Source organism: Pseudomonas sp. GL_093, assembly GCF_057837605.1.
Genome location: NZ_CM174448.1, coordinates 1,610,496 through 1,841,181, shown reverse-complemented (window position 1 = coordinate 1,841,181; position 230,686 = coordinate 1,610,496). Strand labels below are relative to the sequence as shown.

At 59.1% G+C, this 230,686-nt stretch carries 193 protein-coding genes, 1 tRNA gene, 4 pseudogenes and 1 riboswitch (2 of these 199 only partly in view); of the genes and pseudogenes, 89 read left to right on the top strand and 109 right to left on the bottom strand.

Annotated features, from left to right (window positions below; translation table 11 throughout):
• The 21 genes and pseudogenes from pseG to AC3IUE_RS08165 form a co-directional block, all read right to left on the bottom strand.
• Positions 1-953, bottom strand: a pseudogene (gene pseG / locus AC3IUE_RS08265) (UDP-2,4-diacetamido-2,4,6-trideoxy-beta-L-altropyranose hydrolase); its annotated part reaches 136 nt to the left of the window's first position; the annotation flags it as partial.
• Positions 950-1,645, bottom strand: a complete 696-nt coding sequence (gene pseF, locus AC3IUE_RS08260; protein WP_489268766.1) for a pseudaminic acid cytidylyltransferase — start codon at positions 1,643-1,645, stop codon at positions 950-952. The gene pseF and the pseudogene pseG, both read right to left, overlap by 4 nt.
• 4 nt (positions 1,646-1,649) lie before the next feature.
• A complete protein-coding gene (gene pseC, locus AC3IUE_RS08255) occupies positions 1,650-2,813 on the bottom strand; it encodes a UDP-4-amino-4,6-dideoxy-N-acetyl-beta-L-altrosamine transaminase (protein WP_489266688.1) in 1,164 nt (387 codons plus the stop codon).
• The gene (pseB, locus tag AC3IUE_RS08250) at positions 2,810-3,811 is read right to left on the bottom strand and encodes a UDP-N-acetylglucosamine 4,6-dehydratase (inverting) (protein ID WP_489266686.1); all 1,002 of its coding nucleotides are present in this window, start codon (positions 3,809-3,811) and stop codon (positions 2,810-2,812) included. The genes pseC and pseB overlap by 4 nt, the downstream gene beginning before the upstream one ends.
• 30 nt (positions 3,812-3,841) lie before the next feature.
• On the bottom strand, positions 3,842-6,775 hold the full coding sequence (locus AC3IUE_RS08245; protein ID WP_489266684.1) for a TIGR00180 family glycosyltransferase: 2,934 nt from the start codon (positions 6,773-6,775) through the stop codon (positions 3,842-3,844).
• A gap of 53 nt (positions 6,776-6,828) precedes the next feature.
• A complete protein-coding gene (locus AC3IUE_RS08240; protein ID WP_056742111.1) occupies positions 6,829-7,566 on the bottom strand; it encodes a cephalosporin hydroxylase family protein in 738 nt (245 codons plus the stop codon).
• A gap of 17 nt (positions 7,567-7,583) precedes the next feature.
• Entirely contained in the window at positions 7,584-8,654 is a 1,071-nt protein-coding gene (locus tag AC3IUE_RS08235; protein WP_489266681.1) for a class I SAM-dependent methyltransferase, read from the bottom strand.
• On the bottom strand, positions 8,644-9,501 hold the full coding sequence (locus AC3IUE_RS08230; RefSeq protein WP_489266679.1) for an NAD-dependent epimerase/dehydratase family protein: 858 nt from the start codon (positions 9,499-9,501) through the stop codon (positions 8,644-8,646). Before AC3IUE_RS08230 ends, AC3IUE_RS08235 begins: the two co-directional genes overlap by 11 nt.
• Positions 9,498-10,724 (bottom strand): methyltransferase domain-containing protein, encoded by a 1,227-nt coding sequence (locus AC3IUE_RS08225; protein ID WP_489266677.1) that lies wholly within the window; start codon positions 10,722-10,724, stop codon positions 9,498-9,500. The genes AC3IUE_RS08230 and AC3IUE_RS08225 overlap by 4 nt, the downstream gene beginning before the upstream one ends.
• Complete coding sequence (locus tag AC3IUE_RS08220; RefSeq protein WP_056742118.1) at positions 10,721-11,281, bottom strand: dTDP-4-dehydrorhamnose 3,5-epimerase family protein; 561 nt, start codon at positions 11,279-11,281, stop codon at positions 10,721-10,723. The genes AC3IUE_RS08225 and AC3IUE_RS08220 overlap by 4 nt, the downstream gene beginning before the upstream one ends.
• The gene (rfbG, locus tag AC3IUE_RS08215; protein ID WP_489266674.1) at positions 11,278-12,360 is read right to left on the bottom strand and encodes a CDP-glucose 4,6-dehydratase; all 1,083 of its coding nucleotides are present in this window, start codon (positions 12,358-12,360) and stop codon (positions 11,278-11,280) included. The genes AC3IUE_RS08220 and rfbG overlap by 4 nt, the downstream gene beginning before the upstream one ends.
• Positions 12,342-13,115 carry a glucose-1-phosphate cytidylyltransferase gene (gene rfbF, locus AC3IUE_RS08210; RefSeq protein ID WP_056742122.1) on the bottom strand — a complete coding sequence of 258 codons (774 nt, stop codon included), beginning with the start codon at positions 13,113-13,115 and terminating at the stop codon, positions 12,342-12,344. Before rfbF ends, rfbG begins: the two co-directional genes overlap by 19 nt.
• 552 nt (positions 13,116-13,667) lie before the next feature.
• Complete coding sequence (locus tag AC3IUE_RS08205; protein WP_489263402.1) at positions 13,668-14,690, bottom strand: IS110 family RNA-guided transposase; 1,023 nt, start codon at positions 14,688-14,690, stop codon at positions 13,668-13,670.
• A gap of 835 nt (positions 14,691-15,525) precedes the next feature.
• Complete coding sequence (locus AC3IUE_RS08200; protein WP_489266671.1) at positions 15,526-19,116, bottom strand: glycosyltransferase; 3,591 nt, start codon at positions 19,114-19,116, stop codon at positions 15,526-15,528.
• 124 nt (positions 19,117-19,240) lie between these two features.
• Complete coding sequence (locus AC3IUE_RS08195) at positions 19,241-20,809, bottom strand: flagellar hook-associated protein 3 (RefSeq protein ID WP_489266669.1); 1,569 nt, start codon at positions 20,807-20,809, stop codon at positions 19,241-19,243.
• A gap of 13 nt (positions 20,810-20,822) precedes the next feature.
• The gene (flgK, locus tag AC3IUE_RS08190) at positions 20,823-22,874 is read right to left on the bottom strand and encodes a flagellar hook-associated protein FlgK (protein WP_489266667.1); all 2,052 of its coding nucleotides are present in this window, start codon (positions 22,872-22,874) and stop codon (positions 20,823-20,825) included.
• A gap of 23 nt (positions 22,875-22,897) precedes the next feature.
• Entirely contained in the window at positions 22,898-24,199 is a 1,302-nt protein-coding gene (gene flgJ / locus AC3IUE_RS08185; protein WP_489266665.1) for a flagellar assembly peptidoglycan hydrolase FlgJ, read from the bottom strand.
• A gap of 11 nt (positions 24,200-24,210) precedes the next feature.
• Positions 24,211-25,299, bottom strand: a complete 1,089-nt coding sequence (locus AC3IUE_RS08180) for a flagellar basal body P-ring protein FlgI (RefSeq protein WP_056742131.1) — start codon at positions 25,297-25,299, stop codon at positions 24,211-24,213.
• A 27-nt stretch (positions 25,300-25,326) separates the two neighbouring features.
• Complete coding sequence (gene flgH / locus AC3IUE_RS08175; RefSeq protein WP_056742133.1) at positions 25,327-26,022, bottom strand: flagellar basal body L-ring protein FlgH; 696 nt, start codon at positions 26,020-26,022, stop codon at positions 25,327-25,329.
• Positions 26,023-26,074: 52 nt separating this feature from the next.
• The gene (gene flgG, locus AC3IUE_RS08170; protein ID WP_056742138.1) at positions 26,075-26,860 is read right to left on the bottom strand and encodes a flagellar basal-body rod protein FlgG; all 786 of its coding nucleotides are present in this window, start codon (positions 26,858-26,860) and stop codon (positions 26,075-26,077) included.
• A 45-nt stretch (positions 26,861-26,905) separates the two neighbouring features.
• The gene (locus AC3IUE_RS08165; protein WP_056742140.1) at positions 26,906-27,646 is read right to left on the bottom strand and encodes a flagellar basal body rod protein FlgF; all 741 of its coding nucleotides are present in this window, start codon (positions 27,644-27,646) and stop codon (positions 26,906-26,908) included.
• A 481-nt stretch (positions 27,647-28,127) separates the two neighbouring features.
• Between AC3IUE_RS08165 and AC3IUE_RS08160 the strand changes: the two genes are divergently transcribed.
• Entirely contained in the window at positions 28,128-29,246 is a 1,119-nt protein-coding gene (locus AC3IUE_RS08160; RefSeq protein ID WP_056742142.1) for a DegT/DnrJ/EryC1/StrS family aminotransferase, read from the top strand.
• The gene (locus AC3IUE_RS08155) at positions 29,243-30,001 is read left to right on the top strand and encodes a WbqC family protein (protein ID WP_056742144.1); all 759 of its coding nucleotides are present in this window, start codon (positions 29,243-29,245) and stop codon (positions 29,999-30,001) included. Before AC3IUE_RS08160 ends, AC3IUE_RS08155 begins: the two co-directional genes overlap by 4 nt.
• A gap of 272 nt (positions 30,002-30,273) precedes the next feature.
• On the opposite strand, the gene AC3IUE_RS08150 is transcribed toward AC3IUE_RS08155, so the two are convergent.
• Complete coding sequence (locus tag AC3IUE_RS08150) at positions 30,274-31,833, bottom strand: sigma-54-dependent transcriptional regulator (RefSeq protein ID WP_489266661.1); 1,560 nt, start codon at positions 31,831-31,833, stop codon at positions 30,274-30,276.
• Between the two features lie 280 nt (positions 31,834-32,113).
• Here AC3IUE_RS08150 and phhA point away from each other — a divergent pair, with 280 nt between their 5' ends.
• From phhA to AC3IUE_RS08120, 6 genes are all read left to right on the top strand, one after another.
• Positions 32,114-32,899 carry a phenylalanine 4-monooxygenase gene (phhA, locus tag AC3IUE_RS08145; RefSeq protein WP_489266659.1) on the top strand — a complete coding sequence of 262 codons (786 nt, stop codon included), beginning with the start codon at positions 32,114-32,116 and terminating at the stop codon, positions 32,897-32,899.
• A 103-nt stretch (positions 32,900-33,002) separates the two neighbouring features.
• A complete protein-coding gene (locus AC3IUE_RS08140; protein WP_008030478.1) occupies positions 33,003-33,359 on the top strand; it encodes a 4a-hydroxytetrahydrobiopterin dehydratase in 357 nt (118 codons plus the stop codon).
• Positions 33,359-34,552, top strand: coding sequence for an amino acid aminotransferase (locus AC3IUE_RS08135; protein ID WP_489266656.1), 1,194 nt, complete (start codon positions 33,359-33,361; stop codon positions 34,550-34,552). Before AC3IUE_RS08140 ends, AC3IUE_RS08135 begins: the two co-directional genes overlap by 1 nt.
• Before the next feature lie 212 nt (positions 34,553-34,764).
• Complete coding sequence (locus tag AC3IUE_RS08130; protein ID WP_008156098.1) at positions 34,765-34,896, top strand: hypothetical protein; 132 nt, start codon at positions 34,765-34,767, stop codon at positions 34,894-34,896.
• Positions 34,897-34,971: 75 nt separating this feature from the next.
• Complete coding sequence (locus AC3IUE_RS08125; protein ID WP_056742154.1) at positions 34,972-35,169, top strand: hypothetical protein; 198 nt, start codon at positions 34,972-34,974, stop codon at positions 35,167-35,169.
• 105 nt (positions 35,170-35,274) lie between these two features.
• Complete coding sequence (locus AC3IUE_RS08120) at positions 35,275-36,489, top strand: MFS transporter (RefSeq protein WP_489266653.1); 1,215 nt, start codon at positions 35,275-35,277, stop codon at positions 36,487-36,489.
• Here the strand turns inward: AC3IUE_RS08120 and arfB are convergent.
• Together arfB and AC3IUE_RS08110 are read right to left on the bottom strand one after the other, a co-directional pair.
• Positions 36,486-36,899: an alternative ribosome rescue aminoacyl-tRNA hydrolase ArfB gene (arfB, locus tag AC3IUE_RS08115; RefSeq protein ID WP_008010994.1), complete on the bottom strand. Its 414-nt coding sequence runs from the start codon at positions 36,897-36,899 to the stop codon at positions 36,486-36,488. The two genes, AC3IUE_RS08120 and arfB, sit on opposite strands and share 4 nt — an antisense overlap.
• Positions 36,900-37,121: 222 nt before the next feature.
• Complete coding sequence (locus tag AC3IUE_RS08110) at positions 37,122-38,543, bottom strand: amino acid permease (protein ID WP_489266651.1); 1,422 nt, start codon at positions 38,541-38,543, stop codon at positions 37,122-37,124.
• 930 nt (positions 38,544-39,473) lie between these two features.
• Between AC3IUE_RS08110 and AC3IUE_RS08105 the strand changes: the two genes are divergently transcribed.
• Both AC3IUE_RS08105 and AC3IUE_RS08100 read left to right on the top strand, forming a co-directional pair.
• Positions 39,474-39,611 (top strand): hypothetical protein, encoded by a 138-nt coding sequence (locus AC3IUE_RS08105; RefSeq protein WP_046046423.1) that lies wholly within the window; start codon positions 39,474-39,476, stop codon positions 39,609-39,611.
• A 69-nt stretch (positions 39,612-39,680) separates the two neighbouring features.
• Positions 39,681-40,646: a M29 family metallopeptidase gene (locus tag AC3IUE_RS08100; protein WP_056742160.1), complete on the top strand. Its 966-nt coding sequence runs from the start codon at positions 39,681-39,683 to the stop codon at positions 40,644-40,646.
• A 201-nt stretch (positions 40,647-40,847) separates the two neighbouring features.
• Here the strand turns inward: AC3IUE_RS08100 and rluB are convergent, their stop codons facing one another.
• The 3 genes from rluB to AC3IUE_RS08085 form a co-directional block, all read right to left on the bottom strand.
• Positions 40,848-42,146, bottom strand: coding sequence for a 23S rRNA pseudouridine(2605) synthase RluB (rluB, locus tag AC3IUE_RS08095; RefSeq protein ID WP_008156114.1), 1,299 nt, complete (start codon positions 42,144-42,146; stop codon positions 40,848-40,850).
• Positions 42,147-42,426: 280 nt separating this feature from the next.
• Positions 42,427-42,735, bottom strand: coding sequence for a cupredoxin domain-containing protein (locus tag AC3IUE_RS08090; protein WP_046046425.1), 309 nt, complete (start codon positions 42,733-42,735; stop codon positions 42,427-42,429).
• A gap of 13 nt (positions 42,736-42,748) precedes the next feature.
• Complete coding sequence (locus AC3IUE_RS08085; RefSeq protein WP_056742163.1) at positions 42,749-43,717, bottom strand: metallophosphoesterase family protein; 969 nt, start codon at positions 43,715-43,717, stop codon at positions 42,749-42,751.
• A gap of 154 nt (positions 43,718-43,871) precedes the next feature.
• Here AC3IUE_RS08085 and AC3IUE_RS08080 point away from each other — a divergent pair, with 154 nt between their 5' ends.
• Together AC3IUE_RS08080 and AC3IUE_RS08075 are read left to right on the top strand one after the other, a co-directional pair.
• Positions 43,872-44,384 carry a sigma-70 family RNA polymerase sigma factor gene (locus AC3IUE_RS08080; RefSeq protein ID WP_056742166.1) on the top strand — a complete coding sequence of 171 codons (513 nt, stop codon included), beginning with the start codon at positions 43,872-43,874 and terminating at the stop codon, positions 44,382-44,384.
• Positions 44,377-45,120 (top strand): anti-sigma factor family protein, encoded by a 744-nt coding sequence (locus AC3IUE_RS08075; RefSeq protein ID WP_461997392.1) that lies wholly within the window; start codon positions 44,377-44,379, stop codon positions 45,118-45,120. The genes AC3IUE_RS08080 and AC3IUE_RS08075 overlap by 8 nt, the downstream gene beginning before the upstream one ends.
• Before the next feature lie 46 nt (positions 45,121-45,166).
• Here the strand turns inward: AC3IUE_RS08075 and scpB are convergent, their stop codons facing one another.
• Genes scpB through AC3IUE_RS08055 form a run of 4 tightly spaced genes read right to left on the bottom strand, consistent with a single transcriptional unit; the run spans position 45,167 to position 48,499 of the window.
• Positions 45,167-46,159, bottom strand: a complete 993-nt coding sequence (gene scpB, locus AC3IUE_RS08070; RefSeq protein ID WP_489266646.1) for an SMC-Scp complex subunit ScpB — start codon at positions 46,157-46,159, stop codon at positions 45,167-45,169.
• An 11-nt stretch (positions 46,160-46,170) separates the two neighbouring features.
• Complete coding sequence (locus tag AC3IUE_RS08065) at positions 46,171-46,992, bottom strand: segregation and condensation protein A (RefSeq protein WP_008156118.1); 822 nt, start codon at positions 46,990-46,992, stop codon at positions 46,171-46,173.
• On the bottom strand, positions 46,993-47,622 hold the full coding sequence (locus AC3IUE_RS08060) for an L-threonylcarbamoyladenylate synthase (RefSeq protein WP_156400825.1): 630 nt from the start codon (positions 47,620-47,622) through the stop codon (positions 46,993-46,995). It lies immediately after the preceding gene.
• 13 nt (positions 47,623-47,635) lie between these two features.
• Positions 47,636-48,499: a PHP domain-containing protein gene (locus tag AC3IUE_RS08055; protein WP_046046431.1), complete on the bottom strand. Its 864-nt coding sequence runs from the start codon at positions 48,497-48,499 to the stop codon at positions 47,636-47,638.
• 87 nt (positions 48,500-48,586) lie between these two features.
• Here AC3IUE_RS08055 and AC3IUE_RS08050 point away from each other — a divergent pair, with 87 nt between their 5' ends.
• From AC3IUE_RS08050 to AC3IUE_RS08025, 6 genes are all read left to right on the top strand, one after another.
• Complete coding sequence (locus AC3IUE_RS08050; protein WP_046046432.1) at positions 48,587-49,183, top strand: septation protein A; 597 nt, start codon at positions 48,587-48,589, stop codon at positions 49,181-49,183.
• 1 nt (position 49,184) lies between these two features.
• The gene (locus AC3IUE_RS08045) at positions 49,185-49,484 is read left to right on the top strand and encodes a YciI family protein (protein ID WP_489266642.1); all 300 of its coding nucleotides are present in this window, start codon (positions 49,185-49,187) and stop codon (positions 49,482-49,484) included.
• Positions 49,485-49,594: 110 nt separating this feature from the next.
• Entirely contained in the window at positions 49,595-50,008 is a 414-nt protein-coding gene (locus tag AC3IUE_RS08040; RefSeq protein WP_489266640.1) for a translation initiation factor 2, read from the top strand.
• A 7-nt stretch (positions 50,009-50,015) separates the two neighbouring features.
• Positions 50,016-50,693 carry a response regulator transcription factor gene (locus AC3IUE_RS08035; RefSeq protein ID WP_027922300.1) on the top strand — a complete coding sequence of 226 codons (678 nt, stop codon included), beginning with the start codon at positions 50,016-50,018 and terminating at the stop codon, positions 50,691-50,693.
• Between the two features lie 321 nt (positions 50,694-51,014).
• A complete protein-coding gene (locus AC3IUE_RS08030; protein WP_056742175.1) occupies positions 51,015-51,464 on the top strand; it encodes an LTXXQ domain protein in 450 nt (149 codons plus the stop codon).
• A 174-nt stretch (positions 51,465-51,638) separates the two neighbouring features.
• On the top strand, positions 51,639-52,979 hold the full coding sequence (locus AC3IUE_RS08025; protein WP_489266637.1) for a sensor histidine kinase: 1,341 nt from the start codon (positions 51,639-51,641) through the stop codon (positions 52,977-52,979).
• A 108-nt stretch (positions 52,980-53,087) separates the two neighbouring features.
• Here the strand turns inward: AC3IUE_RS08025 and AC3IUE_RS08020 are convergent, their stop codons facing one another.
• Positions 53,088-53,654 carry an NAD(P)H nitroreductase gene (locus tag AC3IUE_RS08020; RefSeq protein ID WP_489266635.1) on the bottom strand — a complete coding sequence of 189 codons (567 nt, stop codon included), beginning with the start codon at positions 53,652-53,654 and terminating at the stop codon, positions 53,088-53,090.
• 122 nt (positions 53,655-53,776) lie between these two features.
• Between AC3IUE_RS08020 and AC3IUE_RS08015 the strand changes: the two genes are divergently transcribed.
• The gene (locus AC3IUE_RS08015; protein ID WP_056742180.1) at positions 53,777-55,231 is read left to right on the top strand and encodes a TrkH family potassium uptake protein; all 1,455 of its coding nucleotides are present in this window, start codon (positions 53,777-53,779) and stop codon (positions 55,229-55,231) included.
• On the opposite strand, the gene AC3IUE_RS08010 is transcribed toward AC3IUE_RS08015, so the two are convergent.
• Entirely contained in the window at positions 55,188-56,249 is a 1,062-nt protein-coding gene (locus AC3IUE_RS08010; RefSeq protein WP_489266632.1) for an AraC family transcriptional regulator, read from the bottom strand. The two genes, AC3IUE_RS08015 and AC3IUE_RS08010, sit on opposite strands and share 44 nt — an antisense overlap.
• Before the next feature lie 160 nt (positions 56,250-56,409).
• Here AC3IUE_RS08010 and AC3IUE_RS08005 point away from each other — a divergent pair, with 160 nt between their 5' ends.
• Together AC3IUE_RS08005 and AC3IUE_RS08000 are read left to right on the top strand one after the other, a co-directional pair.
• Positions 56,410-56,721 (top strand): Mpo1-like protein, encoded by a 312-nt coding sequence (locus AC3IUE_RS08005; protein WP_489266630.1) that lies wholly within the window; start codon positions 56,410-56,412, stop codon positions 56,719-56,721.
• A 27-nt stretch (positions 56,722-56,748) separates the two neighbouring features.
• Positions 56,749-57,339 carry an HD domain-containing protein gene (locus tag AC3IUE_RS08000; protein WP_489266628.1) on the top strand — a complete coding sequence of 197 codons (591 nt, stop codon included), beginning with the start codon at positions 56,749-56,751 and terminating at the stop codon, positions 57,337-57,339.
• Between the two features lie 128 nt (positions 57,340-57,467).
• Here the strand turns inward: AC3IUE_RS08000 and AC3IUE_RS07995 are convergent, their stop codons facing one another.
• The gene (locus AC3IUE_RS07995) at positions 57,468-58,283 is read right to left on the bottom strand and encodes a UDP-2,3-diacylglucosamine diphosphatase (protein ID WP_201201647.1); all 816 of its coding nucleotides are present in this window, start codon (positions 58,281-58,283) and stop codon (positions 57,468-57,470) included.
• A 136-nt stretch (positions 58,284-58,419) separates the two neighbouring features.
• Between AC3IUE_RS07995 and AC3IUE_RS07990 the strand changes: the two genes are divergently transcribed.
• The gene (locus tag AC3IUE_RS07990) at positions 58,420-59,184 is read left to right on the top strand and encodes a helix-turn-helix transcriptional regulator (RefSeq protein WP_489266626.1); all 765 of its coding nucleotides are present in this window, start codon (positions 58,420-58,422) and stop codon (positions 59,182-59,184) included.
• Positions 59,185-59,417: 233 nt separating this feature from the next.
• A complete protein-coding gene (locus AC3IUE_RS07985) occupies positions 59,418-60,311 on the top strand; it encodes a DMT family transporter (protein ID WP_056742190.1) in 894 nt (297 codons plus the stop codon).
• Here AC3IUE_RS07985 and AC3IUE_RS07980 read toward each other — a convergent pair.
• The 4 genes from AC3IUE_RS07980 to recQ form a co-directional block, all read right to left on the bottom strand.
• On the bottom strand, positions 60,305-60,592 hold the full coding sequence (locus AC3IUE_RS07980) for an Rdx family protein (protein WP_033055915.1): 288 nt from the start codon (positions 60,590-60,592) through the stop codon (positions 60,305-60,307). The genes AC3IUE_RS07985 and AC3IUE_RS07980 overlap by 7 nt on opposite strands.
• 31 nt (positions 60,593-60,623) lie before the next feature.
• Positions 60,624-62,414: a motility hub landmark protein FimV gene (locus AC3IUE_RS07975; RefSeq protein WP_489266623.1), complete on the bottom strand. Its 1,791-nt coding sequence runs from the start codon at positions 62,412-62,414 to the stop codon at positions 60,624-60,626.
• Between the two features lie 128 nt (positions 62,415-62,542).
• Positions 62,543-62,977: a MarR family transcriptional regulator gene (locus AC3IUE_RS07970; RefSeq protein WP_008156157.1), complete on the bottom strand. Its 435-nt coding sequence runs from the start codon at positions 62,975-62,977 to the stop codon at positions 62,543-62,545.
• 119 nt (positions 62,978-63,096) lie between these two features.
• On the bottom strand, positions 63,097-65,223 hold the full coding sequence (recQ, locus tag AC3IUE_RS07965; protein WP_415770716.1) for a DNA helicase RecQ: 2,127 nt from the start codon (positions 65,221-65,223) through the stop codon (positions 63,097-63,099).
• Between the two features lie 411 nt (positions 65,224-65,634).
• Here recQ and AC3IUE_RS07960 point away from each other — a divergent pair, with 411 nt between their 5' ends.
• The 6 genes from AC3IUE_RS07960 to AC3IUE_RS07935 all read left to right on the top strand — a co-directional run bounded on the left by AC3IUE_RS07960 (position 65,635) and on the right by AC3IUE_RS07935 (position 73,187).
• The gene (locus AC3IUE_RS07960; RefSeq protein WP_008156162.1) at positions 65,635-66,222 is read left to right on the top strand and encodes a UPF0149 family protein; all 588 of its coding nucleotides are present in this window, start codon (positions 65,635-65,637) and stop codon (positions 66,220-66,222) included.
• Positions 66,223-66,232: 10 nt separating this feature from the next.
• Positions 66,233-66,628 carry a YbaN family protein gene (locus AC3IUE_RS07955; protein WP_489266620.1) on the top strand — a complete coding sequence of 132 codons (396 nt, stop codon included), beginning with the start codon at positions 66,233-66,235 and terminating at the stop codon, positions 66,626-66,628.
• Between the two features lie 231 nt (positions 66,629-66,859).
• A complete protein-coding gene (lapG, locus tag AC3IUE_RS07950; protein ID WP_489266617.1) occupies positions 66,860-67,567 on the top strand; it encodes a cysteine protease LapG in 708 nt (235 codons plus the stop codon).
• A 22-nt stretch (positions 67,568-67,589) separates the two neighbouring features.
• A complete protein-coding gene (gene lapD, locus AC3IUE_RS07945; RefSeq protein ID WP_489266615.1) occupies positions 67,590-69,530 on the top strand; it encodes a cyclic di-GMP receptor LapD in 1,941 nt (646 codons plus the stop codon).
• Positions 69,531-69,649: 119 nt separating this feature from the next.
• Positions 69,650-71,890: an immunoglobulin-like domain-containing protein gene (locus AC3IUE_RS07940; RefSeq protein WP_489266613.1), complete on the top strand. Its 2,241-nt coding sequence runs from the start codon at positions 69,650-69,652 to the stop codon at positions 71,888-71,890.
• Positions 71,891-72,827: 937 nt separating this feature from the next.
• Entirely contained in the window at positions 72,828-73,187 is a 360-nt protein-coding gene (locus AC3IUE_RS07935; RefSeq protein WP_056742207.1) for a DUF6124 family protein, read from the top strand.
• 244 nt (positions 73,188-73,431) lie between these two features.
• Here the strand turns inward: AC3IUE_RS07935 and AC3IUE_RS07930 are convergent, their stop codons facing one another.
• Complete coding sequence (locus AC3IUE_RS07930; RefSeq protein WP_489266610.1) at positions 73,432-79,302, bottom strand: retention module-containing protein; 5,871 nt, start codon at positions 79,300-79,302, stop codon at positions 73,432-73,434.
• Positions 79,303-79,894: 592 nt separating this feature from the next.
• Here AC3IUE_RS07930 and AC3IUE_RS07925 point away from each other — a divergent pair.
• The 3 genes from AC3IUE_RS07925 to AC3IUE_RS07915 are packed head-to-tail and all read left to right on the top strand — an operon-like array spanning position 79,895 to position 84,820.
• Positions 79,895-81,253 carry a TolC family outer membrane protein gene (locus AC3IUE_RS07925; protein WP_056742702.1) on the top strand — a complete coding sequence of 453 codons (1,359 nt, stop codon included), beginning with the start codon at positions 79,895-79,897 and terminating at the stop codon, positions 81,251-81,253.
• 18 nt (positions 81,254-81,271) lie between these two features.
• Positions 81,272-83,431, top strand: coding sequence for a type I secretion system permease/ATPase (locus tag AC3IUE_RS07920; RefSeq protein ID WP_056742700.1), 2,160 nt, complete (start codon positions 81,272-81,274; stop codon positions 83,429-83,431).
• A gap of 9 nt (positions 83,432-83,440) precedes the next feature.
• Positions 83,441-84,820 carry an HlyD family type I secretion periplasmic adaptor subunit gene (locus tag AC3IUE_RS07915; protein ID WP_489266607.1) on the top strand — a complete coding sequence of 460 codons (1,380 nt, stop codon included), beginning with the start codon at positions 83,441-83,443 and terminating at the stop codon, positions 84,818-84,820.
• Between the two features lie 139 nt (positions 84,821-84,959).
• Here the strand turns inward: AC3IUE_RS07915 and AC3IUE_RS07910 are convergent, their stop codons facing one another.
• Positions 84,960-85,556 (bottom strand): tRNA-uridine aminocarboxypropyltransferase, encoded by a 597-nt coding sequence (locus AC3IUE_RS07910; RefSeq protein ID WP_489266605.1) that lies wholly within the window; start codon positions 85,554-85,556, stop codon positions 84,960-84,962.
• 4 nt (positions 85,557-85,560) lie between these two features.
• Complete coding sequence (locus AC3IUE_RS07905; protein ID WP_007945995.1) at positions 85,561-86,454, bottom strand: LysR family transcriptional regulator; 894 nt, start codon at positions 86,452-86,454, stop codon at positions 85,561-85,563.
• 364 nt (positions 86,455-86,818) lie between these two features.
• Between AC3IUE_RS07905 and speB the strand changes: the two genes are divergently transcribed.
• The 5 genes from speB to AC3IUE_RS07880 all read left to right on the top strand — a co-directional run bounded on the left by speB (position 86,819) and on the right by AC3IUE_RS07880 (position 92,118).
• On the top strand, positions 86,819-87,769 hold the full coding sequence (gene speB / locus AC3IUE_RS07900) for an agmatinase (RefSeq protein ID WP_008153224.1): 951 nt from the start codon (positions 86,819-86,821) through the stop codon (positions 87,767-87,769).
• Between the two features lie 9 nt (positions 87,770-87,778).
• Positions 87,779-88,186: a YybH family protein gene (locus tag AC3IUE_RS07895; RefSeq protein WP_008153222.1), complete on the top strand. Its 408-nt coding sequence runs from the start codon at positions 87,779-87,781 to the stop codon at positions 88,184-88,186.
• 54 nt (positions 88,187-88,240) lie between these two features.
• Complete coding sequence (locus AC3IUE_RS07890; protein WP_489266601.1) at positions 88,241-89,752, top strand: purine-cytosine permease family protein; 1,512 nt, start codon at positions 88,241-88,243, stop codon at positions 89,750-89,752.
• 174 nt (positions 89,753-89,926) lie between these two features.
• Complete coding sequence (locus AC3IUE_RS07885) at positions 89,927-91,306, top strand: sodium:solute symporter family protein (protein ID WP_150655037.1); 1,380 nt, start codon at positions 89,927-89,929, stop codon at positions 91,304-91,306.
• Positions 91,307-91,392: 86 nt separating this feature from the next.
• Entirely contained in the window at positions 91,393-92,118 is a 726-nt protein-coding gene (locus AC3IUE_RS07880; protein ID WP_489266598.1) for an MBL fold metallo-hydrolase, read from the top strand.
• 318 nt (positions 92,119-92,436) lie between these two features.
• Here AC3IUE_RS07880 and AC3IUE_RS07875 read toward each other — a convergent pair whose 3' ends face one another.
• Both AC3IUE_RS07875 and ptrR read right to left on the bottom strand, forming a co-directional pair.
• The gene (locus AC3IUE_RS07875; protein WP_007914492.1) at positions 92,437-92,565 is read right to left on the bottom strand and encodes a PA1414 family protein; all 129 of its coding nucleotides are present in this window, start codon (positions 92,563-92,565) and stop codon (positions 92,437-92,439) included.
• A gap of 139 nt (positions 92,566-92,704) precedes the next feature.
• Positions 92,705-93,598: a putrescine utilization regulator PtrR gene (ptrR, locus tag AC3IUE_RS07870; protein ID WP_461997367.1), complete on the bottom strand. Its 894-nt coding sequence runs from the start codon at positions 93,596-93,598 to the stop codon at positions 92,705-92,707.
• A 103-nt stretch (positions 93,599-93,701) separates the two neighbouring features.
• Between ptrR and AC3IUE_RS07865 the strand changes: the two genes are divergently transcribed.
• A complete protein-coding gene (locus tag AC3IUE_RS07865; protein WP_489266595.1) occupies positions 93,702-94,883 on the top strand; it encodes an MFS transporter in 1,182 nt (393 codons plus the stop codon).
• On the opposite strand, the gene AC3IUE_RS07860 is transcribed toward AC3IUE_RS07865, so the two are convergent.
• Both AC3IUE_RS07860 and AC3IUE_RS07855 read right to left on the bottom strand, forming a co-directional pair.
• Positions 94,828-95,760, bottom strand: coding sequence for a DMT family transporter (locus AC3IUE_RS07860; RefSeq protein WP_046048101.1), 933 nt, complete (start codon positions 95,758-95,760; stop codon positions 94,828-94,830). The genes AC3IUE_RS07865 and AC3IUE_RS07860 overlap by 56 nt on opposite strands.
• Before the next feature lie 129 nt (positions 95,761-95,889).
• A complete protein-coding gene (locus AC3IUE_RS07855) occupies positions 95,890-96,726 on the bottom strand; it encodes a CvfB family protein (protein ID WP_033056115.1) in 837 nt (278 codons plus the stop codon).
• Between the two features lie 351 nt (positions 96,727-97,077).
• Here AC3IUE_RS07855 and AC3IUE_RS07850 point away from each other — a divergent pair, with 351 nt between their 5' ends.
• The 3 genes from AC3IUE_RS07850 (at position 97,078) to AC3IUE_RS07840 (ending at position 99,153) form a co-directional block, all read left to right on the top strand.
• Positions 97,078-97,266 (top strand): hypothetical protein, encoded by a 189-nt coding sequence (locus tag AC3IUE_RS07850; protein WP_017337097.1) that lies wholly within the window; start codon positions 97,078-97,080, stop codon positions 97,264-97,266.
• Between the two features lie 220 nt (positions 97,267-97,486).
• Positions 97,487-98,203, top strand: coding sequence for a TorF family putative porin (locus AC3IUE_RS07845; protein ID WP_461997364.1), 717 nt, complete (start codon positions 97,487-97,489; stop codon positions 98,201-98,203).
• Positions 98,204-98,283: 80 nt separating this feature from the next.
• Positions 98,284-99,153 (top strand): DUF6279 family lipoprotein, encoded by an 870-nt coding sequence (locus tag AC3IUE_RS07840; RefSeq protein WP_056742681.1) that lies wholly within the window; start codon positions 98,284-98,286, stop codon positions 99,151-99,153.
• A 125-nt stretch (positions 99,154-99,278) separates the two neighbouring features.
• Here AC3IUE_RS07840 and AC3IUE_RS07835 read toward each other — a convergent pair whose 3' ends face one another.
• A complete protein-coding gene (locus AC3IUE_RS07835; protein ID WP_489266591.1) occupies positions 99,279-99,671 on the bottom strand; it encodes a transcriptional regulator in 393 nt (130 codons plus the stop codon).
• Positions 99,672-99,848: 177 nt separating this feature from the next.
• On the opposite strand from AC3IUE_RS07835, the gene AC3IUE_RS07830 reads away from it, so the two are divergent.
• Both AC3IUE_RS07830 and AC3IUE_RS07825 read left to right on the top strand, forming a co-directional pair.
• The gene (locus AC3IUE_RS07830) at positions 99,849-100,583 is read left to right on the top strand and encodes a DUF899 domain-containing protein (RefSeq protein WP_489266589.1); all 735 of its coding nucleotides are present in this window, start codon (positions 99,849-99,851) and stop codon (positions 100,581-100,583) included.
• Positions 100,584-101,061: 478 nt separating this feature from the next.
• The gene (locus AC3IUE_RS07825) at positions 101,062-101,334 is read left to right on the top strand and encodes a hypothetical protein (RefSeq protein WP_489266587.1); all 273 of its coding nucleotides are present in this window, start codon (positions 101,062-101,064) and stop codon (positions 101,332-101,334) included.
• Positions 101,335-101,731: 397 nt separating this feature from the next.
• Here the strand turns inward: AC3IUE_RS07825 and AC3IUE_RS07820 are convergent, their stop codons facing one another.
• Together AC3IUE_RS07820 and AC3IUE_RS07815 are read right to left on the bottom strand one after the other, a co-directional pair.
• Positions 101,732-102,313, bottom strand: a complete 582-nt coding sequence (locus AC3IUE_RS07820) for a hypothetical protein (protein ID WP_489266585.1) — start codon at positions 102,311-102,313, stop codon at positions 101,732-101,734.
• 228 nt (positions 102,314-102,541) lie between these two features.
• The gene (locus AC3IUE_RS07815) at positions 102,542-102,691 is read right to left on the bottom strand and encodes a DUF6911 family protein (protein WP_489268765.1); all 150 of its coding nucleotides are present in this window, start codon (positions 102,689-102,691) and stop codon (positions 102,542-102,544) included.
• A gap of 121 nt (positions 102,692-102,812) precedes the next feature.
• Here AC3IUE_RS07815 and AC3IUE_RS07810 point away from each other — a divergent pair, with 121 nt between their 5' ends.
• Positions 102,813-104,198 carry an IS4 family transposase gene (locus tag AC3IUE_RS07810; protein WP_489266583.1) on the top strand — a complete coding sequence of 462 codons (1,386 nt, stop codon included), beginning with the start codon at positions 102,813-102,815 and terminating at the stop codon, positions 104,196-104,198.
• A gap of 63 nt (positions 104,199-104,261) precedes the next feature.
• On the opposite strand, the gene AC3IUE_RS07805 is transcribed toward AC3IUE_RS07810, so the two are convergent.
• From AC3IUE_RS07805 to AC3IUE_RS07795, 3 genes and pseudogenes are all read right to left on the bottom strand, one after another.
• A complete protein-coding gene (locus AC3IUE_RS07805) occupies positions 104,262-104,597 on the bottom strand; it encodes a hypothetical protein (protein ID WP_489266581.1) in 336 nt (111 codons plus the stop codon).
• A 120-nt stretch (positions 104,598-104,717) separates the two neighbouring features.
• Complete coding sequence (locus AC3IUE_RS07800; protein WP_489266579.1) at positions 104,718-104,972, bottom strand: hypothetical protein; 255 nt, start codon at positions 104,970-104,972, stop codon at positions 104,718-104,720.
• A pseudogene (locus tag AC3IUE_RS07795) lies at positions 104,969-110,410 on the bottom strand (hemagglutinin repeat-containing protein); the annotation flags it as partial. The pseudogene AC3IUE_RS07795 and the gene AC3IUE_RS07800, both read right to left, overlap by 4 nt.
• 367 nt (positions 110,411-110,777) lie before the next feature.
• On the opposite strand from AC3IUE_RS07795, the gene AC3IUE_RS07790 reads away from it, so the two are divergent.
• Positions 110,778-111,050 carry a hypothetical protein gene (locus AC3IUE_RS07790; protein ID WP_489266577.1) on the top strand — a complete coding sequence of 91 codons (273 nt, stop codon included), beginning with the start codon at positions 110,778-110,780 and terminating at the stop codon, positions 111,048-111,050.
• Between the two features lie 123 nt (positions 111,051-111,173).
• Here the strand turns inward: AC3IUE_RS07790 and AC3IUE_RS07785 are convergent, their stop codons facing one another.
• The 5 genes from AC3IUE_RS07785 to AC3IUE_RS07765 all read right to left on the bottom strand — a co-directional run bounded on the left by AC3IUE_RS07785 (position 111,174) and on the right by AC3IUE_RS07765 (position 135,707).
• Positions 111,174-112,025 (bottom strand): PoNe immunity protein domain-containing protein, encoded by an 852-nt coding sequence (locus AC3IUE_RS07785; protein WP_218536434.1) that lies wholly within the window; start codon positions 112,023-112,025, stop codon positions 111,174-111,176.
• Positions 112,022-120,979 carry a two-partner secretion domain-containing protein gene (locus tag AC3IUE_RS07780; protein ID WP_489266574.1) on the bottom strand — a complete coding sequence of 2,986 codons (8,958 nt, stop codon included), beginning with the start codon at positions 120,977-120,979 and terminating at the stop codon, positions 112,022-112,024. The genes AC3IUE_RS07785 and AC3IUE_RS07780 overlap by 4 nt, the downstream gene beginning before the upstream one ends.
• A gap of 25 nt (positions 120,980-121,004) precedes the next feature.
• Positions 121,005-122,711 carry a ShlB/FhaC/HecB family hemolysin secretion/activation protein gene (locus AC3IUE_RS07775; RefSeq protein WP_489266572.1) on the bottom strand — a complete coding sequence of 569 codons (1,707 nt, stop codon included), beginning with the start codon at positions 122,709-122,711 and terminating at the stop codon, positions 121,005-121,007.
• Positions 122,712-123,231: 520 nt separating this feature from the next.
• Entirely contained in the window at positions 123,232-123,969 is a 738-nt protein-coding gene (locus AC3IUE_RS07770) for a hypothetical protein (RefSeq protein ID WP_489266570.1), read from the bottom strand.
• A complete protein-coding gene (locus AC3IUE_RS07765; RefSeq protein WP_489266568.1) occupies positions 123,966-135,707 on the bottom strand; it encodes a two-partner secretion domain-containing protein in 11,742 nt (3,913 codons plus the stop codon). The genes AC3IUE_RS07770 and AC3IUE_RS07765 overlap by 4 nt, the downstream gene beginning before the upstream one ends.
• Before the next feature lie 382 nt (positions 135,708-136,089).
• On the opposite strand from AC3IUE_RS07765, the gene AC3IUE_RS07760 reads away from it, so the two are divergent.
• Positions 136,090-136,368 carry a hypothetical protein gene (locus tag AC3IUE_RS07760; RefSeq protein ID WP_489266566.1) on the top strand — a complete coding sequence of 93 codons (279 nt, stop codon included), beginning with the start codon at positions 136,090-136,092 and terminating at the stop codon, positions 136,366-136,368.
• 70 nt (positions 136,369-136,438) lie between these two features.
• Here AC3IUE_RS07760 and AC3IUE_RS07755 read toward each other — a convergent pair whose 3' ends face one another.
• On the bottom strand, positions 136,439-137,785 hold the full coding sequence (locus AC3IUE_RS07755) for a DEAD/DEAH box helicase (RefSeq protein ID WP_008153197.1): 1,347 nt from the start codon (positions 137,783-137,785) through the stop codon (positions 136,439-136,441).
• 193 nt (positions 137,786-137,978) lie between these two features.
• Here AC3IUE_RS07755 and AC3IUE_RS07750 point away from each other — a divergent pair, with 193 nt between their 5' ends.
• Positions 137,979-139,277, top strand: a complete 1,299-nt coding sequence (locus tag AC3IUE_RS07750) for a mechanosensitive ion channel family protein (RefSeq protein WP_489266564.1) — start codon at positions 137,979-137,981, stop codon at positions 139,275-139,277.
• 10 nt (positions 139,278-139,287) lie between these two features.
• Here the strand turns inward: AC3IUE_RS07750 and AC3IUE_RS07745 are convergent, their stop codons facing one another.
• Entirely contained in the window at positions 139,288-140,136 is an 849-nt protein-coding gene (locus tag AC3IUE_RS07745; RefSeq protein WP_056742665.1) for a mechanosensitive ion channel family protein, read from the bottom strand.
• An 82-nt stretch (positions 140,137-140,218) separates the two neighbouring features.
• On the opposite strand from AC3IUE_RS07745, the pseudogene AC3IUE_RS07740 reads away from it, so the two are divergent.
• A pseudogene (locus AC3IUE_RS07740) lies at positions 140,219-140,287 on the top strand (hypothetical protein); the annotation flags it as partial.
• 70 nt (positions 140,288-140,357) lie between these two features.
• Here AC3IUE_RS07740 and AC3IUE_RS07735 read toward each other — a convergent pair.
• The 4 genes from AC3IUE_RS07735 to AC3IUE_RS07720 all read right to left on the bottom strand — a co-directional run bounded on the left by AC3IUE_RS07735 (position 140,358) and on the right by AC3IUE_RS07720 (position 143,241).
• The gene (locus tag AC3IUE_RS07735) at positions 140,358-140,858 is read right to left on the bottom strand and encodes a MepB family protein (protein WP_489266562.1); all 501 of its coding nucleotides are present in this window, start codon (positions 140,856-140,858) and stop codon (positions 140,358-140,360) included.
• The gene (locus AC3IUE_RS07730) at positions 140,855-141,733 is read right to left on the bottom strand and encodes a carboxylate/amino acid/amine transporter (protein ID WP_056742662.1); all 879 of its coding nucleotides are present in this window, start codon (positions 141,731-141,733) and stop codon (positions 140,855-140,857) included. Before AC3IUE_RS07730 ends, AC3IUE_RS07735 begins: the two co-directional genes overlap by 4 nt.
• Positions 141,734-142,097: 364 nt before the next feature.
• Positions 142,098-142,697, bottom strand: a complete 600-nt coding sequence (locus tag AC3IUE_RS07725) for an FMN-dependent NADH-azoreductase (RefSeq protein WP_489266559.1) — start codon at positions 142,695-142,697, stop codon at positions 142,098-142,100.
• A 229-nt stretch (positions 142,698-142,926) separates the two neighbouring features.
• Entirely contained in the window at positions 142,927-143,241 is a 315-nt protein-coding gene (locus tag AC3IUE_RS07720; protein WP_489266557.1) for a 3-phosphoglycerate kinase, read from the bottom strand.
• Between the two features lie 49 nt (positions 143,242-143,290).
• Here AC3IUE_RS07720 and AC3IUE_RS07715 point away from each other — a divergent pair, with 49 nt between their 5' ends.
• The 4 genes and pseudogenes from AC3IUE_RS07715 to AC3IUE_RS07700 all read left to right on the top strand — a co-directional run bounded on the left by AC3IUE_RS07715 (position 143,291) and on the right by AC3IUE_RS07700 (position 147,510).
• On the top strand, positions 143,291-144,214 hold the full coding sequence (locus AC3IUE_RS07715) for a PA3225 family LysR-type transcriptional regulator (protein ID WP_046048083.1): 924 nt from the start codon (positions 143,291-143,293) through the stop codon (positions 144,212-144,214).
• A 14-nt stretch (positions 144,215-144,228) separates the two neighbouring features.
• Positions 144,229-145,034: pseudogene (locus tag AC3IUE_RS07710) on the top strand (alpha/beta fold hydrolase).
• A 3-nt stretch (positions 145,035-145,037) separates the two neighbouring features.
• Complete coding sequence (locus tag AC3IUE_RS07705) at positions 145,038-145,595, top strand: peptidylprolyl isomerase (RefSeq protein ID WP_046048081.1); 558 nt, start codon at positions 145,038-145,040, stop codon at positions 145,593-145,595.
• Between the two features lie 82 nt (positions 145,596-145,677).
• Complete coding sequence (locus AC3IUE_RS07700; protein WP_056742655.1) at positions 145,678-147,510, top strand: ABC transporter ATP-binding protein; 1,833 nt, start codon at positions 145,678-145,680, stop codon at positions 147,508-147,510.
• A gap of 158 nt (positions 147,511-147,668) precedes the next feature.
• On the opposite strand, the gene AC3IUE_RS07695 is transcribed toward AC3IUE_RS07700, so the two are convergent.
• Positions 147,669-148,793: a GNAT family N-acetyltransferase gene (locus tag AC3IUE_RS07695; RefSeq protein ID WP_489266555.1), complete on the bottom strand. Its 1,125-nt coding sequence runs from the start codon at positions 148,791-148,793 to the stop codon at positions 147,669-147,671.
• Between the two features lie 283 nt (positions 148,794-149,076).
• Here AC3IUE_RS07695 and AC3IUE_RS07690 point away from each other — a divergent pair, with 283 nt between their 5' ends.
• Complete coding sequence (locus tag AC3IUE_RS07690; RefSeq protein WP_056742651.1) at positions 149,077-150,408, top strand: putative porin; 1,332 nt, start codon at positions 149,077-149,079, stop codon at positions 150,406-150,408.
• Between the two features lie 167 nt (positions 150,409-150,575).
• Here the strand turns inward: AC3IUE_RS07690 and AC3IUE_RS07685 are convergent, their stop codons facing one another.
• The 3 genes from AC3IUE_RS07685 to aceK all read right to left on the bottom strand — a co-directional run bounded on the left by AC3IUE_RS07685 (position 150,576) and on the right by aceK (position 157,752).
• A complete protein-coding gene (locus tag AC3IUE_RS07685) occupies positions 150,576-151,697 on the bottom strand; it encodes a beta-ketoacyl-ACP synthase III (protein WP_489266552.1) in 1,122 nt (373 codons plus the stop codon).
• A gap of 238 nt (positions 151,698-151,935) precedes the next feature.
• Complete coding sequence (hrpA, locus tag AC3IUE_RS07680) at positions 151,936-155,847, bottom strand: ATP-dependent RNA helicase HrpA (protein ID WP_489266550.1); 3,912 nt, start codon at positions 155,845-155,847, stop codon at positions 151,936-151,938.
• 186 nt (positions 155,848-156,033) lie between these two features.
• Complete coding sequence (gene aceK / locus AC3IUE_RS07675; protein WP_489266548.1) at positions 156,034-157,752, bottom strand: bifunctional isocitrate dehydrogenase kinase/phosphatase; 1,719 nt, start codon at positions 157,750-157,752, stop codon at positions 156,034-156,036.
• Between the two features lie 129 nt (positions 157,753-157,881).
• Between aceK and AC3IUE_RS07670 the strand changes: the two genes are divergently transcribed.
• The gene (locus AC3IUE_RS07670; RefSeq protein WP_056742635.1) at positions 157,882-158,790 is read left to right on the top strand and encodes a DMT family transporter; all 909 of its coding nucleotides are present in this window, start codon (positions 157,882-157,884) and stop codon (positions 158,788-158,790) included.
• A 75-nt stretch (positions 158,791-158,865) separates the two neighbouring features.
• Here AC3IUE_RS07670 and AC3IUE_RS07665 read toward each other — a convergent pair whose 3' ends face one another.
• Positions 158,866-159,729 (bottom strand): DMT family transporter, encoded by an 864-nt coding sequence (locus AC3IUE_RS07665; RefSeq protein WP_056742634.1) that lies wholly within the window; start codon positions 159,727-159,729, stop codon positions 158,866-158,868.
• 593 nt (positions 159,730-160,322) lie between these two features.
• Between AC3IUE_RS07665 and AC3IUE_RS07660 the strand changes: the two genes are divergently transcribed.
• A complete protein-coding gene (locus AC3IUE_RS07660) occupies positions 160,323-160,730 on the top strand; it encodes a hypothetical protein (protein WP_489266545.1) in 408 nt (135 codons plus the stop codon).
• A 266-nt stretch (positions 160,731-160,996) separates the two neighbouring features.
• Here AC3IUE_RS07660 and AC3IUE_RS07655 read toward each other — a convergent pair whose 3' ends face one another.
• Positions 160,997-161,935, bottom strand: coding sequence for an aspartyl/asparaginyl beta-hydroxylase domain-containing protein (locus AC3IUE_RS07655; RefSeq protein ID WP_056742630.1), 939 nt, complete (start codon positions 161,933-161,935; stop codon positions 160,997-160,999).
• Positions 161,936-162,146: 211 nt separating this feature from the next.
• Positions 162,147-163,121, bottom strand: coding sequence for a cysteine synthase A (cysK, locus tag AC3IUE_RS07650; RefSeq protein ID WP_489266544.1), 975 nt, complete (start codon positions 163,119-163,121; stop codon positions 162,147-162,149).
• Positions 163,122-163,217: 96 nt separating this feature from the next.
• Between cysK and AC3IUE_RS07645 the strand changes: the two genes are divergently transcribed.
• On the top strand, positions 163,218-164,324 hold the full coding sequence (locus tag AC3IUE_RS07645; RefSeq protein WP_489266543.1) for a DUF748 domain-containing protein: 1,107 nt from the start codon (positions 163,218-163,220) through the stop codon (positions 164,322-164,324).
• Here AC3IUE_RS07645 and AC3IUE_RS07640 read toward each other — a convergent pair.
• Positions 164,321-164,824: a DUF2442 domain-containing protein gene (locus AC3IUE_RS07640; RefSeq protein WP_489266542.1), complete on the bottom strand. Its 504-nt coding sequence runs from the start codon at positions 164,822-164,824 to the stop codon at positions 164,321-164,323. The genes AC3IUE_RS07645 and AC3IUE_RS07640 overlap by 4 nt on opposite strands.
• Positions 164,812-165,042 carry a DUF4160 domain-containing protein gene (locus AC3IUE_RS07635; protein WP_033047627.1) on the bottom strand — a complete coding sequence of 77 codons (231 nt, stop codon included), beginning with the start codon at positions 165,040-165,042 and terminating at the stop codon, positions 164,812-164,814. Before AC3IUE_RS07635 ends, AC3IUE_RS07640 begins: the two co-directional genes overlap by 13 nt.
• Before the next feature lie 202 nt (positions 165,043-165,244).
• On the opposite strand from AC3IUE_RS07635, the gene AC3IUE_RS07630 reads away from it, so the two are divergent.
• Both AC3IUE_RS07630 and AC3IUE_RS07625 read left to right on the top strand, forming a co-directional pair.
• Positions 165,245-166,090 (top strand): AAA family ATPase, encoded by an 846-nt coding sequence (locus tag AC3IUE_RS07630; RefSeq protein WP_008067574.1) that lies wholly within the window; start codon positions 165,245-165,247, stop codon positions 166,088-166,090.
• Positions 166,091-166,123: 33 nt separating this feature from the next.
• Complete coding sequence (locus tag AC3IUE_RS07625) at positions 166,124-167,302, top strand: vWA domain-containing protein (RefSeq protein WP_415770787.1); 1,179 nt, start codon at positions 166,124-166,126, stop codon at positions 167,300-167,302.
• Positions 167,303-167,393: 91 nt separating this feature from the next.
• Here AC3IUE_RS07625 and AC3IUE_RS07620 read toward each other — a convergent pair whose 3' ends face one another.
• The 4 genes from AC3IUE_RS07620 to AC3IUE_RS07605 form a co-directional block, all read right to left on the bottom strand.
• Positions 167,394-168,320: a 5-oxoprolinase subunit C family protein gene (locus tag AC3IUE_RS07620; protein WP_489266538.1), complete on the bottom strand. Its 927-nt coding sequence runs from the start codon at positions 168,318-168,320 to the stop codon at positions 167,394-167,396.
• A complete protein-coding gene (locus tag AC3IUE_RS07615; RefSeq protein ID WP_489266536.1) occupies positions 168,317-169,021 on the bottom strand; it encodes a 5-oxoprolinase subunit B family protein in 705 nt (234 codons plus the stop codon). The genes AC3IUE_RS07620 and AC3IUE_RS07615 overlap by 4 nt, the downstream gene beginning before the upstream one ends.
• Positions 169,018-169,770, bottom strand: coding sequence for a 5-oxoprolinase subunit PxpA (locus tag AC3IUE_RS07610; RefSeq protein ID WP_033056161.1), 753 nt, complete (start codon positions 169,768-169,770; stop codon positions 169,018-169,020). Before AC3IUE_RS07610 ends, AC3IUE_RS07615 begins: the two co-directional genes overlap by 4 nt.
• Positions 169,771-169,845: 75 nt before the next feature.
• Positions 169,846-171,132 carry an MFS transporter gene (locus AC3IUE_RS07605; RefSeq protein WP_056742617.1) on the bottom strand — a complete coding sequence of 429 codons (1,287 nt, stop codon included), beginning with the start codon at positions 171,130-171,132 and terminating at the stop codon, positions 169,846-169,848.
• A gap of 148 nt (positions 171,133-171,280) precedes the next feature.
• Here AC3IUE_RS07605 and AC3IUE_RS07600 point away from each other — a divergent pair, with 148 nt between their 5' ends.
• On the top strand, positions 171,281-172,195 hold the full coding sequence (locus AC3IUE_RS07600) for a LysR family transcriptional regulator (protein ID WP_489266533.1): 915 nt from the start codon (positions 171,281-171,283) through the stop codon (positions 172,193-172,195).
• Positions 172,196-172,311: 116 nt separating this feature from the next.
• Here the strand turns inward: AC3IUE_RS07600 and AC3IUE_RS07595 are convergent, their stop codons facing one another.
• The 3 genes from AC3IUE_RS07595 to AC3IUE_RS07585 are packed head-to-tail and all read right to left on the bottom strand — an operon-like array spanning position 172,312 to position 174,173.
• On the bottom strand, positions 172,312-172,854 hold the full coding sequence (locus tag AC3IUE_RS07595; RefSeq protein ID WP_123366761.1) for a DUF2937 family protein: 543 nt from the start codon (positions 172,852-172,854) through the stop codon (positions 172,312-172,314).
• 12 nt (positions 172,855-172,866) lie between these two features.
• Positions 172,867-173,643, bottom strand: coding sequence for a class II glutamine amidotransferase (locus tag AC3IUE_RS07590; protein WP_046046095.1), 777 nt, complete (start codon positions 173,641-173,643; stop codon positions 172,867-172,869).
• 32 nt (positions 173,644-173,675) lie between these two features.
• Positions 173,676-174,173, bottom strand: a complete 498-nt coding sequence (locus AC3IUE_RS07585) for a hypothetical protein (protein ID WP_056742515.1) — start codon at positions 174,171-174,173, stop codon at positions 173,676-173,678.
• A 100-nt stretch (positions 174,174-174,273) separates the two neighbouring features.
• Here AC3IUE_RS07585 and AC3IUE_RS07580 point away from each other — a divergent pair, with 100 nt between their 5' ends.
• Together AC3IUE_RS07580 and AC3IUE_RS07575 are read left to right on the top strand one after the other, a co-directional pair.
• Entirely contained in the window at positions 174,274-176,328 is a 2,055-nt protein-coding gene (locus AC3IUE_RS07580) for a S9 family peptidase (RefSeq protein WP_489266530.1), read from the top strand.
• Positions 176,329-176,580: 252 nt separating this feature from the next.
• Positions 176,581-177,054 carry a cyclic nucleotide-binding domain-containing protein gene (locus tag AC3IUE_RS07575; protein WP_076031549.1) on the top strand — a complete coding sequence of 158 codons (474 nt, stop codon included), beginning with the start codon at positions 176,581-176,583 and terminating at the stop codon, positions 177,052-177,054.
• On the opposite strand, the gene AC3IUE_RS07570 is transcribed toward AC3IUE_RS07575, so the two are convergent.
• A complete protein-coding gene (locus AC3IUE_RS07570; RefSeq protein ID WP_489266528.1) occupies positions 177,051-177,341 on the bottom strand; it encodes a hypothetical protein in 291 nt (96 codons plus the stop codon). The genes AC3IUE_RS07575 and AC3IUE_RS07570 overlap by 4 nt on opposite strands.
• Before the next feature lie 98 nt (positions 177,342-177,439).
• Here AC3IUE_RS07570 and AC3IUE_RS07565 point away from each other — a divergent pair, with 98 nt between their 5' ends.
• The 5 genes from AC3IUE_RS07565 (at position 177,440) to AC3IUE_RS07545 (ending at position 181,138) form a co-directional block, all read left to right on the top strand.
• Positions 177,440-178,126: a spermidine synthase gene (locus tag AC3IUE_RS07565; RefSeq protein WP_007898703.1), complete on the top strand. Its 687-nt coding sequence runs from the start codon at positions 177,440-177,442 to the stop codon at positions 178,124-178,126.
• A gap of 48 nt (positions 178,127-178,174) precedes the next feature.
• Positions 178,175-178,549: a YajD family HNH nuclease gene (locus tag AC3IUE_RS07560; RefSeq protein WP_046046100.1), complete on the top strand. Its 375-nt coding sequence runs from the start codon at positions 178,175-178,177 to the stop codon at positions 178,547-178,549.
• A 209-nt stretch (positions 178,550-178,758) separates the two neighbouring features.
• Positions 178,759-179,229, top strand: a complete 471-nt coding sequence (locus tag AC3IUE_RS07555; RefSeq protein WP_007944014.1) for an RNA methyltransferase — start codon at positions 178,759-178,761, stop codon at positions 179,227-179,229.
• Positions 179,230-179,334: 105 nt separating this feature from the next.
• Positions 179,335-179,712 (top strand): YgaP family membrane protein, encoded by a 378-nt coding sequence (locus AC3IUE_RS07550; protein ID WP_046046102.1) that lies wholly within the window; start codon positions 179,335-179,337, stop codon positions 179,710-179,712.
• A 166-nt stretch (positions 179,713-179,878) separates the two neighbouring features.
• The gene (locus tag AC3IUE_RS07545) at positions 179,879-181,138 is read left to right on the top strand and encodes an IS256 family transposase (protein ID WP_489263864.1); all 1,260 of its coding nucleotides are present in this window, start codon (positions 179,879-179,881) and stop codon (positions 181,136-181,138) included.
• A 71-nt stretch (positions 181,139-181,209) separates the two neighbouring features.
• Here the strand turns inward: AC3IUE_RS07545 and AC3IUE_RS07540 are convergent, their stop codons facing one another.
• Both AC3IUE_RS07540 and AC3IUE_RS07535 read right to left on the bottom strand, forming a co-directional pair.
• Positions 181,210-182,439 carry a hypothetical protein gene (locus tag AC3IUE_RS07540; protein ID WP_489266525.1) on the bottom strand — a complete coding sequence of 410 codons (1,230 nt, stop codon included), beginning with the start codon at positions 182,437-182,439 and terminating at the stop codon, positions 181,210-181,212.
• Between the two features lie 36 nt (positions 182,440-182,475).
• The gene (locus tag AC3IUE_RS07535) at positions 182,476-182,925 is read right to left on the bottom strand and encodes a YcgN family cysteine cluster protein (RefSeq protein WP_007898698.1); all 450 of its coding nucleotides are present in this window, start codon (positions 182,923-182,925) and stop codon (positions 182,476-182,478) included.
• Positions 182,926-183,089: 164 nt separating this feature from the next.
• On the opposite strand from AC3IUE_RS07535, the gene AC3IUE_RS07530 reads away from it, so the two are divergent.
• Positions 183,090-183,683 (top strand): nitroreductase family protein, encoded by a 594-nt coding sequence (locus tag AC3IUE_RS07530; protein WP_033054040.1) that lies wholly within the window; start codon positions 183,090-183,092, stop codon positions 183,681-183,683.
• A gap of 140 nt (positions 183,684-183,823) precedes the next feature.
• On the opposite strand, the gene AC3IUE_RS07525 is transcribed toward AC3IUE_RS07530, so the two are convergent.
• The 6 genes from AC3IUE_RS07525 to AC3IUE_RS07500 all read right to left on the bottom strand — a co-directional run bounded on the left by AC3IUE_RS07525 (position 183,824) and on the right by AC3IUE_RS07500 (position 190,370).
• Positions 183,824-184,756, bottom strand: a complete 933-nt coding sequence (locus AC3IUE_RS07525; RefSeq protein ID WP_056742527.1) for a D-2-hydroxyacid dehydrogenase — start codon at positions 184,754-184,756, stop codon at positions 183,824-183,826.
• Between the two features lie 120 nt (positions 184,757-184,876).
• Positions 184,877-185,170 (bottom strand): YcgL domain-containing protein, encoded by a 294-nt coding sequence (locus AC3IUE_RS07520; protein WP_007898694.1) that lies wholly within the window; start codon positions 185,168-185,170, stop codon positions 184,877-184,879.
• Entirely contained in the window at positions 185,167-186,300 is a 1,134-nt protein-coding gene (gene rnd / locus AC3IUE_RS07515) for a ribonuclease D (protein ID WP_489266522.1), read from the bottom strand. Before rnd ends, AC3IUE_RS07520 begins: the two co-directional genes overlap by 4 nt.
• A gap of 123 nt (positions 186,301-186,423) precedes the next feature.
• Positions 186,424-187,086, bottom strand: coding sequence for a class I SAM-dependent methyltransferase (locus tag AC3IUE_RS07510; protein WP_489266520.1), 663 nt, complete (start codon positions 187,084-187,086; stop codon positions 186,424-186,426).
• A gap of 72 nt (positions 187,087-187,158) precedes the next feature.
• Entirely contained in the window at positions 187,159-188,808 is a 1,650-nt protein-coding gene (locus AC3IUE_RS07505) for a phosphoethanolamine transferase (protein WP_489266518.1), read from the bottom strand.
• A 179-nt stretch (positions 188,809-188,987) separates the two neighbouring features.
• Positions 188,988-190,370 carry a glutamine synthetase family protein gene (locus AC3IUE_RS07500; protein ID WP_489266516.1) on the bottom strand — a complete coding sequence of 461 codons (1,383 nt, stop codon included), beginning with the start codon at positions 190,368-190,370 and terminating at the stop codon, positions 188,988-188,990.
• A 543-nt stretch (positions 190,371-190,913) separates the two neighbouring features.
• On the opposite strand from AC3IUE_RS07500, the gene AC3IUE_RS07495 reads away from it, so the two are divergent.
• From AC3IUE_RS07495 to AC3IUE_RS07485, 3 genes are all read left to right on the top strand, one after another.
• Positions 190,914-192,098: a cyanate transporter gene (locus AC3IUE_RS07495; RefSeq protein WP_056742537.1), complete on the top strand. Its 1,185-nt coding sequence runs from the start codon at positions 190,914-190,916 to the stop codon at positions 192,096-192,098.
• Positions 192,099-192,114: 16 nt separating this feature from the next.
• The gene (locus AC3IUE_RS07490) at positions 192,115-193,032 is read left to right on the top strand and encodes a DMT family transporter (RefSeq protein ID WP_489266513.1); all 918 of its coding nucleotides are present in this window, start codon (positions 192,115-192,117) and stop codon (positions 193,030-193,032) included.
• A gap of 132 nt (positions 193,033-193,164) precedes the next feature.
• On the top strand, positions 193,165-194,100 hold the full coding sequence (locus AC3IUE_RS07485) for a LysR family transcriptional regulator (RefSeq protein WP_489266511.1): 936 nt from the start codon (positions 193,165-193,167) through the stop codon (positions 194,098-194,100).
• Positions 194,101-194,103: 3 nt separating this feature from the next.
• Here the strand turns inward: AC3IUE_RS07485 and AC3IUE_RS07480 are convergent, their stop codons facing one another.
• From AC3IUE_RS07480 to AC3IUE_RS07465, 4 genes are all read right to left on the bottom strand, one after another.
• Positions 194,104-194,469, bottom strand: coding sequence for a 5-carboxymethyl-2-hydroxymuconate Delta-isomerase (locus AC3IUE_RS07480; RefSeq protein ID WP_489266509.1), 366 nt, complete (start codon positions 194,467-194,469; stop codon positions 194,104-194,106).
• A gap of 57 nt (positions 194,470-194,526) precedes the next feature.
• Positions 194,527-195,450 carry a LysR family transcriptional regulator gene (locus AC3IUE_RS07475; protein WP_056742543.1) on the bottom strand — a complete coding sequence of 308 codons (924 nt, stop codon included), beginning with the start codon at positions 195,448-195,450 and terminating at the stop codon, positions 194,527-194,529.
• A 170-nt stretch (positions 195,451-195,620) separates the two neighbouring features.
• The gene (locus tag AC3IUE_RS07470; protein ID WP_056742545.1) at positions 195,621-195,812 is read right to left on the bottom strand and encodes a YegP family protein; all 192 of its coding nucleotides are present in this window, start codon (positions 195,810-195,812) and stop codon (positions 195,621-195,623) included.
• A 290-nt stretch (positions 195,813-196,102) separates the two neighbouring features.
• On the bottom strand, positions 196,103-196,447 hold the full coding sequence (locus tag AC3IUE_RS07465; RefSeq protein ID WP_489266507.1) for a hypothetical protein: 345 nt from the start codon (positions 196,445-196,447) through the stop codon (positions 196,103-196,105).
• Between the two features lie 204 nt (positions 196,448-196,651).
• On the opposite strand from AC3IUE_RS07465, the gene AC3IUE_RS07460 reads away from it, so the two are divergent.
• Positions 196,652-197,899, top strand: a complete 1,248-nt coding sequence (locus tag AC3IUE_RS07460; RefSeq protein WP_489268763.1) for an MFS transporter — start codon at positions 196,652-196,654, stop codon at positions 197,897-197,899.
• 86 nt (positions 197,900-197,985) lie between these two features.
• Here AC3IUE_RS07460 and AC3IUE_RS07455 read toward each other — a convergent pair.
• The 5 genes from AC3IUE_RS07455 to dapA all read right to left on the bottom strand — a co-directional run bounded on the left by AC3IUE_RS07455 (position 197,986) and on the right by dapA (position 201,675).
• Positions 197,986-198,075, bottom strand: a tRNA-Ser gene (locus tag AC3IUE_RS07455).
• An 83-nt stretch (positions 198,076-198,158) separates the two neighbouring features.
• Positions 198,159-198,872 (bottom strand): phosphoribosylaminoimidazolesuccinocarboxamide synthase, encoded by a 714-nt coding sequence (purC, locus tag AC3IUE_RS07450; protein ID WP_008034929.1) that lies wholly within the window; start codon positions 198,870-198,872, stop codon positions 198,159-198,161.
• 28 nt (positions 198,873-198,900) lie between these two features.
• Positions 198,901-199,659, bottom strand: a complete 759-nt coding sequence (locus AC3IUE_RS07445) for an MBL fold metallo-hydrolase (protein ID WP_008034928.1) — start codon at positions 199,657-199,659, stop codon at positions 198,901-198,903.
• A gap of 4 nt (positions 199,660-199,663) precedes the next feature.
• Positions 199,664-200,779 (bottom strand): NlpB/DapX family lipoprotein, encoded by a 1,116-nt coding sequence (gene bamC / locus AC3IUE_RS07440; protein ID WP_056742549.1) that lies wholly within the window; start codon positions 200,777-200,779, stop codon positions 199,664-199,666.
• 17 nt (positions 200,780-200,796) lie between these two features.
• Entirely contained in the window at positions 200,797-201,675 is an 879-nt protein-coding gene (gene dapA / locus AC3IUE_RS07435; protein WP_046046122.1) for a 4-hydroxy-tetrahydrodipicolinate synthase, read from the bottom strand.
• A 329-nt stretch (positions 201,676-202,004) separates the two neighbouring features.
• Here dapA and AC3IUE_RS07430 point away from each other — a divergent pair, with 329 nt between their 5' ends.
• Both AC3IUE_RS07430 and AC3IUE_RS07425 read left to right on the top strand, forming a co-directional pair.
• Positions 202,005-202,565, top strand: a complete 561-nt coding sequence (locus tag AC3IUE_RS07430; RefSeq protein ID WP_008034925.1) for a glycine cleavage system transcriptional repressor — start codon at positions 202,005-202,007, stop codon at positions 202,563-202,565.
• Positions 202,566-202,575: 10 nt separating this feature from the next.
• A complete protein-coding gene (locus tag AC3IUE_RS07425; RefSeq protein ID WP_008153083.1) occupies positions 202,576-203,049 on the top strand; it encodes a peroxiredoxin in 474 nt (157 codons plus the stop codon).
• Positions 203,050-203,183: 134 nt separating this feature from the next.
• On the opposite strand, the gene AC3IUE_RS07420 is transcribed toward AC3IUE_RS07425, so the two are convergent.
• Entirely contained in the window at positions 203,184-204,254 is a 1,071-nt protein-coding gene (locus AC3IUE_RS07420; RefSeq protein WP_046046124.1) for an AI-2E family transporter, read from the bottom strand.
• Between the two features lie 31 nt (positions 204,255-204,285).
• Positions 204,286-204,525 (bottom strand): sulfurtransferase TusA family protein, encoded by a 240-nt coding sequence (locus AC3IUE_RS07415; RefSeq protein WP_020300476.1) that lies wholly within the window; start codon positions 204,523-204,525, stop codon positions 204,286-204,288.
• Between the two features lie 97 nt (positions 204,526-204,622).
• On the opposite strand from AC3IUE_RS07415, the gene AC3IUE_RS07410 reads away from it, so the two are divergent.
• On the top strand, positions 204,623-206,056 hold the full coding sequence (locus AC3IUE_RS07410; protein WP_056742551.1) for a M48 family metalloprotease: 1,434 nt from the start codon (positions 204,623-204,625) through the stop codon (positions 206,054-206,056).
• A gap of 75 nt (positions 206,057-206,131) precedes the next feature.
• On the opposite strand, the gene AC3IUE_RS07405 is transcribed toward AC3IUE_RS07410, so the two are convergent.
• From AC3IUE_RS07405 to rpoE, 4 genes are all read right to left on the bottom strand, one after another.
• On the bottom strand, positions 206,132-207,559 hold the full coding sequence (locus AC3IUE_RS07405; RefSeq protein ID WP_489266502.1) for a DegQ family serine endoprotease: 1,428 nt from the start codon (positions 207,557-207,559) through the stop codon (positions 206,132-206,134).
• A gap of 181 nt (positions 207,560-207,740) precedes the next feature.
• Positions 207,741-208,694, bottom strand: a complete 954-nt coding sequence (locus AC3IUE_RS07400) for a MucB/RseB C-terminal domain-containing protein (protein ID WP_056742555.1) — start codon at positions 208,692-208,694, stop codon at positions 207,741-207,743.
• 8 nt (positions 208,695-208,702) lie between these two features.
• On the bottom strand, positions 208,703-209,290 hold the full coding sequence (locus AC3IUE_RS07395) for a sigma-E factor negative regulatory protein (protein WP_033054066.1): 588 nt from the start codon (positions 209,288-209,290) through the stop codon (positions 208,703-208,705).
• A 30-nt stretch (positions 209,291-209,320) separates the two neighbouring features.
• A complete protein-coding gene (rpoE, locus tag AC3IUE_RS07390; RefSeq protein WP_007944079.1) occupies positions 209,321-209,902 on the bottom strand; it encodes an RNA polymerase sigma factor RpoE/AlgU in 582 nt (193 codons plus the stop codon).
• Positions 209,903-210,459: 557 nt separating this feature from the next.
• Between rpoE and nadB the strand changes: the two genes are divergently transcribed.
• Entirely contained in the window at positions 210,460-212,076 is a 1,617-nt protein-coding gene (gene nadB / locus AC3IUE_RS07385) for an L-aspartate oxidase (protein WP_046046129.1), read from the top strand.
• Here nadB and AC3IUE_RS07380 read toward each other — a convergent pair.
• Positions 212,045-212,497, bottom strand: coding sequence for a protein YgfX (locus AC3IUE_RS07380; RefSeq protein WP_082555836.1), 453 nt, complete (start codon positions 212,495-212,497; stop codon positions 212,045-212,047). The genes nadB and AC3IUE_RS07380 overlap by 32 nt on opposite strands.
• Complete coding sequence (locus tag AC3IUE_RS07375; protein WP_033054070.1) at positions 212,481-212,735, bottom strand: FAD assembly factor SdhE; 255 nt, start codon at positions 212,733-212,735, stop codon at positions 212,481-212,483. The genes AC3IUE_RS07380 and AC3IUE_RS07375 overlap by 17 nt, the downstream gene beginning before the upstream one ends.
• A 149-nt stretch (positions 212,736-212,884) precedes the next feature.
• Here AC3IUE_RS07375 and ygfZ point away from each other — a divergent pair, with 149 nt between their 5' ends.
• On the top strand, positions 212,885-213,826 hold the full coding sequence (gene ygfZ / locus AC3IUE_RS07370) for a CAF17-like 4Fe-4S cluster assembly/insertion protein YgfZ (RefSeq protein WP_489266498.1): 942 nt from the start codon (positions 212,885-212,887) through the stop codon (positions 213,824-213,826).
• Between the two features lie 34 nt (positions 213,827-213,860).
• Positions 213,861-214,682, top strand: coding sequence for an HDOD domain-containing protein (locus AC3IUE_RS07365; RefSeq protein ID WP_489266496.1), 822 nt, complete (start codon positions 213,861-213,863; stop codon positions 214,680-214,682).
• Between the two features lie 116 nt (positions 214,683-214,798).
• On the opposite strand, the gene AC3IUE_RS07360 is transcribed toward AC3IUE_RS07365, so the two are convergent.
• Together AC3IUE_RS07360 and AC3IUE_RS07355 are read right to left on the bottom strand one after the other, a co-directional pair.
• Complete coding sequence (locus AC3IUE_RS07360) at positions 214,799-216,187, bottom strand: sensor histidine kinase (protein ID WP_489266494.1); 1,389 nt, start codon at positions 216,185-216,187, stop codon at positions 214,799-214,801.
• The gene (locus tag AC3IUE_RS07355; RefSeq protein ID WP_008153060.1) at positions 216,180-216,851 is read right to left on the bottom strand and encodes a response regulator; all 672 of its coding nucleotides are present in this window, start codon (positions 216,849-216,851) and stop codon (positions 216,180-216,182) included. Before AC3IUE_RS07355 ends, AC3IUE_RS07360 begins: the two co-directional genes overlap by 8 nt.
• A 234-nt stretch (positions 216,852-217,085) precedes the next feature.
• Here AC3IUE_RS07355 and AC3IUE_RS07350 point away from each other — a divergent pair, with 234 nt between their 5' ends.
• From AC3IUE_RS07350 to AC3IUE_RS07330, 5 genes are read left to right on the top strand one after another with little or no spacing between them, the layout of a single operon-like run.
• Positions 217,086-218,378: an OprD family porin gene (locus AC3IUE_RS07350; RefSeq protein WP_489266492.1), complete on the top strand. Its 1,293-nt coding sequence runs from the start codon at positions 217,086-217,088 to the stop codon at positions 218,376-218,378.
• 39 nt (positions 218,379-218,417) lie between these two features.
• Complete coding sequence (locus AC3IUE_RS07345; RefSeq protein ID WP_489266490.1) at positions 218,418-219,395, top strand: Bug family tripartite tricarboxylate transporter substrate binding protein; 978 nt, start codon at positions 218,418-218,420, stop codon at positions 219,393-219,395.
• 59 nt (positions 219,396-219,454) lie between these two features.
• Positions 219,455-219,913 (top strand): tripartite tricarboxylate transporter TctB family protein, encoded by a 459-nt coding sequence (locus AC3IUE_RS07340; RefSeq protein WP_489266488.1) that lies wholly within the window; start codon positions 219,455-219,457, stop codon positions 219,911-219,913.
• A 1-nt stretch (position 219,914) separates the two neighbouring features.
• On the top strand, positions 219,915-221,429 hold the full coding sequence (locus AC3IUE_RS07335; RefSeq protein WP_489266486.1) for a tripartite tricarboxylate transporter permease: 1,515 nt from the start codon (positions 219,915-219,917) through the stop codon (positions 221,427-221,429).
• Positions 221,422-222,462 (top strand): AbrB family transcriptional regulator, encoded by a 1,041-nt coding sequence (locus AC3IUE_RS07330; protein WP_489266484.1) that lies wholly within the window; start codon positions 221,422-221,424, stop codon positions 222,460-222,462. The genes AC3IUE_RS07335 and AC3IUE_RS07330 overlap by 8 nt, the downstream gene beginning before the upstream one ends.
• Positions 222,463-222,563: 101 nt before the next feature.
• Here the strand turns inward: AC3IUE_RS07330 and ung are convergent, their stop codons facing one another.
• Positions 222,564-223,256, bottom strand: coding sequence for a uracil-DNA glycosylase (gene ung / locus AC3IUE_RS07325; protein ID WP_489266482.1), 693 nt, complete (start codon positions 223,254-223,256; stop codon positions 222,564-222,566).
• A gap of 132 nt (positions 223,257-223,388) precedes the next feature.
• Here ung and AC3IUE_RS07320 point away from each other — a divergent pair, with 132 nt between their 5' ends.
• Entirely contained in the window at positions 223,389-224,492 is a 1,104-nt protein-coding gene (locus AC3IUE_RS07320) for an enoyl-CoA hydratase/isomerase family protein (protein ID WP_056742572.1), read from the top strand.
• A 60-nt stretch (positions 224,493-224,552) separates the two neighbouring features.
• Here the strand turns inward: AC3IUE_RS07320 and AC3IUE_RS07315 are convergent, their stop codons facing one another.
• Together AC3IUE_RS07315 and AC3IUE_RS07310 are read right to left on the bottom strand one after the other, a co-directional pair.
• Complete coding sequence (locus AC3IUE_RS07315; protein ID WP_489266480.1) at positions 224,553-225,005, bottom strand: hypothetical protein; 453 nt, start codon at positions 225,003-225,005, stop codon at positions 224,553-224,555.
• A 167-nt stretch (positions 225,006-225,172) separates the two neighbouring features.
• Positions 225,173-225,415, bottom strand: coding sequence for a hypothetical protein (locus tag AC3IUE_RS07310; RefSeq protein ID WP_489266478.1), 243 nt, complete (start codon positions 225,413-225,415; stop codon positions 225,173-225,175).
• A gap of 277 nt (positions 225,416-225,692) precedes the next feature.
• A riboswitch (guanidine-I (ykkC/yxkD leader) is annotated at positions 225,693-225,793 on the top strand.
• A 62-nt stretch (positions 225,794-225,855) separates the two neighbouring features.
• Here AC3IUE_RS07310 and AC3IUE_RS07305 point away from each other — a divergent pair.
• From AC3IUE_RS07305 to uca, 6 genes are all read left to right on the top strand, one after another.
• On the top strand, positions 225,856-226,923 hold the full coding sequence (locus AC3IUE_RS07305; RefSeq protein WP_415759501.1) for a putative urea ABC transporter substrate-binding protein: 1,068 nt from the start codon (positions 225,856-225,858) through the stop codon (positions 226,921-226,923).
• A 16-nt stretch (positions 226,924-226,939) separates the two neighbouring features.
• Positions 226,940-227,755 carry an ABC transporter permease gene (locus tag AC3IUE_RS07300; RefSeq protein ID WP_046046146.1) on the top strand — a complete coding sequence of 272 codons (816 nt, stop codon included), beginning with the start codon at positions 226,940-226,942 and terminating at the stop codon, positions 227,753-227,755.
• Positions 227,752-228,540, top strand: coding sequence for an ABC transporter ATP-binding protein (locus AC3IUE_RS07295; RefSeq protein ID WP_489266475.1), 789 nt, complete (start codon positions 227,752-227,754; stop codon positions 228,538-228,540). Before AC3IUE_RS07300 ends, AC3IUE_RS07295 begins: the two co-directional genes overlap by 4 nt.
• A gap of 12 nt (positions 228,541-228,552) precedes the next feature.
• The gene (locus AC3IUE_RS07290; RefSeq protein ID WP_489266473.1) at positions 228,553-229,278 is read left to right on the top strand and encodes an urea amidolyase associated protein UAAP1; all 726 of its coding nucleotides are present in this window, start codon (positions 228,553-228,555) and stop codon (positions 229,276-229,278) included.
• A gap of 11 nt (positions 229,279-229,289) precedes the next feature.
• Positions 229,290-229,931 (top strand): urea amidolyase associated protein UAAP2, encoded by a 642-nt coding sequence (locus AC3IUE_RS07285; RefSeq protein WP_489266472.1) that lies wholly within the window; start codon positions 229,290-229,292, stop codon positions 229,929-229,931.
• A 306-nt stretch (positions 229,932-230,237) separates the two neighbouring features.
• On the top strand, positions 230,238-230,686 hold the beginning of the coding sequence (gene uca / locus AC3IUE_RS07280) for an urea carboxylase (protein WP_489266470.1). The gene runs 3,199 nt beyond the window's last position; only the first 449 of its 3,648 coding nucleotides appear in the window; its start codon is at positions 230,238-230,240; its stop codon lies beyond the right edge, outside the window.

Genomic DNA, 230,686 nt, shown 5'->3' with positions numbered 1-230,686 from the left:
AGAAAAGCGATGGCCTGACGCAACTGCTCGACACTGACGTGCTCGCGGTTGCCTAGATACACATGGGAACCCAAGGCCGCCATGATTTCACCGTTGGCTTGCTGATTGTTCGAGACCGCAATGCAGATCGTCGGCAACCCCATGGCCGCCCGCTCCCAACTGGTGCCGCCGCCGGCACCGACAAACAGGTCAGCCTCGGTCATCAAACGATAAAAGTCGCTGACAAAACGGTGTAATCGCCAGTTCGGACGACTGGCTGCAAGTGCCTGCATCTGCGTCCAGGCCGGGTTGTCGGCACCGGCGACGAAATCGACTTCCAGATCATGCAAATCCGCCAGCGCCAGCATCGCGTGGTGGGTCTGCATCGCCGCATCGAAGCCGCCAAAGTTCACCAGCACCCGTTTGGCCTGAGGTTTGATCGGGATCGCCGGGCAACAAAACTCATCGCGCAACATCGCGAAACGTGGCCCCAGCAACGTCTGGCAATTGGGCGCCACCCGCGAAGCATAGGCCTGCGGCGTACCCGAAAGATTCTGATTGAGCAGCAAGTCAACGCTGTACGTGCGAGTGGCGAGGTCGTCCACCGCGGCAATCCGTGGCGCCCAGCGGCGGGCTGCGGTTTGCCAGTGATGATCGAGGCCGTAGTGATCGACGACAATCCAGTCGAAGGCTGGATGGCTTTCCAATGCTTGCCCTAACGCAGCAATGTCCGCCTGCCATGGCAGCATGGATTCGATCGCCTGTTGCGGGTCTTCATCGGGATAGCGATCCGGTAGCGCGAAGGTCTCGAAGCCCTCGGCGGCGAGACTGTCCAGCCGATGCCCAGGCAGCAGGCGACACGCGAAAGCAACGTGCGCGCCCTGCTTGCGCAGCGCTCTGGCCAGGGTCAGGCACCGGGCGATATGGCCGCTGCCAATGGTCGGCGACGCGTCGGCGCGGATCAACACTCTCATTGCAGCTCCCCCCCTGCCCTCAACGCGGCGTAGAGGTATTCGGCACGTTTCCAGTCTTGCGGGGTATCGATGTCCTGCACCAGATGCCGTGGCAGAATCACCGGCAGGCTCGCCGGGGAGAACATGACATCGCCGCGCAACCAGGCTTCGCTGCGGCCCCAGTAGAACTGGCCGGCGTCCTGAAAGGCTTCGGCCAAATCCTGGGAGCGGGTGTTGCGAAATTCCGGGTAGAGCGAGGTCAATGCGCCCTGCGCATCGAGGACCAAGGCACGCTGCACCGCAAAGCCGAAACTGCTGACAGAAAACGCGAAAGACTTCTCCGGATGCTGCTCCAGCAACTCACGGCCGTGACGTAAATAACGTGCCTGCAACAAGGGGGCGGTGGCATAGATGCAGCAGGCATAGTCGAACGCTTGCAATTCATTCAAGGCATGAACGATGACCGCTGAGGTCCCGGTGAAATCATCCGCCAATGAAGCAGGACGCATGAACGGTACCTGAGCGCCGTTGGCCCGCGCGACGTCAGCGATTTCTTCATCGTCGGTACTGACGATTACCTCGTCGAACAGGTTCGAATCCAGCGCCGTGCGGATCGAGCGGACGATCATCGGCACGCCGTCGAACGGCTTGAGGTTCTTGCGCGGAATTCGCTTGCTGCCACCACGGGCAGGAATGATCGCAACACTGCTCAGGACACTACTCCTCAAGGACCAGCCGCCGCAGTTGCTCGACGATATAGTCCTGTTGTTCATCGCTCAGCAGAGGAAACAGCGGCAGGCTGATCGCCTCGGCGTAATAGCGTTCGGCCTGAGGAAAATCACCCTCGGCAAAACCCAGCTCACGATAGTAGGGCTGCAAATGCAGCGGAATATAGTGCAGGTTTACACCGACACCGGCCGCTCGCAAGCCTTCGAATATTTGTCGATGGCTGAGGTTGATCCGATCCGTCTGCAACCGCACCACGTACAGATGCCACGCCGATTCCGCCTCTGGTTGAGGGCTGGGCAAGGTCAGCGGCAAGTACGCCAGCAATCGGTCATAACGGGCCGCCAGTTCACGCCGACGCTCGATGAAGCCATCAAGCTTGTTCAGCTGTGACAGACCGAGGGCTGCCTGCAAATCGGTGATCCGGTAGTTAAAGCCCAATTCCACTTGCTGGTAGTACCAGGGACCGTGGCTGGGTTCGGTCATCTGCGCCGGATCGCGGGTCATGCCGTGGCTGCGCAGGCGCTGTAAACGCTCGGCCAGCTCCGGGCGATTGGTCAGGACCATGCCGCCCTCGGCGCTGGTGATGATTTTCACCGGGTGGAAACTGAACACGGTCATCGCCGCGAATTCACCGCAACCCACCGGACGCCCGGCATAGGACGCGCCAACCGCGTGAGAGGCATCCTCAATCACCGTAAAGCCATAGCGCTCGGCCAGCTCGGCGATCATGCGCATGTCACAGCTCTGACCGGAAAACGCCACGGCCACCAGAACCTTCGGCAGCGTGCCGTCGCGCTCGGCAGCTTCGAGCTTCGCCGCCAGGGTAAAGGCGTCAAGGTTCCAGGTCAGCGGATCGATGTCGATGAAGTCCACGTCGGCGCCGCAATAGCGACCACAGTTGGCCGAGGCCAGAAAGGTGTTCGGCGTGGTCCACAAGCGGTCACCCGGCCCAAGTCCGGCTGCCAGGCAAGCAATGTGCAGCGCGGCGGTGGCGTTGCACACCGCCACCGCGAAATCGGCTTGACAACGCTCGGCCATGGCCTGCTCGAAGCGTTCAATGGTCGGTCCTTGTGTCAGCCAGTCGGACTGCAACACGGCAACTACCGCATCGATGTCTGTCTGATCGAGGCTTTGCCGACCATAGGGAATCATACCGACAGCTCTGCGTGCAGGTCTGCGATCTGGCCGATCGACAAGAAGTGCGGATTAGTGTCGGAGCGGTATTCGAAATCTTCGCTCACCGGCTTGCCCTGCTCGCCCAATTTGTCCACGGCGAAATCCACGTCGACGCTGGTGAAACGGATCGACGGTTGAATCGTGTAGTGATCGGCGAACTCCAGGGTCATGCGTGCGTCGTCCAGCGGCACCATCAGCTCATGGAGCTTTTCGCCCGGACGAATCCCGACGTTCTTGTGCGGCAAATGCTCGGCCAGGCCCAGCGCCAGATCGACGATGCGAATCGACGGGATCTTGGGCACAAAAACTTCGCCGCCGTGCATGCGGGCAAAGCTGTCGAGTACGAACTGCACGCCGTGATCGAGGGTGATCCAGAAGCGCGTCATGCGTTCATCGGTGATCGGCAACTCTGTCGCGCCCTCGGCCATCAGCTTTCTGAAAAACGGCACTACCGAACCGCGCGAGCCGGCCACATTACCGTAGCGAACCACGGAAAAACGGGTTTGCTGTTCGCCGGCAATATTGTTGGCGGCCACGAACAATTTGTCCGACAGCAACTTGGTCGCACCGTACAGGTTGATCGGGCTGGCGGCTTTGTCGGTGGAGAGCGCTACGACTTTCTTCACGCCATTATCGATGGCCGCCGCGATGATGTTTTCCGCGCCGTTGACGTTGGTGCGAATGCATTCGGTGGGGTTGTATTCCGCCGCCGGCACGTGTTTCAGCGCCGCGGCGTGTACCACGTAATCAATGCCGCGCATGGCCTGACGCAAACGCTCGGCATCGCGCACATCGCCCAGAAAATAGCGCATGCACGGTGCGTTGAACGTCTGCTGCATCTCGTACTGCTTGAGTTCATCGCGCGAGAACACCACCACCCGCTTCGGCTGATATTGCTCCAGCAACCGACGAATGAATTTGCGCCCGAACGAGCCGGTGCCGCCAGAGATGAAAATCGATTTACCGTTGAACATGCCTTGAGTCCTTTTACCTGTCAGCCAGGCTTATGCGAGCAACTGCGCCCAGTTCACACTGCAGGCGTCGCCGAGGGTAAAGCCCTTGCCGGTCAAGGCCAGGTTGATGTTATAGGCCGGGTCTTGCGCGAAGCGTGACTGCCACTTGTCGCGCAGCGCCGCACTGACCTGTGGCGCCTGCGCCAGGGTACCCGGATGGAGAATCTGCACTTGCGGTGTCCAGACCGTCAGGAACCCGGCATCGGCGACTTTCAGGCACAGATCGATATCGCCCAGTGTCTCGTCGAAATGCTCTTCATCCAGACCGCCCACGGCTTCATAGAGATCTTTGCGAACCATCAGGCAGGCCCCGGAAACTGCCGAGTAATTCTGCTCGACCACAAGGCGCTGCATATAACCGGTGGCCTCTTTCTTTTCACCCATGAACGCAGAACCCACGTCGCCATTCAAACCCAGGATCATCCCGGCGCCCGTCACCTTGCCTTCATCGTCCACCAGTTTGCCACCCACCACGCCGACTTCCGGACGCTGTGCCTGATTGAGCAGCGATTCGACCCAGTTGGCATTGACCACCTGCGCGTCGGCCGCCAGCAGCACCAGGAACGCGCCCTGCGCTTGGCGACTGGCGAGATTGTGCAAGGCAGACACGCTCAACCGTTGCTCGGCCCGGATGACCCGAATCCGGCCACGACCGTTTTGTTCCAGATTGTCGAGCCACGCGAGCAACTCAGGGGACTGACTATGGTTGTCGGCGATCAGCAACTCATGATTCTGGTAACGTGTACGTTGCAACACGCTGACGACGCACCGCTGCAAATCAGCCACGTTGTCTTGGGCGACAATGATGATCGACACGCGAGGGCGGTCACTGTGACGGTAATCCACGCGGTACACGCCAGATGATTCGTTGCTGACCTGAGCCTGATAGCCACGGGTAGCAAGATGGCGAACCAGGGTCTGACGTTCATGCTCGTTGGCTGCCAGCGCAGGTGCCTGACAGATCAGCAAGGGTTCAGAGAGGTGGGCGAGGCCTGCCAGGCCACCGTTCTCGATCAGGCGCAACAGCAGATCGAACTCCGCAGCCTGACTGAATTCGCGGCTGTAGCCACCGGCTTCGACCCACACGTCGCGCCGAATCAACCAATGTCGCGCCATCAACGAAGGAACGCTTTGCAGCAGGTCCAGGTTGAAGTCCGGGCGGAAAACCGGTGTCAGGGTCCCGCTGGCCTGACGATGGACTTCATCGGCGCAGACGGCCCGACACTCAGGCGCGGCGAGCAATTCGACGCTGGCCTGAATCAGACCGCTGGAGGTGAACTCATCGCCCGCCTCAGCCAGTAACAGCCAGTCGCAACGGGTGTTCGGCACCACCTGATTGATCTTTTCGATGTAGTTGTCGGCACTGACCTTGACGAAATGCAGGGTATTTTCAACGCGGGTGGCCGAGGTGATTTCGCCTGTGGTGAACACCACGATCTGGAACGCGCGGAAATGGCTGTCCAACAGACTGTCGAAAGTCGCCTGCAATTTGTCGGCATCGTTGTTCAGGTCCAGCAACAAAATGCAGAACCGCGGACTCCCCCCCTTCGCGGCCAGATGACGGGCAATAGACGCGGCCTGCTCTTTATCAGGTCCTCGCGCCTCCAGCCAGTTCAGCAATTGCCCGGTAGGCATTTTGTCCAGCAACACTCGGCTGTCCTGGGTCGATACCGTATCCAGACGTCCAGCCCAGGCCGAGAGCACGTCGGCCTCATCGCTCTCGCCATCGTTACGCAGCGCCAGCGCCAGGCGCTTGACGACCTTGCGGTTGAACGCGTTGCACGACAGGGCCTTCCACAGGCGAGCCTTGATTGTTCGCTCGGTGTCGTTGCCATGGGTGCGCAGCAGTTGTTCCTGCTCCAGCAGCACCGCTTCGAGGCGTTCAAGCTGCAGCTTGCCCGCGGGCATGGCGTGCAAGAGGAATTCGAACTCGGTCAGGCGATCGAAAAAGGGCTGGTTGTAGAACGGCATTTCGACGAACTGAGTCGGGCCGAATTCGCGGACCGGGCCCTTGAACGGATCACTCCAGGTCGAATGGAAAATCGGCTCGGTGGTCAGTGAACGTCGCTGCAACAAGCACTGCGACATGGCCGCAAAACTTTCCAGAGCGAATGCGCGGGTCTGCGCCTGATCGCGACCGGCAATCGCGGTCGGCACGGTGGACAGAAAGTCGGCAAACTTCTCCCGCTCGGCCACGGATTTGGCATCGGTAAAACTGAGCACAAACACCACCTCGGTGTTGTGTTCCGAAGCGCCATAGTTGGCTTCGCGCACCACGTAAGGGATCGGCAGAATCCGGGCCTTGGCCGATGCCAGCAAGTAATACACATGGCCGATTTCCTGCCATTCGAAGCTCAGTTCTTCAGGCATCAGGTCGTACCACTGACGCAGCAGCGCCGTGCGCGTGACGGCGAAGAACGGCGGAATGAACTGGCCCATGTAATCGAGCACCCGGTCTTCGGCGCGCTCGCTGGCGTAGTCTTCCTGAACTTTCTTGTCGCGACGGTAGTAGGTCACTCGGGTCGCGTCGGTCAGGTACATCATGCAGTAGCCATGACACATGCCGTAGTCCGGGTTCGCCTCCAGAAATTCCACCGACTCGGTCAACGCACCGTGCAGCAGGAAATCGTCGTCCGCGGCAAAGGCCATGTACGGCGTGGTGACCAGGCCAATGCCGTGCTTGAGCTTGGCCTGGAAACCCAGGTAGGAAAATTGCGGCAAGTGCTGGTACTGAACGTGCGGATAGGCCTCGGCGACCCCTGTGTCCGGCGCACTGGAGGAGTCCAGCACAATGATCGTGCACGGATAATTGCTGTAGTACTGCAGCGTACGGCGCAAAAACGCTGGCCGGTTGTGGGTGGCCAGCAGCAGCGTGAAACGCTCGCCCAGTGGTGCAACTTGTTCAGAACCGAAATGACCTTGCATACCTTTCCCCGCAGCCGGCGACGCGCCCGATGAACTCAATGACATGACGTTGCTTAACGAACCCGACGCAGGTAGCCGTCCGGAGCGACGGTGATCAGCAGCTTGTTCTGCAGCTGACGGTCGATCTCGAAGTCGCGGTTTTCTTCCAGGTATTTCCACACGGCAGTCTTCGGGTTGTCGCCCGGGCCCCACGGACGATCCGGGAAAAAGTCGGCCGGCATGTCTTCAACCACGGTGTCCATGACCACGCAGTAGCTGTCCACCGACACCAGTGGCGCGTACAGGCGCAGTTCTTCCAGCACGTGATCGTGGGTGTGGTTGGAGTCGAGTACCAGAATGACTTTCTTGCCTTCGGCAGCGGCGCGCACTTGTTCGGCGATGGCCGGATCAATGCTCGAACCTTCGATCATCTTGATGCGCTTGCTCATCGGATGGCTTTCGATGGCTTCGCGGTTGTGCGGACGAATGTCGAGGTCGATGCCCAACACTTCACCGTGACCTTGCAGCTCCAGCAGCGATGCGTAGTAGATGATCGAACCGCCGTGGGCGATACCGCACTCGATCACCAGGTCGGGTTTGACCTGCCAGATGATTTCCTGCATCGCCATCATGTCTTGCGGCAGCTGAATGATCGGACGGCCCATCCACGAGAAGTGGTAGCTGTACTTGTGCTTGGCCGACTGGTTGAAGAAATCCTGGGCCAGACCGGTGAGTGTCTGGTCATCGCCCTGACGCGCGATTTCTGCCTGGCATTCGGCTTCGAAGGCTTTATTGATGGTGTTGTCGGTCATCTGAAAATTCTCAATAGTCACTGGAACGAAGCGCTGTCGACGGCGTGATAGACGTAGCGTCCACCGGTCATCCGCTTGATTTCTTCGAGGTAGTTGGAGTTCATCACAAACAGATGGGCGCCTTCGGGCAGGGCATCCATGGCCTCTTGCGGCGAGGACACCCGCACGCCGCTCAGAGGCAGATAACGGCCCTGCTTGGCCGGATTGATATCCACCACACGATCCACCGCCACACCGGCCCGTTGCAGGAACAGCGAATAGATCACGCCTTTGGACGACGCGCCCCAGATCGCCGAACCTTGTTCGGGTGCGGCCTGAATAATCTGCACCGCGCGCTCAAGACTGCCGGTGAAACCTTCGGGCAGGTCCAGGCGCGGCACCGTTTGCTCCGGGGTCAGGCGCAAGGTCGAAAGGTCGGCCACGATGTACAGGTATTGGCCACCGAACAGGTGACCAGCCTCATGCACGGTGCCGAACATCCGGCGCAGGTCATCGAGGCGGAAATAATTGACGTGCTCGTAGAACAGGTCGAACCAGGCGCGGTGATCGATGATCCAGTCGAAGCACGGCACTTCGATGTAGATCTGTCCGCCCTGATTGGCGTCGGCCATCTCGGCGAGGAAGCTCACCGGATCCTGAATGTGTTCCAGCACATGACGCAGCACGATGGCGTCCGCCGCCAGACCCAGCCCGCGCGTGAACGGGGCCTTGATCACGTCGATATTATCGCCTTCGTAGGCCGGGTCGATGCCGGTGATGGCATAGCCCAGACCTTTGAGGAGTTCTAGAAAATAACCTTTGCCGCAGCCGACTTCGATCAGTTCCCGGCCCTTGAAGTGCCGGGCAATGATCCCTTCGACATCGCTCAGGTGCTTCTGGAACTGACCGGAATGCGCCTGCTCGTTCTGGTAATCGGCGTCGTAGCTGAGCTTGTCGGCATCGAAGGCCTGGTTGAAGATCAACCCGCTCTGCTCATCTTGTACCAACACCATGTCGGCAGAGGCCGAAGCCCTGGCCGATTGCGGGTCGGCAAAGGTGCGATTCTGCAACACGGGCAGGTCGGCGACCCGATACAACTCATGCGTCATGCTCTGCTCCCAGTAACTGTTGCAAGCGGTCCGCCACGCCCCAGAACGCCATCGGTTCATGGGTCGGATAGGGATAGTGACCGAGGTTCAAATGGATCGATGCGCCACGCTCACGCAGCCGCTGCTCGACCAGCGCCCGGACCGAAACCGGCTGGCCGCTGGAACAATTGATCACGCCATTGAAGTCCCGCTGTTGCAGGATCGCCGCGAGGTAACCGGCGGCCGTATCGATCGCCAGGTAATCGCGCAATTGTTCACCGGCCGACATGTTGAAACGTTCTTCCCCGGCATCGATCGCCCGGTCCAGCGCCGCCAGCAAACTGTTGGGGTTCTGTCCGGTGCCGTGCAGGTAAAACAGCCGCGCCCATTGCAAGGTGAACGGTTGAACCCGCTGCAAATTTTCGAGGAACACGCGCAGGGAGTTTTTTGCCAGCCCGTAAGGATTGCTCGGCTGCGGCGCACTCTGTTCACTGAGCGGCCCACTCTGCATGCCGTATTCGAAACAGGTCCCGGTGACCAGTACCTGCGACACGCCCGCCTCGACCGCGCCCTTGATGAACCGGTAATCGGCCATCAGGTTGTGCTCGAAGTGAAACAGCGCCTGATAGTTCGGCAACCCTGGCCAGGCCAGGTGCGCCAAGGCATCGACGCCATCGGTCAGCGCAGCGATGTCCAGGTCGGCGGCGTGAATATCCGCTGCGATGAACTCCACGGCATTGATCCACGGCATGCTCGCGGCGATTTCGACGTTGCGCGCCACGGCCCGGACCTGACAGCCACGGGCGAGCAAGGCAGCGACCAGATGCCGGCCGACGAACCCGGTGGCACCGGTGACCAGGACCTTCACAGCACGGTCAACTCAGGCACGGCGATGACGAATCGGCCATCCCACTCGCGAACCTGAGCCAGTTGCTGACTGACTTCGTGCAGCAGGTTCCACGGCAGGACCAGGACGTAGTCCGGCTTCTCGATGTCGATCTGCGCCGGCGAAACGATCGGGATACGACTGCCCGGCAAGTACTTGCCCTGCTTGTGCGGGTTGGCATCGGCGACCCAGGCCAGCAGGTCCGGCTTGACCCCGGCGTAGTTGAGCAAGGTGTTGCCCTTGGCGGCGGCGCCGTATCCGACCACACGCTTGCCGTCGGCTTTCGCCTGCAACAGGAAACGCAGCAGTTCGTGTTTGATGCGTTCGGCGGCCGGCGCGAGGGTCGTGTAGTACTCGGGGGTTTTCACACCGGCGGCGAGTTCGGCCTGCAACTGTTGCTGAACCGCTGGTAGCACGTCGCGGCGAACGCCATCAGCTCGCTGGACGAAGACACGCAGCGAACCGCCGTGGGTCGACAGCTGACTGACATCGAACACTTCCAGACCGTTGCGCGCGCACAACGTCTGTACGGCGGTCAGTGACAGGTAGGAATAGTGCTCGTGATACAGCGTGTCGAATTGCTGCCCGGCCATCAGCGTCAGCAGCTGCGGAAACTCGAACGTCGCCACACCGGTCGGCTTGAGCAAGATCGCGAAACCACCGAGGAAATCATTGATGTCCGGTACGTGGGCCAGCACGTTGTTGGCGGCCATCAGGTCAGCGGCCCAGCCTTCGGCGCTCAGCTGCGAAGCGGTGTCGCGGCCGAAGAACAGCTCACGAATCTCCAGGCCTTTTTCCCGTGCCGCTTGCGCGGTGCTGCGGGTCGGCTCGACGCCCAGACAAGGGATGCCGCGCCCGGCCACGTACTGCAACAAGTAACCGTCGTTGGCGGCGATTTCCACCACGCGACTGTCGGCGGTCAGGCCAAAGCGCTCGACCATCTCGCCCACATAGCGCTCGGCATGGGCCAGCCAGGTGCTGGAGAACGAACTGAAATAGGCGTACTCGGCGTCGAACAGGCTGTCGGCGCGGGTGTAATCCTCGGTCTGCACCAGCCAGCACTGCTGACACACCGCAACCTTCAGCGGCACCCATTGCTCGGCTTGTTCCAGCTGATCAGCGCGCACGTAGGCGTTGGACGGCGGCGAAGTGCCGAGGTCAATCAGCGGCAAAGCCAGCGGAGTAGCGCAACCACGGCAATTCATACACGCACTCCAGCGAAGTGTTCATCGAGCAAGGGATGGCTGGAATCCCTGGCCGACAGATTATTGACAGGCAACGGCCAGGCAATCGCCAGCCGTGAATCGTTCACCGATAAACCACCCTCGTGCGCAGGCGCGTAATCAGCGCTGTGCAAGTAAAGCAATTCGGCGTCATCGGTGAGGGTTTGGAAACCGTGGGCAAAACCGGCCGGGATCAACAGGCTACGACCGTCGCCGGCCCGCAGGTGTTCGGCGTGCCAGTGCAGGAAGGTCTCGGAGTCCGGGCGCAAATCCACCGCCACGTCCCAGACTTCACCACGCAGGCAGGTGATCAGCTTGGCTTCCGGTGCGCTGGCGTTCTGATAATGCAGACCGCGCACACTGCCGCGTTCGCGGGTGCAGGAATGGTTGATCTGGCGGATATGAAACGGCTGGCCGAAGGCGCTCAGGCTGCCTTCGCAGAACAGCCGCGCGAAGTGCCCGCGCTCATCTTCGAAGCGTTTGTGTTGCACGCTGAACAGCCCGGCCAGCGGCAATGGTTTCAACAGAAACTCGCTCACAGCGCGCCTCGGTACAGGTTCAGCTGACCCAACGTGATGGCGCGCATGTCGTCGCCGTTTTGCCACGCCAGGTGCCAATCGAGGGTCTGGGTCAGGCACTGCTGTAACGACCAGCGCGGTGTCCAGGCCAGCCGTTGACGGGCGCGGCTGCTGTCCAGACGCAGCAGACCGGCCTCATGCAGATCACTCGGCTCGATGCGCAATCCGCGTGCTTGCGGCCAGCGGTTGGCGAGCATTTCGACCACTTCGCCGACGCTGCACATGTCCGCTTCGCTCGGGCCGAAGTTCCAGGCGCCAGCGAACTCGGGACCTTGCTCGTAAAGGCCGGCAGCCAGTTGCAGGTAACCGGCCAACGGCTCCAGCGCGTGCTGCCAGGGGCGTACGGCTTGCGGGTAGCGCAGGGTCACCGGCTCATCCGCCGACCAGGCCTTGAGCACGTCAGGGATCAAGCGTTCCGGCGCAAAGTCACCACCGCCCAGCACGTTGCCGGCCCGGGCCGTGGCCAGCGCAAGACCGTGTTCGGCATAGCGCTCGGCCGGGAAGAACGACGCCGCGTAAGACTGGGCCAGCAACTCGCAGCAAGCCTTGCTGCTGCTATAGGGATCATGTCCGCCGAGGGCTTCGTCTTCGCGGTACGGCCACAGCCATTCTTTGTTCGCGTAAACCTTGTCGGTGGTCACCAGCACACACGCGCGCACGCCACCGACCTGGCGGATCGCTTCAAGCAGATTGAGCGTGCCCATGACGTTGCTGGAGTAAGTCCCCAGCGGGTCGCGATAACCTTCACGCACCAGAGGCTGAGCTGCCAGGTGCAGGACGATTTCCGGTTGCACCTCGGCAATCAGTTCCAGCAAGGCGCCCAGATCACGCAGATCACCGCGTTGATCGTTGATGCCTTCGGCCACCCGCGCCAGCTCGAACAAACTCGGCTCGGTCGACGGATCAAGCGAAAATCCGCTGACGTCGGCACCGAGGCTTTGCAGCCACAATGTCAGCCAGCTGCCTTTGAAACCGGTATGGCCGGTCAACAGAACCCGCTTGCCGCGCCAGAATTCCGGGCTCAGTCCCATAGTTTCCATGGGGCCTCCCCGCTCTGCCACAACGCCTCAAGGTGATTCTTGTCGCGCAGGGTGTCCATCGGGTGCCAGAAGCCGTCGTGCTGAAAGGCCTGCAACTGCTCCTCGGTGGCCAATGCGGCCAGAGGTTCGGCTTCCCAGGAGGTTTGATCGTCAGCGATATACGGCAGCACTTTGGGCGACAGCACGAAGAAACCGCCGTTGATCCAGCCACCGTCGCCGCGCGGTTTCTCGGTGAAACCCAACACTTTGTCGCCGTCACGCTCCAGTGCGCCGTAACGTCCCGGGGGTTGCACGGCGGTCACGGTGGCGAGCTTGCCGTGGGCCAAATGGAAATCCACCAGGGCTCCGATGTTGAGGTCCGAGACACCGTCGCCGTAGGTAAAGCAGAAGGCCTGTTCACCTTCCACATAACGCGCGGCGCGGCGCAGGCGGCCACCGGTCATGGTGTCGTCGCCGGTGTCGATCAGCGTGACGCGCCACGGCTCGCTGTAGTTCTGGTGAACGTCCATGCGGTTGTTGCACATGTCGAAGGTGACATCAGAGGTGTGCAGGAAGTAGTTGGCGAAGAAGTCCTTGATCGCATACCCCTTGTAGCCCAGGCAAATCACGAAGTCGTGGATACCGTGGGCGGAGTACTGCTTCATGATGTGCCAGAGAATTGGCTTGCCGCCGATTTCGATCATCGGCTTTGGCTTGAGGTGCGACTCCTCGCTGATGCGCGTGCCCAGGCCACCCGCCAAAATAACTGCCTTCATCGTCTCCCCTCTTGTTCTTCACAGGGCTCAGCCAAGCTGTATCAAGCTTTTGCGGGCCTTCTGGCTAAAACCTTTTTGCCGTTCATAGCGCCTCCGGACAGGCCGGGAGTGCTCGTTTTATGGCGATGCAAGGGGGACTTGCAGGAAACGCGCCAGCTCCACGCGTCCATCGGGCAGCACTTTTCGCATAAAAAAAGGCCGGACATCACTGCCTAATGCTGTTCACTTAAGATTGGAGTACATATCCGTTTCTGCGGTGATGGCTGATTACGGTTTCGCTTTTACAGCGAGTCACTTGGAAATGTATGGTCAGCCCATCTCCTGCAACCTCATCGGCTGTTTTCGGTAAAGCTGGCTTGCGCTAATGTATCCGGGCTCATTGTGAGCGTTGCGGTAACAACGCTCGGCCCTCGATGAGTAGCCGCTCCCGACTGTCCTAAAAAAGCCCTCAGCCTTTAAAGCTGATTTCCATGCCAGGTTCTCAGTCGGGCCATTTGCCGTTTACTGTCATCAGTCGGTGACGTCGCAAAAGCCGGTGATAAAGCTGTAGTTTCAAGCGTTCGGATGTGGGTTGTACTGGCCACCCTTGGCCAGTACCGCCCACACAATTCGCGCCAGTTTGTTCGCCAACGCACACGCTACGACATTGGAGTGCCGACGCGTCAGCAGCTCCCGAACCCAAGACCCTAGCGCATCCTCTCGTTTGTCGATACGCAGCATGATTGATCGCGCGCCTTGTACCAGTAATCGACGTATGTGCTTGTCGCCGCGCTTGCTGATCCCCAGTAACACCGTCTTTCCACCCGTTGAATACTGCTTTGGCACCAACCCTAACGAAGCGGCAAAATCGCGCCCACTGCGATAGTTCGATGCATCACTCATGTCCGCCAGTAATGCGCTGGCGGTGATGGGGCCGATGCCAGGAATGCTCTGCAAACGGCCGCCGGTATCATCTTCTTTCAACTGCTGATTCAGGTCGGACTCGATGTCCTTGATTTCATCATTGAGCTGTTGAATTTGATGATGCAGGCGCATTACCAAGCCCTTGAGACGCAATGGAACCGGGTGCTGCGGGTCGTCCAACAGCGCCGGCACGCGGTGCAACGCAGCGACGCCAATGGGCAGGCTGATCCCGAACTCCAGCAGAAATCCGTGAATTTGGTTGGTCGCGACGGTGCGATGGCCAATCAATGAATCGCGGACACGATGCAGGGCCGAAAGCGTTTGCTGTTCTGCGGTTTTGATCGAGCAGAAGCGCATGGCGGGGCGGCTTGCCGCCTCGCAAATCGCTTCGGCATCAATGAAGTCGTTTTTGTTGCCTTTGACGAACGGTTTGACGTACTGCGGGGCAATCAGCTTCACCTCGTGGCCCAATGCCCTGATCTGTCGAGCCAGCCAGTGAGCGCCGCCGCAAGACTCCATCACCACCGTGCAGGCGGGTAATTGGACCAATGTGCTGAGTAATTGGCCTCGGCTGGTTTTCTTGCGCAATACCTGATGACCTTTGGCGTCCTGGCCATGCAGGTGGAAACTGTGTTTGCCAATGTCGATACCCAGAAGCGTCATCGTGTTCATGAGAGATCCTCCGACAAAAACGAGAAAAGCCCTGCAAGCGTAAACCTGCAGGGCTTCTCGGTCAGGCTGACCATCTCATTAAGCCCCAAGTAACCAAGGGCTCCTGCCCCACCATTCGGTGCCCCCTGCGCAATACCTGCGTTCGGCCTCTGGGAAAGGGGCAGACAGATCAAAATCAAAAGCCAAGCGAGGCGGCCTGATAGCCGACCTGATGTCTGTCAAGGTCATCGGCGGTGGACACCTATGTCATGCCCGCCAAAAATCCAACTGTGGGAGCGAGCCTGCTCGCGAAGGCGGACTTACATTCAACATTGATGTCGACTGACAGGGCCTGATCGCGAGCAGGCTCGCTCCCCACAGGGGAATGCGTACGCTTGAAGAGACAGGCCGGCCGGTAGGCCGCCTCGCTTTGGCTTTTGCGGTGCCCGCACCCTCGAGAGGCCGAGTGGAGGTTCTGCGCAGTGGGCAACCCGGCATGGATGCCGGGTTAGCCGCCCCCGGCCATGGATGGCCGATGGCGGCGGGCCCACGGAGAAGGACCGGAACGAGGGCATGCCGAGCCACAGCGAGGCACCGAACGACAGGGGCAGAAGCGCTTTCGTTACTTTCCGCCGGGCCGCGCAGGCTTTTCGAAAGTGACTCGCTGTAAAAGCGAAACCAATAGCCGCCGTGACCGCAGAAACGGATATGTACACAAAAAAGAAAAGACAGGTCGGCCGCCTCGCTCTTGATCCACCGCCCGCTCGCGACCCATGTGTGTGTGTGCCTGGAAACACCAAGCTTAGGTGAACAACATTAGGACATCACTGCCCGGCCTTTCGATTTAAACGATTGATCAGCTCGCGATCCATCCGTCGTACCACAGCTGCAAGTTATCGCCGCGCAGCATGTAGTCACGCATCACCGCTTCGCGCAGCTCGTCGCCCATACGATAGCTGGCCTCGGGATCGGCCAAGTGCATGCGAATTGCTTGCAGCCACTCCTCGGTGCTGTTGCTGACGACCCGTGTGCACGGCAAATAGCCGCGATAGGCTTCGGTGTCGGTGCAGATCACCGGATAGCCGCAGGCGCCGTATTCCAGCAGTCGCAAGTTGCTCTTGCAGTCGTTGAAGATGTGGTATTCCAACGGCGCCAGCGCCAGGTCGAGGTTAAGGCTGGCCAGCTTGGCCGGATACTCCTGCAGGCCCACCGAGGGGTGGAACTCACGCACGTAAGGGAGCAGCGCTTGCGGGCACATGCCGAAGAACACCCAGTCGACGACATCGGCCAATTCACGGACCACGTCGGCAATGATCTCCAGGTCACCGGCATGGCTGGTGCCGCCACCCCAGCCGACGCGCGGCTTGGCACCGGTGCGGCGCAGGGAAACGCGGTTGCTCCACAAGTGCGCGGCCAAGGTGTTCGGCACCACGCGAATATCGTGATGCATGCCGTTCAACGCATCAGCCAGCGCCTGGGTCGACACCACCACTCGATCACACAGGCTGATGCCACGACGCATGGCTTTTTCGAAATCCTTGGGCCGATGTTTCAGGTGGCCGTTTTTTTCCGGCACGTCGATGATGTAGTCGTCGAGTTCAAAAATGCGCAAGGCTCGGGAATACGTTTTGACCCGCTCGATTTCGTTCACCAGCGCATCGTTGTAGCGTCCCTGCATCACCACCGTATCCGGCGATTGACGCTCCAACTCGATGATCGACGGCATTTCGAAAGCTTGAACACCCGTGACCAGGCCCGCCGCCTCCAGCTCCAGAAACGGCTGCACCACGCGGTAATGCCCGACAGCCGATTGGTTCACCGGCAAGGCCAGAACCCGCGGCAAGCTGCGGCTGCCGAACGGACTCCAGCCCAGGCGCATGCCAGGTTCCAGGCAGAAACTCGAACCGGTGAGACTCAAGTTGGGGTTGTAGGCTGGATCCCGGGCCATGTCGGGCAACCACTTGCGGTAGATCGTCTGCTGCTCGCGACCGAGCTGCTCCTGGCGCGCCTGTTCGCCACCCTGTTGCAACGAAACCGCCGGCTCCACCAGCATCAAGCGGGCATGAGGCGTCCAGACCACCAGATAACCGGCCTTGGCCACTCGCAAGCCCAGGTCCACATCGTTGAATGCCAGGCTGAACGAACGCTCGTCCAGCCCGCCCAACTCCTCGAACACCTGCTTGCGCACCAGCAGGCAGTCATCGCTGACCGCACTGTAGTTCTGCACCACCTGCAGACGCTGCATGTAACCACCGGACTGCATTGATTCGCCGATAAACGGCGCACCCACCGGTCCGCGCAACCCGAGCACCAGTCCGGCATGCTGGACGGTGCCTTGGGCGCAGACCATTTTCGCTCCGACGATCCCGACTTCGGGGCGCTGGGCCTGACTCATCAGTGCGTCCAGCCAATCGGCATCAGTGATCACGCTGTTCGGCGTGAGCATCAACAAGTAGTCGCCACGAGCCTGGGCGGCGGCGAAGTTGTGAATCGCCGCAAAGTTGGCCGCATGGGGGTAACGCAGCACTCTCAGCTTGTCGCTACCCAGCTGCGCCATGCCGTCCAGCCAGGCGCGAGCCTCGCTGGTGAGACTGGCGTTGTCGACGATCAACACTTCGTAGTTCGGGTAAGCGGTTTTTTCCAGCAGGCTCGCCAGGCAGCGCTCAAGCGCCGTCAGCTGGTCCTTGGTGGAAATGATGATGGACACCAGCGGTTGCCGGGCGTGGCGATAATCCACCTGATTGATCAGCGCTTCACTGCCGGCCCGCCAGTCGAATGCCACACCCAGCCGTTGCAGGTGCGCCTCCAGCAGTCGCGGGTTTTCAGCGGCCACGGCGGTCGAAGACAACCACGAGGCGTAACTGAAGGACGACTCCACCAACACTTCGCCAATGTGTTCGATGGTGTGGGGGCCGGCGCTTTCGACCATCCGCCAGAGCAAGTCTTGAGGCGCCAGCTCCTGGAAGTCGGCACTGAAACCGCCCCGAGCCAGAAAACCGTTGCGCTCAAACGCCAACGCACGCCCGGTGTAAGGGTAGCTGCGCATCAGGTCGAGATTGAAATCCGGTTTGAACACCGGCTCACGGGAGATGCCGTCCACCAGCGCGCCTTCATCCGCGTAGCAGCACAACATATGTTGACGCTCGACGATGCGCTCGGCCATCAAGAGCAGCGCGGCCTCGGTCAAGCGATCGCCGGCACGCAACAGGTAGAACCAATCGGCCCCCTCCAGTTGCGGCAAGACACCATTGAGCTGCTGCGCCCAATCCGCCTCCAGCACCAGGTTCAGCACCCGCCCGTCCAGCCCCGCTTGAGCGCCCGCACTGGACAGCACCACCACCGCTTGAGCGCCGTAACATTGCGCGTTGATGCTTTCCAGCGTCAGTTCCACGGCCTGCCGGTCGCCGGTGCCGTCGATCACGATCGGAACGATTGTCGGGCGGCGTGGCCACGCGTGCGTCTGCGCCAACAGCTGCCCAAGGATCGCAGGCTCACGCCGACACTCCAGCCACTGAGCATACAGCTGCCCGAAGCTGCGGCTGTCGCTGCCGACTCTGGACTCTTGAAGGGCCTGGCGAGCGACGAGCAAATGGCCGAGGGAAAACTCCTCCCACACGCGATTTTTCGCATCGACACCCGGCAGCGCGGCGCAGTAACGGATCCAGCCGGAAAACGCTGTCCCTTTATCGCCGCGCTCGTTGAGCATTTGCGTCAGCCATTGACCTTCGACCAGCATTTGCTGCTGCACGGCCGCCTGGCATTTGAAGCTGTCCGGGTGCAGGCGCTCGACACTCTGCACCTGACTGGCCACTGCCAGGTTGCCGCGCCGCAATAGGCAAACGAACAGGACCAGATCCAGCAAACCGGCAAAACCCACCTCCGGTTGCAGCAACGCCGGCAGCAATTCGCGGACATCGGCAGTGCGCATCAGCACGTTGCTCAAGCCACCGATGAAGTTCAGCGGACGGACCTCAAAGAAGTCCAGCAGATCGCCACCCTTGAACAACGCATTGCCACCGGCCATCGCGGTGTTTTCCAGACGGTGCGGCAGGATGTGATCATCGGCATCACACAAATAACGCTGGGCACCGACCAGGCTGACATCTTCGTACTCGCTCAGCAGTGCGGCCTGAGTCGCGATGCAGCCAGAGAACAATCGATCATCATCACAAAGGAATTTGATGTACTCCCCGCGACTTTCCTCCAGGCACCGCAGCAGGTTGCCCGCAAAGCCCAGGGGCTGAGGGTTTTTCAGATAGCGCAGCGGGAAACGGGTCTGGGCCGAAACCCCTTCGACGATGCTCGCAATCTCGTCGCCAGGACTGTCGTCGCAGATGATGATTTCGAGGGATTCGTAGCTCTGACTCAGGACACTTTGCAATGCCGCATGGAAAAAACGCGGATTGAAGGCTGGGATGGCGACACTGACAAGGGGAGCTGAACTCACAGGAAAACTCTCGACCGCAGAGTGCTCCAGCCCTGGGGCCGGGCATGCTGACCCGGTTGGAAGAAAATGCTTGCACCCGACGGCCGAGGGGTCATCTCGTCCGTCGAGTGGTTAGCGGTCAAACTCAGATTTTGTTGAACAGCCCCAATTGACTGATTTTGCTGAAGGCCAGCTGCGAAGCCTGCAACATGGTTTGTTGCAGGGTCAGGCGGCTGAGCACTTCGGCCGGATCGGAGTCCTGGATCGACGACGTGGTGGTCTTGTTGGCCATCGTCAGGCTTTCGTTGGTCGAGCTCTGGATGTCCAGTGCCTGACCACGAGCACCGATCGAAGTCAGCGAACCGAGTACCTGGTTGCTACCGCTGCCGATGTTGGCAATCGCCGAATCCAGCGAGGCGCGAAAGCTCTGTTCGGCGGCGGCAGAACCATCGATCGGCGCCTCAAGTGCGGTGCGCAGCTTGCTGATGGTGTCGAGGATGTTCTGGGTCTGGTGGGTGTTGGGTTGAACCACATACTGGTCACCCGCCGTCGGCGTACCACCGAAGGTGAAATCCACACCCGCTGCCGTCGCTGTCGAACCCGCCATGGTCCCGGTAGACACCGGCTTGCTGTTAGCGGTCAACGGTGAGGCATACAACTCATAGTTCGTGGCGCTGGTGAACTTGAGAATCGCCCCGCCATTGGGGAATGCCGCGTTGTAGTTGGCTGCGTTGCTGACAGTGGCGCCCGTCACGACGGCGGTCGATGGATTGCCGGCGCTGCGGGTGGCACTGAAGGTGTCTGGCTTGGCGCCCAGATTGAAGATATGCCCGGCAATCACAGTGTCCGGGGTGGTATCGCCTGGTTTCAGATTGATGTTCAGACGCAGATCGACACCGCGGAAAGATACCTGTGTGCCACCGGCCGTCTTGGGATCGAAGACACCGTTGTTGGAAGCTTCAGCCGTTACATCGTTGCCGCCGGAATCCGTGACCTTGAACTGAGTGCTGCTCAGGAACTCGATCGCATAGGGCTCGCCACTGCGGAACTTGTCGTTGTAAGTCACGCTACCCGACACCTGACCGTTGGACAGGTCGACCCGTCCGTCATTCACCGCCGGTGCCGTCAGCGTGGTCTGGGTGCGACTGGTGTTGAGGGCCTGCTCGAAAATGCTGAAGCCGGTGTCATTGCTGGGCATGGTCAACGCATCACCCACCTGAAGGTTCAAGGTGGTCTGGTCGCCGTGATAGCTGTAAGTGCCATCGGCATTGCGCGAGTACGGCGCAGTACCGCTGTTGGACCCGCCAAACAGATACTGGCCGTTTTCATCGCGGCTGTTCATCAGGCTCAGTAACTGCGATTCGAGCTGCCCCAATTCGGAGGCGTTGGCCTTGCGCTCGGAATCGGTATAGCCGGCGTTGCCCGCACCCAGGGCCAGTTCGTTGGCACGCTGCAGCACGTTGTTGATGCTGTTGAGAACGGTCTCGGACTGACCCAGCGTATTCTTGATCGTCGTGATGTTGGTCGAAAACTGGTCGAGCATTGCACTCTGCTGACCCAGTTGCAGCAACCGCGAAGCGCCAACCGGATCATCAGCGGCCGTACGCACGCGAAGGTTGTCGCTGGCTTCCTGACTGGTATTGACGACGTTGTTGAAGTTCTTCTGGTAGTTCGCAGCGCTGCGCTCGTAGAACTGGGGGGTAGAAATACGCATGATCTACGACTCCTTAAAGGCTGTTGATCAGAGTGCTGAAGATTTCCTGCGCAGCCTTGATGATCTGCGAAGAAGCTGTGTAGTACTGCTGGTACTTGACCAGATTGCCGGTTTCCTCATCCAGGTCGACACCGGATAACGAGTCACGGGCGCCCTTGGCCTGGGTCAGGATCGCGGTTGTCGCATCGGAATCGTTTTTGCCCTGGGCAGCCTTGGCACCGACGTTTTCCACCAGCTTGCCGTACGCGTCCGAAAGGCTGATACCGTTGCTGGTACCACCGGTTTCCACGGTCTTGCGAGTCTGCAGGTCGATGACGGCCAGACCATTACGGTTGTCCTTGGAACTGGCACCGGTCAGCGACACGGTGAAACTGTCCAGGTCCTTCGGCGAACCGTCCATGGTCATTTCAAACGTAAAGGTGCGCTGCACCGGCGGGACGCTGCTGTCCAAGATCGGGTTGCCGCTGGCATCGACCATTTTCACCGCCACGCTCAGGGTGTTGCTTTGCCCCGGAACAATACTGCCAGTAGCGATTTGGGTGCCCTTGGCATCCTTGACCGAATAGGTCTGCGAAGCACCACCGGCAGGGCCGAAGATGATCTTGACCGGTGTCGAGTTTTTGATCCCCGACTGGATGATTGCGCTGTCGGCAGGGTTGTAGATATTGAGCGACGACTTGAGGTCAGGCTGCTTCAGAATGCTGCCGGTCCCGGTATTGCCCGAGCCGCTGACGCCGGTCAGAGGGGCCGCGACCGCAAGACGTTTAGGGTCGGTGAGCACCGTCTGGATCTCGCTGGCGCCGCCACGGGTGGGCGTAACCTTGAAGCTGTCGCCCGTGCTCATGCCCGCCCCGCCCAGAGACAGCGCGAAGCCATCGATCACCGGTGCCGGGGTGGTGCTGATGTTGAACGAGCCCATATCGGTGCCGTCCGAGCGAAGGACGCTGTAGTCCGTGGCGCTGGTGAACGTGACCTGATAATCGTTGGTAGTCAGCTTGCCCGTGTCCTTGATGGTCACGTTCAGATTACCCGACGCAGAGTTGTTGCCCGCGGCGGCAATACTGCGCTGACTGATCAGGGTGGCACTGTTGATATTGCCGAACAGGGCCGCACCGAACTCACCGTTCTTGTCGATGCCCTGGGCAAGCTGGCTGTTAATCTGGTCGGCGACCACCAGGGCTACTCGCCCCAGTTCATTCATCGCAGGGTCGAGCACTTCGCTGCGATAGCGCAGCAGGCCCCCCATTTCACCACCCGAGATCACCGAGGAGATGTCGATGGTGCTTGAACCACGGTTCATCTGAATAGTGGAACGGCTCGGATCATTCTTGCCAGGCACCACTTCCAGGGTGGTGGAGGTATTGCCTATGACCAGCGGCTGACCGCTGCCCAGGTAAATATCGTAGTTGGAGCCGCTCTGCGTGACTTGTGCGCCGACCAGCTCGGACAGCTGCCGGACCGTCTCGTTGCGCTGATCCAGCAGGTCATTGGGCTGACCCGTGCTGCCGGAGGATTCGGAAATTTTCTGGTTCAGCTGTGCAACGGTGGCCGCCAGTTTGTTGACTTGCGAAGCCATGTCCGTGAGGTTGCCATTGATGTTGGCATTCTGCTGGTTCAGCTGACTTGAAATCGAATTGAAGCGATTGCTCAGGGCCTTGGCATCGCTGAGCAGCAGCTGCCGTGCCGCGTCATCGGTCGGAGCCGAAGAGACGTTCTGCATGGAACTGAAAAACTTGGTCAGCGCGCTACTGATGCCGGTGCTGCTGTCGGACAGGAGTTTATCTACCGGCGAAACCTGCGCCAGGTAGGCGGCCGAATCACTGTTGAGCGACGTGGCGGTCTGCAGTTGGGCGTCAAGGTAGCTGTTGTACACCCGACGTACATCGGCCAGCGTCGTACCCGTGCCGATGTAGACATTGCCGAACTGCTGCGAGGCTTTGGTGCCCTGCACGGTCTGCTGACGCGAGTAACCCGCGGTATCGACGTTGGCGATGTTGTTACCCGTCGTCATCAACGACGATTGGCTGGCTGACAGCCCCGACATCCCGATGTTGAGCAAACTCATGGTTCAGACCTTATAGCTTATGCCTATAGAGGCGTGGTGGTAGCGCCCGCCGCAGCGTAGTTCTGGTAACTCGTCATCTGCTTGGCTATCTGCGAAATCTTGCTCGCGTAGTCCGGGTCGGTTGCGTAACCGGCCTTTTGCAACTCGCGCACAAACTGTTCTGGGTTATCGGCCGACTTCACAACATCTTGATAGCGATTGTTGGTTTGCAGCAGCGTCACAAGGTCATGGAAGCTGTCCTTGTAAGAGTCATAGGAACGGAACTGAGCCGTCTCCTTGACCATCTCGCCGTTTCTGAATTCGCTGGTGATCGCGCGCGCCGAATCGCCTTTCCAACTGCTGCCGGCCTTGATGCCGAACAGGTTATGGCTGCTGCTACCATCCTGGGCGCGCATGACCGACTTGCCCCAACCGGTTTCCAGAGCGGCCTGCGCCACCAGGTAACGCGGATCGACACCAATGCGTTCGGCGGCCTCTTTGGCCATCGGCAGCATGGTGTTGACGAATTCGTCGGCGGAGCTGAACGCTTTCTTCGCCGGTGCCAGCGGTATTTGCGCCATGGCACGACCATAAACCTGCAGGCGCCCGCCGGATGCCGTATCCGTTTGCGAAGCCAGCCAATCGCCGTTGTACAGGGGACCGGCACCGGTCTTGGTGCTCCGAGGTATTTGGATGTTGTTCTGCGCCGTCGCGGAGGTCGCGGCAGTGGTCGATGCCGACGGCACCAGCCCTGCGAGCAAGCGGTCGGCCAGTTTCGGCGGCAGCGCCAGGCGTCGCTGATTGATCAGCGCCATGTCATTGCGATGAGCGCCCTCGCCCGCGTTGGCTGGCGACTTCACCGAGCGCGAAGCCCACAACGGACGCTCGCCATTGAGGCGCGACAGCGGCCCGTTGGTGGCGACCGTGCCGGCGGCAATCGGGGTTTCCACGGCGGCTTTCGCGGCCGCTTGCTTGGCGGCTGACGCGGCAGCGGCCTCGCCCGGGGCCATCGGTTTGTTCTTCGACATCTGACGCATCAGCACGTCAGCCAGACCAATACCGCCGCCCTCACGGGACATGGAAACGGCCAACTGCTGATCGTACATTTCCTGGTATTGCTTGGCTGCCGGCGTGTTGAGCGGATTGTCCTGGCCCAGCGTTTCAGTGGCCGAGCGCATGGACTTGAGCATTTCACCGAGGAACAGCGACTCGAACTCCTGCGCAACCTTGCGCATGTTCGCGTCACTGTCCTTGTCGCCGACCTTGAGCTGGTTCAGTCGATTGAGGTCCGAATAGGAACCCGAATCGTTGCTGCTGACCCCCAATCCGCCCTTGCGCATATCCATGGTCGCCGTCCTCAGATCACGATCAGGTCGGCTTGCAACGCGCCGGCCTGTTTCAGTGCTTCGAGGATGGCCATCAAGTCACCCGGTGCCGCGCCGACCTGGTTCACCGCACGCACGATTTCGTCGAGGGTGGTGCCCGGACCGAACTTGAACATCGGTTTGGCTTCCTGCTGGGCGTTGACCCGCGAGCGCGGCACGACCGCCGTCTGCCCATTGGACAGAGGGCCGGGCTGGCTGACGATCGGGTCTTCGGTGATGGTCACGGTCAGGCTGCCGTGGGTCACGGCGGCCGGGGAAACCTTGACGTTCTGACCGATCACGATGGTGCCGGTCCGCGAGTTGATGATGACTTTCGCCACCGCCTGACCCGGATCGACTTCAAGGTTCTCGATGATCGACAAATAGTCGACGCGCTGACTCGGATCGAGTGGCGCACTGACGCGAATCGAACCGCCGTCGATGGCCTGGGCAACGCCAGGGCCGAGCATATTGTTGATCTTGTCGACGATGCGCTTGGCCGTGGTGAAGTCCGAACGATTGAGGTTCAGCGTCAGGCTGTTGCCTTGGTTGAAGCCGCTCGGCACCGAACGCTCAACCGATGCACCACCCGGGATACGACCGGCCGACGGAACGTTGACAGTGATCTTCGAACCGTCACGACCTTCGGCATCAAAACCGCCGACCACCAGGTTGCCCTGAGCGATCGCATAGACGTTGCCGTCGATACCCTTGAGCGGCGTCAGCAGCAAGGTGCCGCCGCGCAGGCTCTTGGAGTTACCGATGGACGATACGGTGATGTCGACCTGCTGACCCGGCTTGGCGAACGCCGGCAAATCAGCACTGATCGACACCGCCGCAACGTTCTTCAACTGGACGTTGCCCGAACCCGGCGGAACCTTGATGCCGAACTGCGAGAGCATGTTGTTGAAGGTCTGCAGGGTGAACGGGGTTTGCGTCGTCTGGTCGCCGGTACCGTTAAGCCCGACCACCAGGCCGTAGCCGATCAATTGGTTGGAGCGCACGCCGGAAATACTGGCGATGTCCTTCAGCCGCTCGGCTTGCGCGTTGAACGCTGCGGACAGCATCAGGGCGGCCACCATCAGGTGTTTAAGATTCAACGTAGCCACCTAGAAAGGGAACAGCGGGCTGAGGAAGAAACGGTCGAACCAGCCTGGCTGACTCGCATCGGCAAACGAACCGGTGCCCGAATAGGTGATGCGTGCATCGGCGATACGGGTCGACGAAACGGTGTTGTCAGTCGCGATGTCATCGGCACGAACAAGCCCTGCAATCCGCACCAGTTCATCACCGGTATTGAGGGTCATCCACTTCTCGCCGCGCACGGCGATGATGCCGTTGGGCAACACGTCGGCGACGGTCACGGTGATCGAGCCGGTGAGGCTGTTGCCCTGCCCGGCCTTGCTGTCACCCTTGGTCGCGCGGTCGCCGCTGTAGCTGGCATCCAGACTCAGGTCGCCGCTGCCGAGCGGGTTATTCGTATTGGGCGTACTGCCGAACAATGAGGACAGGCCAATGCTGGTCTTGCTGTTCTTGCCGACCTGGGAATTGGCGTTTTTGCTGGCCTGGGTCTTCTCGTTCAAGGTAATGGTGATGATGTCGCCGACCCGGAACGCCTTGCGGTCGCTGTACAGATTCTGTTCGAAACCGGCCTGGTAGATCGAGCCGTTATTGGCCGCCGCCGGCAGCGGCGTGCGCGGTAACACCGGGGCGTAGTAAGGGTCATTGGGCTTGGGCGTCGGACCGACGCAGCCCGAAAGCGCGGCGATCCCACTCAGTGCCAGAACAGATACATAGCGATTCATGACCCTACCTCACGGTGTTGCAGGCGACCTCATGGCCGCCTCATAGACTTGATTACAGATTCTGCGTTACGAACGAGAGCATCTGGTCGGCGGTGGAGATCACCTTGGAGTTCATCTCGTAAGCGCGCTGAGTGGTGATCATGTTGACCATCTCTTCAACGGTGCTGACGTTCGAGGTTTCCAGAGTGTTCTGCAGCGTGGTGCCGAAACCGGCCAGGCCCGGGGTGCCGACTTGCGGCGCGCCGCTGGCCGCGGTTTCCAGGAACAGGTTGTTGCCCACAGCCTGCAGACCGGCCGGGTTGATGAAGTCGGCGGTTTGCAGGTTGCCGATCACCTGGGAGGCCGGGTTGCCGGCAACGGTGATGGACACGGTGCCGTCACGACCGACCGTAAAGGTCTGGGCATCGTTCGGGATGACAATGGCCGGTTCCAGGGCGAAGCCGCTGGCGTTCACGATCTGACCGTTGGAGTCCAGGTGGAACGTACCGTCACGGGTGTAGGAAGTCGTGCCGTCCGGCTGCAGAATCTGGAAGAAACCGCGACCGTCGATGGCCATGTCCAACGGCTGCTCGGTGGTTTGCAGGCTGCCGGCGGTGAAGTTTTTCTGGGTGCCGACAATGCGCACACCGGTACCCAGTTGCAGACCCGACGGTAGTTCACTGTCCTGGGTCGACTGGGCGCCTGGCTGGCGTTTGATCTGGTAGAGCAAGTCCTGGAACTCGGCGCGGTCACGTTTGAAACCCGTGGTCGACACGTTGGCCAGGTTGTTGGAAATGGTCGTCAGGTTGGTGTCCTGGGCGGACAGACCTGTTTTGGCAACCCATAGAGCCGGAAGCATTCGATTCTCCTCGTGCGCCTGTTTTACGGCGCGACGTTCTGATAATTAGCTGATCTGCAAGACCCGAGCCATGGCCTGGTCGTCTTCTTTGGCGGTGTTCATCATCTTGATGTGCAGTTCGAACTGCTTGGCCAGGGCCAGTACCGAGGTCATCTCTTCCACGGCGTTGACGTTGCTCGACTCAAGGAAACCGGACACCAGTTTGACGTCGGCATCGGCTTGCGCCGGCTTGCCATCCTTGGTGTGGATCGAACCGTCCAGGCCTTTGGTCATGTTCTTGAAGTCAGGATTAACCAGCTTGATGCGGTCGACTTCCGCCATCACGCGCGGACCTTCGCCCATCGCTCGAATGCTGATGGTGCCGTCCTCGCCCACTTCGATTTGCTGCTCGGGCGGCACGGCAATCGGCCCGCCATTGCCCATCACCGGCATACCGTTGCCGGCCCGCAGCACGCCCAGGGCGTCGACGTTCAGGCTGCCGGTGCGCACGTAGCTTTCGCCGCCGTCCGGGTTCTGCACGGCGATCCAGCCATTGCCTTGCACCGCGACATCGAGGTCACGACCGGTTTCCACCAATGCGCCAGGGGAGAAGTCGGTGGCCGGACGTTCGGACAGGGCAAACGCACGCGCCGGAAAGCTGTCGCCGAACACCGGCATCGAACGCGCCTGCTCCAGGTCTTTCTGGAAACCGTTGGTGGAGATGTTCGCCAGGTTGTTCGCATGAGCCTTCTGCGCCAGTGCATTCTGGCTGGCGCCGGTCATTGCCACATAAAGGTACTTGTCCACACTCTTTCCTCTGCATGCCGGACGTTTGCCGCCCACCGCTGTACTGCTGAGCCATAAGCAATTTGCAGACCAACTTTTTTCTGGCGGCGCAGGGCCCGGCAAACAAAGGACTTGAGGGGTTCAGGGGGGATTGGAGGATTGTATCGAAGACGAAAAACCGGCGGTGTTATGCCGGTAAGTGGCAAGTGTCAGCCTTTGATCGCTCCCACGCTCTGCGATTCATTAGACTGGACATACGCGTTTCGACTACCCAGTCACTAACGCACAAACATTGTTCGTCAAGGGCTACCGCACACAAACACAACACCAACCAATTGGTACGGAGGGAGTTGGCCGATTTTTTGCTGGAGTACCCACACATCAAGAGCCAGCTGTCGGATTCATGGCACTGCAGCCCGCCGATATTGACCGCAATGCAACGCCACGTCACAGGTACTCCCGAGCCGTGTGCCATTTTTCAGTCACCCCGAGCAGTGTACCCATGGCCAATCCCATTACCGTTACCAGCCCGCTAATGCCTCCTCTGGAAGAGTTCACGCCTTACCTGCAGCGCATCTGGGACAGTAAGCGCCTGACCAATGGCGGCCCCTTCCACGAACAACTGGAAAAGGAGCTGGCCGAATACCTCGGCGTCCAGCATATTTCGCTGTTTTCCAACGGTACCCTGGCATTGGTGACAGCACTCCAGGCGCTGCGCATTACTGGCGAAGTCATCACTACGCCCTACTCGTTCGTGGCCACCTCTCACTCGCTGCTGTGGAACAATCTCAAGCCGGTGTTCGTGGACATCGATCCGGTCACCAAGAACCTCGATCCACGACGTATCGCCGAAGCCATCACCCCGGCTACTACGGCGATCCTTCCAGTTCATTGCTATGGCATTCCCTGTGATGTCGAAGGCATCCAGGCCGTCGCTGACACCTATGGACTTAAAGTTATCTATGACGCCGCACATGCCTTCGGTGTCCGACACAACGGCGAGAGCATTCTCAACAACGGCGACCTGTCGATTCTCAGCTTCCACGCCACCAAGGTATTCAATACCTTCGAAGGCGGCGCCATCATCTGCCCTGACGAAAAGATCAAACGGCGCATCGATTACTTGAAGAATTTCGGTTTTGCCGATGAAGTCACGGTCATGGCTGCCGGTATCAACGGGAAGATGAACGAGCTGCAGGCAGCATTCGGCGTACTGCAGTTGCGCCACATTGACGAGGCCCTCAGGCGCCGGCAAAAGGTGTTTGAGTATTATCAGAGCGCTCTGGAAGGCATAGAGGGTATCAGCCTCCTGGAGCAACCGCAGGGGCTGGACTGGAACTATGCCTATTGTCCGATCCTGGTCGACAGTGAGCGCTTCGGGGTGAGCCGGGACGAGCTGTACGACCGCTACCGTGCAGAAAACATCCACGTGCGCCGGTACTTCTACCCGCTGATATGCGAATTTCCGATGTACCGCGGCCTTCCCAGTTCGGATCTCTCTCAGCTGGGGAATGCCTATGAGGTGTCCCGCCAGATACTGTGCCTGCCGATCTATCCGGATCTCGATACGAAGACCCAGGCGCAGATCATCGAGGTGCTGATCAAGGCCCGGGCGGTATGAGCCTGGCCCGCACCTCGAATGTCTGCGCCCCGGCAGCTGACCAGCAATACCGGATTGCAATCATGCAACCTTACTTCCTGCCTTATCTGGGTTATTTCCAGCTGATCGCCGCAGTCGACTGTTTTGTCATCTTTGACAATGTGCAGTTCATCAAGAGGGGCTGGATCGAACGCAACCGCTATTTGCTGGGACAGGAGCCGAAGTGGTTCGGGGTGCCGCTGACCAAAGGCAGTCAGACTCAGCAGATCATGGAAAAGCGTATTGCCGAGACATTCGCCCCTGACGATATCCTCAACAAGCTGAGCTTCGCCTATCGCCGCGCGCCCCACGCTCCGCGCATGCTGGCGTGGCTGGAAGCGCTGCTGGTCGAGCCTGCTCAGGGCATTGCCGAACTCAACGAGCGGATACTACGGGCCTGCTGCTGCCTGATCGGGCTGCAAACGCCGATCATCCGTTCCAGCGCTCTACCGATTTCCGCTGACAGCAAAGCCCAGGACCGGATACTCGAAGTGGTTCAGGCCAGCGCTGGCACCCACTACCTCAATCCCTTCAATGGCGGTCATCTCTACCAGGCCGAAGCATTCCAACAGGTCGGTATCACCCTTGAGTTGCTCAAGGCCAACTTACCCGACTACCGACAGGGATCGAGTGAACAACCCTTCGTGCCCGGCCTGTCGATTCTCGACGCTTTGATGTACAACGACGCGCAGACCGTGGGGGCGTGGGCAAAACGTGGAGAGATTGTCCGTGCCTGAAGCCATCGCCGGTTATTTCGAACTGGAGCTGCGCAAAGGGCAAAATTCTTACCCGCACGCCGTTGCCTGGCCCTCAATTCGTTTGGCGGTCTGAACAACCTGAAAAGCACCGACGCCTACGTGCGTCATGTGCACCGGGACGTGCGTTCCTGGTCAGCCGAGTCCATGCAGATGGCCCAGGCGCTGGTGCTACTCGACGACTTCATCGTCGACAACGGCGGGACGCAGAGCGTCCCGGGCTGCATTCCCACGCAGAGCGTGGGAACGATCAGTCAGGTGTTGTCTTTACCGACCTCGTACTCACGCAACTTGTTGGCAATGGTGGTGTGCGAAACCCCCAACCGCTTGCCCAGTTGCCGACTGCTCGGGTGCTCGGAATACAAACGCTCCAGCACCGCTTTTTCAAAGCGCCCGACAATCTCGTCCAGCCCGCCCTCGAGCGAGAAATCGCCAAGCGGCTGACGCACGCCGTAGTCCGGCAAGCGAATATGTTCGGCCTTGACGGTCCCGCCCTCGCACAAGGAAACCGCCTGGAACAACACGTTTTCCAACTGCCGAACATTGCCCGGCCAGTGGTAGTGACTGAGCCGTTCCATCGCCGCTGGCACCAGTTTCGGCAGCGGGCAACCGATCTGCCGACTGGCCTGATCGAGGAAGTGCTCCACCAGCGGCGTCAAGCCATCGAGGCATTCACGCAATGGCGGAATGTGCAGCGAAAGCACGTTCAAGCGGTGATACAAATCCTGGCGAAACTCGCCGCGTGCACACAACTCTGACAGGTCGACCTGAGTCGCGCAGATCACCCGCACATCCAGATAAACCTCTTCATCGCTGCCCACACGACGGAAGCAACCGTCCTGCAGGAAACGCAGCAATTTCACCTGCAAACGTGGGCTCATTTCCCCGACGCCATCGAGAAACAGCGTACCGCCCGCCGTCAGTTCCAGCAGCCCGAGCTTGCCTTCTGCCCGCGCCCCTTCGAAAGCGCCGGGGCCGTAGCCAAACAACTCGGTCTCGGCCATCGACTCCGGCAGACCGGCGCAGTTGAGCGCCATCAACGGTGACTGCCCCCGCGGACTCGCCAGGTGGCAGGCTCGCGCCAGCAACTCTTTACCGGTGCCGGTTTCGCCTTCTATCAATAGCGGCGCATCCAGCGGCGCCATGCGTCGGGCTTCGCGCACCACCGCGGCCATCACCTTCGAGCTTTGGAAAATGCTGTCGAACCCGCGTAATTCCTGTTTGCGCACGTTATAGATGCGCTCACCGACCCGGTCGGCGCGGTGCAGCGTGAGTACCGCGCCGGCCATGGCTTCGCTGTCGTCATGCTCCGATTGCAGTGGCGCGATGTCGGCGAGAAACACGTCGCCCTTCACCTTCACCCGCAAGCCGTTGATCCGCGACTTGTTGGCGCGCACCAATTCCGGCAAGTCGAAATCCTCGGCGTAACGCGACAGCGGAATCCCCGGCACCTCATCCACCCGCACCCCGAGCAACTGCGCCGCCGCACGGTTGGCCGCGACGATCGAACCGCCCATGTCGATCGACAGCACCGGAAACTCCAATGCGCCGAGCAACGCATTGAGCTCCATGTGCCGACGCTCGCTGGGCATCAGCCCTACACGCTTGACGCCGAACACCCCGGCAATCGCTTCGAATTTCGGACGCAATGCCTGAAACTGAATGTTGATCAGGTTCGGGCAATGCAGGTAGATCGCGTTGCCTTGCTCACCGCCGACCTCGCCGCGAGCGACGTTGATCCCGTACTCCACCAGCAGGTTGAGAATGTCGCGCAGGATACCGATGCGGTTCTGGCAGTGGACTTTGATACGCATATAAAGGCCCGAAACAGGAGAGATCGAGGGACTGGGCAAGGATTTTTCTGCTCAGGCGCCAACTTAGTCGTCAAGATTATGTGACACCCGCACACCATTTCAAACCCGGAAATCTCAATCCCTGCGCCACAGCGGCTGATCCGTAACGAAAACTTTACGAAAATCGACGAATTTTCCTACGCACGACGCGACTCGCGTGCTGCAACACTGCATTTCTTGAGGTATTTCTAGGTCCATAGCAGGACATAACAAGAACGAAATCCCCTAGCAGGAGAGCAGCATGAAGCAGACGCAATACGTGGCTCGCGAGCCCGATGCGCAAGGTTTTATCGACTACCCCGCCGAAGAACACGCGGTGTGGAACACGCTGATTACTCGCCAACTGAAAGTGATCGAGGGTCGCGCGTGCCAGGAATACCTGGACGGTATCGAAAAACTCGGTCTGCCCCACGACCGCATTCCGCAACTCGGTGAAATCAACAAAGTCCTCGGTGAAACCACCGGCTGGCAAGTTGCCCGGGTACCCGCACTGATCCCCTTCCAGACCTTTTTCGAATTGCTCGCCAACAAGCAGTTCCCGGTGGCGACGTTTATTCGTACCCGCGAAGAGCTGGATTACCTGCAAGAGCCGGACATTTTCCACGAGATCTTTGGCCACTGCCCGCTGCTGACCAACCCTTGGTTCGCCGAATTCACCCACACCTACGGCAAACTTGGCCTACAGGCTTCCAAAGAGGAACGCGTGTACCTGGCGCGTTTGTACTGGATGACCATCGAGTTCGGCATGGTCGATACGCCACAAGGCCTGCGCATCTACGGCGGCGGCATTCTCTCCTCGCCGAAAGAAACCGTTTACTGCCTGTCGGACGAACCTGAGCATCAGGCCTTCGATCCGCTGGAATGCATGCGCACGCCGTATCGCATCGACATCCTGCAACCGCTGTACTTTGTCCTGCCGAACCTCAAGCGCCTGTTCGACCTCGCCCACGAAGACATCATGGGCATGGTCAAGCAAGGCATGCAGCTAGGCTTGCGCACCCCAAAATTTCCGCCAAAGGCTGCGTGATCCGCAGCTTTTAGAATCAAGTGAGCCTGTCAGGAACCGACGCTTTGGTTTAGCCTGGTGAATTGACGGCCGAATTCCAATAATTCGATTTCAGGAACCCATCATGTCCACATTGAACCAAGCCCATTGCGAAGCCTGCCGCGCCGATGCCCCTCAGGTCAGCGACGAAGAACTGCCGGTACTGATCAAGCAGATTCCTGACTGGAACATTGAAGTGCGCGACAGCGTGATGCAGCTGGAAAAAGTTTTCCTGTTCAAGAACTTCAAGCACGCGCTGGCGTTCACCAACGCCGTCGGTGAAATCTCCGAGGCTGAAGGTCACCACCCGGGCCTGCTGACCGAGTGGGGCAAAGTCACCGTGACCTGGTGGAGCCACTCCATCAAAGGCCTGCATCGCAACGATTTCATCATGGCCGCGCGCACTGACGAAGTGGCCAAGGACGCCGAGGGCCGCAAATAATGCATTTCGACGCCATCGGACGAGTACCCGGCGACCCGATTCTCGGCCTGATGGAGGCCTATGCGCAGGACCCCAACCCGCGCAAATTCGACCTCGGCGTGGGCGTCTATAAAGATGCCCAGGGCCTGACACCGATCCCCCAGTCCGTGAAGCTCGCCGAGCAACGTCTGGTGGATCGCCAGACCACCAAAACCTACATCGGTGGTCACGGTGAACCGGCGTTCGGCAAGGCCATCGTTGAATTGGTGCTGGGTGCCGATTCCCCGCTGATCGCCGAACAACGGGCCGGCGCAACGCAAACGCCGGGCGGCACTGGCGCGCTGCGCTTGAGTGCCGACTTCATCGCCCAGTGCCTGCCGGGCCGAGGTGTATGGCTGAGCAATCCGACCTGGCCAATCCACGAAACCATTTTCGCGGCGGCCGGAGTCAAGGTCAGTCATTACCCGTACGTTGGCAGCGACAACCGCCTCGACGTCGAGGCGATGCTCGCGGTACTCAATGAAGCGCCGAAGGGCGATGTAGTGCTGCTGCACGCCTGCTGCCATAACCCGACTGGTTTCGATTTGTCCCATGACGATTGGCGCCGGGTGCTGGACGTGGTGCGCAGTCGCGATTTGGTGCCACTGATCGACTTCGCCTACCAGGGCTTCGGCGATGGCCTGGAACAGGATGCCTGGTCGACGCGGTTGTTCGCTGCCGCGTTGCCGGAAGTGCTGATCACCAGTTCCTGCTCGAAGAACTTCGGCCTGTACCGCGACCGCACCGGTGCGCTGATTATCTGCGCGAAAACCGCTGAAAAGCTGGTGGATATCCGCAGCCAACTGGCCAACATCGCCCGCAACCTGTGGTCGACACCGCCAGATCACGGCGCTGCGGTGGTAGCGACCATCCTCGGTGATCCAGAGCTGAAAAGCCTCTGGGCCGACGAAGTGGAAGCCATGCGTTTGCGTATCGCCCAACTGCGTAGCGGTTTGGTTGAAGCGCTTGAGCCTCATGGTTTGCGCGAGCGCTTTGCGCACATCGGCGTGCAGCGCGGGATGTTTTCCTACACCGGTTTGACACCGGACCAGGTCAAACAGCTGCGTGATCATCACAGTGTTTACATGGTCAACTCAGGCCGGGCCAACGTCGCCGGAATTGATGCAACGCGTCTGGACCTGCTGGCCGAAGCAATCGCCGAAGTCTGCAAATAACCATCAAGCACCACACAGCCCCCCTGTGGGAGCGAGCCTGCTCCCACATTTGCTTTGTGTCGCTCCCTCTTGCAGACCTGTCTAGACAATCCCATCCGTCGCAACAATTGGATATAAAAGTCTATTTGTCATTTCTTCTGCTGTATCCTCCCCAAGCTTTTTAAAAGCGCGGATCTACCAGATCTATCAACAGACTTTGCGAGGAGCGCGATATGCACGAGATCCCTAATCTCCCCTTCCCAAGCCTGCACGAAACTGAGCAGACGCCCACGCAACAAGCCGGTGCCCAACAGCCCGAGCCAAAAGAAGCCACTGAACGCCGCAAGGCCGACAGCGAAGACTGATTCACCTGCAATGCCAGACCGTGTGGAAAGCGCTAACATGCGCTTTCCACACCGCCTGAACCCTTGAGCCCCACCATGACCGACGACTTCACCCCTCCTTTTGATGAAGAGCTGCAGGCCAGCGTCTTGATCGGTACTACCGAGAAGATGATCGAGATCTGGAATCGCCTTTCCCCCGAGAAACGCGCCGCGCTGCTCGCCCGCTTCGGCAGCGAAGAAAACGCCCTGGCCGCCCTGGTCACCACGCACCTGGTCGCTCCTGCCAAACCCTGATTCATCCCCGTCCGGCAAATAGTTTTACTTTTTCCACGACCCGCAGCCGCTCGCGCCGCTATCATAAGCAGCCTATCTATCCTGCTTTCCCGTGGATCTTTACCCATGTCTGAAAACCAGCGCCCCCTGGCGGTCACGCTGCAAGTCGTTTCCATCGTCCTGTTCACCTTCATCGGCTACCTGAATATCGGCATTCCCTTGGCCGTGTTGCCGGGCTACGTCCACAGCGATCTGGGCTTCGGCGCGGTCATTGCCGGCCTGGTGATCAGCGTGCAATACCTGGCCACCCTGCTCAGCCGTCCTTATGCCGGGAAAATCATCGACAACAAGGGCAGCAAACTCGCCGTGATGTACGGCCTCGCCGGCTGCGGCTTGAGCGGCGTGTTCATGCTGATTTCTGCCTGGACCCAAAGCCTGCCGATGTTGAGTTTGATCAGCCTGTTGATCGGCCGTCTGGTGCTCGGCAGCGCGGAAAGCCTGGTGGGCTCCGGCTCGATCGGCTGGGGCATCGGCCGGGTCGGCGCGGCAAATACCGCCAAAGTCATTTCCTGGAACGGCATCGCCAGTTATGGCGCACTGGCGGTCGGCGCACCGCTGGGCGTGCTGCTGGTGAATCAGCTGGGCTTGTGGAGCATGGGCGTGAGCATCGTGTTGCTGGGCGTCCTCGGTCTGGTGCTGGCCTGGCCGAAAACCGCCGCGCCGATTGTGGTCGGTGAACGGTTGCCGTTCATGCATGTGCTGGGGCGCGTGCTGCCACATGGTTGCGGTCTGGCGCTGGGTTCCATCGGTTTCGGCACTATCGCGACTTTCATCACGTTGTATTACGCCACGCAGCATTGGGACAACGCGGTGCTGTGCTTGAGTTTGTTCGGCGCCAGCTTCATCGGTGCGCGGCTGCTGTTTGGCAACCTGATCAACCGCCTCGGCGGCTTTCGCGTGGCGATTGCCTGCCTGTCGGTGGAAACACTGGGGCTGTTGCTGCTATGGCTGGCGCCGGACGCTCATTGGGCATTGGCCGGTGCAGCGCTGAGCGGGTTCGGTTTTTCGCTGGTGTTTCCGGCACTGGGCGTGGAAGCGGTCAACCTGGTGCCGGCCTCCAGTCGTGGCGCGGCAGTCGGGGCTTATTCGCTGTTCATCGATTTGTCGCTGGGGATTACCGGGCCACTCGCGGGTGCGATTGCCGCCGGTTTCGGCTTTGCCTCGATTTTTCTGTTCGCCGCGATTGCCGCGTTGAGCGGTCTGGCACTGAGCGTTTACCTGTACCGGCAGGCGCCGAAGCATCTCAATGAAAAGTACCGGGAAGAACGCCAAGCGCGCTAAAAATCGACCTTGCCACGCCCGGCCTTGATGCTGCCGCGTTTGGTCTTGGATTCGAGCCGACGCTTCTTCGAACCGAGGGTTGGTTTGGTCGGACGACGTTTCTTTTCGACCTTGGTGGCACTGAGGATCAACTCGGTCAGCCGCTCCAGCGCATCCGCGCGATTGGCCTCCTGCGTGCGGTATTGCTGGGCCTTGATGATCAACACCCCTTCGCTGGTGATGCGACTGTCGCGCAGCGCCAGCAGTCGCTCCTTGTAGAACTCGGGCAAGGACGAGGCCGGAATGTCGAAACGCAGGTGCACCGCGCTGGAGACCTTGTTGACGTTCTGCCCACCGGCGCCCTGGGCACGAATGGCGGTCAACTCGATCTCGGCATCCGGCAGATGCACGTTGTTGGAAATCACCAGCATGGAAAAGCGTCCGGATTCAGGGCGCTCAGGATACCGCGAATGAACTGAAAGAATGCGGTCCCTGTGGGAGTGAGCCTGCTCGCGATAGCGGTGTGTCAGGCAACTAAGATGTCGACTGACACACCGCTATCGCGAGCAGGCTCACTCCTACAAGGGGTTTGTATGAATCCTGAAATGACAAACCCGGCACATGGCCGGGTTTGTTGTTTCTGCGCTTTGTACTTACTTGGCAGCGGAACCCGCAGCCTGCAACGCATGCCGGTCACGACGCTTGTTCTTGATGCCGTAGCAGATCCACATGAACGCGACCCACACCGGAATCGCATACACCGAGATCTGGATGCCCGGAATCAGCAGCATGACGCCCAGAATGAACACCACGAACGCCAGGCAGATGTAGTTCCCGTACGGGTACCACAGGGCCTTGAACAGCGGCGTCTGTTTGGTCTTGTTCATGTGCTGGCGGAACTTGAAGTGCGAGAAGCTGATCATCGCCCAGTTGATCACCAGGGTGGCAACCACCAGCGACATCAACAGTTCCAGCGCGTTTTGCGGGATCAGGTAGTTCAGCAATACGGCAATCAATGTCACCGCCGCCGAAGCAAGGATCGAACGCACTGGCACGCCGCGCTTGTCGATCTTCGACAAGGCTTTCGGCGCATCGCCCTGCTCGGCCATGCCCAGCAGCATGCGGCTGTTGCAGTAGGTGCCGCTGTTGTACACCGACAGCGCCGCGGTCAGGACCACGAAGTTGAGGATGTGCGCAGCGGTGTCACTGCCAAGCATCGAGAACACTTGAACGAACGGGCTGCCGCTGTAGGAATCACCCGACGCGTTCAGGGTCGCCAGCAGGCTGTCCCATGGCGTCAGCGAAAGCAGGATAACCAACGCACCGATGTAGAAAATCAGGATCCGGTAGATCACCTGGTTGATGGCTTTCGGGATCACGGTTTTCGGCTTGTCGGCTTCAGCTGCGGTGAAACCGAGCATTTCCAGGCCGCCGAAGGAGAACATGATGATCGCCATGGCCATCACCAGACCGCTGACGCCGTTCGGGAAGAAGCCGCCGTGGACCCACAGGTTGGTCACCGACGCTTGCGGGCCGCCGTCGCCGCTGACCAGCAGGTAGCTGCCGAGCGCAATCATGCCGACGATGGCCACGACCTTGATGATCGCGAACCAGAACTCGGCCTCACCAAAGACTTTGACGTTCGCCAGGTTGATCAGGTTGATCAAGACGAAGAAACCGGCTGCCGAGACCCAGGTCGGGATGTGTGGCGCCCAGTAGTGGATGTATTTACCGACCGCGGTCAGCTCCGACATACCCACCAGAATGTACAGAATCCAGCAGTTCCAGCCCGACAGGAAGCCGGCGAAACCGCCCCAGTATTTATGGGCGAAGTGGCTGAAGGAACCGGCGACTGGCTCTTCGACGATCATTTCGCCGAGCTGGCGCATGATCATGAAAGCAATGAAGCCGCAGATGGCGTAGCCGAGGATCATCGACGGGCCGGCGGATTTCAGGACGCCGGCCGAGCCGAGGAACAGCCCGGTACCGATCGCGCCACCGAGGGCGATCAGTTGAATATGGCGATTTTTCAGGCCGCGTTTCAGCTCGCCTGAATGCGAGTTTTGTCCACTCATGAAAAGGGTCTCACGCAAGGTTTGATGATGTTCGTTAGACGTTGCTGCTCGGTTGCGATTTCAAGCAGCGCCGATCAAACCCCAGCGAAGGCAAAAGGAGTTCAGCGTTTTTACAACGGTCATGCGTCACCTGTTTGTTTTTATCTGTGACGAAATCGAACCCGACACGCTTGTGGCGCGGCGGAGTGAACAAGGCGGATAGCCTTGAGGTTTGCGCAGATGCGCAGGAGGTCACAGTTAAAACGCGGCGCATTGTACACCTGTAACCCCCTGCTGCCAGACACCACTGGATCAGCGTGTCATTTGCCGGGATTGCCTGTGTCCGCCTCGAGGGTCTCGGGCGGCTGCAAAAATAGAGTCAGACCTTTGCAGGTCATCGACGGGAGCGACGGAAAAATCGCTCCACGGGGGGAGATGGAGATGAGTCACGGCGTACATTGCGCCTCCTTCTTGTTATGCACCTGCACGACAGGCATGGGGCGCATCTCACCCTTCAACCGCGCCTGAAACAAGCGGGCCAGAGCCCTGCGGATGGGTTAACTAGCTGTTGGGCGGAAGGTTTTCCTTACACCCCTTGCGCAAGCGTCAAACCAAGCGCTTTGAGGCCTGATTTCGTCAGCATTTCTTTACATGCCGTAACGTAAATTTGCCGAATCAGATCTGGCTGTAGGCTGACTGCAAATTGACGGTAGGACGTTTCCTTAGGAGAAGGTCGAGTTAGTTTTTTGTTTTTTATTAACAAATTGCCTAATTAAAAACAGAATAAAAAGTTCAAATAAATCTTATTTGATTATTTTTTTGCAATTTAAAAACCTCTGAACTAGGTTTTCAGCGACTTGCCGAGACGCATCAATCAGCAAGTTGGCGAGTTGTTCAATGACTGAAAACGCGCCGCAGCACTTACCGAAAAAGTCATCTAGGAGATTCACAATGCAAGCACTTGAAAAAGACTTGGAAACTGAACTGCAACTGGACGATTGGTTTGCAGCACCGACCCATGAAGCCGCCGTTGAAATGATGCAAGCCGATGCGGTTGTTCCGTTCGGCACAGCGATGTGGCCTCTGTAAGACATCCCGGCAGGCACGATCCGGCCGGTGGTGCCTGCCACTTTTTCTCGGTTTGTCAGGGAGGACTACATGGATAAGCAACGCGCCATTTCGCATTTCTTTTACTACCTCGAACATCATCCTGCCCTTGCCGGCATCAACCCGGCGAAGGTCTTGCTCGGCCACACGGCTGATTACCAGGCACTGACAAACGCCATCGCCGAACAGGCCAGTGACAGCCCACGGTTCAGCTTCAGCGCAATGCGACTGGACCTGGAACCTACGGAATTGCTGGCCCAAGCGATTGCCGACAGTGATCTGTACATTTTCTTCTACGACTCTTCCACCCTGCCCAACCCACGCCCCGACGGCCCGGAATTTGTCCGCGCACTGCAAGGCGTCATGGCCGAGAACTGGAAGAAGTCGCTGCTGTTCAAGGATTACGGCGATTACTTCTACGACACGTTCAGTGTCACACCGCAGCGCATTGCCGGGCTGAACAGCCACTTGATCCAGCGCATGTCCCATGCCACCACGTTAAGTTTCAAAGATGATCACGGTTCGTGGTTCGAAACACCGTTGAGCAGTATCAAGAAGTGGACCGACATCAACGGCGTCGGCAACTTCGATCTGGCGCCTGGTGAAATTGCCACGCACAGCGAGGCCATTAACGGCCGGGTCAAGTTCATGGGGACTTTTCTCAGCACCATTCCATTTGCCCGCAAATACGGGGTGCTGGAGTCGCCGCTAGAGTTGTGGATCGAGAACTCGACCATCAGCAAAATCGCCACCGAGGTGCCGGGGCTGGAACATGACTTCAACAAGTACCTGGAGGCCAATCCATCCAATCGGCGGATTGAGGAGTTGGGGATTGGTACCAATGAAGGCGTTAAAGCGTTGTATGCGCGCAATGCCGGGTTCGAGGAGCGTCATTGCGGGCTGCATCTGGGATTGGGGGGTGGCGCGAAGGGTAGCCATCATCTGGACCTGATCTTCTCCAGCGGCGTGTTGGCGCTGGATGATGATCCGGTGTTTGATGGGCGGTTTGTGTTTTAGCCACAAAGCAGGCGGTGCCGCTACAGGCCTCATCGCGAGCAAGCTCGCTCCCACAGGTGATCGCGTTGTCTCATGGAAATGCGATCACCTGTGGGAGCGAGCTTGCTCGCGATGAGGCCCGAACAGTCACCACCTTACTTAAAGCCAAACCAAAAAAAACGCCAACCCGAAGGTTGGCGTTTTTCATTTGGCGCTTACCGATTATTCAGGCTTGCGACGACCGAAGCCCGGACGCTGGCCCGAACCGGCTGGCGCACCACGGCGTTTGCCCGATGGCGCGTCCTTGTCGACCAGGACGATGCCTGGACGCTTCTTCGCCGGTGCCTTGGCCGGGCGCTTGGTGTCGGAAGGACGGTCTGCCACCGGCGTACCGCGACCCGACTCACCACGAGACTCGCCACGACCGGCTGGAGCACCGCGATCGCTACGACCACCGCTTGGCGCACCGCGGCCTTCGCCACGCTCAGTGCGACCATTGGCCGGACGTGGCGTGCGTGGACCGCGCTCGCCGTCAGCACGAGGGGCTGCTGGTTTGCGGGCTGGACGTTCGCCTTCGATATGCGGCTCACGAGTATCACGTGGAGTAGCCGCTGTCTGGTTGCCGATCGCTGGACGCAACGAACGCACGCGCTCGGTCTTGCCCATTGGACGCGACGATTTACGCTGCATGCGGTCGAGCTTGTCTTTGCTCTTGGCATTCATCTGCGGCATGGCCACAGGCGTCAGGCCAACTTCAGCACTCAGAATGTCGACTTCGTACTGGCTCATTTCGCGCCAGCGGCCCATCGGCAGGTCGGAGTTGAGGAACACCGGACCGAAGCGCACGCGCTTCAGACGGCTGACCACCAGGCCCTGGGATTCCCACAGACGACGAACTTCGCGGTTGCGACCTTCCATCACCACGCAGTGGTACCAGTGGTTGAAACCTTCGCCACCTGGCGCCTGCTTGATGTCGGTGAACTTGGCCGGGCCGTCTTCGAGGACGACGCCTGCTTTCAGACGCTCGATCATCTCGTCATCGACTTCGCCACGCACACGTACCGCGTATTCACGGTCCATTTCGTAGGAAGGGTGCATCAGACGGTTGGCCAGCTCACCGTCGGTGGTGAACATCAGCAGACCGGTGGTGTTGATGTCCAGACGACCGATGTTGATCCAGCGACCTTCTTTCGGGCGCGGCATCTTGTCGAAAACGGTCGGACGGCCTTCCGGATCAAGGCGGGTGCAGATTTCGCCGTCCGGCTTGTTGTACATGATCACGCGGCGTACCGACTCGGCGGCTTCTTCGCGCTTGATCACCTTGCCATCAATGGTGATGGCGTCGTGCATGTCGACGCGCTGCCCGAGGGTGGCGTCTTTGCCATTGACCTTGATGCGGCCGTGGCTGATCCAGGCTTCTACGTCACGGCGCGAGCCGACGCCGATACGGGCGAGGACTTTCTGCAGTTTTTCGCCTGCTGGGCCGATTTCCTGGTCGTCTTTCTGGTCGTTGATACTCATCTGGGCACCTCCCGGTGTGGTCTGTTCAGGCGTGGCCTGAAGCAATGTAAAACTGGGTACTTGGGCAAAGGGATCGCCGAAGGGTCGCGAATCATACGCTCATGGGAGCGTTCGCGCATCAGAGACTAGCTGATCAATGCAGACTTACCTGTATTTCCGCCGACCGGTGTCGCCGAGTTTGCTCAACCGCGACACTGAACCCATGTGGGAGCAAGCCAGCTCGCTCCCACAGGGGGTTTAGGGTTTCTTCAGCTCGATCTATCGCAAGTTTCTTGCGACATCACTGGCTGACCACAATCTTCCCGATCATCTGCGGATGCAGCGCACAAAAATACTCAAACTCCCCCGGCGTGTTGAACACCCAGGAAAAGCTGTCATTGGTATCCAGCGCCCCCGAGCGAAACACCTTGTGGGTTTCCGCCACCGTGTGCGGAACCTGGTCGTCGTTCACCCACGTCACTTTGGTGCCCACGGCCACGTTCAAATCCTTGGGCCCGAACATGAACTCCTTGATATCGATTTTCACCTCCTGAGCCCACGCCGGCATCGACAACATCAGGCAGACAACGGCCAACAGTCGCGTTTTCATCCCCGTTCCTCCGCTAAACCAGTGTCGAATCGATCAGCGCCAGTGGATGCTCGCCCTGCGTCGCTCGCACGTCAGTGACCCCTAGATAATTGCGCAATTGATCAGCCGCCACCGTCATCGGCCCCGGTGCCGGCGCCGCACCCGGTGCAGGTTGTGGATAAGCCGTGCCGCGGGCGGTGTGGAAGGTGATATTGCCTTCAACCTTCTGGATGACCTGATGGATATGCCCGTTCAACACCGTCACCGAACCGTACTTGCGCAGCATGGCAATCGCCTGATCGCCATCCTCGGTGCCCCAACCCCACGGCTGATAAATCGTCCACAACGGAATATGGGTAAACACAACGATTGGCGTGCTGCTCGTCACGGCGCGCAAGTCATCGTCCAGCCATGCCAGTTGATCGGCGCCAAGCGTCGCTTCATGGCCAGCCTGGAAGTTGAAGACATTCACCAGCCCGATGAAATGCACACCGTGGTCATCGAAGCTGTACCAGCCATTGCCTTTGGTGCCCTTGCCATAACGCTCCAGATAGAGTTTGCCGCCGCCCTCGTCGAGGGTGTCGTGCTCCCCCGGCACGTAGTGCACGGTGGACGGAAGGCCCTTGAGCAGTTGCGCGGCAGTATCGAATTCTTCCGGTTTCGACAGGTGGGTGATATCGCCGGTATGCAGGATCAACGACGGCCGTTTCGGCAATGCGATGACCTTGTCGATGGCCACCTGCAAGGTCTTCGACGGTTCCGGGTTGGCCTCCTTATTGAAACCGATGTGCGAGTCGCTGATCTGCACAAAGTGAAAGGTGCTGGCCAGCGCTTTGGGGTCGGAGACGTTGCCGGATTCGTCCAGCGCAAACGCCCGCGGAACGCCGCCGCTCAAGGCCCAGATCACACCGGCTCCGGCCCACGCGGAGCACTTGAGCAGTGTCCGGCGGTCGGGGTTCAGCGGACCGTCGGTGCGTCGTTCGTGTTTTGAATGAATGTCCATCGGTGTGCCCTCGCTAGCGGACTACAGTGATGTAGCTGACACGAGATACAACCTTGCGGGACGAGTGTTTATTCCACGTCGGAAAATTATTTTTTCCCCGGGAATAAAACACAGCGAGTGACGGTTATAGGGGTGGGACGTTACGGGAATCACTATGAAGCGATTTGAGGACTTGTTTGCGCCCCACATGGACGCCGCCTACAACCTCGCGCGTTGGCTCACCGGTAACGACAGCGCCGCGCGCGACGTCGTGCAGGAAAGCGCCCTGCGGGCGTTCAGATTCTTGCACCGTTTCGCCGACGGCAATGCCAAGGCCTGGTTTCTGACCATCGTGCGTAACGAAAGCTACACCTGGCTCAAGGCCTCGGCCGGCCACCACTGGGTGGCTATCGGCGATGAACTGCCCGAAGACGATGCCGCGTTGAGTCACGGCCAGACCCCGGAGTTGCTGGCCATTCACACGGAAAACGCGACGATTGTCCAGCAAGCCCTGTGCGCCCTGCCGCCAATATTTCGCGAGGTGATTATTCTGAAGGAGCTCGAAGACATGCCCTACAAGGACATCGCCTTGGTGGCCGACATCCCCATCGGCACCGTCATGTCGAGACTGGCCCGGGCTCGCGCCATGCTCAAGCTCGAACTATTGAAGTTGCATGATCATGAATGAACTCGACTGCACTGCTTGCCAGACGCTGGTTCATGGCTATCTGGACAAGGAACTCGATACGGTGATGGCTGCCCGGGTCGCCGGGCATTTGGCCGTATGTGCCAAATGCGCGCGGTTGCATGATCAGGCGCGGCTACTGAAGGTAAGCGTGAAGCGACATGCGCCGTATTACTCGGCACCGGCGTCGTTGACTGCCAACCTTTTCGCCCCTGTTGCGCCACAAGTCCGTGCAGTGGAACGCTGGCGAAAATGGTTCGCGCCTGTTTTTTCAGCGACAGCGCTGGCCTTGGCAGTGATGCTGTATGTCGTCACACCGGCCAGCGAACAGCCGTTGATGGATGAGGCGGTCTCCAGCCATGTCCGCTCGTTAATGGGTGAACATTTGAACGATGTGGTTTCGTCCGACCGCCATACAGTGAAGCCTTGGTTCACCGGCAAGCTCGACTTCTCGCCGCCGGTATTCGATTACTCGGCGCAGGGCTTTCCATTATTGGGTGGACGGTTGGATTACCTGCAACATCAGACCACGGCGGCCCTGAGTTATGGGCGCGCCAAGCACATTATCAATGTGTTTATCCTGCCCACGCAGGAGGCGGATAAGCCGCGGCAGAGTCAGATGGTCCGCGGCTTTAACGTAGTGTTCTGGCAAGAAAACCACATGCGATTTGTGCTGGTTTCCGATCTGGAGAAAAGTGAGCTGGAGGCGTTCAGCCAGTTGCTCAAGAACGGCGCCTGAAGGCAAGGTTGCGCTGCAACATAGAGTCTCCCACTTTGGGTTCGTGTCAGTCTTCGAACTGGCGGCGTTCGTTTTCGATCGCTTCGGCAAGGGCTTGGGCTTCGGCTTCTTCGTCGGTCAACTCGGGCTTGGGCTTGTGTTGTTCAAGCGCAGCGACAGCAGCCAGGAGTTTCTCACGAGCTTCGGCAACGCCAAGCACATCATCTTCCTGCTCTTCTTCCTGCTCTTCTTCGACTGTGGCTTCGGGCTCGACCTGAAGTTCAACTTCGATTTCAGGCTCGGGCTCGGGCTGATCCAGGATCTCTTCGGTCTCGGTCACCTCGCCATCGCGCAGCAGATCGTCGAAGTCGGTCTTGAGCCCCTCCTCCATGGTGTCCAGTTCCAGCAACAGGGTGTGGAAACTGGTTTCTTCCTTCGGCTCTTCCGGCTCGGCGCTGGCGTCCGCCAACTCCTGCAGTCCGGCAGGCACCGGCGCATCGTCAAAGTCGAGCACCGGATCAGGCTCCAGCTCGCGCAATTCGGCCAGCGGTGGCAAATCGTCGAGGTTTTTCAGATTGAAATGGTCGAGAAACGCCTTGGTGGTCGCAAACATCGCCGGCTTACCCGGCACGTCGCGGTAACCGACGATGCGGATCCACTCGCGCTCCAGCAAGGTTTTGACGATGTGACTGTTGACCGCCACGCCCCGCACGTCTTCGATCTCGCCTCGGGTGATCGGCTGACGATAGGCGATCAGCGCAATGGTTTCGAGCATGGCACGGGAATACCGTTGCGGCCGCTCTTCCCACAAGCGTCCTACCCACGGCGAGAACTTTTCGCGGATCTGCAAGCGATACCCGGAGGCCACTTCCTTGAGCTCGAAGGCCCGGCCGTCGCAGGACTTGGCGAGAATCGTCAGGGCTTTCTTGAAGACTGGCGGCTCCGGCCGCTCGCCCTCTTCGAAGAGTTCGAACAGGCGTTCAAGCGATTGCGGTTTTCCCGAGGCCAACAGAAAGGCTTCAAGCAATGGCGCCAGCTCGCGGGGTTCAGTCAGGTTCATGATTCAACTCGTTATTCGGCTCGGGCCCGCACGTGGATCGCTGCGAACGGCTCATTCTGCACCAGCTCGACCAAGGATTCCTTGACCAGTTCAAGAATCGCCATAAAGGTTACCACCACCCCCAGACGTCCTTCTTCAGCGGTGAACAGCTCGGCAAAGGGCACGAAACCGCCGCCCTTGAGGCGCTCCAGCACATCGCTCATGCGTTCGCGGGTGGACAGCGCCTCGCGGCTGACCTGGTGACTTTCGAACATGTCGCCACGGCGCAACACTTCTGCCATGGACAACAGCAGCTCTGAAAGACGCACGTCTGGCAACAGCTTGCGGGCCCGGGCTTCCGGGGCGTCGAGCTTGGGGACTACCACGTCACGACCCACACGGCTCAGGCCATCGATGCCTTCAGCGGCAGCCTTGAAGCGTTCGTACTCTTGCAAGCGGCGGATCAGTTCGGCGCGAGGGTCGTCTTCTTCGGCCTCAATCGTTTCGGCACGCGGCAGCAGCATCCGCGATTTGATCTCGGCCAGCATCGCGGCCATGACCAGGTACTCGGCGGCCAACTCCAGGCGCACCGACTGCATCAACTCGACATAGCCCATGTACTGACGGGTAATTTCCGCCACCGGGATGTCGAGGATATTGATGTTCTGTTTGCGGATCAGATACAGCAGCAGGTCGAGGGGGCCTTCGAACGCTTCAAGAAAGACCTCAAGCGCATCCGGTGGAATGTACAGGTCCAGCGGCATTTCCATGACCGCCTGGCCATAGACCATCGCGAAGGGCAGCTCTTGCTGGGCTCCGGCCTGACTGTCGACAACGGGTTCTACTGCAGACATCTACGCCTCGGCCATGAACGGCGTCGGGTCGCCGCAACCAACGCGGATCACTTCCGGCTCGCCGTCGGCGAGGTTGATCACGGTGGACGCCTTGATCCCGCCGAAACCGCCATCGATGATCAGGTCGACCTGATGCTCGAGCAACTGACGCATTTCGTAAGGATCGGTCATCGGGTCGGTGTCACCGGGCATGATCAGGGTCACGCTCATCAGCGGTTCGCCGAGTTCTTCCAGCAGCGCCAGGGCAATCGGATGGCTCGGCACGCGCAGGCCGATGGTACGTTTTTTCGGGTGCAACAACAGCCGCGGGACTTCGCGGGTGGCGTTGAGAATGAAGGTGTACGGCCCTGGCAGGTGCGCCTTGAGCAGACGGAACGTGCCGGTATCGATCTTGGCGAACACCCCCAACTGTGACAGGTCGCTGCAAATCAGCGCGAAGTTGTGTTTGTCATCCAGGCCTCGCAACCGGCGCACGCGCTCCACGGCATTCTTGTCGCCGATCTGGCAACCAATGGCGTAGGACGAGTCTGTGGGATAAATCACCACCCCGCCGCTGCGGATGATCTCGACAGCCTGTTTGATCAGGCGCGCTTGCGGGTTTTCCGGATGAATCTGGAAAAATTGACTCACATTCTCTACCTGTTCAGACGGCGGCAATAATTGGGTCATGTTTGAATCGACACCACAGTGGTGGCAGATCCTCCGGGAGCGGGCGGTACTCACCGATCTCGGACCAGCCTCCAGGGCCATGAAAATCACTGCCGGCGCTGACCAGCAGACCGAATTCACGGGCGAGAATCGCCAGGCTGCCCACTTGCTCGGCGGGCTGATGGCCATTGACCACTTCGATAGCGTGGCCCCCTGCTTGAATATAGTCGGCAATCAGCCGGCGACGTTTGCTGCGAGTGAAATCGTAGTGCCACGGATGCGCCAGGCTGACCCAGGCCTTGGCGGCGCGCAGGGTTTCGACCGTGTCTTCCAGGGTCGGCCAGTGTTGCTTGACGTCCCCCAGCTTGCCGGCGCCCAGCCATTTGCGGAACGCTTCGGCGCGATCCTTGACGAAACCTTCACGCACCATCCAGTCGGCGAAATGCGGGCGGGCCGGCGCGTTGCCGCTGTCGCCCAGTTCCTGCTGGATGGCCCGAGCCCCTTCGAGCGCACCCGGCATGCCTTTCAATGCCAGTTTTCGGCTTATTTCTTCGGACCGTAGCCAGCGGCCATCGTGCAATTTTGCGATGGCCTCGACCAACGGCGCGGCATTGACATCAAATCCGTAGCCCAAAACGTGAATGGTTGCGCCGCCCCAGGTGCAGGACAATTCGACGCCATTGACCAATTGCATCCCCAGCGCGGTCGCCGTACTGCGAGCCTCGTCGAGGCCCTCGAGGGTGTCGTGATCGGTCAAGGCCAGGACTCGCACGCCTTTCTCGAACGCACGCGCAACCAGTACTGCAGGCGCGAGAGCGCCATCGGAGGCCGTGCTATGGCAGTGCAAATCAACATTCACAGGACTTTTTTACCTCAAATCAGCTGGCGCTATCGCGCGCCCATATGTTTGTTATTATGCCGCCACATCCTGCTTCTGGCTGCCACTGTGAAACAATTCATCGATTTCATCCCGCTTCTGCTGTTCTTCATCGTCTTCAAACTCGATCCACGGGTCGTCGACATCGCCGGTCATGAGTTGACTGTAGGCGGTATTTACAGCGCCACCGCCATGCTGATCATCAGCTCCCTGGTGGTTTACGGCACGCTGTTCATCAAGCAGCGCAAGCTCGAGAAGAGCCAGTGGCTGACCCTCATCGCCTGCCTGGTCTTCGGCAGCCTGACCCTGGCGTTCCACAGCGAAACCTTCCTGAAATGGAAAGCCCCGGTGGTGAACTGGCTGTTCGCCCTGGCGTTCATTGGCAGCCACTTCATCGGTGAGCAACTGCTGATCAAACGCATCATGGGCCACGCGCTGACCCTGCCGGAGCCGGTCTGGACCCGTCTGAACATCGCCTGGATCGGGTTTTTCCTGTTTTGCGGTGCCGCCAACCTGTTCGTCGCGTTCACCTTTCAGGACTACTGGGTCGACTTCAAAGTCTTCGGCAGCCTGGGCATGACGCTGCTGTTCCTGGTCGGCCAGGGCATTTACCTGTCCCGCCACCTGCACGACGCCGATACCACAACGCCAAAAACCGAGGACTGACATGCTTTACGCAATCATTGCCACAGACGTCGCCAACTCCCTGGAAGCCCGCCTGGCCGCACGGCCTGCACACCTTGAGCGCCTGCAAGTGCTCAAAGGTGAAGGGCGCATCGTTTTGGCCGGTCCACACCCGGCGGTCGACAGCAATGATCCGGGCGCTGCGGGTTTCACCGGCAGCCTGATCATCGCCGAATTCGATTCCCTGAGCGCCGCACAGGCCTGGGCCGACGCCGACCCGTATGTCGCCGCAGGCGTCTACGCCAACGTTTCGGTCAAGCCGTTCAAGCAAGTCCTGCCGTAATATCCCTCCAGCGCGATGAACCTTATCGGTTCATCGCGCGCTCAACGCTCATTATTCTCGTTTACCGGCCGACAACCTGCCCAATACTCGTATTGGAATCAGGAGTGGCGATGCGCAAAGGTCCGTTGTGTCTGATGTTGGTGACGTTGTCGATTGTGGCCCCTGCTCATGGTGAAGAAAGCGCCGAGGGCGGTAATTCCACACCATTGTCCCTGAGCGCCGGCAGCCAGATCACCCAGTTGCAACAGCGCTTGAAGGTAAGCGAACAGCAACGAGAAGAACTGAGTAAACAACTGCAAAATACCGATGCCGAACGCGAAAGCGCTCAGTTGAGCCGGTTGCGCCAAGAGAATCAGCGCCTCAAGCTGCAACTCAAGGAAGCCCAGGCCAGCAGCCCGCTGCCGCGTCTATTGACCGATCAGCAACAGTGGTTCGTCATTGGCGCCGCAGTAGCGCTATTGGCGCTGCTCTGCGGTATCTTCGCCAGTGGTGCCACCAGAAAACGTAGGCAATGGCTAAATTGAGTGAGTCATGAGCGAGCTGTTATTAATTGATGATGATCAGGAGCTGTGTGAGCTCCTGAGCAGTTGGTTGAGCCAGGAAGGCTTCCAGGTCCGCGCCTGCCACGATGGTCAGAGCGCCCGTCGCGCACTGGCCGAAACATCGCCGGCAGCCGTGGTACTGGACGTGATGCTGCCGGACGGCAGCGGCCTGGAACTGCTCAAGCAATTGCGCAGCGATCACCCGGACTTGCCGGTGCTGATGCTCTCGGCCCGCGGCGAGCCGCTGGACCGCATCCTCGGCCTGGAACTCGGCGCCGACGATTACCTGGCCAAACCGTGCGACCCACGGGAACTGACAGCCCGCCTGCGCGCCGTGTTGCGCCGCAGTCATCCGGCAGCAGTCTCCAGTCAGCTCGAACTCGGCGATTTGTGTTTCAGTCCGGTGCGCGGCGTGGTCAGCATCGATGAACAGGAATTCACCCTCACCGTCTCCGAAAGCCGTTTGCTCGAAGCCCTGCTCAAGCAGCCCGGCGAGCCGCTGGACAAACAGGAACTGGCGCAAATCGCCCTCGGCCGCAAACTGACGCTGTACGACCGCAGCCTGGACATGCACGTCAGCAACCTGCGCAAAAAAATCGGCCCGCACCCCGACGGCCGCCCACGCATCGTGGCCCTGCGCAGCCGCGGCTACTACTACAGCCTCTGAAATCCAACGCAAACCTTCGTGTAGCAGCTGTCGAGCCCCAGCGAGGCTGCGTTCGGCTGCGCAGCAGTCGTAAACCCTGAACACGCGGTTTACTTGAAAAAAACGCATCGCCTAATTTCACGACTGCTGCGCAGCCGAACGCAGCCTCGCAGGCTCGGCAGCTGCTACACGGGTCATGTGTGTCCAAAAGGTGTTGGATTTGTCAGGTCAATCTGAAATCGTCTTTACCCAAGCTTTACGCTCCGCTGACCGCCGCTGACCTTGATCTCCGTAATCTGTACTCATCCGGAACGTACCGGGAACGAGACAAGGAGATTCACCATGCGCAAGACTCTTATCGCTCTGATGTTCGCTGCCGCCCTGCCGACCGTTGCCATGGCCATGCCTGAAGGTGCCGGCCCGATGGGTGGCCCGATGGACGGCTCACGCCATGGCGGTCAGATGCACGGCATGCACGGCAAAGGCCCGTACAGCCAGCTGGACCTGAGCCGCGAACAGCGCGAACAGATCCGCAAAATCATGGGCGAGCAGATGCATGAGCGTCAGCAAGTGGTCGACAAGTACCTGGAAAAACTCTCGCCAGCCGACCAGAAAGCCATGAAAGATGAAATGGCGGCCAACCACAAGAAAGCTGAAGCCGACGTGCGTGCCTTGCTGAAACCGGATCAACAGAAGCAATTCGACGAGATCCAGAAAAAACAGGCTGAGCGTCGCGCCGAATGGGCCGAGTTCAAGGCCTGGAAAGCGCAACAGCCGCAAAAGGCGCAATAATGCGTTAACCCCGGACCCGACGGCTAACACCGTTGGGTCTGACGTCACTCAGTCTAATGTGGGAGCGAGCTTGCTCGCGATGGCGGTCTATCAGTTACGTTGATGCTGAATGTGCTGACGCTATCGCGAGCAAGCTCGCTCCCACTCTGGTTTGTGTTTGCTTGAGGATTTTCTGTGCGCTCATTGTTCTGGCGTATTCTGGCCAGCTTCTGGCTGGCCATCGCTCTGGTTGCAGGGCTCTCCATTCTGCTGGGGCACATGCTCAATCAGGACGCGTGGATTCTCAGTCGCCATCCCGGCCTCAATACCTTGGCCGAGCAGTGGACGCAAACCTACGAGTCACAGGGTGAAGACGCGGCCCAGGACATTCTGGAACAGCGCAAGCGCCAGTATCACATCGACGTTCAAGTGCTCAACGAGAGCGGTGATCCGGTGGTGCGCGGTACGTTCCCACGCCGGGCGGCCGCCTTCGAAGCGCGGCAGAACAACGATGATCGCCGCCTGCCATGGCGTCGTCTGACCGCGGAATACACCAGCGAAAAAACCGGCGACACCTACCTGCTGATCTATCGAATTCCGCACCCGGAGCTGGACGCCTGGCACCGCGAAAGCCTGCTCTGGCCGTTGAGTGCGCTGGGTATCGCGTTGGTGGTGCTGACCTTGTTCAGCCTGTTCGTGACGATGTCCATTACTCGCCCACTCAGCCGCTTGCGCGGCGCGGTGCATGATCTGGGGCAAACCACCTACCAACAAAACAGCCTGGTAAAACTGGCCAACCGGCGCGATGAGTTCGGCGTGCTGGCCAACGACTTCAACCGCATGGGCGCGCGTCTGCAAAGTTTGATCGGCAGCCAGCGGCAGTTGCTGCGGGATGTGTCCCATGAACTGCGTTCACCGCTTGCCCGGCTGCGCATTGCACTGGCACTGGCCGAGCGGGCCAACCCTGAAGAACGGGAAAAACTCTGGCCGCGCCTCACTCGGGAGTGCGATCGACTGGAAGCACTGATCAGCGAAATTCTGGTTCTGGCGCGGGTCGATGCCGACAACGCCAGCGCTGAAGAGGTTGATCTCAATGCGTTGCTCAACACTTTGCAAAAGGATGCTCAATTGGGTTCGCCAGAGCAGAACGTGCACCTTGAGGCCGAGCCGCAACTGAACCTAAAAGGCTGGCCGACGATGATCGAGCGCGCCGTCGACAACCTGCTGCGCAATGCTCAGCGGTTCAACCCGGTGGGACAGTCGATTGAAATGCAGGCGGTGCGTCAGGGTGAGCGGATTGTGGTCAGTGTGCGTGACCATGGGCCGGGCGTAGAGGCTACGCATTTGAGCCAGTTGGGTGAGCCGTTCTACCGGGCGCCGGGGCAGACGACGGCTGGACATGGCTTGGGATTGGCGATTGCACGCCGTGCGGCGGAACGGCATGGCGGGAGTCTGGTGTTGGCTAATCACCCGGAGGGCGGGTTCATTGCCAGCCTCGAATTACCGTTGGTGCCTGGAGCGGTGGTACAGCCCTGAACCCTGTGGGAGCGAGCTTGCTCGCGATGGCGGTATTACATTCAACATCAATATTGACTGACCCACCGCTATCGCGAGCAAGCTCGCTCCCACATTTGATCGGTGTGTTCAGGACTTGCCCGGCCAGGCGCTGACAAACTCGGCCAGATCAACCTTTTCGGCAACGCGCGGCTCTTTCTGCGGCGTGCCGAGGTAAAGAAACGCGATCACCTCTTCCCCTTCAGCCAGCCCCAAGCCCTTGGCCACATGCGCCGAATACGCTAGTTCACCCGTGCGCCACACCGCACCAATCCCTTGTGCATAAGCCGCCAGCAAAATCCCGTGAGCCGCACAACCCGCCGCCAGCAGTTGTTCGGATTTCGGATACTTGACGTGATCCTGCAACCGCGCGATCACCACAACCACCAGCGGCGCGCGCAGTGGACCGTTACGCGCCTTGTCCAACGCCGCCTCGGACACCTCACTGTCCTGCTGCTTCGCCGCTTCGGCCAGCAACTCGCCCATTTGCTCGCGCGCCGCGCCTTCGACTGTCAGGAAGCGCCAAGGCTGCAAGTGGCCATGGTCTGGCGCTCGCATCGCAGCGCCAAACAGCACTTCGCGTTGTTCTGCGGTCGGTGCCGGTTCGAGCAGTCGTGGAACGGAAACACGGTTGAGCAAAGCGTCGAGAGCCTGCATCGGCCACCTCCTGAAAAAAATGTTTGGCTATTCTAGCTGCAACTGCGCAGGCGGCGCCGGTTTACATGCCTTGCCCCGCAGGTAGAATGGCGCCCTTCCCAATTTCAGCCCGAGCGGACTTCATGGCGTTGCCGACCTTACGGATTATTGGTTTCATCATCGGCATCTTCCTGATCACGCTGGCCATCGCCATGGTCGTGCCCATGGCCACCCTGGTGATTTTCGACCGCACCAGCGACCTGCCGTCGTTCCTCTGGGCGAGCATGATTACCTTCGTCGCGGGTTTGGCCCTGGTCATCCCCGGTCGTCCCGAACACATTCACCTGCGCCCGCGAGACATGTACCTGCTGACGGTCAGCAGCTGGCTGGTGGTGTGCATCTTCGCTGCGCTGCCGTTCCTGCTGACCCAGCACATCAGCTACACCGACTCGTTCTTCGAAAGCATGTCCGGCATCACCGCCACCGGATCGACGGTGCTCACTGGCCTGGACGCCATGTCCCCTGGCATTCTGATGTGGCGCTCGTTGCTGCACTGGATCGGCGGCATCGGCTTTATCGGCATGGCGGTAGCGATTCTGCCACTGCTGCGCATCGGTGGCATGCGGCTGTTTCAGACCGAGTCGTCGGACCGTTCCGAAAAAGTCATGCCACGTTCGCACATGGTGGCGCGTTTGATCGTTGCGGCCTACGTCGGCATCACCATTATCGGCAGCCTGGCGTTCTGGTGGGCCGGGATGAGCCCGTTCGATGCGATCAACCACGCGATGTCGGCGATTTCCACCGGTGGTTTCTCAACGTCCGACCAGTCTCTGGCCAAGTGGACGCAACCGGCGGTGCACTGGGTGGCGATCGTCATCATGATCCTCGGCAGCCTGCCGTTCACCTTGTATGTAGCAACCTTGCGCGGTAACCGCAAAGCACTGATCAAGGATCAGCAGGTTCAAGGCTTGCTCGGCATGTTACTGGTGACCTGGCTGGTGCTCGGCACCTGGTATTGGTGGACCACCCAGTTGCATTGGCTGGAGGCGCTGCGGCATGTGGCGCTGAACGTGACCTCGGTGGTAACGACCACAGGATTTGCGCTGGGGGACTACAGCCTCTGGGGCAATTTCTCGCTGATGCTGTTCTTCTATCTGGGTTTTGTCGGCGGCTGCTCGGGCTCGACCGCTGGCGGGATCAAGATTTTCCGCTTCCAGGTCGCGTACATCCTGCTCAAGGCCAACCTTAACCAGTTGATTCACCCGCGCGCGGTGATCAAGCAGAAGTACAACGGTCACCGCCTCGACGAAGAAATCGTGCGTTCGATTCTGACCTTTTCGTTCTTCTTCGCCATCACCATCTGCGTGATCGCGCTGCTGTTGTCGCTGCTCGGCGTGGACTGGATGACCGCCCTTACCGGCGCAGCCAGCACGGTGTCCGGCGTTGGCCCGGGACTGGGCGAGACCATTGGCCCGGCGGGCAACTTCGCCACCCTGCCGGACGCTGCCAAGTGGATTCTCTCGTTCGGCATGCTGTTGGGCCGACTGGAGATCATTACGGTGTTTGTTCTGTGTATTCCGGCGTTCTGGCGTCACTGACAGGAGCCGGCGCTTCCATCAGCCGCGTCCGGTACTCGCCGGGGGTGGCGTCGAACCAGCGGCGGAAAGCGCGGAAGAAGTTGCTCGGATCGGCAAACCCCAGCAGGTAGGCAATTTCCAGCAGGGTCATGGTCGGTTGCGCCAGGTATTGCTCAGCCAGTTCACGCCGGGTGTCGTCGAGCAACGTCTGAAAACTCGTGCCCTCTTCCTGCAAGCGTCGCTGCAAGGTGCGTTGCGACAGGTGCAGCGTCTGCGCCACGGTATCGCGCTTGGGTTCGCCCTGGGGCAGCAAACGGCACAGCACTTGCCGCGCCTTGTGGGTCACGCGACTCTCGGAAAACCGCGCCAGGTACTCACCGGCAAACCGGTCATGCAACAGCGCCATCGCCTCATTGGCGGTAGGCAGCGGTGCTTCCATGTCGGCGCGCTCGAAGATCAAGGCGTCATAAGGCGCGTTGAACACCAAAGGCGCATGGAAGGCTTTTTTATAGGGTTCGAGATCGGCGGGCTGATCGCCCTGCACCAGCACTTTGCGCGGTTGCAGGGTGCGCCCGGTCAACCAGCCGCACAGCGCCAGGGCACAGGCCAGTGACGCTTCGGCACTCTGCCGGGTCGGTGGCAGATGGTCGCCATGGACCGTCAGAATCAGCGCGTAACCTTCTTCCAACAACCGGAAACTCAGGTCGGCACTTTCCGCAATGATCCGCTGATAGCGCACCAGCCGTTGAAAGCCTTCGGCCAGGGTCTGGCTGGACATCAAGGCGTAGCCCGCCACATGGAAGGAGGCCGGTCGCACCACCTTGCCCATGTTCAGGCCAATCGCCGGGTTGCCGGACAGCTCAACCGCGCGTTGCCACAGTCGAGTCATGGAATCTTGCGGGAAGCGCGCGTCCGGATCATCCAGTGCCGCGTAGTCGAGCCCCAGCTGTTTGAACAGAACCCGGCAATCCAGGCCGTCCATCTCCAGTGCTTTGACAATCCCCATCGCCCAGCTTGCAGAAGTCGTTCGTTCGCTCATGTCGTCCACTTACATGATGAGCCGCATGCTACGGCCAATTTCCGAAGGATACTAAAGTGGCGCCCATTGTCACTGGCTGATGCCAATGATCACTCTAGACTCAAATAAGCTACCCGCAGAACATCTTGCAGTCAGAACAATAACCACAGAGATCGCAGTCGTGGAAAACATCAAACGTTTCAACAGCTTCGCTGAGTTCTACCCGTATTACCTCAGCGAACACAGCAACAGTACCTGCCGACGATTGCACTTTATCGGCACGACGCTGGTTCTCTTCATCCTGGCCCTGACCATCGGCAAAGGCGCCTGGCTGCTGTTATGGGCCCTTCCGCTGGCGGGTTACAGCTTCGCCTGGGCCGGGCATTTCTTTTTCGAGAAGAACCGTCCTGCGACCTTTCAACATCCGTTTTACAGCCTGCTCGGCGATTTCGTCATGTACCGAGACATGATTCTGGGTCGCGTGCCGTTCTAGGCGCAATGAACCACAGGAGGACAGTCGATGAATGCCAACGCCCGGTTCACCCACATGCAGGACGGCACGCAGGAAGACTGGGCGATCATCGCCGCAGACTTCAGTGCCTATGCGAGGCAATTGCCGACTCGGATTATGGCGCACCTGAAATTACTGGAGGGTGATTTTGGCGGCTTCCCGGTGGATCGTCTGACCCATTCCCTGCAAACCGCCAGCCGTGCCTGGCGTGATGGCCGCGATGAAGAATACGTGGTCTGCGCGCTGCTTCACGACATTGGCGACACCTTGGGTTCCTACAACCACCCGGACATCGCTGCGGCAATTCTCAAGCCGTTCGTCAGCGCCGAGAACCTGTGGATGGTCGAGAAACACGGAATTTTCCAGGGGTATTACTTCTTCCATCATCTAGGGATGGACCGGCATTTGCGCGAGCAATACAGCGGGCATCCGCAGTATCAGGCGACCATTGAGTTTTGCGCCAAATATGACGCAGCGGCGTTTGATCCGGCGTATGACACGCTGCCGCTGAGCTTCTTTGAACCGATGATGGAACGGTTGTTTGCGCAGCCCAAGTACTCGATTTACAAGGCGGCGATGGAAGAACATTCGCCAGCCTGAAGATCCGAGGGGACCGCTGCGCGGTCCATCGCGAGCAAGCTCGCTCCCACAAGGGGATGTGTATACGACACAAGTCCAATGTGGGAGCGAGCTTGCTCGCGATGGGGCCAGACCAGACACCCTGATTTTTAAGCGGGCTCTGCAACTTTGACGGCCTTCAACTCCGCCTCCCGCGCCTGGGCATCCGCCAATCGATACAACTCGATCGAGCCGTCCCAATGCTCGATCAGCGCGGTGCACGACTCCACCCAATCCCCGCAATTGAGGTAATCCACCCCGCCGACCTTGCGAATCTCGGCATGGTGAATGTGCCCGCACACCACGCCGTGCAACTCGCGTTTGACGCATTCGTGAGCGATGGCTTCTTCGAAATCGCTGATGAAGCTGACCGCGGTTTTGACCTTGTGCTTGAGGTAGGCCGACAGCGACCAGTAACCGTAGCCATAGCGTGCGCGCCAATGGTTGAGCCAGCGGTTGAGGGTCAGGGTGAATTCGTAGGCCGAGTCGCCGAGAAAGGCCAGCCAACGGTGATACCTCGTAATCACGTCAAACTGATCGCCATGAATGACCAGCAGATGGCGACCATCGGCGGTCACGTGCACCGCTTCATCCACCAGTTGGATATTGCCCAGAATCAGCTTCGAATAGCGACGCAGGAATTCGTCGTGGTTGCCGGTGACGTAGATCACCTCGGTGCCGCGCTTGCTCATGGTCAGCAAGCGGCGGATCACATTCGTGTGCGCCTGCGGCCAGTACATGCCACCGCGCAGCTTCCAACCATCGATGATGTCGCCGACCAGGTAGATCTTGTCCGCGTGGTAGCCCTTGAGAAACTGCGACAGGTGTTCGGCCTGGCAATCCCGGGTGCCCAGATGCACGTCGGAAATCCACAAGGTCCGCACACGTTGCTTACGACTGGGTTTGGCGAGCTCGGCGCTGGTCATGGGCAACCCTCTGCAAAAGTTTTTGCAACTTTGCGCCGGTCGGGTTAATTGCCCATGACAGTGGCGAGTCAGTCCTGTGACAGCGCCCCTCGATTGCCCTCGGTGTAGACTGGCAGCCTTGCCCGGGAGACCTGCGATGAGACCGATCCTCACGCTACGCCAATACACGCATGACCTGATCGTCCATAGCCACGACCACGCGCAGCTGGTGTTCGGGCTGTCGGGTGCGCTGGATTTCGAGGTCGACGGGCATGGCAGTCAGGTGGTCCAGCAGAGTTTCGTGGTGGTGCCGTCCGGTTTCCATCATGCCTGCGGTAGCGCCAATGGCAGCCGTTGCCTGGTACTGGATGTGCCCAGCGACCAATGGGTTTCTCAGTCTCTTGGTGATCACGCCGAAGCCAGTCGTCGTTTACTCGACAACGCCGGTCGCCTGTCGCTGGATGCAGGGCAAAGCCAATTGGTCAGTTGGTTGGCGGGCAGTCAGGTCAACGATCCATTGATCGCGCAACAAGGCGCGGTGTTGTTGCTGGCCAGCCTCAACAACGCTAAACCCGAGATCGTCGGCGGTCGGCGCCTGCCTTATGCGGCGCTGAATGCGCACATCGATCAGTACGCCGCCTACCCACTTCAAGTTGCCGATCTGGCGCGTATCGCCGGTCTGTCCAGCGCTCGGCTGCATGCGCGGTTCGTTGCTGAATGCGGGCAGACGCCGATGGATTACATCCGCAGTCGACGTTTGCACATGGCCGTGGGCTTGTTGCGGGATTCGGCGCTGCCGATCGGCGAGATTGCCAGTCGGGTCGGTTACAGTTCGCAGAGCGCCTTCGCGGCGGCGGTGTTGCGGGAGTTCGGTGCCTCACCCGGTAAATTGCGGCGCGAGGTTGGCGACAAAAGGCAATAGTTTGCCGACAGACATCGCGGGGCATTGCACGTTTTAATGTAGCAGCTGGCGAAGCCTGCGTTCGGTTCGGGCCGCGTTCGGACGAAGCAGCCGTGGTATCAGGCACCGCGGTCGTTCAGATGCACCGTGCATGCAGTTTTACGGCTGCTTCGCAGTCGAACGCAGGCTTCGCCAGCTGCTACAGGGGACGGCGTTGTCTCCGGTCTGGTTTTATACGTTTTTCAAGGATTGCAATGACTCCCCGTACCGCCCTTGGCGCCCTGCATATCGGCGCACTGATGTTCGGCTTGACCGGTGTGTTCGGCAAACTGGCTGCCGCCTCCCCCGCCGTCATCGTCTTCGGGCGTGCCGCGTTCGCCGTACTGGCGTTAGCCGTTTTTGCGCGGTTCGCCAGCACGACTCGCTGGCAGAAACTCGAGGCTGTGGATTGGCGCCGACTGTTGCTCAGCGGCTTACTGCTGGCCGGGCACTGGGTGAGTTTTTTCATTGCAGTGAAGGTCGCAGGCGTGGCAATCGCGACCCTGGGTTTCGCCAGCTTCCCGGCGTTTACCGTGATCCTCGAAGGGTTGATCTTCCGCGAGCGAATTCGCGCCAACGAAATCCTGCTGGTGGTGCTGGTCAGTGTCGGGCTGGTGCTGGTCACCCCTGATTTCGATCTGGCCAGCGGCGCCACCATTGGTCTGCTATGGGCGGTGGGCTCAGGTTTGCTGTTCTCTCTGCTATCGCTGACCAACCGCGCCAGCTCCGGGCGAATCCCGGCGGTGCAGGCTGCGCTGTGTCAGAACGTGGTGGTCGCGTTGTGCCTGTTGCCGGTGGCGGCACCGCAGTTGAGCGAAGTGCGCGCCATCGACTGGCTGTGGATCGGTCTGCTCGGGGTGTTCTGCACCGGCGTCGCTCACAGTCTGTTTGTCGCTAGCCTGGCAGTGATCAAGGCGCGGACCGCGGCCGTGGTGTTCGCCCTGGAGCCGGTTTACGGCATCACCGTGGCCTGGCTGCTGTTTGATGAAAACCCGACACTGCGCATGCTGATCGGTGGCGCGTTGATCATCGTGGCGATCGTGGTCTCCAGCCGACTCTCGGGCGGCTCAAGCAAGAAGACCGTTGCGGCAGAAGCCGCCTCTCACTGAGTGCGGTCGTTATGCCCAAGATCGCGGTCCGGATCAATTTGATCACGGACCCGCTGCTTCAGCACTTTGGCCTCCGGGAAACCGCCATCAGCCTTGCGCTCCCAGATCTGCACATCGTCACAGAAAATGTGAAACACCCCACCGGTGCCGGGCACCAGCGACACTTTGCCCAGGTCGTCACCGAAGGTGCTGAGCAGTTCCTGGGCCAGCCAGGCCGCACGCAACAGCCACTGGCATTGCGTGCAATAGGTGATGATGATTTCCGGTTTGCGTGCAGTCATGATCGGCGAACTCCTGAGCCAGAGGGCGCCGCTATGATAGCCCGGCGAGCAGGTTCCGGGCGGTCTGCTTAAGCGGCTCGTTACCTTCCTTGAGCAACTCGTTGAGCAGTTCGATGGCGCTGTCCACATCGCCGTCATCAATGCAGGTCTGGGCTTGCTCCAGTTTGTCGGCGCTGCTCGGCTCGGCCGGTTCCAGGTTCAGCGGTTCCAGCTCCAGTGACTGGCCGGGATCGCTGAACTCGTTGAGAAAAGTGTCATCCAGAGACTGGGAATCAGGCTCGGCAACCCATTCAAGTTCGGGTTCGTCCAGCGTCGAGTCGTCCGGCATTTCAAATACCTCGGGCAAGACGTGCAGGTTCGAGACAAACGGCGCCTCGACCGACGCGGATTCGCTCGATGGCTTCGCGGCGGACGGCGAGTGCTCAAAAGGGCTGATCAGGTCCCAACTCGAATCCATCGACAGGTCATCCAGGTTCAACTGGAACTCATCGTTGGGTGCTGCTTCGGGTATCGCAGCCTTGGGGGGAGTGATTGACGCTGCAACGGCCAACGGTGCCGCACTGCTCAATTTCGGGTGTCGGGCGCGAATATTCTGAAGTTCTTGCAGGTCGTATCCGGCGTCACGCAGGTTGTTTTCCTGTGTCTCATAGGCGGGTATGTCACCCTGTTTACCCAAGACTTCCAACAGCTGAACGGCAAGATCCGTGCGTTGCGGCTCCTTGATCAGCGCCTCTCGCAACAAACCGGCCGCTTCAGAAAAACGGCCATAGGCCAGATAGATATCAACCCCTTCAAACACATCGCCTGCGGGCGACTCTTCACCCGATTCAGTTGCCGGTTGCAACTCTGACGATTGGGCAAGCGGCTCTGCAGTGCGATTGAGCGCCGGTTCATGCCGTGACGGCAAAACAGGTAACGCGTCGGGCAATGCCTGAACCTGTTGTCGTTGACGCCGAACGAACAACCCCAGCAACACCAGAGCCACCACCGCCAGCAACCCGAGAATCTGCAGCCAATTAGTAGATTCAGGCTCTTCAACAACGGCCGGTGCTGGAGCCGCAACGACAGGTGCAACCGGCTCCACCGCTGCGGTCTTGATTTCCGCCAATTGGGTTTGCAGTTCAGTCACCTGCTTTTTCTGACCGGCGACCTGCTCCTCCTGGGCCTGAAGCTTCGCAGTCAATTCATCGATGGTTGCTTGCAGCTGCTGGTTTTGCAGCACGCTGGCGGCCAGTTGTTCGGCAACGGGATCACTCACAGGCGCGGCAGCAGGTTGATCGACGCGAGGAACAGGGGGCTTTTTGCCCTTCGCCGCAGGTGGCTTCGCAACGGCCGGCTCAACCGTCGGGAATCCGGAGGACTGAACGTCGGTCATCGGCTCGTCAGTGACGGGAACAATCCCCGGTGAACCCGGCGGATCGATCAGCACCGTGTACTCGCGCAGCACGCGCCCGTTGGGCTGATTGAGCTGCACCAGGAAATTCAGGAAAGGCTCATTGACCGGTTTGCTGGAGCTCACCCGGATCAGGCTGCGGTTGCCCCGCAGGATCGGGGTGAATTTCAGATTATTGAGGAAGAACACCCGATCGATGCCGGCGCGGCTGAACTCCTCCGCTGTCGCGAGGCTGACCGAGAGCTCGCCCTCCTCCAGACCGGCGGCATCTTCCAGGGCGATGTCAGCGCGCAACGGCTGATTCAGCGCTGAATGCAGGGTGATATCACCCAGGCCCAACGCGGGCGCCAATGCCGAGTAAGTGACAGCACCACCGACCAGAAGCAGCCTGGCGCAACACCGCAAAACCATGTGCCAACTCTCGAGCATGAGCATCCCTTAGATAACCAGAACCATCTTGTACGCGTTCGCACATCCGGTACGAACACGATATTGCCAAGTAGTTCTTTATAGTCTGCCCAACGGGGTATCTCAAAAGTCCTGGGTGCGTTTATGCCTCAAGATTTTTCCAGGTTGGCCAAAATGTGCCCATGGACACGCATGCAGACCTTCAAGTCCGCCTCATCGACGCCATCGAACAACTCGTGGCGCAGTTGGGTGGCAATGGTTTCAATTTGTTCGATCAAGGGAAGGGCCGGGGCACAGAGGACGATTTTCTTCGCCCGGCGATCTTCCAGCACCGATTGACGTTGTACCAGTCCCTGGCTTTCGAGGCTGTCGAGCAATCGGGCCAGGGTCGGCCCTTCGACGCCGACGCTTTGCGCCAGTTCACGTTGGGTCGGGGCATCATCAAAACGCGCCAGGTGCAGCAGCACCAGCCAGCGCGCCTGGGAGAGACCCAGGCCAGCCAGACGGCGGTCCAGTTCGGCACGCCAGCCGCGCGACATCTGGGCCAGTTGCATGCCAAAGCGGTGTTGGTCGGTTAACGGCATAAAACACTCATGATTAGACTGAAATAAAGAAAAACTAATTATTAGTCAGCTAAGCATGACCCTTGGCCAGAGGCAAGGCTTGCTCTGTACTGAATCGTTACATCTATGTGGCAGATCACCTAAATCTCGAATTCGGATTGCAGCGCCGCCCGAACACAGTACAAAACGCCTTCCGGCACTCTCCCGGCGAACAGTGCGGTAATCTCCGACACCGGCGGCAACTCGCCTTCGCCGTCGAGGAACGCGTCCTGGATTTCGCCCATCAACTCTTCGGGCAGATCCAGCGCTTGCTCCAGCGACAACTGCTGCTTGCCAATCGCTTCGGCGAGCAGGGTGTAGACGTTCTTTTCCGAACATTGCAGCTGACCGGCGATCTGCAACGGTGTCATGCCGGCGCGGGCCAGGGTGATCAGTTCGTGGCGCAGGTCGGCCACCACTTTCGGCGCCTCGACCTGTCCGCCGAGGACTTCGAGGAAGGCCTCGCCGTAACGCTCCAGCTTGCGTGCGCCCACGCCGCTGACCGTGGCCATTTCCGACAGCGAGGTCGGTTGGCTGCGGAGCATTTCCAGCAGCGTCGAGTCGGGGAAGATGACGTACGGCGGCACACCATGCTCTTCGGCGAGTTTGCGACGCAGGGCGCGCAAGGCTTCCCACTGTTCGCGTTCTTCGCCGCGAACCAGTTGGCTCGCCTGGCTCTTGCTGCTTTTGGCCGTGGTTTGCGGCTTGAGGTCGCGACGCAGCTCCAGGGTCACTTCGCCCTTGAGCAGCGGTCGACAGGTGTCGCTCAGGCGCAGGCCGCCGTAGCCTTCCAGGTCGATGTCCGCCAGACCGCGGGCAACCAGCTGACGGAACAAGGAGCGCCATTCACTCTCGCCCATTGCTTTGCCAACGCCATACACCGACAGATGTTGATGGCCGAAGCTGCGAACTTTTTCGTTGTCCTTGCCCAGTAACACATCGACCAAATGCCCGACGCCGTAACGCTGGCCGGTGCGGTAGATCGCCGAAAGCGCCTGACGGGCCGGCTCGGTGGCGTCCCAGGTCTGCACGCCATCGACGCAGTTGTCGCAATGGCCGCACGGTTCGGGCATGTCTTCGTCGAAGTAGGCCAGCAGCGTCTGGCGACGGCAGCGGGTTTCTTCGCAGAGCGAGAGCATGGCGTCGAGCTTGTGCTGCTCCAGACGCTTGTGACGCTCGTCGCCCTCGGAGTTCTGCAACATCTGCTTGAGCATCACCACGTCTTGCAGGCCGTAGGCCATCCAGGCGTCTGCCGGCAGACCGTCTCGGCCGCCGCGACCGGTTTCCTGGTAGTAAGCCTCAAGGGATTTTGGCAAATCGAGGTGAGCGACAAAGCGCACGTTGGGCTTGTCGATGCCCATGCCGAACGCCACGGTGGCGACCATGATCAGGCCTTCCTCATTGAGGAAGCGCTTCTGGTGGTGAGCCCGGGTATCGTTGGGCAAACCGGCGTGGTACGGCAGCGCCGGGAAGCCTTGTTCGCTGAGAAACACCGCCACTTCGTCGACTTTCTTGCGCGACAGGCAATAGACGATACCGGCATCGCTGCGCCGTTCGGCGAGGAACGCCAGCAACTGCTTGCGCGGCTGCTCTTTGGGCACGATGCGATAGAAGATGTTGGGACGGTCGAAACTCGACAGGAAACGCTCGGCATCCTGAAGATGAAGGCGATCGACGATTTCTTCCCGGGTACGCTTGTCGGCGGTCGCAGTCAGGGCGATACGCGGGACGTTGGGGAACAATTCCGCCAACTGGCCCAGTTGCAGGTATTCGCGGCGGAAGTCGTGGCCCCATTGGGACACGCAGTGGGCTTCATCGATGGCGAACAGGGAAATTTCAAGACTTTGCAGGAACGCTAGCATCCGTGGCTGAACCAGGCGCTCAGGCGCGAGATAAAGCATTTTCACTTCACCGCGCTTGATCCGTGCCGCCAGATCGCGCTGTTGCTCGGCGCTGAGCGTGGAGTTCAATGCCGCCGCAGCGACGCCCAGCTCTTCGAGGGTGGCGACCTGGTCGTCCATCAGGGCGATCAGCGGCGACACCACCACCGCCAGGCCTTCGCGCAACAGCGCCGGCACCTGGAAGCACAAGGACTTGCCGCCACCGGTAGGCATCAGCACCAGGGCGTCGCCGCCACTGGCCACGCGCTCAATGATTGCACCCTGACGGCCACGGAAACTGTCGTAGCCGAAGATGTCCTTGAGGACGCGTTGAGCCTGTTCGAGCATAGAAACTCCAAAAATCACAAAAACATCCCTGCAAGGCTGGTTCAGAACCACGAAGGCTGCACCGACAAATCGTAAGTGCGCATTGCATGACGCTTCACGTTTCAGCCGCAACGCCAGCAGGGCATCACAAAACGCGCGAGTATACCCGACCCCTCCCTTGCGCAGGGCACCACTGATAAGACACATAACCCAATGCCATGAAGAACCCTGTAGGAGTGAGCCTGCTCGCGATAGCGGCGCTACATTCAAAACAGAGTTGACTGGCCCACCGCTATCGCGAGCAGGCTCACTCCCACAGGGATTGCGGTGTTCCATACTCCTGCATGGGTCCAAATATCCCGCGCGGCTGGCCCAAGCGCTCAAGAAGGCCTAGAATTCCCGCATCTGTTTAATTCCCAAGGTAGCCCTTTAATGTCCTTCGCTGAGCAACTAACCCGCCTGCAAGTCTTCCTCGACGCCGACGAACTGCATGACGAGGCGCTGGACTACGTGGCCGCCCACGGCTACCTCACTGCGCTGTCGATCTGTTCCGAAACCGTTCCCGACCGTGAATGGATCGACGCCCTCTTCGCCGAAGAGCCGCATTACGCCGACGACACCGAGCGTGAAGCGATCGAATCCACCCTGCTGGCCCTCAAGGCTCACATCGCTCGCCAACTGGCGTCCGATGAAGAGTTCGAGCTGCCTTGTGACCTGGACCTGGGCGAAGAGCCGGATGACTCCGACCTGCGCGGCTGGTGCATCGGTTTCATGGAAGGCGTGTTCCTGCGCGAAGCAGCCTGGTTCGAAACCGCCGAAGACGAAGTCAGCGAAATGCTGCTGCCGATCATGGTCGGTTCGGGTCTGTTCGACGAACAGCCTGAGTTCGAAGACATCGCCAAAGACGCCAACCTGATGGACGACATGATCGTGCAGATCCCGGAAGCGCTGACTGCGCTGTACCTGCTGTGCCAGGCGCCAGACGAAAAACCGGCGATCCTCAAGCCTCGTCACCACTAAGGTTTTGCCTATGGACAACCCCATAGGCAACCGCTCCCTGATGTTGCGTTACGTGCTGCTGGCCATCGGCTGGCTGAGCGTAGCGCTGGGGGTGATCGGGATTTTCCTGCCGGTGTTGCCCACCACGCCCTTCCTGCTGCTGGCGGCCGCCTGCTTCGCCCGCAGTTCGCCGCGCTTCTATCATTGGCTGGTTGAACATCCGCGGCTTGGGCCGTGGGTTCGCGATTACCTGAGCGGCAACGGCATCCCGCTCAAAGGCAAGGTCTACGCCATCGGCCTGATGTGGGCGAGCATCCTGCTTTCCTGCTACCTGGTGCCCCTGCCGTGGGCGCGGGGGTTCATGCTGACCAGCGCCGTGCTGGTGAGCGTCTACATCCTCAAACAGAAAACCCTGCACAAACCCTGAATTCACCACGCTCCCTGTAGCAGCTGCCGAAGGCTGCGTTCGGCGGCGAAGCCGTCGCTAGTCCATCCGCTGCGGTCTATCAGGCAAACCGTGTGTGCAGGGTTTACGACTGCTTCGCAGCCGAACGCAGGCTCCGCCAGCTGCTACAAGTCCGCGTACCAACCGACGATTTGTCCTGCCTCGCTGAAAACACCGCCTAGACTTCAGGCATCTGCACCCGAGCGGCCAGACATGTCCCGCAGTCTGCGTAGTCCAGGATGGTCAACGCTCCGACTTCGGCTCGGCAGATGGCTGTTGCTGATCACTTTTCTGTTGGCCGGGCTGGGCAGTGTCGGGGCTAACTGGAGTTTTACGCAGATTCTGCAAACCGCCGAACAGCGCTACGGCACCCTCGGCCCGGGACGGGGAAGGATCGAGGCCTGGAGTCAGATGCTGCAAAGCGAAGCCAACGCCCCCGAGCGCGAGCAACTGAACGCGGTCAATCGCTTCTTCAATCAGCAACTGAGCTTTCTGGACGACACCCGCATCTGGCATCAGACCGATTACTGGGCCACACCCGTCGAATCCCTGATCAAGGGTGCCGCTGACTGCGAGGACTACGCACTGGCAAAATATTTCAGCCTGCGCTACCTGGGAATTCCCAGCGAAAAACTGCGCATCACCTACGTGAAAGCCCTGACCCAGAACCAGGCGCACATGGTGCTGACTTTCTACAACAGCCCCACGGCCGATCCGCTGGTGCTGGACAACTTGATCGGCGAGGTGCGCCCCGCCTCCCAACGCAAAGACTTGCTGCCGGTGTACGCCTTCAACGCAGAAGGCCTGTACTTGCCGGGAGCCAATGGCGGCAAACGCAGCAGCGACTCGAAAAAACTGTCGCGCTGGCAGGACGTACTGAAAAAGATGCAGGCCGAAGGGTTCGCCGTGGGCGACGGCTAGCCACCTGAGCAAGGAGCGATTTATGTCACTGCGTAAACAGTTGTTTCTCGCCATCTGCCTGTTCTTGCTGGTGGCGTTCAGCGGCAGTTTTTTTGTCAGCCTGGAAAGCTCTCGCGACCAGATGCTCGGCCAGTTGCGCTCCCACGCCCAGGACGCCGCCACCGCGTTGGGTTTGTCGTTGACGGCGCAAATCGATGACCCGGCCATGATCGAATTGATGGTCAGCTCGATTTTCGACAGCGGTTACTTCAGCAGCATTCGAATCATCAACATCGACGATGCGCAGGTGCTGGTAGAGCGCAGTGCGCCGGGGCAAATCGACGGCGTTCCCGCCTGGTTTGTGAACCTGGTCAACCTGCACCCACCCGGTGGCGAAGCGCTGATCATGCGCGGCTGGGTCCAGGCGGCACGGGTCGAAGTGTTGAGCAATCCGCAGTTCGCCCTGGCCAAACTCTGGGACAGCACCCTCGGCAGCCTGATCTGGTTGCTGGTGTGCGGCCTGCTCAGTGCCGTGTTTGGTGGCTGGTTGCTGCGCCGGCAATTTCGTCCGCTCGACACCATGGTCAAACAGGCCGAAGCCATCAGCAAACGCGAGTTTTTAAGCCTGCCGAAACTGCCGCGCACACCGGAGTTGAAACGCGTGGTATTGGCCATGAACCAGATGGTCGAGAAGCTCAAGGCGCTGTTCGCCGAAGAGGTCGCACGCAGTGAAAAACTGCGGGTCGAGTCCTATCAGGACAGCCTTACAGGCCTGGCCAATCGACGCTTGCTGGATGAAGAATTGGCCGACGAGTTGCTGGTCTCCGAGCAGAGCAGCGACGGCCATTTGCTGATGCTGCGGATCAACGACCTGGTCGGTCTCAACCAACGTTTGGGCGGCCAGCGCACCGATGCGCTGATCAGCGCCGTCGGTGAATTGCTCAAACGCCTGACCCAGCCACCGGAACGTCGAACCTGGCTTGCAGCGCGCAATCGTGGCGGTGAATTCAGCCTGCTGACGCCTGGCCTGGACAGCACCGACGCCGCACGCTTGGCCAGCGAAATCAGCGCCACCCTGGAAAACCTGCGCCTGACCGGCGCCAGCGACGCCATGCCGGTGGCGCATTTGGGGATCGCCCCTTACCACCCCGGTGAGCCCGCCAGTGACGTGCTGACGCGACTGGATCAGGCGTTGACCGAAGCCCGGCAACATCCCGAGCGTCCGTGGGTTCACTTGGCCGATTCCATCACCGCGCCGACCCCATCCCAAAACGACTGGCAAACCTGGATCGACGACGCCCTGAACCAAGGCAAGATGCAACTGTATTTCCAGCCGGTGGTGCAATGCGCCGACACCAGCCAGGTGCTGCATCACAAAGTCCTCGCGCGCCTGATCGACCCGCAGGGCGAGGCCATTGCCGCCGGGCATTTCCTGCCGTGGATCGAGCGACTCGGCTGGTCGGCCCGGTTCGACCTGGCCATGCTCGAAGCCACCCTCGACTACCTCATCATCAATCGTTGGCCCCTGGCGCTAAGCCTGTCCGGCAGCACCCTGCGCGATCCAGCGCAGTTGCAGCACATCCTCGACATGCTCGAATCGCTGCCCGAACTCGCGCCCCTGCTGATTCTGGAAATCGACGAACGCCAACTGCCACCTCAGGAAGAACTGCAACACCTGAGCCACAGCCTGCTCAACACCGGTTACCGCATCGGTCTGCAGCATTTCGGCGGCAGCTTCGGCCAGATCGGCAACCTGACTCAACTGGGGCTGGCTTACTTGAAAATCGATGGCGCGTACATCCGTCACATTGATGAGCAGAGTGATAAAAAGCTGTTCATCGAGGCTATTTTTCGGGCGACCAACAGCATTGATTTGCCGTTGATTGCGGAAATGGTGGAGACCAAAGGGGAGCTGGAGGTGATCAGGGAGTTGGGATTGTTTGGGGTGATGGGGCGTTTGATCGGGCCGCCGGAGCCGATGTGAGGGGTCCGACCGTTCGTCTGGAAGTCACGTCTACCTGTCAGATCTGTCAGTAGCCAGTTGCGCCTTTTAGAGGTGTGATGAGGCCTATCCCGAACAGGCTGGTACTCCAGGAGGCAACGATGAATCTTCAGACACAAGCGGTGGCCAATGCTCTTGCGTTGTTTCCGGCGTACCCGCCGATGTGGGTAACACCAGTACAACCGTTGGGGACAGCCGACGGCGGCATCCCTGAGGCCGCTTTTACGCCAAATGGCCTTGAGCTGGTGATCGAACCGTTTACTGCGCTTGCGACGTGGATCATGGCTGCGTACGACGTTGTGACGTTATATGTCAACGGCGTTCGCACCAACGTCGCCAAAACCATCTACCCAGGTGAAGAGAACGATCGTTTCCTTCTTCACTTGCCGTCCAGCTGGTTCAAGAACGGTGTCAACGACATCTCCTACCGGGTGAGCCGAGTCAGCGGGAATCCCGCGGATTCCCCCAAACTGACCCTGTTGTATAACAATCCGACACCTGGTTATCCGTCGCCGGCCGGTATGACGCTTGTCCTTCCGCCCAACGTCGTCCCGGGCGGCGTCGGTCCGGGAGAGGCGGCGAAGGGGGTGCTGCTCACGTTCAACTACAGCTTCGCGCGACCTTTCGACCAGATTCGTCTGGAGGTGGGTGGCTGGAGCGTCACATTTGTCGTCACCGATCCGACGAAGCCGATCACGGTGACACTGACCGCTTCTGATTTTCAGCAAATTGGCGACAATGCCAATACGCCGATCAAGTTCACAGTGTTCGATCAGTTGGGCAACAACAACCAGTCGGGAACGACCTTGCTGGATATCCATGCGAATCAGAAAGTACTGAACCCGCCAAAGATCGTGGAAGCCGATGCCAACGATGTGTTGGATGTGGCAGCGTTGGTCGGGAAAAACGTGACGATTCACGCGTTGACCTGGACAGAAATGCAGGACGGTCAGCCATGCTGGTTGAGCGTCGAGAGTCGCAAGGCCGACGGTTCGGCGCATAACCTGCAGCTGTGGAACGGCTTGCCGGCGCGGGTCAATCCGCAGTGGATCATTCAGGGCTTTTGGCCACAGGTATTGGTGAACAGCTACCTGGCGGAACTCGGAGATGGCACCACGTTGACGGTCAAGTTCAAGGTGTCGGAGGACAAGAGTAATAACCCCGCTACTGCCACGGTATTTCCGGATCGGGTCTATACCATCAAGGCGCTGGCGCTGGTGGTGCCGACCATCGATTCCGTGAAGGATACGAAGAATATTGAGATCCCTCAGAATGGCACGACCACCGACACCACCGTGACCCTGGCGGGCAAAGCGACGGGGAATCTGCAAGTGGAGATTTTTGATGGGACGACGTCCAAGGGGACGGCACAAGTCCACGCCAGCGGCGACTGGACCAAGCAGGTCACCGGCCTCACCGTGGCGGCACATCGCTTCACTGCCAAGGCGCTGTATGGCACCGGACCGGTGTCGGCCGTTCGCACCGTGGTCGTGGTCGCAGTCGTCAATCCGACCATTGCCAACGTGACGGACTCCAAAGGCTCTGTGCCCGACGGTGGCACCACCGTCGATACCAGCGTCACCCTGACCGGCAAGGCCAGCGCCAACCTGCGGGTTGAAGTATTCGACGGGGCCGTCTCCAAGGGCACGCCCACCGCGAATGCCACGGGGGACTGGAGTCTGATCGTCTCCGGCTTGAGCCTGGCAACGCACCGTTTCACTGCCAAGGCGCTGTATGGCACCGGACCGGTGTCGGCCGTTCGCACCGTGGTCGTGACCATCCCATTCAATCTCGACACGTCTCCCGTCATCCTCAACGGCATCTGTATCTCTGTTCCTGGCTCCCTGCTCTCTCAATGGAAATACCGAACACCTGAACCCTCCGGTACTTATAAGGATCGGTTACCCACCAGCGGAATTCCGCCGTACACATACACATCCGCTAATCTCGGAGTTGCGTCCGTGGACGCGACTGGACGGGTACGCAGCGAGGGCAATGGGACGACTCGCATCACTGTCGAAGACGCGTTGAAACGCACCCTGAGTTTCGAAGTGGTTGTCTCCAATGTCCGCCCCCTCATTTTTTACCCATCTTTCCACAGTGCCTGGGAATCTTATCAGTGGCGGATATCACAAGGGGGAACCGTCTTAAACAACTCCGACGTAAGTCTCATCAACGCCCGTTTCTACACTTCTGAAAACTATTTAATCGGAGAGCAGCCTGTACCCCATGGAACCTTGCTATACATTTCCAATGTAGTAACGAAGGATAGAGGATTGGTTTTATACATAAGGGTGCTAGCACATGGGACTGTGAGTGGTGCGACTTTATGCAGAAAGTAGCTTGAAGATTTTTTGTTAATCGCGCCATGCCCCCCCACCTTTTAAAGGGAAAGGGGACGCATTTATTTACCAGCCCAAGTTGTTTGGTCGAGTTACACCGACCTGAAAAAATCATGTGGAACTCAGGTTTTGGGGTGTGGCTCATAACTTGAGCCACGCACAGTCAGTCCCCTCTCCCTCTGGGAGAGGGTTAGGGTGAGGGATGGATTCCGAACTGAACGACGAACCCACAAACACCAAAAAACCCGCCATCCCTTTCCACAGGGATGGCGGGTTTTGTCGTTTCAGATCACACCGTATCCACCTTCAACGAATGATCATTCAACATCCCGTTAATAATCGTCGCTGGGGAAAAGGGGACGCATTTATTTACTGGCCCAAGTTGTTTGGTCGAGTTACACCGACCTGAAAAAATCGTGTGGAACTCAGGTTTTTGGGTGTGTTTCATAACTTGAACCAAAAGGATAAGGGGACGGATCTATTTAATATTGAGCGTTTAAAAAGATCGCAGCCTGCGACAGTTCATACAGCGGATTGCATTTGATCCTGCTGGAGTTGCCGGGGACTGTGATCTATTGCTTTTAAGCTATGGCGTTTAAAAACACTTCCAGACACGCCTTCCAGGCTACACATCCTTGCGCCATTGCCTACAGTTACGCCAGAATCCGCCGGCTTGTGCGCCGTGGGGGTGGGTTCTATTGTGGTCCGGTCGCTGACGAATCAGCGATCGGGTTTAGCGACCTGATTCTATGTAGGCGCATCAGCGCTCCAAACTCCATCGCAGATCTCCTGATTGCGATTGGTGACATGGCGGCTGTGCGTGGGAGACCTTCGGGTCTGCCGGGCGCCTACACCCGGTTCGCTAACCTGCGTCCAGCCGCCACCTTTATCTGTTTAGCGACAGGTTTTAGTGGCTCCACTTTGTAGGAGCTTCTCCATGATCAAACCCACACCCAACCCGCCCGAAACCGCCCCCACCTCCCCCTACGAATCCCTCGATTCGAAAAAACTCCACGAAGCCGCTGACCGCGCGCTCGACCACTACCTCTGCCCGCCCGGCTCCACGCCGCCCCCACGTAAAACCCGCGGGATGTATGCCGTGACCGCGGACACAAAAAACGAGGAACTGTTGACCGATGCCTGCGAAACTCTCGCTTCGGCAAAGACCATCGCCCAGGACTTCGCCGGCCAGTTGCCGGGGCCGCAGCGCCGGACGGTGTTGGGGATTGCGCAGTTGATCATGCTCGGGGAACTGGCGGTGAATCGGGTGCTGGATAATCTGGAGTTGCCGGGCTGACCGAGGCCTGAGGAACACTTACTGATTGATTCGGTGTCCATTCTGGCCCCTTCGCGAGCAAGCCCGCTCCCACATTGGATCGTTGTCGAACACAAAATCTGTGATCGCTGAGGATCAACTTTGGGAGCGGGCTTGATCGCGAAGGCTGACTCACCGACGACACATCTCTTCAGACAGAAAAAACCCGCCGCCCCGTTTGATCGGACGGCGGGTTTTGTCGTTTCAGGCTTGAATCAAAAGCCGATCACACCGTATCCACCTTCAACGAATGATCATTCAACATCCCGTTGATAATCGTCGCCGTATCGTGCCCCCCCGCAATCACCCCACCCGCCCCCGGTGTTACGCCGTAATGGCTGGCCAGATTCACACCCGCCAAATCAATGGTCTGATTCGGCGCGGCGCCAGCCATGGCGCTGACGTCGATGCTGGTGACCAGTGAATCGCCGCTGCCGGTGACTTTGAAGTGCAAATAATCATCCAGCGACGCCGCCGTGCTGTTTTCCCCTTGCAGCAGTTGCGACAGGTCGAGTTTGTCGATGCCCGGCGTGAAGTCGGTGACTACGTCGTGGCCGCTGTTGCCTTTGAGCCACTCGAAGGTGTCGGCACCGCTGCCGCCGGTGAGGGTGTTGTTGCCCAGGCCGCCGATGAGGAAGTCATCGCCGCCCCCGCCGTTGAGCATGTCGTTACCCAGGCCGCCGTTGATGATGTTGCTGTGGTTGTCGCCGGTGAGCGAGTCGTTGAAGTTGGAACCGGTGAGGTTTTCGATCGCTGTCAGGGTGTCGGTGCCGGCGCCGACGGTGTTCTGCGCACCGAGCACGCCCAGATTGACCGTAACCCCGGCGGTGGCGTGGGCATAGCTCGCGGTGTCGACGCCGGTGCCGCCGTCGATCAGGTCGTTGCCCGCACCGCTGTACAGCAAGTCATTGCCGGCGCCGCCGTGCATTTCGTTGTTGCCGGAACCTGCGGTGAGCACGTCGTTGCCGTCGCCGGCATTGATCACGTTGTTACCGGCCCCCGCCACCAGTACATCGTCGCCCGCCGTGCCGGTGAGGGTGTGGCCGTCCTGATAGGTGATGGTCACGGCGGCGTTGTCGCTGCCGCCATGGCTGTCGTTGGCGGCGTAGGTGCCGTGGACATCGGGCGCGATGTCATGGGCACCGGCGTAGTTGACGGTCATGGTCAGCTGGTAGTTTTCCGCCCCCTTCCCGCTGTTGCCCGGACCACCGTTGTCGATGTTGGTGATGTGGATCTGGTAGGTGCTGTCCGACGTTGCGGTGAGGGTTTGCCCGTCCGCGAGGGCGATCCATGTGCCGCCGTTGATTGAGTACTCCATGGCGACATGACCGGCCGCCAGATTGTGATCCAGGTTAAGGGTTTCACCCTGTTTGAGGTCGACGGTGATGCGGTCGTCATCGTGGGTGTTGCTGCTAACCGGTCCCAGCGCCCCGCTGACGACCAACACCGCCGTCATGGCTGTCGTGTTGGCGACGAATGCACTGCGGGCGAGGGTCACCGCCTGCTCGTTACCGCCGGTGAAGCTGAAGTTTTGCTGGGTGCCGGTGAAGTCCGCGCCTTTGGCAATCCAACCAGTGCTGACGGTGATCGGCGAAGCGGTCAGCGGATCGCCATTCGGATCGGTGTCGTTGGCCAGCAACAATTCGCCTGGCACCACGACACTGCCCGACAGCACGTTGGTGATGATGTGGTCATCGACCGCCACCGGTGGCGCGTTCGCAATGACGGGGTCCGTCAACGTCGAACTGGCCAGGTCGCCGCCGTTGTCGCTGACGCAGCTATTGTTCACGTCGATGGTGAGGGTGGTGGTCCTCTCGTCGCCATCGCCATCGCGCAAGGTGTAGGTGAACACGTCGGTCGCCCCGGGGCCGTTCACGGCGTCCGGGTTACTGTGATAGACCGCGTTGCCCGCTGCATCCAGCGTCAGGTAACCGTAGGTGCCATTGATCTGGCTGTTCAGGCCGCCAACGGCCGAGGTCGAGGTGTCTGAACCGGCACGCACGCCGACCACCCCAATCCCATCGGCATCGCTGAAGTCGTTCGCCAGCACGTTGCCACTGACGATACCGCCCTCCGTTACCGAGGCTGCGTCGGGGTTGGCGGTCGGCAGGTCATCGACAATGTTCACCACAATGGTGCTGGTGGTGGAATGGCCCAGGGCGTCGGTGGCTTGGTAGGTGAAGCTTTCACTCAAGGTGTTGCCGCCATCGTTCGCATGCGGCGTGGTGCTTGGCGCCGACGTCAGCGTGTAGGTGTAGGAGCCATCGGGATTGAGCAGGATTTGCCCGTAGGTGCCAGTGGCGCTGCCGACAAGCGTGTAAGTGATCGCGCCGGTGGCACCGGTGACGGAGCCGACCAGGGTGCCACTGGCGGTTTCAGCCGTGAGGCCCGGCTGACTCCCGGTGACGGTGCCGGCCGCCAGATCCTGGCCATCCTGGTTCAGGTCGAGGGCTTTTTCGTACACGGTCACGTCGTTGTCGCTGACCGCTGTGATGCCGCTGTTGTGCACGTCGATGGTGATGGTGGTGGTGCTTTGGTCACCGTCGGCATCGCGCACGGTGTAGGTGAACACGTCGGTCGCACCGGGATCGCTCACGGCGTTCGGGTTGCTGTGGTAGACGGCGTTGCCGTTGGCGTCCAGCGTCAGGTAACCGTAGGTGCCATTGATCTGGCTGTTGAGGCCGCCAACGGCTGAGGTCGAGGTATCTGAACCGGCACGCACGCCGATCACCGCTCCTCCTGCGGCGAGGCCATCGGCACCGCCGACGTCGTTCCACAGCACGTTGCCACTGACGGTGCCGCCTTCGGCGACCGACGTCTCGTCGGCATGAGCAGTCGGCTGATCATCGACGATTTTGACCACGATGGTGCTGGTGGTGCTGTTGCCCAGAGAGTCGGTGGCTTGGTAGGTGAAGCTTTCGCTCAGGGTGTTGGCGCCATCGTTCGCATGCGGCGTGGTGCTGGCCGGTGAGGTCAGCGTGTAGGTGTAAGAGCCATCGGGATTGATGAGGATTTGCCCGTAGGTGCCGGTGGCGCTGCCGACCAAGGTGTAGGTGATCGCACCGACCGCGCCGCTGACCGAACCGACCAGGGTGCCACTGGCGGTTTCGCCGGTATTCACCGGCTGACTGCCGGTAACGGTGCCGGGCGCCAGATCCTGACCGTCCTGGTTCAGGTCGAGGGCTTTTTCGTAGACGGTCACGTCGCTGTCGCTGACCGCGCTGATGCAGCTGTTGATCACGTCGATGGTGATGGTGGTGGTGCTTTGGTCACCGTCGGCATCGCGTACGGTGTAGGTGAACACGTCGGTCGCACCGGGATCGCTCACGGCGTTCGGGTTGCTGTGATAGACCGCGTTGCCGTTGGCGTCCAGCGTCAGGTAACCGTAGGTGCCATTGATCTGGCTGTTGAGGCCGCCAACGGCCGAGGTCGAGGTGTCTGAACCGGCACGCACGCCGATCACCGCGCCCCCTGCGGCGAGGCCATCGGCACCGCCGACGTCGTTCCACAGCACGTTGCCGCTGACGGTGCCGCCTTCGGCGACCGAAGTCTCGTCGGCATGAGCCGTCGGCTGATCATCGACGATTTTGACCACGATGGTGCTGGTGGTGCTGTTGCCCAGAGAGTCGGTGGCTTGGTAGGTGAAGCTTTCGCTCAGGGTGTTGGCGCCGTCGTTCGCATGCGGCGTGGTGCTTGGCGCCGACGTCAGCGTGTAGGTATAGGAGCCATCGGGATTGAGCAGGATCTGCCCGTAGGTCCCGGTGGCGCTGCCGACCAGGGTGTAGGTGATCGCGCCGACCGCGCCGCTGACCGAACCGACCAGGGTGCCACTGGCGGTTTCGCCGGTATTCACCGGCTGACTGCCGGTGACGGCGCCGGGCGCCAGGTCCTGACCGTCCTGGTTCAGGTCGAGGGCTTTTTCGTAGACGGTCACGTCGCTGTCGCTGACCGCGCTGATGCAGCTGTTGATCACGTCGATGGTGATAGTGGTGGTGCTTTGGTCACCGTCGGCATCGCGCACGGTGTAGGTGAACACGTCGGTCGCACCGGGATCGCTCACGGCGTTCGGGTTGCTGTGGTAGACGGCGTTGCCGTTGGCGTCCAGCGTCAGGTAACCGTAGGTGCCATTGATCTGGGTGTTAAGGCCGCCAACGGCTGAGGTCGAGGTGTCTGAGCCGGCACGCACGCCGACCACCGCCCCTCCTGCGGCGAGACCATCGGCGCCGCCGACGTCGTTCCACAGCACGTTGCCACTGACGGTGCCGCCTTCGGCGACCGAAGTCTCGTCGGCATGAGCAGTCGGCTGATCATCGACGATTTTGACCACGATGGTGCTGGTGGTGCTGTTGCCCAGAGAGTCGGTGGCTTGGTAGGTGAAGCTTTCGCTCAGGGTGTTGGCGCCGTCGTTCGCATGCGGCGTGGTGCTTGGCGCCGACGTCAGCGTGTAGGTATAGGAGCCATCGGGATTGAGCAGGATCTGCCCGTAGGTCCCGGTGGCGCTGCCGACCAGGGTGTAGGTGATCGCGCCGACCGCGCCGCTGACCGAACCGACCAGGGTGCCACTGGCGGTTTCGCCGGTATTCACCGGCTGACTGCCGGTGACGGCGCCGGGCGCCAGGTCCTGACCGTCCTGGTTCAGGTCGAGGGCTTTTTCGTAGACGGTCACGTCGCTGTCGCTGACCGCTGTGATGCCGCTGTTGTGCACGTCGATGGTGATGGTCGTGGTGCTTTGGTCACCGTCGGCATCGCGCACGGTGTAGGTGAACGTGTCGGTCGCGCCTGGGCCGCTCACGGCGTTCGGGTTGCTGTGGTAGACGGCGTTGCCGTTGGCGTCCAGCGTCAGGTAACCGTAGGTGCCATTGATCTGGCTGTTGAGGCCGCCAACGGCTGAGGTCGAGGTGTCTGAACCGGCCCGAACACCGACCACCGCCCCTCCTGCAGCGAGGCCATCGGCGCCGCCAACGTCGTTCCACAGCACGTTGCCGCTGACGGTGCCGCCCTCGGCGACCGAAGTCTCGTCGGCATGAGCAGTCGGCAGGTCATCGACGATGTTGACGTTGATTTGCCCGGTCGCCGAACTGCCGTCCGTATCGGTGGCGACGACGTCGATATTCTCGGTGATGCTGTTGGCGCCGTCACCGGCCGGATGGGTTTCATTGTCGTTGAGGGTGTAGCTGTAACTCACAACTCCCGTGGCCGAGTTGTAGTCGGTGACGGTCAAGGTGTTGCCCAATGGGGTGGTGATCGACTGCGGGAAGCCTGTGGCAACGCCACCGCTGATCACGTTGATCCCACCGATGCTCAGGCTGGTCAGCCCGTCAGGAGCAGACACGCTGAACGTGCCGGTCTTGGTCAGTGCCCCAGGGTTGGGGGCCGAACCGTCGGCCAGGTTGGCCTCATTGAGGGTCAGTTCGCCCCCCGCTACCGACAGGCCGGTGAGGGTCACCGGATTGTTCGGCACCTCAGGAACAATCGGTGTCACAGGAACAACAGGAACATCCGGTGTTACAGGAACAACGCCTGCCCCTCCTGAACCACCCGAACCGCCTGCACCACCTGCACCACCTGCACCGTTATCGCCATTGTCCGGGTTTCCGGCCAGCCGCCCCAGGGGAAATTCGGGAATGCCGTTGAAGCCTGCGGTAGGAAAACCAATGGTCGGATCAACCCGCCCGCCCACCTCTTCAAGCATGACAAACGAGTGGCCGCCACCCAGTACACCGGGCGCGCCGGTCGAATCCGGTCCGGCCGCCGTAGCGTCAGCAGTCTGGGTCGGGTCGTCGCCGGCAACGATCGCTTTTTGCAGTTGCTCGACATCGGTCAGTTGCGCCTGAGTCGGCGTCACCGCTTCAGCGGTGTCCACATGGGGCGCCTGATGCGCGAGTAACTGAGGCGTCATCTCCATACTGCTGCCACGCCCGAGGGTCAGTTCCTGGCCATTCTGCAGATGCACTGCCACCGCGCCTTCGGCCCCGGTGGCCAGTTGATCGCCGGCGAATAACCGGTCCCCCTCGACCAGCGCGCGTCGGGTGCCATCGCTCGCAACCGCGAACACCTGACCAATGACCTTACTGACAATACCGATGAGCGTAGCCATGTGCACTTCCTCCGCTGCCAACCGCTGTCGGCATCCTGTTTTTGCGAAGAACGTGCTCCTGGCTCCAACGGGTTGCCTGGCGGAATCGCCTGCTGGCAGCGGTTACCTGAAGTAAGCCGCTGCCCTGGCGCCGTTCTCGCCAAGCGTGCCGCTCGCGGGCGACGTGTCTGCTGCGGGATAAAAACCCTCTGCAATCAATGGCATCGGGATCCAATTGCGCAACAAGTCGCCCTTTGAGCGATGCGTAACGGTTTTGATCCACCAAGGTGACAAAAAACCGTCACCTCAAAACCGTCCGCTTCCCTCCCCTCCAGCACTTCCCCGCCCTATGTCGATATGTGGTTTGGAACTTTCCTCAAGCCCTGTTAAGCGCCCTAACGCTCATAAATCAAGGGCTTTCGGAGTGAACAATGTGCTGGATTTTGCGGAGCGCATAAGTTTTTTTTGGCATAAGCCTTATGAAAAATTCTTCTATGGTTTCCCCCAGAATGTTCTTAGCTCTGTTGTTACAAGCATGAAACGGTTTTCACTATAAATGCCGTCAAATATTTGGCGACTAATAAGCACCATTAGGAATCAGGGAGAGGCACCCATGCGCGTATTAACCCCGCTCTGCAGCGCAATTCTGTTGGCCATGGCCTGCACTTCTCAGGCTCAAGCCATGTCATTGACGGAGGCAATCCAGAGCACCATCGCGACCCACCCGGAGCTGGCGTCGCGTGTAGACAGCCGCCTCTCGGCCGATGAGCAAGTGAAAGTCGCCAAGGGAGGCTTTTATCCATCGGTTGATCTGAATGCCGCCTACGGGCGCGGGTACAGCGATAACACCAACACCCGGGCATTAGGCAATCACCACACCGAAATCCTGACCTACACCCAATCGGAATTGCGTCTGCGGCAGATGCTCTTCGATGGTTTCAATACCGCCAACGAAGTCCAGCGCACCAAAGGCGTGGTCAATTCCCGGGCCTATTACGCTCAAGGTACCGCTCAGGATCTGGCCCTGCGCACCATCGAGGTCTACCTCGAAGTGCTCAAGCGCCGCGAACTGGTGACCCTGGCCACGAACAATCTGCAAGCTCACATGCGGGTCAACGATCAGATCGGTCTGCGCACCCAGCGTGGTATCGGCAGCACCGCCGACTCCGACCAGTCCGTCGCTCGCCGGGCACTGGCGCAAAACAACCTCGATACCGCTGAAGTCGATCTGGCGGATGCCGAGTCGAACTTCTACGCCGTCGTGGGGCGCCTGCCCGATGAACTCGAAGCCCCGCCCTCGACCCGCGGCGAACTGCCCGCCACCCTGCAGGAAGCCCAGCAAAGCATGGTGGAAAACAACCCGTACCTGAAATCCGCCCAGGCCGATGTGCAATCGGCCGAGAGCCAGTACGAAGTTGCCAAGTCGCCGTTCTACCCTCGCTTCGACGCCGAAGCTGCCGTGGGTGCGAACAACAACGTGCAGGGCGATGAAGGCCACGACAACGAGTGGCGAGTCGGCGTGGTGATGAACTACAACCTGTTCCGCGGTGGCAGCGACAAGGCTCGCCTGGCCTCCGATGCGCACCAGATCAACCAGGCGATGGACATCCGCAACAATGCCCTGCGCCAACTCAACGAGAACATTCACCTGGCCTGGAACGCCATGGTCAATGCCAAGAAACAAACCCCGACCGCCCGCGAATACGCGGATACCAGCCGACGTGTGCGCGTGGCGTATCAGGACCAGTTCGGCCTCGGCCAACGCACCCTGCTCGACCTGCTGGACAGTGAAAACGAGCTCTACAACGCCAACCGCCGCTACACCGAAGTGCGCTACACCGAGGAGTTCTCGATGTACCGCGTGCTGGCGAACATGGGTCAGTTGCTGAGCAAACAACGGGTGGTGTTGCCCGCCGATGCGATCGCCTCCACGGAAGTAAAAAACGAAGCCCGTTTGCCTGAACTGAAGTAGGCCTGTGGAGAGATCAATGTGACCAGCATGGAACCCGGCAACATCGGTGTCGATCCGCGCCTGAGCTTCGATGACCCGCTTCTGGACGGTCTGTTGATCCTCTGCAAACTCCACGGCGCGACGGTCAGTCGCGCCAGCCTGAGTGCCGGGCTGCCCCTGAACAAGCAACGTCTGAGCCTGGACCTGCTGCCTCGCGCAGCGGCCCGGGCCAGTTTGCAGGCGCGATTGCTGCGCCGTGAACTGGCGGACATTTCCGCCCTCAACCTGCCTGTGATGCTGATCCTCAACAACGGCCGTACGGCCGTTCTGCGACGCTTCGGCGATGACGGGCAGTTGCTGATTTTGCCGAGCGAAGCCGACGGCGGTGAACAATGGGTCAGCACGGACGAACTGGCCGAGAATTACAGCGGCCAGGCCTTGTTCGCGCGGCCACGGCATGAACTCGAAGACTTGCGCTCGCCGCTGGTGCCGCGGGTTGAAGCGTGGTTTCGCGACACTTTGAAGCTGTCGAAGTGGCTGTACAGTGATGCGATTCTGGCAAGTTTTCTGATCAACCTGCTGGGGATGATGGTGCCGTTGTTCGTGATGCAGACCTACGACCGGGTGGTGCCGAACCAGGCCACGTCGACATTGTGGGTGCTGTCCATCGGCTTGCTGATCGGCACCGGTTTCGAACTGGTATTGCGGGTGGTGCGTGCGCACCTGCTGGACACCGCCGGGAAGAAAACCGACGTGATCCTTTCGGCCACGTTGTTCGAACGCATTACCGGCATGGCGATGAAAGCGCGGCCGGCGACCATTGGTGGTTTCGCCCAAAGCATCCATGACTTCCAGGGCCTGCGGGAATTCCTCACCGCGGTGACGCTGACAAGCCTGATCGACCTGCCCTTTGCCGTGCTGATGCTGGTGGTGATCGGCCTGCTCGGCGGCTGGCTGGTGGTGATTCCGTTGCTGGCGTTTCCGATCACGATCATCTTCGCGATGGTGATCCAGGTGCGCCTGCGCGACACCGTACAGAAAAGCCTGACCCTGGGCGCCGAACGCCAGGCGCTGCTGATCGAAACCCTCGGCGGTCTGGAAACTCTCAAGGCCTGCAGTGCCGAAAGCGAACGCCAGCACAAATGGGAAAGCACCCACGGCGCCCTCACCCGCCTCGACAGCCATGCGCGCAACCTCTCGGCGCTGGCCACCAACGGCACGCTGTTCATCCAGCAATTCTCCGGCATGGCGACCATCGTCGCTGGGGTCTACAGCATCATCGCCGGCAACCTCAGCGTCGGCGCGCTGGTGGCGACCTACATGCTCGGCAGTCGGGTGCTCGCGCCGCTGGGGCAGATTGCCGGTTTGATCACGCGCTATCAGCAAGCGCAACTGACCATGAAAAGTACCGATGCGCTGATGTCCTTGCCGCAGGAACGCGACGCCAAACAACGGCCGCTGGAACGCACGCAACTGCAAGGCGCGATAGACGTCAGCAGTGTAACGTTCCACTACAACGGCCAGAACGCTCCGGCGTTGGCCAACATCAGTTTCAGCGTGAAACCCGGCGAGCGGATCGGCATCATCGGTCGCAGCGGCTCGGGCAAAAGTACGTTGGCGCGGCTGGTGATGGGTTTCTACGCACCGGAAGAAGGCCAGCTGCTGCTCGATGGCCTGGACCTGCGGCAACTGGACGTCGCCGACCTGCGCCAGCAAATCGGTTACGTCGCCCATGACCTGCCGCTGTTAGCCGGCAGCCTGCGCGACAACCTGACCCTCGGCGCACGCTACATCAGCGATTCACGGATGCTCGAAGTCGCCGAACTGACCGGCGTCACCGAGCTGGCGCGTCAGCATCCGCAAGGCTTCGACCGGCCAGTGGGTGAGCGCGGACAACTGCTGTCCGGCGGGCAACGTCAGGCGGTGTTGCTGGCCCGCGCGTTGTTGCTGGATCCGCCGATCATGTTGCTCGACGAACCCACCAGCGCCATGGACAACAGCAGCGAAGACGTTCTGCGGCAAAAACTCCACCGCTGGGTCCAGGGCAAAACCCTGCTGCTGGTGACCCACCGCACCTCGATGCTCAGCCTGGTGGATCGGCTGGTGGTGCTGGACAACGGGCGGATCGTCGCCGACGGTCCGAAGGAAGTGGTCATCGATGCACTGCGCAAGGGCCGTGTCGGCTCTGCGGCTGTCTAGGAGCTAGCCATGGCCCGTTCATCATCCGACGCGTCGCGCTCTAATTCGAAGCCACGCGGCTACTTCGGCAGTTTCAGCAAAAGCGCCGAAAGCGAATTCATGCCCGAAACCGCCGGCGCCTCGTTGCAGGATTCACCACGCTGGTCGCGGATTACCGTGTGGCTGGCGGCTGCGCTGATTATCACCGCGGTGGTCTGGGCCAAGTTTGCGGTGCTTCAGGAAGTGACCATGGGCGAAGGCAAGGCGATTCCGTCGAGCAAAGTTCAAGTGATCCAGAACCTGGAGGGCGGCATCGTCACTGAGATCTTCGTGCGCGAAGGGCAAATGGTGAACAAGGGCGACACCTTGCTGCGCCTCGATGACACTCGATTCCTGTCGAACAAGGGCGAAAGCGAGGCGGATCGTTATGCGCTGATCGCGCAGGTCGAACGGCTGTCGGCCGAAGCGGAAGGCCGGCCATTCAAGCTGTCCCCCGAAGTGATCGCCAAGGCGCCGCAAGTGGCCGAAGACGAGCGCTCGCTGTACGAGCAACGGCAACGTCGACTGGCCAGCGAACAGCGCACCTTGAGTGAGCAACTTCGGCAGAAAACCCAGGAGCTGGCGGAGTTCCGCTCCAAGCAGGGGCAGTTCAGTTCAAGCCTGGCGTTGCTGCAACAAGAGATGAACATGTCCGCGCCACTGGTGGGCACGGGGGCGGTTTCGCCGGTGGAAATTTTGCGACTAAAACGCAGCGCGGTGGAAATTCGCGGTTCATTGAACGCCACGACTCTGGCGATTCCCCGGGCGGAATCGGCGATCAATGAGATCAGAAGCAAGATTGACGAGTCGGAACAATCCTTCCGCTCCGACGCGGCGAAAGAGCTAAATGAAAAACGCACCGACCTGTCGAAAATCACGGCATCGAGCATTGCGATCGATGACCGCGTAACCCGCACCACGGTGGTGTCGCCGGTTCACGGGATTATCAAAGTGCTGAAGGTCAACACCATCGGCGGCGTGGTCCAGCCGGGCAGCGACATGGTGGAAATCGTGCCCATTGAAGGCAACTTGCTGATCGAGGCCAAGGTCCGGCCGCAGGACGTGGCGTTTCTGCACCCGGGGCAGAAAGCCATGGTCAAGTTCAGTGCTTACGACTACACGATTTATGGCGGGTTGAGTGCGAAGCTGGAGTTGATTGGCGCGGACACGATTACGGATGACAAGGGCAACAGCTTCTATTTGATTCAGGTGAGGACGGATAAAAACCACCTGGGTGGCGACATCAAACCATTGCTGATCATTCCGGGGATGGTGGCGACGGTGGATATCATTACCGGGGAAAAAAGCGTGTTGGATTACTTGCTCAAACCGGTGCTCAAAGCCCGGACCGAGGCGATGCGCGAACGTTAGTCTCTGGCCGGGATTTTCTGTGATTGTTCTACCGCTATCGCGAGCAGGCTCGCTCCCACAGTGGATTGCATTTCTTCTGGAGGAACTCGGTCAACTGTGGGAGCGAGCCTGCTCGCGATGAGGCCCGCACAGGCAATGATCATTTCGGCCGATGATTGCGCCGAAAGGTCTCCTCCCCCATCGCCGCAATCTGCCCCTCGATCAACGCTTCGAACGGCCGTAGCAACGGCTCGAAAGTGGTCGGTGCTTCGAGGGTCTGCAACGCCTGAACAATCGCCTCCACCGTCGACAACGCGCCCGGCCCCGGTGCTTTGCGCAATCGATACCTCGACACCCCGCCCTGCGCCAACGTCACCCTCGGCAGCGCCGCCAGCAGCGGGTTGAGGTGCAGCATCTTGCGCGCCTTGCGCCAGGTGCCGTCCGGGACCACCAGCAACAATGGTTGATCAGTAGCCGTGTAAGCCTGCAACGGCTGCGCATCATCGGCAGGAAACAGCAGCCGCGCCTGATAACCCGGCTGATTCAACAATGCCGGCAAATCCTCGAACACTTCGCCCACTATCAACTCGGCATTCTTCAACCCCAACGCCGCCAACCGCGCGGTGTTCAGCGCGTGGTTCACTTCGCTGGGATGCTGCAACAACAGCACTCGGGTGCGGCTGTCGAGGCTCGGGATCAGTGGGCACAAACAGTGAGTTTGCGGGCGCAGGCAGCGCGGACATTGGATTCTGGACATTTTTTCAAGCCTGATTCAGTTGTGCTTTGAGCAGGTCGCGAAAGGTCTGGATCAACGGCTCGCGGCTGCGGCCACGACGCACGATCATCGAAAACGGCGCCTGATAACCGAAAGTCGCCGGCAGCAGCACTCGCAGATCGCCCTTGTCAGCCCACGCCTGGGCGTAATGCTCCGGCAGGTAACCGATGTAGGCACCGGACAGCACCAGAATCAGCTGCGCCTCCATACTTTCCACCGTCGCCGCACTGTGCTTGAAACCGTGGCGTGCCAGTTCCGCCTGGCTCCAGTAGCCGCGGCCAACCATGCGTTGCTGGGTGATGACTTGCTCGGGAATGCGCCGCTCAGTGAACAGCGGATGACGACTGCTGCAATACAACCAGTGTTGCTCGCGGTACAGCGGCATGTAGACCAGACCGCTCATGCGCGTGGAGAACGCGCCGATGGCCAGGTCGAGGCGGTTGTCCTGCACGCCGAGTTGCAGTTCGTAGGGGCTCATCACCGACAAATGCAAATGCACGGCCGGGTGTTCCTGGCTGTAAGCGCCAATGGCTTCGGCGAAGGGTAAGGCCTTGTCGCTGACAGTCGAGTCGATGACGCCGAGGTTCAAGGTGCCGCGCAGTTCGCCCTTGAGCGCCGCGGCGTATTGTTCGAAGCCTTCGAGTTCACCGAGCAAACGCAGGGTTTCCTGGTGAAACAGCTCGCCCTTGCTGGTCAGGCTGAAACCACCGCGGCCGCGATGGCAGAGGACCAGGCCGAGGGCGGCTTCGAGCTGGCTCATGTAAGTGCTGATGGCCGAGGTCGAGAGATTGAGCTCTTGCTGGGCGTTGGCAAACCCCTGATGGCGAACCACGCTGACGAAGATGCGCAACAGTTTCAGGTCGGGTAATGCGTTGGCCATGGGGCTCTCCAGCAAAAACACAGTCAGACATAGAACCCGTAGCAGCTGACGAGCACCGCGAGGCTGCGTTCGGCTGCGAAGCAGTCGTGAAATCAGGCGATGCGGTGTTTCAGAAAATCCTCGCGCTCAGGTTTTACGACTGCTTCGCAGCCGAACGCAGCCTCGCGGTGCTCGGCAGCTGCTACAGGAACACTGCGAGTCTATCGCCGCCGCGACCATTAGTTTAGAAAAATCTGAACTAAGTATTTGTCCGTAGCGATTCTTCCCGGCCACTACATTTCGCAGAATCACCCCACAGCGGTGCCTGCGTCTCCCCGACCTGCGCAACCGACATAAATAAAACAACGACGATGAGGCCTTACCCGTGGACAAGATTCTTCACCAACCACTGGGCGGCAATGAAATGCCGCGCTTCGGCGGCATCGCCACCATGATGCGACTTCCCCATGTGCCAACCGCTGCCGGTCTGGATGCTGCCTTCGTTGGCGTCCCGCTGGACATCGGCACTTCCCTGCGCCCCGGCACCCGTTTCGGACCTCGCGAAATCCGCGCTGAATCGGTAATGATCCGCCCGTACAACATGGCTACCGGCGCTGCGCCGTTCGACTCGCTGTCGGTTGCCGACATCGGTGACGTGGCGATCAACACGTTCAACCTGCTGGACGCGGTACGGATCATCGAAGAGTCCTACCACAAGATCCTCGAACACAATGTGATCCCCCTGACCCTCGGCGGTGACCACACCATCACCCTGCCAATCCTGCGTGCGATTCATAAGAAGCACGGCAAGGTCGGCCTGGTGCACATCGACGCTCACGCGGATGTGAACGATCACATGTTCGGCGAGAAAATCGCCCACGGCACCACCTTCCGTCGCGCTGTTGAAGAAGGCCTTCTGGATCCGGACCGCGTGGTGCAAATCGGTCTGCGCGCTCAGGGCTACACCGCTGACGACTTCAACTGGAGCCGCAATCAGGGCTTCCGTGTGGTTCAGGCCGAAGAGTGCTGGCACAAATCCCTGGCCCCGCTGATGGCCGAAGTTCGCGAGAAAGTCGGCGGCGGTCCGGTGTACCTGAGTTTCGACATCGACGGCATCGATCCAGCGTGGGCGCCAGGCACCGGCACCCCGGAAATCGGTGGTCTGACGACCATTCAGGCGATTGAAATCGTTCGCGGTTGCCAAGGCCTCGACCTGGTCGGCTGCGATCTGGTAGAAGTCTCGCCCGCTTACGACACCACCGGCAACACCTCGCTGCTGGCCGCCAACCTGCTGTACGAAATGCTCTGCGTACTGCCTGGCGTAGTCCACCGCTGAGGATTGGTCGTGAACGAACGTGATCAGGTACTCCAGGCCGCTGCCGATCTGGTAGCCGCCTTTGCCCGTAACGATCGCGAAGCCTACTTCGGTGCGTTCAGCACCGACGCCAGCTTCGTGTTCTACACCCTCGAGCAGCCCCTGCTGTCGCGCGATGCCTATCAGGCGTTGTGGGACACCTGGCGCTCGGAGGATGGCTTCGAGGTGCTTTCGTGCACCTCGAGCAACGCCTTCGTCAGCCTGCAGGGTGACGTGGCGATTTTCATCCATGACGTGGCCACCGAGCTGCGCATGCAAGGGGAGCAACACTTCAGCCAGGAGCGCGAGACGATTGTGTTTCGCCGACAACAACAAGGCCTATGGCTGGCCTGCCACGAACATTTGTCCGCGATGCCGGAAGGGCTGCCAACCCCTTAGCCAAACAGGTGACGCTCACACACGATGAGCGCGCCTTTATGATCGGAGCTGATCATGAATAACAACAACAAAGACCAAAGCCTTACGCACATTGAAACCTACGGGGTCGAACAGATCCCGGACAGCGAACGCACCGCAGGCCCGACGGACTTGTTCCGGATGATCTTTGGGGGTTCCAACACTTTTGCAACCGCCGTACTCGGCAGTTTCCCGGTCCTGTTCGGCCTGTCTTTTCAGGCGGGCGTCTGGGCGATTGTGCTGGGTGTATTGCTGGGTTCGCTGATCCTTGCGCCAATGGGCCTGTTCGGCCCGATTAATGGCACTAACAACGCCGTGTCTTCCGGTGCGCACTTCGGCGTGCACGGGCGGATCGTCGGTTCGTTTCTGTCGTTGTTGACCGCCATCGCCTTCTTCTCGCTCTCGGTGTGGAGTTCGGGTGATGCGCTGATCGGTGGCGCCAAACGCCTGATCGGTCTTCCGGAAACCGACCTGACCCTGGGCCTGGCCTACGGTCTGTTCGCGATCCTGGTGCTGACCGTGTGCATCTACGGTTTCCGCTTCCTGCTGTGGGTCAACAAGATCGCGGTATGGAGCGCCAGCCTGCTGTTCCTGCTGGGCATCTTCGCCTTCATCGGTCCGTTCGATGTGAACTACGCCGGCACCGTCAGCATGGGCCAACCGGGTTTCTGGGCGGCCTTCATCGGCGCTGCGCTGGTCGCGATGAGCAACCCGATTTCCTTCGGCGCGTTCCTCGGTGACTGGTCGCGTTACATCCCGCGTGACACCTCCAAGCGCCGGATCATGGCGGCGGTGGTGATCTCGCAAATCGCAACCTTTATCCCGTTCCTGTTCGGCCTCGCCACTGCCACCATCGTAGCGATCAAGGCACCGGACTACATCGCCGCCAACAACTACGTCGGCGGCCTGCTGGCCGTCTCGCCGAGCTGGTTCTTTCTGCCGGTGTGCCTGATTGCGGTGATCGGCGGCATGTCCACCGGCACCACCTCGCTCTATGGCACCGGGCTGGACATGTCCAGCGTGTTCCCTCGAGTGCTGTCGCGGGTCAAGGCCACGCTGCTGATTGGCGTGATGTCGATTGCCTTCATCTTCATCGGACGCTTTGCGGCGAACCTGGTGCAGAGCGTGTCGACCTTCGCCGTGCTGATCATCACCTGCACCACCCCGTGGATGGTGATCATGATCATCGGTCTGCTGGTGCGTCGCGGCTTCTACTGCCCGGATGACCTGCAAGTGTTCACCCGCGGCGAGAAAGGTGGTCGTTACTGGTTCACGCATGGCTGGAACTGGCGTGGGCTGGGTGCCTGGATCCCGAGTGCTGCGGTGGGCTTGTGCTTTGTGAACCTGCCGGGGCAGTTCGTGGGTCCGCTCGGTGAACTGGCCGGCGGCATCGACATCAGCTTGCCGGTCACCCTTGGCCTGGCGTCGCTGGTGTACCTGGCGCTGCTGAGCCTGTTCCCGGAATCGGCCGCGGTGTTCGGTCCAAACGATTCACGCAGCAAGGGTGCCAGCGCCACGATAAAGCCTGAATTACGTCAGCCCGCCTGACACTGATCTACCTGTGGGAGCGAGACCGGCTTGCCGGCGATGACGGCAGCACATCCAACGATGATGTGACTGCAAGACCGCTTTCGCCGGCAAGCCGGTCTCGCTCCCACAGAGAGCAATTCCACAGAAACGCCTTTGTTTCACCATAAAAAAGACAATCGGAGACACGCCATCATGGCATTGGATTTATTCGTCGTACTCATCTACGCCGCCGCGATGCTGATACTCGGCTACTACGGCATGCGCAAGGCCAAGACCAACGAAGACTTTTTGGTCGCCGGTCGTAACCTCGGCCCGAGCCTGTACATGGGCACCATGGCCGCAACCGTTCTGGGCGGCGCCTCTACCGTCGGCACCGTGCGCCTGGGCTACGTCCATGGCATCTCCGGTTTCTGGCTCTGCGCGGCCCTCGGTTGCGGGATCGTGGCGCTGAACCTGTTCCTCGCCAAACCGCTGCTGAAACTGAAAATCTACACCGTTACCCAGGTGCTGGAAAAACGCTACAACCCGATGGCCCGCTCCGCGAGCGCGGTGATCATGCTGGCGTATGCGCTGATGATCGGCGTGGTCTCGATCCTGGCCATTGGCACCGTGCTGCAAGTGCTGTTCGACCTGCCGTTCTGGCTGTCGGTATTGGTCGGGGGTGGCGTGGTGGTGATTTATTCGGCGATCGGCGGTATGTGGTCCCTGACCCTGACCGACATCGTCCAGTTCGTCATCAAGACCGTGGGCCTGATGTTCATCCTGTTGCCAATCTGCCTGTACCGCGTCGGTGGTTGGGATGAGTTGGTGTTGAAACTGCCGGCAACCGCCTTCAGCTTCACCACGATTGGCTGGGACACCATCATCACCTACTTCATGATCTACTTCTTCGGGATCCTGATCGGCCAAGACATCTGGCAGCGTGTGTTCACCGTCAAGAGCGCCAAAGTGGCTCAGGTCGCCGGTACATTCGCAGGCTTCTACTGCATCCTTTACGGACTGGCCTGCGCCCTGATCGGCATGGCCGCTCATGTGCTGATCCCGGACCTGGACAACGTCAACAACGCCTTCGCCGCCATCGTCAAACTGTCCCTGCCGGACGGTATCCGTGGCCTGGTGATTGCGGCTGCCCTGGCGGCCATGATGTCCACCGCCAGCGCCGGCCTGCTCGCCGCCGCCACCACCCTGACCGAAGACCTGCTGCCGAAACTGCGCGGCGGCAAACAGTCGACGCTGGGCATCAACCGCCTGTTCACCCTGTTGACCGGCATCGTGGTACTCGGCATCGCTCTGGTCGTGAATGACGTGATCAGCGCCCTGACCCTGGCGTACAACCTGCTGGTGGGCGGCATGCTGATCCCGCTGATCGGTGCGATTTTCTGGAAACGCGCAAACACCGCCGGCGCTATCGCCAGCATGGGCATGGGCTTCGCCACCGCGTTGGTGTTCATGTTCAAAGACGGTCTGGATGCCAACACCCCGATCTACTACAGCCTCGGTGTGGGTCTGGTGAGTTTCGTGGTGGTCAGCTTGCTGTCCCCTCGCCCTGCAGCGGTGGCCAGCGCCGCCTAAGCTGAACATAACGACTTGATGCTTTCTTCGACGGGTGTGGCGTCGGTTGCCACACCCGTTTTTTTTCGTCTGGAGAAAAACCTTTGATGAAGATTGTTTCTCGCGATCAGTGGTTCGAAGTGAAACAGCTCAGTGACGGCATTCGCCTGATTCACGAGCCGTACATCCGCCCCTTCTATCGCTGCAACCTCTGGCACATTCAGGGTCGCGACAAGGACTTGCTGCTCGACAGCGGTTCCGGGCTGGTCAGCCTGCGCGAGCAACTGCCGTGGATCACCGAACGGCCGCTTGTAGCCGTGGCCAGTCATTGCCATTTCGACCACATCGCCGGGCATCACGAATTCCCTGAACGGCTGGTGCATCCGGCTGAAGCGGACATCCTCGCCGCGCCGGACGGTGAAAACACCTTGAGCACGGCGTTTGTCGGCGACGAGATGTTCGAGGCGCATCCCGACTGCCCGTTGTGCTACGCCGAATACCGGGTCAAAGCTGCACCAGCCACCGGCCTGATCGAAGAAGGCGACGTGCTGGACCTGGGCAACCGCACGCTGCAAGTGCTGCATACGCCGGGGCATTCACCGGGCGGCATCAGCCTGTACGAAGCCGCGACCGAGACCCTGTTCAGCGGCGACATCATCTACGACGGGCCGCTGATCGAAGACGCCTACCACTCCAACCTCAACGACTACGCCCGCAGCCTGCAGCGTTTGCGCGAGTTGCCGATCCGCACGGTGCATGGCGGGCATTTCGGGAGTTTTTCCGGAGAGCATTTGCGCACGATGATTGACGAGTGGCAGCGCTTGCACGCCTGAAGCCTGCTGGAGAGTCAGGATGACTTCGACGACAACGCGAGCCTGGCGCAATTGGGATTGGATAAAGAAGCAGCCGGTTTTTGATGGAGATCGGAAGACACTAAGCCCGCCCACTCTCTTGAATTCGCCTGGGCCCCTGTAGCAGCTGCCGAGCACCGCGAGGCTGCGTTCGGCGGAGAAGCCGTCGTGAAGTCAGACGATGCGGTGTGTCAGGAAAATCCTGCACGCAGGGTTTACGCCTGCTCCGTCCGAACGCGGCCCGAGCCGAACGCAGCCTCGCGGTGCTCGGCAGCTGCTACAACAACGGCTGCGTTACGTTTACCGGCGACGCTGCTGGCGTCGGCGTTGTTCGTCGTCAGTGCGAATAGGCACAGGTTGCAGAGGCGGTTCGATCAAACCGAGCGCAACACCCAGGTCGTGCAGCCAGTTTTGGATTTTCTCTTTCATGGTGCCCCCTTCAGGGTAGTGCCGAGTGGCCAAAATTCTGTAGCCACTTCGCACTGATAATAGTCCGAAGTCCTACGCAATGCTCGCCCAAAGTCGCAATGATCTGTTACTGAATTGATCAAAATACCTGACCGATAGTTCAAGCCATCGCCCGAGCCTGACTCGGCGCCGACGGATAGATCAATTGTTGCTGCTCAAGCCAGGCGTTCAAGTTTGCCCCGACCATGCCTTTACGCCACATCAGCCACGTGGTGGCACTGGCAAATGGCTCGGCCAACGGATGCACCGCCACGCTTTCGCGGCCCGGCAGGCTGGCGAGCATCGACTCCGACATCAGCGCCACGCCTGAGCCGGCGATCACGCAAGCGAGCATCCCCGGATAAGACTCGATTTCCATCGCCCGGCCCATGGCCGCGTGGTAATGGGAGAACCAGGCTTCCAGGCGCATCCGGTAGGAACAACCCTGCCGAAACGTGAACACCGAGCGCCCTTCCACATCCAGCGCGCTGAGGATCGGCGGGTGATCAGCCTCACTGATCAGCACCAGCCGTTCGTCGCACAACGGCACGCCGTCGAGCCCGGCCAGCTCCAGCGGACCGTCCACCAGCGCCGCATCGAGGCGACCGGTGAGCAAACCTTCAAGCAATTCGCCGCTTGGCCCGGACTGCACTTGCAGGTTCACCGCCGGATAAGTGCGGTGATAACGCGCCAACAACCCCGGCAGATGAATCGCCGCCGTGCTGTACATGGTGCCGAGTACGAAGTCCCCGGCCGGTTGCCCGCCCTGCACCGCCGCTTGAGCTTCGTCGCGCAGATTGAACAACTTGGCGGTGTAGTCCAGCAGGACTTTTCCCGCAGGCGACAACTGCAAACGCTGACGTTCACGCACGAACAGTTCTACACCGAGTTGCTCTTCCAGCTGTTTAAGCCGGGTCGACAGGTTCGATGGCACCCGGTGCAGGCGTTCGGCAGCGCGGGTGATGGAACCCTCCTCCGCTACTGCCTGGAAAATCCGCAATTGGCTGAATTCCACACCTTTCTCCAAATCAGAACAAGTTACTCACTATTATTCATTTTAAAAGAAAGTCAATCAGTCCTAGCCTGACGGTCATTGATCCTCTGCTGGAATTCAGACCATGTCCCCTCTGATTCGCTTACTCGCCAGTTTCATCGCCCTGATGATGGCCATGGGCATCGGGCGTTTCGCCCTCACGCCTCAGTTGCCACACCTGCTCAGCGAAGGTCAGATCGACCTGACCGCCGCCGGTCTGATTGCTGCGGCCAACTACCTCGGCTACTTCGTCGGTGCGGTGGACGCGATGTTCTCTCGCCGCCCCGAGCAAGTCCGCCGGCGTTTGCTGGGCGGTTTATGGCTTTGTGTATTGCTGACGTTGGCCTCGTTCTGGGCCAACGGGTTTTGGTCCCATCTGGTGCTGCGGTTCGGCACCGGCGTGGCCAGCGCCTGGGTGCTGGTGATGATCACTGCGTTGAGCCAGCCGTTGGCCGCGGCGGCCGGTCGCCCACGGCTTGGCGCCCTGGTATTTGCCGGACCGGGTTTGGGGATTTTTCTGACGGGCTTGCTGGCCTTGGGATCGAACCTGCTGGGGCAGACTTCTGCAGTCTTGTGGCTGGTGTATGCCGGTGTCGGGCTGGCGATGCTGCTGGGGATTCTGCCGTTCCTGCCGCAACCGGCCACGAGCGTGGCTGCCGCTCCCAGCGTCGCTGACTCGGGTAATCGTGGCATCGGCCGTTTAGGCGTGGTCTATGGTCTATACGGTTTGGGCTACATCATTCCGGCCACTTTCCTCTCGCAAATGGCCAACGCGCAGTTCCATGGCCAATGGCAGGCCGATCTGTTCTGGCCTTGCTTCGGTCTTGCTTCGGCCATCGGGGTGGTGCTGGTGAGTCTGCGTCGACAACACCCGCAGGGCACTCGTTATTGGCTAATGGCGACGTTGTGGCTGCAAGCCGCCGGGGTCTTCGCCTGCTTGTTGGGCAGCGGCCCAGGCCTGGCCTTGGGCGTGATCCTCTGCGGCACGCCGTTCCTGGCCTGCATGCAATTGGTGATGCAACGTTCCCGGGAGCTGGCGCCCCACGCCACCCAGCGCAACGCCGGGCTGCTGACGGCGTGCTTCGCCGTGGGCCAGCTCAGCGGGCCGTTGCTGGCCGCATTGAGCAGCCACTTCAGCGGTGGTTTGCAGCCCGCGCTGGTGTTCGCCGGCGGTGGTTTGATTGTCGCCGGCGGTCTGTTATTGCGCCCGGTCAGCTCTGCCCAAGGGCTTTGCGCAAGCGACGGCGCACCCACTGCTCAGCGCTGACAAACGTGATACCCAACAACACCAGCACCGCGCCGACAACGAAGTTAAAGCTCAGCTCTTCGCCCAGCAGCACCACGCCGAACGTGACGCCGAACAGCGGCGTCATGAACGAAAACACCGCCAGGTTCGCCGCCAGATAACGGCGCAACAGCCAGAACCAGGTCAGGTAACTGAAGAACGACACCACCAATCCCTGGAACAACACACTGGCCACCGCCACGGTGGTCAGGCTGACGTGGGTGACCTGGCCGCTGAGGATCGCGATCAGCAACAGGCCAACGAAACCGACAATCAATTGATAGAACAGCGTCAGCGTCACCGGCGCTTCCGACAGGCGCGAAGCGCGCACCACCACCGTGGTTGCCCCCCATGACGCGCCAGCCAGCACGCCCAGCGCATCGCCCATCAACATGCGGTGATCGAGGTTGTCCCACGACACCCCGCCGGCAAAGGCGATGGCGATCCCGACGAAGGCGAGGAAAATCCCCAGCCACTGGACCGGCCTTAAACGCTCGCTCGGCAACAGCCAATGAACGCCCAATGCGGTGAAGATTGGCGCGGTGTAAAGGAACACCGACATGTGCGCGGCCGTGGTCAGTTGCAAGCCTTCGGAAATGAAGAAGAACTCCAGGCCAAAAAGCGCGCCAGCCAGTAGTCCACCGCGCCAGGTGTTGCCCACTTGATCCCAGCCGCCTTTCCAGCAGATCAACAGTCCTACGAGCAACGCGGAAATACCCGAGCGCCCGGCGGCTTGCATGACCGGCGCGATGTCTGGCGCCGCCCACTTGATCATCACCTGCTGAACACCCCAGATCAGGCACAACCCAATCATCACTTGCAGGGCAAACCCATCGGCACTGCGCCGGGTGGCGCTCACCGGAACACCTCGACAACACAAAACATGGCAGTCACTCGACAGTAAAAAGCAAAGCCCCGACACAGGGCCGGGACTTTTTCATCACAGTCCAACCCTATGCAATCGCGTCACATGAGGGCGGGTGCGAGGTCAGCTCAGTTCAATGCGATCGGCGTGAATAACGATCTGGCCGTTCTTGTACAACGCACCGATGGCTTTCTTGAAGTTACCCTTGCTGACGCCAAACATACTGCTGATCACCGTCGGGTCGCTCTTGTCGCTGACCGGAAGGCTGCCATTGTTGTCGCGCAACTTGGCGAGAATCTTCGAGTTCAGGCTGGTGGCGGCTTCTTCGCCGACCGGTTGCAGGCTCAAGCTGATCTTGCCGTCGGCACGGACTTCTTTGATAAAGCCCTTCTCTTCTTTACCGGCGCGCATGAACTTGAAGATTTCGTTCTTGTGAATCAGGCCCCAGTGCTTGTTGTTGATGATCGCCTTGAAGCCCATATCGGTGGCTTCGGCAACCAGCAAATCAACTTCCTGGCCAGGGGTGTAGTTGGCCGGAGTCTTGTCGAGGTAGCGGTCCAGACGCGCCGTCGCGGTGATGCGGCGGGTGTGCTTGTCGAGGTAGACGTGCACCACGACATACTCGCCGGCGGTCATCTGACGCTTTTCTTCGGAGTACGGCAGCAACAGATCCTTCGGCAAACCCCAATCCAGGAAAACACCGATGCTGTTGACTTCAACGACTTTTAAACTGGCGAATTCACCGACTTGAACTTTCGGCTTTTCGGTAGTTGCGATGAGTTTGTCATCGCTGTCCAGATAAATAAAAACGTTGAGCCAGTCTTCATCTTCGCTGGGAATATCTTTGGGAATATAACGATTAGGCAGGAGGATTTCGCCATCCGCGCCACCGTCCAGATATAAACCGAAGTTAGTGTGTTTAACCACTTGCAAACTGTTGTAGCGCCCGACTAAAGCCATTTCCAATACCCTCATTGCGTGGGCGGCATTCTACCCGGTTTTGCGGGCCGCGTTCGCTGGCCAGCCCGGTGGCGCAAGAAAATCCTCTGAAGGGCTTAATTTTCCTGGGTTTTACCGCACGCGCCTGGCCGCTCGTCAGGCCGTTCTGGCGATTCTCTCACCTGTCCACCAGGCGAAAAACTGTAATTTTTCATGATCGTTCTTAGTTAAAACAGCAGCTTAGAGGCCTATTCAGAATAATAACTTGTGATTAATTCTTCATCTGCCCTGTGTATTTCGGGGGGATATTTACCAAGCAATTGTCAAGTATTTCCTGTACGATGCCTGGCCAAGTTAATTTTCTATAGGTTAATGGCCGCCATGCGTGTAAAAGCATCCAACAGCAAAGCAAAGCCAGCTCCAGCCGTTGAAACCAGCGAATCGATCAACAACCAGATTGCTGCGTTCCTCAAGTCCGGCGGAGAGATCCAGCAAATTGCCAAAGGCGTCAGCGGCCAGACGTTCGGCCCGTCCAAGCAGATCACCCTGGGCAAGAAGTAACTCTTCCCCAAGATCCGCCGCGTCACCTGGTCCCTAAGCGCTTTGAGCTTCGAAGCGCTTGGACTGGAACCCTCCTCGCCCCCCCCCGCAAACAAACCAATATTTCAAAAATCGACGAACGGCCCTCGATGCCGAGCATTCGCCGGTATGCTTGCACACGTCTAGATCAAGCGTTTCAGTAGGTTTTTAGTGCCTGCACCTCGCTGTCATGGAGTGACGCATGCTCAAACCCTCCTATTTATTGCTCGGCACCCTGCTGTCGTGTTCGGTCGCCAATGCGCAAATCTTTCAGCGTGAACTGGGCGACTTCGACCTCAAACTCGGCACCACCCCCAGCCGCAGCATGGCCCAGGGGCTGGTCAAACCTTCCAGCACCGGCTCGTTCCACGGTGGGCTCGACCTGAGTCACGACAGCGGTTTTTACGTGGGCCAATGGGCACCGAGCATGGGTTTAACGCCTGGGGCCAACCTTGAAGTCGACTCCTACATGGGCTTTAAACAGCCTTTCGATAATACCCTCGGGTACGAAGTCGGCATGATCCGTTACAGCTACCCGAAAGTGGACACCCTCGACAGCCAGGAGCTTTTCGGTGGTCTGACCTTTCTGGGCAGCCGTTTCGGCGCAGCCTTCAGCAACGACCCGGACAAACAGAACAGCACCGTGTTCGCCGACCTCGGCGGCAATCAGCCGTTCGGCATCGGGATCAGCATGAAATACACCACCCACCAGCTCAACACGCCGGTGTCCGTCGACGGTGGATACGTAGGCAATTTCACCGACTGGTCAGTGCAACTTTCCCGCCCGTTCATGGGCGTCGACCTGGACCTGATCTACAGTGACTCCAGCTTGAGTGGCAGCAGCTGCTCCGCCTATTCCGGGCACAACAGCCAATGCGATGGGCTGGTCACCCTCAAGGCCGAACGCGCCTTTTATTGATCGGCTGAACTGCGAGGCTCATCCTGCGTTCACATAGAAAAGCCCATTAAAAAAGCCAGGCCTTCGCAAAGGATTCGCCCATGTCGCGCTGGTTGAAGTGTCTCGCCGTCGTTATCACCCTCAGTCTCGCCCTCGGTGCGTGCAGCCGCGTGGGCCTGGCCTACCGCAACCTCGACGTGATCATTCCGTGGACGCTCAGCGACTACCTGGACATGAACGGCGAGCAGAAAGGCTGGCTCAATGAGCGCCTCAAGGAACACCTGAGCTGGCACTGCACCACGCAACTGCCGGGCTACCTCGACTGGCTGGATCGCTTGCAGGTCATGGTCGAGACCAACCAGGTCACCGACGCTGCGTTGCAAACCCGCGTCCAGGAAGCCAAGCAGGCCATCGCCCAGACCGCACGGGAAATTACCCCGTCAGCCATTGAGCTGTTGCAAGGGCTGAATGACCAGCAAGTTGCGGAAATGAACGAGGCCTTCGCCAAGGACCAGCGCAAACGCCAGGCGCAATACGTCAAACCGTCTCTCGATCAACAGATCAAGGCGCGCAGCCAGCGTATGGAAAAACGCCTGAATGACTGGCTCGGCCCGCTCAGCGCAACCCAGCAGCTACGCGTTGTCGCGTGGTCCAACGCCTTGGGGGACCAGAATACGCAATGGATCGCCAATCGCGTCCATTGGCAGAAGCAGTTCAGTGCGGCGGTTGCGCAGCGCCAGAGTCCAGAATTCCCACAGCGCATCGAGACGCTTCTGGTCAATCGCGAGAGTTTGTGGACGCCCGCCTATCGCCAGGCCTACGCCAGCACCGAAGCCCAGGCACGGGCGTTATTTGTGGACTTGATGGCCGAAAGCACGCCGGAACAGCGCCAGCGATTGCTGAAGAAGATCGAGGGAGTGAGGAAGGATTTCAGTGATTTGAAGTGCCTGAAGGCAGCAAAACAGAGCTAAGCACAACACAAATCCAATGTGGGAGCGAGCCTGCTCGCGATTGCGGTGTATCAGTAAACAATGATGTTACTGGTGTACCGCAATCGCGAGCAGGCTCACTCCCACAATGGGTTATGGGGTGATCGTCAGGCAATCTGTGCCCTCGATGCGATCTCATCAAACCTCACCTCATCCAGCGCATCTTCCTGCTCATCCAACACCTGCCGCGGATGGTCATTCCCCGGAATACTGCTGTCGATCAAGCTCAATAAACTCGAGCCCCGAGGCGTCAAAATGTAGTTCGAACCGTTGCCACCTTGATCCTCAGGCCGAGGCTCAATGTAACCGCGCGCCAACAGTAACTTTTCATACTCTCCGGCCACCGCTTTCAGATGATCCTGGTTCTCAATCTCCTCGCCGTTCGCCGCTTTTTCAGCCGCGTACTGCTCGGCGTAGGGCCGTGGCGTGAAACTGTGGCCGGCGCTGTTCTGCACCTCATGCAACAAGCGTTCAATCAAATCCCAGTTATAAGTCGTCATCCTGATTCAACCTCCAGTGCCCGCGAGTGAGATGGCCTTCATAAGTTGTGACCGGCGCGCTTCGTAGCCGTTCAGCCGAGGTTTTGAACAGCACCGACCGGCGGTATGTCGAATTGGACGTAGGCCAAACGACTAGGCTGTGTAAGTCACCTCCCAGCACCCCGCAGGAGAATCCCAATGAACATTCAGAATCATCCCGTCGTCTCCCGAGAAGAATGGCTCGCCGCCCGTAAGCAACACCTGGCCCACGAAAAAGCCTTCACCAAAGAACGAGACAAACTCAGCGCCGAACGCCGCGCCCTGCCCTGGGTGAAAATCGACAAGGATTACCACTTTCAGGGCCCGAACGGCGAACTGAAACTGGCCGACCTGTTCGGCAGCCGTAGCCAGTTAGTCATCTACCACTTCATGTTTGGCAAAGGCTGGGACGAAGGCTGTTCCGGCTGCTCGTTCCTGTCCGATCACATTGACGGCGCCAACCAGCACCTGGCCCATCATGACGTCGCCGTGGTGGCGGTTTCCCACGCACCGCTCGCCGAATTTCAGGCCTTCAAACGACGCATGGGCTGGAAATTCGATTGGGTGTCGTCAGAAGGCTGCGATTTCAATTACGACTTCGGCGTCTCGGCCCGAGCAGATGACGTCACCGCCGGTAAAGCCACCTACAACTACGAAAAATCCGACGGCGCGGAAGAAGAACTCCCCGGCCTTAGCGTGTTTTATCGCAACGATGCTGGAGAGATTCTTCACACTTATTCCACCTATGCCCGCGGTCTGGACATGTTGGTCGGGGCCTATAACTACCTCGACCTGACGCCGAAGGGGCGTAATGAAGAGGAAATCATGGAGTGGGTAAGGCTTCATGATCGGTATGAAGACAAAGCCTCATCCAACTGCTGTCATGGGGGATAACCGCCACAGAGAGCTCTCCCAAGTTGATACGGGTTGGTCACAGTATCCATGGACACCACCAATCCCCTGTGGGAGCGGGCTTGCCCGCGATGACTGACTGACATTCAATATTGATGTCGACGGATGCACTGCTATCGCACAAGCTCGCTCCCACAAGATTCCGTGCTGTTCCAAGCAATTGCCCTACAACAACCTCGGAATCAGGCGCCTTGCACCGTTAGAACGATGAAGCTTATAGTCCGCCCGTCGCCCCAATGGCGATTCAGGTTTGGCGACCTGATACAGAGAATGCGAAGGCTATCAGCTTAATTGCAGGCGCCGACGCACCCGCAAAGCCGCTATTTATGGCGGCTGTGCGCGGGAGATCTTCGGGTCTGCCGGTTTCTCTGTACCGGTTCGCCAACCTGCGTACAGCTGCCACCCTCTCGTTTGGCGACGACTGAGTGACGGCATTAGCCAATCAAACAGAGATCTTCAAATGAATCGATACATGCCCCTAACCGGAATCGACTTGATCCCGGCATCACTGCTCATCGACACACAAGCGCCACTCGATGTCCTGCAAGCAATGGCGGATTACCGCATCCGCACCGTCACCCAAGTTCTGGAAAATATCGCCTTTCGCGCAGAAATCGGTTGCGACACAGTCGTGCTATCCGACTTCTCAAAATTGCTCGCCATCCCGTTGCGTGACGGTTGTGATTTGATGGATGTGATTGGCAGACGGTTGCGGGCGCAGGTTACGGAGTGAATGAAAACGGGCGACCTGTTGGGTCGCCCGTTTCATATTGTGAGCAATAGACAAATCCCTTTCACACAGAAGGTACGCTCGTCACGGGAATACGCTGCTGAGGTTGGGTCACATCGTAAACATGCTGCTCACAACGCTCACCCACAAACTGGAACTCAACCAGATACACCTTGCTTCGTTTTGGAGCAAAAAAGGAGCAAAAAAAGAAAAAAAGGGGACACCCATTAGCCTTGACTTGAGACCGGCTAATGGCTGTCCCCTTTTGGGGACAAGGGGACAGTTTTATTTAATTGCCGCTGAACCACACCGGTGGCGAGGGAGTTTGCTCCTGCTCGACTGCGCAGCAGCCACAAAACCGGTTATTGCGATTACCGGATCCGCCGCATCTGTGGGATGTCTAGCGCGAAGGAATATCCCTGATGTCGGACACGATATATTTCGGCAAGGTACGGATATAGAAAGGCTCCACGTCCGAATTATCCTTGTGAGTCAGCGCCGCCACCATCGTCTTCATATTGCGAAGCTGGCCAAGTGCACCGCCAGGCTGCAGCCCCTCGCGAGCATGGGAGAAATGCAAGACTTCGGCGCCGGCCTTTTTGACCTTGACCTGATAACTGAAATCGACACTGGCAAGGATCGTATTGTCGTCGACGATGACCGACACCAATCCGCCATTGGCGTTGCCGATCCGGCGCTTGTAGACGGTGTTCACATCCAGCAGGTAGTCGGCACTTTCCTTGCTCGCTGCATAGCGATTAGCGCTCGACAATTGATTGATCAGCTCAACGCTGAGCTGCTCGCGCAACGTGTCTTGCGGCAGAAACCGCTCATTCTTGCCGATCAGTTCAACGTCGAAGGTATCGATCCAGTAGGTAGCGGTCGCCGGGATCTGAACCGGCGAGGGGGAGATGTAGTAATCCGGCTTCGAGGCGCAGCCCGACAAAAATAAGATTGCCAACAGTAAAGCCAACACACGCATGTCAATTCGTCCTTGTGGAAGGTTATGTTAATTTAAGAGCGATATTTTACGAGATTGGGGGGGATGCTCAAGTTATTTAAGGAAAAAAAAAGGGGGGGGGTTACTGCTTTGGCTCAAATAAATTCGCCCCTTCCCTCTCCCTCTGCTTCTTTTATGTAGCTCGATTTCCTTTCAGCAGCAACCCAAGTTGGTTTTTTGCACCAACTAGCAAACGATATTTAGTGTAAGTTACGCCATGATATCTGCGGACACATTTTCTGTACGAGCAAACTCTATAAAAACAGCACAAACAAGTTCAACATCACGCGTGACTGCCCTAGCAGGATACTTTTCTCCTAAAATGCTGACGAGTTCGTTTTTGAAAAAAAGGGGACAGATTTGAATGGCACTTACTTAGCAGCTAACCACTTGAGCTAAAAGCAAAAAATGAAGAAGGGGCTGGTCTTGGTCTACGGTGATAGTTGCGAACACACACCGACGAACCAAGGACACAACCCCAATGAATCGTAGACGTCAAATTCTCCAGCATCAACAGCAACGTTTTCATCGACACGCTTCGAACTGTGATGCCTATGCTTTTTTCAATCTTCTCACTGCTCCCGAACTGTTACAGCGCGTCGAATCTGCACTGCCAGAATATCGGGAGCGTCTGTTTCCCCCGACTGAAACGCTGTCTATGTTTCTGGCTCAAGCAATGAGTGCCGACCGTTCCTGCCAGAACGCCGTCAACGACTTGTCCATCAAACGGTCTTGTGGCGGCATGAAGCCCAATAGCATTCGCACGGGCGCCTACTGTAAAGCCAGAAAGCGCCTGCCTGTGGAAATGGTTTCCACGTTGGTTAGGCACACCGGTGCTTCGATAAGTGATAAAGCACCCTCGTCGTGGCGCTGGATGGGACGGCCTGTACGCCTTGTGGACGGTACGACGGTCAGCATGCCCGACACCGCGGCCAATCAGGGTGCCTATCCGCAGTCTCGCGGTCAGAAAGTCGGTCTTGGTTTTCCGCTGTGTCGAGTGGTTGGCATCGTCTGCCTCTCCAGCGGCGCCGTTTTAGACGCCGCCCTTGGGCGTTTTCGAGGCAAGGGCGGCGATGAACAGACGCTGCTCAGATCAATGCTCGACACGTTGAAAACAGGCGACATTTTGTTGGGCGACGCTTACTACGCTACCTATTTCCTGCTGTGCGAATTGCAACGAAGAGGTGTCGATGGCGTGTTCGAACAATATGGCGCTCGACGGCGCAGCGCGGACTTTCGCTTGGGTCAAAGTCTCGGTTCGGAAGATCATCTGATCGAGTTGAAAAAGCCCGAAAGAAGGCCGCCTTGGATGAGTCAGTCGCATTACGAACAGGCGCCTGAAAGGCTGACAGTTCGAGAGCTGAAGGCTGGCGGAAAGACGTTGGTGACCACGTTGCATTGCCCGAAGCAGACACCCAAAACAGCCCTCAAATCGCTGTACAAGGGGCGATGGCATGTCGAATTGGATTTGCGCAATCTCAAAGCTACGCTGGGACTTGGAAAGTTAAGCTGCAAAACCCCAGGCATGGCAGTCAAGGAGTTATGGGGCTATCTGTTGGCACACAATCTGATCCGAATGCTCATGGCGCAATCGGCTCTATTGGCTGACTGCTTACCTCGCGAACTGAGCTTCAAACACAGCCTTCAGCTATGGCTGGCGCTGCGGCAATATGGCAACCCTGAAGAAGAGGATGGCCTGTCAAATTTATTGACGCTGATCGCTCAAAGGCGCGTTGGAAACCGACCTGGTCGTATCGAGCCGCGAGCCATAAAACGAAGACCTCAAGCCTACCCCTTGCTGACCAAATCACGTCGGTCAGCAAGGGCAGATGTCAGGAAAAATGGGCACGCTAAACATGTTAAGTAAGTGCCATTCAAATCCGTCCCCTTTTTCCCAAGGAAAACGTGGTCTGTCCCCGTTTATCACCGCTTATTGATTATTGCGCAGCAACGAGAAGGAATAAAATTTACAGTATATTTTTTCATTCTCATCATCGCTTAATTCATAGCGAATACGATCAAGACCATTGTCAATCCGTGTAACTTTCAGATCCATGAACTGAGTTAATCCACCACCAAAGTCAAAAATTTTTAGCTCACAAACATCAAAAAAAACAACAGATATTTTTTTCGCGCCCTGCGCCTCAGACTCAGCTAACGTTACAAAAAGGTCATACTTTACAATGCCTTCCTCGGAATCAAGATGTATCAAATCCACACAATTATGTGCGAATAACAACTCATTTAACCCTTCGACATCACTCATTGATTAACCCTCGTATGCTTGCCATTACTGCCGAGGCCAGGCCCGTACTCGTAGGTATGGGTGTGTGGATCGACAAAAAACGGGACAGATTTATTTATTTGCCTCTCTAATCTGCTTCCACTAGCCTTTTCGTTTTCTCTTAACTTCTTCAACTTTTGAAAAAATCCAAACACCTGCCCCCCCCCAAACACCGTAAACAAGAGCAAACCTCAATGAAACCAAAAAATCATCTCCATTAAAGGTCCAGATACCATGCTTGAAATAATTAATCGTCGCCCCTATAACTGCCCCACACAACCCCACGACATAAAACAGCATCACAGCATATACAACCAACACAAAAAACAAATAAAACCCAACTTTTTTCGGCTTCATTTCTTATCACCTAATGACTTCACTTCATCCCCTACAACCTCTGACATGCCCGCCCCTGCCATATTTCCAAAAACACTAGCAGCGGTATCACCCACTAGCGGTTTTAGCTGTTCAGATATAATCGGCCCGCCTTTAAATCCTATAGTTGTCCCCACAGCAGTACCCAGTAGTGAATAAGTAGGATCTTCACCTTTTATCACACTTCCTGCATATGAGCCGCTCAATCCAACACCTTGTGTCACCACGAACCCTTTACCCTGCGTTAACCCACCTACAACCGCAGCAATGAAAGCATCGGTATAGCTGAAAGGTTCCCCTGTTGTTAGCTGGTAGCTAGCGTTCGCCCCACCCGAAATAGCCGCGCTCAAGCCCATTGCAACAGCCCCGACCGAAAGCTCAGATACGCTCAAGGGGCCTGCAATCATAATGGTCCATGCTTGAATAAGTCCTTTGGCGGCTTCTGGTCCTTCAAAGCCTTCGCCCTCTCTTATGGCCTTAAATCCTGCTTCCATCTCTTCCGCTGACGCACCGTGAAGAACCGCATACTCACCATACGATGTGGCGGCTTGGCTAGTGGCCACCAACCCGGGAGGTAAGGTGAACATGTCATTGTTTTCGGCGGAATTTTTCCCGGCTTGTGCGGCAGCAATAGCGGCGGCGCTGCTCCCTCCTATGAGCCCCCCGGAAATACCGCTGGCCAACGTCACGACTGCGGAAACGGTCTGCTTTTGACTTTCACTCAGCGCCTTCACGTCCGTGGTGCCGTACAACGCCTGCATAATGGCTTCGGTACTGCCCGCAGCAAGAGCGGCACCCGCTGCGCCAGCAGCGGCATTGCTTCCCTGCACACTCGCGGTTAACGCGCCCAATACAGCATGGGCCATAATTCGGGCTTCCTCGTTGCCCTTGGTCATTTGTTTGATGGTTTCAGCCAGATAAGGCGCGGAAGCTCCGACCAATGCCTGCCCGATATTGCCGCCCGCTAATCCTTGAATGGCGGCTGTCACGGCCTGAGCCGCCTGCTGCAAACTGCCGCCCGTCCCGTAGGTGGTCATCGTTTTTTTGTACGCATCGGTAGCCTGCAACACAGCTATGTATTTTTGACGATCCTCATACGAGTCATTGGGGTTGGCACCTGGCATGTTTCTCTGTTCGTCCGTCAGTTCTACCTGAGCCGCTTTGCTTGCCTCAATCATCCCTTGAGTCCGGACGATGTCCATCGTCTGATTTCCAATCTCACCGATCAGTTGGGCCTGTTGCAGGCGTTGCTGCTCTTTCTCCTTGTTGAAGATTGGGCTCAGTGCGTTATTGGCATTTTCAACATCCCGACTGAGTGTCGAAACATCTTGCTGCTGACTATTCTTGTCGCGAATGACCAACGCGCCCTCGGAAATCGCCGAATGGGTAGTGCTGCTATCGTGGCCGCTGTTGTTCGCACCCACGAGCAGCATACTGCCCATGTTGCCTATGAACTGCTCACCCATACTACCGTTGCTACTGGCACTGACACTTTGATGCTGGCTGCTGAAGTCCGCCTTGTTACCGATATCGGTCCATCCCAGAGTCCCAGTGCTCAACGTATTTTTGTCTGCGGCGGATGTACTGGCGATCACGCTGCCATTGAGCTGGGTGTGTTCGCCGACGTTAATTTGATAGCCCCCCTTCCCGGCGAATAAGCCACTCTGTTCCTGAACGCTGTCAAAGTTTGATTTTATTTTGTCCTGGCTAACGCTTAAGGAACCGCTTGCGGTCATGGAGCCGAACGTAAAGCTGGCCCCACCGCTGACATTGGTTTGCTTGGAGTCATAACGGTCCGTGTCCTGCAAACTGGTCACTGTCAGATTACGCCCCACATCGGCGACCACCTGCTGGGCATTGGCCTGCGCCCCGATCAGATTTGTATCTCGTCCGCTGCCGATCTTGAGGTTATTACCCGCATCAAGCGTGGTTTCAGTCCAGGTCGTACCGTTACCAGTTTCCTTGCCAGCCCCTTTATTACCGCTGGCAAAAATGCTCAAACCCGCACCGCTTGAACCCACACCCAGGCTGATACCAACCGCACCTCCGCCACTCTTGTTTGAGCCATCGACTTTTTGCGTATTAGAGTCAGCAAGTAAATTGATGTCTCGGTTGGCTGCAATCACCATGTCATTACCGGCCTGCAATTTGCTGCCTTGGATGGTGATATCACCATCCTCAAAACCGGCTTTACCACTACCCGTTGCAACGACTCGAAGATTGTTGCCTGCCGTCACCCCACTGCCTTGACTGACACTTTGTTCCTGAGTCTGCGTTGAACTGGACTTTTGACTGCCCAAAGACAGGCTGACACCCACAAAACTGCCCGCCTCCGCCCCAGAGTTAAGCGCTTGTGCCGCCTGATAGGCCTGATATCCCGTGAGCCCTGCTTTCACACCCTGAAGCGCCGCCAAGCGTGTGTCATCTTCATGCCTTGCCGCTTGTGCAGTTTGGTAAGCCGTGTTGACGGCTTCGCCCACAACGCCCGACAGCGCCAGTGTCAAGCCACTTTTCTTGCTCTCTTGAGTTTGTTGGGTGGAACTCTGATTCTGCGCGGCAAGAATGCTCACGTTCTGCGCTGCCAAATTGATGTCACCACCTGCAACGACGTCTGATGCCTGTATCGTCAGGTTTTTACCTGCGGTGATATTTACATCACCCAGTACACTCCCCACCGTACTGCCTTTCTGAGTCTCGCTTTGTGTGGATTGTGTGAAAGTATTCTTGGAGGAGCCTAGGGTGACACCGATACCGCCAGAGCTCATCAAGCCAGATTTTATTTTCGATTGGCTGTGATCGGCGCTGAAGGTTTCCGTGTCACTTTCAATACGTACGTCGTTGCGAGCCTGCAAAGTGGTTTGATTGGTTGATACCACATTGCTGGCAGAGATGAGCAAGTCATGTCCAGCCTGAATCAAAGTAGTGTCACCGCTGAGCGTCGAACCTGTCAGCCACGTGCTGCTCGACGAATCACTGCTCGCCTTACTAGTGCTGGACAACCCGAAACCACCGGATTTCGATTTCGCCGAAGCGCTGAACTCACTGTTCTGGGCCGCAGTAAGATTGACGTCATTACCCGCCATGACCCTCAATTCGCCGTCGTCGCTGTTGACCTTCGATCCTTCGATATGGACATCATTCAATGCCACCAATGTCGCTTTGCCTTTGGACTGTATGGCCGAAGAAACCGCTTCTTCACCTCCGCTCTCGGTCATCGTCGAGCTCTTTTTGCCCATAGAACCTTTCTTGGTCTTAGAGTAATAGGAGTAATCGGTATTTGCGGCCGTTGCCAGGTTCAAATCATCACCGGCAAACAAATAGGCCTCATCCCCGGCACTCACCCGACTGGCAATCAGATCCAGATCCTTGCCCGCACTGAGGGCAATACTGCCCCCCGCATTGACCGTCGTAGACACCTGACTGACATGATCCTCCTGACTGGTAACCTTCTTACTCTTGCTATACGAGTGCTGTTCATCCGCCGCCGAAGCCAGGGTCAAGTCGCCGACGGCGCTCATGCTCACATCGCGTTTAGCGTCGATCTGGCTGGCAATGACGGTGAGGTCTCGACCGGCATTGACTTTCAGGTCCTGCCCGACATCAATGTCTGAGCCATATTGGGTGATGGTCTGATCCCGATGCAGCCCCCACTCCCCACCGACGATCTGTTCGGCTGAAGTGAGGTTGACGTCACGACCGGCAGTGATCGTGGTATCGGCACCGCTTTTCAGCACGCCGCCAACGTTATTGATATCGCGTCCGGCGTTGAGGGTGAGCGCGTTTCCGGCTTCGATGCGGGCGGCGTTGTCGACGAAGTCGGTGCGCTCGTTGCGATAGCCGCTGCCGCTTTCGTGGGTGGTGACGGTGCGTTCGTTGATCACGTCGCCCCGGGTGGCGGTCAGCGTGACGTCACGGCCGGCGATGATGCCACCGGCCTTGTTGACGATATTGTTGCCGGCCTGCAGGTCGAGGCGGTTGCCGGCTTCTACCAGGCCGCTGTTGACCAGATCGTTGGTGGCGGTGGCCGACAGGTTGTTGGAGGCGCGCAAGGTGCCGGCGTTGTTCAGGTCCTTGCCCGCGATCAGGGTCACGTCGCTGCCCTGGATCAGGGCGCCGTTGGCGGCCAGGCGATTGTTGGCGTTGGCCAGGTACAGCACCGGCACCAGCACTTGTTCGCCGTTCACTTCGGCGTTTTCCATCCAGACAATGTCGTGGGTCAGGGCCGCGACTTGCTCGGAGGTCAGGCTGACGCCCAGCGACAGGTTGAGCTCCGTTTTGCTGGCGATGGCGTTGTTCATCAAATATTTGAACAAGCCTTCGTCGCTGGTCTGCCCATCGATGAAGCGCTGACCGGTACGAGCCACTACCGCCTGCTGGATCAGGCGTTGTTCATAAAGGCCATCGCCCAGGCGCTTGGCACTTTGATCGGGGTCGTAACCCAGGTTCGACAACAGGTAATCCGAGCTCATGAACTGCTTGAGGTTGGTGAGTACCGGATTGGTTTCGATCAGGTATTTCTGGGGGTTGGACTGGCCGCTGCTGGCCGGCAACCCTTGGACACGATTGACGGTAAAGGCTGTGGAACGACCAGGCAGCGTCGAGCCGGTTGAATTGGCAGCCGGTGCGCTGACGTCGATCGCGCTGGCGCCGACGCCCACGTTCAACGCCTGATGATCCGCCGGGTTCAGGTCAACGCTGCTGGCGGAGGCCTGCGTGTTGCTGCCCAGTAGAATGTTACGTGGCTGGACGCTGGGCAGCGATTGTTGACGCTGGGTCGGGGTGACGCTGGCGCCGCCCATGGTCCAGCTTTGCGGAGCGCTGGTCACTGGCGTGCTGCTGTCTTGGCCGCTCAGGCGGAACAAGCCGTTTTGCCCGGTGGGCAGAGCGAAGCCGGGCAAGGTCAGTGGATTCACCTGCTGTTGGGCCAGGTTAGGCGGCAATTGTTGATTGACGGTGATGCGGGTGGAGAATTGGCTGCCCGAAGCTCCGGTGCCCGTACGGGGACCACTGCCCACGTAGGTGTAGCCAGCGCGTACGACGCTGTTGTCGATGTTGTTCTGGGCGTTGATGTTGACCGCGCCCGCGGCCTGGATCACGGCGGCGTAACTTTGGTCGCTTGACGAGATTTTTGTGGTCGTGCCGAACTGAGGCAGCTCCGCTTCGGTCATGCCGATAAAGTTGGCCATTCCGGCCTCAAGACCGCCCAAATCGTTGGAGGTGTAGCCCGGGCTTTGGTACCAGTACTTGTCGGTGAAGTCACTGGCCGCGTTGTACCATCCGCCTGCGTTGCGGGTTCGTTCGGAGCGAAATACTCGGGTGGTCTCGGTTTCGCCAGTCTCGATGCCGCTGTTGGCCAGGTTGACCAGCGAAGCCGTCAGATTGCCGCCGGTGGCGATGGTGCTGCTCTGGTTCAGCAGGTCACTCGCCTTTCGAAGAGGCCATTCGTGGCATGAGTTGAAGATGTATGTGGCAGTGAGGGATAAATAAATTTCCTACACCCACCTCGGAACTAGGCGCCTCGCACCGCTGGAACTATGAAGCTTATAGTCCGCCCGTCGTCCACATGGCGACCGGGTTTGGCGACCTGACTAACGAGTGCGAGAGCTATCTGCTTATTTGCAGGCGCCTCCGCATCCGCAAAACTGTTTTTTATGGCAGTTGTGCGCGGGAGACCTTCGGGTCTGCCGGTTACTCGTTTCCGGTTCGCCAACCTGCGTACAGCTGCCACCCCATTTCGTTTGGCGACGATCTGCTGGCAGTCTCAGCAAACTAAACGAGGTTTCACCTATGGATAGATACATGCCCCTCACCGGAATCGACTTGATCCCGGCTTCTCTGCTTATTGATACCCAAGCGCCACTCGACGTCCTGCAAGCGATGGCGGATTACTGCATTCGCACGGTCACTCAGGTGCTGGAGAACATCGCCTTTCGCGCAGAAATCGGCTGCGACACAGTCGTGCTGTCCGACTTCTCAAAATTGCTCGCCATACCGTTGCGCGATGGTTGTGATTTGATGGATGTGATTGGCAGACGGTTGCGGGCTCAGACTGCGGAGTGAATGAAAATGGGCGACCTGTAGGTCGCCCGTTTCACATTGCGCATTCAACTAAAGCTACGTCAATAGGCGCAGGCGTTGGGATAGATTTGTGGTATTCCCTCAGAATCTGTCCCCTTTCCTACGCTAAATCCCAAAAAATCCAAACCAACTCCGCGCCTTTTTTTCTAGCTGCGGTGTATGTGTGCTCGGGCCGTTTGGGCGCAGCAAGTCGCCTGGATAATGTGGATGCCCCAAACATTGGCTGTCATCTAATCCAAAAGCTTCAACTGCTGCTACAGCTTCGATGCACCAACGTCCAAAGTAGCTGCCCTTTTCCAGCGGATGCTTTTCAGGATCGCCGTACTGGTACCACCATGGCTGTTGCTTGCCGCCCCGGTTAAGTTCCGTGTACCAACAATTGACAAACTCTTTCAGCAGTATCGCCTGTTGTTCCTTGGGGGCATCGATGGTCTTGAGCAATCGGGCATAAGGTTTGTCATGCAGGAGGACATCTCCAATGACGCGTGATGGCTGGCGGCTGGCGACTATTCGATCCAGCAAGATGTCGTTGCCTTCTCCACCAACGAGGGCCAGCAGTCGGTTCCACTGATCGTCAGGAATGTGCAAGACAAGCGCCAGCCCAACAAGCCATAAACACCAGATATAGTGGTTGAGGTCGGATAGATCGAAGACCCAGTCGCGACAGGTTTTCAGATTATGTTCGGCACACACTCCGTCTGCCAGGTCATTCGACAATTCCCAGGTATCGAGAAGTTGGGGGAACAACTGACCAATCTCAGAAACAGAATCGCCTTGGGAATAGCGCCGGAGAATAAGACGCAAAATATCCCTTGAAAGATCAAATGAGAATTGAGGGTCGTACACCGGATTCTGTGATGGCTCAGATAGAAGTTTTTCTGCTTTTTCTATCCAGGCAAAATCTTTAGCCACTCGCTCACGCCAGTAGTTTATGTTCGCCATCGAGTCTCGGATCATGGCTGTGCTCCTGAAAGATTTGTTTTTGAAGCTAATATTTTGGACGTATCAATGGGCTTTGGTTTGCCTAAAGAATCGAGCACCTGGATCTCGGTTGCCCCATCCACCCCCGTCCGCACAACCCATGTCTCAGTACGGCCTGTCTTGACGGCGGTAGCGATATCACGAGCTGAATCAACACCCACTGCCTTTTCCAACCGCCCGGCCCCCAGCGTCCAGCTTTCACTCGCCTGCTTACCATCGTTCGTGTTTATCAGGCTCGTGTTGCCACCTTTTTTGGGGTCCCCGACAAACTTGTATTCGATAACCACATAATCTACATCCGGACGATTGACTCGAAACAAGTCGTCAATGCCCGTCTCGCCCGCCCCCTGCATTCTCGCCAGTTTTTCTCCTTCAGGCACTATTTGCCGCACCGTCGCTTCACCGAACACCTCACCGATGACTCGTTTCTGATCATTGCTGAGGTATTTCAGATCGATCAGCGCGTTGCCTTTACTATCAACAATGCCTCCACTTTTTATGAAGGCCTGCTCCGCCAGGCGGTCTATCACCTCATCCAGTTTTTTACCGATAGCCTCGGCGGCCTTTTCCGAAAGCTTGCCCCCAACTTTCGCTGCGCTCCCCGCGCCAGAGACGGCGAGGAGCGTTCGAATGGCCAACAACGTGGTTTGAGCGGTATGTACATCCTGCCCGTAGATGGTGTTCAGCTTGTTGGTAAGGTCGTCATTGAGGCTAACGGCGGTTCCTTCTCCAATCGCGTGACCACTCTCTACAAATCCGTCCACCACGCTTTGGGGCAGCGCCTTGGCGCCCTCCCACAACCCATTCAGTACAACATCGGGGTGCTCGGTGGCCAGCTTTGCGAGATCTACAGCACCATTTTTTATCTCAACGCCAGAATCCTTCAGTTCTTTGAGCAAACCTGCGCTCAGGTCACGGTTTACGCCGCTTTGAACGAACTGCTGATAGAACTTCGGATCAGCTGTATCCGCAAACATTTCTGGCCGGAACAGCTGTTGCCCTTTTGCGGTGAACAGCGCTTGTTGTCCGCCGAGGTCATTGGTGAATGTCTGCCCGGAATTGCTCAAGAAGGTTTGCGCTGCACTATCGTCGCCATCAGTCAGGATGGATCGCCACAGGAAGTCGACATCCTTGAGCGCTTGCTGGCTCAAGCGTTTCATGGCTTCGTCTTCACTGATGCCATTTTTCTCGGCAAACTCTTTGGCATGCCCCTTGATCCAATCTTGCTCGTCGGCATGAAGCTGACGGTTGTACAGCGTCCCATTCTGCGCGACCCAAGACCCGAGTTGCAGCTTGCCGGAATCCGCATCAGGGTCTTGAACAGCAGTCGCCAGCACTCCTATCAGTTGCGAGTTCATGGCCAACAGTCGATCCCTATCCGCTTTCGGCATCCCGGCATACACCGAGGCCAAACTGTCGACCAGGGCTTCGTTAACCCCTGCCGCCAAAGCACCCGTTTTGAAATCACCGCCAGCAGCGAGCGACGCCAAGCCCCCCATCACTGCGTGCAAGCCGATTTTGGCGAGGCCACTTTCTGGCAGTTGGTAGTAGTTCCCGAGATCGCCCACCAGGTTGAAGCCATAGGCAGCAAACGCATTCACCAGACTGCTTTGCAAGGCATCGCCAAGGCTGCCGTCGCGACCCAGTGCTTTGTTGAGCAGCGCAGAGGTGCTGTTTTGCAGAGCCTGGTTCGCAGTGAACTGGGCGATACCTTCCAGGCTGCTCAACCCGCCGGAATTGGAAACTACAACCTTGCCTGTGTTAGCCAAAGCCCCGTTGGTGGAGTCAGTCAACGCGGTGCCTGATTCTGTGGTGGTGCTGGTCCAATCGTTGAACAGACCGGTGGTAAGACCCGCCACGGCCCCGGCAACGATGTAGTTCTTCATGCTGTCGGCGCTGAAGGTTTCTTTAATAGCCGCGCCAAGATTGCCTTTATTGTTGATGGTACTGACCGTGGCTGTACTGGCTGCGGAGGTGAGCATGGCGGTGAGGGCAGCGTTCGCCCAACCAGCGACGACAGCTTCCGTCGCTGCGGTCGTTGCGGTCGCTGCGGTCGCTGCAGCACCGGCTGCGAATGCGCTGCTCGCCCCTGCGTTTGCGGCAGAAGCCACGAAACCGGAGGCTGCACCGGCCGTGAAGTAGGTGACGATGATGATAATAATGATCATCGCCGGACCACCCAGCCCGGAATGGCTTTCATCCCAGCTGTCGTGCAGCTCTTTAACCCGGCGCCAATCCACGTCGCCCCGAGCTTCAGCGTCCTTGAGCCAGGCCATGCTCGGGTCAGCTTGCACCATGGCATCGATCGCCTGGCTCACGCTTTGTTGGTTGATGTCTTTGATATCGATGTGTAACCCATCAACCGCTTTGATGAGCGTCTGGCCTTTAGCAATCAGCTGGCTTTGCCGCAGCGTTTCATCAACCTGGCCTTTGTTCTCCATAGTGGTCCACGCCCAGCTATTGCTGCTCTTGTCGTGGCTCTCTTGGTGCGAGTCCTTCACCGCTTCGAAGGTGATGCTGCCACCACTGTCCAGCGTGATGTCCTTGCCACTCTCCAGCTTCGCCACCTGATAGCGCTGATCACCCTCGCTGACCAGCGTCAGGTTGCCACCGGTCTTGATCTCGCTGCCCACATGAGTGATCTGCGTGACTTCATCACGCTGGGTTTTCTCGGCACCCCAACCACCCTTCTCCTTCATGTCATACAGCGTGTAATCCTTGTTCTGCGCCGCTAGCAGGTTCAGGTCATTACCCGCGTACACATACGCCTCATTCCCCGCGCTGATCTTGCTCGCGATCAGTGTGGTATCGCGTCCTGAGCTGGTCACCACATTGCCGCCAGCACTGAACTCAGCCGCTTTCTGAACGGTGTGGTTGTCCTCTTCGTGAACGCGTTTTTTGCCGTCCTTGCTGTGGGTTTCGACGTTGTGTTCGTCGCCGGCCGAGGCCAGGGTGAGGTCGCGCCCGGCGTCGGCGGTGAGGTTGCCTGAGGCCTTGGCGGTGCTGGCGATGACGTTGAGGTCGCGCCCGGCGTTGAGGCTCAGGTTGCCGCCGGCGGTGACGCTGGACGCCAGGTTTTCCACGGTGGTGGTGATGGTGGAACGATGGCCGCCGTCTTCCAGGTCGTGGATTTCGCTTTCGTTGCGCGTGGCCAGCAGGTTGAGGTCGCGGGTGGCGCTCAGGCTGGCGTTGCCGCCGCTGCTGATGGCCGCTGAGTTGGTCAGGTCGCGGGCGGATTTGATGGTCAGCGTGTCGCGGGCGCTGATGCTGGCGCCGTCGTCGACCAGGGTGCGCATGCCGGAGCCTTCGCCCACGGCGATGGCGGTGCGGTCGTTGACGATGTCGCCCCGGAGGGTGGCGAGGCTGACCTGGTTGCCGCGAATTTCGCCGGCCAGGGCGTTGCGGATGCTGTCCGTGGCCATGAGGCTCAGGCGTTCGTTGGCTTCGACCAGACCGCCCTGATAGAGGCTGCCTTTGACGTCAGCGGACAGGTCGTGGGTGCCGCGCAGGGTGCCGACGTTGACCAGGTCGTTGCCGGCGATCAGGGTCAGGTCGCGGCCCTGAATCAGACTGCCGCCGCGCACGTTGCGCGATTCGGCTTGCGCCAGATACAGCACCGGCACCAGCACTTTCTGGCCATCGACGATGCGCTCTTCCATCCACACGATGTCATGGGTCAGGGCCGCGACCTGCTCGGACGTCAGCCTCACGCCCACGGCCAGGTTCAACGCGGTTTTGCTGGTGAGGGCGTTATCCATCAGATAACGGAATTGCTCGTTATCGTCGTTCAGGCCGTTGGCGAGAAAGCGTTGGCCGGTCTGGGCCAGCACCGCATCGCTGATCAAACGGGATTCATAACGACCGTCACCGAGACGGCGCGCGGCGTCATCGGCGCTGAAGTTGAGCTTGCCCAGCAGGTAATCCGAACTCATGAACGGCGCGGACTGCGTCAGCTCCGGGTTGGTTTCGATCAGGTAACGGCTTTGCGGATTGCGACTCTGCACGAACATCCCGTACGGCCCTTTGGGCAGTCGGAAGGTCGAAGACGCCGTCGGGTCCACGGCGGCAAACGGCACGCCACGGAAGTCCACCGGGACGAAGCTGACTTGCTTCACACCTTCGGCATCCACGCGTTCGATGCGCGTGACGTCCTTGGGCACTTGGGCGCTGGCATCGGTGCTGCGTTTGCCCAGGTTGATGTTGATACCGCCAACCGAGGCGGTCTGCTCGCTGCTCAGCGAACCGGTCAGTTGACCGTAGGTGTTGTCGTAAAGCGTGCCGTTCTGGATGTTGTTGGTGACGTTCAGTCTGACGTTGCCACCGGCTTGCAGCACGGCGGCGTAAACGGTGTTGCCGTTTTCATTCCAGGTGGTGACGTCGCTCTGCACGGCGAATCGATCGTCGCTTGAACGGTCGCTGAGTTCCTTGAAACGCACTTCATCGAAATTGCCTGCCGCGGTCGCCGCGTTGAATGCCGGAACGTCGACGTACTCCATCTTGTCCCAGAGGCTGTTGTCGATACGGCCGGGGGTACCGATGATCAATACGCGGCGGCCCGAGCGCGACGCGGCACCCTGGTTGAGCAGGCTGTCGGCAGTCAGGTCGAGGTTGCCGTTGGCCGCCATCAGGCTGTAACGGTTTTCGACCTGATTGGCCTGGACGGTGAAGTTTTTGCCAGCTACCAACCGTGAAGCACGAGAGTCCTTGAGTACGGTGTCGTTGAACTGGGTGATGATGGTGATTTTGCCGCGTTTCCAGCCGTCGCCACCCCCACAGTGCTGGCCGCACTCCCAATCCAGGCTGCCGGAAGATTGCCCGGACGTCAGTTCGAATTCGGATTTGGCGTTCACCAGCGACGCGACATTAATGTCGATGTCGCCTTCGCTTTCGATAGTGGCCGACAGGTTGCTGAACGAGGCCGCACGGCCGCCATTCAAGGCACTGAAGGTCAGGTTGCCGCGGCTGTAGATATCGCCGTAATAGTTGCTCAGGCTGTTGCCGTGCAACGCCATCGCACCACCGCTGAACAACAGGGTATCGGCGCCATTACTGATGCCGTTGGCCGCGTTGAAGGTGACCTTGCCTTGGGCGCCAAGGGTGCCTTTGTTATCGATCCTGGCCGCCGTCACTGTCAGGTTCTGATTGGCGATCAGGCGGCCGAGGTTGTCGAGGGTGCCGCGCAAGGTCAGTTCGGTGTCGCCGCCACTGACCAGACGCCCGTCACGCTGGATCAGGTCGTTGGCGCCAATGGTCAGCTTTTGCTTGGCCGAGATTCGGCCACTGTTGAGCAGATTGCCACCCAGCGCCAGCGACAGGTTGCCGTCGCTGAGCAGTTCACCGGCGTTGTTCAGGTTGGCGACATTCAGGCTCAGCGCCGATGCGCTGGCGATACGGTCACCAACATTGAGGGTCAGGTCTTGCGCGCTGGTGTAGGTCAGGCCGCCGTTGAGCTGCCATGTGCCCACCCCATTGACGGCGCCAATGTCCCAACTGCCGTTGCCCAGACCGGTGAGGCTACCCTGGCTGCCGGTCAGGTTATTCAGGTCGAGGTCGAACAGACCTTGTGCCGCGTGACGTACGTTGCCACTGAGGTTATTGAGCTGAATGCCGCTGAGAGCCAGGTTCTGGCTGCCGATCTCGATGATGCCGTTCTGGTTGTTCAGGTTGCCGGTCAGTTTGATCTGACTGGACGCGCCCCCGAGCGCTCGGACCTGGCCGCCGGCGCTGTTATTCAACTGGCCGCTGATGAGGTTCAGGCCGGTGGCTGACTCGATCAAACCGCCCTGGTTGAGAATCTGGCTGACGGCTTCGAGCCCCAGTCGCGTGCCGCTGATTTCACCGCCAGCGTTGTCCAGGCTTGAGCCATCGAAGATGACCTGGTCTTTGGCGAACAACTTGCCAGCGCGGTTGGTCAGGCGAGTGACCGTCAACTCCAGGTCCCCCAACAGACTGGATATCAGCCCGGCCTTGCCGTTGACGGTGCTGTTGTCGAGGTCGCCGGCGGTGATCTCCAGACTGTCGGCCTGAAGGGTCCCACCCTGGTTTTGCAGGCTGCCCTGGCCCAGCGCCAGTTCCCCGTGGCTGCCATTGGCGAGGATCACACCTTGCTGGTTTTGCAGGCTCGTGCCGACGATTTTCAGGCCATCGCTGCCCGCGATAATCCGGCCTTCGTTGCGGTTGTCGACGGCCGTGCTGCTGACGTCCAGGCGCTTGCCGCGCAAGGTACCGCCACGGTTGTCCAGTTGGGTGAGCTGTTTGAGCAGCAGGCGCTGATCGCCGGCGTCGACCACGCCGGTGGCGTTGCTGAAAACACCGGCGACTTTCAGTTCGAGGGTGCCATCACTGCTGACGATGCCGCCTTTGTCGTTGTTGCTCAGTTGCTTCGCGGTGACGTCGACGGTTTTACCGAGCAGGACACCGGCACTGTTGTCGACCGTGTCGCTCTCGATATGCAGACCGGCTTCGCTTTGAATCCGGCCCTTGAGGTTGAGCAACTGTGACTGACCGGGGGCCGTCTGTTTGAGGATCAACCGCGCGCCGTCAACGCCCGCCGCCAACAAGCCGTTATCGCTGTTGTCGAGGCTGGCGGCTTGCAGGTCCAGGTGATCACCCATGATCCGCCCGCCACGGTTATCGATGCGCCCGCCTTCGGCTACCAGCAACAATTGCTGACCGGCCACGACACCTTGGCGGTTGTCCAGGCTCGCGGCCTGAATGTCCACGTCCCCCTGGGTGGCCTGTAAACGACCCAGGGCATTGTTCAGGTGTTGAGTGACGGTCAGCGTGAGCTTGCCGGACTGGGCGCTCAAGGTGCCGTTGGTGTTCTGCGTGAGACGGTCGAGTGTCACGTCGAGGGTGCCGCCCAGCAGCTTGCCCTCGGTGTTATCCAGGTCACGGCCAACGAGTTTGAGGCCCGTGCTGCCCTGAATCAGGCCTTGAGTGTTGTCCAGGTCTTCGGTACCCAGAACGCTGTCGTCGGAGGAGATCGTGCCTTGCGTGTTGTCGAGTTTGCCGCGACTGGTCAGCTCGAGGGTTTTGCCCGTCAGGCTGGCGTTGCGGTTGTTGATGCTCTGGGCATTGACGATCAGTCGGGTCGAGGCCTGCACCTTGCCGTCGTGGTTATTGAAGTCTTCGTCGAGGGTCAGGTTCAGCGCACCGCCCTCGGCGCTGATCACACCTTTTTGGCTGTTATCCAGGCGAGTGGCGTTGACGGTCACTTCATCGGCGACCAGCGTGCCGCCCTGGTTGAGCAGTTCGCCGCTGGTCAACGACAAGGCTGTCTGCGCTTGAATTTTGCCTTTGCCGTTGTCCAGGCGCTCGCTGGCGGTGACTTTGGCGTTGGTCTGATTAGCCGCGATCAAACCGTTGGTGTTGTCGAGTTGACGGGTGTCGAGGTCCAGACGTCCGGCAATCATTTTGCCGTCGCCGTTCTTCAACTCCCGGGCTTTGAGCGTCAGGCTGCCGCCGGCGATTTCGATACGACCCTGGCGGTTGTCCAGGCTGTCGAGGGTCAGGGTCGCGGCCTGGCCATCGGCGAAGCGGATCAGACCGTTGAGGTTGACAATGGCCGGGGCGCTGAACGCCAGACTGGCTTCGCCGAAGATCCGCGCATTGAGCCCCTGATTGAGCAATCGAGCGGCGTTGAGTGTGACGTTGCGTCCCTGAATGATGCCGTTCTGATTATCGAGCGAACCACCGGTCTGCGCGTTCAAGGAGCGACTGGCCAACACGCTGCCGCTGTTGCTCAAGGCCTGACTGTTGAGGGCAAGATCACCGCTGGCGTTGCGGCTATTGTCGGCATTGACCCCGGCTTCGATGACACCGAGGTTGGTCAGTTTGCCGCCGCTACTCAGACGCACTGTGTCCCGGGCGGCGAGGCTTTGATGGTTGACCAGGTCTTCGGCGGTCTGCACGGCCAATTGCGTTCCGGCGTACACCGGTCCTTGGGCATCGAGGCTTCTGGCTTTGATGTCGACGACATTGCTGGCGGTGGCTTTGGCCATGCTCAGGTGGCCGTTGACGTCGATCTGAATATCCCCGGCGCTGGCCGCCAGTTCCGCCGCCAGCTTCACGCCGACGCCCTGCTCGGTGCCCACCAGTTTGATCGCCCCGGCATACATGCCGCCCAGGGCCGAGGAGTCGATAGCCAATTGCGGCTTGGCGCTGCCGTCATCGGCGCGGGCAGTGGCGTTGAGATTGTCGGCGTTGACGTCGTTGCGACCGGCAACGAGGGTCAGGTTTTTCGCGTGGATTTCCGCGTTGATTTTCGCGCTGCGGGTGATGATTTCGAAGCTGTCGACACGGCTGGCATCAAGGCCCGTCCCCTCGATAGAGACACTGCCCTGATCGACCTGAAAACGATCCAGACGACCGCCGCCATCGAGCACTGGCTTGCCGGTGGTCAGGGTCACGCGCGGCGTGTTGATGAAACCGCACCCGTTGCAACTGATGCCATACGGGTTGGCGACGATCACACGCGCCGACTGCCCCGCCACTTCGGTGTAACCGCGCAATTGGCTGGGGCTGCCGCCGATGACCTCGTTGAGTATCGCCTGCGCCGCACCGCTTTTTTTCAGATGCGGGTTGCCAATGATGATCCCGCCCAATTGCGTCGCCGTTGTCTGGGCCGAACCGTTGTTGAGGATCAACCCCTGGGCGCTGACGTTGTAATCGTGGAACTGGTTATGCGATAGACCACTGCCATTAGGGGTGGCAATGTTGATGACCTGCACGCCATTGCCGGCGTGATCCAGCGTGGTGCCCGGCGTGCTGACGACGATGCCTTCGGCCTGGGCCCATATCGGTTGCCAGAACATGACGTTGGCCAACAGGAACGCCAACCCGCGCTTGGGCATGCCCCAGAAGTGTTCACGGTTTTTTACGGCAGCAACGGGTTGGCCGGCCAAAAAGGCCAGTTGGCGAACGTCCATGATCGGATCTCGTTTAAAGCAGAATTTAGAGGAAGAAATCCACGCGGAAATAGATCGGCGCTTCACGCTCGGTCAGGGTGTCCGGGCGTTCCAGGGAATGGGCAAACGTCACGCTGGCGGCCACATGCTGGCCGCGAGCGAACAGCTCTACCGAGTTGCTGGACATGCGTCCGTGCTGGTCACCGTTGTAGCGATCGCCACGAATCACGCCCTGGTCGTAACCGAGGCTGGTGCCGTACTCGGCGAACACCGGGCGCAGCCATTCCAGCGTCACCGGACGGGTCCAGCGCAGGTCGTTGCGCCAGTAACCGCCGCTGTCGCCGGACAAGGATTGATCCTTGTAACCGCGAATCGACGACTGCCCGCCGAGGCTGGTGCGCTGCGGACTGAACAACACGTCTTCGCTGCGCTGACCGGTCATCAGGCTGGTGAAACTGAACGACTCACCCCACAACTTGAACGGCTGCAGGTAGCTCGCGGTCGCGGTGTATTTGCGGTAGCGAGCGTTCGGTTCGCCGGGACCTGGATCGCCATTACCCTGAGCATCGAATGCGCCGATGCCTTCCTGCATACCCAAATCGAGGTTGACGAACGCACTGCCGATACGTCGACCGTGGTTGATGCCGTACTGCATTTCGCTGATGCGGTTGCTGCTCAGTTTGAGCTTGCTGTCTTCGATGAAGTTGTTGCTGCGCAGGTAGGAGATACCTGCATTGAGAGAGGTCTTGCTCATGGCATCGCGATGGATCACTCGCTCGGCACGCAACTGATGGTTTTGGCTGTCGCCGGTCTGCTTGAAGTTGAAGAGGTTGGCGGCGATCTGCGAGCGGTACTCGCTTTGGCTGTAGGTGTAGCTGAAGTTCCACCAGCCCCACGGCACGTTGTAATAGAGCATCGCGTTGTTGGACGTGTGCTGGTGATCGGTCATCGCATCGTGACCACCACGCAGCATCAATTGATCGGCCAGGCCCAGCGGGCTGTCCCAATCAAACGTCGTGCCCCACTGCTGCTCGCCGGTGCTGCGCTGACCATCGTTGCTGCGGGACAACCCGGCACGCCAGGGCTTTTGCGGGGTGTTCTTGACCAAAACTTCGCTGCCACCGACGTTCTTGCCCGGCGTCAACTCCATCTGGGCCTGATTCGACGGCAAGCGGTTGAGCTGATCGACCAGTTGCTCGATTTCCCGCAGGTTGACCAACTCGCCAGTCTTGCCGGGAAAAGCCATGCCCAGTTCACGGTCCGACAGCTTGCTGTCCTCCGCCCCCTTCAAACCTTCAAGCCGTCCCTCGACCACCAGCACCTTCAAATGCCCGCCGGACAAATCCTGCTGCGGCAAATAGGCACGGCTGGTAACCAGACCTTTTTCGATGTAGTGGTCGGTGATGACTTTTAGCAGTTCGTTGAGCTGAGTGACGCCCAGGCATTGGCCGATGTAAGGCTTGAGCAGGCGATTTTTATCGCTGTCCGAGAGACTGTCGGCGCCTTTGAGCTCGATGTCTTTGATGGGGAAGCAGCGGGTATCGGCGGGGGCAGCGGGTTGAGTTGGCTTGGCTTCCTTGCCGGGCAACTCCTTGAGTTCTTCGAGACGCCGACGCTGCTCTTCGAGCAAGCGATCCTGACGTTCGCGGATGAGGTCGGTGTCACCGGGGGTGGGGGCGGCGTGAGCAAGATTTAGCGGAGAAAGGCACAGCAAAGCCAGGCACAACCTCGCCACGAGGGCGGGTGGGTACATGTTCGATCCCTCGAATGGAGGCTGATAGCAAAATAGTGGCGCGATATTAGAGGGCCACTATTCTGGCGTCAATGAATGGTTGGATCCAGAGAGCGTAATTGACGAGCGGAAACACCTAAACCGGACGGTTCCGGCGCAACAGCGGGAAATGTCTTGAAGTGATGTCGAAAGCGTCGGGAACAGGTAGGACGGCAAACGGGCGACCTGTGGGTCGCCCGTTTCCTATAGTTCATACTGATAAATCTGAGAGTCAGCCCGCCAGAGCGTGCCACGGTGTCGTCACACGGTTCAATGGCAGTTTTTTTTAATCGAAACCAGGACTTGCAATAATAAACTTCAGGCTTCATCAGTAGACTTTCCCGTTAGAACTCCGGGGGCAGAAGGCTAAAACCTGGCAGATTTATTTACTTACAAAACTAGCCAAGCAACAAGTAAAAAACCAACACCCCTCCACCACTTATTTAACTACCCCTCAAGACAAAACAAACAATTACTTCCCCATACACTGCTTTCGCCAGACTCAACCAAACAAAACCTCTCTGAGGATACGTTGCTTCTCTATTGCTACATCGTCATGAAAACACTTTTCTGACGCAACAACTTTAACAACCTCAGCCCCTTCAAAAACCTCTAGACCCTGAGCCCTCAACAACAATAAAGTAGTTATTTTATTCTTTCCGACCCGTTCCCAAAACAAATCACTCAGCCACATAGTGCTTCCAATGGCCTCTACGTACCCTTGCCGAAGTTCGATACGTCCGGGATTCCCTGACGTATCAATTTCCATTTGAGTCAAAGGCGCAGGCAATCCATTTGTTTTTTGAGGAAGCTGTGAAAAAGAGCGTCCAGCACACTCGTATTCCAGAGGGTCTTTCGCATTTTGCCAAAAGTCATATTCGACATCAGAAATCCACGCTTGAATAAGACCGTTGACACTTAGAATAGGCGCGGCCAGTTCTTCCCAGGCAACCTTATTGGCACTGCCTGCTTCCTGTATGGTCAGAAAGCTGTGGGCCAAAGCGGGCAGGATGCCGAATCTAAGTTCAAGCCCGTTCGATACCACGCCGCTAGGCCAAGACTTTTTTTTCGATATGTTTTTTTCAAGTGCCTTAACACCAACGTCAACTCCACGCATCGAAAAAACCGCAGGCAAGCCAAGTTTATTTAAAGCACCGACAAAGGCAGCTAACACCTGCACACCGCTTATCGAATCGGCAGCAAAAACAAACTTCAACTTCTCAGGTCTTTTATCTTTCACTTAAACTCCTTGACAATCACTGTCACGTTATACTCTCGACCAAACTCGATAAGCGACTTCGCAGCCGCCGCCCCCCCCGGCTGAACACGCAGATCAAGCGCCATACTGGCTGGAACACCGTTCACTTTTGCGCCGTTCGTTCCTAGATCAATAATGTGATCCTGCATACGGTTCAGCCATGTTTTACCTGTGGTATCTACCGATTTCAGACTAACAAGCGTGTTACCGTTTTGGAAATCAACCAGTGGAAAATATCCATTTCTTTCAGCGCCAACGTTGTACCAGCCGCTTTCAGGTGAATAGTCATTTTTAGCAAGGTACGATTCGATGGTGGTACCCCGCTCAGTCGGTTTCAGGTTCCAGACGTCTGCGAGGTTTTTTGTTGGACCTGATGGGCTATCCGCTGCCGGGGGAACAACCTTGGTCGGATCCTTACCGGTGCGCACAACCCGAACAGCAGCCAATCCAGCCGCAAGCGTCATAGCGCCCGCCATAACAGCTGCAGCACGCTCGGGGCTCATCCCCCACTTTTCAACAAGGATATCCGCAACCGCACTTGCCGAGTGCTCAGTGGTAGCACCTGCCAGCAGATTCTGGAAGCCATCGTTTTCCGCAATCAGCAGGTTGTAAGCCTCACGGGCTTCGGGTGATGCAGAGGCGATCAGGTCTCGGAAATGTTCAGTATCCTCTTGCGCCTTGGCGACAAGATTCGCGATGCGCCCGCAGTTTGCTGGATCCTGACCACACTGGACCAGCGCATCCATCTCCTGATGCTGGCTCAACTCGCGATACGAGGTGTATGCCTTGGTGACGCATTGGGCATCATTTCCGCAACCCACCAACTCGTTTGCTGCCCGATCAAGATCTGAATGATTCAGGTAGTTGTACTGAGTGGCATTGGCGGCGATGTTCGCGGCAATAGTGGGATCGCTGTCTGAAAGTACCGCTGTGAGTACGCCAAGCAGCTGCGACATCGCTAACAAGTTGGCTTTAGCCTGGTCAGCCCCCGGCACGTTCGGATCGTAGCCTTCGGGCAGCACCAAGTCCGCCAGGTACTGCACCAGTGCTTCGTTAGCTCCCCCTGCCAATGCTCCCGTCTTGAAGTCGCCGCCCATGGCCATCGACTTCAAGCCACCGACCAGTGCGTGGGCCGCGATCTTGGTCGGGCTGCCGTCGATCAGATTCAGGTTGCCGACTTTATTGGCCGCAATAGCACCGCCAATATTAACGACGGCACCCAGCAGGTTGTCGACGAAGTTATCGCCCAGGCTACCGCCCTGAAGGACGGTTTGGGCCACGGTATCAGCACCGCTCTTGATAACGACTTGGCCAAGACTGTCCAGGTCGAACCCAATTTTGCTTGGGTCATAACCCAGGCTACTGCTGCCAATTCCGCCCAACACTCCGGAGAGCACGTAACCTTTGAGGCTTTCGCTGCTGAAGGTGTCTTTTAAGACTGAACCCAAGTTACCTTTGTTACTGATGGCGCTGTTGGCTGCCGTGGTTTCCATCGCGATCAATACCGCGTTGGCAAAGCCTGCTGTAAAGGTACCGGCCGTAGCACCCATCAACGCGGCACCTGCCCCACCCGTGACCGCTGCCAGCAAGATTGCCAGCGCCAGTTGTGCGGCGACACCAAGTCCCGAACTTGAGTATTTGAAGCTCTTGTGGATTTCTTCCACCCGACGCCAGTCGACATCGCCTCGCTGTTCGGCCTCTTTCAACCAGGCCAGTTTGGGATCAGCCGCCACCATGGAGTCGATAGTCTGGCTGACGCTCTTCTGATCGATTTGCTTGATATCGATTTTGAGACCGTTTACCGCCTTGATCACCAACGCGCCGTTGGCCACCAACTCACTTTGACGCAAGGTTTCATCAGTGTTGCCTTTGCCCTTCATCGAGTTCCAGGCAGCATTGCTGTTGCTCTTGGTGTGGCTCTCGTCATGCAGGTCCTTGACTGCTTCAAACGTGATGGACCCACCACTGTCCAGCGTGATGTTCTTACCACTCTCCAGCTTCGCCACCTGATAGCGCTGATCCCCACCGCTGACCAGTGTCAAGTTGCCGCCTGTGGTGATTTCACTGCCGATGTTTTTCACATCGGTAACTTCGTCGCGTTTGGTTTTTTTCGAGCCGAAGGAGCCCTTCTTCTTCATGTCATACAGCGAGTAATCTCTGTCTTGCGCCGCAAGAATATCGAGGTTGTCACCCGCCACCAGGTACGCCTCGTCGCCTGCAGTAATGCGGCTGGAGATGACGGAGAGATCCTCACCGGCATTCAACTTCACATTGCCGCCCGCCGTGATACCCGACATGACCTGGCTGACGTGGTCTTCCTGGACCGTGAGTTTTTTGCTCTTGGACAGGGAGTGCTCTTCATCCGCCGCCGAGCTGATGGTCAGGTTGTCGGTTGCCGTCATGGCGATGTTGCGCTTGGCATCGATCTGGCTGGCGATGACGTTGATATCACGCTTGGCATCGGCCGACAGGTCACGTCCGGCGCTGATGCTGGCGCCCAGTTGAGTGATATCGCTGCTGTTGTGTTTACTGTCCTTGAACACGCTGTTGGTGACCTGCGTCGAGGACACATTGAGGTCTCGTCCTGCATTCAGGCTCATGTCCCGACCGCTTTGCATGACACCGCCGACAATGTTGATGTCTTGCCCCGCCTTCACGGTGAGGTCGTTGGCGGCCTCGATGCGCGCGGCATTGTCGGCGTAGTCGTGATGCTGGGTGCCAAAGCGGGTACTGCTGTCCGACGACGTGACGGTCCGCTCGTTGAGCACATCACCTCTGGTCGCCGTCACGGACACGTCACGACCAGCAAGGATGCCGCCCGACTTGTTGATAACGTCATTACCCGCCAGCACATCCAGACGGTTACCCGCCTGAATCAGCCCGCTGTTGACCAAGTCTTTGCCCGCCGTCGCCGACAGGTTATTGGTAGCGCGAAGCGTACCGACATTATCGAGATTCTGACCAGCAATCAGCGTCACGTCGTTGCCTGCAATCAGCGCACCGGTAGGGCCGAGGCGGCCTTCGGCCTGTGCCAGATAGAGCACCGGCACCAGCACTTTTTCGCCATTCACTTCGTGCTCTTCGAGCCAGACGATGTCGTGGGTCAGCGCCGCGACTTGTTGCGAGGTAAGGCTGACACCCATCGACAGATTGAGGGCGTCCTTGCTGGCGATGGCGTTGTTCATCAGGTACTTGAACAGGCCTTCGTCGGTGGTCTGGCCGTCGATGTAGCGCTGGCCAGTGCGAGCGACGACCGCTTGCTGGATCAGGCGCTGTTCGTAGAGGCCGTCGCCCAGGCGTTTGGCGCTGGTGTCCGGGTCGTAGCCGAGATTGGCCAGCAGATAATCCGAACTCATGAACTGCTTGAGGTTGGTGAGTACCGGATTGGTTTCGATCAGGTATTTGTGGCCGTTGGCCGGCGCTTTCACGTCCGGCAGGCCGGTGACGCGCGTCAGGGGACGAATGCCGATCGCGGACTGGATAGCTTTCGTATGCGCGTTGGCATCAGAGCCATCCAGTTTGACGGTCACGTCGAGTGTGCTGGCGACGTCCGTTGCCACGGTCGGTGTGCGCCTGGCAGGGAGTACGGCGCGGTCACTGCTGGAGACGGCCGTCGGGGTGTTGACCTGCAAGCTGCGCGGGCCACCGCTGTTAGCGGCGACCACGTGTCCCTGGGTGATGACGTTTTCACCGCCCACCGTCCAACCCGGCGGATGCAGTGTGCCTGAAACCGGAGCCAGATCACTGGAGTCCTGAGTACTCAGACGAAACAGGCCGTTCTGCCCGGTGGGAAGACTAAAGCCCGGCAATGTCAGCGGGTTGACTTGTTGCTGGGCGAGATCGGGTGGTAGTTGGCTGTTGAGCCTGATGACCGTGGTACCGGTACCGCTTGCCTTGGTGTCCGCGACTTTATTGGTGCCGCCGGTGGAACCGTAGTCCTGGTGGATGACACTGTTCTGCAGATCCTGGGTAGCCGTGATCGAGACATTGCCGCCTGCCTGGATGACGGCATTGCGACTGGTGCTTGTACTTGCAGCACCGGTGCTGTCTTGGGCGACTTCGATATCGCTGAGCAGTGTGTACTGAGCCAGCTGGCTCGGCAGTCCAAGCAGATTATTCGGGTCGTACTGGGATGGCGTTGAGGTTTCGAAGCCATAGCTCAACCCGGACAGTGCGATGCCATATCCCCGGAGTGCACTGACGACTGAACCTGTTTCACTGTCTTTGAGGTGAACCACTTGATACGTGTCAGCGTCGTGTCCCCCCTCCCTGATACGACCCGATGTAGGTATGGCTTTTCGGATACCGCCTGCCTGATCGATGTAATACACATAGGGGAAATCAGGGTTGTTTCGCTGGTTGTAGGGCATCACGACATTGGAGAAAAATCGTCCGGTATCACCATCGCTCATCCCCTCGATCTTGTAAGTACGCGTGCGCTCAATAGTCCCACTCTTCGAGCCAATGTTTTGAAGACTGTCGGCGTTGATAGTGATATTGCCACCAGCGGCGACAGTGCTTTTACTATTGAGGAAAGTACCGCCCTGGAATACGAAATCTTTGCCTGCTGTGAGCATCGCCGACGCGCTGGTGTCGCTGTCAGTACTCTCATAGACCTCACGAGCAGCCAGCGTGAAGTTGTAATAATCCCCCACGCAGTCACTACATACATTGGCGATAAACCCCGATACCAGCTCACGCCCACCAGATACGACCGCTCCCTCGGTACGATTCTGGAACACATCAGCGTTAATCGTGAATGCCCCACCGCTCTCCATTGAGCCGGAAATGTTGCTCACACCAGCGGCCCGCACAGCACCGCCATAACCACCGATTACCACGTTGCCCAGTCCGTACAGATCGCCGTTCTGGTTAGTGAGGTTGCCAACGCTCAGCGTCATGTCGGCACCGCTGAAAATCAGCCCGCGATCATTGAGCAGCGACGGGGTTTTCAGCTCGAGGTTCTGTGCCGAACCCAGCGTTCCGTAGTTGGCGATGCTGCCAGCTTCGACGGTCAGGTCGGCATTGGAAGTCAGCCGCCCGGCGTTGGTCAGCTGTCCGCCGATCTTGACCTTGGAATCACCACCACCCGCGATGCTTGAGGCTGCGTTCAGGCTCAGTTGTGCCGCGGTCAAGGAAAGACCGCCAATGCTCGACATCCGCCCGTTGCCGCTGTAACTGCCGCCCAACTGCATATCCAACACGCCATCGCTGGCGATCAGGCCATCATTCGTCCAGTTGCCGCCACGAGCTTGCAAGTAGTCAGATGCCAGCAACTTGCCACTGGCGGTCTGACTGAAATTACCGACGTTGACGTTCAAGCGCCCGGCCTGGATGACGCTGGAGTTGGTCCAGGTATCGGCATTCAGATTCAGGGTTCCGGCGGTGGTGATGCCGCCTCCGGCACCAATGACGTTGGCGGTGGAGATATCAAATAGGCCACGACCCACGTGATTGAGTTGGCCACCGGCATTCAGAAAGCTGCCAACGGCCAAGGTCAGGTCGGTGTTGGCGGTCTCGAGTACGCCATTGCGGTTGTCCAGTAGGCCGCCAATCTGGAAGCTGGTCTTGCCGGTATTGCCCAGGGAGCGAAGTCGGCCAGTCTGGTTATCGACGCTAGCCGCTTTGACGGCCAGCGTGGTGTCGCTTTCGACAATACCAGCGCGGTTGTTCAGAGCGCCGCTGAGGCTGAGGTCGATGCGGTTACCGGCAATCTGACCGTTACTGTTGTCCTGACTGGTGCCCGTTACACCGGCCAGCCCTTTGGCATAGAGCACTCCATTACGGTTGTCGAATGCGGCGGTGGTGATGCTCGCGTCAGTGGCTTGCGCCGAGATCCGCCCGCCGTTGTTGTCCAGGCCGGCCAGTGCCGACAGCGTCAGGCCCTGGCCTTGAATGATCCCGCCCTGGCGGTTGTTGTTGAGGTCGTAGCCGTTGCGCAACACGCCGACGGTTCGTGCTTCAAGGGCGCCTTTGATGCTCGACAGCACGCCGCCACGGTTGTCGATATTGGCGGCGTCGATCTTCACGACACCGTTTTGGGCAATGACTTTGCCGCTCTGGTTATCGAGGTTGCCGCTGACGTCGAGGGTCAGGCCGTTCTGACTCTGGATCGCACCTTTACCGTTGGCCAGGCTGGCGGCTTTCAAGTTCAGGCCGGCGTTCTGGCTGTAGATCAAACCGTTGGCGTCGTTGCGGACCGCGCCGCTGGCGGTGATCTGCAAGGCGTCCTTGGCGGCGATGGTGCCGTTGTTGCTGTTGTCCAGTGAACCGGTCAGGAGAGTCAGCGTACTTTGGCTGGCGAGTTGGCCGTTCTGGTTGGCGAGGTCGGTAACGCGCTTGATCAGCACCGGTCCGGCGCCGGCCAGTTTGCCGCTGGTATTGGTCAATGCACCGAGCAGATCCAGCGTCACTGCGCCATTGCCGGCGATGCTCCCGGCCGTGTTGTCCAGGCCGGTGGCCGTGGCATTGATCGCCGCTTGCGCGTTGATCGTGCCGCCCGCGTTGGTCAATGCGCCGGCGGTGATGTCCAGTGCGGCGCCGCTGTCGATCAGACCGCCCTGGTTGTTGTTGAGGGACTCGCCCAGGGTAAGGGTCTGTCCTGCCGCGCTGCTGAGGATGCCTTTGTTACTGTTATCCAAACTCTTTGATTTGACGCTCAGGCTGCCCTGGCTGACCAATGCCCCGGCATCGCTATTGAGCAAGGCGCCCTTGAGGTCCACGGCAACATCACCGTTGCGACTCGAGAGTGTGCCGCTGTCGTGGTTATCGAGGCTGTCGCCGTTGACGGTCAGGCCCTGCCAACCAGAGATCAATCCCTTCTGGTTGACCAGGCTGGTGCCGTTGATCGTCAGTAGCTGACTGCTGATCAGCTTGCCGGCGCTGTTATCCACGGCGCGGGCGATCACATCGAAACCGAGGTTGCTGGAGATTTCGCCGCTCTTGTTGTTGAGATCGCGCAAGTGCTTGAGGGTCAGTGGCCCCTTGGCCGTGAGCAGGCCGTTGCGATTGTCCAGGTCGCCGTTGGCCAGCTCCACGGTGACAGCTTTGTCGCCGAGCAGGCGGCCACCGTCCTGGGTCAGGGACGTCAGGGTCAGGTCGATATCGCCCTTGGCCGAGACTTCGCCATCGTTGCTGGAGTCCAGGCTAGTGGCAGTCAGGGTCAGATTGCCCTGGCTGTTGATCAACCCACTATCACGGTTGTTCAGCGCCATGGCGTTGAGAATGACGGCGCTGGCGCCAAGCACCGTGCCGCTCTGGTTATTGAATTCGGCGCTACCGATTTTGAGTAGCTGAGCCGCGTTGATCAGGCCTTTGGCATCGTTGCGCAACACACCGTCGACGGTCAGCTCGAGGTCGCCGCGACTGGTCAGGCTACCGCCGCTGTTGTTCAGGCTGGCGGCGCGCGCGTCGAGGGACGCAGCGCCGATCAGGCCTTTGACGTTGTCCAGTGCGTTGGCGATGCGCAGGGTCAGGCCCTGATTACTCAGCAATTTGCCGTTGCTGTTGTCCAGGCTTTGCGCCGTTAGCGTGAAGGCTTCGGCGCTGGAGATTTCACCGCCCTGGTTGTTGACGCCCTTGAGTTGTTTGAGCAGCAAGGCACCGGGAGCATTGATCAGCCCGTTCTGGTTATTCAGTTGGCCGTTGTTCAGGTCCAGGCTGAGGCTGCTGTTGCTGAACAGCTTGCCACCCTGCTGATCCAGCCCGGTGACCGAAGCGGTCAAGGCGCCCTCGCTGCCGATGCGGCCGTCGTCCTGGTTGGCTACCTGACCCGCAATGAGATTCAAGGTGCTGGCGCTGTTGAGTCTGCCCCCCTGGCTGTTATCGAACGCGCCGGTGGTGACCGTCACCGCGCCTTTGCCGCTGATGCTGCCTTGTTGGCGGTTATCGAGGCTGGCACTGGTGAGTGTGAGCGCACCATCGGTGACCAGTGCACCGCCCTGGTTGCTGACGCTGCCGTCGCTGGTAAGCGTCAGACCAGCGGCGCTGGAAAGACTGCCCTCGGTATTGGTCAGTTGCGTGGTTTTGACGGTCAACGCACCTTCGCTGCTGACCTGGCCCAGGCTGTTGTCGAACGCGCCGGTCAGGTTCAAGTGCATGTTTTGCACGCTTAGCAAATTGCCGCCGCTGTTATCCAGCAAACGCCCTTGCAGGTTCAGCGCGGTGGTTGCGCTGAGCAGACCTTTGTTGCGGTTGAGCAACTGGTCCACGGTGAGGGTCAGCGCCTGACCGGTGAAAATCTGGCCGCCATCGCTGTTGTCGAGTTTTTTGCCGGTGATCGACAAGTCGGCGTTGGTGCTGAGCTCACCACCGCGGTTATCAAGGTCATCGACCGTCAGGGTCATGGCTTTGGTGGAACCAAGCAGACCTTTTTCGCTGTTGTCGAGGGTGTCGGCGGTCAGCTTGAGCACACCGGTGGTGATCAATTTGCCTTTTTGGTTATTCAGGGTTCTGACCTGAATGGTGGCGTCGGCCTTGCCGGCAATATCGCCACCAAGGTTATCCAGGGTGTCGGCAGTAAGCAGCAGTTCACCATCAGCGATGACCGCACCTTGCTGGTTATCCAGTGTGTTGTCGGTGGTGAGTTCCAGCCGGTCGTGGCTGCTGATCAAGCCTTCGCTGTTGTTGAGGCTGTCACTGTGGCTATCGAGGGAAGCGGCGGAGATCACGCCTTTGAGGTTGTTCAAGGCTTGTGCGATGCGCAGGGTCAGACCCTGATTACTTAGTAATTTGCCGTTGCTGTTGTCCAGGTTCTGAGCGGCCAGTGTGAAGGCTTGGGCGCTGGAGATTTCACCGCTCTGGTTGTTGACGTCCTTGAGGTTTTTCAACATCAGCAACGGCGCGTTGATCAGACCACCCTGGTTGTTCAGTTGACCGTTGTTCAGGTCCAGACTCAGGCTGGTTTGGCTGAACAGTTCACCGCCCTGTTGGTCAAGCCCGGTGACCGAGGCGGTTAATGCTTGCTGGCTGGCAATGCGTCCGGTGGCGTTATTAACCTGCTTGGCAGTGAACTCCAGGGTAGTGCCGCTAATGAGACGCCCGCCCTGACTGTTATCAACGTTGCCAGTGACGACGCGGGTGGTGTCTTTGCCGGATATCAGGCCTTTCTGGCTGTTATCCAGGCTGGCGCTGTCGAGGGTCAAGGTGCTGTCGGTGCTGATCGAACCACCCTGATTGAGTAAGGCGCCACGACTGGTCACGGACAACTCACCGGCACTGCCCAGGCTGCCGGCGCTGTTGTCGAGGCTGGCCGCGTTGACCGTCAATGTTCCTTCGCTGCTGATCAGCCCCTGGAGATTGAGCAACGCATCATCGAGGGTAATCACCAATGCGTTGAGACTGGCGAGGCTGCCACCGCTATTGTCCAGCGTGGTGCCGGTGAGGGTCGTAGCCCCCTTGGCGACGATCAGACCTTTGTTCTGATTGATCAGGTGGGCAACGGTCAGTTCCAGATCGCTCCCGGCCAGAATTTTGCCGCCGTCGCTGTTGTCCAGGCGCTGGCCTGTGATGTTCAACAGCAGGTTGCCGGAGAGCTCGCCTGCACGGTTGTCGATGTCGCCGACTTTCAGCGTCAGCGCTTTAGTGGTGCCGACCAGGCCGCCGTTGCGATTATCGAGGGTCGTGCCGGTCAGGCTCAGATTGCCTTGGGCAACCAATGCCCCGCCTTGTTGTTGCAGCAGCCCAATGGTGGCAGTGAGGTCACTTTGGCTGGAGATCCGCCCCGCCGCGTTTTGCACTTCATCGGCGTTGAGGGTGACCGCGCCGATGGCACTGAGCAAACCGTCACTGTTGTCCAGGCGAGTACCGTCATAGGTGATACCGGTCTTGCCGCTGATCAAGCCTTTGTCACGGTTATCCAGTTGGCCGATTTGCAATTTCAGCTGTTTGTCGGCCTGGATCACCCCACCGCGGTTATCGGCAGAGTTGCTGTTTATGGTCAGCGTGTCTTTGCCGCTGACTTTGCCACCGCGGTTGTCGAGGCTGCCGCTGCGTACATCGATTGCGCCCTTGGCGCTGATCTCGCCCTCGTTCTGGTTATCCAGCAAACCGCTGATGCGCGCGGTGAGGCTGCCGTCGCTGACCACCACACCTGCGTCGCGGTTGTCGATGCTGGCGGCTTTGAGTTCAACCTGCTTGCCTGAACCGAGCAAACCGTCCCGGTTATCCAGCGCGCCGCTGAGGTCAATGTTCAAGCCAAGGTCGCCCAGGACCTGGCCACTTTGGTTGTTCAGCGTAATTGCGTTGAGCCGGGTGATGCGGGTGCTGGAGATTTCACCATTACTGTTGTTCATCTGACCGAAAGTGCCCGTCAGATTGCCGACACTGTTGATGACCCCGTTTGCGTTAAACGCCTGGTTGGCCGTGATGTTCAGCGCCCCCGTGCTCAACACTCGACCGTTGTTCCGGTTATCTAGCGTGCCGGCGGTAATGTTTGCGGTTTGTGCGGCGCTCAACGTGCCGCCCTGGTTGCTCAGGGTCTGGGCGGTATTGACCGACAGGTTGCGACTGGCAACCACGCTTTTTCCATTGTTGTTGAAATTTTGCGCCGTCAGGCTCACATCGCCGTTGGCGTTGCGGCTGCTGTCGGCGTTAACCCCGGCTTCGATGACACCATTGTTGGTCAACTGACCGCCGGCACTCAGGGCGATGCTGTCGCGGGCGGCGAGGGTTTGCTGGTTGGTCAGGTTGCCCTGGGTTTGAACGTTAAGCGCGGATCCGGCGTAAACCGGACCGCGGGCGTCGAGGCTCGCGGCTTTGACGATGACGGCGCCGGTGGCCGAGGTGTCGACCAGGCTCAAGTGCCCGTTGGCATCGAGCTGAATGTCGCCGCCGCTGGCAATCAGTTTGCCGTCGAGTTTCACCCCGACCCCGGCTTCGGTGCCCACCAGTTTGATCGCCCCGGCGTACATGCCGCCCAAGGCCGAGGAGTCGATAGCCAGCCCCGGTTTGCCGCTGCCGTCATCGGCGCGGGCGGTGGCGTTGAGACTGTCGGCGTTGACGTCGTTGCGCCCGGCGACGATGGTCAGGTTGTTCGCCTGAATCTCGGCGTTGATTTTCGCGCTGCGGGTGATGATTTCGAAGCGGTCGACGTTCGTGGCATTCAGTCCGGCGCCTTCGATGGCGATGCTGCCCTGATCGACCTGGAAGCGATCCAGACGACCGCCGCCGTCGAGCACGGGTTTGCCGGTGGTCAAGGTCACGCGCGGGGTGTTGATGAAGCCGCAACCGTTGCAACTGATGCCGTAGGGGTTGGCGACGATCACCCGCGCCGACTGCCCCGCTACTTCGGTGTAACCGCGCAACTGGCTAGGGCTGCCGCCGACCACTTCGTTGAGGATGGTTTGCGCCGCGATCCGGTTGGTCAGGTTGGGGTTGCCGACAATGATCCCGCCCAATTGCGTCGCGCCGGTCTGGTTGGCGACGTTGTTGAGGATCACGCCTTGGGTGCCGACGTTGTAATCGTGAAACTGGTTATGCGACAGACCGGTGCCGTTGGGCGTGGCGATTTGAATGATCGGCACCCCGTTGCCCGCCTGACCGAGACTAGTGCCCGGCGTAGCCACCACAATCCCGTCGGCCTGCGCCCACATCGGCTGCCAGAACATGACGTTGGCCAACAGGAACGCCAACCCGCGCTTGGGCATGCCCCAGAAGTGCTCACGGTTTTTGACCGCAGCAGAAGGCTGGCCAGCGAGGAAGGCGTAGTGGCGAACGTCCATGTCAAAAGGTCTCGTTTCGATCGGCAAGAATGGAATGAGCAATAAACAGACACAGCCGTCCCGACACGGCAAACGCTGAGGGCGTTTGCAGAGCGAATACGTCAAAAGGGGATAAATACGCGCTTGGGTCAGAAGGTCCAAAGCGTGGCGTAAACGACCATTGCATCAGCGTGCGAATGGTCTGTTCGGTCCCTCGAAACGGCGAAGTGATATCAATGTGATGGCGCGATGTTAAGTTGCCATCATTCTGGCGTCAATAAGCCGTTCAGGGTGTTTTTGGCGGACGCTCTAGCGCGAGGGTTTGGGTCCACTGCCTGAACTTTCCGGGTGGAGAAACCCTCCACTCAATAACGCCGTGACATTGATCAATGAGGCCCCGCTCATGAAAACCATCCTGCTCAAACTCACCCTCGCCGCCACCCTCGCCTGCGCCCTCCCCGTCTGGGCCTGCACGCCCGAAGAAGCCACCATTAAGCGCGAACAACTGGCCAAGGAAGTCGCCAAGCTCACCGAACAAAACCCAGCCAAGGCCAAGGAGATCAACGCCGAGTTGCAGAAGATGGATTTGGGAACGGCCAGCAAGGATCTGCCGGACAAGTGCCAGTTGATTGATCAGCGATTGAAGGAGCTGGGGGCAGCGGAGAAGAAAACCGAGAGTTAATCAAACTCAGGAATTTCAGGCATAAAAAAACCGGACACTGGTCCGGTTTTTTATGGGTCGCTAGAACTGCTTATTCAGCAGCCGGCGCTTCCGGCTTGCGGCGCTTCAACGGCGCCATGCCGTCCTTGCTGACCAGCGACAGGGCGTCGGTCTTCGGGCGGTTGGCGATTTTGCGTTTGGTCGGGGCCTTGGCGCCGGTTTTCTTCTTGTCGCCTTTGGCGTCGACTTTTTTCTTCTTCACGCCAACGGCTTTGCCCGAGGCCTTGACCTTTTTCGGTCCGCCGTAGGTACCTTTGACTTCCTTGATGGTGCGGCGCTCGAAGCTCTGCTTGAGGTAGCGCTCGACGCTCGACATCAGGTTCCAGTCGCCGTGGCAGATCAGCGAGATGGCCAGGCCATCGTTGCCGGCGCGACCGGTGCGACCGATACGGTGAACGTATTCGTCGCCGCTGCGCGGCATGTCGAAGTTGATTACCAGGTCCAGGCCTTCCACGTCGAGGCCGCGAGCGGCAACGTCGGTGGCGACGAGGATTTTCACGCCGCCCTGCTTCAGACGGTCGATGGCCAGCTTGCGATCCTTCTGGTCTTTGTCACCGTGCAGGACGAACGCTTTGTATTCCTGCGCCACCAGGCGGCCGTAGATACGGTCGGCCATGGCCCGGGTGTTGGTGAACACGATGGCCTTCTGGTAGGTCTCGTTGGCCAGCAGCCAGTTCACGATCTGTTCTTTGTGCTGGTTGTGGTCAGCGGTGATGATCTGCTGACGGGTGGTCGCATTCAGGTCGCTGACGTTGTTCAGCTGCAGGTGCTCAGGGTTGTTCAGCACCTTGGCGACCATCTCGCGCAGGCCCGAACCACCGGTGGTGGCGGAGAACAGCATGGTCTGCTGGCGGTTGGTGCACTCTTCCACCAGACGCTGGACGTCTTCGGCAAAGCCCATGTCGAGCATGCGGTCGGCTTCGTCGAGGACCAGTACTTCGACTTCCTTGAGGTCGAGGTTGCCGGCGTTCAGTTGCTCGATCATCCGGCCCGGCGTACCGATCAGGATGTCCGGCACCTTGCGCAGCATGGCAGCCTGGACCTTGAAGTCTTCACCGCCGGTGATCAGGCCGGACTTGATGAAGGTGAACTGAGCGAAACGCTCAACTTCCTTGATGGTCTGCTGGGCCAGCTCGCGGGTCGGCAGCAGGATCAGGGTCTTGATGCTGACGCGGACTTTAGCCGGGCCGATCAGACGGTTGAGGATCGGCAAAACGAATGCAGCGGTTTTGCCGCTACCGGTTTGCGCTGTCACCCGCAGGTCACGCCCTTGGAGCGCCAGCGGAATAGCCGCTGCTTGCACTGGCGTTGGCTCGACAAATTTAAGCTCGGCCACGGCTTTGAGCAGGCGTTCGTGCAGGGCGAATTGGGAAAACACGGGTGCTACCTCGAAGAAATACAAAAAAACAGCTGCATAGGGTAACGGTTTCGAGCGCTCAGGCCGAGTTTCTTTATACAAACGGCGCTAAACAGTGGTTTTTTTGTTGCGTCTTTTGTCCTCAAACGTCATCCAAAGCGTCTTAAATGCTCTAATCGCCCCGTCGCGTCCTACAGAAGAACCGTTTTCGCCCATGGATATCAAACAGCTCTGGCTCAACGTCCAAGACCTTTGGGGTGCCCTTGATCAGCACCCTCTCCTGCATTCCAGCCTGGCATTGGTGCTATTGCTGGTGGTTGCGCTGGTCCTCGGACGAGTGGCGCGCTACCTCATTCTGCATGCGACCAAAATGCTCGGTCGCCAGCCGGCGTTGCATTGGGTCAACGACTTGCGGCACAACAAAGTGTTTCATCGCCTGGCACAGATGACCCCGTCGCTGGTGATCCAGTTCGGCCTGTATCTGGTGCCGGAGCTGGGCAAGACCAGTCTGATCTTCCTCGGTAACGTTGCGCTGGCATTTACCATTCTGTTTTTGCTGTTGGCGGTCAGTGCCCTGCTCAGCGCCCTGCTCGACATCTACGCGCGCACCGAACATGCCCGTACCCGCTCGATCAAAGGCTACATACAACTGGCGAAAATGGTCTTGTATGTATTTGGCGCGATCATCATTGTCGCCACGCTGATCGACCGTTCGCCGCTGTTGCTGCTGTCAGGGCTGGGCGCCATGTCGGCGGTGATTCTGTTGGTCTACAAGGACACCCTGCTGTCGTTCGTCGCCAGCGTGCAGCTGACCAGCAATGACATGCTGCGGGTCGGCGACTGGATCGAGATGCCGCAAGTCGGCGCCGATGGTGATGTGGTCGATATCACGCTGCACACGGTCAAGGTGCAGAATTTCGATAAAACGATTGTGTCGATTCCAACCTGGCGCCTGATGTCCGAGTCGTTCAAGAACTGGCGCGGCATGCAGCAGTCCGGTGGACGACGGATCAAGCGCAGCCTGTTCATCGACGCCAGTGGCGTGCGATTCATCCGCGATGACGAAGAGCAGAAACTGTCCCAGGTGCATCTGCTGACCGACTACATCAGTCGCAAGCAGGCTGAACTCAAGGCCTGGAATGAAGCCCAGGGTAATGTGGCGGCGATGTCGGCCAACCGTCGGCGGATGACCAATATCGGGACCTTCCGCGCCTATGCACTGGCGTATTTGAAGAGTCACCCGGAAATCCAGCCGAACATGACCTGTATGGTTCGCCAGATGCAAACCACCGCGCAGGGCATTCCGCTGGAGATCTACTGCTTCACCCGCACCACCGTGTGGGCGGATTACGAGCGGATTCAGGGGGATATTTTTGATTACCTGCTGGCAGTGTTGCCGGAGTTTGGCTTGAGCCTGTATCAGCAGCCCAGTGGCGGGGACTTAAGAGCCGGGCTGCTCCCGGCGATACTGGGCGCAAGCCACATCCCTGAGCCAGAAAAACACATCATGTAACCACCTCGGCTCACCCGGCATGCTGTTGGATGATCACCGTCTGCGCCGGCATCGGGGCCGGGAAACCGGCTTCACCGAGGGAATCTTTGATGGTGCGGTTGGTGTCGAAATAAACCTGCCAATAGTGCTCGTTGTGGCAGTAAGGACGCACCGCCAACACCGGACCGACCAGATTGAACTCTAAAATCTCCACCTCCACTGCCGGCTCGGCAAGCACATTGGGGATCGTGGCAATGTGTTGTTTCAGCAAGGCCGCCGCCGCTTTCCAGTCGGCCGCGCCCGATAGCTGTGCTTTCAGTTCGACACGGCGGAACGGGTTGTGGGTGAAGTTCTGGATGTTGTCGCTGAAAATCTTGTTATTACCGACCAGCGTCAGCACGTTATCCGGGGTGTTGATCGCGGTAGCGAACAGACCGATCTCGGTGACCGTACCCGTCACCCCACCCGCGCAGATGAAGTCGCCGACCTTGAATGGGCGCAGGACAATAATAAACGCGCCCGCCGCCAGATTGGCCAGCAACCCCGACCAGGCCAGACCGATCGCAAGACCGACCGCAGCGAGCAGCGCGGCGAAGGTGGTCGTCTGCATGCCCAGGTAGCCGAGGATACCGATCACCAGAATGATGTTCAGCGTCACGGTAATGGCTGAGCCAACATAGCGCAGTACGGTCGGGTCGACCTTCTGTTTGCCCAGAGCCCGCTGCACCATGCCGACAGCAAAACCTATCAGCCAGCGTCCGACGATCCAGAAGGCGATGGCGGAGAGGATCTTCACCGCGAAAGCGGCACCATACTGTTGCACCAGCGCGATTAACGCGTTGAACTTCGCGGTGGTAACGTTAACGATAGTCTCGTCCATGGCTGGGGCCCAGAGGTGAAGAATTGGTTCCGAAACCCTAGCACAGCCTGTATGCCCCGCCAGTCAATGGGCTGATGGGGTCGACAAGACCATCGTTTCGATTCCGACCTGGCGCCTGATGTCCGAGTCGTTCAAGAACTGGCGTGGTGTTGGGCGCAAGCCATATTCCCGAGAATGAAAAACACGTCATGTAACACCTCGCTCCCGCAGGGGTTTAAGGGCTATTTTCCAAAGAGCCGGCGCACCTGAACGGGATCGGCGTTACCGCTTTGGTCAAGCGCAATGAAGTATTTGAGCTGCCATTGCTGCGTTTTCACAGCTTGTTTGGCGACGGGCCTGGACCACGGCGGATAGACACGAAACGCCCGCTTGCCACCTTCACCATCAATCGACATGACCCCTTTGGCGGCCAGTATCTTCTGGTCAAACACAAACTGCCCGCGATGGGGTTCATCAGCAACGCTCACCACCACAAAGGCGACGTCATCGCCGCTATCGAGCGGGGCAATCTCGCTGGTCGGCGTTGGCCGCTTCCACAGCGTGACGAACTGACCCATCTTGGTCGGCGTGGTTTTCGCCACTCGGAAGACAACCACCTGGCCATCGAGGCCGAAGCGGCAGGCGCCGTATTCGGCACTCTCCTCCTCGCGCCGAGCTTCATCCGTTAACGTCATACCTGCGTGCTTGTAGATCTGCTCGATGGCGGCGATCAGGTCCGTCATGGCCGCTCCCGCAACGGCAGCACTTCTCGCCTGACACCCAACCGGCTGATCCACACTGCCATCAAAATCACCGACCCACCCAAGAACAACCGCCCCAGCGCTTCATGCTGATTCCAGATCAGCAAGTTGATCAGCAACCCCACCGGCACATGCAGGTTGTTCATCACCGCCAGCGTCCCGCCGTTCACCAGGCACGCGCCCTTGTTCCACCAGTACAACCCGAGCGCAGTCGAGACCAGGCCGAGGAACACCAGCACGCCCCATTGCAGCGGTGCTTCGGGCAGAAAGTTCTGTTTGCCAAACAACAGAAACGCCGGCAACGCCACCGCCAATGCCCCCAGGTAGAAGTAGCCAAAGCGCCGGTAATGCGGCAAATCGCTCGGATGGCGGGCCACCAGATGCTTATAGAGCACCTGCCCGGCGGCGTAGGTGAAGTTGGCCAGTTGCAGCAGCAGGAAGCCCATGAAGAAGTCGGGGTTGATCCGGTCGTAGCGAATCACCGCCGCGCCCATCACCGCCACCAGTGCCGCGATCAATGCCCACGGATTGAAGCGCCGACTCAGCGCGTCTTCGATCAAGGTCACGTGCAGCGGCGTGAGGATGGTGAACAGCAACACCTCCGGCACCGTCAAAACTCGAAAGCTCAGGTACAGGCAGACGTAGGTCACACCGAACTGCAACGCGCCGATCAGCAGCATGCCGCGCATGAACGCCGGTTCAACCGAACGCCAGCGGGTCAACGGAATGAACACCAGCCCCGCCAGTACCACTCGCACCAGCACCGCGAAGTAACTGTCGACATGACCGGCCAGGTATTCGCCGATCAAGCTGAAGGAAAACGCCTGAATCAGCGTGACAAAAAGTAGATAGCCCATGTTCGCCTCATTTCGAATGGCGGCGACGATAGCGGTTTTTGCCTGTTATCGCGAACAGTCAGGCAACACAAAACCCCCTGTGGGAGCGAGCTTGCTCGCGATGGCTGAGTGTCAGTCGACAACAATGTCACCTGATCCACCGCTATCGCGAGCAAGCTCGCTCCCACAAGGTCTGTGTCAAATTCAGGATAAGTTTTACATCCATCAAATCGCAGGCAAAAAAAAGCCCGATCTCGCTAAAGCGTTCAATCGGGCTACAGCACTCAGGAGCAACAAGTGCAAAGGGAGGTTCGATGCGCGTAAAGCCTTGAAGAGGTTGCGCCAGGTCACTTGAACATCAAGGAATTATCTGGCGATTAAAGCCTCAGGCGACGAGGGAAAGCTTGGCGTTGGCCTGGCTCAGGCCTTTCTCCTGGAAGTCACCGCCCAGGTTCATGCCTTCGGCGTGAATGAACGTCACGTCGTGAATCCCGATGAAGCCCATGACCTGGCGCAGGTACGGTTCCTGGTGATCCGCGGTGCTGCCGGCGTAGATCCCGCCGCGGGCGGTCAGCACGTAGGCACGCTTGCCGCTGAGCAAGCCTTGCGGGCCGGTGTCGGTGTACTTGAAAGTCACGCCGGCACGCAGCACATGGTCGAGCCAGGCTTTAAGGGTGCTCGGGATGGCGAAGTTGTACATCGGTGCGGCCATGACCAGTACGTCGGCGGCCAGCAGTTCGTCGGTCAACTGGTTGGAGCGTTCCAGAGAAACCTGTTCGATGTCGTTGCGCTGCTCGGCAGGTTTCATCCAGCCGCCCAGCAGGTTGATATCCAGATGCGGCACCGGGTTGACGGCCAGGTCACGAACGGTGATTTGGTCGTTCGGGTGCGCGGTTTGCCACTGGTTGATGAAGGTCTGGGTCAGTTGACGCGAAACCGAGTCTTGCTGACGAGCGCTGCTTTCGATGATCAGAACGCGGGACATGGGATGTAGCCTCCATCTGAGAATGTTGTAAGTCGATGGAGTGAAGGTTAAACAGAGTTAAATCGATGAAAAAGCGCAAATAACTGCTATAAACCATCAATAAATTCGTTTATAAGCGGAGCATGACTTGTGGGAGTGAGCCTGCTCGCGAAAGCGGAGTGTCAATCAACATAAACGTTGAGTGGTAAATCGCTTTCGCGAGCAGGCTCGCTCCCACAGTAGCTTGATGCTATTTCGGGGTGCAGGTCAGCTTGATACGCATCTTGATGATGCTCCGGTTGAACTTGGCGGTGGCATTTTTGTGTTTACCAGCGGCCACTTCGATATTGCGGGTGCGTGGCGCTTCCGGGCCATTGTTGAAAACGACCTTACAGGCCGCATCGGTGGTGCCGTAGTTGTTCACCTGAATGGAGGCGATGTCGCTATCCGTGTCATACGCGTTGTAGTCGATGCTCATGCCGTTCAGCTGTTTTTCAACGTCGATCGGATAGGCAAACGCCGTCAGCGGCAGCATCGCCAGCAGTACACAACAGAATTTCTTCATTCAGCAGTCTCCATAAAGGACTGCCAGCTTAGGACAAGAGGAGCTATTCATGAAAGCGCCCCGCGTGACCCTTGATCAATGGCGAACGTTACAGGCCGTGGTCGACCACGGCGGTTTCGCCCAGGCCGCCGAAGCGCTGCACCGCTCGCAATCATCGGTGAGCTACACCGTGGCGCGCATGCAGGACCAACTCGGCGTGCCGCTGTTGCGCATCGACGGCCGCAAAGCGGTGCTGACCGAAGCCGGCGGCGTGCTGCTGCGTCGCTCGCGGCAACTGGTGAAACAGGCCAGTCAGCTGGAGGATCTGGCCCATCACATGGAACAAGGCTGGGAGGCGGAAGTCCGGTTGGTGGTCGACGCCGCGTATCCGAGCGCCCGTCTCGTCCGCGCCTTGACTGCGTTCATGCCGCAGAGCCGTGGCTGCCGGGTGCGTCTGCGTGAGGAGGTTCTATCCGGCGTAGAGGAAGTCTTGCTCGAAGGCGTGGCCGACCTAGCCATCACCGGCCTGAGCATTCCCGGTTACCTGGGTGCGGAATTGAGCGACGTCGAATTTGTGGCTGTCGCTCACCCCGAACACCCATTGCATCGTCTGAACCGCGAACTGAACTTCCAGGATCTGGAATCCCAGATGCAAGTGGTCATCCGCGACTCCGGTCGCCAGCAGCCACGGGACGTCGGCTGGCTCGGCGCGGAACAGCGCTGGACCGTCGGCAGCCTGGCCACCGCGGCAACTTTTGTCAGCAGCGGCCTGGGTTTCGCCTGGTTGCCTCGGCACATGATCGAACGGGAACTCAAGGAAGGTCTGCTCAAGCTGCTACCGTTGGACCAGGGTGGCAGCCGCAACCCGAGCTTCTACCTGTACTCGAACAAGGACAAACCCTTGGGTCCGGCCACGCAGATTCTCATCGAACTGCTGCGCACTTTTGACACTGCGCCGCTGGATGCACCTTTCGCCGCCCCTGAACAAGCCTGACACGGAGTGTACGCATGGCCTATTTCGAACACGAAGGTTGCAACCTGCACTATGAGGAATATGGCCACGGCACGCCGTTGCTGCTGGTCCACGGGCTCGGGTCCAGCACCCTGGACTGGGAAAAGCAGATCCCGGCACTGTCGGCCCGCTACCGGGTGATCGTCCCGGATGTACGCGGCCACGGTCGCTCCGACAAACCCCGCGAGCGCTACAGCATCGCCGGGTTCAGCGCTGACCTGATCGCCCTGATTGAACACCTGAAACTCGGCCCCACTCATTACGTGGGCCTGTCCATGGGCGGCATGATCGGTTTTCAACTGGCCGTGGATCAGCCGCAATTGCTCAAAAGCCTGTGCATCGTCAACAGCGCGCCCGAGGTCAAACTGCGCAGCCGCGACGATTACTGGCAGTGGTTCAAGCGCTGGAGCCTGATGCGCGTCCTCAGTCTGGGCGCCATCGGCACGGCCTTGGGCGGCAAGCTATTTCCCAAACCCGAACAGGGTGACCTGCGACAAAAAATGGCCGAGCGCTGGGCAAAAAACGACAAACATGCTTATCTCGCCAGCTTCGATGCGATCGTTGGCTGGGGGGTTCAGGAACGACTTTCAAGGGTCTCCTGTCCAACCCTCATCGTCAGCGCCGACCGTGACTACACACCGGTCTCGCTGAAAGAGACCTATGTAAAACTGCTGCCCGATGCGCGGCTGGTGGTGATCGCCGATTCGCGCCACGCTACCCCGCTGGATCAACCCGAAATGTTCAACCAAACGCTGCTCGAGTTTCTCACCGCAGTCGACACCACCTCACTCAGGATCACTGACCCATGCTGAAAAAAATCGCCCTCGTCGCTGGCTCCGTTCTGTTTGCCGCCAACCTGATGGCCGCAACGCCCGCCAAAGCGCCGCACGTGCTGCTGGAAACCACTAACGGCCAGATCGAGATCGAACTGGACCCGGTCAAAGCGCCGATCAGTACCAAGAACTTCCTTGATTACGTCAACAGCGGCTTCTACAACAACACGATTTTTCACCGTGTGATTCCAGGGTTCATGGTCCAGGGCGGCGGTTTCACTCAACAAATGCAGCAGAAAGAAACCAAGGCACCGATCAAGAACGAGTCCAAAAACGGTCTGCATAACGTCCGTGGCACGCTGTCCATGGCCCGCACCTCTAATCCTGATTCGGCCACTAGCCAGTTCTTCGTCAACGTCAAGGACAACGACTTCCTCGACAGCGGTGACGGCTATGCGGTCTTCGGTAAAGTCGTGAAAGGCATGGACGTGGTGGACGTCATCGTCAACTCGCAAACCACCACCCGTGGCGGCATGAAAGATGTGCCAGCCGACCCTGTGTTCATCAAGTCGGCCAAAGTCATCGACTAAGCTACACAGGAAGTCTTGAGCGGCTGCCGGAGTGCGCCGCTCACACTGTTCAAAGGAGAGCCCGTGCGCGGGCGGAGAACTGATGCTTTATCGCCGTTTCGAGAAACTGATCGACATTTTCCGCGATGCCCCGACGGCCGCTCCGCCGGATCGGGTTCTGCCTTTTTATACCTATTACTTGAAGCAGGTCTGGCCGAGTTTTGCCGTTCTGCTGTTCGTCGGTCTGATCGGTGCGCTGATCGAAGTGGCGCTGTTCAGTTACCTGAGTCGCATCATCGACCTGACCCAAGGCACGCCTAACGTCGATTTCTTCAAGGAGCACGGCATCGAGCTGGCCTGGATGGCGGTGGTAGCCCTGGTTTTTCGGCCGATCTTTGTTGGCCTGCATGACCTGCTGGTGCACCAGACCCTGAGCCCCAGCATGACCAGCCTGATCCGCTGGCAGAACCACAGTTATGTGCTCAAACAGAGCCTGAATTTCTTCCAGAACGACTTCGCCGGGCGCATCGCCCAACGCATCATGCAAACCGGCAACTCGCTGCGCGATTCAGCCGTGCAAGCGGTGGACGCGCTGTGGCACGTGCTGATCTACGCGATCAGTTCACTGGTGCTGTTCGCCGAAGCCGACTGGCACCTGATGATCCCGCTGCTGACCTGGATCGTCGCTTTCATCAGTGCCCTTTACTACTTCGTGCCACGGGTGAAGGAACGCTCGGTGGTGTCCTCCGATGCGCGCTCCAAACTCATGGGGCGGATTGTCGATGGCTATACCAACATCACCACCCTGAAGCTGTTCGCCCACACCAACTTCGAGCAGCAATACGCTCGCGAAGCGATCAAGGAACAAACCGAAAAAGCCCAACTGGCCGGCCGGGTGGTCACCAGCATGGACGTGGTCATCACCAGCATGAACGGCTTGCTGATCGTCGGCACCACCGGCCTGGCCCTGTGGCTGTGGACGCAGTCGTTGATCACCGTAGGCGCGATTGCCCTGGCCACCGGCCTGGTGATCCGCATCGTCAACATGTCCGGCTGGATCATGTGGGTGGTCACCGGCATTTTCGAAAACATCGGCATGGTTCAGGACGGTTTGCAGACCATTTCTCAACCGGTCAGCGTCACCGATCGCGAGCAGGCCAAACCGTTGCTGGTCACCCGTGGTGAAGTGCGTTTCGAGCACGTGGATTTCCACTACGGCAAGAAGAGCGGGATCATCGGCGACCTCAACCTGACCATCAAGCCCGGCGAGAAAATCGGCCTGATCGGCCCGTCCGGTGCCGGCAAGTCAACCCTGGTCAACCTGCTGCTGCGCCTCTATGACGTGGAGGGCGGACGCATCCTCATCGACGGCCAGAACATCGCCGAAGTCGGCCAGGAAAGCCTGCGCGAGCGCATCGGCATGATCACCCAGGACACGTCCTTGCTGCATCGCTCGATCCGCGACAATTTGCTGTACGGCAAACCCGACGCCACCGACGCCGAACTCTGGGAAGCGGTGCACAAGGCCCGCGCCGACGAGTTCATCCCGTTGTTGTCGGACTCCGAAGGTCGCACCGGTTTCGATGCCCATGTCGGTGAACGCGGGGTGAAACTCTCCGGCGGCCAGCGTCAGCGCATTGCGATTGCTCGCGTGCTGCTCAAGGACGCGCCGATCCTGATCATGGACGAGGCCACCTCAGCGCTGGACTCGGAAGTCGAAGCGGCGATCCAGGAGAGCCTGGAAACCCTGATGCAGGGCAAAACCGTGATTGCCATCGCTCACCGGCTCTCGACCATCGCCCGCATGGACCGGCTGGTGGTGTTGGAAAAAGGCAAGATCGCCGAAACCGGCAGCCACGCCGAACTGCTGGCCCATGGCGGGTTGTATGCGCGGTTGTGGCAGCACCAGACGGGTGGATTTGTCGGCATTGATTGAATTGAATGAACAATACTGAACCTGTGGGAGCGAGCTTGCTCGCGATGACGGTTTAGCATTCAACATTTGTGTCGACTGACACACCGCTATCGCGAGCAAGCTCGCTCCCACATGGATCTGCGACACCCTGATAAACGCGCTAAAGCCCAGGGCGAGGATTAGTCTTGCCGGTAAGGCAAGGCCGTCCTCGCTTCCTCGGCATACGCCAGCACGCCAACGCGCTCTTGCTGCAGGAAGTCTTTGACGGCGGCTTTCAGGCCGGGATGGCGCAAGTAGTGCCATGAATGAGTGATCACCGGTTCAAACCCGCGAATCAACTTGTGCTCGCCCTGGGCACCGGCATCGAAACGCTGGAAGCCGTTGGCAATCGCGTAGTCCATGCCCTGGTAGAAACAGGTCTCGAAGTGCAGACGATCAAACTCCGCCAGACAGCCCCAGTAACGACCGTAAAAACTGTCGCCCCCCACCAGACTGAAGGCCATGGCCACCGGCCGTGAGCCTTGCTTGGCCAACACCACGCGGATCGACTCTGGCATGCGCTCGGCCAGCAAACTGAAAAACTCCCGCGTCAGATAGGGCGCTTGCCGACGCACTGCGTAGGTGTTGGCGTAGCAGGCATAGACAAAATCCCACTGCACCTGATCGAGTTGCCTGCCTTCAAGCCATTCGAAATCAATGCCCTGCCCCGCCACTTGTTCGCGTTCTTTGCGCATCTGCTTGCGCTTGCGCGAACTGAGGACGTCGAGGAAGTCCTGAAAGTCCCGATAGCCACGATTCTGCCAGTGATACTGACAGCCGATACGCTGCAACCAGCCTGGCTGCTCGGCCAGGGCTGCGTCAGTGAACGGGTCGGTGAAGTTGATGTGGGCACTGGAGAGTTGTTCGATTTCAAGGTAGCCCGGCAGGCTTTTCAACAGTTCGAAACCGTCCTCGAGCGTAGCCGCCAGCAAACGCGGGCCACTGACCGGACTGAACGGCACAGCCGTCAGCAGCTTGGGGTAGTAATCGATACCGGCACGCTCACAGGCATCGGCCCAGGCGTGATCGAACACGTACTCGCCGTAGGAATGCCATTTGCGATAACTGGGCAACGCGGCAATCAGGCGATCGCCTTCGATGTGCAACAAATGCTCGGGTTGCCAGCCGGAATGCGGGCCGACGCTGCCGCTGTCTTCCAGCGTGCTGAGAAAGGCGTGGCGCAGAAAGGGCTGATTCTCGGGCACCAGGGCGTCCCACGTCTGCGACGCGATTTCGGACAGACTTTCCAGACGTTGCAGCGGCATCAGTTCTTCCCTACTTCTTTGCGTGAAAGCCCGGCGAGTATCGCCCATCGCCAAAAAATCCACACGAGCAATTCGACGACAGCGCTCTATCTCAATAGTTCTCGACGACTTTGTATCGTCATCGAGACGCCATCACATTGCCACTGCTCTGTCATAAACCATCGCGATACTGGCGCCTGTTTTTAGAGCGCCGGATTCTATACCCGGCCACTGTTTTCCGTCCGTCAACGGTCGGTTGTGTCCTGGATGGCTCAGTCATCCCATTACATCTTCGGAGATTGATATGCGTCTTGCTTCCACGAAAACTGCGGCGGCCCTGTGTGGCGGGCTGTTGCTGGCCATGAGTGTTCCGGCCAGTGCCGCAGTCGACGCCAAACTGCTCGACATGCTCAAGGCTAACGGCTCGATTTCGCCTGCGCAGTACACCGAACTGCAATCCGAGCTGGCCAGGGATCAAAAAGACCAGCAAATCGCCCGCCAGGCTCAACAAGAGACCAACGAGCAGATCGCAGCGACCGCGAAGAAAACCAATGAACTGAGTACCTTCGACCAGAAACTGGCGTGGGCTGCCAAGACCCAATTCAAGGGTGACGTGCGTTTCCGTGAGGAAACGGTCCACAACGATGGCGTACCAAACAACAAAGACCAGGATCGTCAGCGTATTCGTGCCCGTCTGGGCGCCTACAGCGAAATCAACCCACAAGTCGACACCGGTATTCGCATCGCCACCGGCAGCAACGACGACGCCCGCTCCACCAACCAGGACCTGAACAACTACTTCGACAAGAAGTCGATCTGGCTGGACCAGGGCTACGTCGACTACCACCCTGACGCGATCAAGAACCTGCACCTCATTGGCGGCAAGATGTCTCAGCCATGGGTAAGCATGGGCGACATCATCTGGGATAGCGACATCAACCCGGAAGGTCTGGCGGCGACTTACAAATACCCGCTGGGCGGCAGCACCGAGCTGTTCGGTAGCGCCGGCCACTACACCCTCAAGGACAACGTCGATGGCGAGGGCGTGCAGTTCAAACACGACCTGCGCCTGTACGCTGGCCAGTTGGGTGCGCGCTTCGCCATCACCGACAGCATGAAAATGACCTTGGGCGGCAGTATCTACTCGTACGACAACGACAAGAACAGCGCCTGCCCTACCACCGGCACCGTCACCGCGCCATGCGCCCTGGCCGTCAATGGCAACAGCCCGAACGAAACCTTCAAACTGTACGAAGGCTTTGGTCAGCTCGACTTCAGCAACCTGCCAGTACCGCTCTCGTTGTACGGTCAGTACGTCAACAACAAAGACGCGAGCAACGATCAGGACACTGGTTGGTTGGCCGGTGTGAAGTCCAAGATCTACGGCTTCGCAGTGGACTACAACTACCGCGATGTACAACGTAACGCGGTGGTCGGCGCCTTCACCGACTCCGACTTTGCCAACGGTTACACCGGTTCGCGCGGCAGCAAGTTGAAAGTGAGCTACGAGTTGGACAAGAACTTCAACCTCGGCGCGACGTACTTCATGGCTACATCTGACCAAACCAACGCTAGCCTCAACAAGAAAGACTCCGACATCAACACCCTGCAACTGGATGCCGAAGCGAAGTTCTGATTCCCCGCTACACGACTCGGGCAAGGAAGCTCGAGCCGCTTTTACAAACTCGCGTTGTGGTATCGGTCCCCATCATCCGTCCGATACTGCAGCGCGAGTTTTTTTGTGCAAAAAAAATCGTCCGACCGCAGGCGAGAGCCGCGATCGGACGATTCTTTAAAGCGAACTCAGCGCTTGCGCAGAATCACGCTACCAATCGAGTAACCGGCGCCGAACGAGCTGAGCACTGCCAGCGAACCGGCGGCCAGATCGTCCTGGTTCTTGTGAAACGCAATCACGGAACCGGCGGAGCTGGTGTTGGCGTAGGTGTCGAGAATCACCGGGGCTTCTTCTTCGGTGGCTTCGCGGCCCAGCAGCTTCTTGACGATCAGGTGGTTCATGCTGAGGTTGGCCTGATGCAGCCAGAAGCGTTTCACATCGCTGATGTTGAGCGTGTTCTCTTCCAGGTGCGTAGCGATCAGCTCGGCGACCATCGGGCAGACATCGCGGAACACCTTGCGGCCTTCCTGCACGAACAGTTTGTCCTTGGTACCGATGCCCTCTTCCGCCGCGCGGTTGAGGAAGCCAAAGTTGTTGCGGATGTTGTTGGAGAACTTGGTCAGCAGCTTGGTGCTGACGATGTCGAACTGGTACTTGGACGTCGCCAGATCAGCACGTTCGATGATCACCGCAGTCGCGGCGTCGCCGAAGATGAAGTGGCTGTCACGGTCGCGGAAGTTCAGGTGACCGGTGCAGACTTCCGGGTTGACCATCAGGATCGCCCGGGCCTGGCCCAATTGCACGCTGTTGGTCGCCGCCTGAATGCCGAAGGTCGCCGAGGAGCAGGCGACGTTCATGTCGTAACCGAAACCCTGGATGCCCAAGGCTTCCTGGACTTCGATGGCGATGGCCGGATAGGCCCGTTGCAGGTTGGAGCAGGCGACGATCACGCCGTCGATGTCCGCGGCGGTTTTGCCGGCACGCTGCAAGGCTTGCTCGGCGGCGCCGATGGCCATTTGGCAAAGCACCGACCACTCGTCATTCGAGCGTTCCGGCAGGCGTGGCGCCATGCGTTGCGGGTCGAGAATGCCTTCTTTGTCCATGACAAAACGGCTTTTGATGCCAGAGGCCTTTTCGATAAACGCCGCGCTGGACTCAATCAACGCTTCGATTTCACCGCGCGCGATGGCGTCGGCATTGTCGGCGTTGAATTGCGCGACGTAAGCGTTGAAAGACTGCACCAGCTCTTCGTTGGAGATGCTGTTGGCCGGGGTGTACAGGCCGGTGCCGCTGATGACGACGTTATGCATGGTCGTTTCTCTAATCTGTTCAGGCAGAAAGTGTTGGCACCGACGTACCAACACACAAAGGATCTGCTCCCGTCAGGGGGAGCAAACCTGGCATCGCTTTATTCCGATCCGCCCAGACCTGTGAAGGCTCAAAACCGCGGGGCCGGCGTTTATAGGCGCGAAGTTTGCCATAAACATTGGGTTTTGGCGCCTATTGGCTGGATGACTCCCACCCACAGGTATTGCACAAGCCTCGGGCCTACGGTTCGACTTGGGTCCATTGCTTGTTCAGGCGCTTGTCGGAGATCGGCACCTTGGTCCCCAATTGTTGGGCGAACAGGGAAACCCGGTATTCCTCCAGCCACCAGCGATAGAGTTCCAGCTGCGGATCACGTTTGCCTTCCTGGGCATGTTTGTTGGCGCGGGTTTGATATTGCGTCCACAGGCTAGACAACTCGCCACTCCAGACCCGATCCCTCTGCACCTGCGCGCCGATTTTCTCGAAGCGCTGCTCGACCGCTTTCAGATAACGCGGCAACTCCTTGAGCCACTGCATCGGGGTTTCCCGGACAAACCCCGGATACACCAGATGACTGAGCTGCTGCTTGATGTCGTTCAGGGCCACGGCTTGCGCCAGGTCGATCTTGCCCTTGAAGCGTTTTTGCAGGCCGTGCCAGAGCTTGAGGATTTCCAGCGTCAGCTTGGCCAGGCGCTCGGCGTGCTCGGTCCAGCCACCGCGCTTGCGTTCGGCCAGTGAGGCCAACCCGGCGCCATCGCGAGGCAACGGGTCTTCGCCGTCGAGAATGCAGCTGTCGAGGCTGGCCAGCAGGATGTCTTCGACCAGACTGTCGATGCGCCCCATGTCGCGGTACATCAGGCCCAATTCGGTCAGTCCCGGCAACTTGCTGCGCAGGAACTTCGCCGGTTCGGCCAGTTGCTGCATCAGCAAACGCTGCAAGGCCCGACGATGCTGGAACTCGGCTTCGGCCGGCGTCGAGAAACGTCCTTCCTTGACCGTGCCACTCTCTTCCACCAGCGCCGGATACACCGTCATCGATAGCCCGGCGATCTTCTGCTGGGTTTTCTCGGCAACGGCGGCAAACACTTTGGGCTCCACCGGTTGCTGGTTTTTCGCGGTTTGCGGCACAGCCAACGCGGCCTGACTGGCTTCGGCAAAGCGTGCGGTCAGTTCCGCCAGATCACGTCCTTCTCCAAGGAACTTGCCCTGGCCGTCGACGATTTCCAGGTTCATCCGTAAATGACTGTCGACCTGCTGCGACGCTTCGGCCCAGGCTTCATCGCTGACCCGCGCACCGGTCATGCGCAGCAGTTCACGGCCCAAGGCCTGCGGCAACGAGCCCTCGGCGAAGGTCATGCGCTGCAACGCCGCTTTGACGAAGTCCGGCACCGGTACGAAATTCTTGCGCAGGGCTTTGGGCAGGTTGCGCACCAGCGCGATGCACTTGGCCTCGATGACGCCCGGCACCAGCCACTCCAGGCGTTCCGGCGGCAGCATCGGCAACAGCGGCGCCGGCACGCGCAGGGTCACGCCGTCACGCGGATGGTTCGGTTCGAAGTGGTAACTGAGCGCCAATTCCAGATCGCCGATGTGCAAGGTGTCCGGGTAATGCAAAGCGGTGACTTCACTCGCCTCCCGGGCCAGCACGTCTTCTTCGCGCATGATCAGCAGTTGCGGGTCTTTCTGACTGTTGACCCGATACCAGCTGTCGAAGGTCGCAGTCTGGTGGATCTCCGCCGGCAGTCGCGCATCGTAGAAGGCGAACAGGGTTTCTTCGTCGGCCAGGATATCGCGACGGCGAGCCTTGGCTTCCAGTTCGTCGAGCTGTTCCAGCAGTTGCGCATTGGCCGTCAGGCACTTGGCTTTGGATTGAATCTCGCCGCGTACCAGACCTTCACGAATGAAGAACTCACGAGACACCACTGGGTCGATCGGCCCGTAATGCACCGGCCGGCGACCGACCACGATCAGCCCGAACAAAGTGATCTGCTCGAACGCCACAACTTGACCGCGCTTCTTCTCCCAATGGGGTTCGAAGTGGTTTTTCTTGATCAGGTGCCCGGCCAAGGGTTCGATCCAGTCGGCGTCGATCTTGGCGACCATGCGCGCGTAGAGCTTGGTGGTTTCCACCAATTCAGCGGCCATCAGCCATTGCGGGCGCTTCTTGCCGAGACCCGATGACGGGTGAATCCAGAAGCGCCGCTGACGGGCGCCGAGGTAATCGCCTTCATCGGTTTTCTGGCCGATCTGGCTGAGCAGCCCCGAGAGCACGGCTTTGTGCAGTTTCGGGTAATCCGCCGGCTCTTTATTGAGGCTCAACTGCATGTCGCGGCAGATCAGGCTCAGTTGGCGGTGAGAGTCGCGCCATTCGCGCAGACGCAGGTAATTCAGGAAATTCTTGCGGCACCAATTGCGCAGCGGACTGGCGGTCAACGCCTGGCGCTGTTCTTCGAAACCACGCCACAGATTGACCAACCCGGCGAAGTCCGAGTCCACGTCTTTCCATTGAGCGTGCGCCTGATCGGCCGCTTGCTGACGTTCCGGCGGACGCTCGCGCGGGTCCTGGATCGACATGGCGCTGGCGACGATCAGCACTTCCTGCAGGCTGCCGAGTTTTGCTGCTTCCAGCAACATGCGGCCCATCCGTGGGTCCACCGGCAGCCGCGCCAATTGGCGACCGAGCGGGGTCAGCTGGCTGTTGCGGTCGACCGCCGAGAGTTCTTGCAGCAGGTTGAAACCGTCGCTGATGGCCTTGCCATCCGGCGGCTCGATAAACGGGAAATCGGTGATCTCGCCGAGGCGCAGATGCAGCATCTGCAAAATCACCGCGGCGAGGTTGGTCCGCAGGATTTCCGGGTCAGTAAATTCCGGGCGACCGATGAAATCTTCTTCGCCATAGAGGCGGATGCAAATGCCCGGCTCAACCCGTCCGCAACGACCTTTACGCTGGTTGGCGCTGGCCTGGGAAATGGCTTCGATGGGCAGGCGCTGGACCTTGGCGCGGTAGCTGTAGCGGCTGATGCGCGCGGTACCGCTGTCGATCACGTAACGAATGCCCGGCACCGTCAGCGAGGTTTCCGCGACGTTGGTCGCCAGGACCACGCGACGGCCTGGGTGCGACTGGAAAATCCGCTGCTGTTCGGCCGGCGACAGTCGTGCGTAGAGCGGCAGAATTTCGGTGTGCTTGAGCTGAGCCTTGCGCAGCATGTCCGCCGCGTCGCGAATCTCGCGCTCGCCGGGCAGGAACACCAGCACATCGCCGGGGCTCTTGCGTTCGCTGCGTTCGAACGCGGCGATTTCGTCGAGGGTGGCGAGGATCGCCTGATCCACGGTCAAGTCATCCTCGACGCGGTTGCCCTCTTCGTCTTGCTCCAGGGTCAGCGGGCGATACCAGGTTTCCACGGGGAAGGTGCGGCCGGAGACTTCGACAATTGGCGCGTCATCGAAATGCTTGGAGAAACGCTCCAGGTCGATGGTCGCCGAGGTGATGATGACTTTCAGGTCCGGACGACGTGGCAGCAGGGTTTTCAGGTAACCGAGCAGGAAGTCGATGTTCAGACTGCGTTCGTGGGCTTCGTCGACGATGATCGTGTCGTAGCGTTCGAGGTAGCGGTCGTTCTGGGTTTCCGCCAGCAGGATGCCGTCGGTCATCAGCTTGATCAGGGTGTTGGAATCGCTCTGGTCCTCGAACCGCACCTGATAGCCGACCAGCGCGCCCAACGGCGTCGCCAGTTCTTCAGCGACCCGGCTCGCCACGCTGCGGGCGGCGATTCGACGCGGCTGGGTGTGGCCGATCAGGCCATGCTGACCGCGACCGATTTCCAGGCAGATCTTCGGCAACTGGGTGGTTTTACCCGAACCGGTTTCACCGGCAATGATCAGCACCTGATGTTTGAGCAGCGCTGCTTTGATTTCGTCGCGCTTGGCGGCGATCGGCAGGCTGTCGTCGTAACGAATCACCGGCAGGCTGGCCCGCCGCGCCAACACCTGATCACAGGACGCCTGCGTGCGCGTCACCCACTGGGCCAGTTTGGCCTCGTCAGGTTTTTTGCGCAGCTCAAGCAACTGCCGCCGCAGCCGGTGGCGGTCGGCGAGCATGGCGTGATCGAGGTTTTTCAGCAGTTTGTCGATGGAAGGCGATTCGTCAGTCATCAGGTACGCAATAAGTCGTCTAGTGGCGCAGGGGGCGGATTGTCGCAGATTTTACGACCGCTGCGCGGCCGATCGCGAGCAGGCTCGCTCCCACATTGGATCTATAGCGACCACAAAAACGGGGGCACCACGATCAAATGTGGGAGCGAGCCTGCTCGCGATCGATTGCGCAGCAATCGCAGAGAACTACTCGTTGTCGAGGCCTTTGCGCCGATACGGAAACACATCAATCACCTTCCCGGCCCGAATCGCCTCTTGCAGGCTTTTCCAGTAATCAGCGTTGTACAACTCACCATGCAACTGATCAAACAACTTCCTTTGCCCCGAATCAGCAAACAAAAACGGCGGAAACTCTTCAGGAAACACATCCAGCGGTCCGATCGAATACCAGGGCTCCGACGCCATCTCATCTTCCGGCGTGCGCGGTTGCGGGATGTGGCGGAAGTTGGCTTCAGTCAGGAAGCAGATCTCGTCATAGTCATAAAACACCACCCGCCCGTGACGCGTGACGCCAAAATTCTTCAGCAGCATGTCGCCGGGAAAGATGTTCGCCGCCGCCAGTTGCTTGATCGCCAGGCCGTAATCTTCCAGCGCCTCGCGGACCTGAGCGTCGTTGGCGTTCTCCAGATACAGGTTCAACGGCGTCATCCGCCGTTCGGTCCAGCAGTGGCGGATCAGCACGGTGTCGTCCTCTACCGACACGGTGGACGCTGCCACTTCGAGCAATTCTTGCAGACAGGCCGGTTCGAACTTGCTCAACGGGAAACGGAAGTCGGCGAATTCCTGGGTGTCGGCCAGGCGCCCGACCCGGTCGACGCTTTTCACCAAACGGTACTTCTCGATCACCGTGGCGCGGTCGACGTTCTTTGACGGCGAGAAGCGGTCCTTGATGATTTTGAATACGGTGTTGAAACCCGGCAGGGTAAACACGCTCATCACCATGCCACGCACGCCCGGGGCCATGATGAACTGGTCGTCGGTGTTGGCCAGGTGATTGATCAGCGCCCGGTAGAACTCGGATTTTCCGTGTTTGTAAAAGCCGATCGAGGTGTACAGCTCGGCGATGTGCTTGCCCGGCAAAATACGTTTGAGGAAACCGATGAACTCCGCCGGCACCGGCACGTCGACCATGAAATACGAACGGGTGAACGAGAAGATGATCGACACGTCCGCTTCATCGGTGATCAGCGCATCGATCTGAATCCCGCGACCTTCGCGGTGCAGCAGCGGAATCACCAGCGGCCACTGTTCGTCCTGGGTGTAGATGCGCCCGACCAGGTACGCGCCTTTGTTGCGGTAAAGCACCGAGGAAAACAGTTCGACGCTCAGCTCCGGGTCCTTGCAGACCCAGTCCGGCAGGTTCTCGCGCAATTGTCCTTCGAGACGACTCAGGTCGCCCGCCAGGTTGGCGTAATCCTCGCTGAAGCGGTAGTCGGCAAAAATGCTCGCGAGCATGCCGGACAGCTGGCCCTGAGGTTTGTAGGTGCGGGTTTGCGCGGCGCGGGCCCGGCGCAGGCTCGGCCGGGTGGTGTGGATGAACATGCAGCCGTCGCTGATCAGGTCGTGGCTGAACAGCCCGCAGAAAATCGAGTTGTACCAGGTTTCGGACAATTCATCGTCGAAGCGCAGGTCGATCAGCGTGATGTAAGCGCTTTTGACCAGCGGCCAGCAACTGACGTCCAGCGTGTCAGCGTCAAACGCGATGCGCAGTCGTGCCACCGTTTCGCTGACTTTTTCTTCGTAGAGATTGATCCGCGCGGCCGACGCCGATTGCGTCTCCTGCCACTTGGCTTGCTCGAAGCGAGCCCGGGCGCCGTCGGTGATCTGGCGGAAATGCTCGCGATAATCGTCAAAGCCATCGAGGATCATTCGGGCGATGTCGGCGGCTGGCCATTGCTGCGGCATAGGTAAAACCTCGGCGGCTGATGCTTATCGTGGGGCCTGAGCTTAGTGGCCCTTTGTTACGCAACGCAACCATTGCCTTGTGTCCTGACTGGCGCGACACTTGCGCGCCAATCAAGGAAGGAAAGCGCTGTGAACCCCGTCGATACTCTGCGTTTGTTGTCGCTTGCCGCCATTTGGGGCGCGAGCTTTCTGTTCATGCGCATCATCGCCCCGGTGATTGGCACAATCCCCACTGCTTTTTTCCGCGTGTCGATTGCCGCGGTCGGCCTGTTGGTGATCCTCGGGCTGATGCGCATCAGCTGGGATTTCAAAGGCAAACTCAAAACCGTGATGCTGCTCGGGGTGATCAACTCCGGGATTCCGGCGACCCTGTACTCGGTAGCCGCCCAAGTGCTGCCGGCCGGTTACTCGGCGATTTTCAACGCCACCACGCCACTGATGGGCGTGCTGATCGGCGGTCTGTTCTTCCATGAAAAACTCACCGCCGCCAAACTTGGCGGCGTGTTCCTCGGGCTGTTGGGCGTGGGCATCCTGACCCGAGCCGGTCCGGTGGCGTTCGACATGGAACTGCTGATGGGCGCCCTCGCCTGCCTGCTCGCCACGACCTGCTACGGTTTCGCCGGGTTCCTCGCGCGACGCTGGCTTGATCAGGCCGGCGGTCTCGACAGTCGTCTATCAGCGGTGGGCAGCATGCTGGGCGCGACGTTGTTTCTGTTGCCGCTGTTCGGTTACAGCGTGATCAGCCAGCCACCGGAAAGCTGGGGTGGCTGGAGTGTCTGGTTGTCGCTGCTGGGGTTGGGGCTGGTATGTACGGCGCTTGCGTACATTATTTACTTCCGCCTGCTCAGCTCGGTCGGGCCGGTGAAGTCGATGACCACGACCTTCCTGATCCCGCCGTTCGGGGTGTTGTGGGGCGCGTTGTTGCTGGATGAGCCGTTGTCGATGGCGCACATCTATGGCGGGGTGTTGATTGCGGCGGCGTTGTGGTTGGTGTTGAAGTCGGCGGTGGTGAAGTCGAAAGAGGTGGTTGCCAGGTAGTTTTGTGGTGCGGGCCGAGCATGCGCTGGCCAAGTAAAAAAGGCCTGGAGCTCATGCCCCAGGCCTTGTTTTGTTTCAGGCGTTTTTACGGAATACGAACACCAGACCGATGATGATCAGCAACATGCCGAGCATGCTTAGCGCCGCCAGCCGGTTGCCGAAAATCAGGTAGTCCATGACCGCCGTCACCGCCGGCACCAGGTAAAACAGACTGGTGACATTGACCAGGTTGCCCCGGGCGATCAAGCGATACAGCAGCAAGGTCGCCAGCACCGACACCACCAATCCCATCCATAACACCGGTACGATAAAACCGGTGCTGTGTTCGAAATGAAAGGGTTGGAACGGCACGAAGACTCCGCAGAGCAACAGCCCGGCCAGGTACTGCACTGGCAGCGTGCCGAGTGGATTGTCGGTGATGCGCTTCTGCATGATCGAGCCGAACGTCATGCTCGCCAGTGCCAGCAATCCGAAGAGCATACCGGCCAATGACATACCGGCCAGACCAATGCCCTGATAGACCACCATGATCAACCCGGCCAAACCCAGCGTCAGACCGAACATTCTGCTGGCTGATCGCTGACGCTCCATGATCACCACCGTGAGAATCGGCTGCACGCCCATGATCGTTGCCATGACGCCCGGAGTGACTTTCAGGTCCAGGGCCAGCAGATAGAAAATCTGATAAGCCCCCAGCAACACCACACCCGTGGCCATCGCATACACCATCGGCTTGCCGCCCTTGGGCAGCTTCAGCTTGAGCAACGGCACCAGCAGCACCAATCCGCAGATTGCGATAGCGAAGCGAAACAGCAGAAAGGCGAAGGGTGACGCGTGGGCCAGGCCCCATTTGGAGAAGATCGCCCCGCTGCTCCACAGCAGAACGAACAGGCTCGTGGACGCCGCCGCGAGCGCGGATTGTTTCGAAAGGACAAACATGAATACCACCTGTAGTCAGGCTAAAAGCCAACTCAGCCGAAGCTGAAATTCAGTAGTTTTTTTCAAGCGGGCGCTTTTTCAGACGGGCGTGGGAACAGCAGAAAAAAGCTGATCAGCCCGAAAAGCCAACGCCTGGCGGTGATACGACTGCGCACACCGGCGTGCTACTGACAGGTGGAGGGTAATGACTGATCTGCGCAGGCTGCTGATTCCCGCACGGCACGACGCCAGCGTTGACCGCTGAATCGACTACCGCGTTGATGAGGGAGGCTGGCATGGGCTGATCTTTTTTGATGGATTGGACGGTGGGTAGAAAACCACCGAGCGCCGACTATAACCAGCGACTGACATGGATTGCAATGACTTGGACAAAGGGCCACTAAAGACAGCAAAAGAAGCGCTGCTTACTCTGGATGAAATGAAATCGCCCGCTTTGGGAGACATGGAATGCAAGAGATCGAATGCCAAGGGAACGGACGTATCTTCGGTATCAGTTGTATAGGTCAAGGGCTCGACAACTGGCCAATTTCTCTATAGCTCAACCGACCAACGAGCTAGAGCCAAATAGCACCCGAAACAATGTATTAGCGAGCGTGCGATTCGAAGCGATCAATGCAGATGCTTTGACTGCTTTCAGCCTCTGGGATGAACCACACTTTTCATGGGACGAGGTCATTACCTGGAAGGCGAAAGAGCCCATTGCACTGGATCTGGCTATCTGGTTTGGCCTCGAATTATGTGGGCTGTGCTTTGCCAATCCCAACAACAGCCGACTTCGAGTCAGGATTGTCCGGTTGGAAGGCAAACCAGGCAGGCCTCGTCTCCTCAAAAACCGTATAGCCCCACTGGCGTTGATCGCCGTCGAACATTACGCACGAATAATCGGCAGTACGCTGATAGAAATTCAGGAACCGGCAGAAGGTGCGGTCCCTATTTATCAAAAACTCGGTTTCGAGTTCGACAATGAAGACCGTCTTGTGATGGCCATAGGGAGCGACTAGTATCGTGAGAACTGTTCAATTTAAGATCAACGCTGGAGGCAATATGCGAGCTCGCGTTAAAAAGTCTTCCGCCCAAGGTGAATCGCCCAAGGCAGAAACAAAACCCATGCCGACAAAGCTTTCCGACAATCAGCTTCGCTTTCTCAAAGTAGCCTTGACGGGTACCCACATCGACGAACCAGACCTGCTCGCGGGACGTCCCTAGCTTTCTCCAACTCAAAAAAAACCGCTCTTAAAGAGCGGTTTTTTTCTTATGTGAACCGGCCTCAACCAAACAACCAATACCCCAACAATGTCAGCACCACCACCGCCAACACCGGTCGCAGCACACGGTAGGCCTTGGGATTACGACGCTTCCACCGCTTGACCACACCGCTGAACTTGTCACTGGAGTTCTTGCTCCAGGCATAGACCTGATTGATCCCGCCAACCCGTTCATCATCAAGATTCTGCGGTGCAGTGGCGCGACCCAAAAAGCCACTGATCCAGCGGTTGATGCGGGTCATCAGGCGGTTGCTCAGCGGTCGTTCGATGTCGCAGAACAGGATGACCCGAGTCTTGTCGGTTTCATTTTTGACCCAATGCACGTAGGTTTCGTCGAACATCACGTCTTCGCCATCACGCCAGGCGTAGACCTGACCGTCGACGAAGATCCGGCAATCGTCGGAGTTCGGCGTCGACAACCCCAGGTGATAACGCAGGGAACCGGCGAACGGATCGCGATGCGGGTTGAGGTGGCTGCCGCCTGGCAGCAACGCGAACATGGCGCCTTTGACGTTGGGAATGCTGCTGACCAAGGCCACGGTTTTCGGGCACAAGGCTTCAGCTGAGGGAAGCGGTTTGTCGTACCACTTGAGGTAGAAACGCTTCCAGCCTTTCTTGAAGAACGAACCGAAACCGGCATCGTTGTTCTTTTCAGCGGCGCGAATGTAGCCCTCGTCGAACAGGTGCATCGCTTCGTCGCGGATGACTTCCCAGTTGTCCTTGAGCACGTCCAGCTCCGGGAACTTGCTGCGGTCCAGATAGGGTTTGGACGGCACACCGGAGAACAGGTACATCAAGGCGTTATAGGGCGCGAACAAAGCTGAATGGTTGACGAACTGACGCAGGACCGGCAATCGTGCCTTGCCGCGCAAATGCACATAGAGAGTGCTGCCGAGGAACAGCAGCAACAGCGACGCTTTCGCGGCAAGGGAAAAGGTCATCAACAACTCCTTGATAGTAGACAACTCTGCACAACGCCATTTACCCAACGTGGCAGCAGGCCATGATAAACACTACCGGCCTCGGGAAACACCCGTGTATCCCAACATTCAGTGTTAAGGATTACGCAATAAAGCACTTCTTAACATAAGGTTCCTGAACGGGGGCTGACCTGAATCACCCCCCTCCCACTGGATCAAAAAATCGCAACGTCTATTGTTGATTCTCCTGGTCGGTAAACAGATCACTGAACAGCATGCTCGACAGGTAGCGTTCACCGGAGTCCGGCAGGATCACCACAATGGTCTTGCCCTGCATTTCCGGGGCTTCCGCCAGGCGGACGGCCACCGCCATGGCGGCGCCGCAGGAAATGCCGCTCAAAATCCCTTCTTCCTGCATCAGGCGCAAGGCCATGGCCTTGGATTCTTCATCGCTGACCAACTCAACCCGATCGACCATCGACAGATCAAGATTTTTTGGCACAAAACCGGCACCAATACCCTGGATCTTGTGAGGGCTCGGCTTGATTTCTTCACCAGCCATTGCCTGGGTGATGACTGGCGACACTACTGGCTCCACCGCCACCGAAATAATCGGTTTGCCCTGAGTATTCTTGATATACCGCGAAACCCCGGTAATGGTTCCACCCGTTCCGACGCCTGCCACCAGTACGTCGACTGCACCGTCGGTGTCGTTCCAGATTTCCGGACCGGTCGTTTTTTCGTGGATGGCGGGGTTGGCCGGGTTCTCAAACTGCGACGGCATGAAGTAGGCAGCCGGGTCGCTGGCGACGATTTCAGCAGCCTTCTCGATTGCTCCTTTCATGCCCTTGGCCGGTTCGGTCAGTACCAGTTCGGCCCCCAGTGCCTTGAGCACTTTGCGTCGCTCGATACTCATGGACGCCGGCATGGTCAACATCAGCTTGTAACCGCGGGCCGCAGCAACGAATGCCAGGCCGATACCGGTATTACCCGAGGTCGGTTCGACGATGGTCATGCCAGGCTTGAGTTTGCCGGTGCTTTCGGCGTCCCAGATCATGCTTGCACCGATCCGGCACTTGACCGAGTAACCGGGGTTACGCCCTTCGATCTTGGCCAGGATGGTCACGCCGCGCGGGGCGATACGGTTGATCTGCACCAGCGGTGTATTGCCGATGGAATGGGCGTTGTCAGCGTAGATACGGCTCATGGCTGGGTCCTTATACAGCGTTAAATAAGCTCTCCAAGGTATGCCTGTTGCCCTTGGTCGTCCAGTCAGTCGAACGTCCCGCAACCGCAGCAGTCAATGGCTTTACATCGCCAGAGATTTGCCATCATGAAACGCAGATACAGTTGGCCCCTGTGGACCCTCGCCGGCTTCGTTGTGCTGCTGATTGCCCTGCACATCGCCCTGCCCTACATGGTGCGCGACTACCTGAATGAAAAGCTGGCGAACATGGGCGACTACCGTGGCCAGATCACCGATGTGGACCTGGCCCTGTGGCGCGGTGCGTACAAAATCAACGGGTTGAAAATCGTCAAGGTCGAGGGCAAGGTCCCGGTGCCTTTCGTCAACGCGCCGCTGATTGACCTTTCCGTCAGCTGGCACTCGCTCTGGTACGACCACGCCGTCGTGGCCGAGGTGCAGTTCTTCAAACCCGAGGTGAACTTCGTCGACGGCGGCGCCAACAAGCAAAACTCCCAGACCGGTCAGGGCACCGACTGGCGTGCGCAGTTGAGCAAACTGGTCCCCATCACCTTGAACGAAGTGCAGATCAACGATGGCAAGATCAGTTTCCGCAACTTCAACTCCAAGCCCCCCGTGAACATGAACGCCACTCAGGTCAACGCCAGCATTTACAACCTGACCAACGTGGTCGACACCAAAGGCAAACGCGACGCTCGCTTCGAAGGCAAGGCACTGCTGCTCGGGCACGCCCCACTGGAAACCACCGCCACCTTCGACCCTTTTAGCAACTTTGAAGATTTCGAGTTCCGCCTGCGGGCCAAAGATATCGAACTCAAACGCATGAACGACTTCGCCTCGGCCTATGGCAAGTTCGACTTCAATGCCGGTCACGGTGATGTGGTCATTGAAGCCGAGGCTAAAAAAGCTCAATTGACGGGTTACATCAAACCGCTGCTGAAGGACGTCGACGTGTTCAATTGGCAGCAGGATGTCGAGAACAAGGACAAAGGGATTTTCCGTTCTATTTGGGAGGCCCTCGTCGGGGGCTCCGAAACGGTGCTGAAAAATCAGGGCAAGAACCAGTTTGCCACTCGCGTCCAACTCAGGGGCAGCGTGCATCAGCGAGATATCAGCGCATTCGAGGCTTTTTTGCAGATTTTACGCAACGGCTTCATCCAGGCCTTCAATGCCCAATACGAACGACCCAAGCCGGACGCCGGTTAAGGCTTGCGTGTGACGGTATAGCGACCGGTTTCTTCGGCCGCCCGCGCCGGGCTCGATTGCAGTTGCAAGAAGTCCCAACCCAGACAGGCCAGTGCCAGCGATCGCGGTACGGCTTCACGACCACTGCTGTAACGCGTAATGCTGCGGGCACTGACCCCCAACGCTTCGGCCGCCTGATTGAGCGGCAGCCCGGTACGAGCGCGCCAGTCGATGAAGATCCGGGTGTTTTCGTCCGATGCGTTTTGCGCGAGCGCATCCAGATACAGAGTGTCGGCGCCGATCTGGATGTCCAGTTCGGGCCACTCAACGCTCCAGCCTTCATCACCCAGGGTTGCACCGTCGAAAGCGCCAGCCTGCAGCAATGGCTGCAACCCTGGATAGGCGCGCAGGTCCCGACTCAAATCGAGGTTCAGTTGCTGACCGTCGATAAAGGTCAGCGCCAAGCGGTGATCCGGCAATGCCTGCACGGACGACAGCCGTGGTCGTTTCATGGGTAACATCGTTTCCAATCCTCCAGCAATTGCACCTGATGGGCCCTGACCCACTCCAGCGCTTCCTTGATAATCAGCGGCGGCGCCTTGCCCACCATCACTTCGACGGTTTCCAGGCTGAGCATGACGTCCAGCCCGCCACCGGTCAGGTGGACATGGGGCGGCGGATGATCCTTCTCGCGCAACTGAATGCGGTACGTATCGCGAAACCGATATTTAGTAGACATGCCCAGCAAGCTATCGCCAAAATGGCGATAGCTCAATACTGGCTAGCAGCCGAGACTGAGTCAAGATGTGACGCCCCATTCAGAGACTGAATAAGCCGTCTGCGTTCACAGTCGACCGGGCACCGCGTTATAGTCGGGTACTACAATTATTGCGCCCCGCCCTGCCTCGTTCAGGTCGGCGTTACCGTTCGAGGATTAGCAGATGAAGTTCGAAGGCACCCAGGCTTACGTCGCCACCGATGACCTGAAGCTGGCGGTCAACGCCGCCATCACCCTGGAGCGTCCGCTGCTGGTCAAGGGCGAGCCGGGCACCGGTAAAACCATGCTCGCCGAGCAACTGGCCGAGTCCTTCGGCGCCAAATTGATCACCTGGCACATCAAGTCCACCACCAAGGCGCATCAAGGCCTGTACGAGTACGACGCGGTCAGCCGTCTGCGTGACTCGCAACTGGGCACGGAAAAGGTTCACGACGTTCGCAATTACCTGAAAAAGGGCAAGCTCTGGGAAGCCTTCGAGTCCGAAGAGCGGGTGATCCTGCTGATCGACGAAATCGACAAGGCTGACATCGAGTTCCCGAACGACTTGCTGCAAGAACTCGACAAGATGGAGTTCTACGTTTACGAGATCGACGAGACCATCAAGGCCAAGAAACGCCCGATCATCATCATTACCTCCAACAACGAGAAAGAGCTGCCGGACGCCTTCCTGCGCCGCTGCTTCTTCCACTACATCGCGTTCCCGGATCGCATCACGATGCAGAGAATCGTCGACGTGCACTACCCGAACATCAAGAAGGACCTGGTCAGCGAAGCGCTGGACGTGTTCTTCGACGTGCGCAAAGTGCCGGGCCTGAAGAAGAAGCCATCGACCTCCGAACTGGTGGACTGGCTGAAGCTGCTGATGGCCGACAACATCGGCGAAGCGGTACTGCGCGAGCGCGATCCGACCAAGGCCATTCCGCCGCTGGCCGGCGCTTTGGTGAAGAACGAACAGGACGTGCAGTTGCTTGAACGTCTGGCGTTCATGAGCCGTCGCGGCACTCGCTGATCCCTCTGTTTAACAAGATAGAGGGCGATAGCCATGCTGCTTAACCTGTTCAATGAAATGCGCGCAGCCAAAGTACCGGTCTCGGTACGGGAGCTGCTGGACCTGATCAACGCGCTGAAGCAGCGCGTGACCTTCGCCGACATGGACGAGTTTTATTACCTGTCCCGGGCGATTCTGGTGAAGGACGAAAAGCATTTCGACAAGTTCGACCGGGCGTTCGGTGCCTATTTCAACGGTCTGGAAAAACTCGACGACCACCTTCAGGCTTTGATCCCGGAAGACTGGTTGCGCAAGGAGTTCGAGCGTTCGCTGACCGACGAAGAGCGGGCGGCGATCCAGTCCCTCGGCGGCCTGGACAAGCTGATCGAAGAGTTCAAGAAACGCCTCGAAGAACAGAAAGAACGTCATGCCGGCGGTAACAAGTGGATCGGCACGGGCGGCACCAGCCCGTTTGGCTCCGGCGGCTTCAACCCGGAAGGCATTCGTGTCGGCGATGCAGGCAAGCGTCAGGGTAAAGCGGTCAAGGTCTGGGATCAGCGCGAGTACAAGAACCTCGACGATTCGGTGGAGCTGGGCACGCGCAACATCAAGGTCGCCCTGCGGCGGCTGCGCAAATTCGCACGCCAGGGTGCGGCAGAAGAACTGGACATCGATGGCACCATCGACCACACCGCACGCGATGCCGGACTGCTGAACATCCAGATGCGACCCGAGCGGCGCAACACCGTCAAGCTGTTGCTGCTGTTCGACATTGGCGGTTCGATGGACGCCCACGTGAAGATCTGCGAGGAGTTGTTCTCGGCCTGCAAGACCGAGTTCAAGCATTTGGAGTACTTCTACTTCCACAATTTCATTTATGAATCGGTGTGGAAAAACAACATGCGCCGCAGCTCCGAGCGCACGTCGACCCAGGACCTGCTGCACAAATACGGCGCCGACTACAAAGTGATCTTCATCGGCGACGCCGCCATGGCGCCGTACGAAATCACCCAGGCCGGCGGCAGCGTCGAGCACTGGAACGAAGAAGCGGGTTATGTGTGGATGCAGCGGTTCATGGAGAAGTACAAGAAGGTCATCTGGATCAACCCGTATCCGAAAGATACCTGGGGCTATACGTCGTCGACCAACATCGTGCGGGACTTGATTAACGACCAGATGTACCCGTTGACGTTGCGGGGGTTGGAAGAAGGGATGCGGTTTCTTTCCAAGTAATCTTCGTCGTCTGGTCTGACGCTATCGCGAGCAAGCTCGCTCCCACAGTTGACCGAGTTTACCTGTGGGAGCGAGCCTGCTCGCGAAGCTTTTAGCGTTCTAAAAACCGGCGTAGATATTCGACTTGTTCCCGGTGCGCGACATCATGCACCACCGGTTTCAACCGTACCTGCGTCCCCGGCAGGCACTGCGCCAGTCGCGCCAGGGCCAGCGGCGTCAACGCCCCCAATCGCGGATAGCCGCCAATGGTCTGCCGATCATTGAGCAGCACAATTGGCTGCCCGTCCGGCGGCACCTGAACCGCACCCAGCGGGATGCCTTCGGAAATCATCGGCTTACCCTGATACTGCAACGCCGTTCCCAGCAAGCGGATGCCCATCCGGTCGGCACGGCTGTCGAGGGTCCAGACGCTGTTGAACGCATCAAACAAACTCTGTCCACTGAACTCGCCGATCTGAGCACCGAGCACCAGGTCCAGTGGCGCGTTGAGTTTGAAATCCGGCACCTGTTCGGGCGCCAACGCCCGCAGCAGTAGCAGCGAGCTGCCCGAGTAGCTCAACTGCGCATCTTTGGCCAACGCCCGGCCCATGCCATCCAGCCCGCCGAGTTCCTCACGGACCACGGTTGCGCTGCTGCCCAACACCTTTGGCGCATCAAATCCGCCCGGGGCTGCCAAATATGCCCGGGCGCCAAGCAGCGGCTGAGTGAATTGCAATTGCTGACCTTTGTTCAGCCTGAAACTGCGCCACGGCGCCAACGCCTCGCCATCCACCTGCGCCCCCAGATCCGCCCCGGCCAACGCCAGCACGCAATCCTCTTCGGCAACGACAGTAAACCCGCCGAGGGTGATTTCAATCACCGGTGCATCCAGGCCATTGCCCAGCAACCAATTGGCCCACGACATCGACCGCCAATCCGCCGCCCCGCCCTGGGTCACGCCCAGATGCCGCACGCCGAAACGGCCAGCGTCCTGCAACAGGCACAACGGTGTACTCGCTTCTATTGATAGACGGCTCATGCCTGCGCCTCCAATGGCGTGTCATCACCGCCCAGATTGATGAATTCGGCATGGCTGACGGCTTCGAAGCGCACCGTGTCGCCTGGTTGCATCAGGCTGTAGCCGTCGCGGTCGCGGTCGAACAATTTGGCCGGGGTGCGGCCGATCAGATTCCAGCCACCGGGGGACACCACCGGGTAAGCGGCGGTTTGGCGTTCGGCGATGCCGACGCTTCCCGCAGCCACTTTTTTACGCGGAGTGTTCAGACGCGGCGCGGCCAGCGCTTCTTCCACCAGCCCCATGAAGGCGAAACCCGGCGCAAAACCCAAGGCGAATACCTGATATTCGCGCTCGCTGTGGCGACGGATCACTTCATCCACGGCCAATCCGCTGCGCTGGGACAACAGGCTCAACTCCGGGCCAACGCTCAAGTCATACCAGACCGGCAACACATGACATTTACCACGGGTGCAGGCGTTGGGCGACAGATCGATCAAGGCCTCAGCGATCAGTTCCCGAGCCTGGGCCGGACTCAACGCGGTCAGATCGTAATGCACCATCAACGTCGTATAGGACGGCACCAGATCGATCAGATGCCCGGCGAACGCAGCACGCAGACTTTCACTGGCGGCGAGCATCCACGGCATGTTCGCTTCGGCTATCTCATCGAACAGGCGCACCATCAGGCAATCCAGCGCCACCACTTCTACCCGCAGGTTCATGACGCGCTCTGCTGATCAAGTGCTTCGCGAATACGCCGCACGGCGGCTACCGAACTGGCATTGTCGCCGTGTACGCAGAGGGTGTTGGCTTGCAAGTGCAAGGCACTGCCATCGCTGGCCGTAAGGTTGCCGCCGCGGGCAATGGTCAGCGCCTGTTCGATGATTGTTTCAGGATCGTGATGCACCGCGCCCGGCAGTTGCCGCGAGACCAGCATTCCTGCGCTGTCGTAAGCGCGATCGGCGAAGGCTTCGAACCACAGGGTCACACCGTATTCATCGCCCAACTGCTGGGCGGCGCTGTTGTCGCGAGTGGCCATCAACATCAGCGGTAACTCACGATCATAGGACGCCACGGCCTGAAGCACGGCGCGCAATTGCGCCGGGTTGGCCATCATGTCGTTGTACATCGCACCGTGCGGCTTGACGTAACTCACCCGCCCGCCCTGAGCCCGGCAAATGCCGTCGAGAGCACCGATCTGGTAATGCACAATGTCCTGAAGTTCCTGGGCGGTGTAGGCCATGGAACGGCGGCCGAAGCCGACCAGATCCTGATACGCCGGATGTGCGCCGATCTGCACCCCGTTGCTCAGGGCCAGGCTGACCGTCTTGCGCATGATGCTCGGGTCGCCGGCGTGGAAGCCGCAGGCGATGTTGGCGCAATCGATGAAGGGCATGACCTCGGCGTCCAGACCCATGGTCCAGTTGCCGAAACTCTCGCCGATGTCGCAGTTCAATAGCAGGCGGCTCACGGTGAACACTCCTTTCAGCTTTATTCTTTTTAACTGCGGGACACTTTTTGTAACGGCAGGCCCGCAGATTATCAGTTACTCGGCTTCGAGTTGCTTGCCACGGGTTTCCGGCAGGCTCAGGGCCGCAAGGATCACCACCCCGTAGGACACCGCCGCAAAAGCACCGATTCCCACACTCAATGGCACCTTCTGGCTCATCAAGCCGATCAACAGCGGGAACAACGCCGCCAACGCCCGACCGATGTTGTAGCAAAAGCCCTGACCCGAACCGCGAATCCGCGTTGGAAACAGCTCGGTCAAAAACGCGCCCATGCCACTGAAAATCCCCGAAGCGAAGAAGCCCAAAGGAAAGCCCAGCCAGAGCATCACGCCATTGCTCACCGGCAATTGGGTGTAGAGCAGAACAATGGTGAACGAGCCGACCGCGAACAGAATGAAGTTCTTTTTACGCCCGAGGATGTCAGTCAAATACGCGCTGATGACATAGCCGACGTAGGAACCGACGATCACCATCGCCAGATAACCGCCCGTACCGAGTACGCTCAAACCGCGTTCGTTCTTCAGAAAGGTCGGCAACCAGGAGGTGATCGCGTAGTAACCGCCCAGGGCACCGGTGGTCAGCACCGAGGCGCGAATCGTGGTGAAAAGGATGCCGGGAGCGAAGATCTCGTAGAACTTTGCCGGGTTGCTGGGTTCTTGCTTAGCCTTGGCTTCGCGATAGATTTCCGGGTCCTTGACCAGTCGGCGGACGAAGATCACGAAAATCGCCGGCACGATGCCAAGGATGAACAGTGCGCGCCAGGCGTCTTCCGGTGGCAGCACCGAGAACAGCAGCGCATACAAAATCGCCGTTAGTCCCCAACCCAATGCCCAGCCGGATTGCACCATGCCCACCGCCTTGCCGCGGTCCTTGGCGCGAATCACTTCACCCATCAGCACCGCGCCGGCGGTCCATTCGCCGCCGAATCCGAAGCCCATCAGCGTGCGGCTGATCAGCAGTTGCTCGTAGTTCTGGGCGAAACCGCAGAGGAAGGTGAAGAAAGCGAACCACAGCACAGTCAGTTGCAGAGTGCGTACGCGACCGATGCGGTCGGACAGAATCCCCGCCACCCAACCGCCGATGGCCGAGGCGATCAGGGTGCTGGTGTGAATCAGCCCGGCCTCGCCGGTGGTGATGCCCCACATCGCAATCAGGGTTGGCACCACGAAGCTGAGCATCTGGGTGTCCATGCCGTCCAGGCCATAGCCGATCTTGCAGCTCCAGAACGTGCGGCGTTCCTGCTTGTTGATGTTGCGGTACCAGTCGAAAGGTCCCGGGCGAACCGTGGCTTTTGGGATGTTGAGCGTGTCGGGCGCACTCATGGCAAATCTCCGCGCTAATTTTTATTGGTATTGTTCTGAGCCCCGACGACGCCTATCGTGGGAACCGGATGGCCTGATTTTTGGGCTCCTTGCCCTGCTGCGTCCAACTAATAAAAACCCGCTCTAGACATAAGAAAAACTTGTCCCTATGAACCTGAAGTTTCTCGAGACCTTTGTCTGGGTCGCCCGACTCAAGAGTTTTCGCCTGACGGCAGACAAGCTCTTCACCACCCAGGCGTCGATATCCAGCCGCATTGCCGTGCTCGAAGGCGAGCTCGGGGTGAAGCTGTTCCTGCGCGATTCACGTGGTGTGAGCCTGACGCCCGAAGGCTTGAAAGTGCTCGAGTACGCCGAGCAAATGATGGACACCATGCAATCCCTCAAGCAGTCGATCGAAACCCGTTCGAGCAAGGTCGGACGGGTTCGCATCGGCGTAATGGACACGGTCATCCATACCTGGCTGAGTCCGTTGGTGGCGCAAATGATGGATCACTATCCGCTGGTGGAAATCGAGTTGGTGGCCGATACCGCGCTCAACCTCTGCGATCAGCTGCAAAAAGGCTTTCTCGATCTGATCCTGCAAACCGACCTGTTGCGTCAGGAAAGTGTGCGCAGCCTTGAGCTGGCCAGTCACCCGATGGGCTGGATTGTGGCGACAAACTCGATCTATAACCGCGAGTATTCAGGCATTGCCGACCTGGCGCGGGAACGGATCATTACCTATTCGAAAAACTCCCATCCGCATCAGGAGATTCTCGCCCTGATGCAGGCCAACGGCATCATGACGCCACGGTTGAACTGCGTGAACTCGGTATCGGCGATCACCCGGTTGTTGCGGGACGGTTTTGGTATTGGCGCGCTGCCGCCGGTGCTGGTAGCCGAGGAACTGGCGCGGGGGGAATTGACCTTGCTGGCCATCGATCAACGGCCACCGAATTTGCAGGTGGTGGTGTCGTGGCGGATTGGCGTGGAGTGGGTCGAGGAGATTGTTTCGTTGTGTCAGCAGGTGCTGGACGGGTATGCGAAGAAGGTGGGTGAGAACTACATCGTCCTCGCACGCTGATGATCGTTCCCACGCTCTGCGTGGGAATGCAGCCCGGGACGCTCCGCGTCCCATTCAAAGCCGAACGCAGAGCGTCCGTTGAGGCATTCCCACGCAGAGCGTGGGAACGATCAAACTTACAGCCCGCGCACATCCCGATCTTCGATCGGCCGGCTCTGGCGCAGGCGTTTGCCGCCCAGCACTACCCAGTCGATCAGACGGAACAGGCATTCAATGCCGAACGACAACAGCAACGCCCCGCTCATGCCCCAGATCATCGCTTCCGGCGTCAGCAGGATCTGGTAGCTGTAGCCGTTCCAGGTTTCCTTGCGAATATCCGGATCGGCGGCCAATGCCACTTGCAGGAAGCGGATGTACCACGGGCCCTGCATGGCCTGGAACTGTTTATCGAGGGCCAGTTGACGGGTCAGCAAGGTGCTCAGGCTGTCGGCATCGCTGCGAAAAATCGGGTCTTCGCTGGCGCGGTAATGGGCCACCAATGCCTGCATGTCACCCTTGAAGAACTGATTCGCCGTGCCCTGAAAACCGCTCAGACCGGTCTGCGCTTCAATCAGATGCGCTTCGACCCGCTTGGCATAATCGCTGATGAACCCTGGCACCTGGACACCGATCAACAGGCCCGCCGCGAACAACACCAGCCGTAGATAACTGAGCAACATGAAGGGAAATCCTTATTCGGTCTTGCCCTGGCTGACGCATTCACCGCGTCGCCAAAGGCTCCATTGGCCCGGTTCGTAGCGGGTCCAGGTTTCGTTTTCGGTCAAGGGTTCGGTGGCGATCACCGTGACCACGTCGTTGGGCGTGGTTTCGGCCTGGAAGTCGACGATTACATCGACGTCCTTCAAGCGCGCCGGGCCGAATGGCGCGCGGCGGGTGATCTGCGCCAGTTTGGTCGAGCAATAGCAGAACAACCAATCACCATCGCTGAGCAGGCAGTTGAACACGCCTTTGCTGCGGTATTCGGCGCAGGCGGCCACCAGATCTGGCAGCAGTTCTTCGACCTCTACCGGTTCCGGGAATGCGGCGCGCACGCGGTTGAGCAAATCGCAGAACGCCGCTTCGCTGTCGGTATCGCCAACGGGGCGGTAAAAACTCTTGATCGGTTGAAACTCCGCGAGCTGGCCGTTGTGGGCAAAACACCAGTTACGGCCCCACAGCTCACGCACAAACGGATGGGTATTGGACAGGCAGACCTTGCCGACATTGGCCTGGCGGATGTGCCCGATCACCACTTCGCTCTTGATCGGATAGCGTTGCACCAGGTTCGCGACTTCGGACTCACAGCTCGCCGCCGGGTCCTGAAACAGGCGCAGGCCACGGCCCTCGTAAAAGGCGATGCCCCAGCCGTCACGGTGCGGACCGGTGCGGCCGCCGCGCTGCATCAGCCCGGTGAAGCTGAACACGATATCGGTCGGGACATTGGCGCTCATGCCCAATAACTCACACATGCTCGGATTCTCGCTGAAAGGCAGGGGCAAGGTTACAGACGCGGTTCGACCCGCAATCGCTGAGGGTTGCTCGGCACCGGTGGACGACCGTAACGATCATCGCCCGCACCGCCGAAAGGATGATCCTCTTCAGGGTCATCGGCCCGGGCCGCAGCCTTGGCAGCGGCAGCCTGTTCCTTGCGAGCGTTGGACGCACGTTCGATAGGGAAACGGATCGCCACGAATACCAGGTAAATGCCGAAAGCGATCATGCCGTACATGAACAGGTCGGAAATCGCGCGCCAGGCGTTGTTGCCGACCTTGAACAGCAAATCGAGGGCCGTGATGGCGATGGCCGGAGCGACCTTTTCCTTCACCGGGTCGATGATGGTGGGGCTGAACAGCAACACGGCCACCAACAGCCGTAATGGCTCACGCAGCCAGCGCCACATCCAGCGGGTGATACGCATCCACACCAACAGGCAGCCCAAAGCGGCGAAGGCGTAGAGGCCCCAAGCGATCAGATAGTCGTTCTCGGTCATGGTGTCCATGGCAAGGCAGGCAAAGAGGCGCTTATAGTAACGACTTTTCGCACGTCAGGCTTGCCCGCCGTCTGCGAACCCTATTTCGTAAAACGCTCGAGAGTCCTTCATGCCCCTATCCGTCAACGTTTCCGACGCTCCCATTGCCCGCAAGGCCGAAGGCGACGACCCGTATGCCTGGCTGCAGGAGCGCGACACCGACGCGGTGCTCGACTACCTGAAAGCGGAAAACCGCTACCAAGAGGCACAAACCGCCGATCAGGCCGGGTTGCGTGAAACCCTGTTCGAAGAGATCAAGGGCCGGATTCTCGAAACCGACCTGTCCTTGCCCTCCCCTTGGGGTCCGTACCTGTATTACACGCGCACCACGGCCGGTGATGAATATGCCCGTCACTACCGCTGCCCGCGCCCGGCCGATGACAGCCTGCAGCTCGACGAAAGCCAGGAACAGTTGCTGCTGGACCCGAACGAACTGGCCAAAGGTGGCTTCTTTTCCCTGGGCGCCTTCAGTATCAGCCCGGACCACCAGCGTCTGGCCTACAGCATCGATGCCACGGGCGATGAAATTTTCACGCTGTTCGTGAAGGAATTGTCCAACGGCCGTGTCAGTGAACTGGAATTCCAGGATTGCGACGGCAGCATGACCTGGGCCAATGACAGCCTGACGCTGTTCTTCGGCGAACTGGACGACACCCATCGCCCGCACAAACTGTTCCGCTATCGGCTGGACGGTACGGCGGCCGAAGAAGTGTTCCACGAGCCGGACGGTCGATTCTTCATGCATTGCTACCGCTCCAGTTCCGAGCAGCAATTGCTGCTGTCCCTGGGCAGCAAGACCACCAGCGAAGTCTGGGTGCTCGATGCGTTCCAGCCGCAGCAGGCGTTTACCTGCATCGCACCGAGGGTTGAAGACCATGAGTACGACGTCGACCACGGCGCGCTCGACGGTCAATGGACCTGGTTCATTCGCACCAACCGCGACGGCATCAACTTTGCCCTCTACCACGCCGTAGACACCGGCGTGGCGCCGACCGAGGCCGACTGGCAGAACCTGATCCCGCACAGCGACACGGTGATGATCGAAGGCATGAGCCTGAACGCCGGGGCCATGACCCTGAGCTTGCGTGAAGGTGGCTTGCCGATCATCGAAGTTCATCCGCAAGACCTGCCGAGCTACCGCGTGCAATTGCCGGATGCGGCCTACAGCCTGCACGTACAGAACAGTCTGGAATTCGTCAGCGACAAGATCCGTCTGCGCTACGAAGCCTTGAACCGTCCGGCGCAAATCCGTCAGCTAGAGCTGGGCAACGGTGAGCAGAAAGTCCTCAAGGAAACCCCGGTGCTCGGTCCGTTCGACGCCGATGCCTACGTCAGTCAACGCCTGTGGGCGACCGCACCGGACGGTACGAAAGTGCCGATCAGCCTCGTCGTCAAACGCGAAGCCCTCGGTAAGCCGACGCCGCTTTATCTGTACGGCTACGGTGCTTACGGTGAAAGCCTCGACCCGTGGTTCTCCCACGCTCGTTTGAGTCTGCTGGACCGTGGCGTGGCGTTCGCCATCGCTCACGTGCGTGGCGGCGGTGAACTGGGCGAGGCCTGGTATCGCGCCGGCAAGCAGGAACACAAACACAACACCTTCAGCGACTTCATTGCCTGCGCCGAGCACCTGATCGCCAATGGCTTCACCACACCTCAGCAACTGGCGATCAGCGGCGGCAGCGCCGGTGGTCTGCTGATCGGCGCGGTGCTCAATCAGCGGCCGGAGTTGTTTGCTGCTGCGATTGCCGAAGTGCCGTTCGTCGACGTGCTGAACACCATGCTCGACCCGGATCTGCCGTTGACCGTCACCGAATACGACGAGTGGGGCAATCCTGAAGAACCGGACGTCTATGATCGGATCAAGGCCTACGCCCCGTACGAAAACGTCACCGCACAAGCTTATCCGGCGACCCTGGTGATCGCCGGCTACAACGACAGTCGCGTGCAGTACTGGGAAGCGGCCAAGTGGGTGGCGAAATTACGCGCGACCAAAACCGACACCAATCCCCTGCTGCTCAAGACCGAATTGGGTGCCGGGCATGGCGGGATGAGCGGTCGTTATCAGGGATTGCGTGACGTAGCACTCGAATACGCATTTGTTTTCAAGGTTTTGGGCATCGCCTGAGGAACTTGGCCCGGCGTGTCGGTCTTAAGACCGAACACCGGGCTGACGCTGCTCCCTGTAGCAGCTGGCGAAGCCTGCGTTCGGCTGCGAAGCAGTCGTTAATCCGGCTTACTCGGTTTATCTGACTAACCGCGTTGGCCGATTTTACGACTGCTTCGCAGCCGAACGCAGCCTTCGGCAGCTGCTACAGGGAGTCGCGAAATTCTCGCCAGACCGGAACAGCAACAGACACAAGAAAAAGACCGTGACGACATGTCAGAACCGACCTTACTGAACAACGAAATTCGCGACTGGCTGATGGACTGTGGCCTGTTCGATCAACTGCTGCCGGCGGACTTCGCCACGGCCTCGGGTTACTTCAGCATCAGCACCATTGCTCAGGGCGAAGAGATTTTCCATGAGGGTGATGCCGGCAGCTTCATGTGCATCATCCACACCGGCCAGGTGGCGGTGCAGAAAACCAACAGCGACGGGCACCTGGTGACCATGGCAACGTTACGCAGCGGTCGGGCGTTCGGCGAAATGGCCGTACTCGACGGCGAACGCCGCTCGGCCAGTTGCGTGGCCGCGAGCAATTGCCAGTTGCTCAATCTGGGCAAGGATTCGCTGGAAAAGATGCTCAACGATGCGCCGAAAATCGCCGCCAAAATCATCCGCGCCCTCGCCGTCTCCCTCTCCAAACGCTTGCGCATGGCCGATGGGCAACTGCTCTCGCAGCAGGTTTAACCGCCGGGTGACTTGATCTTCGTGCTGCTTGGCTCAAGGCCCGGCAACGGTTGATCCTTGGTCGGAGGACTGGGCATCTCGATCGGCACCAGCGGCGGGCCGCCACTGCCGGGGCCGACCTTGGGCACGCTGGTCGGGGTGATTTGCGGGTACGGTGTCGGTGTCGCGGTGCCGGGCGAACCGGGCAGCGGCGCAGGGCTGGTTGGAATGGTTTGCAACTGCTGGGCCTGCACTGCAGTTATCGAGAGCGCGGCCAAGGCAATGACCGTTAGAATGGTGCGCTTCATCAATGGCTCCGTTGGCCTTGTTGTCTTTTTGCAGGCTACTCCCAACGGCGCGTGTTTGCCTTCTCCCTCTTATGCCAATTTCTCCTCAAGTGAGTCCCATGAAACGTTTCGTTCTGCTCGACACCACTCCAATTCCTGAAAATGGCGGTGCCTTGTGCCTGTTCGAATACGGTGAGGATTTTGTCATCAAGATCCAGGGCGGCGACGGCGGGCAACTGATGAACACCCGCATGCATGGCTCGGAAGACGCTCTGGCGGAGATCCCGTGCCGTAAAGTGGCCGGCCGGCCGAATTCGCGCGTGCTGATCGGCGGCCTGGGTATGGGCTTCACCCTCGCGTCGGCCCTCAAGCATCTGGGCAAGACCGCTGAAGTGGTGGTCGCCGAACTGGTGCCGGGCGTGGTGGAGTGGAACCGTGGACCACTGGGCGAGAAAGCCGGGAACCCGCTGCTGGACCCGCGCACCGTGATCCGCATGGAAGACGTGGCCAAAGTCCTGCAAGCCGAGCCGCAAGGTTTCGACGCAATCATGCTCGACGTCGACAACGGCCCCGAAGGCCTGACCCAGAAGGCCAACAGCTGGCTCTACTCCGCTGGTGGCCTGAGCGCCTGCGCCAAGGCCCTGCGGCCTAAAGGCGTGCTGGCCGTCTGGTCCGCGAGCGCTGACCGACAGTTTTCCGACAAACTGAAGAAGGCCGGCTTCAAGGCCGAGGAAGTCCAGGTCTTCGCCCATGGCAACAAAGGTACCCGCCACACCATCTGGATTGCCGAGAAGCTCAAGGGCTGAGCTAAACTTGGCTCATAACCGTCATTAGTCTTTTACAAAGGTGAACCCATGAGTTCGTCAACGCCTCCCACCAACACGTCGAAACTGGACCGCATCCTTGCAGACAACCAGCGCGACAAGGAAATGGGTTACCGCGACAAGGCCTTGAAAATGTACCCGCACGTGTGCGGCCGTTGCGCCCGTGAGTTTTCCGGCAAGCGCCTGAGCGAACTGACCGTGCACCACCGCGACCACAATCACGACAACAACCCTCAGGACGGCTCGAACTGGGAATTGTTGTGCCTGTATTGCCACGACAACGAACACTCGCGGTACACCGATCAACAGTATTTCGGTGAAGGCTCGCTGAGCTCGCCGAAAATCGCCAAGGCGACGCATAACCCGTTTGCCGCGTTGGCTGGCCTGATGAAGAAAGACGACTGAAGATCTTCAGTGCCTTGACTGGCCTCATCGCGAGCAAGCTCGCTCCCACAGGGGATCTTCTGTGAACACAGTATTTGTGAACACCAGAGATCAAATGTGGGAGCGAGCTTGCTCGCGAAGGCGGCTGACCAGACACCACCAATCTACAAACTGACCACCCTCCCCCAATCCCCGTATAATCGCCGTTTTTTCCCCGAAGGCACCCGCTCGTGGCAGACAAACGGTACAGCTGCATTGGTTTGTATAACCCCAAATCACCGGAGAACGTCGGTTCGGTGATGCGCGCCGCTGGCTGTTATGGCGTGGCGTCCGTGTTCTATACCGGCAAGCGTTATGAACGCGCCGCCGACTTCGTCACCGACACCAAGCGTGTCCACTACGACATTCCGCTGATCGGCATCGACGACCTGAAAAAAATCCTGCCGCTGGGCTGCGTGCCGGTCGCTGTGGAACTGGTGGACGGCGCCCGTTCGCTGCCGGAATACACACACCCGGACCGCGCGCTGTACATCTTCGGCCCGGAAGACGGCTCGCTGGATAAAGAGATTCGCGACTGGTGCGAAGACGTGGTCTACATCCCGACTACCGGTTGCATGAACCTGGCGGCCACCGTCAACGTCGTGCTCTATGACCGCATGTCCAAGGGACTCAACACCCGCTCCGGGGCGAAGTTTCGCTGATTCAGCGTACATCCGATGGAACAAGCCGCCCGCCTCGGCAGTCAGCTTAATTATCTATTCTTGATTATCTATTCTTGAAGCGTCATTCCAGCCAGGAGACAGATCATGAGCGAACTCAAACGCGTAGAACGCATTGAATCCACCCCGTTCCAGACTCACACGGAGCAGAACGTGCAGGGCTGGGAACGCATCGGCTCTCTGGCCGGCGGAGTGGTGATGGTCGGCAAGGGCCTGCGTCGCGGTGGTGTGTTCGGGTTGATTCAAGTGGCGATCGGCGGTGTGGCCCTGGCGCGTGGTATTACCGGGCACAGTTCGGCGAAAAGCCTGCTGGAGAAAAGCCGTCAGGACATGAACAACGTGCGGGCGAAGATTCAGCGGGCGGGTGAAGAGTTGAACCGGTTGAAGGCGAATGCGGAAGCGGCGACCAATACCGCTACCGTGACCGGTAATGATTCGTTGAAATCTCCGAAAACCGGGGTTTGATCCGAGATTTTCATTGAGGCTTAGGGCCCCTTCGCGAGCAGGTCGAATCGTCGCACCGTCGCTCCCACATTGGAATGCGGTCACCTGTGGGAGCGAGCTTGCTCGCGATGGCGGGGGAGTGTCATAAATTTTGTGTTCGGGCATAACATGTTGCAGAGGTGCATGTATGCCGACCAAGAAAAAACCGGCCAGTGGGGCCGCGCGAGACCTTCCAGCCATTCCAAAAGAGCTGATTGATCAGTTCGTAAACGGCCCGATGAGTGCCGAAGCCATTCAGGATGCCTCGATGGCGTTCAAGAAGGCGCTCATCGAGCGAGCCCTTGGTGCCGAGTTGGGGCACCACCTTGGTTATCCTCAGGGCGCGGAGCGCCCCGAGGAGTCGAGTAACCAACGTAACGGCCGAAGCGGCAAGACCGTGCTGACCGATGACGGCCCGTTGCGCCTGGATATTCCCAGAGACCGCGATGGCAGCTTTGCTCCGATCCTGATCCCCAAACACGAGCGCCGGTTTACAGGCTTCGACGACAAGATCATTGCTATGTATGCCCGCGGCATGAGTGTTCGCGAGATTCGTGCATTTCTCTCGGAGCAATACGGAACAGACGTCTCCCATGACTTCATCAGCTCCGTCACCGATGCTGTTCTGGAAGAAGTCAGTACCTGGCAGCAACGACCACTTGAACCCATGTACCCAGTCATTTTCTTCGATGCTCTGCGGGTCAAAATCCGTGACGAAGGGGTGGTTCGCAACAAGGCAATCTACTTGGCCCTGGGCGTGTTGCCGGACGGCACACGAGATATTTTGGGGATCTGGATTGAGACCACTGAGGGTGCCAAGTTCTGGATGAAGGTCTTCAATGACCTCAAGACCCGAGGCGTCGAAGACGTTTTGATCGCGGTAACTGACGGACTTAAAGGCATGCCAGAAGCCTTAAGTGCGGTGTTTCCTCAGACGACGTTGCAAACCTGTATCGTCCACTTGATCCGTAACAGCCTTGATTACGCGGCTTGGGACAAGCGCCGCGAACTGGCCAAGGCCCTGAAACCGATCTATCAAGCACTCAACGCTGAAGTTGCCGAGCAGGCTCTAGAGGCCTTCGAGTCTGGACCTTGGGGTAAGCAATATCCAACGGTGGCTGCGGCCTGGAGACGTGCCTGGGATCGAGTCATCCCGTTTTTTGTCTTCCCGCCAGCCATACGAAAAGTGATCTACACCACTAATGCTATCGAGAGCATCAATGCTCAGTTGCGCAAGATCATCAAGACAAGGGGGCACTTTCCAACCGACGATGCAGCGACGAAGTTGATCTGGCTGGCATTGCAAAATATCACCGCCAATTGGGGCAGCCCCGCCCATGACTGGAAGAACGCCATGAATCAGTTTGCGGTCTTGTACGGAGATCGATTCATCAGGCCGACCTGGTGAAATGAAGGCCTGCCTGACGGCAGGCCATTACCGGCCCGCACACAAAAAATCTGACACTCTCGATGGCGGTGTTACTGAAGCAACTCGGTATCAAGGACTTTGGAAGACTCGCCAATCACACTCTCGGCCAGCTGAACAAACTCCTTGGTATCCACGCTCTCCAGATGCATCGCCCCGCGCAACACATCATCCAGCGAACGCTTGTTGCGGGTCTTCAGGCGAATCTCGCGATCCAGTTCCTGCAATAACACGACCGCTTTTGACACCTGCGCCGGGCTGACCTGCTCAGCGCGCAAGGTCGTGACGTTCTGGCTGTCCTTGGCCAACTTCTTTTGCAAACTCTCATACCGCTCATCACTCATGCCGCCGGCGCGACGCACCAGTTCGATGGCGTAATACTCGGCAAACCCTTCGCTGATCCAGTCACTGCGCTGCTGATCGTTGATCCGTCCGAACACCTGCGCCAATTCCCGCACCAGCGCACTGGTACCGCTTTCGCTGACCAGCGGCAGACGGGTGTTCAGATAGATCGATTCGTGCGCGCCCAGGCTGCCGCGCCACATCGGGTCGTTGGCGCCGACAATCAACAGTTTGGCGGGATGACGGGGATACACCGCCTGCACTTGCGGCCAGACAAAGGTCAACAGTGTCAGCACATCCATGCGGCGCATGCCTTGGCCCTGAGGCGAGGCGACGGTGACTTCGGTTTCCCCAAGCCGCGTGCGACGGCTGCCGAGGTGGCCGGCGAGCATCCAGCCGGTGGGCCGGTCGAACAATCGAGAGACGTTATCGATCCGGAATTTGTTCTTGCCGATTCGCGGCCAGGCAGTTTCAACGCTTTTCCAGCCGGTAGGCAATTCGAATTCAAGGCGTGAAACCAGCTCGATGCCGTCCTGCTGATCGAGTTTGGCTGCCGGCACCAGATCGTCGCCGCGCATCAGCGCCCAGGTCGGGGTCATGCGCGTATCGAAGCTGCCGCTCTTGCGTCCGTGGCTGATGCGTACGCGGTAGGTCAGGCTGGCCTTGTCGGCGGCCGGACGCCAGACACCACGGGCCTGCTTGCCCGGCGTGAGCTGCCATTGGCCGTCGGCCTTGAAATCGCTGTAGTGGCTGCCATCGCCCAGATCGAAATCCAGACTGCGCACCGCAGAACCCTGAGCCAGAGTCAGCCGCACTTCGGCCTGATCGCTTTGCGGCAACAGGCGCACGTGGTAATCCAGATCAACCTTCTTCGCCGCCCACACGGGCGAACTCAGGGCCAAAAGCCCAAAGGCCAACGCCAGCCGCAATCCCACAGCCATACACACTCCTTCGTGAAACGTTAATACGCTTGGCGTTTAACCCGCCCGAAAAATCAGATGGTCTTCCCAATCGTCTTCGGCCACGCTGCCTTCGGCAAGCATGCGCCCGGACTGGGAAATACGTTCGTGGTGCACTGCATCGCGATCACCGCACACCAGATGGTGCCAAAGTGGCAGGTCCTTGCCTTCGCTGACCAGTCGATAGCCGCAGGTCGGCGGCAGCCATTTGAACTCGTCAGCCTTGCCCGGTGTGAGCTGGATGCAGTCGGGGACGAAATCGCGGCGGTTCGGGTAATCGGTGCACTGACAGGTTTTCAGGTCCAGCAGTTTGCAGGCGATGCGCGTGTAATAGACGCTGTTGTCGTCTTCATCTTCGAGCTTTTGCAGGCAGCACAGGCCACAGCCGTCGCACAGCGATTCCCATTCCTCTTGATCGAGTTGATCGAGGGTTTTGCGTATCCAGAACGGTTCGACTTTGGCGGCCATGGCTCAAGCATCAACATCAGGTGGTGAAAAGGCCGCCAGTCTAGTGCCAAGGCCCTTGTGGGCCAAGCGTTGGCGACTGCCGGTAGAACGAGCTTGTCAGTTATCGCGCCGCCCAGTAGGGTTTTGCGTCGCCCCACACCTTCAAACTAGCAAGGAATCTCCTGATGAGTGCTAATCCACGCGTTGCCGACTATGCCATCCACCCTCAGTTCACCGACCGCTGGTCGCCCCGTGCCTTCACCGGCGAAGCGATCTCCGAAGAAACCCTGCTGAGCTTCTTCGAAGCTGCACGCTGGGCGCCATCGGCCTACAACTCGCAGCCTTGGCGGTTTCTGTATGCGCGTCGCGACACGCCAAACTGGGAGCGCTATCTGGGGCTGCTGAACGAATTCAACCGCAGCTGGGCGCAACACGCCTCGGCACTGGTGATCGTGATCTCGAAAACCACCTTCGCGGTACCTGGCGCCACTGAAGAAACCCCGGCCTTGTGGCACACCTTCGACACCGGTTCCGCTTGGGGCCATCTGGCGCTGCAAGCAAGCATCAGCGGCTGGCACACCCACGGCATGGCTGGTTTCGACCAGGACCTGACCCGCAAGGAGCTGAACATTCCTGAGGGTTATGCGCTGCACGCGGCGGTGGCGGTGGGCAAACTGGGCGACAAGGCGACGCTGGCGGACTACCTGCAAGCGCGTGAAGAGCCGAGCCCACGTCGTCCGCTGAGCGAGTTGGCTGCTGAAGGCGACTTCACCCTCTAAGCCACACCGAAAAACCAATGTGGGAGCGAGCCTGCTCGCGAAGGGGCCGTCACATTCAACATCACTGTTGACTGATAGACCGCTTTCGCGAGCAGGCTCGCTCCCACAGGTTTTGCACAATATTCAAGTAAGTGGTTGGCTCAGTAGCCGCGATTGAAATCCACTTCCCCGCGCAACGCCTCACCCGCCTGATACGCCCGCAGGTTTTCGACAAACAGTTTCACCATCATCGATGGCGAGGTCGGTGCCGAGCTGTGGCCGGTCAGCAGCAAGCCCCAAGCGGTCCAGAACGGATGACGTTGCGGCAGCGGCTCCTGACGGCAGACGTCGATCACGGCACCGGCCAGATGCCCTTCTTTCAAGGCCTCCACCAGGTCCGCGTCGACCACTGCCACGCCGCGCCCGACGTTGATGAACAACCCGGTCGGCTTGAATTGCTTGAACAGCGCCGCGTCGTACAGGTCGTGGGTGTTCGGCGTATTGGGCAGCAGATTGATCACGTAATCCACTTCACCGACCAGACGCGGCAGATCAGCCAGCGCCCCGACTTCGGTAAACGGCGCCTGCTCGCGGGCTTCGCTGGCGATGCCGTACAACTCGACACCAAACGGCACAAGGAACTGCGCCACGGTCTGGCCGATGTCACCGGTGCCGACGATCAACACTTTACGGCCGGCCAGGCTTTGGCCCTGGCGACTGTCCCACTTGCGCTCGACCTGGCTGACCAGCCGCGGCAGCACTTCGCGCTCGTGGCCGAGCATGTAGGTCAGCACGTATTCGGCCATGACCTGCCCGAAAATCCCCACCGCCCGAGTCAGGCGATAGTGACGTGGCAAGCCATCGGCCAGCAGCGGCGTAATGCCCGCCCAGGTCGATTGCAGCCATTGTGGCTCGTGGCCCTGACGCAGCAAGGTCGCCAGCAGGTCCGGCTGACCGAGCCAGATCGGACAATCAGCGGCCTGGCTGGCCAGTTCGGCGGAGTCGCCGCTGGTCAGCACTTCCAGGTCGGGCGCTGCTTGACGCAACAGCTGGGCGTACACCGGGTGGTCGTGTTCAGCAATCAGAACGCGCATGGTTCAAACCTTTCAAAAACAGTGCAGACGGCCGCCGACGGAGTATCACTCCATCGCCCTGGCTATCGCCAAAATCATTCCAGTGTTTCATAAAGGCTCTGAACAGAGCCTGTCTGCCGGTCACATCGGATCGTTGCGGCGCAGCAATTCTTCCGGCAAGTGTTCGATGTACTCGTCTTCGGCCGGCGGCATTTGCAAGTGGTAACCCTGCTTCTCAAGGTTTTCCAGCACCACGGTGATGTCCTCGCGCGACAGTTTGCGCTCGGGGGTCAGCACCAGGTCAAAGGCGTGATGCGGTTTGCCGAAGGCGGCCATCAGACTTTCCGGGACGCGCTCCAGTGCATCGCTTTTGAGCACATAGAGGTACATCTCGTTTTTCTTCAAGCTTCGATAGATGGAGCAAATACGTTTCAAGGCTGTTCTCCGGCGGTGGCCAGGCTGTCGAGCAGCGCCTGGCCCATCAATTCGCGGCGCCAGCCACGCAGCGAATCAGGCAATTGGTAAGGACCGTTGGGATAGCCGCTCTTGAGCAGCGCTTCCAGGGTTTTCTTGCGCAGCATCAGCTCTGGTGCAATGTTCAGGCGTTCGGCTTCGGCCTGGCCGATCGCACGCAGCTGTTTGACCAGCGTGGCGGCGTCCACCGGCAAAGGCTCCGGCACTGCAGGCGGCCATTGATCAGGCGACACACTGCCAGAGCGTTTGATCAGATCAAGCAGAAATTCGCCGTCCTGACGCACGGTACGCGGGTGCATGTCTTCGATTTTCGCCAGCGCGCCGAGGTTGTCCGGCTGAGTCCGCGCCAGCGGCCACAGCGAATGCTCACGGACGATGCGGTTGCGCGGCAGATCACGGGCGCGGGCCTCGCGCTCGCGCCAGGCACACACTTCACGCAACACGGCGAGTTGGGCGCGGGAGAGTTTCCAGGCCAGCTTGGCTTCGCGATAGACCTCATACGGATCAACTTCGCGACGCAGGTTGGCCACCAGCTCGGCGCCGTCTTCCAGGACCCAGGCGTACTTGTCGTCAGACAGCTTCGGACGAAGCTGTACGAAAACTTCCGCCAAGTGCAAAGCATCTTCGGCGGCGTAGCTGATTTGGGTGTCGGAAAGCGGACGTTGCAGCCAGTCGGAACGGGTCTCGCCCTTCGGCAGGTCGATGCCCAGCACTTCCTGCACCAGCCGCGAATAGCCCATGGAAAAACCGAGGTTCAGGTAAGCGGCGGCCAACTGAGTGTCGAACAACGGTGCCGGCAGGCTGCCGGTCAGGCGCAGCAGGACTTCGAGGTCTTCGCTGCACGCATGGACGACTTTGATCACGGCCGGGTTTTCCAGCAACGCGGCCAGTGGCTGCCAGTTATCGATGCTCAGCGGGTCAATCAGGTAAGCGCGTACGCCATCGCCGATCTGCAGCAGGCCTGCAATCGGATAAAAGGTGTCGACCCGCATGAATTCGGTGTCGAGGGCAACGAATGGCAGCTGCTGCCACTCGGCGCAAAACTGACCGAGGCTATCGTTGTCGCGAATCCAGTGAATATCGATGGCCACACGGCTCTCCCTTGAAGAATGGCGCGCAGTATATATCGCCCCCGGCGATTTCCGCGCATTCACTGAACAAGAGCTTTAGCGAAAACGCCTGCGAAACAGCAAGAAATGTCTGACAAGCGGAGACTAGCCGGCCTTACGCAGTACGTAGACGCGCATCCGCGCACAGCCGGGCAGGAAGTCCTGATGACTGAGCAAGCGCAAACCTGCGCGCTTGAACTCGGCTTCCACGTCGGCCTTGCTGGCCAACGGTCGGGCCGGAGCGCCCTGTGCATCCGTGCGCCGACCTTTGAAATGAGCATCGACCCGTACGGCCACAATCACCGTATCGCGACTGACCCGATGGAACTCCTTGAGCATGGCCAAGCGATGCTCGGGGCAGGTGAGGTGTTGAAACAGTTGCATGCAAAAAATGCAGTCAACCGCATTCGCCGACAAGCCGATGGTAAACGCCGAACTCTGAAAGGTTTTGACCCGCTCCAGCAAACTCTGCGGATGGTGGGTACGGGCATGATCGAGTATGTCCTGCGACGGGTCGGCCGCGAGGATCACCCGGTTTGCATGCTCGGCCAGTACTGGCCAGAAGCGCCCGACACCGCAAGCCAAATCAAGAACCAGACCCGGCTCGCCGGCAGCCTTGAGCGCGTTGCGCACCAATTGCTCGTCACGCCAGAACGTCAACCGCCCGGCCAGGCCACGCGGTCGCGGCTGAAGACAGACGCGGGCGTGCTCCTGATCGTAGCGCCGGGCGATTTCAAGCTCGATGGCAGATGGGGGTTGAGCGGACATGTGCAATGGCTCTCGGGGGAAACTCTGCCGGCCGCACGTTAGCGACCGGGGCATGAAAAAAGGTTGAGGTACTCACTCTGTGGCCAACACGCCGTCGTTCACCGCACCACGACATCCAGCAAACATATCCAGATTCTGCTTGTACACCTTGCTCTGGACCTCCAGCAGACCGAGCATTGAATGGAACAGGTTGTCCTGGCTCAAGGGCTTGTTGCGACTCAGTTGCAGGCAATTGGCGTCCACCGAGAACGACTTTTGATAGCTGTCGGAAAACCAGGCCAACATCGCGACATGCTTTTGTTGTTCCGGTGCCAGCATGTAAGGCGTGCCATGCAGGAACAAGTTGTACTCGCCCAAGGATTCGCCGTGGTCCGACAAATAGAGCATCGCGGTGTCGACTTTGTCCTGATTTTTGCGCAACAAATCGATCAGGGTGGACAGCACGTGGTCGGTATACACCAGGGTGTTGTCGTAGCCATTGACGATACTTTCGCGACTGCAATTGTTCAGGGCGTTACTTTCACAAACCGGGGTGAAGCGCTCGTATTCTTTCGGGTAGCGCTTGAAGTATTCCGGACCGTGACTGCCCATCTGGTGCAACACCAGTACCGTGTCTTTATCCAGGGTATCGATGAAGTGCTGCAAACCCTGCAGCAGGATTTCATCGCGGCATTCGCTATTGGCACACAGCACCGGGTCTTTCAGGTTACTGACGTCGTCGAGGGTGACCCGATCGCAAGTGCCTTTGCAGCCCGATTGGTTATCGCGCCAGATCACGTCGAGACCCGCGCGTTTGAGCACGTCCAGCAGGCCTTCCTGATTCTTTGCCTTGCTGGCGTTGTAATCCTTGCGCCCCATGTCGGAGAACATGCACGGCACCGACACCGCTGTTTCCGTCCCGCAGGAATGCACGTCGGTGAACGCGATCAGGCCGGCCTCTTTACTCAGTTTTGGTGTGGTGTCACGGTCATACCCCAGGACGCCGAAGTTCTCGGCCCGGGCACTTTCGCCCACCACCAGCACGGTCAGGGATTTGCGCTCATGGGTTTGCCAGGCGGGATTTCGCTGGGCATCTTCACCCAGTTTGACAAAGGGCTGATGTGCAGACGCGACCTGCTCACGCAGAAAGCCGAAAGAAGCACCGATGTAGTTGCTTGGCACGACCATCAGGCGCAATTCATGATGATTGCGAAACAACGAAGACAGACCCTGATAGTTAACCAGTGCAACGCCACCAATCACGGCAACCGACGCAACACTGACCAGTGCTTTACTTAACAGTTCACGGTGCCAGCGGCGGTAATTAACCGGGGTCCGCCACAATAACAACGATGGCAAGACACCCAACAGAAGGATATAAACAAGCAACTTTAACGACAGCAAGTCACGCACTTCCGTCGCATTGGTTTGCGCAAAGTTACGCAACATGCCGGTGTCAATCAAAACACCATATTGGCTCATGAAGTACGCCACGCCCGCACTGACCATGAAGATCAGCGTCAGGACCGGTTTCATCACGAGCCGGAAAGCCAGCAGCGTCAGCACAATGTTGAAAGCAGCCAGGATCATCGCCCCGAATGCCACACGCATGACGATGCCTTGACCGTCAGAGGTCGTGATTTCAAACAGGTGTTGCCAGAGAACTAAATTGAATCCTGCCAATAGAAAGGCGCTGGCAATCAGTGTCACCCACTCGGGGCGCACGGCTTTAATCTTCAACATGATGATCGGCTGTTCCTGAATAAAAGTGCCTTCGCCAAATGTGAAAATTTCATTGGCCGCAACGTCACTAATTTTAGGCTTCCAACCATCAATTTTTTGTGAAAAAGAAGCCAACGATTAGTTGGCTCATGGCACGAGGCAAAAACGCTCAATTTATTTGAGAATGGTTCAGGTTCTGTTCAGGCTTGATTCAAATACCAACGCCAGTCCTGCTCGCCGACTTCGCCCATGAACTGTCGATACTCGGCACGTTTTACCGCCAGGTACACGCCGAGGAACTCACCGCCGAACGCTTCCCGAGCCCAGCTTGAACCTTCCAGTGCCCGCAACGTGGTCAGCCAGTCAGTCGGCAACAGTTCCGTGGCCTGGGCGTAGCCATTGCCCTCCACCGGCGCGCCAGGATCGAGTTGTTCGCGAATACCGCGATGGATCCCGGCCAGAATCGCCGCAGCCGCCAGATACGGGTTGGCGTCGGCGCCACAGATGCGGTGTTCGATATGCCGGGAAAATGCCGGCCCGCCGGGCACGCGCAAACTCACGGTGCGATTGTCCACGCCCCAGGTGGGTGCCAGCGGCGCATAGCTGTTGGTCTGGAAGCGACGGTAAGAGTTGGCGTTCGGACAGAACAGCAGCAACGAATCGAGCAACGTACTGAGCATCCCGCCGACCGCCTGTTTGAGCAGCGGCGTACCGTCCGGGGCTTCGCTGGCGAACAGGTTGTTGCCGTCCTTGTCCGCCAGGCTGACGTGCATGTGCATGCCCGTGCCCGCCAGGTCATCGAACGGTTTGGCCATGAAGCACGCCGTCATCCCGTGCTTGTGGGCCACGCCTTTGACCAGTCGTTTGTAGCGCACCGCCTCGTCCATCGCCTGCAAGGCATCGGTGCGGTGTTCGAGGGTGATTTCCACTTGCCCCGGCGCGTATTCGGAAATCGCCGTGCGCGCCGGAATGCCCTGGAGTTTGCAGGCGCTGTAGAGATCGGCCAGAAACGGTTCGATCTGCTCCAGTTCACGCAAGCCGTAGACCTGAGTCCCTCGCGGCCGCCCGCCATCGACATCCCGCGCCGGTTGCGGCCGACCGTTGCTGTCGCGCTGCTGATCCAGCAGGTAGAACTCCAGCTCCGCCGCCATCACCGGGTAATAACCGTCGGCCTGCAAGCCCTCGATGACTTTCGCCAGCAGATGCCGTGGATCGGCAATCGTCGCGGGCATGCCCTCCTTCGGGTGCATGCTGACCTGCACCGCCGCCGTAGGAATCAGCCGCCAGGGCATGCGCGTCAAACTGCCGCTGATCGGGTACGCCCGGCAGTCGATATCGCCAACGTCCCAGACCAGGCCGGAGTTTTCCACGTCATCACCGTTGATGGTCAGGCCAAGAATGGTGCTCGGCAATGGCCGCCCGCTTTCGTACACCGCCAGCAGTTCATCGCGGTGCAGCAACTTGCCCCGAGGTACACCGTTGTTGTCGAGGATGAACAACTCGAACATCTCGATATCCGGGTTCTGTTCCAGAAAGGTCAGGGCTTCTTGCTTGGAGGCGAAAGATGTCGTGGCAACACTCATGGGAATTCTCTTATTTCCGCGTCAGGCAAACGCACAGGCGTCGCCGCTTTGATCCCGGCGCATGGCGCGGGACCTGTAAGAACAATCAACGAGGAATGCAGGAATCCGGTGGGCGCGCGTGACGGCAGTGCCACAGCGCCCAAAAGGCTAATTCGGAGGGAAGTGCGACGGGACAACCGTCCATAGAAAAAACCGCAGAGAACAGATGACCCGCAGCGTCACACGGGAGGTTAAGTCGTTAAATCAGGATTTGAAGAACTTTGGTTGCAGGCTGGCTAAACAATTGAGCAGCACCACGGTACTTGTAGCAGCTGCCGAAGGCTGCGTTCGGCTGCGAAGCAGACGTTAAAACAGCCAATGCGGTATGGCAGGTTAATCCGATGGCAGAATTTGCGCCTGCTTCGCAGCCGAACGCAGCCTTCGGCAGCTGCTACAGGGAGTACGGGGTATTATTTAATTTCTAAATACTGCTTCGGACTTTCTGATTTGCGGCCCGCAGGCCTCGCGCGCCTAATCGGCTCCTTGTCATTCAAGGTCCGATAGATGGAAAACGTTCGCGCAACCTCTCGCCCCGCCCTCTGGCTAATGTTCAGCATCATTCTTGTCGCCCTGAACCTGCGGCCTTCCATGGCCGCCGTTGGTCCTTTGCTGTCGGCGATTCGCGGCGACATAACACTGAGTTTCAGCCTGGCCTCGCTGTTGACCATGCTGCCAGTGATGGCGATGGGGTTGGCGATGTTCTTTGGGCTGAGCGTCAGCCAACGAATCGGCGAACAACGCACCGTGGTGCTCTCACTGCTGATCATCGGCGTGGCCACGGTGTCACGGTTGTTCCTCGATTCAGCGGCCGAACTGATCCTCAGCGCCGTGCTGGCGGGTATCGGTATCGCGCTGATCCAGGCGTTGATGCCGGCGCTGATCAAATCCCGCTTCAGCGACAACGTTTCTGTGTGCATGGGGCTCTACGTCACATCGATCATGGGCGGCGCAGCGATTGCGGCGTCGTTTGCACCGCTGGTGATGATCCGTACCGGCAGCTGGCGCGTAGGCCTGGCGATCTGGGCGGCGCTGGCGCTGGTAGCGTTGCTGTTTTGGTGCGTGCAACGTGAAAGGCTGCCGGCGCAGCCTGCTCAGGCGCAGCGCAATGGCTCCTTCTTTGGCAATTCCCGCGCCTGGTTACTCGCCATCTTCTTCGGCCTGGGCACGGCGTCCTACACCTGCGTGCTGGCCTGGCTGGCGCCGTACTATGTGGAAAAGGGTTGGAGCGAACAAAATGCCGGGTTGCTGCTGGGTTTCTTGACCGCCATGGAAGTGTTGTCCGGCCTGCTGACACCAGCCATCGCCAACCGCAGCCGTGACCGGCGCGTGGTGCTGGTGGTGTTGCTGGCGCTGATCATGGCCGGTTTCTGCGGGCTTGTTCTCAGCCCGCAACACTTGAGCCTGTTGTGGCCCTGCCTGTTGGGGCTCGGCATCGGCGGGCTGTTCCCGATGAGTCTGATCGTGTCCCTGGATCATCTGGACAATCCCCAGCGTGCCGGTGGCCTGACAGCGTTCGTGCAAGGCATCGGCTACCTGATCGCCGGTCTCTCGCCGCTGATTGCCGGGTTGATCCGCGATCAGCTCGGCAGCTTCGAATGGGCCTGGTGGTCACTGACCGGCGTTATGGCACTGATGATCCTGATGGTCTTACGCTTCGATCCGCGGCATTACGCCCAACACATTCGCTGACCCTGGAACCCACCTCATGAAACACACCGGTTTCGCCGCCGCTCACGTCGGCATGCTGCTCTGGGCACTGTTGATCGCTGCATCGTTTTCTGCGGCAGCACAGGTCAGTCAGGCCATCGACCCGATCCTGCTGACCGGTTTGCGCCTGCTGTTCTGCGCCCTGGTATTTTTGCCGCTGCTGCTGTTCAAGGGCGATACCGCCATGACCGCCCGCGGACTGTTCGGCCATGCCGCGCTCGGCTTGCTGCTGGCGGTGTATTTCGGCTCGCTGTTCGAAGCACTGCGCTACACCTCGGCCGTCAATACCGGAACGATGTTCACCTTGGTGCCACTGCTGACATTGCTATTCGAAGCCGTATTGATGCCCGACAGCAACCTGAAACAGCAGGTGCTGCCGATGCTGATTGCCGCTGCCGGGGCCGTGTTGCTGGTTTTGAAAGGCGCAGGCCCTGGTGAGCTGCCATCGCCGTATGCGGTGGCGGTGTATGGCGTCGGTTGCCTGGCGATGGCGCTCTACTCGCCCCTGAGTCAACGGCTCAAGGCCAGCAGCCTCAAGGGGCGCGGCCCGGTGGGGATGACTTTCTGGAACATGCTGTTCGGCGCGCTGTTTCTGCTGGCATTCTGTGGGTTCAGCGGCGGCTGGCGATCGGCGTCATTGCTGACCGTGAGCGATTTCTGGTGGCTGATTTACCTGGCGGTGTTCGCCACGCTGGCGACCTTCTGGCTGCTGCATCGGGCCATCGGCGTCATCGCCCCTTCCTCGGTCATTTCCTACATTTACCTGAGCACGCTGTTTCTCACATTGTTTCACTGGTTCTGGTTACGTCAGTCGCCACTGCCGCTGGAAATCATCGGCGCGCTGCTGGTGGGAGTCGGCATGTGGGCACTGCTGATGTCCAGCCGCCGCGGGGTGCCTGCAGCCGTTCAGGGCTGAAGGCCTCTGGAACTGCCCCACAACTTTCCATGAAAACTCCTACAAGGCATTCTCCTGGCACCATCGTTCCGTTAGGATCACTTGCACAAGTTTGCGCACAGTCAGCGCAAGGAGCACAGCGAGACGGAACGGATGTTGAACAGTAACTTGCTTAGAAAGCTCGATATGCAGGACCTCATGGTGTTTATTGCCGTGTATGAGCAAAGCAGCGTCAGCGGTGTATCCGAGGCGCTCTGCGTCAGCCAGTCCACCGTGAGTTACTGCCTGAAAAAGCTGCGCACCAGCTTCGAAGACGAACTGTTCATCAATACCCGTGCGGGTATGCGCCCCACCTACAAAGCCAGCACCATGTACGCCCACGTGCTGAAGATCCTCGAAAGCATCAATCTGTGTCACGCCGGTGCGCCAGCATTCGACCCCACCCTGCAACCAGTCACCTTCAATATCTGCGCACCGGAATACTTCGAGCAGTTGATCCTGCCGCGCCTGTTGAAAAGCTTCGATTTCGCCGACCTGCCAGTGATGGTCAACATGCACAAGTTTGAAACCGACATCCCGGCCGAAGAGCTACGCGACGGCAGCCTCGACCTGGTGATTTGCTTCGGCCCGAACTTTCATCGCAATCACGGTGATTTCAAATCCCGGATGCTGCTGGAGGACGACCTTGTCTGTGTCTTCGATAAACGCGCCACACCGCCGGAGCCGCGTTTAAGCCTGCAAGCCTTTGTTGAGCGCCGGCACGTGTTCCCGACACCCTGGACTTCCACCACCAACATGGTCGACGGCTGGCTGGCGCAGCAGGCGCAAAAACGGCAGATCGTCGCGCGTTCCAACAGCTACAGCGCGGCACTGAAGATGATCACCGGCACCGACTTCATCCTGACCCTGCCTCGGCGTATCCAGCAATTGCTGGCCAACGACGCGATCTTCAATCATTGCGAAGCGCCCAACGGCTTGCCGGGTTTCAGCCTCGACATGCAGTGGAGCCAGAATGTCGATCAGGACAGCGCCAACACCTGGCTGCGCGAGCAAGTGGTCAAGGCCTGCACCGAGCAGGAAATGGCCTGAAACTCAGTGGCTGATGGCAATCTTGGTGTAGGACTCTCGATCGATGTCGAGGATTTCCACGGCCAGCTGGACTTCAATGTCCGTCGGCCAATCACACAGCTCCTGCACCACGGCCAGCAAACTTTCGGACAACTGCTTCTTGATCTGCGGTGAGCGACCGCTCAACAGCGCCAGTTTCACATGCACAAAGGCTCGCTCACCCGACACCGTGCCGACCTTGAACGTCTCAACCTTAACCGCTCGGCTCTTGATGTCGTATTCGGCAGCAAACTGACCGGAAGCCACCAACGCATTATTGAGCCGAATCAACGCCACGTCGGCATTGAGCTCCGGCAGGTTGGCGGTGTATTCCATGTGCAGGTGAGGCATGACTGAGCTCCTGAAAGTGGGCAGAAAGGTCGTACATATAACACAGCATCGCCCTACTCACTCGGGCGGTAAAAGCGCGCGTTCACTCATGAACGCCTCCAGCCTCGACCTCAACCAGCGCTCGGCGGGGTCCGTATCGACATGACTGAGCCAGACCATCGACAGATCCAGAGTCGGCGCCTTGAACGGGAACGGTTCTTTGAACAGCTGGCCGGACGCGGCCATCGCTTCGGCGGCGTAATCCGGCAGACTGGCGATCAGATCGGTCCCGGCTAGCAAGGCCGGTAGCGAGCTGTATTGCGGCACGGAAAGGACGACTTGGCGCGTACGACCAATCTCCGCCAGCCACTCATCGGCGTAACCACTGACATTGGCAGTGTGGGAAACCAGCACGTGCGGTCGCGCGCAATATTCATCGAGCGTCAACGGTGTATCCGATGCGTCGGCGCGCAAAATGCTGGGCAGGATGTGCCGCAATAACTTGCGCTTGGCGTTGGCCGGCAGCCCGCGAGTCTGGCTGATACCCACCGTGATGTCGCCCGACGCCAGCAAATCCGGAATCCGCCAGTAATCGACATGCTGCACCACGAACACCACCTTGGGTGCTTCCTGGCGCAAGGCACGCAGCAACGGCGGCAGCAGGCCAAACTCGACATCGTCCGACAGCCCGATACGAAAGGTCATGGTACTGCTGGCGGGGTCGAAATCATGGGTCAGGCTCAACGCCACCGACAACGAATCCAGCGCTGGCGACAGGTGCAGAATAATCTCCTCGGCCCGCGCCGTCGGCTCCATACGATGCCCGACACGAATGAACAGCGGGTCGTTGAACATCGTGCGCAAGCGATTGAGTGCCGAACTGATGGTCGGCTGACCGAGAAACAACTTTTCCGCCACCCGGGTGACGTTACGTTCGAGCATCAGCGTTTCAAACACCACCATCAGGTTGATGTCGGCCTTGCGTAGTTCGTTACGATTCATCCACTGACCCCGTTCCCAAATCTGATGACAGTTTAGGTAGGTGTCGCAATCGGCGTCTATGCGACTCAAGCAGTTTGCGCTTAATTCGGACTCAGGCAGCGGCACTCACAACCGTAAGTCCACCCGTTGAAACGAAGCTGCTCTGACCGAGCAGCTTCAACGCCTGAAGCCTAGATTTCCTTGACCGGGGTCTGATCGTGGGTCCCTTGAATCAAACTGATGGCATGCACACAATCAGACTTGTTGACGTAAGCCTCCCCGCTGGCAATCGTTTCATGATTTCCCGCCCTCAAACGCCACCGCCATTGACCTTTGCCGGTCTGTGCGATGCCACGGGTTTGCCTGTAAATCTCAAAATACATTGCTCGCTCCTTGCGATTGCTGATGACGGCAGATCAGTGACCTGCGAAACCAGAGTAGATGAGGTTTTTTTGAGGCAGGGTCTTTCAATGTCAGGGGATGTTTCGCAGATATAGACTTGAATTGCGGGACGAACAATGGATTCGGGGGGCGGTAAATTGGGTGACTGCGCTGAGTAACTTTTCCCTTGAAGATGCATATTTTTCTTACGCTGCGATGCTGTCTGTTCCGACGCAAAAACTCTGATTCGAGCCTTTGGTGATCGCCCAGTCATCCATGCCATACAGACTGTTCACTGATTTTTCTGCTGAGTTGAATCGTCAGCTGACAGGACCAAAGGCTGTTCTTCCATCAGCACGGCATCTTCCTCAAGTTCTGTTTGAGGTTGAGCCGCTACCGTGGTGGTGACTGGGGCACGATGGGGCAGGAAACCCCGCACAGCCCTTTCAATCAGTGAAAGGATTCCATAGGTGATGAAGCCAAAGATCAGTCCGACAACCACAATGCTCAAAGGGTGCATCTGCTCTGCGTCGGGACTTTCCAACATGTAGTTGAAAGCCTGAACAGCAACGGTCAGGCAAGCCGCAAATGCTGCCACCAGCTTCACAAACACCCAAATCCGTCGCCATCTGTTCATGCACTCCCCCGTCATCCGGTGATTTGCCCTGTATTGCATGATAGCTAATGACCAGGGTTACACCGAAAGCCAGGGACATTGCGCAACTGTTTGATCGAAATCACTCGTTGATACAGCGTATGTTGGCGGAGGTAGCGGCAACACGGCTGCAGGGGTGCGAGGCGCTATTAGATGTCTACGCCAAACAGGCTTTCGAGGCTCATGATGAAAACCACTGACAAGTCGGGTGGCACTTCGACTACTGCGCCAATCGAGAAGGCGTCAACCGGCAATGTCTGGCGCACCATGCCTGGCGGCATCTGGGCATTGGGCTTCGTCTCGATGCTGATGGACATCTCCTCAGAGATGATCCATGCATTGTTGCCGCTCTATATGGTCACCGTACTGGGTACCTCCGTTCTGGCGGTGGGTCTCATCGAAGGCATAGCCGAGGCTACGGCCTCGATCACCAAGGTATTCTCCGGGGCACTCAGTGATCGATTGGGCAAGCGCAAACTACTCGCGGCGCTGGGCTATGGACTGGGGGCACTGTCCAAACCGATCTTTCCTTTGGCGGGCTCGCTGGACTGGCTGATCGGGGCGCGTTTTATCGACCGCATTGGCAAAGGTATTCGCGGCGCCCCGCGCGATGCGTTGGTCGCCGACATCACGCCGCCCGAGATACGGGGGGCAGCTTTCGGCCTGCGGCAAACTCTGGATACCGTGGGTGCATTCCTGGGACCGTTGCTGGCGATCGGACTGATGTGGCTAACCGCGAACCACTTTCAGACTGTGTTCTGGGTGGCCGTCATCCCGGCCTTCCTTGCCGTCGCGGTGCTGCTGGTGTTCGTTCATGAGCCCAAACAAGTGGAAGGGACGCGCCAGGTGCGTGCGCCTTTGAGCCGGCGGGAATTAGCCCGACTGGGCGCTGGCTACTGGTGGGTGGTGGGTGTCGCTGCGGTGTTCTCCCTGGCGCGTTTCAGCGAAGCCTTTCTGATTCTGCGCGGTCAGGCCGTCGGGCTGGCGCCGATGTGGGCGCCGGCGGTGCTTGTCCTGATGGGGGTGGCGTACTCACTGTCAGCCTATCCCGCCGGGGCCTTGTCTGATCGTGTCAGCCGCGTGGCGGTGCTCGGCGCAGGTCTGATATTGCTGATTGCTGCCGACCTGACTCTGGCGTTCGCACCGGGCATCGATGGCCTGGTCGTCGGCGTCGTTCTATGGGGGCTGCACATGGGGTTTACCCAAGGGATATTCGCCGCCCTGATCGCCGATTGCGCACCGACTGAACTGCGCGGGACGGCATTTGGCATGTTCAATCTGTTGACCGGGTTGACCTTGCTGCTGGCCAGCGTCATCGCTGGGGCGTTGTGGGACACGATAGGCTTCCAGGGCACTTTCTTGATGGGTGGGGGCTTTGCTGTTCTGACTTTGCTGGGACTGTGGGTGATCCAGGCGAGAGTTCAGGTTCGATAGCAAAGAGCGATACCTGAACGAAATGCCAGAAACGAAAAAGCCCCTGAAATCTTTAACAATTTCAGGGGCTTAGTCTTATTCAATAATGGCGGAGAGATAGGGATTCGAACCCTAGGTACCGGTGAAGGTACAACGGATTTCGAATCCGTCCCATTCGGCCACTCTGGCATCTCTCCAACGGCGCGCATCATAACAACACTTTTGCCGGAAGCGAACCCCCTAAGCGAAATTTTTCCGTGCTATCAGATGCTTGCGTCGATTAAAGCGGTACGCCCAGACGATTGGCGACTTCTTCGTAGGCTTCGATGACGTCACCGAGGCCCTGACGAAAGCGGTCCTTGTCCATTTTCTTGCCGGTGGCTTTGTCCCACAGACGGCAGCCGTCCGGGCTGAATTCGTCGCCCAGGACGATGGAGCCGTCGGAGAACACGCCGAATTCCAGTTTGAAGTCGACCAGCAGCAGGCCGGCATCGTCGAACAGTTTGCTCAGGACTTCGTTGACCTTGAGCGACAGTTCTTTCATGCGAACCAATTGCTCGGCGGTGCCCCAACCGAAGGCCACGACGTGGGATTCGTTGATGAACGGGTCGCCCTTGGCGTCGTCCTTCAGGAACAGTTCGAAGGTGTAAGGGTTGAGCTTCATGCCCTCTTCGACGCCCAGGCGCTTGACCAGGCTGCCGGCGGCGTAGTTACGCACGACGCACTCGACCGGGATCATGTCGAGTTTTTTCACCAGGCATTCATTGTCGCCCAGCAGTTTGTCGAATTGAGTCGGCACGCCGGCTGCTTCGAGTTTCTGCATGATGAAGGCGTTGAACTTGTTGTTCACCATGCCTTTGCGGTCGAGCTGCTCGATGCGCTTGCCGTCGAACGCCGAAGTGTCGTTGCGAAACAGCAGGATCAAGCGGTCAGCGTCGTCGGTCTTGAAAACCGATTTGGCTTTGCCGCGGTAGAGTTCTTCACGTTTTTCCATGATGGGCTCCGCTTGCTAAGTAGGTGGGCTAGGCGATGTGTCGCCAGTCGAGCCCTGAATCTTGATCGGCCAGTTGCAGCCAGTCCGGGTCGCACCCGAGGGTGTCGACAAAACATTGCCGGGCCAGCTGCGGCAGGTTGTTCTTGCTGCTCAGATGGGCCAGGACCAGGTGTTGCAGGCCTTGCCAGCCCAACTCGGACACCAGGAATGCCGCCTGATGGTTGTTCAAATGCCCCAGTTCACCGCCTACCCGCTGCTTGAGAAAGTACGGGTAGTGACCGCGAGCCAGCATGTCACGGCAATGGTTAGCCTCGATCATCAACGCATCGAGGTCCCGATAGCCGTCCAGCACCTTGTTGCAATACGAGCCCAGGTCGGTCAACAGGCCAAAACGCCGCTCACCGTCACTGAAGACATATTGCGTCGGCTCCTGTGCATCATGGGCCACGGCAATGACGCCGATGCTCAGTGCGCCGATCTGCAGTTGCTCGCCGCCGGCCAGAAGGCCAGCCGGTTCAATTGGTTTGCGCATCCCGCGCAGGGTACCGCGACTGAGGTAGACAGGCAGATTGTAGCGCCGAGACAGTAAACCCACGCCATGCACGTGGTCGGCATGTTCGTGGGTCACGAGTATCGCGCTCAGCTGCGCAGGGTTCACACCCAGGCGCAGCAGGCGTTTTTCGGTTTCCCGCAGGGAGAAACCACAATCCACCAGCACATACGTGTCAGCGCTGGCTATCAGCGTGCCGTTCCCTTGGCTACCGCTGCCGAGAACGGCAAAACGCATGTGATCAGCCCAGGTTGTCCTGAATCACGCTCAATACCTTGCGCGCCACATCTGCCGGCGCCACGGTGTTGATGTTTTTCTCGACGGTGACCTGGACGTTTTCGCCGACCTTGCTCAGGCGAACCTGATAACGCTCGGCACGGGCTTCAACTTCTTCCTTGCTCGGCGCGCTGCCGAACAGGCCGCTGAAGAAACCAGGTTTCTCGTCTTTCTTCTCGGCTTTTTCAGACAGGTTGATGTAGTACAAACCGAGGCTGCGGTTGATGTCTTCAACGCGCCATTCGCCCTGTTCCAGCGCACGACCGACGCTCGACCAGGCACGATCCAGGTCGGTGCCGACGTTCAGGACAGGGTTACCGCTGCCGTCTTCGCTCAGGCTGACACGACTTGGCGTATCGGAGTCACGCGAAGCCAGCATGGAGACCGAACCGCCCTTCTCCGAGGTGCGGCTCATGCTCGCGAGCATGTCGTCGACCAGTGCCGCGTCCAGGCCAGTGTTGACCGAACGGTTGGTGAAGGCCACGTCGGAGGTGCTGCCGGCAGGACGCTCGGCGCTGACCACGTAGATTTCACTGGTGTTGCGCTGCACGCCTGGCTCGATGCGGACCCGCACGCGGGTTTCGCTGTCGGCGCCGACACCGGCTGCGCTCAGGCGCTTGGCCATCGCGGCGGACAGTTCGTCGGAATGCTGCCAGGTGGTGGTGAATTCGCCGGTTTGCGGACGCTGTTCGTCCAGACGGAAACCGTTGTCCTGGAAGAACTGCACGGCCACTGGCCAGGCTTCGGCCGGCGGGTTCTGAGCGACGATCCAACGCGAATCACCGGTCTTTTGCAGGGAGTAGGCGCTGGCGTCAGCCGCTGCCGACAACGGCTGCGGACGAGGAACGATGTACTCGCCCTTGACGGTGTCATCGGCCACGTTGCGCGGGATCGGCAACAGCGGATCCAGACGTTTGGCGGTGCTGACATCCGGCGGCATTTGCATGGGTGCAGTCTGTTGCGCTTCCAGGTAATCGCTACCGCGGTCACGGAAATAACCTTCCGGGCCCCAGACCCATCCGCAGCCACTGGTGCTGGAGATGATCAAGGCAAGTGCGGAAAGTCCGGCCAATCGCTTCATGCGTAGTACTTCCTCAATTAAACCAGGACGCTGCACTGGCGCAGGGCCGTGCGAAGCGTTTCATGACAAGGTGCGCTCAGCCAGGTCAGCGGCAGGCGAATGCCTTCGTGCATCAGGCCCATTTCGACCAAAGCCCACTTCACCGGAATCGGGTTGGCTTCGATGAACAGATCCTTGTGCAGCGGCATCAATTTTTCGTTGATTGCCCGTGCAGTCTCGGCGTCGCCCTTGAGCGCGGCCTCGCACAGGTCAGCCATTTCGCGCGGGGCGACGTTGGCGGTGACGGAGATGTTGCCCTTGCCGCCCATCAGGATCAGCTCGACAGCGGTCGGATCATCGCCGGACAGCACGATGAAGTCCTTGCTCACGCCATCAAGGATTGCCTTGGCACGCTTCATGTCGCCGGTGGCTTCCTTGATACCGATGATGTTCGGCACAGTGGACAGGCGAATCACGGTCTCGGCCTGCATGTCGCAGGAGGTGCGGCCAGGAACGTTGTAGAGGATCTGTGGAATGTCGACCGCTTCAGCAATGTGCTTGAAGTGCAGGTACAAACCTTCCTGGGTCGGCTTGTTGTAGTACGGAACGACCAGCAGACAGGCGTCGGCGCCGGCCTCTTTGGCGTTGCGAGTCAGTTCTACGGCTTCGCGGGTCGAGTTGGCGCCGGTACCGGCGATGACCGGAATACGGCCATTGACCTGCTTGACCACGGCCTTGATGACGGCGATGTGTTCGTCTACATCGAGGGTTGCCGACTCGCCGGTAGTACCGACCGCGACAATGGCATGGGTGCCGTTTTCAAGGTGGAAGTCCACGAGTTTGCTGAGGCTGTCCCAGTCAAGACGCCCTTGTGCATCCATGGGTGTGACCAGTGCCACCATACTGCCCGCAATCATGAAACCGCTCCTGCCGGAAAAAGAGAGCGGTAATGGTACTGGCGCCAAGATGCTTGTACAAGCGAAGTACTGCGCTGCTGCCATTCCCCTTGGCGCTGCTTTTCGCTACCCTTCAGACTTTGATCGGTACTGATAAGCTCGTACGCCGGGTTCCAGCCTCCATTTTCGGCATCACAAGCCCCGATCCAGCGTTGCCACCCCTCGCTCTTGCCACTCTGGAGCACGTTGCAACCTTGCGGCTCGGGTTTTTTGAATTCGCATCCGCAGGCTCGCTCCCGGTAAAAAAAGCCCGTAAAAGTATCGACCGCTCATCGCTTTAGGAATGCTGCATGTCCACCCCCACAGTTCGCGAACAATTCCTTGTCATCAGTGCCCTCGGCGCCAACCCCATGGAGCTGACTAACGTCCTGTGCCGCGCCAGCCATGAAAACCGCTGCGCCGTGGTCACCTCTCGCCTGACGCGTCATGGCGAGTGCAGTGCGTTGATCCTCGAGATCTCCGGCAGCTGGGACGCCCTGGCGCGCCTCGAAGGCAGCCTGCCGAGTCTCGCCAAGAAGCACGCCTTTACGGTGAATGTGGTACGCAGCGCCGCGCTGGAGAATCGTCCTCAAGCCCTGCCATACGTCGCTTATGTCAGCTCGGCTTACCGCTCGGACATCATTAACGAGCTGTGTCAGTTCTTCATGGACCACAACGTCGAACTCGAGAACCTGACCTGCGACACCTATCAGGCTCCGCAAACCGGCGGCACCATGCTCAATGCCACGTTTACCGTGACCTTGCCGGCCGGCGTGCAGATCAGCTGGCTGCGCGATCAGTTCCTGGATTTCGCAGACGCGCTGAACCTGGATGCCCTGATCGAACCGTGGCGCCCACAAAACCCAATGTAAGGAAACTTTCATGGCCGTTGCCATCGACCAACCGGTTGCCGACTTCGAAGCACCCGCCACCAGCGGGCAGACCGTCAACCTCGCGAGCCTCAAAGGCAAGCAGGTGGTGATTTACTTCTATCCGAAGGACAGCACGCCAGGCTGCACCACTCAGGGTCAGGGCTTTCGTGATCAGCTTGATGCGTTTAAAGCCGCCAACACAGAAGTCTTCGGCGTGTCCCGCGACAGCCTTAAATCACACGAAAACTTCAAGGCCAAGCAGGCGTTCACCTTCGAGCTGATCAGCGACAAGGAAGAAGCACTCTGCCAGCAGTTCGACGTGATCAAACTGAAAAAGCTCTATGGCAAAGAATATATGGGCGTTGATCGCAGCACGTTCCTGATCGACAAGGACGGCGTGCTGCGTCAGGAATGGCGCGGAGTGAAGGTGCCGGGCCATGTGGATGCTGTTCTGGCTGCCGCTCAGGCGTTAAACAAAGCCTGAACATTTGGTGTCCTCTCGGACGCTATCGCGAGCAAGTTCGCTCCCACATTGGTTTTGTGTTCACACAGATCAAATGTGGGACCGAGCTTGCTCGGGATGAGGCCATCAGCCCCACCCTCCATTCTGGCTAGCTGTTAAAGCAGCGGCGCGACTTCTGGCTCCTTGCGCGGCCATGCATCCAGTACGGCCTTGAACAGGGTTGCTAGCGGAATCGCAAAGAACACCCCCCAAAAGCCCCACAGCCCGCCAAACAACAACACCGCGCAGATGATCGCCACCGGATGCAGATTGACCGCTTCCGAAAACAACAGCGGCACCAGCACGTTGCCATCCAGCGTCTGGATGATCCCGTAGACCGCCATCAAATAGATGAACTGATCGCTCCAGCCCCACTGGAACAGCGCAATCAGCATGACCGGCACGGTCACCACCACTGCGCCGACGTAAGGCACCACCACCGACACGCCCACCAGTAATGCCAGCAGTGCCGCGTAGTTGAGGCCCAGAACAACGAAACCGATGTAGGTCACGCCACCGCAAATGAAAATCTCGATGACCTTGCCGCGAATGTAGTTGGCGATCTGCCGGTTCATCTCGTGAGCGACGCGGGTGATCAGCGCCCGCTCACGGGGCAAGTAACCCCGCACCCACTGACCGATCATCTCCCGGTCCTTGAGAAAGAAAAACACCAGGATCGGCACCAGCACCAGGTAGATCATGATGTTCACCAGCAGCGGCAGACTCGACAGCGAGAACGTCAGCGCCCACTGACCGAACTTGCCAATCTCGCCCCGCGCCACTTCGATGGCTTGCAGCACCTGCTCGTCGGACACCAGATGCGGGTAGCGCTCGGGCAACAGCAATAACAGCGACTGCCATTTGGCGAGCATGCCGGGTAACTCGTTGAACAGCGTAATCAACTGATGCCAGAGCAACGGCACCACAACCACGATGAACACCAGCAATAGCCCCATGAACAACGCAAAGACCAGCCCCACTGCCACCCCGCCCGGCATGCGCAGGCGCTCTAGAGTGACGACCAACCCTTGCATCAGATACGCCAGCACCATCCCGGCCAGCACGGGCGCAAGCATGCCGCCCAGCGTCAGCACGGCGGTAAACGCCAGAAACAGCAGGACCGCCAGCACCACGGCCTCTTCATCGGAGAAGTAGCGCTGAATCCAGTCGCGTAACACTTTGAACATCAATAATCCTTAGAAACGAACGCAGCAGAATTCAGGCTTTTTTCAACCAGTAGCGGTAAACACCCGCTTCATCTTCTTCACGAAGCAGCGTATGACCCGCCAATCGGGCAAAGGTGCGGAAGTCGCGCTGTGAGCCCGCATCGGTGGCGATTACCTTCAGCACTGCGCCGCTGGCCAGTCGATTGAGCTCCAGCTTGGCCTTTAGTAACGGCAAGGGGCAATTCAGGCCGCTGGCGTCGAGCTCGGCGTCATGGGCTACAGCGTCGGTCATTGCATCACTCCGGGTCAGGTGGTCGAGTGGCTAGAATATCTGGTCCGAAGCGTAGTGTCCGGCTACAGTAAGGTCTTTGTCGACTAAGGCTTTGTGCATGACTTTTTTGCGCCCTACCCTGCTGACGCTCGCTTGCCTGCTCGCCTCACCGGGCTTCGCCGACGACCTGCCGTCACTCGGCGACGCCAGTTCTGCCATCGTCTCGCCGCAACAGGAATACCAGTTGGGTCGCGCGTGGCTCGCGCTGTTGCGCAGCCAGGTTTCACAGCTCAACGATCCACAGCTCAAGGACTACGTCGAATCCAGCGTCTACCGGCTGGTAGAGACCAGCCAGGTCAATGACCGGCGCCTGGAATTCATCCTGATCAACAGCCCGCAACTCAACGCCTTCGCGGCACCGGGCGGCATTGTCGGGGTTAACGGCGGCTTGTTCCTCAATGCCCAGACCGAAGGCGAATACGCCTCGGTACTCGCTCACGAATTGGCTCACTTGTCGCAGCGCCACTTTGCCCGTGGCGTCGAAGCCCAACAGCGCATGCAGGTGCCGATGATGGCCGCGCTGCTGGCCGGGATCGTGATTGCCGCAGCTGGCGCCGGCGACGCCGGGATCGCTGCCATTGCAGGCACGCAGGCGGCAGCCATTCAGGAACAGCGGCGTTTCTCTCGCCAGAACGAACAGGAAGCTGACCGCATCGGCATCCTCAATCTGGAAAAGGCCGGTTACGACCCGCGCTCAATGCCGACCATGTTCGAGCGATTGGCGCGCCAGTACCGCTTCGACGCCAAGCCACCGGAATTTCTGCTGACTCACCCGGTGACCGAGTCGCGGATCGCTGACACCCGCAACCGCGCCGAACAGGCAAAACCCGGCGGCATCGAAGACACGATGCGTTATCAGTTGATTCGTGCACGGGTCCAGTTGATCTATGAAGAAACCCCGGGCCTGGGCGCCAAACGCTTTCGCGCCCAGCTTGATGAAAACCCGAAAAACGATGTCGCTCGCTATGGCCTGGCCATCGCCCAGATCAAGGGCGGCCAGCTGAATGAAGCACGGGAAAACCTCAAGTTGCTGCTGGCCAAGTCGCCGAACGAGATCATCTACAACCTGGCGCAGGTCGATCTGGACATCACCAACAATCGCCTGCCGGACGCTCAGTCCCGGGTTGACCGGATGTTGACGCAGTATCCCGGCAACTATCCGCTGAATTCGGTGCGTGTTGACCTGCTGCTCAAGCAGAACCGTGCGCCTGAAGCGGAAAAAGCACTGGAGAATCTGCTCAAGAGCCGTCCGGACGATCCGGACGTCTGGTACATGGTGGCCGAGACTCGCGGCCTGTCAGGCAACATCATCGGCCTGCATCAGGCCCGCGCCGAGTATTTCGCCCTGGTCGGGGATTACCGTCAGGCCATTCAGCAACTGGACTTCGCCAAGCGCAAGGCAGGCACCAACTTCCCGCTGTCATCGCGAATCGACGCACGGCAACGTGAGCTGATGGAGCAAGAGCGCATGATCAAGGACATGATGGGCTGACGCTTGTCAGAAAAAATTTCAGACATAAAAAAACCGCCTCTTTCGAGGCGGTTTTTTATTCAGCCAACAACCGGATTATTCAGCCAGTTTGAAGGTGATGAAGCTGGCGCGACCTTGACGCAGAACCCGCATCGACACCGAGCGGTTCTTCGGCAGCGCCTTGGCGATATCCGTGAACTCCTTGGTGGAACCGATTGCCTGATTGTTCAGGTGAGTGATCACATCGCCTGGCTGCAGGCCAATCAGAGAAGCAGGACCGTCCTGGACTTCCTTGATGACGACGCCGCCCTTGAGGTCGTAGGTTTTCTTCTGTTCATCCGTCAGCTCGACCACGGAAACACCCAGCCGGTTGCTGCTGCGTTCGGTGCTGGATTTCGGCAGCGAATCCAGCTCTTTGCCTTCTTCCGGGATAGCGCCGACTGTCAGCTCGACATTCTTGCGCTTACCTTCACGAATCACTTCCAGATCAGCTTTCGAGCCGGCCTTCAGCGCGCCCACCAGATGCGGCAGATCGGCGGACATGACGATCGGTTGGCCGTTCATGCTCAGGATTACGTCCCCTACTTGCAGGCCACCCTTGGCAGCCGGGCCGTCATCCTGGATCTGAGCCACCAGCGCGCCGGCTGGCTTCTCCAGACCGAACGACTCGGCCAGGTCCTTGTTCACTTCCTGAATCACCACACCCAACCAGCCACGGCTGACTTTGCCGCCGCTTTTGAGCTGATTGGAAACGTCCATGGCTACGTCGATAGGGATCGCGAACGACACGCCCATGAAGCCGCCGGAACGGGTGTAGATCTGCGAGTTGATGCCCACCACTTCACCGGCCAGGTTGAACAGCGGACCACCCGAGTTACCCGGATTGATCGGCACGTCGGTCTGGATGAACGGCACATAGTTTTCGTTCGGCAGGCTGCGACCGATGGCGCTGACGATACCTTGGGTCACGGTATGGTCAAAACCGAATGGCGAGCCAATTGCCACAACCCATTGGCCGGCCTTCAGGTCCTGGGATTTGCCGAGCTTGAGGACCGGCAGATCCTTGCCTTCGATTTTCAGCAGAGCCACGTCGGAACGCGGATCGGTGCCAACCAGTTTGGCTTTCAATTCGCTGCGGTCAGCGAGGCGGACGAGGATTTCGTCTGCATCGGCAATCACATGGTTGTTGGTCAGGATGTAGCCATCAGACGAGATGATGAAACCCGACCCCAGGGATTGGGCTTCACGTTGACGATCACCGCGGGGCGTACGCGGCTGTGGCGGCATACCGCGCTCGAAGAACTCGCGCAACATGGGCGGCAAGCCTTCAAGGTCGGGCATCTGCTCGCTCACTTTGCGATCCGGCAGTTTCTGCGTGGTACTGATGTTTACCACCGCGGGCGAGGCCTGCTCGACCAACTGTGTGAAGTCAGGCAACTCGGCCGCTTGAACAGCGACCGCCTGACCAAGCACCAGCACGGTGGCAAAAATAGAGAGATAAGACTTCAAGCGTGGTATCGACATACGGCTCCCGTTACGACGAGCATGGTTAAGCGATATGGAGCAAGGAACACCGGGAACGATACGCCGGTATTTTTGTTCCGGGAACAACAAACAAGGCCAGAGCCGAGGGGCTCTGACCTATAGAAAAAATCGGGGATATTTGCAAGTTGAAATGCTCACCAAACATTTCGATTTCAGCTCACTACTTGGTTGCAGTGGCGTCGCTGCGCATGGATAGCGCAATCCGTTCGGCGGTGCCAATCGGAATCTCACCGACCACGGTCACCATCATCTCGCCTTGCGGGGTAGTCAAGCGTCGGGAAACTGCAACGGTCGGCCCCAGCTGGGTGCGAGTGTCAGTAATTGTTGCGCCATTCAACGGTTCAAGGAAAACCGAGAAACGGGCCAGACCATCGTCATACATCAGACTGTTGACTTGGGTTTTGGTCTCTGGATCCTTGCGGGAGGTACTGCTGGTCAGCTCGAAACCAGGTGGTAACCAGTCCGAACGCCATACTTGCGCCGCCTTGATTGCAGAAGCCTTGTCGCTGTCGAGGGCAACCGTTTTGCAATCGGCACCAGGCTGCAAGTCGCTGTCGGACGGACCATCGGTGGTGAGTTGTGTGAACTGGAATCGCTCCAGCAACTGCCCTTTTTCATTCAGTAGCAATGATTTGAGAGGCAGGCCGGTTTCTTTATCCAGATGCAACTCAAAACCGTAGCGGTGTTGATCGCGAGGTGTCAGTGAAACGATTACTGCCGCACGCCCGGCCACACGCGACTTGCCAATGACGGCAAGGTCGTACCAATTCTTTATCTTTTGTGGATCGAGTGCACGAGCAGAGGAGCTGGGGGAATCTCCAAGCCCAGCTATCAGAATGCCGCTGACGCATTGAGTACGCCCATCAATGCGCACGACTTCCTGTGCCGAGCCGTCGAGCTGGAGTAAACGCTCGCGGACCTTGCCATCCTGGACGCGGTGCCAGATGTTGTGGGTAGAAAAACTACCGTTACGCTCGTAGACGAATGTACCGTGAAAGCTTTGCTGTTGCTCGGCTTGGCCCAGACGGGTCAACCAGTCCTGAGCTTCATCAGCATGGGCTGGAACAACAAACCAGCCACCGAGCAGAAGCGTAAGTAGAGGGATGGCGCGCATGATCCTCCTTAACGGTTTTCCAGACTTGCTGCACGAGCGTAAGGCAGAGCGCTCTCAGTACCTTTCAGTGCAGCTTGTTGAGCATGTTGGCGCAAGTAGCCTGGCAGACGCTGATCGTGCCAGCCTGGCTGACCTTGCAATACGCCGTTGGCCATAGGGCCAGTGGCTTCCGAACTCTCATTGTAGCCTGCTAATACAGCTGGACCCTTGACCTGAGGAACGGCCAGACCCGGTTGACTGGATTGCTGAGCCAGTTCGACCCCAGCGATCTCGTCCTGGTTATACAGACGAACACCTGCCAGTACGGCGAGGGTTACCGAAGCAGCGACCGCCAGACGACCCAGGCTGCGCCATGGACCACGGGAGGCTTTTGCAGGTACAGCTTCGTCAGCCAGCGCAGCAGAGACTGCCGCAGCGATATCCAGACGTGGAAGCAGCAAATCCTTGTGCATAACTGCCCGAGCGATTTGATAACGAGCCCAGGTATCACGGGTTTCAACATCGTCAAAGGCATTCAATACCCGACGCAATTCCAATTCGTCCGCTTCGTTATCCATCACTGCGGACAGCGATTCCTGCAGGGCTTCACGACTCATGGCGTTCCTCTCTTGGCTGTCGCCGCTGTCTCAGTTTTCCTGCAACAACGGCTGCAGGGCTTTATCGATGGCTTCCCGAGCGCGGAAAATCCGGGAGCGCACGGTACCCACCGGACACTGCATGACGGCCGCAATGTCCTCGTAACTCAGACCATCGAATTCACGTAAAGTTAAAGCCGTACGCAAATCTTCTGGCAGTTGCTGAATGGTTCGATGGACGGTGCCTTCGATCTCATCCCGCAGCAATGCACGTTCTGGCGACTCGAGATCCTTGAGGCCATGATCGCCATCGTAGAACTCTGCATCCTCGGAACTGACATCGCTATCCGGCGGCCGACGGCCGCGTGAAACCAGATAGTTTTTCGCCGTGTTGATGGCGATGCGGTAAAGCCACGTATAAAACGCGCTGTCCCCGCGAAAATTTCCAAGTGCACGGTACGCCTTGATAAAGGCTTCCTGCGCCACATCCTGGGCTTCATGGGTGTCGTGCACGAAACGCACGATCAACCCGAGAATTTTGTGCTGGTATTTCAGCACTAGCAGATCGAAAGCTCGCTTGTCGCCGCGCTGAACGCGTTCGACCAGCTGCTGATCCTCTTCCTGGGTTAGCATGAACACTCCTCGATAAGCTCGGAGGAGGCTTGCATAACTAAACAACCAGACTTGCAAACATAGACTCGGGCTTTTCGCAAAAGTTCTCCCCCTCCAAGCAAGTTTCCTGCGGGCTCTGATTTGGCACGCACGAAAAGCGCAGCGCGGGTCAACCCGGCTGCGCGAATAATCTTGTCATCGGATTCGCCGGCAAGGATCAAATCACCGATCCCGCGTTGAAGCCGACACTGTCCCTTGAATCAGGCACGGTCTATTGATCTTGGGCCTTTGGCAAAAGTTCCAAATATTTATAGCTGCGCAAGACCGACATTGTGCAACCGTGAATAGAAAAAGACTGTTAAATCGTTGATACAGTCGTCTTGTCGCCGAACCGGCCGAAAAACCATCCGACGAAGCGTCAGGTATTTTCCGTCACAGTAGTTTCACAATGCCATGTGTGCTCGCTATTGTGCCGCTCCCCCCCTCTATATACTAGTGGGCTGTGTGGCTGTCTTGACTCGCCGATCCAGGTGTCTTGCGCCAACCCCGACCCGGGTCGCTTTGAGCGGAATCCTGAAATGAGCCAACAGTTTCAACATGATGTTCTGGTCATTGGCAGCGGCGCTGCCGGTTTGAGCCTTGCGCTGACCTTGCCCGGTCATTTGCGCATCGCCGTACTGAGCAAAGGCGACCTCGCCAATGGCTCGACGTTCTGGGCCCAGGGTGGCGTCGCTGCCGTCCTGGATGACACCGACACCGTTGAATCACATGTCGATGACACCCTCAATGCTGGCGGCGGCCTGTGCCACGAAGACGCCGTGCGCTTTACCGTCGAGCACAGTAAAGAGGCGATTCAATGGCTGATCGACCAAGGTGTGCCCTTCACACGCGATGAACAGTCCGGCACCGAAGATGGCGGATTCGAGTTCCACCTGACCCGCGAAGGCGGTCATAGCCATCGGCGCATCATCCATGCCGCCGATGCCACGGGCGCAGCGATTTTCAGAACCTTGCTCGACAAGGCCAGGCAACGACCGAACATCGAACTGCTGGAGCAGCGAGTCGCGGTCGACCTGATCACCGAAAAGCGCCTGGGCCTTGAAGGTGATCGCTGCCTCGGCGCCTACGTCCTCAATCGCGGGACCGGTGAAGTCGACACCTACGCCGCTCGCTTTGTGATCCTCGCATCGGGCGGCGCAGCAAAGGTCTATCTCTATACCAGCAACCCCGACGGCGCCTGCGGTGATGGCATTGCCATGGCCTGGCGTTCGGGCTGCCGAGTGGCGAATCTGGAATTCAACCAGTTCCACCCCACTTGCCTGTATCACCCGCAAGCCAAGAGTTTCCTGATCACCGAAGCCCTGCGCGGCGAAGGTGCACACCTGAAGCTGCCCAACGGCGAACGCTTCATGCACCGCTTCGACCCTCGCGCCGAGCTGGCGCCGCGCGACATCGTCGCCCGGGCCATCGACCATGAGATGAAGCGCCTGGGCGTCGATTGCGTCTATCTGGACATCAGCCACAAGCCGGAAGCGTTCATCAAGACTCACTTCCCGACGGTGTACGAACGCTGCCTCGAGTTCTCGATCGACATCACCAAGCAACCGATTCCGGTGGTTCCGGCGGCGCACTACACGTGCGGCGGCGTGATGGTCGATCAGCAGGGTCGTACCGACGTGCCGGGGCTATATGCCATTGGCGAAACCAGCTTCACCGGCCTGCACGGCGCCAACCGCATGGCCAGCAACTCGTTACTGGAGTGTTTCGTTTACGCGCGTTCGGCGGCGGCGGACATTCTTGAGCAGCTGCCGCAGGTTTCGATTCCGATCGCCCTGCCCGTCTGGGATGCGAGCCAGGTCACCGACTCCGACGAGGACGTGATCATTGCGCACAACTGGGACGAACTGCGCCGTTTCATGTGGGACTACGTCGGCATTGTGCGCACCAACAAGCGCTTGCAACGGGCACAGCACCGCGTGCGTCTGTTGCTGGATGAAATCGACGAGTTCTATAGCAACTACAAGGTCAGTCGGGATTTGATCGAGCTGCGCAACCTGGCCCAAGTGGCTGAGTTGATGATCCAGTCAGCCATGGAACGCAAGGAGAGTCGCGGTCTGCATTACACCCTCGACTATCCGAACATGCTGCCGGTCGCTCTGGACACTATTCTGGTGCCGCCCACCTACGTCGACTGAACGTGAGCCGAACCCGCAGGCGCCGGTGCAGATCCGCCGCCTGCGAGTCACGGGGAACGCAGATTGATCTGACCCGCCGCTCGTCTCGCAGTCGAAAACGCAGCACAACAAGCAAAGGTAGCGCCAGGCTGTCCGGTCGTAGCTGCACCGATTGCCAACCCTCCTCCTGATTCCACAACTGCCAGCCATCGGCATTGCGACGCAAGCCGCGAAATGCCCTTGGGTGTGTCAGCAGAATCTGTCGCGGTAACGCCCAAGCGCCGTGAGCCAGACAGCAAAAAGCGCCGAGCAGGCAGGCCCAGACCGGAATAGAGAGAAGGCACAGCGAACCCAGCGCGAACAGCTGGGCCAGAAGATACGCCGCCAGCAATTGCCGTGAGGCATGCCAGCGGCATTCGAACGCATTACTTGGGCTGGACACGATCCAGGATCATGCGAACCATGCGCTGAAGCTCCGGATCTTCCGATTCGGCGCGTTCCATGAACCAGCCGAACATGTCCTGATCTTCGCATTCGAGCAGCCTGCGGTAGCAATCGCGGTCGACATCATTGAGGTGTGGATAGACCTCTTTCACGAACGGTACCAGCAACACGTCAAGCTCAAGCATGCCGCGGCGGCTGTGCCAGTAGAGGCGATTCAGTTCAACATCTTCGACCATGGAGCGCTCCTCAAATAGGCGGCAAGTATACAGCCCCAGGCAGAGTCGAACACTCGGCTTTGGTCGGCCACCAACGATCCTTTGTGAACTACCCATTTCGAGAGCGCACCCTTATGATGTCCCCCAGACTCTTTACCCTGCGATGACCCATGGCCGATTCTGCTTTTTTCTGCACCCTGTCTCACGAAGGCGTTCTCGCAGTACGCGGCGCGGATGCCGGCAAATTCCTGCAAGGCCAATTGACCTGCAACCTCAATTACCTGAGTGACACCCAGGCCAGCCTCGGCGCCCGCTGCACGCAGAAGGGCCGGATGCAGTCGAGTTTCCGCATCCTGCTGGAAGGCGACGGCGTTCTGATGGCCATGGCTACCGAACTGCTGGAACCGCAACTGGCGGACCTGAAAAAGTACGCGGTGTTTTCCAAATCCAAACTGACCGACGAAAGCGCCGCCTGGGTCCGCTTCGGCGTGGGCCATGGCGATGCGGCACTGATCAGCCTCGGTCTTGATCTTCCGGCCGACACCGACAGCGTCGCGCGCAATGACGGTTTGATCGCCATTCGCGTCTCGCCGGACCGCGCCGAACTCTGGGTCGCCGCCGAGCAGGCCGACCTCATCAAGGGCAAGCTGTCCGCCGTATTGGCCGAAGTCGATCTGAATCAATGGCTGTTGGGCCAGATCCGCGCAGGGATCGGTCAGGTCATGCCGAGCACGCGCGAGTTGTTCATCCCGCAGATGCTCAATCTGCAAGCCGTGGGTGGCGTGAGCTTCAAAAAAGGTTGCTACACCGGCCAGGAAATCGTCGCGCGCATGCAGTACCTGGGCAAACTCAAGCGCCGCTTGTATCGCCTGAAACTGGATGCCAACGAATTGCCTGAACCTGGCACACAATTGTTTTCCCCTACCCACGGCAGCTCTATCGGCGAAGTGGTGCTGGCCGCCAACGCCGGGCAAAACATTGAACTCCTGGCCGTGCTGCAAGCTGAAGCAGCGGAAGGGGGTGATATCCATCTGGGCGCGCTCGAAGGGCCAGCCCTGCACCTGCTCGACCTGCCTTACGAACTGGATCGCGATCGCGAAATCCAGCGTTAACAGCAGCATTGGTCGCAATACCTAGAGAAACGAAATGAGTGAGCTGGCGGAAAAGGTCCAACAGGATTTGGTTGAGGCCATCGATAACGATGACCTGGTTCTGCCAACGTTACCGGAAGTGGCCCTGCAGATTCGCAAGGCCGCTGAAGACCCGGAAATCAGTGTCAGCACCCTGAGCAAAGTGATCGGCCGCGATACCGCGCTGTCGGCGCGTCTGATCAAAGTGGTCAATAGCCCGCTGTTGCGCGCGACCCAGGAAGTCACTGACCTGCACACGGCAATCACTCGATTGGGCATCAACTACAGCAGCAACCTGGCCATCGGTCTGGTCATGGAACAGATTTTCCATGCCCGCTCCGAGGTGGTGGAACAGAAAATGCGCGATGTCTGGCGCAAAAGCCTGGAAATCGCCGGGATCAGCTATGCACTGTGCCGCAGGTACACGCAACTCAAGCCCGATCAGGCAGCCCTTGGCGGACTGGTGCACCAGATCGGTGTGCTGCCGATCCTGACCTACGCCGAAGATCACTATGAACTGCTGGCTGACCCGGTCAGCCTCAACCATGTGATCGATCACATTCATCCACTGCTCGGCGACAAACTGCTCAGGGTCTGGGAGTTTCCGGAGATGCTGGTACAGGTGCCGGGGCTTTATCTGGACTTCAATCGACAGTCCGAGCGGGTCGACTATGTCGATCTGGTGCAGGTGGCCAGCCTGTATTGCCACAAAGACACTGACCACCCCCTCGCGCGCATCGACGCATTCAGCGTGCCGGCGTTCAAAAAGCTGGGGATTGATCCGGAGAACGAGGCGATGTGCCACGATCTGGAAGAGTCGCGGTCGATGTTCTATTAGTCGAGAGACCGTGTCGCACCCATCGCGAGCAAGCTCGCTCCCACAGGGAATCTTCGCTGTTACATAGATCCAGTGTGGGAGCGAGCTTGCTCGCGATGGGGCCATAACAAACACCATCACTCCCCAGCGATAAAACTCACCCGCACCTTCAACCCCGCGTGCTCTCCATCGTGCAGGCTGATTTGAGCCAGGTGTGCGCGGCAGATCTCGCCAACAATCGCCAGTCCCAACCCCGAACCGGCCACCTGCTGGTTGCGCCGGTAAAAGCGTTCGAACACCCGATCGCGCTCTTCAAGAGGAATGCCTGGGCCGTCGTCCTCGACTTCCAACACGGCCGGTGCCGTGACCCGAAGAATCACGTTGCCACCCGACGGCGTGTGCGCCAGCGCGTTATCCACCAGATTGCTCAACAGTTCGTTCAACAGCGTTGGCTCGCCGCGCAACCACACCGGTTCGTCCGCTTCCAGCGCCAGCGCCACACCGCGTGCGTGGGCCAGCGGCGCCATGGCCATGCCGAGTTCGCGCGCCAGTTGACTGAGGTCAAGTAACTGCGCGCCGCCCTCGGCGATGGCCCGGGCACCATTTTCGACCCGTGCCAGCGAGAGCAATTGATTGGCAAGGTGGGTCAAACGGTCCGTGCCTTGGGCGGCGGTTTCCAACGTATTGCGCCAGGTTTCCGGTTCGGTCGAGCGCAAGCCCAATTCCAGCCGTGCCTTCAGCGCCGCCAAGGGAGTACGCAGCTCATGGGCGGCATCGGCGATGAACTGCGCCTGACGCTCGAACTGCCCGCGCAAGCGCTCGGTGAAGTGATTGAGCGCGCGCACCAGCGGCCATAATTCGTGCTGCACTTCCACCAACGGCAACGGCCGCAGATCGTCCGACTGACGCTCTTCCACCGCGGTGCGCAAGCGCTCCAGTGGACGCAACGCGGCGCTGACCGCAAACCACACCAGCAACAACGCACCGATCGCCAGCATGCCCAGACGCAGCAACGTGTCCGCTGCCAGGCTGCGGGCCATGCTGACCCGCGCCTCATCGGTTTCCGCCACGCGGATTTCCGCCATGCCGTTCATGTTCGGATCACTCACGGGTTTGAGCAGGCTCACCACGCGTACGTTCTGGCCCTGGTATTTGGCGTTATAGAAACGCGCCAACGCTGGATAGTCATCAGTGCGCGGCGTTCCCGGCGGCGGTGGCGGCAGGTTTTCGTAGCCCGAGATCAGTTTCTGATTGATGTCGTTGACCAGGTAAAAAATCCGCCCCGCGCTGTCGTACGCAAAAGTATCGAGGGCCACGTACGGCACATCAGCGCTCAGCGAGCCGTCGCGCTGGGAGACACCGGCGGCGATAGTCCGCGCAGAGGCCAGCAAGGTCCGGTCATAGGCGGTGTCGGCAGCTTCGCGACCGTTCCAGTAAGCGCTCAAACCACTCGCCAGCATCAACACCACCAGCAACAGCGCCAGATTCCACAGCAACCGCCAGCGCAGGCTGCTGGGCTTATGCATCGCGGCTTTCCAGCAAGTAGCCGAGACCGCGGAAGGTCACGATGACCACCGGTTGGCCGTCTAGCTTTTTGCGCAGGCGATGGACATAGATTTCGATGGCGTCGGGGCTGGCCTCTTCGTCCAGACCGAATACTTGCGAGGCCAGTTGTTCCTTGCTCATCACCCGACCGGGACGGGCGATCAGGGCTTCGAGCACTGCCTGCTCGCGGGAGGTCAGGGTCAGCAATTCTTCACCGAGAGTGAAGCGCCGAGTGTCCAGGTCATAGGCCAGTACGCCGCAGCGCTGCAGGCGTTCACCGCCGAGCACACTGCGGCGCAGCAAGGCTTTGACCCGGGCTTCGAGTTCGGTCAGTTCGAAAGGTTTGGCCAGGTAATCGTCAGCGCCGAGGTTCAGGCCGTGGACCCGATCCTTGACGTCGCTGCGGGCGGTCAACATCAACACCGGCAGGTTCTTGCCCCGCGCCCGCAGGCGCGCCAGCACTTCGAAGCCATCCATGCGCGGCAGCCCGACGTCGAGGATCGCCATGGCGTATTCCTCGCTGCTCAACGCCAGGTCGGCCGCCACGCCGTCGTGCAGCACATCCACGGTCAACCCGGTGCTCTTGAGCGCCTGGGCGACACTTTCAGCGAGCTGCAGATGGTCTTCGACGAGCAGAACACGCATGGATCTTTACCTCATTCAGGGATGGTCGACGCCATTCTTTGGCGCGGAGTTTACAGCCGCAACCGCCGCTGTGAAGCCCGAGAACCGTGAAAGTCTTCTGAAAGGTTAGCGAAAGGTTGGCCCGTTAGAGTCCAGCCACGGACAGTTTCGACTGCTCGTCGCTACCGCACATAGCGTACGAAAAACGCCTCGAAGCGTTTTCGCCAATAAGAACAATAAACGGAGTACTTCAAGATGCTGTCCATTCAGCTTCAGGCTCGCCCGCCTGCTCGCTTTTCCCGCCTCAGCCACACCGCCCTTGCCAGTGCCGCCGCCCTCGCCGGCTTTTCACCGTTGAGTCAGGCTGCCTTCTTCGAAGACAGTACGGCAACCCTCGAAACCCGCAACATGTATTTCAACCGCGACTTTCGCGACGGTACCAGCGCCCAGCAATCCAAGCGGGACGAATGGGCTCAGGGGTTCATGCTCAACCTGCAATCGGGTTACACCGATGGCACCGTGGGGTTCGGTGTCGATGCGCTGGGCATGCTGGGGGTAAAACTCGATTCCAGTCCGGACCGCACCGGCACCGGCCTGTTGCCGACCCATGACGACGGTCGCGCGGCGGATGAATATTCCAAGCTTGGCCTGACCGGCAAAGTGAAAATCTCCGCCACGGAGCTGAAAATCGGCAGCCTGATTCCGGAACTGCCGATCCTCAAGCCCAACGACGGGCGCATCCTGCCGCAGACCTTCGAAGGCGGCCTGCTGACCTCCAAAGAGATCAAGAACCTGACCTTCACCGGCGGGCGTCTGGAGAAAGCCAAGGACCGCGACAGCACCGACTTCGAGGAGATCGCCCTCAACAACAAGAACAGCCGCTTTGCTGGTACCGCAGCCGGCAAGCATTTCGACTTTGGCGGCCTGGACTACAAGTTCACCGACAAAATCACCGGCAGCTACCACTTCGCGCAACTTGATGAAGTCTACAACCAGCACTTCCTCGGTGTTGTCGCATCGCAACCGTTCGGCCCCGGCACTTTCGGCACTGATCTGCGCCTGGCCATCAGTGATGACCAGGGCGCGGCCCGTGGCGGCAATATCGACAACAAATCCCTCAACGGCTTGGTGAGCTACGCCTTGAGCGGGCATAAATTCAGCGCCGGCTATCAGCACATGTCCGGCGACAGCGCGTTCCCTTATGTCGATGGCAGTGACCCGTACCTGGTCAACTTCGTTCAGATCAATGACTTTGCCGGCGCCGAAGAACGTTCCTGGCAGGCACGTTACGACTTTGACTTCGCCAGGCTCGGGGTTCCCGGCCTGAGTTTCATGAGCCGTTACCTGAGCGGTGACAACATCAAGCTCAAGAACGGTGACGAAGGCAAAGAGTGGGAACGCAACACCGAAATCAAATACGTCGTACAAAGCGGCGCGCTCAAGGATGTCGCCGTGCGCCTGCGTAATGCCACTTACCGCTCCAACTACTCCGCTCGCGATGCCGATGAAGTGCGTCTGCTGGTGAGCTATAGCGTTGCCCTTTGGTAATTCAGTACACCTATAACAACAACTCCCAAGGAGACTTGAATGAACCTTTCAATGCGTAAAGTTGCTCTCACCGCCAGTGCCCTGCTGTTCGCCGGCCAATTGCTCGCTGAACCCAAACGCCCGGAATGCATCGCCCCGGCCTCGCCCGGCGGCGGTTTCGACCTGACCTGCAAACTGGCGCAAAGCGCGCTGGTGAATCAGAAACTGCTGACCAAACCGATGCGCGTGACCTACATGCCCGGCGGTGTTGGCGCGGTGGCGTACAACGCGGTGGTCGCTCAGCGTCCAGCCGACGCTGGCACGCTGGTAGCGTGGTCCAGCGGTTCGCTGTTGAACCTGGCCCAAGGCAAGTTCGGCCGCTTCGATGAAAGCGCCGTGCGCTGGCTGGCGGCGGTTGGAACAAGCTACGGCGCCATCGCGGTGAAAAGCGATTCGCCTTACAAGAACCTGGACGATCTGGTTCAGGCGTTGAAGAAAGATCCGAGCAAAGTGGTGATCGGCTCCGGCGGCACCGTTGGCAGCCAGGACTGGATGCAGACCGCCCTGATCGCCAAGGCTGCCGGGATCAACCCGCGCGACCTGCGTTACGTCGCCCTCGAAGGCGGCGGTGAAATCGCCACCGCCCTGCTCGGCGGCCACATCCAGGTCGGCAGCACCGACATCTCCGACTCCATGCCGCACATCCAGAGCGGTGACATGCGCCTGCTGGCGGTGTTCTCCGAGAAGCGTCTGGACGAGCCGGAAATGAAAGACATCCCGACCGCCAAGGAGCAAGGCTACGACATCGTCTGGCCAGTGGTTCGCGGCTTCTACCTCGGGCCAAAGGTCAGCGACGAAGACTACGCCTGGTGGAAAGACGCTTTCGACAAGCTGCTGGCTTCCGAAGAGTTTGCCAAGTTGCGCGATCAGCGTGAACTGTTCCCGTTCGCCATGACCGGCCCGGAGCTGGACACCTACGTGAAGAAGCAGGTCGCGGACTACAAAGTGCTGGCCAAAGAGTTCGGCCTGATTCAGTGATCGCCTCTGTCTAGCGGCTGCGGCCCCCGTTCTGCGGGGTCGTGGCACAGGAGTTTCCCATGCTCTTACAACGCATTTTCGCTTCGGCGCTGTTGCTGGTCTGTGTTGGCCTGGCGCTGATGGCGTGGCCGTATCAAGCGGCTTTTTCCTACGAACCGGTGGGGCCGCGCGCCTTTCCATTGTTGATGCTCGGCCTGATGGGGCTGGCGTTGCTGTACATGGTGTTTCGGCCGACGCCGATCGTGCACAGCGACGACGACCCGAAACTGGACCGCGAAACCCTGATCAAAATCGGCATCTGCGTGCTGCTGTTGCTGGTGTTCGCCGGAGCCTTCGAACCCCTTGGTTTCATCGTCGCCAGCATTCTGATTGGAATCCCTATGGCACGCCTGTATGGCGGCCGCTGGCTACCCAGCGCGGTGATCATCAGCCTGATGGCCATCGGTCTTTATCTGCTGTTCGACAAGGTGATGGACGTGCCACTGCCGCTGGGCGTGCTCGACGTTCTGGAGAACTGATATGGATACTCTTGGCTATTTGGGTCAGGGCTTCGGCGTCGCGCTGACCCCGTACAACCTCGTGACCGCGCTGTGCGGCACCCTGATCGGCACCGTCGTCGGGCTGTTGCCGGGGCTAGGCCCGATCAACGGCGTGGCGTTGCTGATTCCGATCGCGTTCGCCCTCGGCCTGCCACCGGAGTCGGCGCTGATCCTGCTGGCGGCGGTGTACCTGGGTTGCGAATACGGCGGCCGGATCAGCTCGATCCTGCTGAACATCCCGGGCGAAGCTTCCACCGTCATGACCACCCTCGACGGTTACCCGATGGCCCGCAAAGGCCTGGCCGGTGTGGCGCTGTCACTGTCGGCGTGGAGCTCGTTCATCGGTGCGTTCATCGCGACGTGCGGCATGGTGCTGTTCGCCCCGCTGTTGGCGAAATGGGCGATTGCCTTCGGACCTGCGGAATACTTCGTGCTGATGGTGTTTGCGATTGTCTGTCTCGGCGGCATGGCCGGCGACCGACCACTAAAGACCTTTATCGCCGCGCTGATCGGTTTGTTTCTATCGACCGTCGGGATCGATGCCAACAGCGGCGTGTACCGTTTCACCGGGGATAACATCCATTTGACGGACGGTATTCAGTTCGTTGTGCTGGTACTGGGCTTGTTCTCCATCAGTGAAATCCTTTTGTTGCTGGAAAAAACTCATCGCGGCCAGGAAGCGGTGAAAGCCACCGGGCGCATGATGTTCAACTTCAAGGAAGCCTCGGCGGTGTTCGTGGTGAACATCCGTTGCGGTTTGCTCGGTTTCATCATGGGCGTGTTGCCGGGTGCCGGCGCGACATTGGCCAGCGCTGTGGCCTACATGACCGAGAAACGTATCGCCGGCGCCAATGGCACTTTCGGACAAGGTGACATGCGTGGCCTCGCGGCTCCGGAAACCGCTATCGGTGGCGCTGCCTGCGGTGCCCTGGTGCCAATGCTGACCCTCGGCGTTCCGGGTTCGGGTACCACGGCAGTGATGATCGGCGCGTTGTCGCTGTACAACATCACCCCGGGCCCGCTGTTGTTCCAACAGCAACCGGACATTGTCTGGGGCCTGATCGCGTCGTTGTTCGTCGCCAACGTGATGCTGGTGATCCTCAACATTCCGATGATCCGCATCTTCACGCGCATCCTTGCCGTGCCGAACTGGGCGCTGGTGCCGGTGATCGCGATCATTACCGGGATCGGCGTCTACGCGGTGCATGCCACCACCTTCGACTTGTTCCTGATGATCGGCATCGGCATCTTCGGCTACATCCTGCGCAAGCTGGACTTCCCGTTGTCGCCGGTTCTGCTGGGTTTCATCCTCGGCGGTTTGATGGAGCAGAACCTGCGTCGCGCCCTGTCGATTTCCAACGGTGCACTGGAAATCCTCTGGTCAAGCCCGATCACCTTCGGTGTCTGGGTACTGACCGCAATCATGCTGCTCATGCCGATCCTGCGAATCTGGCGCAAACGTTCGGTCGCCCGGCGCGTTATCGCCGATGTCTGATCGAACACCCTTCAAAGCCTGGTGGGGAACCCCGCTGGTCGGTCTGCTGGGCGGTTACCTGGCCAGCCAGATCGGCTGGCCACTGCCGTGGATGGTCGGCTCGTTGCTGGCGATCATCCTGGTGCGTTGCCTGACACCCTGGCAATTGGCGGAAATCCCTGGCGGCCGCAAGTGCGGCCAGTGGATTGTCGGCATCGGCATCGGCCTGCACTTCACCCCGGTGGTGATGGAGCAGGTCCTGAGCCACTTCGGTCTGATCTTCTTCGGTGCGTTGGTCACCAGCCTGTCGGCCGTGGTCGGGGTCTGGTTGATGCGGCGTACCGGTGAAGATCGCGCCACCGCGTTCTTTTCCAGCATGCCGGGCGGCTCCGGGGAGATGGTCAACCTCGGCGCGCGTAACGGCGCGGTGCTCAGTCGTGTTGCGGCGGGGCAAAGTCTGCGGGTGTTGGTGGTGGTGCTGTGTGTACCGGCGGCATTCAAGTATTTGTTGGGTGACGGTGCACCGCTGTCCCATGCCACTTCCGTTGACTGGCGCTGGCTGGCACTTCTATTCCCGGCGGGCGCCCTCGCCGCCTGGCTTTGGGAGCGTCTGCGTCAACCCAATCCGTGGCTGTTCGGGCCGTTGCTGGTGAGTGCGGCGGTGAGTATTGGCTGGGATCTGCACATCAGTTTGCCCAACGGCGGCAGCCAGATTGGCCAATGGCTGATTGGCAGCGGGTTGGGGTGCCACTTCAATCGGCAGTTTTTCCGGCGTGCGCCGTCGTTTATGGGGCGGACGTTGATTGGCACGGTGTTGACCATGCTGATCGCCACCGCGGCGGCGCTGGGGTTGAGTGCGTTGACCCATCTGGATTTGCGTTCGCTGACACTGGGCATGATGCCCGGTGGGATTGCGGAGATGAGCCTGACGGCGGAAACCCTGCAATTGTCAGTGCCGCTGGTGACGGCGATGCAGGTGATGCGGCTGTTGTTTGTGTTGTTTCTGGCGGAGCCGTTGTTCAAGTATTGGAATCGGGTGCCTGAATCTGTCTGAAAGACCGAGTCGCCCCTTCGCGAGCAGGCTCGCTCCCACAGGGTTCGCGTGATCCTTGTGGGAGCGAGCCTGCTCGCGAAGGGGGCGACTCGGTCAACGCATCAAACTGGTGGCAACCGCCACTCGATCGGTGTTTCGCCATTCTGCTCAAGGTACTTATTGGTTCGACTGAAGTGCCCACACCCGAGGAAGCCACGATAGGCGGACAACGGTGACGGATGCACCGACGTCAGCACCAGATGCTTGGTGGCATCGATCAGTTTCTGCTTGCTCTGGGCATGCGCGCCCCACAGCAGGAACACCAGATGTGGCTGGTGTTCGCTGACCACTTCGATAATCCGATCGGTAAAGTACTGCCAGCCCTTGCCCGCATGGGCGTTGGCGTTGGCGCGTTCCACGGTCATGGTGGTGTTGATCATGAGCACGCCCTGGTCGGCCCAGCTTTGCAGGCAACCGTGGGTCGGGATGTCGATGTTCAGATCGCGTTTCAACTCTTTGTAGATGTTCACCAGCGACGGCGGTGCCGGTACGCCCGGTTGTACCGAGAAGCACAAGCCATGGGCCTGTCCCGGACCGTGGTACGGGTCCTGGCCGAGGATGACCACTTTGACTTTATCCAGCGGCGTCGAATTGAGCGCGTTGAAAATCATCGGTCCTGGAGGGTAGATTTCCTTGCCGGCCGCGCGCTCCTCTTGCAGGAAGTTGCGCAACTCTGCCATGTAGGGCTGGTCGAATTCGGCACGCAGTGCCTCCTTCCAGCTCGGTTCGAGTTTGATACGGTCGTCAGCAGTCATGGTTACATCCGGCAAAAACAATGGGGCGAACCCTAGGAAAGCCCATCACGCTTGTCAATTGATCTGACGCAGATCCGGCACTTTCCTGTACAGCGATCATACTGAACGCTCAAATTCCCGATCGAGGTCACGATGAATCTGCACTTCGAAGAACTCACTGGCACCGACGGCGCACGCATCGGAGTCGCCAGCCTGGATGCCGAAAAGTCCCTCAATGCCCTGTCCTTGCCGATGATCAACGCCTTGCGCGATCAACTGGACGTCTGGGCCAAAGAACCGCAAATCGTCTGCGTTGTGCTGCGCGGCAACGGCGCCAAGGCCTTTTGCGCCGGCGGTGAAGTCCGCAGCCTGGTGGAAGCCTGTCGCGCCCATCCCGGCGAAGTGCCGCCGCTGGCAGCGCATTTCTTTGCGGCGGAATATCGCCTGGACTTCAATCTGCACACTTACCCTAAACCGCTGATCTGCTGGGGGCATGGCTATGTGCTCGGCGGCGGCATGGGGCTGCTGCAAGGGTCGGGCATCCGGATTGTCACGCCGAGCAGCCGCCTGGCGATGCCGGAGATCAGTATCGGTTTGTACCCGGATGTCGGGGCCAGTTGGTTTCTGTCGCGTCTGCCCGGCAAGCTCGGATTGTTCCTCGGCCTGACCGGCGCCCATATGAACGGTCGCGATGCGATCGATCTCGACCTGGCCGACCGTTTCCTGCTCGATGAACAGCAGGAAGAGCTGATGGAAGGCCTGCTGCAGTTGAACTGGCAGGAACAGACGCCGATGCAGCTCAACAGTCTGCTCAAAGCCCTGCAGCAGGAAGCCATCGCGCAAATGCCCGAAGCCCAATGGCTGCCACGACGCCAGCAGATCGATGAGCTGCTGGATGTCAGTGACGTGCGCTGCGCCTGGAAGGCCATCAGCCAGCTGCGCGACAACACGGATCTGCTGCTCAGCCGTGCCGCGAAAACCATGAGCGAAGGTGCGCCGCTGACCGCTCATCTGGTGTGGGAACAGATCGCCCGAGCCCGGCACATGTCGCTGGCTCAAGTCTTTCAGATGGAATACACCATGAGCCTCAACTGTTGCCGTCATCCTGAGTTCAGCGAAGGCGTGCGCGCACGATTGATCGACAAGGATCAAAAACCGCATTGGCACTGGCCAGACATCAATAACCTGCCGGATGCAGTGGTAGAAGCGCACTTCCACAAGGCCTGGGAAGGCCGGCATCCTCTGGCCGATCTGTAGGAATACTGAAATCCGGGCATAAAAAAGCGGCGCTTCATGCGCCGCTTTTTTTATGAGTGTTTAACGGTGGCCGCCTCGGCCATCGTGATCGCCGCGACCGTTTTGGTCGCCCCTTCCGCCACGGCTGTCGCGTCCGCCATGGCCGCCGCGATAGTCGTTGTTTCCACCGCGGTTACGGCCGTCCCAACCGCCACGGTCATGGCCATCCCAGCCGCGATTCTGATGGGCCCGATAGTCGCCTCGTTGCGACTGGTAATAGCGTGGTGCCGGTTGATAAACCCGCGGCTGATAGTAATACCGCGGCGTTGGCTGGTAATACCGCGCTGGCGGGGCGTAGTACCGGCGTGGTTGCGTGTAATAACCGCCGCCGCCTGAATAGTAAGGTCCGCCGTCATAATAGGATGGCGAGGTATAGACCTCGGAACGGTAGTAGCTGGCTCCTCCATCGGAATAGGGCACGCATGCACCAAGAGACAATCCCAATACAGCAATCAGAAGAATTCGCAGATACATGGCGGCCTCCTGGACCGCGAGTGAGCCACACCAGCGACGCTGGCAGGCGACAGTCAATTATTCGGTGACTGTCGAAAGATCAGACATCGATTTCGGAATCTGGTGCGTTCTTGAAACACATTGAAACAAGTCGCCGATGAAAGGTTTTTCATCTTTTCACCCGCTGATTAATGGTGGCCACCGCGATATCCACCACCGTAATGACGTGGGCCGGGCCCGCCCCAATAGTAGTAGCGATAGCCACCATAAAAGCGCGGTCCGTAGTAGTAATGCGGTCCGTAATAGTAGGAATAGGGTGAATAGCCGGGGTAGTAATAAGGCTCGGAATACACATCGTAACCACCGGCGTAGTAGTAGCAGCCGGACAGCCCCAGACCGAGAACCATACCGAACAACAGTCGACGAAACATGGCGGCCTCCTGAAAGACCCGCAACCGGAACAGGCCGGCTGACACCTGTTTTGACTGGCAATGCTGCGCCGAGTGCCGAGCCGCCTGGACCTTCAGATCAGCGGCCGACCCGATCCATCGCGGTGCACCCATGCACCATCACAAGGCAACGCCGCCACCTCTTCCCAACGCGCCAACTGCGTAATCGCCCACGCTAGAGCGCTCAAGCCGACTTGGCACGGCTCTCGCTTAAGCAAACACGTGCAGGAGTCATCACAGGTTCGCGGCACCACAATTTGCAATGGCTGACTAGGGTTCCGGCTCGCTAAGGCGAGTGGCTGGTCCGAGAGTTGGCGACCTCCAGTTGAGGTTACACGGCGGGACAAAAGCCCGGGAGACAAGCCACCGTTCGCGGTGCCGCGTTGACTCCTGCCCGCCCTTGATCAACTGGAGAACCACCCATGCTCAAGCTTCGTTTACCCGCCCTGCTCGCCGCTGCTTTCGCAGCCTTCGTGAGCGTCTCGTCCCAAGCCGCCCAGAAAGACCACTTCAGCGTCTGCTGGACCATCTACGCCGGCTGGATGCCCTGGGAATACGCCGGCAGCCAAGGCATCGTCGACAAATGGGCGAAGAAGTACGGCATCAAAATCGATGTCGTGCAGCTCAATGACTACGTCGAATCCATCAACCAATACACCGCCGGCCAGTTCGATGGCTGCACCATGACCAACATGGATGCGCTGACCATCCCTGCTGCCGGCGGCGTCGACAGCACCGCGCTGATCGTCAGCGATTTCTCCAACGGCAACGACGGCATCGTGCTCAAGGGCGATGGCAAGAAAGTCACCGACCTCAAAGGCATGGACGTCAATCTGGTGGAACTCTCTGTCTCCCACTACTTGCTGGCCCGGGCGCTGGATTCGGTCGATCTCACCGAGAAAGACCTGAAAGTGGTCAACACCTCCGACGCCGACATCTCGGCGGCCTTCAACACCGATCAGGTCAACGCTGTCACCACCTGGAACCCGATGCTTTCGGATATCAAGGCCAAGCCTGCGGTGACCGAAGTGTTCAACTCCAGCCAGATCCCCGGCGAAATCATGGACATGATGGTGGTCAACTCATCGACCCTCAAAGACAACCCGGCGCTGGGCAAAGCGCTGACCGGTGCCTGGTTCGAAGTGGTCGAGTTGATGAACGCCAAAAACGCCGCCAGCAAAGCCGCCCTCGAACACATGGCCAAAGCCTCGGGCACCGATCTGGCCGGTTTCCAGTCGCAACTGGACACCACCAAATTGTTCGCCACACCCAAAGAAGCCCTGGCGTTCTCCACCAGCAAGCAACTGCCGGAAACCATGCGCAAAGTCGCCGAGTTCTCGTTCCAGCACGGCTTGCTGGGTGAAGGCGCCAAGGACACCAGCGCGGTCGGCATGGCGTTCGCCAACGGCGTGACCAGCGGCGACAAGACCAACCTCAAGCTGCGCTTCGACCCGACCTACGTGCAGATGGCCGCCGACGCCAAGCTGTAATCAGGAGGAGCTGACCATGCGCCTGATCAATCGCCACCCGGATCGTCCGAGTCGCCTGCTGTTGGTGATCCTGCCGTTCGCCCTGGTGCTGTTCGCCTACTTCATGGGCTCGGCCGAGCGGCTGACGGACAACCCCAACGACAAGCTGTTGCCGAGCGCCGTGCAGATGACCGACGCGGTGAAACGCCTGGCGTTCACCGCCGACAGCCGCACCGGTGAATACCTGTTGTGGCAAGACACCGCGTCCAGCCTGCGCCGCCTGGCCATCGGCCTCGGTATCAGCGCGCTGGCCGGGCTGTGCCTGGGCATCGCCGCCGGTACCCTGCCGCTGTTTGGCGCGCCGTTGTCGCCGTTGCTGACGGTGCTGTCGATGGTGCCGCCGCTGGCGATTCTGCCGATTCTGTTCATCGTGTTCGGCTTGGGGGAGTTGTCGAAAGTGATGCTGATCGTGATCGGCATCACTCCGTGCCTGGCCCGTGATCTGGAACAACGCGCCCGGGAAATTCCCGTGGAGTTGCTGATCAAGGCCCAGACCCTCGGCGCTTCGACCTGGACGCTGATGCTGCGCGTGGTGCTGCCGCAACTGTTGCCACGCTTGTTGATCTCGCTGCGGCTGATGCTTGGCTCGGCGTGGTTGTTCCTGATCGCCGCGGAAGCCATCGCATCTACCGACGGACTCGGTTACCGGATTTTCCTGGTGCGCCGCTACCTGGCGATGGACGTGATTCTGCCTTACGTGGTTTGGATCACCCTCCTCGCCTGGTTGATGGATTGGGGCCTCAAGCGCCTGACCCAACGTGCGTTCCCTTGGTATGAGGGGGCCCGCGCATGAGCTTCATCACAGTGAAAAATGTCTGGCAGCAATACGCCGATCAGGTGGTGCTCGAAGGGCTGAACCTGAACGTCAACGAGGGTGAGTTCTGCACCTTGGTCGGTGCGTCGGGTTGCGGCAAGTCGACCTTCCTGCGGCTATTGCTGGGCCAGGAACGCGCCAGTCGCGGCGAGATTCTGTTGGATGGCCAGGCCTTGGCCGGCGAGCCCGATGCCAGCCGTGGCGTGGTGTTCCAGCGCTACTCGGTGTTCCCGCACCTGACGGTGCTGGACAACGTCGCTCTGGGCCTCGAACTGCCGCGCTCGCCGCTGCTCGGGCGCTTGTTCGGCAGCGCTAAAAAAGACGCGCGCGAACAAGCCTCGGTGCTGCTGCACAAAGTCGGCCTCGGCCATTCGCTGGACAAGTACCCGGCGCAGCTCTCCGGCGGCATGCAACAACGACTGGCGATTGCTCAGGCGCTGATCATGAAACCTCGCGTGCTGCTGCTCGACGAACCCTTCGGCGCCCTCGATCCAGGCATCCGCAAGGACATGCACGGTTTGCTGCTGGAGCTGTGGCGCGAGACGCAACTGACGGTGTTCATGGTCACCCACGACCTGTCCGAAGGCTTCAGCCTCGGCACTCGTCTGTTGGTGTTCGACAAGGTCCGCCTCGACCCGCACGCCCCCGGCGCCTATGGCGCACGCATCACTTACGACATCCCTTTGAACAACGACCGCCGCGCCCATCGCGCCGCCGTCGATGCCTTGCCGGCTGAGCTGGCAGGCACGCTTCGTACCGCTTAGAGGATTTTTGAAATGACTGATTCGACCCAACTGTTCCCGCCCTTCGCCGAAGAAATGCTCCCCGGCGGCGGCCATCGCTCCTTCGTGTTGAAACGGGGTCAATTGCTGCGCCTGACCGACCTGCAAGGGGGTGCCAACGTCAGCCTGACGCTACTCAACGCCAATGAAAAAACCGAACGCCTGAACCTGCCCGACAGCCTCAAATGCCAACACACCGCCAAGCTCACCACCGGCCATTGCCTGTATTCGGACATGGGCCGCGTGTTGGCGGCGATCACTGCTGACACCTGCGGCTGGAGCGACAGCCTCGGTGGTGTGCTCTGCGCTGAAGAGGTCGCGGAAAAATACGGCGCGGGGCGCTATCAGGAACTGCGCAACGGCTTCTTCCGCAACGGCACCGACAACCTGTTGGTGGAGCTGGGCAAATGGGGGTTAGGCCTGTCGGATCTGCTGATGACCCTCAACCTGTTCAGTCGCGTGAACGTCGACGAGGCCGGGCGTTTTCACTTCGTCGAAGGCAATTCCAGGGCCGGCGACTACATCGAGTTGTATGCGCCGATGGACACGCTGGTGGTGCTCACTGCGCTGCAACATCCGATGGACCCTTCGCCTGAGTACGCGCCGAAACCGCTGAAGCTCAGCTGGATGAACGCCGACGCCAGCGTCGCCGAACACTGCCGCACCTCGCGCCCGGAAAACCAGCGCGGCTTCATCAACACCGACCGTCTGTTCGCCTGAGGATCGCTGCCATGTCACTCGCAATCGCTACCGCTCAACAGTTGCCCGAAACCGCGATCTACCGCGCCACCATCCCGGCCGGCGAACCGTGGCTGATGGAGGTCAAGTCCGGCCAGACCTTGCGCATCCTCGACCTGGAAGGCAACCAGGCCGTCGACACGTTGTTCTACAGCGTTGCCAATCCAAAGGAACGCTATGACGTGCAGCGCACGTTGCGCCGGCAGAACAGCGTCTACCTGAGCACCGGCAGCGTCCTGTATTCCAACCTCGGCAAACCGATGCTGACCATCGTTGCCGACACCTGCGGCCGTCACGACACCCTCGGCGGTGCTTGCGCACAAGAGAGCAACACCGTGCGTTACGCGCTGGAGAAACGCTACATGCACAGCTGCCGCGACAACTACCTGCGCGCCTGCGTTCATGACGGGCGACTGGGCAAGGGCGACATCGGGCCGAACATCAACTTCTTCATGAACGTGCCAGTCACGGCGGATGGCGGGCTGACGTTTGAAGACGGGATTTCGGCGCCGGGCAAATACGTCGACCTGCGGGCCGAGATGGACGTGATCGTGCTGATCTCCAACTGCCCGCAACTGAACAACCCGTGCAACGCCTACAACCCGACACCTGCGGAGCTGCTGGTATGGAACTGAAATTCGCGCGGTTGCGTCGTTGGTTGTTTCTCATGTGCCAGGCGCGTTCCGGCCAATGCCTAAAACAGCCCAAACACCACTGAAACCTGTGGGAGCGAGCTTGCTCGCGATGGCGGTGTGTCAGTCGACATCAATGGTGAATGTACTGTCGCTATCGCGAGCAGGCTCACTCCCACAGGGGTTCGGTGGTGTTTTGGAGTGAAGTGATTCTGCCGTCGGGGACGACCCTGGCGCTTATCGAAAAACTGCGGGACGGCCCGCATCCCAGGTCGAGGCTGATGCGCTATCGCCTCCGGGGGTTATGCCATGTTCGAAAAAGTCCTGATTGCCAACCGTGGCGCCATTGCCTGCCGCATCCTGCGCACCCTGCGTGAGTTGCAGGTCCAGGGCGTTGCCGTTTACTCCGAAGCCGATGCCGCCAGCCTGCACATCCTGCAAGCCAACGAAGCCCACAGCCTCGGTGAAGGCCCAGCCGCCGGCACCTATCTGGCGGTCGACAAAATCCTCGCCATCGCCAAAGCCACCGGCGCCACGGCGATCCATCCCGGCTACGGCTTTCTCTCGGAAAACGCTGCGTTCGCCGAAGCGTGCGAAGCCGCCGACATCGCCTTCATCGGCCCGACGCCAGAGCAGCTGCGAGTGTTCGGCCTCAAGCACACCGCGCGCGCCTTGGCCAAGCGACACGGCGTGCCAATGCTCGAAGGCACTGAGTTGCTCGACAGCCTCGACGCAGCGCTGATTGCCGGTGAACAAGT

Bases quoted from the DNA above. Each gene is read 5' to 3' on its own strand.
- pseC (WP_489266688.1), bottom strand. From the start codon at position 2,813: ATGATTCCCTATGGTCGGCAAAGCCTCGATCAGACAGACATCGATGCG.
- pseB (WP_489266686.1), bottom strand. From the start codon at position 3,811: ATGTTCAACGGTAAATCGATTTTCATCTCTGGCGGCACCGGCTCGTTC.
- AC3IUE_RS08245 (WP_489266684.1), bottom strand. From the start codon at position 6,775: ATGCAAGGTCATTTCGGTTCTGAACAAGTTGCACCACTGGGCGAGCGT.
- AC3IUE_RS08240 (WP_056742111.1), bottom strand. From the start codon at position 7,566: ATGACCGACAACACCATCAATAAAGCCTTCGAAGCCGAATGCCAGGCA.
- AC3IUE_RS08235 (WP_489266681.1), bottom strand. From the start codon at position 8,654: ATGACGCATGAGTTGTATCGGGTCGCCGACCTGCCCGTGTTGCAGAAT.
- AC3IUE_RS08225 (WP_489266677.1), bottom strand. From the start codon at position 10,724: ATGAATTGCCGTGGTTGCGCTACTCCGCTGGCTTTGCCGCTGATTGAC.
- rfbG (WP_489266674.1), bottom strand. From the start codon at position 12,360: ATGGAAACTATGGGACTGAGCCCGGAATTCTGGCGCGGCAAGCGGGTT.
- rfbF (WP_056742122.1), bottom strand. From the start codon at position 13,115: ATGAAGGCAGTTATTTTGGCGGGTGGCCTGGGCACGCGCATCAGCGAG.
- AC3IUE_RS08205 (WP_489263402.1), bottom strand. From the start codon at position 14,690: ATGAACACGATGACGCTTCTGGGTATCGACATTGGCAAACACAGTTTC.
- AC3IUE_RS08195 (WP_489266669.1), bottom strand. From the start codon at position 20,809: ATGCGTATTTCTACCCCCCAGTTCTACGAGCGCAGCGCTGCGAACTAC.
- flgK (WP_489266667.1), bottom strand. From the start codon at position 22,874: ATGAGTTTGCTCAACATCGGGATGTCGGGGCTGTCAGCCAGCCAATCG.
- flgJ (WP_489266665.1), bottom strand. From the start codon at position 24,199: ATGGATATGCGCAAGGGCGGATTGGGGGTCAGCAGCAACGATTCGGGT.
- AC3IUE_RS08180 (WP_056742131.1), bottom strand. From the start codon at position 25,299: ATGGTGGCCGCCCTGATGCTGTCCGCAGCGTTCAACGCGCAAGCCGAG.
- flgH (WP_056742133.1), bottom strand. From the start codon at position 26,022: ATGAATCGCTATGTATCTGTTCTGGCACTGAGTGGGATCGCCGCGCTT.
- flgG (WP_056742138.1), bottom strand. From the start codon at position 26,860: ATGCTTCCGGCTCTATGGGTTGCCAAAACAGGTCTGTCCGCCCAGGAC.
- AC3IUE_RS08160 (WP_056742142.1), top strand. From the start codon at position 28,128: ATGGCCAATCCCATTACCGTTACCAGCCCGCTAATGCCTCCTCTGGAA.
- AC3IUE_RS08155 (WP_056742144.1), top strand. From the start codon at position 29,243: ATGAGCCTGGCCCGCACCTCGAATGTCTGCGCCCCGGCAGCTGACCAG.
- AC3IUE_RS08150 (WP_489266661.1), bottom strand. From the start codon at position 31,833: ATGCGTATCAAAGTCCACTGCCAGAACCGCATCGGTATCCTGCGCGAC.
- phhA (WP_489266659.1), top strand. From the start codon at position 32,114: ATGAAGCAGACGCAATACGTGGCTCGCGAGCCCGATGCGCAAGGTTTT.
- AC3IUE_RS08140 (WP_008030478.1), top strand. From the start codon at position 33,003: ATGTCCACATTGAACCAAGCCCATTGCGAAGCCTGCCGCGCCGATGCC.
- AC3IUE_RS08135 (WP_489266656.1), top strand. From the start codon at position 33,359: ATGCATTTCGACGCCATCGGACGAGTACCCGGCGACCCGATTCTCGGC.
- AC3IUE_RS08130 (WP_008156098.1), top strand. From the start codon at position 34,765: ATGCACGAGATCCCTAATCTCCCCTTCCCAAGCCTGCACGAAACTGAG.
- AC3IUE_RS08125 (WP_056742154.1), top strand. From the start codon at position 34,972: ATGACCGACGACTTCACCCCTCCTTTTGATGAAGAGCTGCAGGCCAGC.
- AC3IUE_RS08120 (WP_489266653.1), top strand. From the start codon at position 35,275: ATGTCTGAAAACCAGCGCCCCCTGGCGGTCACGCTGCAAGTCGTTTCC.
- arfB (WP_008010994.1), bottom strand. From the start codon at position 36,899: ATGCTGGTGATTTCCAACAACGTGCATCTGCCGGATGCCGAGATCGAG.
- AC3IUE_RS08110 (WP_489266651.1), bottom strand. From the start codon at position 38,543: ATGAGTGGACAAAACTCGCATTCAGGCGAGCTGAAACGCGGCCTGAAA.
- AC3IUE_RS08105 (WP_046046423.1), top strand. From the start codon at position 39,474: ATGCAAGCACTTGAAAAAGACTTGGAAACTGAACTGCAACTGGACGAT.
- AC3IUE_RS08100 (WP_056742160.1), top strand. From the start codon at position 39,681: ATGGATAAGCAACGCGCCATTTCGCATTTCTTTTACTACCTCGAACAT.
- rluB (WP_008156114.1), bottom strand. From the start codon at position 42,146: ATGAGTATCAACGACCAGAAAGACGACCAGGAAATCGGCCCAGCAGGC.
- AC3IUE_RS08090 (WP_046046425.1), bottom strand. From the start codon at position 42,735: ATGAAAACGCGACTGTTGGCCGTTGTCTGCCTGATGTTGTCGATGCCG.
- AC3IUE_RS08085 (WP_056742163.1), bottom strand. From the start codon at position 43,717: ATGGACATTCATTCAAAACACGAACGACGCACCGACGGTCCGCTGAAC.
- AC3IUE_RS08080 (WP_056742166.1), top strand. From the start codon at position 43,872: ATGAAGCGATTTGAGGACTTGTTTGCGCCCCACATGGACGCCGCCTAC.
- AC3IUE_RS08075 (WP_461997392.1), top strand. From the start codon at position 44,377: ATGAATGAACTCGACTGCACTGCTTGCCAGACGCTGGTTCATGGCTAT.
- scpB (WP_489266646.1), bottom strand. From the start codon at position 46,159: ATGAACCTGACTGAACCCCGCGAGCTGGCGCCATTGCTTGAAGCCTTT.
- AC3IUE_RS08065 (WP_008156118.1), bottom strand. From the start codon at position 46,992: ATGTCTGCAGTAGAACCCGTTGTCGACAGTCAGGCCGGAGCCCAGCAA.
- AC3IUE_RS08045 (WP_489266642.1), top strand. From the start codon at position 49,185: ATGCTTTACGCAATCATTGCCACAGACGTCGCCAACTCCCTGGAAGCC.
- AC3IUE_RS08040 (WP_489266640.1), top strand. From the start codon at position 49,595: ATGCGCAAAGGTCCGTTGTGTCTGATGTTGGTGACGTTGTCGATTGTG.
- AC3IUE_RS08035 (WP_027922300.1), top strand. From the start codon at position 50,016: ATGAGCGAGCTGTTATTAATTGATGATGATCAGGAGCTGTGTGAGCTC.
- AC3IUE_RS08030 (WP_056742175.1), top strand. From the start codon at position 51,015: ATGCGCAAGACTCTTATCGCTCTGATGTTCGCTGCCGCCCTGCCGACC.
- AC3IUE_RS08020 (WP_489266635.1), bottom strand. From the start codon at position 53,654: ATGCAGGCTCTCGACGCTTTGCTCAACCGTGTTTCCGTTCCACGACTG.
- AC3IUE_RS08015 (WP_056742180.1), top strand. From the start codon at position 53,777: ATGGCGTTGCCGACCTTACGGATTATTGGTTTCATCATCGGCATCTTC.
- AC3IUE_RS08010 (WP_489266632.1), bottom strand. From the start codon at position 56,249: ATGAGCGAACGAACGACTTCTGCAAGCTGGGCGATGGGGATTGTCAAA.
- AC3IUE_RS08000 (WP_489266628.1), top strand. From the start codon at position 56,749: ATGAATGCCAACGCCCGGTTCACCCACATGCAGGACGGCACGCAGGAA.
- AC3IUE_RS07995 (WP_201201647.1), bottom strand. From the start codon at position 58,283: ATGACCAGCGCCGAGCTCGCCAAACCCAGTCGTAAGCAACGTGTGCGG.
- AC3IUE_RS07990 (WP_489266626.1), top strand. From the start codon at position 58,420: ATGAGACCGATCCTCACGCTACGCCAATACACGCATGACCTGATCGTC.
- AC3IUE_RS07985 (WP_056742190.1), top strand. From the start codon at position 59,418: ATGACTCCCCGTACCGCCCTTGGCGCCCTGCATATCGGCGCACTGATG.
- AC3IUE_RS07980 (WP_033055915.1), bottom strand. From the start codon at position 60,592: ATGACTGCACGCAAACCGGAAATCATCATCACCTATTGCACGCAATGC.
- AC3IUE_RS07975 (WP_489266623.1), bottom strand. From the start codon at position 62,414: ATGCTCGAGAGTTGGCACATGGTTTTGCGGTGTTGCGCCAGGCTGCTT.
- AC3IUE_RS07970 (WP_008156157.1), bottom strand. From the start codon at position 62,977: ATGCCGTTAACCGACCAACACCGCTTTGGCATGCAACTGGCCCAGATG.
- recQ (WP_415770716.1), bottom strand. From the start codon at position 65,223: ATGCTCGAACAGGCTCAACGCGTCCTCAAGGACATCTTCGGCTACGAC.
- AC3IUE_RS07960 (WP_008156162.1), top strand. From the start codon at position 65,635: ATGTCCTTCGCTGAGCAACTAACCCGCCTGCAAGTCTTCCTCGACGCC.
- AC3IUE_RS07955 (WP_489266620.1), top strand. From the start codon at position 66,233: ATGGACAACCCCATAGGCAACCGCTCCCTGATGTTGCGTTACGTGCTG.
- lapG (WP_489266617.1), top strand. From the start codon at position 66,860: ATGTCCCGCAGTCTGCGTAGTCCAGGATGGTCAACGCTCCGACTTCGG.
- lapD (WP_489266615.1), top strand. From the start codon at position 67,590: ATGTCACTGCGTAAACAGTTGTTTCTCGCCATCTGCCTGTTCTTGCTG.
- AC3IUE_RS07940 (WP_489266613.1), top strand. From the start codon at position 69,650: ATGAATCTTCAGACACAAGCGGTGGCCAATGCTCTTGCGTTGTTTCCG.
- AC3IUE_RS07935 (WP_056742207.1), top strand. From the start codon at position 72,828: ATGATCAAACCCACACCCAACCCGCCCGAAACCGCCCCCACCTCCCCC.
- AC3IUE_RS07930 (WP_489266610.1), bottom strand. From the start codon at position 79,302: ATGGCTACGCTCATCGGTATTGTCAGTAAGGTCATTGGTCAGGTGTTC.
- AC3IUE_RS07925 (WP_056742702.1), top strand. From the start codon at position 79,895: ATGCGCGTATTAACCCCGCTCTGCAGCGCAATTCTGTTGGCCATGGCC.
- AC3IUE_RS07915 (WP_489266607.1), top strand. From the start codon at position 83,441: ATGGCCCGTTCATCATCCGACGCGTCGCGCTCTAATTCGAAGCCACGC.
- AC3IUE_RS07910 (WP_489266605.1), bottom strand. From the start codon at position 85,556: ATGTCCAGAATCCAATGTCCGCGCTGCCTGCGCCCGCAAACTCACTGT.
- AC3IUE_RS07905 (WP_007945995.1), bottom strand. From the start codon at position 86,454: ATGGCCAACGCATTACCCGACCTGAAACTGTTGCGCATCTTCGTCAGC.
- AC3IUE_RS07890 (WP_489266601.1), top strand. From the start codon at position 88,241: ATGAATAACAACAACAAAGACCAAAGCCTTACGCACATTGAAACCTAC.
- AC3IUE_RS07885 (WP_150655037.1), top strand. From the start codon at position 89,927: ATGGCATTGGATTTATTCGTCGTACTCATCTACGCCGCCGCGATGCTG.
- AC3IUE_RS07880 (WP_489266598.1), top strand. From the start codon at position 91,393: ATGAAGATTGTTTCTCGCGATCAGTGGTTCGAAGTGAAACAGCTCAGT.
- AC3IUE_RS07875 (WP_007914492.1), bottom strand. From the start codon at position 92,565: ATGAAAGAGAAAATCCAAAACTGGCTGCACGACCTGGGTGTTGCGCTC.
- AC3IUE_RS07865 (WP_489266595.1), top strand. From the start codon at position 93,702: ATGTCCCCTCTGATTCGCTTACTCGCCAGTTTCATCGCCCTGATGATG.
- AC3IUE_RS07855 (WP_033056115.1), bottom strand. From the start codon at position 96,726: ATGGCTTTAGTCGGGCGCTACAACAGTTTGCAAGTGGTTAAACACACT.
- AC3IUE_RS07850 (WP_017337097.1), top strand. From the start codon at position 97,078: ATGGCCGCCATGCGTGTAAAAGCATCCAACAGCAAAGCAAAGCCAGCT.
- AC3IUE_RS07845 (WP_461997364.1), top strand. From the start codon at position 97,487: ATGCTCAAACCCTCCTATTTATTGCTCGGCACCCTGCTGTCGTGTTCG.
- AC3IUE_RS07840 (WP_056742681.1), top strand. From the start codon at position 98,284: ATGTCGCGCTGGTTGAAGTGTCTCGCCGTCGTTATCACCCTCAGTCTC.
- AC3IUE_RS07835 (WP_489266591.1), bottom strand. From the start codon at position 99,671: ATGACGACTTATAACTGGGATTTGATTGAACGCTTGTTGCATGAGGTG.
- AC3IUE_RS07830 (WP_489266589.1), top strand. From the start codon at position 99,849: ATGAACATTCAGAATCATCCCGTCGTCTCCCGAGAAGAATGGCTCGCC.
- AC3IUE_RS07825 (WP_489266587.1), top strand. From the start codon at position 101,062: ATGAATCGATACATGCCCCTAACCGGAATCGACTTGATCCCGGCATCA.
- AC3IUE_RS07820 (WP_489266585.1), bottom strand. From the start codon at position 102,313: ATGCGTGTGTTGGCTTTACTGTTGGCAATCTTATTTTTGTCGGGCTGC.
- AC3IUE_RS07810 (WP_489266583.1), top strand. From the start codon at position 102,813: ATGAATCGTAGACGTCAAATTCTCCAGCATCAACAGCAACGTTTTCAT.
- AC3IUE_RS07805 (WP_489266581.1), bottom strand. From the start codon at position 104,597: ATGAGTGATGTCGAAGGGTTAAATGAGTTGTTATTCGCACATAATTGT.
- AC3IUE_RS07800 (WP_489266579.1), bottom strand. From the start codon at position 104,972: ATGAAGCCGAAAAAAGTTGGGTTTTATTTGTTTTTTGTGTTGGTTGTA.
- AC3IUE_RS07790 (WP_489266577.1), top strand. From the start codon at position 110,778: ATGGATAGATACATGCCCCTCACCGGAATCGACTTGATCCCGGCTTCT.
- AC3IUE_RS07785 (WP_218536434.1), bottom strand. From the start codon at position 112,025: ATGATCCGAGACTCGATGGCGAACATAAACTACTGGCGTGAGCGAGTG.
- AC3IUE_RS07780 (WP_489266574.1), bottom strand. From the start codon at position 120,979: ATGGACGTTCGCCAACTGGCCTTTTTGGCCGGCCAACCCGTTGCTGCC.
- AC3IUE_RS07775 (WP_489266572.1), bottom strand. From the start codon at position 122,711: ATGTACCCACCCGCCCTCGTGGCGAGGTTGTGCCTGGCTTTGCTGTGC.
- AC3IUE_RS07765 (WP_489266568.1), bottom strand. From the start codon at position 135,707: ATGGACGTTCGCCACTACGCCTTCCTCGCTGGCCAGCCTTCTGCTGCG.
- AC3IUE_RS07760 (WP_489266566.1), top strand. From the start codon at position 136,090: ATGAAAACCATCCTGCTCAAACTCACCCTCGCCGCCACCCTCGCCTGC.
- AC3IUE_RS07750 (WP_489266564.1), top strand. From the start codon at position 137,979: ATGGATATCAAACAGCTCTGGCTCAACGTCCAAGACCTTTGGGGTGCC.
- AC3IUE_RS07745 (WP_056742665.1), bottom strand. From the start codon at position 140,136: ATGGACGAGACTATCGTTAACGTTACCACCGCGAAGTTCAACGCGTTA.
- AC3IUE_RS07735 (WP_489266562.1), bottom strand. From the start codon at position 140,858: ATGACGGACCTGATCGCCGCCATCGAGCAGATCTACAAGCACGCAGGT.
- AC3IUE_RS07730 (WP_056742662.1), bottom strand. From the start codon at position 141,733: ATGGGCTATCTACTTTTTGTCACGCTGATTCAGGCGTTTTCCTTCAGC.
- AC3IUE_RS07725 (WP_489266559.1), bottom strand. From the start codon at position 142,697: ATGTCCCGCGTTCTGATCATCGAAAGCAGCGCTCGTCAGCAAGACTCG.
- AC3IUE_RS07720 (WP_489266557.1), bottom strand. From the start codon at position 143,241: ATGAAGAAATTCTGTTGTGTACTGCTGGCGATGCTGCCGCTGACGGCG.
- AC3IUE_RS07715 (WP_046048083.1), top strand. From the start codon at position 143,291: ATGAAAGCGCCCCGCGTGACCCTTGATCAATGGCGAACGTTACAGGCC.
- AC3IUE_RS07705 (WP_046048081.1), top strand. From the start codon at position 145,038: ATGCTGAAAAAAATCGCCCTCGTCGCTGGCTCCGTTCTGTTTGCCGCC.
- AC3IUE_RS07700 (WP_056742655.1), top strand. From the start codon at position 145,678: ATGCTTTATCGCCGTTTCGAGAAACTGATCGACATTTTCCGCGATGCC.
- AC3IUE_RS07695 (WP_489266555.1), bottom strand. From the start codon at position 148,793: ATGCCGCTGCAACGTCTGGAAAGTCTGTCCGAAATCGCGTCGCAGACG.
- AC3IUE_RS07690 (WP_056742651.1), top strand. From the start codon at position 149,077: ATGCGTCTTGCTTCCACGAAAACTGCGGCGGCCCTGTGTGGCGGGCTG.
- AC3IUE_RS07685 (WP_489266552.1), bottom strand. From the start codon at position 151,697: ATGCATAACGTCGTCATCAGCGGCACCGGCCTGTACACCCCGGCCAAC.
- hrpA (WP_489266550.1), bottom strand. From the start codon at position 155,847: ATGACTGACGAATCGCCTTCCATCGACAAACTGCTGAAAAACCTCGAT.
- aceK (WP_489266548.1), bottom strand. From the start codon at position 157,752: ATGCCGCAGCAATGGCCAGCCGCCGACATCGCCCGAATGATCCTCGAT.
- AC3IUE_RS07665 (WP_056742634.1), bottom strand. From the start codon at position 159,729: ATGTTTGTCCTTTCGAAACAATCCGCGCTCGCGGCGGCGTCCACGAGC.
- AC3IUE_RS07655 (WP_056742630.1), bottom strand. From the start codon at position 161,935: ATGACCTTTTCCCTTGCCGCGAAAGCGTCGCTGTTGCTGCTGTTCCTC.
- cysK (WP_489266544.1), bottom strand. From the start codon at position 163,121: ATGAGCCGTATCTACGCTGACAACGCCCATTCCATCGGCAATACACCG.
- AC3IUE_RS07645 (WP_489266543.1), top strand. From the start codon at position 163,218: ATGGCTTTACATCGCCAGAGATTTGCCATCATGAAACGCAGATACAGT.
- AC3IUE_RS07640 (WP_489266542.1), bottom strand. From the start codon at position 164,824: ATGTTACCCATGAAACGACCACGGCTGTCGTCCGTGCAGGCATTGCCG.
- AC3IUE_RS07635 (WP_033047627.1), bottom strand. From the start codon at position 165,042: ATGTCTACTAAATATCGGTTTCGCGATACGTACCGCATTCAGTTGCGC.
- AC3IUE_RS07630 (WP_008067574.1), top strand. From the start codon at position 165,245: ATGAAGTTCGAAGGCACCCAGGCTTACGTCGCCACCGATGACCTGAAG.
- AC3IUE_RS07625 (WP_415770787.1), top strand. From the start codon at position 166,124: ATGCTGCTTAACCTGTTCAATGAAATGCGCGCAGCCAAAGTACCGGTC.
- AC3IUE_RS07620 (WP_489266538.1), bottom strand. From the start codon at position 168,320: ATGAGCCGTCTATCAATAGAAGCGAGTACACCGTTGTGCCTGTTGCAG.
- AC3IUE_RS07615 (WP_489266536.1), bottom strand. From the start codon at position 169,021: ATGAACCTGCGGGTAGAAGTGGTGGCGCTGGATTGCCTGATGGTGCGC.
- AC3IUE_RS07605 (WP_056742617.1), bottom strand. From the start codon at position 171,132: ATGAGTGCGCCCGACACGCTCAACATCCCAAAAGCCACGGTTCGCCCG.
- AC3IUE_RS07600 (WP_489266533.1), top strand. From the start codon at position 171,281: ATGAACCTGAAGTTTCTCGAGACCTTTGTCTGGGTCGCCCGACTCAAG.
- AC3IUE_RS07595 (WP_123366761.1), bottom strand. From the start codon at position 172,854: ATGTTGCTCAGTTATCTACGGCTGGTGTTGTTCGCGGCGGGCCTGTTG.
- AC3IUE_RS07590 (WP_046046095.1), bottom strand. From the start codon at position 173,643: ATGTGTGAGTTATTGGGCATGAGCGCCAATGTCCCGACCGATATCGTG.
- AC3IUE_RS07585 (WP_056742515.1), bottom strand. From the start codon at position 174,173: ATGGACACCATGACCGAGAACGACTATCTGATCGCTTGGGGCCTCTAC.
- AC3IUE_RS07580 (WP_489266530.1), top strand. From the start codon at position 174,274: ATGCCCCTATCCGTCAACGTTTCCGACGCTCCCATTGCCCGCAAGGCC.
- AC3IUE_RS07575 (WP_076031549.1), top strand. From the start codon at position 176,581: ATGTCAGAACCGACCTTACTGAACAACGAAATTCGCGACTGGCTGATG.
- AC3IUE_RS07570 (WP_489266528.1), bottom strand. From the start codon at position 177,341: ATGAAGCGCACCATTCTAACGGTCATTGCCTTGGCCGCGCTCTCGATA.
- AC3IUE_RS07565 (WP_007898703.1), top strand. From the start codon at position 177,440: ATGAAACGTTTCGTTCTGCTCGACACCACTCCAATTCCTGAAAATGGC.
- AC3IUE_RS07560 (WP_046046100.1), top strand. From the start codon at position 178,175: ATGAGTTCGTCAACGCCTCCCACCAACACGTCGAAACTGGACCGCATC.
- AC3IUE_RS07550 (WP_046046102.1), top strand. From the start codon at position 179,335: ATGAGCGAACTCAAACGCGTAGAACGCATTGAATCCACCCCGTTCCAG.
- AC3IUE_RS07545 (WP_489263864.1), top strand. From the start codon at position 179,879: ATGCCGACCAAGAAAAAACCGGCCAGTGGGGCCGCGCGAGACCTTCCA.
- AC3IUE_RS07540 (WP_489266525.1), bottom strand. From the start codon at position 182,439: ATGGCTGTGGGATTGCGGCTGGCGTTGGCCTTTGGGCTTTTGGCCCTG.
- AC3IUE_RS07535 (WP_007898698.1), bottom strand. From the start codon at position 182,925: ATGGCCGCCAAAGTCGAACCGTTCTGGATACGCAAAACCCTCGATCAA.
- AC3IUE_RS07530 (WP_033054040.1), top strand. From the start codon at position 183,090: ATGAGTGCTAATCCACGCGTTGCCGACTATGCCATCCACCCTCAGTTC.
- AC3IUE_RS07525 (WP_056742527.1), bottom strand. From the start codon at position 184,756: ATGCGCGTTCTGATTGCTGAACACGACCACCCGGTGTACGCCCAGCTG.
- AC3IUE_RS07510 (WP_489266520.1), bottom strand. From the start codon at position 187,086: ATGTCCGCTCAACCCCCATCTGCCATCGAGCTTGAAATCGCCCGGCGC.
- AC3IUE_RS07505 (WP_489266518.1), bottom strand. From the start codon at position 188,808: ATGTTGAAGATTAAAGCCGTGCGCCCCGAGTGGGTGACACTGATTGCC.
- AC3IUE_RS07500 (WP_489266516.1), bottom strand. From the start codon at position 190,370: ATGAGTGTTGCCACGACATCTTTCGCCTCCAAGCAAGAAGCCCTGACC.
- AC3IUE_RS07495 (WP_056742537.1), top strand. From the start codon at position 190,914: ATGGAAAACGTTCGCGCAACCTCTCGCCCCGCCCTCTGGCTAATGTTC.
- AC3IUE_RS07490 (WP_489266513.1), top strand. From the start codon at position 192,115: ATGAAACACACCGGTTTCGCCGCCGCTCACGTCGGCATGCTGCTCTGG.
- AC3IUE_RS07485 (WP_489266511.1), top strand. From the start codon at position 193,165: ATGTTGAACAGTAACTTGCTTAGAAAGCTCGATATGCAGGACCTCATG.
- AC3IUE_RS07480 (WP_489266509.1), bottom strand. From the start codon at position 194,469: ATGCCTCACCTGCACATGGAATACACCGCCAACCTGCCGGAGCTCAAT.
- AC3IUE_RS07475 (WP_056742543.1), bottom strand. From the start codon at position 195,450: ATGAATCGTAACGAACTACGCAAGGCCGACATCAACCTGATGGTGGTG.
- AC3IUE_RS07470 (WP_056742545.1), bottom strand. From the start codon at position 195,812: ATGTATTTTGAGATTTACAGGCAAACCCGTGGCATCGCACAGACCGGC.
- AC3IUE_RS07465 (WP_489266507.1), bottom strand. From the start codon at position 196,447: ATGAACAGATGGCGACGGATTTGGGTGTTTGTGAAGCTGGTGGCAGCA.
- AC3IUE_RS07460 (WP_489268763.1), top strand. From the start codon at position 196,652: ATGAAAACCACTGACAAGTCGGGTGGCACTTCGACTACTGCGCCAATC.
- purC (WP_008034929.1), bottom strand. From the start codon at position 198,872: ATGGAAAAACGTGAAGAACTCTACCGCGGCAAAGCCAAATCGGTTTTC.
- AC3IUE_RS07445 (WP_008034928.1), bottom strand. From the start codon at position 199,659: ATGCGTTTTGCCGTTCTCGGCAGCGGTAGCCAAGGGAACGGCACGCTG.
- bamC (WP_056742549.1), bottom strand. From the start codon at position 200,779: ATGAAGCGATTGGCCGGACTTTCCGCACTTGCCTTGATCATCTCCAGC.
- dapA (WP_046046122.1), bottom strand. From the start codon at position 201,675: ATGATTGCGGGCAGTATGGTGGCACTGGTCACACCCATGGATGCACAA.
- AC3IUE_RS07430 (WP_008034925.1), top strand. From the start codon at position 202,005: ATGTCCACCCCCACAGTTCGCGAACAATTCCTTGTCATCAGTGCCCTC.
- AC3IUE_RS07425 (WP_008153083.1), top strand. From the start codon at position 202,576: ATGGCCGTTGCCATCGACCAACCGGTTGCCGACTTCGAAGCACCCGCC.
- AC3IUE_RS07420 (WP_046046124.1), bottom strand. From the start codon at position 204,254: ATGTTCAAAGTGTTACGCGACTGGATTCAGCGCTACTTCTCCGATGAA.
- AC3IUE_RS07415 (WP_020300476.1), bottom strand. From the start codon at position 204,525: ATGACCGACGCTGTAGCCCATGACGCCGAGCTCGACGCCAGCGGCCTG.
- AC3IUE_RS07410 (WP_056742551.1), top strand. From the start codon at position 204,623: ATGACTTTTTTGCGCCCTACCCTGCTGACGCTCGCTTGCCTGCTCGCC.
- AC3IUE_RS07405 (WP_489266502.1), bottom strand. From the start codon at position 207,559: ATGTCGATACCACGCTTGAAGTCTTATCTCTCTATTTTTGCCACCGTG.
- AC3IUE_RS07400 (WP_056742555.1), bottom strand. From the start codon at position 208,694: ATGCGCGCCATCCCTCTACTTACGCTTCTGCTCGGTGGCTGGTTTGTT.
- AC3IUE_RS07395 (WP_033054066.1), bottom strand. From the start codon at position 209,290: ATGAGTCGTGAAGCCCTGCAGGAATCGCTGTCCGCAGTGATGGATAAC.
- rpoE (WP_007944079.1), bottom strand. From the start codon at position 209,902: ATGCTAACCCAGGAAGAGGATCAGCAGCTGGTCGAACGCGTTCAGCGC.
- nadB (WP_046046129.1), top strand. From the start codon at position 210,460: ATGAGCCAACAGTTTCAACATGATGTTCTGGTCATTGGCAGCGGCGCT.
- AC3IUE_RS07375 (WP_033054070.1), bottom strand. From the start codon at position 212,735: ATGGTCGAAGATGTTGAACTGAATCGCCTCTACTGGCACAGCCGCCGC.
- ygfZ (WP_489266498.1), top strand. From the start codon at position 212,885: ATGGCCGATTCTGCTTTTTTCTGCACCCTGTCTCACGAAGGCGTTCTC.
- AC3IUE_RS07365 (WP_489266496.1), top strand. From the start codon at position 213,861: ATGAGTGAGCTGGCGGAAAAGGTCCAACAGGATTTGGTTGAGGCCATC.
- AC3IUE_RS07360 (WP_489266494.1), bottom strand. From the start codon at position 216,187: ATGCATAAGCCCAGCAGCCTGCGCTGGCGGTTGCTGTGGAATCTGGCG.
- AC3IUE_RS07355 (WP_008153060.1), bottom strand. From the start codon at position 216,851: ATGCGTGTTCTGCTCGTCGAAGACCATCTGCAGCTCGCTGAAAGTGTC.
- AC3IUE_RS07350 (WP_489266492.1), top strand. From the start codon at position 217,086: ATGCTGTCCATTCAGCTTCAGGCTCGCCCGCCTGCTCGCTTTTCCCGC.
- AC3IUE_RS07345 (WP_489266490.1), top strand. From the start codon at position 218,418: ATGAACCTTTCAATGCGTAAAGTTGCTCTCACCGCCAGTGCCCTGCTG.
- AC3IUE_RS07340 (WP_489266488.1), top strand. From the start codon at position 219,455: ATGCTCTTACAACGCATTTTCGCTTCGGCGCTGTTGCTGGTCTGTGTT.
- AC3IUE_RS07335 (WP_489266486.1), top strand. From the start codon at position 219,915: ATGGATACTCTTGGCTATTTGGGTCAGGGCTTCGGCGTCGCGCTGACC.
- AC3IUE_RS07330 (WP_489266484.1), top strand. From the start codon at position 221,422: ATGTCTGATCGAACACCCTTCAAAGCCTGGTGGGGAACCCCGCTGGTC.
- ung (WP_489266482.1), bottom strand. From the start codon at position 223,256: ATGACTGCTGACGACCGTATCAAACTCGAACCGAGCTGGAAGGAGGCA.
- AC3IUE_RS07320 (WP_056742572.1), top strand. From the start codon at position 223,389: ATGAATCTGCACTTCGAAGAACTCACTGGCACCGACGGCGCACGCATC.
- AC3IUE_RS07315 (WP_489266480.1), bottom strand. From the start codon at position 225,005: ATGTATCTGCGAATTCTTCTGATTGCTGTATTGGGATTGTCTCTTGGT.
- AC3IUE_RS07310 (WP_489266478.1), bottom strand. From the start codon at position 225,415: ATGTTTCGTCGACTGTTGTTCGGTATGGTTCTCGGTCTGGGGCTGTCC.
- AC3IUE_RS07305 (WP_415759501.1), top strand. From the start codon at position 225,856: ATGCTCAAGCTTCGTTTACCCGCCCTGCTCGCCGCTGCTTTCGCAGCC.
- AC3IUE_RS07300 (WP_046046146.1), top strand. From the start codon at position 226,940: ATGCGCCTGATCAATCGCCACCCGGATCGTCCGAGTCGCCTGCTGTTG.
- AC3IUE_RS07295 (WP_489266475.1), top strand. From the start codon at position 227,752: ATGAGCTTCATCACAGTGAAAAATGTCTGGCAGCAATACGCCGATCAG.
- AC3IUE_RS07290 (WP_489266473.1), top strand. From the start codon at position 228,553: ATGACTGATTCGACCCAACTGTTCCCGCCCTTCGCCGAAGAAATGCTC.
- AC3IUE_RS07285 (WP_489266472.1), top strand. From the start codon at position 229,290: ATGTCACTCGCAATCGCTACCGCTCAACAGTTGCCCGAAACCGCGATC.